Genomic DNA, 230,686 nt, shown 5'->3' with positions numbered 1-230,686 from the left:
TATCCTATATCTATATCAAATGGATCCATTAATATACGTTTTCCAAGATTAGTTTTTATTAAAAAACAAGAATGACCTAACCAATAAATATTCATTAAAAATCCTCCTATAAAAATTATTTATATTATTGACACATATAATATAAATAAACATAAAATATAAGAATAATTTATTTGAATTGAATTTATTTAAGGAGATTTAAATAAAAATAATAGATGAATAAGTGTATTACATTGATTAAGTATGTCAAATGTATTAATATATATTGTGTATTAAGGTCAGTAAAGGTCAAATTTTGAGGAGTGATATATATGGCTAAATTGTCAGATTCAATAGAATATTTTCTAAAGGATTTATTAGACCAAACAGAAGATAACAATTTAATAATAAGAAGAAATGAGTTAGCTGATAAGTTTAAGTGTGCACCATCACAGATAAATTATGTTTTAACAACTAGATTTACCTATGAAAAAGGATATTTAATTGAAAGTAGAAGAGGTGGTGGTGGATACATTGTAATAAAAAAAGTAATTCATGAAGTTCATGCTGATAGAAGAGATTTAATTTATGATGAGATAGGTACAGGGATTACATACCATAATGCAGCTGCCATTGTAGATAATTTACTTGAACATAATATCATAGATGAGAAAGCAGCAAATCTTACTAAGGTTGCAATAAATGATAGAACCCTTCAGAGTTCTAAGAATATAAATGAAACAAGGGCAGATATTTTTAAGGCTTTGCTTATGGTATTGCTTAAGTAATTTATGGGAGTTGAAAATTTTGCTTTGTGAGAGTTGTAATAAAAATAATGCAACAATACAATTATTAAAAAGTACTAAGGGGAAAAAAGAAAGCTTAATGCTTTGTGATAAATGTGCAATTGAAATAATGAGCCTTGCACTAGAAGATGAGGAGATAAATTTAGAAGATTTTTTATTAGATTTAAATACTTATATAGAGTGCATTGAAGAGAGGGTTAAGGATAAAGCTTTAGTATGTAAAAATTGTGGAACAAGATTTTCTGATTTTGAAGAGGATAATTTCCTAGGGTGTGAAAAATGCTATGAAGTATTTAAAAATAGAATAATATTTTTATTAAATTTAGAAGAAGCAGAGATAAATCATAGAGGGAAACAACCTAAAACAATAAAAAAGGACTTAAAGAAATTAGAAATCTTAAATTTACAAGAAAAATTAAAAATTAATATACTAAAAGAGGAATATGAAGAAGCTATTATTACTAAGAAAAAAATACATGATTTAAAAGAGAGTATAAGGGAGGATAGTAATAGTGGTTCAATGGATTAGCCCCTTAGATAATAGCATAGTAATTGCATCAAAAGTTAAAATCTTAAGAAACATAAAAGGAATTAAATTCACTAAGCTATTAAATGAAGAGGAATTTAATGATCTTTTAAGTATGGTTTTAGGACGCTTGAAAGAGATTGATATTTTGGATAAATGTTATGTAGTTAAATTAAAAGACGGTGAAGAAAAAATAATAGATTACTACAAAGAAAATTTTGGTTTAATAAAATACTTTGAAAATAAGGATAATCTTATTTTTATAATGAATAAAAATGGAGAATTTAATATATTACTGAATGAAGAAGAGCATATTGGGATAGAATGTACAAATAGTGGATTAAGTTTAAGAGAAGTGTATTCTAAGGTAGATAATTTAGATGACTTAATTGAAGAAAAAATACACTATTCCTTTGATTCTGAATTAGGATACTTAACATCAAATATAAAAAATTTAGGAACAGCTTTAAGAGCAAAGGTATTTATACACTTACCTCTTTTAAGTTCAAATAATTTAATAAGAATAATAAAAAATGCTCTAAAGGAAGAAGGAATTACTCTAAAGAGTATATATAATTCAGGAAATAAAGATGTTGGCAATATTTATGAAGTATCTAATATTAAGACTTTAGGAATGTCAGAAAAAGATATTTTAGATTCTCTTATATCTATTACTAATAAATTAATTTTAAGAGAGAAAAACCAAAGAGATAATCTTTCAAAGGATGAGTATATTGAATTAAAAGATGATATTTTAAGATCTTTAGGAGTTTTGAGAAATACCTATTCAATAGATAGGGATGAAGCTTTAAAATATTTATCTTATGTAAGGTTAGGAGTTGAGCTAGGCATTATAGAAGATCTTAGTTTAAAATCAGTAAATTCTGCTATGATTGAAATTCAACCTGATATGATAAATAACTCATCAATTAAAAAGAGAGATATACAAAGTTTAAAAATAGAAAGAGCCAAAATTATTAGAAATGCTTTAAACACATAATTATAGGGTATTGGGAGGTAAAAGATGCGTCTTGATAATTTTAATGAAAATTCCAAAATAGTAATCAATAAGGGAAAAGAAAGTTCTTTAATGCTAAAACACGGCTACATGGGAACAGAGCATTTATTAATAGGATTAATTAATGAAAATGGACAATGTTCTAAAATTTTGGAAGAAAGCAATGTAACTGAAGAAAAGGTACTTAGTTTTATTAAGCTATATGTTGGAATTGGAGAGGTAAATTATAGTTTGGATGAGGTGCCTTTTACACCTAGATGCAAAAAGATTTTAGATAGAAGTGTTGAAATTGCTAAGGAATATGGTCATAGCATTTCAAGACCAGAGCACATATTATTAGCCTTAATAAAAGAAAGAGAAGGTGTAGCTAATTTAATTCTAACTAAAATAGTAAAAAATGATATAAAAAATATAAGCGATAAGTTAAATAACATACTAGGTAGAATTCCAAGTAAGGAAAGTAAAAGCCTTAAAGAAAAGGAAAAACCAAAAAGAAAAGATACTCCTACATTAAATCTTTATGGTATAAATTTAATAGAAAAGGCAGATAAAAATAAACTTGATCCTGTAATAGGGAGAAAGGATGAAACTCAAAGACTTTTAGAAATACTTTGTAGAAGAATGAAAAACAATCCTTGTTTAATAGGAGAACCTGGAGTAGGAAAAACTGCCGTTGTAGAAGGATTAGCTCAAAGAATTCTATTAGGTGAAGTACCAGATATTATTAAGGATAAAAGAATATTTACCTTAGATGTGACTTCTATGTTAGCTGGGGCAAAATATAGAGGAGAATTTGAGGAAAGACTTAAAAAGGTTTTAAACGAAGTAAAAGATTCAGATGATATAATACTCTTTATAGATGAAATGCATAATATTGTTGGGGCTGGGGGAGCAGAAGGTGCTATAGATGCATCAAATATATTAAAACCAGCTTTAGCAAGAGGTGAAATACAATGTATAGGTGCAACAACAACTGATGAATATAGAAAAAATATAGAAAAGGATTCTGCTTTGGAGAGAAGATTTCAACCAGTAGTTGTAAAAGAGCCTAGTAAAGAAGATTCCGTATTAATATTAAAGGGATTAAGAGAAAAGTATGAAGTACATCACAATGTAAAATTAACAGATGAAGCCATAGAGGCAGCTGTTAATTTATCAAGTAGATATATAACCGATAGATTTCTACCAGATAAGGCCATAGATCTAATAGATGAGGCTGCGGCTAAGGTAAGAATAGAAAGTATGATTGTTCCTCCTAGACTTTTTAAGCAGGAAGAATTAATAGCTAACTTAAAAATTGAAAAAGAAGAAGCTATAAAATTACAGGACTTTGAATTAGCTGCAAAGTTAAGAGATGAAGAATCAATGTTACAGGAAGAACTAGAGCGAGATAAAGAACTTTGGAGAGAAGAAAATTACAATAAAATCTACGAAGTTAATAAAGAACATATTGCAAAGGTTGTTTCAAAGTGGACTCAGATACCAGTAGAAAGGCTTACAGAGAAAGAATCAAGTAAACTTCTTAAGCTGGAAGAAAAGCTTAGTAAAAGAGTTATAGGACAATTAGAAGCAATAAGAACCATATCTAAAGCTGTAAGAAGATCAAGGGTAGGTCTTAAAGATCCTAAGAGACCTATTGGATCCTTTGCCTTTTTAGGACCTACTGGAGTAGGAAAAACAGAGCTTTGTAAGGCTTTAGCAGAGGCTATGTTTGGTGATGAGAATAAATTTATTAGGCTTGATATGTCTGAATACATGGAAAAGCATGGTGTATCTAGACTTATTGGAGCTCCCCCAGGATATGTAGGATATGAAGAGGGAGGACAACTTACAGAAAAGGTAAGAAGAAATCCTTACTCAGTAATACTTTTTGATGAAATAGAAAAAGCACATCCAGATATATTTAATGTTCTTCTTCAAATATTAGAAGATGGTGTTCTTACAGATGGAAAAGGTAAAACAGTAGATTTTAAGAATACAATAATCATAATGACTTCAAATATTGGAGCAGATAAATTAGATAAGAAAAATGCAGTTGGATTTAGTGCTAAAGAGGATAAGGAACGAGATTATGATAAGATGAAAGGAATTATGTTAGAAGAGCTAAAACAAAATTTCAAACCTGAATTTGTAAATAGATTAGATGACATAGTTGTATTCCATAGTCTAGAAAAGGATCATCTTTTAAAAATTGTTGATCTTATGATATGTTCTCTAAAAGAGAGGTTAAATGATTTACAACTTTCTTTGAATTTTTCTCAAGAGTGTAAAGAATTTTTAGTTAAAAAGGGCACTGAATTAAAATATGGAGCACGTCCATTAAGAAGAGTTATAACTAAATATATTGAAGATAGATTAAGTGAAGAACTTTTAAGTGGAAATATATTAAGAGGATCTAAGGTAGATGTTTTCTTAGAAGACGACGTTGTAAAATTTAAAAAAACTGTTTGATTTTAAGAATAAATAAGGTTATATATGATAAAACATATATGACCTTATTTTTTTATTATTTATCTATATATTGTATTTTAAATTTCGGAATATAATAGAGTTTTTTTGTTAGAATAAAAAATAAAACAAAGAAAAAATATAATTAATAATAATTATTATTGAAAAATTGTTTAACAAGGAGTATAATTAATAAAAAATAGGTACCCTAAGGGGGTACATCGAATAATATATCATATAATACAAATAATAAATTTAACCTCAGTAAGGAGTGTTAGTATGGATAAAGAAATAAAAGAATTAGATTTAATAATAATTGGAGCAGGTCCAGCAGGATTAACATCTGCAATATATGCTTCAAGAGCAAAATTAAGTACTTTAGTTTTAGAAGATAATTTAGTTGGAGGTCAAGTAAGATCAACTTATACAGTTGAAAACTATCCTGGATTTACAGAAATAACAGGAAATGATCTTGCTGATAGAATCCAAGCGCAAGCAGAGGCTTGTGGAGCTATAATAGATGAATTTGATTTTATAGAAAATGTCTCATTAAAAGATGATGAAAAAATCATAGAGACTGGAGATTATATATATAAGCCAAAGGCTGTAATAATAGCTACAGGAGCTACACCTAAGAAATTACCAATTCCAAGTGAAAGTAAATATCTAGGTAAGGGTGTGCATTACTGTGCAGTATGTGATGGAGCAGTTTACCAAGATGAGGTTGTTGCCGTTGTAGGTGGCGGAAATGCTGCTTTAGAAGAAGCTTTATATCTATCTAATATAGTTAAGAAAGTAATTGTTATAAGAAGATATGATTATTTCCGTGCAGAAGCTAAGACATTAGAGGCTGCAAGTAATAAGGAAAATATTGAAATAATGTATAACTGGGATTTAGTTGATGTTCTAGGTGGAGAGTTTGTTGAAGCTGCAAGAATAAAAAATACTAAAACTGGAGAAGAAAAAGAAATTGCTATAAATGGAGTCTTTGGATATATAGGAACAGAACCTAAGACATCTATGTTTAGAGAATATATAAATGTTAAAGAAAATGGTTATATTGAAGGCGATGAAAACATGAGAACTAATGTTAAGGGTGTTTATGTAGCAGGAGATGTTAGAGAAAAGATGTTTAGACAAATAACTACTGCCGTTTCAGATGGAACTATAGCAGCCTTACATGCAGAAAAATATATTTCAGAAATAAAGGAGAGATAAGTATGGTAAAAGTATATTCAGTTGAATGGTGTGGACCATGTAATAAATTAAAAAAATATTTAGAAAAATTAGGCGTTCAATACGAAACAATCACAGTTGCAGATGGTAAGGAAGATAGAAATGAAGTTTTAGAAGTTTCAGGACAAAGATCAGTGCCAGTAGCTGTTATAGGAGAAGAAGTTATAGTTGGTTTTGATAAGCAGAAAATTGATGCTGCAATAGAAAAAATAAGATAGTAGAAGGTGATTCTTAATGAATACTAAAGAAAATATTTTTTATAACTTTATGGGTGGTAATTTCTATGAAAACAAATCAGATAAATTAATAGATATAAAATCACCTTTAGATGGTAGTTTAGTTGGAAGGATACAAAGTCTTTCTAAAGAAGATGTGGATAAAATTATTGATAATGCAGAAAAAGCACAAAAATCATGGAATGAAGTTCCTTTAAATGAAAGAGCACATGTGCTTTATAAAACTGCAGATTTATTAGAAGAGCATAAGGAGGAATTAGCAAATATAATGATAAGAGAAGTTGCTAAGGACAAAAAGAGTGCTTTATCAGAAGTTAGCAGAACAGCTGACTATATAAGATTTACAGCTGATGCTGCAAAGAGTATGGATGGAGAAAGTATACCATCAGATAACTTCCCAGGATTTAATAGAAGTAAAATATCTGTGGTAACAAGAGAACCTTTAGGGGTTGTATTAGCAATATCACCTTTTAACTATCCAGTAAATTTATCAGCATCAAAAATAGCACCTGCTATAGTAGCTGGAAACAGTGTTGTGCTTAAACCTGCTACTCAAGGAAGTTTATCAGCTTTATTCTTAGCTAAAATGTTCCATGATGCAGGTCTTCCAGGAGGAGTTTTAAATACTATTACTGGAAGAGGAAGTGAAATAGGAGACTATTGTGTAACTCATGATAAAATAGACTTCATAAACTTCACTGGAAGTACAGAGGTAGGAAGAAGAATTTCAGAAATAACAGTTATGAAGCCTCTTCTTATGGAACTAGGTGGTAAGGATGCTGCTATAGTTTTAGAGGATGCAGATTTAGATTTAACTGTTAATAATATAATTGCTGGTGGATATTCTTACTCAGGACAAAGATGTACTGCAGTAAAGAGAATATTAGTAATGAATTCAGTTGCAGATAAATTAGTAGAGAAATTAAAAGAAAAAATAAGCAAATTAAAAATGGGAAATCCATTAGAAGTAGAAGATGTAACAATAGTTCCGCTTATAGATAATAAAGCAGCTGACTTTGTTATGGAACTTATTGATGATGCAAAAGAAAAAGGTGCTACTTTAGTTTGTGGAGGACATAGAGAAGGTAACTTAATAGAAGCTACTTTATTTGATAATGTTACTACAGACATGAGATTAGCATGGGAAGAGCCTTTTGGCCCAGTTTTACCTATCATAAGAATAAATGATAAGGATGAAGCTATAAAAATAGCTAATGCATCTAAATATGGATTACAATCATCAGTATTTACTAGAGATATAAATGAAGCATTTTATATTGCTAATAAATTAGAAGTTGGTACTGTTCATGTTAACAATAAGACTGAAAGAGGACCAGACCACTTCCCATTCCTAGGAGTAAAATCTTCTGGTATGGGAACTCAAGGTATAAGATATTCAATAGAAGCAATGTCTAGACCTAAGGCAACAGTAATTACAATAAGATAATAGTTTTATAATTATTATTTATTTCAACCTATACCTAAAGAGCTACAAGTAAATTTCTACTTGTAGCTTTTTTATTGCAAAAAAATAAAGAGATGTAAAAACATCTCTCTATTTTATGTTCCTATTCGTTTAAAGCTTTATCTATAGCATTTTTATCGAAACCAACTATAATAGTTCCATTTATATCTAAAACAGGAACACCCATTTGTTTACTCTTTTTAAGCATATCTTCTCTAGCAACCATATCTGTTTGTACGTTTAAATCTTCAAATTCAACATTTTTTGATTTAAGATATTGTTTTGCTTTAACGCACCATGGACAAGAGTTTGTTGAATAAACCTTTACCATATTATCATCTCCTATGCGAATTAATTTTTAATATATCTTTATTTTAAGTATTAAAAGTGTATAAAATATGTGATTTAAATCAATAAAAAATAATTATTTAATTTGATCATCATTTAAATGGTCATTAAATATTAAATTATGCATTGTATCTTCATTGTTGTTAATAAAAGAAGATAAACTAGTTAGGGCAGTATTAGAAGAATGCAATGGATTTTCATAAACAGTAGAGTTATTACTAAATTTATCATTTAAGTTCAATGGAATCCCTCCTAATTTTTATTTATAGTATTTGATAAAATTTCAATAGATATTCATTAGTATTGATAAAAGTGGAAAATATTTAATGATAAATGATAAAATATAACATAGACTAAATATGAAATTATTACAAAAAGAATGTATAGTGGTCTAGACAAGTTAGAACCAGTTGAGTATAATTTAATTAGGAGGAGAAATCATGATAGATAAAAATAGTCCTATACCTGTGTATTACCAATTAAAAGAGATGATAAAAGAAAAGATAGCAGATGGCACTTGGCAAGTAGGACAGTGTATAGCAAGCGAAAGAGAGTTGACAGAGGCTTATGGAGTAAGTCGAATGACTGTCAGACAGGCTTTAGGAGAACTAGTACAAGAAGGTCTTCTTGTTAGAGAAAAAGGAAAAGGAACCTTCGTATGTGAACCTAAAGTAAAGCAAGAAGATATGATGAGTTTCTCAGAAATTATTAAAAAAGCAGGAAGAAGTTTAATAACTAAAGTTATAGATTTTGAAGTTATTAATACCCCTGAAGAATTAGCAGATACTTTTGATTTAGAAAAAATATATAAAATAAATAGATTAAGATTAGTTGATGGAGAAGCTGTTGCTAATGAGGTTGTTTATATTCCTTGTGAATATTGTGGCTTTGTAACTAGAGATGATTTAGAGGGGTCCTTATTTAAGTTATTAGAAGAAAAGGGACATATTATAGAAAGTACAGAATCATCTTTAGCAGCTGTAATAATGGATGATGAGCTAAAAGCTTTATTTAATGTGAATAAACAAGTACCTCTTTTAAAAAGTCATAACACAGCTTTAAATTCAGAAGGCGAAATAATTTACGTTGAAGATGCAATTTATAGGTCAGACAAATATATATTAGAAATTAATATTTCTAAAAGAGAGGGGAAATTGAAATGAGATTAATCGTTACTAAGAATTATGAGGAAATGAGTAAAGTTGCAGCTAAAGAAATGGCTGAAGATATAAAAAGAAATCCTGAAATTGTTTTAGGATTAGCTACTGGTGGAACTCCAGTTGGAATGTATAAAGAGCTTATTAGAATGTACAATGAAGGAGAATTAGATTTCTCAAAAGTTACAAGTATAAATTTAGATGAATATGTTGGGTTATCAGGGGATCATGATCAAAGTTATAGATACTTTATGAATACAAACTTATTTAACCACATAAACATAGATAAAAATAATACATTCGTACCTAATGGATTAGCAGAAAATGTTGAAGAAGAGTGCATGGCATATGATGCTAGAATTCAAGACATGGGAGGAATTGACCTTCAGTTACTAGGATTAGGTGCAAATGGACATATAGGATTTAATGAGCCAGGAGAAGCTTTAAGTGTAGGAACTCACTTAACTGATCTTAAAGAATCAACTATAGAAGCAAATGCAAGATTCTTTGATTCAATTGATGATGTACCAAGAAAAGCTATAACTATGGGACTTGGTGGAATAATGAAGGCTAAAAAAATAATGGTTATAGCAAGTGGAGAAGGAAAGGCTGAAGTTGTTAAGGCAATGATGAGTGGAAAAATAACAACTGAAATTCCAGCTACCATGTTACAAATGCATAGAGATGTCATATTAATAGTTGATGAAGATGCAGCTAAATTATTAAAATAGTTATTACTATCTTAGATTAATATATAAGAAGACTGTTTGTAGATAAAAGCATTATTTAAATGCTTAAATTTACAAACAGTTTTTTATTTTTATTCTAATAATTATTATTAAATCTTTTACATGAATCTTTTTAAGAAAATAGTAATAAATAAGTATGTGATTAGTTATAATGATATGATATGATTATTTAAGGATATATTAGGAAATAATTAGATTTGTACGTAAAATGAAGAAATATGGAGTTGGTAAAGTGGCAAAGGTTAGAAGCATATATGTATGTCAAAATTGTGGATATGAAACACCTAAATGGATGGGAAAATGTCCAGAATGTAATAATTGGAATACTTTAGTTGAAGAGATTAGAGATACTAAGAGTAATCAATCTTCTCCTAAGGTTGAAAGACAAATTGGTGAGCTTAAAAAGATAAAAGAAATTAAATCAGGTGAAAAGGAAAGATATGATACTGGAATTGGTGAATTAAATAGAGTATTAGGTGGAGGACTTGTTAAGGGGTCGCTTACACTTATATCTGGTGATCCTGGAATAGGTAAATCTACACTTCTTTTACAGACAGCCAATAATATTTCAAAAAAATATGGGAAAGTTTTATATGTTTCTGGGGAAGAATCAGAAGAACAAATAAAAATAAGAGGAGACAGGTTAAAAGTTGATGCAGAAGAACTTTATATAGTTTCCGAAACTAATCTTGATGTAATAGAAGCATATATAGATAAACTTGAACCAGCTTTCATAATAATAGATTCAATACAAACAATTTATAGAGAAACAGTTTCTTCAGCACCAGGAAGTGTTTCACAGGTTAAGGAATGCTCAAATGCTGTAATGAGAATTGCTAAAGGAAAAAATATTCCTTTATTTATAGTTGCTCACGTTACTAAGCAAGGGGATTTAGCAGGACCAAGAGTATTAGAACACATGGTGGATACCGTATTATCCTTTGAAGGGGAAAGAACTGAAGAATTTAGAATATTAAGAACCATGAAAAATAGATTTGGTACTACGGCTGAAATAGGTGTTTTTGAAATGCGTGGAGAGGGATTAATGCAGGTTTATGATCCATCTAGCATGTTCTTAGAGGACACTAGTTTTAATCAAGAAGGGTCAGTTGTAATTGGAGTCATGGAAGGAACTAGACCTATTCTTGTGGAAATACAATCATTAGCATCTGAAACAAAAGCAGTTATGCCTAGAAGAACCTCTGTAGGAGTAGAAAATTCAAGGTTAAGTTTAATATTAGCTGTATTAGAAAAAAAATTAAGAGTTCCTTTTTATAATACTGATGTTTATGTAAATGTAGTAGGAGGACTTGAAATAGAAGGTACTACAGCAGACTTAGGAATTGCTATTTCACTTGTATCCTCTGTTAAAGGTAAGGCAGCTAGCTTAGAAAAATTAGTTGTTGTAGGCGAGGTTGGGTTAACAGGTGAAATAAGACCAATATCAAATTGTGACAGAATATTAAATGAAGCAGAAAAAATGGGATTTTTAAATGCAGTTGTTCCTTATAGAAGTTTAGAAAAATTAAAGGGAAGTAAATTAAACCTTATAGGAGTAAAAACTGTAAGGGAAGCAATAGGAAAGATATTTTAAGATGGATAGGTGTGAGTAAATGAGAACTGTACATGATGATGAGTTAAAAAAAATATTAAAAATAATGAGTCCAGGTACTTCTTTAAGGGAAGGATTAGATAATATACTTAGAGCCAAAACAGGAGGACTTATAGTATTAGGGGATAATGAAGAAATATTAGATTTAGTAGATGGTGGATTTAATATAAATTCTGAATATAGTCCAGCATATATATGAGCTTGCTAAGATGGATGGAGCATTAGTACTTACTTCAGATAGAAAAAGAATACTCTACGCAAATGCTCAGCTTATGCCAAATCAATCTATAAGTACTTTTGAAACAGGAACAAGACATAGAACTGCTCAAAGGGTTGCAAAGCAAACAAATAAAATAGCAATAGCTATATCACAAAGAAGAAATATAATTACTGTTTATAAAGGTGACATAAAATATGTTTTAAGGGATAGTGCAGTTATATTAAGTAAAGCAAATCAGGCTATACAAACATTAGAGAAGTATGTAGCTGTACTTGAAAGAGTAACAAATAATCTTAACATACTTGAGTTTCAAGACCTAGCAACTCTTTTTGATGTAACTACAGCTATACAGAGAACTGAAATGGTAATGAGGATAGTTGAAGAGATAGAGGGTTACATTATTGAGCTAGGAAATGAGGGAAGACTTATTTCTATGCAATTAAATGAATTAGTAAGAAGTATAGAACAAGATGGAGTCCTTTTAATAAGAGATTATTGCTATGACAAGATGGAATATAATGATGTCTACAAAGAAATTCAAGAGTTATCGGCTGAAGATTTATTAGATTTAGATATAATAGCAAAAGAATTAGGATATGTAGGAAAATCTTTAATTGACACATTAGTGTCACCAAGAGGGTATAGAATATCAAATAAGGTACCAAGAATACCTTCAAATGTAATAGAAAACTTAGTAGGACATTTTGGAAAGCTTAAATATATTCTTGAAGCTGGTAATGAAGAATTAGATCAAGTAGAAGGAATTGGAGAAGCTAGAGCTAGAGCAATAAAAAATGGATTAAGAAGAATAAGAGAACAAGTTGCTTTAAATAAAAATTTATAAAAAGAAGTGCCATATAAATATGGCACTTAATATTTATCTAAAAGTAAATTTACCTAAAGTATCCATTTTGTTATATTCTTTTAATAAGATATCAAATAGGTTTAGATCCAGTGCATTGCATAGTGAAGTTAAATAGAAGAGATTATTTCCAAGTTCACGTTCTATAACTTCTCTGCAATTTTCGCATAAGTCACCTTTTATATGAGAACTTAAGCGTGGATTAAGTTCTTCTAAGGATAGGTCAGTATCCTCTAGCATATTCTGTTTTTTAGCACAAATCTCTATGCAACCGCAATTTGTAACGGCTTTGCATATAGCTCTGCTAGCTCTTGCTTGAGATTCTTGATATTTACTCAATATATCTAATATGCTTTTGTGTCTAAGTAAAGAATTATTAACGCTATTTTGAAAATCGTCAAAAATTACGTCCTTCATAGTGTTTCACTCCTTATATACTAATCTTTGACCCTATAGTAATTATAGAATTTTTTGGTTATATTTGTCAAATGATTTAGGTTGCAAAACTAAATATATGTTAAAAACTAATTAGCTTGTTAACTTGACTTTAATATAAATCAAATTTAAAAAGATTTATAGGGGGTAATTTATTAATTATAATAATTAAACAATATTTGTAAGTATTAAAGTGCTTCAATATGGTATAATTAAGAAAATATATTATAAATATTTTACAACTATGAATGATAAAAACTAAACATGTCAATAATTATATAGGAGGTGAGTTTGTGATAAAGAAAATTTTCAGAGTAATTTTCACTATTTTAGGGTTGTTGATTGGATTTGTTTTAGCAGACGGAATAAGAAAAAGTGCTATAGGCAATGAATATTTAACAAACATTTTTTTTAAGGTATCATTTTATGTAATTTTAATTGCTGTTTTTGGAATCATTTTATTTATTCTTTCTCCTTTTATTTATAAATCTATAAGAAAACTTATAACATTTATAGAAAAAGGGATATCTAAATTATCTCCAAGTGAAATAATATTTGGAGCGGGGGGAGCTATAGTAGCTCTAGTATTAGCTTTAGTAATAACGTTGCCATTAAGTAGCTTTTTAAGTGGCTTAAATGAAATGTTAGGACCTATTGTGTCAGTTATCATAAACATAATAGCTATGATTATAGGAGCTGATATAGCTGTTAAGAAAAGAGAAGATATTACAGGATACTTTGAGAATTTTAGAAAAAATCAATCTAAAGAAAAGAAAACAAAGAATTCTTCTAATAAGAAGAATGAGGCTACTCCAAAGGTTTTAGATACATCTGTAATAATTGATGGTAGAATCTTTGATTTATGCCAAACTGGTTTTATAGAGGGAGCTTTAGTAATTCCAACTTTTGTTCTTGATGAATTAAGACACATCTCAGATTGTTCAGATTCTTTAAAAAGAACAAGAGGAAGAAGAGGATTAGATATATTAAATAAAATCCAAAAAGAGCTTCCGATAGAAGTAATCATGTGGGAAGGTGATTTCCCAGAAATAGCAGAGGTTGATATTAAACTTCTAAAATTAGCACAAAAATTAAATGGTAAGGTTGTAACAAATGATTATAACTTAAATAAAGTAGCTGAATTTCAGGGTGTTCCAGTATTAAATATAAATGAATTAGCAAATGCAATTAAGCCAGTAGTATTACCAGGAGAAGAGATGACTCTTACTGTTGTAAAGGATGGAAAAGAATCTGGACAAGGGGTTGCTTATCTTGATGATGGTACTATGATTGTTGTAGAAGGTGGTAGAAAGTACATGGGAAAAGAAATAACAGTAGTTGTAACTTCAGTACTTCAAACTGCAGCAGGAAGAATGATATTTGCTAAATATAAATCTTAAGAGGAATTTAATTATGGGAAAAGTAGTTAGCGTAATATTAGCAGGTGGAAAAGGAAAAAGAATGGGTGCTGAAGTTAGTAAGCAATTCATTGAAATAAATGGTAAGCCTATAATATATTATACTTTAAAAGCTTTTGAGGAGTGTAAAGGTATTGATGAAATAATTCTTGTTCTACCTAAGGATGAAATAGATTATTTTAAAAGAGAAATAGAACCTAGATTTGATTTTAAAATATCTAAAATTATTGAAGGTGGAAAGGAAAGACAGGATTCAGTTTACAATGCATTAAATTCCATAGGAGATTGTGATATTGTTTTAATACATGATGGAGCAAGAGCTTTTGTAAGCAATAAAATAATAGAAGACGGAATAAAGTATTCTAGAGAGTTTGGAGCAGCAGCTCCAGGTGTTATGCCAAAGGACACTATAAAAGTTAAAAATTTAGAAGGATTCTCTGTGGATACACCAAATAGAGCATCTTTAGTAGCTGTTCAAACTCCACAATGCTTTAAATATAATTTAATAAAAAAAGGTCATAACAAAGTTAAAAATGAAAAGATTCAAGTTACGGATGATACTATGATAGTAGAACTTTTAGGAGAAAAAGTTTATCTTTTTGAAGGTGACTATAAAAACATAAAGGTTACAACACCAGAAGACTTAATATTAGCAGAACATTTTGTTAAGTAAGGATCACAAGATAGAGACAGTATATTGACATGTTATTTTTATAAGGATATAATTTTATAAGATTTAAGAAAATTTAATAGTTGTAAAGACTGTGAAAAAGATTAGTAGAAACGCTTATACAGAGAGAAAATACTAGGCTGAGAGATTTTCAACATGTTTTGAACCTACTTTGGAGTCGTAGCAAAAAACTAACCGGGTTTAATACCGTTAACAATGAATAGAGTACAAATTTAGGTGGTACCGCGAAATACAAGCTCGCCCTAAAGTTTTTTAGGGTAGAGCTTTTTTTTATTTTTTAAATGAAATTAATTAAAATATTAAGATTATAAATAGCTTATGAGGAGGTAGTATATTATGAAAATGTCAAATATGTTAGTAGGAACTTTAAGAGAAGTTCCAGCTGAAGCAGAAATAGAAAGTCACAAGCTTATGCTTAGAGCAGGTCTTATGAGAAAGATGGCTGCAGGGATTTATAACTATATGCCTTTAGGATTAAAGGTTATAGAAAATGTTAAAAATATAGTAAGAGAAGAAATGAATAATGCAGGTGCTCAAGAATTCTTAGCATCAGCTTTAATACCAGCTGAGTTATGGCAAGAATCAGGAAGATGGGATGCTTATGGAGCAGAAATGTTTAGATTAAAAGATAGACATAACAGAGATTTTTGCTTAGGACCAACTCACGAAGAGGTATTTACTGATATAGTTAGAAATGAAATAAAGTCATATAAGCAATTACCATTAAATCTTTATCAAATACAAACTAAGTATAGAGATGAAAGAAGACCAAGATTTGGAGTTATGAGATCAAGAGAATTCATAATGAAAGATGGATATAGCTTTGACAAAGATCAAGAAGGATTAGATTTAGCATATGAAAAAATGAGAAAAGCATATGTTAATATATTCAATAGATGTGGATTAGATGCTAAGGCAGTTGCAGCTGATTCAGGAGCTATAGGTGGATCAGGTTCAGCTGAGTTTATGGTTAAATCAGAAGTTGGAGAAGATGATGTAGTATTCTGTACAGCTTGTGATTATGCAGCTAACATAGAAAAAGCTCCATCAACACCAGAACATGCAGAAAAAGAAGAATTAATGGAAGTAGAAAAAGTTGAAACTCCAGCTGTTAAATCAATTGAAGATTTAGCAAAATTCTTTGAATGCTCACCAAAGAAAATAGCAAAAACTTTAATATTCCAAGCTGATGATAAAGTGGTTGCTGTTGTATTAAGAGGAGATAGAGAAGCTAACGAAGTTAAGATAGCTAATGCTATTGGAGAAGTTATAGAATTAGAAATGGCAAGTGAAGAGGCTGTTAAAGAAGCTACTGGCGCAGCTGTTGGATTTGCAGGTCCTATGGGAATAAAAGTAGATATGTTATTAGTTGACCAAGAAGTAGCTAATATGTATAACTTCATAATTGGTGCTAATGAAACTGATATGCACTTAAAAAATGTAAACTATGGAAGAGACTTTGAAGGAATAGTTGGTGACTTTAGAAATGTTACTATAGGAGAAAAATGTCCTGAGTGTGGAAAAGAAATAACTATTTCAAGAGGTACTGAGGTTGGACATATATTCAAACTTGGAACTAAGTATTCAGAGTCTATGGGTGCAACATTTATTGATGAAGATGGAAAAGCTAAACCATTTATAATGGGATGCTATGGAATAGGGGTTACAAGAACTGTAGCTTCAATAATAGAGCAACACAATGACGAAAACGGAATAATATGGCCATTAGAAGTAGCTCCATACCATGTATCAGTTATACCAGCTAATGTTAAAAATGAAGAACAAGCAACTAAAGCTGAAGAAATATACAATGAATTAAGAAAAATGGGAGTTGAAGCTCTACTTGATGATAGAAAAGAAAGAGCAGGAGTTAAATTCAAAGATTCTGAATTAATGGGAATTCCAATGAGAATAACTGTTGGAAAGATGATTGGTGAAGGTCAAGTTGAATTTAAACTTAGAAACGGTGGAGAAGTTGAGACTTTATCTATAGAAGAAGTTTATAATAGAGTAAGAGAAGAATTTGAAAGAGCAAATTTATCTTTATAATTTATAAGATTAACGGAATTGTATATAATTAGAATATAATAATAGAGCTCACCTTATTTAATATAGGGTGAGTTACTAATAATATAAGGTAGGAGGGTCAAGTAGTGATTAAGGTTTATAATACTTTAAACAAGAAAAAAGAAGAATTCATTCCTTTAACTCCAGGAGAAGTTAAAATGTATGTTTGTGGTCCTACTGTGTACAACTTTTTTCACATAGGAAATGGTAGAACATTTATAGTTTTTGATACTATAAGAAGATATTTTGAATACAGAGGATTCAAAGTTGATTTTGTTCAAAACTTTACAGATATAGATGACAAGATGATAAAAAAGGCTAATGAAGAAGGCACTACTGTAAAGAAGATTGGAGATACTTATATAAAAGAGTATTACCAAGATGCAGATGCATTAAATATAGAAAGAGCTACAGTTAATCCAAGAGCTACAGAATTTATTGGAGAGATAATAAAATTTGTTAAGGGATTAGTTGATAAAGGATATGCTTATGAAGTTGATGGAGATGTTTATTTCTCAACTAAGAAGTTTGAGGGATATGGAAAGTTATCAGGACAGAACATAGAAGATCTTCAATCAGGTGCTAGAATAAGTGTTGATGAAAGAAAAAAAGATCCAATGGACTTTGCTATATGGAAAGCTCAAAAACCAGGTGAACCAGCTTGGAATAGTCCTTGGGGAATGGGAAGACCAGGATGGCATATAGAATGCTCATGCATGGCTAAAAAATTATTAGGTGAAACTATAGATATTCATGCTGGTGGATCAGACTTAAAATTCCCTCACCATGAAAATGAAATAGCACAAAGTGAAGCTTTAACAGGTGAACCTTTTGCAAGATATTGGTTACATTCAGCCTTTGTTAATGTAAACAATGAAAAAATGTCAAAATCATTAAATAATTTCTTTACAGCAAGAGAAATATTAGAAAGATATGATGCTGATGTTATAAGATTTTTAATGTTATCAGCTCATTATAGACAACAACTTAACTTTAGTGAAGACTTATTAGAGTCAGCTAAAGCTTCAGTTGAAAGAATATACAATGCTATAGGAAACTTAGAAAACTTAATAGATGAAGTTTCTAGAGAAGAAATGAATGAGGAAGAAAAAGCTTACTTAGAGTCATTAAACAAATATAAAGAAAAATATATTGAAAAAATGGATGACGATTTTAATACAGCAGATGCTATAACGGCTATATTTGATTTAATAAAAGATACTAATACAAATATAACAATTGACTCATCAAAGGAATTAGCTCAAAAAGCTTTAGAGTTAATAAGAGAATTAGGAGCTCCATTAGGAATGTTCCAAAAATCAACTAAAGGAAATCTAGAAGAAGAGATTGAAGCTTTAATAGCTAAGAGACAACAAGCTAGAAAAGATAGAGATTTTACTTTAGCTGATAAAATAAGAGATGAATTAAAAGATAGAGGAATTGTCTTAGAAGATACACCTCAAGGTGTTAGATGGAAGATGATATAATTTAGATAATAAACTTGCAAAGGAACTTTCTTTTGCAAGTTATTATTTTAAAGAATTTTATTTGATAACTATTAAAATAAAAGTAAATTCAATAATTTAAAAAAATCTAAATTTAATCATATTAAAATCTTTGATTGAATTAGATTTGAATTTGTAGTTTAATAGTTTTAAATAAATAAATTCTATATAATTTTTAAATTAAGCTCAAACAAAAGGAGATAAGATATTGAAGAATTTATTATACAGAGAGTTTTCAGAAAGTGAAGCTAGAATGTTAAACCCACTTCAATTAGCTTTAATAGGAGATGGAGTTTACGAAGTTTTTATAAGAAACTATATATTAAGTGAAAATGCAGGTTTATCAGCTCACAAAATACATGTTAAAGCAATACAATATGTAAAAGCTAAGGCACAAAGTGACATAATAAATGCTTTAGAAGATGAGCTAAGGGAAGATGAACTTTATATTTATAAAAGAGGTAGAAATGCTAAGTCAGCAACAGTACCTAAGAATGCAAATGTTAGAGATTATAGAAATGCAACAGGATTTGAGGCTTTAGTAGGTTATTTATATCTTACTGGAAAAGAAGAAAGATTAAATGAGTTCTTATTGAAATGTATAGAAGTTCACGTTTAGGAAGGAGAAATATTAATGTTAAAAGTTAAATTATTACAATATACACCAGAACCAGAAAAGACCATAGCAGCAGCGGCTAAATTATGCTATAGTCCTGTAGGTGTTGATGATATATTAGAAAATTTAACTGATGAAGGCGCGGAAAAGTTTTTAAATATGCTTATGTCATATGGTCATATGTCACCAATAGAGCATGTTTCATTTACTTTTGCAGTAGAAGGAGTTTCAAGAAGCTTAACTCATCAGTTAGTTAGACATAGAATAGCATCTTACTCACAGCAATCTCAAAGATATGTTAAGTTAGATCAATTTGAATACATAGTACCACCAGCTATAGAAAATGATGAAGTTGCTAAAAAGCTATTTATTGACCAAATGCAAGGTGCACAAAAAGCATATGATGAAATAGTTGAAAGATTAAAAGATAAATATATTAGTGAAGGAATTGGTGAAAAACCAGCTGAGAAAAAAGCTATAGAGGATGCAAGATATGTTTTCCCTAATGCTTGTGAAACAAAAATTGTATTTACTATGAATGCTAGAAGTTTAATGAACTTCTTCCATCATAGATGTTGTGATAGAGCTCAATGGGAAATAAGAACTATGGCAGAAAAAATGGTTAATGAAGTTAAAAAGGTTGCCCCAATATTATTTAAGAATGCAGGTCCAAGTTGTGTAGCAGGTCCATGTCCTGAAGGAAAAATGTGTTGTGGAAAGCTTAAAGAGATGAGAACATTATATCTTGGAAAATAGGAATTTTTAAGGAGAGAACAAAATGACAAAGTCAGAAAATAAATATAAACAATTAACTCGTAAGCAAAAGTATGCTTTAGAAAGAGAACAAAGAGCAAGAGAAGAAAAATATGCTAGAAATACTAGAACTTTTGCTGAGGAAGAAGTTAAAGTAAGAGAAGATTTAGTAGAAGGAAGAAACGCTGTTATAGAATTATTAAAGTCAGATAAGACTATAGAGCAAATATTTATAGCTAATGGAAAAATGGAAGGTTCAATAAACAAAATTTTAGGATTAGCTAAAGAAAAGAAAATAGTTGTAAAAGAAGTTGATAGAAAGAAACTTGACTTAATGAGCGAAACTAAAGCTCACCAAGGAGTAATAGCACAAATAACTCCTTTTAAATATAGTACTGTTGAAGATATATTAGATTTAGCTAAAAGTAAAAATGAAGATCCATTCATAGTTATTTTAGATGAATTAGAGGATCCTCATAACTTAGGATCAATAGTAAGAACAGCAGAATTATGTGGTGCACATGGTATCATAATTCCAAAGAGAAGAAATGTTGGAGTAACTGGAACTGTTTATAAAGCTTCTGTAGGAGCTATTGAACATATGAAAATTGCAAAAGTTACTAATATAAATAATGCTATTGAAGAATTAAAGGCTAACAATTTATGGATATATGGAGCTGATATAGCTGGAGAAGAATATAGTTATGAAACAAACTTCAAAGGTGCTTGTGGAATAATAATCGGTAGTGAAGGTAGAGGAATGTCAAACTTAACTAAGAAGAAGTGTGACAAGTTAGTTAAAATTCCAATGGTTGGAAAAATAAATTCTTTAAATGCCTCAGTTGCAGGTGGTATAATGATGTATGAGGTATTAAAATCAAGAATAATAAAGTAGAAAAAGAGTGATGAGATGAGAGTTATATTTATAGATGGTTATAATGTTATAAATAGTTGGCCTAATCTAAAAAAGTCAAAAAATTATAGCTATGATATAGCAAGAACAGAGCTTACAGAAATGCTTGAAAATTATGCTGCTTTTAACTCTTGTAAAATTTATTTAGTTTTTGATGCTCATAAGGTTGCTGGAAATATTGAAAGCAAAGAGTTATCTGGAAATATAATTACTGTCTTTACAAAAGAAGGCGAAATTGCTGATGCATATATTGAGAGAATGGTAGATGAACTAGGAAGAAAAGTAGAAATTGTTGTTGTAACCTCGGATAGGTTAGAACAACAAACTATTTTCCAAAGAGGGGCCGTGAGAATGTCATCTATTGAATTCTACAATGAAGTGTTAAAAGTTCAGGATAACATTAGAAAAAAGGCAGAAAAAAATAAATTAGAATTAGGTAAAAATTTTTTAGGCGATACTTTAGAAGAAAGTGTATTAGAAAAATTAGAAAAAATGAGAAGAGGGTAATATTGACGAAGTCATATATAAACCTTATAATTTATTTGTAATTTATTGGATATTAGATTTTTATCTGGGGTGTAGAGAATATGGGGATTACTTATGATTTGGCTAAAATCAATAATTATGAAGAATTTAAAGATTTAACAGATAAAGAAGTAGTTATGCTAGCTAAAAATGGTGATAATATGGCTCAAGAATATGTAATAAGTAAGTATGAGCAGTTTGTAAAAGCTAAATCTAAATCATATTTTCTTATAGGAGCAGATAAAGAAGATATATATCAAGAGGGAATGATTGGATTATATAAAGCAATAAGAGATTTTAATCCAGATAAGTTTGCATCATTTAAAAGTTTTGCAGAACTTTGTGTTACAAGGCAGATAATAACTGCTATAAAAACTGCAACAAGGCAAAAACATATCCCATTAAACACTTATATTTCTTTAAGCAAACCTATTTACGAGGAAGAATCTGATAGAACGCTTTTAGATACTGTAGTAGGAATAACAATTACAGATCCTGAATCATTGGTCATAGGTAAAGAAGAGGTTGAAAAAATAGAAAGTGCAATTAATAGTGTGCTTTCTGAACTAGAATTAGAGGTATTAAATTCTTATTTAGATGGTAAATCATATCAAGAAATTGCCTGTGATTTAGATAGAGAAGCTAAATCTATAGATAATGCATTACAACGTGTAAAAAGAAAGCTTGAAAAATGTTTAAACATTAAATAATGCAATTTTTTAAAAGTATTGACAAAGAATTTTATTAGTAGTAAAATTTTTATGGCATAGGTAAATTAAATGAATGTAAGGTGCTCACGTAGCTCAGTCGGCAGAGCGTCGCCTTGGTAAGGCGGAGGTCGTCGGTTCAATCCCGATCGTGAGCTCCAATCCAAAATAAGGAAAATACAACACGCTAGGTAGAGTTTATTTGAATTTTAAAGGAGGAATTTGCAATGTCAAAAGCAAAATTTGAAAGAAGCAAACCACACGTTAACATTGGAACAATCGGTCACGTAGACCACGGTAAAACAACTTTAACAGCAGCTATAACAACAGTTTTAGCACAAGCTGGTGGAGCAGAAGCATTCAAATATGATGAAATAGATAAAGCTCCAGAAGAAAAAGAAAGAGGAATCACAATCAACACAGCACACGTTGAGTACGAAACAGCTAACAGACACTACGCTCACGTTGACTGTCCAGGACATGCTGACTACGTTAAAAACATGATCACTGGAGCAGCTCAAATGGATGGAGCTATATTAGTTTGTTCAGCAGCTGATGGTCCAATGCCTCAAACAAGAGAGCACATCTTATTATCATCAAGAGTTGGAGTTGACCACATCGTAGTATTCTTAAACAAAGCAGATATGGTTGACGACGAAGAATTATTAGAATTAGTTGAAATGGAAGTTAGAGAGTTATTAAGCGAGTACAACTTCCCAGGAGACGATATTCCAGTAATCAAGGGATCAGCTTTAGTAGCATTAGAAAACCCAACTGACGAAGCTGCAACAGCTTGTATCAGAGAGTTAATGGATGCTGTAGATAGCTACATCCCAACACCAGAAAGAGCAACAGATAAGCCATTCTTAATGCCAGTAGAGGACGTATTCACAATCACTGGTAGAGGAACAGTTGCAACAGGAAGAGTTGAAAGAGGAGTTCTACATGTAGGAGACGAAGTAGAAGTAATCGGATTAACTGAAGAAAGAAGAAAAACTGTTGTAACAGGAATCGAAATGTTCAGAAAGTTATTAGATGAAGCACAAGCTGGAGATAACATCGGAGCATTATTAAGAGGTATCCAAAGAACTGATATCGAAAGAGGTCAAGTTTTAGCTCAAGTTGGAACAATCAACCCACACAAAAAATTCGTAGGTCAAGTATACGTACTTAAAAAAGAAGAAGGTGGAAGACATACTCCATTCTTCGATGGATACAGACCACAATTCTACTTCAGAACAACAGACGTTACAGGATCAATCAAATTACCAGAAGGAATGGAAATGGTTATGCCTGGAGACCACATCGACATGGAAGTTGAATTAATCACAGAAATCGCTATGGACGAAGGATTAAGATTCGCTATCAGAGAAGGTGGAAGAACTGTAGGTTCAGGAGTTGTTACTTCAATAATCGAGTAGTTTTAAGCAAAATAACATATAGTTTATCATAATAAGGACTGGGTTAAATAACCTAGTCCTTTACATAGCCAACGTTTGTTGACACTTGTGTATATTTATGATAATGTATTTTAGTAATTAACTAGCAGTGTATTGGTAGATAGAACTACTTTTAATATACAACAAAACTGGAGGTGCTGAACGTGAGAGTAAAAGTAACTTTAGCATGTACTGAGTGCAAGCAAAGAAACTACAACACTATGAAAAATAAGAAAAACGATCCTAATAGAATAGAGATGAAAAAATACTGCAAATTCTGTAAGACTCATACTCTTCACAGAGAAACTAAGTAGTGTTTTGGATAGAAAATTCTAATGCATTATTATGGTGTTAAGGATGTGAATTTATGGCTGCAAAGCAAAATGTAAATGAAAAAAGCAGAGGCTTTGGTATAACAAAGTTCTTTAGAGGGGTTAAGGCTGAAATCAAAAGAATAACTTGGCCACCAAAAGAAGAAGCTAAAAAGGCCATTATTGCAGTAATTGTATTTACTGTAATATCTATTGCTTTAATAGGAGTAATGGATTTTGTATTTAAGAACCTCTTTGAGTTAGTGTTTGGACTTAAATAATATAAGGGAGGTTTGGTGATTTATTCACCGGTATGATATGAGTGATAGAGCTAGATGGTACGTAGTACACACATATTCAGGATACGAAAATAAAGTTAAAGCAAATCTTGAGAAGACTATAGAGAACAGAAACTTAGAATCTTTAATCTTAGACATTCAAGTTCCTATGGAAGAGAGTGCAGAAGAAAAAGATGGTAAGATAAAAGTTACTTTAAAGAAAAAATTCCCAGGATATGTTATAGTAAACATGGTTATGACAGATGAATCTTGGTATGTCGTAAGAAATACAAGAGGAGTAACTGGATTTGTAGGTCCAGGGTCAAAACCTGTACCACTTACCGATGAAGAGGTAGAATCTATGGGAGTAATGAAAACTGCTATGGATATCGACTTGGAGGTAGGAGAAACTATAAACATTATTTCAGGAGCTTTAAGTGGTTTTGCTGCTATAATCCAAGAAATAAATGTTGAAAAAGGCAAAATAAAAGCCTTAGTAGATATGTTCGGTAGAGAAACTCTAGCTGAACTAGATTTTAATCAAGTAGAAAAATTAGATTAAAAATCAGACTAACGTCTCGATCAAGTGGGAGGGCGGAAGTCCGATAATTACCACAGTATAGGAGGAATAAACTCATGGCTAAGAAAGTAACAGGAATGATAAAACTTCAACTTCCTGCAGGAAAAGCAACACCAGCACCACCAGTAGGACCAGCTTTAGGTCAACACGGTGTAAACATAATGGGATTCTGTAAAGAATTCAACGCAAAGACTGCTGATAAAGCTGGCTTAATAATACCAGTTGTAATAACTGTATATCAAGACAGATCATTCAGCTTCATATTAAAAACTCCACCAGCTGCAGTTCTTATAAAGAAAGAATTAGGCTTAGAAAGTGGATCAGGTGTTCCAAACAGAACTAAAGTTGGAAACATCACTAAAGAGCAAATAAGAAAAATTGCTGAATTAAAAATGCCAGACTTAAATGCTGCAACAATCGAAACTGCAATGAGCATGATCGAAGGTACTGCTAGAAGTATGGGTGTAGTAGTAGTAGAATAATTTATTCAAATCGGTGGGAGGTAAAAACCGCTAATACCACAAAGGAGGATTATATTAATGGGAAAGAAATATATTGAAAGTTCAAAATTAATAGATAAAAATGCATTATATACTCCAGCAGAAGCTTTAGAGCTTGCTGTTAAAACTGCAAAAGCTAAATTCGATGAAACTATCGAATTACACGTAAGATTAGGTGTAGACCCAAGACATGCTGACCAACAAGTTAGAGGAGCTGTTGTTCTTCCACACGGAACTGGTAAAGATGTTAAAGTTTTAGTTTTCGCTAAAGGTGAGAAAGCTAAAGAAGCTGAAGCTGCAGGAGCAGATTTCGTTGGAGCTGACGAATTAGTACAAAAAATTCAAGGTGAAAACTGGTTTGATTATGATGTAGTTGTTGCTACTCCAGATATGATGGGTGTAGTTGGTAGATTAGGTAGAGTATTAGGACCAAAAGGTTTAATGCCAAACCCAAAATCAGGAACAGTTACATTTGACGTAGCTAACGCTATAAAAGAAATCAAAGCAGGTAAAGTTGAATATAGAGTAGATAAGACTGCTATAGTTCACTGCCCAATAGGAAAGAAATCTTTCGGAACTGAGAAATTAGTTGAAAACTTCAAAGCTTTAATGGATGCTTTAGTAAAAGCTAAACCAGCTGCTGCTAAAGGACAATACTTAAAATCAGTTTCAGTTTCAGCTACTATGGGACCTGGAGCTAAAGTTAACCCAGCTAAAGTTTTAGATTAATTTTAATAAAGTGCTTGACATAAGTTTAAGTGCATGTTAAAATAATTTTTGTTGAAAAAGTGAATGAAAGTTTCCGTAGACAGTAGGTGCTGAAAGGCATAACGTAGAACAACCTACCGAGGGCAATTATAGTGTATATAATAGTCTTCCTATGTCTACGGGAAGACTTTTCTTATTATATAAAGCAGTTAACTAAACTGTGAGGAGGTGGACACAGTGAACAAAAACAGACAATTAAAAGAAGCTAAAGTTGCAGAGATAAAAGAGAAATTAGAAAAAGCTCAATCAGTTGTACTTGCTAGCTACCAAGGTTTAACAGTAGAACAAGATACAAACTTAAGAAAGAGCTTAAGAGAAGCAGGTGTTGAGTACAAAGTTTACAAAAACACACTAGTTACTCTAGCTGCAAAAGAATTAGGTTTTGATGGAATAGTTGAATACTTAGAAGGTCCAGTTTCAATAGCTTTCGGTTACGAAGATGCTACTGCTCCAGCTAGAATCCTTAACGATTTCGCTAAGGAAAACAAAAAGCTTGAGTTAAAAGCTGCTATAGTAGAAGGAACAGTTTACAACAAAGAGCAAACTGAGCAACTTGCTGCTATACCTTCAAGAGAAGTGTTACTTGCAAAACTTCTTGGAAGTATCAAGTCACCACTATCAAACTTTGCATACTTATTAAGTGCAATAGCAGACAAAAAAGAAGAATCTGCTGAATAATTAATAAAAATAAAAATTTAAAAAACAGGAAAGAAAATTTCGGAGGTGCGAATCATGACAAAAGAGCAAATCATAGAAGCTATAAAAGAAATGAGTGTTTTAGAATTAAACGAGTTAGTTAAAGCTTGTGAAGAAGAATTCGGAGTAAGCGCTGCTGCTCCAGTTGCTGTTGTAGGCGGAGCTGCTGCAGGTGCTGCTGCAGAAGAAAAATCAGAGTTTGACGTAGTATTAACTAATGCTGGTGCAAACAAAATAAAAGTAATCAAAGCAGTTAGAGAATTAACTGGTTTAGGATTAAAAGAAGCTAAAGAAATAGTTGATGGAGCTCCTAAAACATTAAAAGAAGCTGTAGCTAAAGAAGAAGCTGAAGACATGAAAGCTAAATTAGCTGAAGTTGGAGCTGAAGTAGAGCTTAAGTAATTAAAGCTTAATTTTAAAATATTAAAAGAGGTACTTAGTAGTGCCTCTTTTTTTTAACTCAAGAGATTGGGCGTAAAAAATAATTTAAAGTAAATTTTTTTAGAATATTGACAACGGGTATTGCCTATGATACCATAAGTAAATGTACTATTGTGTAATAGTATAAAGTTGAATATGAATTTTATGTATACTACATTAAAAAATGGGTATACTAAAAAGATGATATTGTATGTAATCCGAAAGCATAGGTCCTTAGGGAAAGTATGCTTTTGGCTATTTTAGTTTATACAAGGGGTGAAAGTTGATGGTACATCCTGTCCAAGTTGGAAAAAGAACGAGAATGAGCTTTGCAAAAGTCAAAGACGTGGCTGAAATGCCAAACCTAATTGAAATTCAATTAGATTCTTACAAATGGTTTTTAGATGCAGGACTTTATGAAGTTTTTGATGATATTAATCCTATCTCAAACTTTACTGGAAATCTTGTACTTGAGTTTGTAGGGTACACTCTAGATATGGATAACATAAAATATTCAGTTGAAGAGTGTAAAGAAAGAGACACTACTTATGCTGCACCGCTAAAAGTAGCTGTAAGACTTCAAAACAAAGAAACTGGAGAAATAAAAGAACAAGAGGTATTTATGGGAGATTTCCCATTAATGACAGAGCAAGGAACTTTTATAATCAATGGTGCCGAAAGAGTTATTGTTTCTCAGTTAGTAAGATCACCAGGTGTTTACTACAATTATAATGTAGATAAAACTGGTAAAAAACTGTTCTCTGCAACAGTAATACCTAACAGAGGTGCATGGTTAGAGTATGAAACAGATTCAAATGATGTTATCTATGTAAGAATAGATAAAACAAGAAAACTTCCTATAAGTATACTAGGAAGAGCTATGGGTTTTGGAAGCGATCAAGAACTTCTTGAGTATTTTGGTGAAGAAGAAAGATTCAAAGCTACAATAGAAAAAGATAATACTAAGACTAAAGAAGAAGCATTATTAGAAATCTATAAGAGATTAAGACCAGGTGAACCACCTACAGTTGATAGTGCAATTAGTTTAATAGATTCTTTATTCTTCGATGCTAAGAGATACGACTTATCAAGAGTTGGTAGATACAAGTTTAACAAAAAACTTGCAATTGGTTTAAGAATAGCTAACCAAATAGCAGCAGAAGATATAGTAGATAAATTAACTGGTGAAGTTTTAGTTGCAAAAGGTGAAAAAATATCAAGAGCTAATGCTGAAGAAATCCAAAATAGAGGAATAAATTCAGTTGATGTTTTAGTTGAAGACAGAGTAATTAGAATTATTGGTAACCACTTTGTAGATATACATAAGTGTGTGGACTTCGATATATCAGATTTAAATATCAGAGAATTAGTTCACTACCCAACATTAAGAGAGATCTTAGATAACTATTCTGATGAAGAAACTATAAAAGAAGAAATCAAAAAGAATATGACAAGACTTATTCCTAAGCACATCATCAAAGATGATATATTCGCTACAATAAGTTACCAAATTGGCTTAGCTTATAATATTGGATATGTTGATGATATAGACCACTTAGGAAACAGAAGATTAAGAAGTGTTGGTGAGCTTTTACAAAATCAATTTAGAATTGGTTTATCAAGAATGGAAAGAGTAGTTAAAGAGAGAATGACTATTCAAGACCAAGAAGCTATAACACCACAACAATTAATCAATATAAGACCAGTAGCAGCAGCTATAAAAGAGTTCTTTGGAAGCTCACAGTTATCACAGTTCATGGATCAAACAAACCCATTATCTGAGTTAACTCATAAGAGAAGATTATCAGCTCTTGGACCAGGAGGTCTTTCAAGAGAAAGAGCTGGTTTCGAAGTTAGAGACGTTCACCACTCTCATTATGGTAGAATGTGTCCTATCGAGACTCCAGAGGGACCAAACATAGGTCTTATAAACTCATTAGCTACATATGCTAAAGTTAATGAGTATGGCTTTATTGAAACTCCTTATAGAGTTGTAGATAAAGCAGAAGGTAGAGTAACTGGTGAAATAAGATACTTTACTGCAGATGAGGAAGACCAATACCTAGTAGCTCAGGCTAATGAACCATTAGACGAAAATGGATGCTTTATTGATAAGAAAGTAACTGTTAGAGATAAAGGTGAGGTATTAGTAGTTCCAAGTAAGGATGTTGACTTAATGGACGTTTCTCCAAGACAGCTAGTATCTGTTGCAACAGCAATGATACCTTTCTTAGAGAACGACGACGCATCAAGAGCCCTAATGGGATCAAACATGCAACGTCAAGCAGTTCCTTTATTAAAACCATATGCTCCAATAGTTGGTACTGGAATAGAATACAAAGCAGCTGTAGATTCAGGGGTTCTTCCTAAAGCTAAAAATGCTGGTGAAGTAGTTTATGTAAGTGCTAACGAAGTAAGAGTTAAGAGAGAATTAGATGGTGGTGTTGATACTTATAGACTTCTTAAATTCAAGAGAAGTAACCAAGGTACTTGTATAAACCAAAGACCAATAGTGGCTAAAGGTGACTGGGTACTTAAAGGTGAAGTATTAGCAGATGGACCTTCAACTGATTTAGGAGAAATAGCTTTAGGTAAAAACATAAGAATGGGATTCATTACTTGGGAAGGATATAACTACGAGGATGCTATGCTTATCTCAGAAGAGTTAGTTAGAGAAGACGTATTTACATCAATCCATATAGAAGAATATGAATGCGAAGCTAGAGATACTAAATTAGGACCAGAAGAAATAACTAGAGATATTCCAAACGTAAGTGAGGATGCTTTAAAAGATATAGATGAAAGAGGTATAATCAGAATCGGTGCTGAGGTAAGATCAGGAGATATTCTTGTTGGTAAAGTAACACCAAAAGGAGAAACTGAACTTACTGCTGAGGAAAGATTATTAAGAGCTATCTTTGGTGAAAAAGCTAGAGAAGTTAGAGATACTTCTTTAAGAGTTCCACACGGGGAAGCTGGTATAATAGTAGATGTAAAAGTATTTACAAGAGAAAATGGTGATGATTTATCACCAGGAGTTAATGAACTTGTAAGATGTTACATTGCTCAAAAGAGAAAAATATCTGTTGGAGATAAGATGGCTGGTCGTCACGGTAACAAAGGGGTTATCTCAAGAGTATTACCAGAAGAAGATATGCCATTCTTACCAGATGGTAGACCACTTCAAATATGTTTAAACCCACTAGGGGTTCCATCTCGTATGAACATCGGTCAGGTATTAGAGGTTCACTTAGGATGGGCTGCAAGTGCATTAGGATGGCACATTGCTACACCAGTATTTGATGGTGCTACAGAAACTGATATAGAAGATTGCTTAGAAAAAGCAGGATACAATAGAAACGGAAAAACAGTTTTAAGAGATGGTAGAACTGGTGAAGAGTTTGATAACGAAGTAACAGTTGGTATAATGTACATCTTAAAACTTGCTCACTTAGTTGATGATAAGATCCATGCTAGATCAACAGGACCTTACTCATTAGTAACTCAACAGCCACTTGGTGGTAAGGCACAATTCGGAGGACAAAGATTCGGAGAGATGGAGGTTTGGGCATTAGAAGCATACGGTGCTGCTCATACTCTTCAAGAAATACTTACTGTTAAGTCAGATGATGTTGTAGGTAGAGTTAAAACTTACGAAGCTATTGTTAAAGGTGAAAACATTCCTGAACCAGGAGTGCCAGAATCATTTAAGGTTCTTATTAAAGAACTTCAAGCTTTATGCTTAGACGTTAAAGTTTTAAATGATAATAACCAAGAAGTTAAATTCAAAGAATTAGCTGAAGATGATGATGAAATCGAAGTATTAGAAGTTAACATGGAAGGTACTGAAGATTCAACAACAGAAGAAGCTAAAGAGGAAAAAGGGGAAGCATACATCCCAGCAGAAGAAATTGATGAAGAAATAGACTATGAAAACATAGACTTATTAGACTTCACAAGTGATTTAGACATAGAAGATGATTTTAACTAGGATATAAAGTGTTCCCTTGCTCATGAGAGTAAGGGGATACTTAAAAATTCACATTAAACTATGAAGGGAGGACACACCCTTGTTCGAATTAAATAATTTTGATGCTTTACAAATCGGGTTAGCATCTCCAGAACAAATTAGAGAGTGGTCTAGAGGAGAAGTAAAGAAACCTGAAACTATTAACTATAGAACGTTAAAACCTGAGAGAGACGGATTATTCTGTGAAAGAATATTCGGACCTATAAAAGACTGGGAATGTCACTGTGGAAAATACAAAAGAGTTAGATATAAAGGTATTGTATGTGACAGATGTGGTGTTGAAGTAACTAAATCTAAAGTTAGAAGAGAGAGAATGGCTCACATTGAATTAGCTGCGCCAGTATCTCATATATGGTATTTCAAAGGAATACCTTCAAGAATGGGATTAATCCTTGATATGTCACCAAGAGCTTTAGAAAAAGTTCTATATTTTGCATCATATATAGTTATAGATCCAAAAGAAACTTCATTATTAAAGAAACAACTTCTTAATGAGAAAGAATATAGAGAAGCGTGTGACAAATATGGTGAAGAGAGCTTTGTAGCTGGAATGGGTGCAGAAGCTATAAAAACTTTATTATCAGAAATAGACTTAGAAAGAACTGCTGCTGAACTTAAAGAAGAATTAAAGCAAAGCACAGGTCAAAAGAAAGTTAGAATAATAAGAAGATTAGAAGTTGTAGAATCATTCAAATCATCAGGAAATAAACCTGAATGGATGGTAGTAGATGTAATACCAGTTATACCACCTGATTTAAGACCTATGGTTCAATTAGATGGAGGTAGATTTGCTACTTCAGATTTAAATGATTTATACAGAAGAGTTATAAATAGAAATAACAGACTTAAGAAGTTATTAGACCTTGGCGCTCCTGACATAATAGTTAGAAACGAAAAGAGAATGCTTCAAGAGGCTGTAGATGCTTTAATAGATAACGGTAGAAGAGGAAGACCTGTAACTGGTCCTGGAAACAGACCTCTTAAATCATTATCAGATATGCTTAAAGGTAAGCAAGGAAGATTCAGACAAAACCTTCTTGGTAAGAGGGTTGACTATTCAGGAAGATCAGTTATCGTTGTTGGTCCTGAATTAAAAATGTATCAATGTGGTCTTCCAAAAGAAATGGCTTTAGAATTATTCAAGCCTTTCGTTATGAAGAAATTAGTTGAAGACGGAGTTGCTCATAACATAAAGAGTGCTAAGAGAATGGTTGAAAGAGTAATGCCACAAGTATGGGATGTACTTGAAGAAGTTATAGCAGACCATCCAGTATTACTAAACAGAGCACCTACTCTACATAGACTAGGTATTCAAGCATTCCAACCAGTATTAGTTGAAGGTAGAGCTATAAAACTTCATCCACTTGTATGTACAGCATACAACGCTGACTTCGATGGAGACCAAATGGCTGTTCACGTACCTTTATCAGTTGAAGCTCAAGCAGAAGCTAGATTCTTAATGCTTGCAGCAGGTAATATAATGAAACCTTCTGATGGTAGACCAGTTTGTGTACCTACTCAGGATATGGTTCTTGGTTCATATTACTTAACAATGGATAAAGACGGAGCTAAAGGTGAAGGAAAATACTTCGCATCATTTGATGAAGTAATAATGGCTTACCAATTAAAAGAAGTTGATATTCATGCTAAGATTAACGTTAAAGTTACTAAAGAAATAGACGGAGAGCTTAAGTCAGGAATAATCAAAACAACTCCAGGATTTATAATATTCAATGAATGTATACCTCAAGACTTAGGTTTTGTAAATAGAGAAAATCCTGAAGAAATGTTCAATTTAGAAATAGATTTCTTAATAACTAAAAAGTCATTAGGAAAAATAATAGATAAATGTTACTTAAAGCATGGTCCAACTAAGACTTCAATAATGCTTGATAACATAAAAGCAACAGGATATCATTATTCATCAATTGGAGCTGTTACAGTTGCTGCTTCAGATATGATAGTTCCTCAAAAGAAATATGAACTATTAAAAGAAGCTGATGAAACTGTAGATAAGATCGAAAAAATGTATAGAAGAGGTCTTATATCTGAAGATGAAAGATATGAAAGAGTTATAGAAAAATGGACTGAGACTACTGAGGAAGTTGCGGATACATTAATGAATAGTTTGGATAAATTTAACCCAATATTCATGATGGCAGACTCAGGAGCCAGAGGATCTAAGTCACAGATCAAACAGTTAGCTGGTATGAGAGGACTTATGGCGAGTCCATCAGGTAAAATCATCGAGTTACCAATCAGAGCATCATTTAGAGAAGGTCTTGACGTATTAGAGTACTTCATATCTACTCACGGAGCTAGAAAAGGTAACGCCGATACAGCACTTAAGACTGCTGACTCAGGTTACTTAACAAGAAGACTTGTTGACGTAAGCCAAGATGTTATAGTAAGAGAACACGACTGTGGAACTCAAAATGGTATTTACGTTGAAGAAATAAAAGAAGGTTCAGAAGTAGTTGAACAATTAGCTGAAAGATTAACAGGAAGATATACTGCAGAAGATGTTTTCCATCCAGAAACTGGAGAGCTTTTAGCTGCAAAAGATACTTACATGGATCCAATTTTAGCTGAAAAAATAGCTGACACTGGAATTCAAAAAGTAAAAATAAGATCAGTATTTACATGTGATTCTAAGGTTGGAGTATGTACTAAGTGTTATGGTATGAACATGGCAACATCATATAAAATTAATATTGGTGAAGCTGTTGGTATCGTAGCTGCTCAGTCAATCGGAGAACCAGGAACACAGCTTACAATGAGAACATTCCATACAGGTGGAGTTGCTGGAGCAGATATAACTCAAGGTCTTCCAAGGGTTGAAGAGTTATTCGAAGCAAGAAAACCAAAAGGATTAGCAATTGTAAGTGAAGTTGCAGGTACTGTAAGAATAGAAGAAACTAAGAAGAAGAGAACTGTTTATGTTGTTACTGATTCAGGAGAAGAATATAGCTATGACATACCATTTGGATCAAGATTAAAAGTTAAAGATGGTATAGCTATTGGAGCTGGAGATGAAATAACAGAAGGTTCAGTTAACCCACATGATATCATGAGCATTAAGGGTGTTGATGGTGCAAGAGAATACTTACTTTCAGAAGTTCAAAAAGTTTACAGACTTCAAGGGGTTGATATCAACGATAAGCACTTAGAAGTTGTAGTTAGACAAATGACTAGAAAGATAAAAGTAACAGAGCAAGGTGATACTAATTTATTACCAGGTGTAATGATTGATATGTTCGATTTCAGAGCTGAAAATGAAAGAGTTGAAAGCTTTGGAGGAGAAAAAGCTCAAGGAGATATAGTTCTTCTTGGTATTACTAAAGCAGCTCTTGCTACAGATAGTTTCTTATCAGCAGCATCATTCCAAGAAACAACAAGAGTTCTTACTGATGCAGCAATCAAAGGAAAAATTGATCCTCTTGTTGGATTAAAAGAAAATGTTATAATTGGTAAGTTAATTCCAGCAGGTACAGGTATGATGAAGTATAGATCATTAAAATTAAATACTGAAAACAGTAATCAAGAGACTGAAACAATAATTGAGATTGAAGAATAAGATTAATTTTGTTGACAGTAGTATTCTTAGATGATAAAATACAGTTTGTGTGATTAGCAAAGTACTAAGGGATTAACTTGTCTACATGATTATTTACAATGGAGGTAATCTTATGGTAGACAGACTTTTAGGAAAAAAAGTTATTGGCATAAAACAGTCCACAAAAGCTATGAAAAACGGTGAAGGAAAAATTTTGTATGTTGCAAAAAATGCTAACGATAAAATGGTCACTCCATTGGTAGAATTAGCGGAAAAATGTGGAATTGAAATAAAACATGTTAAAAACATGAAAATTCTAGGGGAAATGTGTGGCATAGATGTAAAATCAGCTGTAGCATTAATCTTAGATTAGAGTGTTAACATCTAAAATTTATATAGATAGTTAAATAATTTATCAGGAGGTGAAAGTATGCCAACTATAAGCCAATTAGTAAGAAAAGGCAGAAAAACAGTAGCATCAAAATCAACTGCACCAGCTCTTAAAGAGTGTCCACAAAAAAGAGGAGTTTGTACTGTAGTTAAAACAACTACTCCTAAGAAACCTAACTCAGCGTTAAGAAAAATCGCCAGAGTAAGATTAACTAATGGATACGAAGTAACAGCTTACATTCCTGGTGTAGGCCACAACTTACAAGAGCATAGTGTTGTTCTTATAAGAGGTGGAAGAGTTAAAGACCTTCCTGGTGTTAGATACCACATAGTAAGAGGAGCTTTAGACTCAGCTGGAGTAGCTAACAGAATGCAAGGAAGATCAAAGTACGGTGCTAAGAAACCAAAGCAAAAGAAATAATTGTTGCTTAAACTTAGTTTAAGTGCTATGTCTTCAAGTTTAGATAAATAACTGTTCGAAGTTTAAATATAGATTATGAAGCAAGCACTTTACGACAATCGATTAAGTTGTGTCGAGTACCGATGAACTTAAACAAAAATTGTTAAGGAGGGAAGAAAAGTGCCAAGAAAAGGACATATTGCAAAAAGAGATGTATTACCAGATCCAGTGTACAATTCAAAAGTTGTTACTAAGTTAATAAATAACGTAATGGAAGATGGTAAAAAAGGAGTAGCACAAAAAATATGCTACGATGCTTTCCAAATAATCAATGAGAAAACTGGCAGAGATGCTATGGAAGTTTTTGAGGAAGCAATGAACAACATAATGCCTTTATTAGAGGTTAAAGCTAGAAGAATAGGTGGTGCTAACTACCAAGTTCCAATAGAAGTAAGACCTGAAAGAAGACAGACTTTAGGATTAAGATGGCTTCTTGCAGCTTCAAGAAAAAGAGGCGAGAAGTACATGAGAGAAAGATTAGCTGGAGAATTAATGGATGCAGCTAACAATACTGGAGCAGCTGTTAAGAAGAGAGAAGATACTCACAAAATGGCTGAAGCTAATAAAGCATTTGCTCATTACAGATATTAATAAAATGAAACTGTTTTGGCTAAAAGCCAAAACAGTTTTGTTGAATTTAAAAACACTATACGTTGAGAGGAGGAGTCACAATGGCTAGACAATATCCGTTAGAAAAATTCCGTAACTTCGGAATAATGGCACATATAGATGCTGGTAAAACAACTACTACTGAGCGTATTCTTTTCTATACAGGAAGAAACCACAAAATAGGGGAAACTCATGATGGAGCTTCAACTATGGACTGGATGGCTCAAGAGCAAGAAAGAGGTATAACAATAACTTCTGCTGCTACAACTTGTTTCTGGAAAGGTTATGAATTAAACATAATCGATACTCCAGGACACGTAGACTTCACAGTTGAGGTTGAAAGATCATTAAGAGTTCTTGATGGAGCTGTTACTGTTCTTGATGCTAAGAGTGGAGTTGAACCACAAACTGAAACTGTTTGGAGACAGGCAGACAAGTACGGCGTTCCAAGAATGATATACGTAAACAAAATGGATGCTACAGGAGCAGACTACTACAACTGTATAAACACAGTTAGAGAAAGATTACAAGCTAATGCTGTTGCAATTCAAATTCCAATAGGTCAAGAAGATCAATTCCAAGGAATGGTTGATTTATTAACTAACCAAGCAATAATCTTCAAAGATGACTTAGGAAAAGATATAGAAGTAAGTGATGTTCCAGCTGATTTAGCTGATAAAGCAGAAGAGTACAGAGCTGCTATGATTGAAGCTATAGCTGAAACTGATGAAGAGTTAATGATGAAATACTTAGAAGGTGAAGAATTAACTCTTGAAGAATTAAAAGTTGCTTTAAGAAAAGCTACTATCAACAATGAAATAATCCCAGTTATCTGTGGATCATCATACAAAAACAAAGGTGTTCAACAAATGATCGATGGTGTTGTTGATTACTTACCATCACCATTAGACATACCTGCTGTTAAAGGTACTAACTTAGACGGTGAAGAAGAAGTTAGAGAAGCTTCAGATGACGCTCCAATGTCAGCTTTAGCATTCAAAATAGCTACTGACCCATTCGTTGGAAGATTAGCATTCACAAGAGTTTACTCAGGAGTTTTAGAGAGCGGTTCATACGTATTAAACTCAACTAAGGGTAAAAAAGAAAGAATAGGAAGACTTGTTAAGATGCACGCTAACTCAAGAGAGGAAGTTGAATCATTAGAAGCAGCTGAATTAGGAGCTGTAATAGGTCTTAAGAATACAACTACTGGAGATACTTTATGTACGGAAGCAGCTCCAATAATACTTGAAAAGATGGAATTCCCAGAGCCAGTTATATCTATAGCTATCGAGCCAAAGACAAAAGCTGGTCAAGAAAAAATGGGTATAGCTTTATCAAAGCTTGCTGAAGAGGATCCAACTTTCAAAACTTGGACTGATCAAGAAACAGGTCAAACTATCATAGCTGGTATGGGTGAGCTTCACTTAGATATCATCGTTGATAGATTACAAAGAGAATTCAAAGTTGAGTGTAACGTAGGTGCTCCTCAAGTTGCTTACAAAGAAACTATCAAAAAGGCTGTTGAAGCAGAAGCTAAATTTGCTAGACAATCTGGTGGTAGAGGACAATACGGTCACTGTAAGATAGAAATGATACCAACTGAAGGCGAATATGAATTCGAAAATGCTATCGTTGGAGGAGCTATTCCAAGAGAATACATTCCAGCAGTAGATAACGGAATCAGAGAAGCTGCAGAAAGTGGTATAATAGCTGGATACCCAGTTATAAACTTCAAAATAAGATTATTCGACGGATCATACCATGATGTCGATTCATCTGAAATGGCATTCAAAATAGCTGGATCTATGGCATTCAAAAACGCTATGGCTAAAGCTGATGCTGTATTACTTGAGCCTATAATGAAAGTTGAAATCACTGTACCAGAAGAGTACATGGGAGACGTTATAGGAGATGTTAACTCAAGAAGAGGTAGAATGGAAGGAATGGACTCAAGAAATGGTGCACAAATCATAAGAGCATTCATCCCACTATCAGAAATGTTTGGATACGCAACTGCATTAAGATCAAGAACTCAAGGTAGAGGAACTTATGCAATGGAATTCGATCACTATGATGACGTTCCTAAGAGCATCCAAGAAGAAGTTGCAGGTAAAAAAAATAAATAATTAAAGAAGCTTTTAAAGCTTCTTTAATATATAAATGTATATAATATTTTTAAATTAAAGGAGGAATTTGCAATGTCAAAAGCAAAATTTGAAAGAAGCAAACCACACGTTAACATTGGAACAATCGGTCACGTAGACCACGGTAAAACAACTTTAACAGCAGCTATAACAACAGTTTTAGCACAAGCTGGTGGGGCAGAAGCATTCAAATATGATGAAATAGATAAAGCTCCAGAAGAAAAAGAAAGAGGAATCACAATCAACACAGCACACGTTGAGTACGAAACAGCTAACAGACACTACGCTCACGTTGACTGTCCAGGACATGCTGACTACGTTAAAAACATGATCACTGGAGCAGCTCAAATGGACGGAGCTATATTAGTTTGTTCAGCAGCTGATGGTCCAATGCCTCAAACAAGAGAGCACATCTTATTATCATCAAGAGTTGGAGTTGACCACATCGTAGTATTCTTAAACAAAGCAGATATGGTTGACGACGAAGAATTATTAGAATTAGTTGAAATGGAAGTTAGAGAGTTATTAAGCGAGTACAACTTCCCAGGAGACGACATTCCAGTAATCAAAGGATCAGCTTTAGTAGCATTAGAAAACCCAACTGACGAAGCTGCAACAGCTTGTATCAGAGAGTTAATGGATGCTGTAGATAGCTACATCCCAACACCAGAAAGAGCAACAGATAAGCCATTCTTAATGCCAGTAGAGGACGTATTCACAATCACTGGTAGAGGAACAGTTGCAACAGGAAGAGTTGAAAGAGGAGTTCTACATGTAGGAGACGAAGTAGAAGTAATCGGATTAACTGAAGAAAGAAGAAAAACTGTTGTAACAGGAATCGAAATGTTCAGAAAGTTATTAGATGAAGCACAAGCTGGAGATAACATCGGAGCATTATTAAGAGGTATCCAAAGAACTGACATCGAAAGAGGTCAAGTTTTAGCACAAGTTGGAACAATCAACCCACACAAAAAATTCGTAGGTCAAGTATACGTACTTAAAAAAGAAGAAGGTGGAAGACATACTCCATTCTTCGATGGATACAGACCACAATTCTACTTCAGAACAACAGACGTTACAGGATCAATCAAATTACCAGAAGGAATGGAAATGGTTATGCCTGGAGACCACATCGACATGGAAGTTGAATTAATCACAGAAATCGCTATGGATGAAGGATTAAGATTCGCTATCAGAGAAGGTGGAAGAACTGTAGGTTCAGGAGTTGTTACTTCAATAATCGAGTAATTTTAACTTTTTAAATAAATTTTTTATTAGTACCGATGAACAACGGGAATTTATGCTTAGTTAAAACTCACTTATATACTTAGCGCAAAAGTTTATAAGCTGAGAGTTAACTAAGAAAAGTTTCTAATATATAGACGTATATATTAGAAGACTCTTTAAAATCTAAAATTAACGCGCAATAGTTTTTAATTTAAAAGAGTGTTCATTAAATAGGCCTTTAATATAAAAGAGTGGATATATTATCCTCTCTTTTATTTTTTTGTTGATTTTATAGAAAAAATAAATATAATATAATTTAGGAAAAATATTTTTGGTAAGAATAATAATATAAAATTTTTTTAGGAATAAAATTCTTGTTGAAAAATTAAAAAAATAGTATATTATTAATATTAGTGCTTTATTTTTTTGAACGGTTTTGGGGTAAAGATAGTACATAAATGTATATGTTAAAACTTCTAAAAAAATACTTGAAAAAACATAATATACATAGTATAATGAAGAAGTTGTAAAGCGAACAGCGATGAATCAAGAGGTTGCCGGACTTCCGGGTAATTCTTGATGAGCATGTTAGGATCTAGAATCCGACGACAGGGGTTACGTGTGCATGTCTAAAGTGTGAAACACCAGGGACAGTTTACACAATGCTTACTGTTGTGCGTTAGAAGTAAAGCGTACATGAAAAGGAGGGAAACCAAATGTCAAAACAAAAAATAAGAATAAGATTAAAAGCATTTGATCATACAATATTAGATCAATCAGCTGAGAAAATTGTTGAAACTGCTAAGTCTACAGGAGCAAAGGTTGTTGGACCAGTTCCACTACCAACTGAAAAAGACGTTATAACAATCTTAAGAGCTGTACATAAGTACAAAGACTCAAGAGAGCAGTTCGAAGTAAGAACTCATAAGAGATTAATAGACATCGTTAATCCATCACCAAAAACTGTTGATGCATTAATGAGATTAAACTTACCAGCAGGTGTTGATATCGAAATAAAACTTTAATAGTTTATTTAGATTGAATTAAGAGATTGAACTGTTATGATTGCAGAGGCAATCCGCTAATATGTTTAGGAGGTGTAACCACATGAAAAAAGCTATAATAGGTAAAAAAGTTGGAATGACTCAAATATTCGATGAGAATGGTAGAGTAATCCCTGTAACTGTAGTTGAAGCTGGTCCATGTGTTGTAGTTCAAAAGAAAACAGTTGAAACTGATGGATATGACGCAATACAAGTTGGATTCGGTGAATTAAGAGAAAAATTAGTTAACAAACCAAGAAAAGGACATTTCGCTAAAGCAGGTGTTTCTTTAAGAAGAACTTTAAAAGAGTTCAGAATGGAAGATGTTGCTAATTACAATGTTGGAGACGAAATAAAGGTTGACACATTTGAAATTGGAGACAAAGTAGACGTATCAGGAGTTTCTAAAGGTAAGGGATTCCAAGGTACAATCAAAAGATGGAATGCTAGTAGAGGACCAATGTCTCACGGTTCTAAATTCCACAGAGCACCAGGTTCAATGGGAGCTGCTTCAGACCCATCAAGAACTTTCAAGAACAAAAGAATGCCTGGACATATGGGAGCTAAGAACACAACTGTTCTTAACTTAGAAGTTGTTAAGATAATGCCTGAAAAGAACATCATCTTAATCAAGGGTGGAATCCCAGGTCCAAATAAAGGCACAGTAGTTATAAGAAACAGCGTTAAGGCTTAATTTCTGTAGAAAGGAGGAAGCGTAATGCCTAAAGTAGGTTTATTTAATAAAGAAGGACAACAAGTTGGAGATATCCAATTAAATGAGCAAGTATTCGGAGTAGAAGTAAACAAATATGCTTTACACCAAGTAGTAGTAGCTCAATTAGCTAACAAGAGACAAGGTACTCAATCAGCTAAAACAAGATCTGAGGTAAGAGGAGGCGGAATCAAGCCTTGGAGACAAAAAGGAACAGGTAGAGCAAGACAAGGTTCTATCAGAGCGCCTCAATGGATCAAAGGTGGAGTTGTATTTGCACCAAAACCAAGAGATTACAGAATGTCAATACCAAAGAGCATGAGAAAAGTAGCTATGACTTCTGCTTTAACTAGCAAAGTTGCAGATATGGTTGTTTTAGAAGACTTAACTTTCGAAGCTCCAAAAACTAAGGAAGCAGTTAAAATGTTAAATGCTTTCGAAGCTAAGAAGACATTAATAATAACAGCTGAAGTTAATGAAAATGTATATAAATCAGCAAGAAACATAGAAGGTGTAACAGTTATGCCTGTTAACAACATCAATGTTTATGATTTATTAAACTGCAAAACATTAATGATAACTAAAGAAGCTGTAAACAAAATTGAGGAGGTGTACGCATAATGAAGTTAACAAGCCATGATATAATCAGAAAACCAGTTATAACTGAAAAGAGTATGGCAGCTATGGCTGAAAATAAATACACCTTCATAGTTCATATGGCAGCTAACAAAGTACAAATAAAGAGAGCTGTAGAAGAAGTTTTCAACGTAAAAGTTGCTGACGTTAAGACTATGAGATTCGAAGGAAAAACTAAGAGAGTTGGAGTTCACATCGGAAAAAGAGCTGACTTCAAAAAAGCTGTTATAACTTTAGCAGAAGGTAGCAGCATCGAATTCTTCGAAGGAATGCAATAATAAAAAGCAGGTATTGGTTGAAGGCCAGATAAGCTATAAGAAGGAGGGACAATAATGGCACTTAAAAAGTTTAACCCAACTACACCATCAAGAAGACAAATGACTATGCCAACATTTGAAGAAGTTACTACAAATGCACCAGAGAAGTCACTTCTTGTTTCTTTAAAGAAAACTGGTGGTAGAAACGCACAAGGTAAAATAACTGTTAGACACCATGGTGGTGGAGCTAAGAGAAAATATAGAATAATAGATTTCAAAAGAAATAAGGATGGAATCCCAGCAAAAGTTGCTACAGTAGAGTACGATCCAAACAGATCAGCTTACATAGCACTTGTTGTTTATGCTGATGGAGAGAAGAGATACATACTTGCTCCTGTAGGTTTAAAAGTAGGAGATACAGTAGTATCAGGACCAGAGGCTGATATCAAGCCAGGTAACGCTCTTCAATTAAAACACATGCCAGTAGGTACTTTTGTTCATAACATAGAGTTACAAGCTGGAAAAGGTGGCCAAATGGTAAGATCAGCAGGTACTTCAGCTCAGTTAATGGCTAAAGAAGGAAACTATGCTACATTAAGATTACCATCAGGTGAAATGAGATACGTAAGAATCGAATGTAAAGCTACTGTTGGAACAGTATCAAACACAACTCATGAGATCGTAAATATCGGTAAAGCTGGTAGAAAGAGACACATGGGATGGAGACCAACAGTTAGAGGTTCTGTAATGAACCCTTGCGATCACCCTCACGGTGGTGGAGAAGGTAGATCTCCTATCGGTAGACCAAGTCCAGTTACTCCATGGGGTAAACCAGCACTTGGATACAAAACTAGAAAGAACAAAAAATACTCAGATAGATTCATCATTAAGAGAAGAAACGCTAAATAGTTTGGAGAGAATTAAATATTCTCTTCACAGTTTGGCGGCATAATTAAGTTTATGAAGGGAGGAAATTCTAGTGAGTAGATCAATTAAGAAAGGACCTTTCGTGCATGCAGGTCTTTTAAAGAAAATAGAAGAAATGAACCAAAATGGAGATAAGAAAGTTATCAAAACTTGGTCAAGAAGCTCAACTATATTCCCACAAATGATAGGCCATACAATAGCTGTTCATGATGGAAGAAAACATATCCCAGTTTATGTTACAGAAGATATGGTTGGACATAAATTAGGAGAATTCGTTTTAACAAGAACTTTCAAAGGTCATATTAAAAACGAAAAAACATCAAAGAGAAAATAATAGTATCCGGGAAAGGAGGATCTTTAGATGGAAGCTAAAGCTATAGCTAAATATGTAAGAATGTCTCCAACTAAAGTAGGAGTTGTTCTTGATTTAATAAGAGGAAAGAACGTAAACGAAGCTTTCGCAATTTTAAAATATACTCCAAGAGATGCTGCTGAGGTTATAAGCAAAGTTTTAAAATCAGCGGTAGCTAATGCGGAGAACAATCACGAATTAGATGCTAACAGATTATTCGTTGCAGAAGCACATGTAGGTCACGGACCAACATTAAAAAGATTCAGACCAATGGATCATGGTAAAGCATTCAGAATAAACAAGAGAACAAGTAACATAACACTTGTTGTTAAAGAAAGAGCTTAATAAGGTAAGGAGGGAAAAGCATGGGACAAAAAGTACATCCTCACGGACTAAGAGTTGGTGTAATTAAAGATTGGGATGCAAAATGGTATGCTGATAAGAAAAATTTTGCTGATAACTTAATCGAAGACCAACAAATAAGAAAATTCATAAAGAAAGAACTTTTCTCAGCTGGAATCGCTAAGATTGAAATCGAAAGATCAGCTAAAAGAGTTAAGTTAAACATACACACAGCTAAGCCAGGTGTAATCATCGGAAAAGGTGGTTCAGGAATCGAAAGATTAAAAGCTAGCTTAAAAAATATAATAGCTGAGAAAAATGTTTTAATAAACATTGTTGAGGTTAAGAACGCTGAAACTAACGCTCAATTAATGGCTGAAAACATTGCTGCTCAATTAGAAAAGAGAATATCATTCAGAAGAGCTATGAAGCAAACTATCCAAAGAGCAATGAAAGCTGGCACATTAGGTGTTAAAACTGCTTGTTCAGGAAGATTAGGTGGAGCTGAAATAGCAAGAACTGAGCAATACAATGAAGGAACAATCCCACTACAAACAATAAGAGCTGACATCGACTATGGATTTGCTGAAGCTGATACAACTTACGGTAAAATCGGTGTTAAAGTGTGGGTTTACAATGGAGAAGTTCTTCCAACTAAAAAAGTTGAAAAAAAGGAAGAAGCTAACGCATAATAGGATGCACTAAGAAAGGAGGAATATAACATGTTAATGCCTAAAAGAGTTAAACATCGTAAGGTACAACGTGGTAGAATGAAAGGTAAGGCAACTAGAGGAAACTTTCTAGCTTACGGAGATTTCGGAATCCAAGCTACAACTTGTGGATGGATCACTAGTAACCAAATAGAAGCTGCGAGAATAGCTATCAATAGATATATAAGAAGAGGCGGAAAGCTTTGGATAAAAATATTCCCAGACAAACCTGTAACTGAGAAACCAGCTGAAACAAGAATGGGTTCAGGTAAAGGTTCAGTTGAATACTGGGTAGCAGTAGTTAAACCAGGTAGAGTTTTATTCGAGTTATCTGGAGTTGATGAAGAGAAAGCAAGAGAAGCTATGAGACTTGCTTCACACAAACTTCCTGTAAAGACTAAGTTCGTTACAAGAAGAGATTTTGAGGAAATGGGTGGTGAAGAATAATGAAAGCTAGAGAGTTAAAAGAACTAAGAACAAGCAATCCTCAAGATTTAATAAAGAAATTAGGAGACCTTAAAGCTGAGTTATTCAATTTAAGATTCCAATTAGCTACAGGTCAATTAGAAAACCCAATGAGAATCAGAGAAGTAAAAAAATCAATAGCTCAAATCAAAACAATCATAAGAGAAGAAGAGTTAAAGATTGAGCAGTAATCCTGAAAGGAGGTAACCGCTGTGGAAAGAAATTTAAGAAAAAAGAGATTAGGTAGAGTTGTTTCTGATAAAATGGATAAGACTATCGTTGTTGCGGTTGAAACAAAGGTTAGACATCCACTATACGGAAAAACTGTTAACAGAACAACTAAGTTCAAAGCTCATGATGAAAATAATGAGGCTAGATTCGGAGATAGAGTTCTTATAATGGAAACTAGACCATTATCAAAAGATAAGAGATGGAGACTTGTTGAGATAGTAGAGAAAGCAAAATAGTTTTCTAAAGTCTGAAAGGAGGTTAATTTCATGATACAACAACAAACCTTACTAAAGGTTGCTGACAACTCAGGTGCAAAAGAAATAATGTGCATAAGAGTTTTAGGCGGATCTAAAAGAAAATTCGGAAATATCGGAGATGTAATAGTTGCTAGCGTTAAAAGTGCAACACCAGGCGGAGTTGTTAAAAAAGGCGAAGTAGTTAAAGCAGTTATTGTAAGATCAGTAAGAGGACTAAGAAGAGCTGACGGTTCATACATCAAATTTGATGAAAATGCAGCTGTAATAATAAAAGATGATAAGCAACCAAGAGGAACTCGTATCTTTGGACCAGTTGCAAGAGAGCTAAGAGATAATGAGTTCAATAAAATCTTATCATTAGCACCAGAAGTTCTATAATAAACGATTAGGAGGTGGCTAAGATGAAGGTACATGTTAGAAAGAACGACACAGTAGTAGTTATATCAGGTAAAGATAAAGGAAAAACTGGTGAAGTTTTAAGAGTAATTCCTAAGACTGGTAAAGTAGTAGTTAAAGGAGTTAACTTAGTTAAAAAGCATCAAAAACCTAATAGACAAAACATGCAAGGTGGAATAATAGAAATGGAAGCTGCAATAAACAGCTCAAAAGTTATGTTATTCTGTGAAAAATGCAAAAAGGCTACAAGAATAAGCCATAAGTTATTAGAAGACGGTGCAAAAGTAAGAGTATGTAAGAAGTGTGGAGAAACATTCTAAAATTTGAAAGGAGGTACTTTACGTGAATAGACTTCAAGAAAGATATGAAAAAGAAGTAGTTCCAGCTATGATGGAAAAGTTCGGATACAAAAACATAATGCAAGTTCCTAAAATAGAAAAAGTTGTTATAAACATGGGAGTAGGAGAAGCTAAAGATAATCCTAAGGTTCTAGAATCAGCTGTTAGTGATTTACAAATAATCGCTGGACAAAAGCCTGTATTAACAAGAGCTAAAAAGTCAGTTGCTAACTTTAAAATAAGAGAGAACATGGCTTTAGGATGTAAAGTTACTTTAAGAAAGACTAATATGTACGAATTCGTAGATAAATTAGTTTCAATAGCTTTACCAAGAGTAAGAGACTTCAGAGGAGTTTCAGCTAAAGCATTTGATGGAAGAGGAAACTACTCATTAGGAATTAAGGAACAATTAATATTCCCAGAAATCGAGTATGATAAAGTAGATAAAGTAAGAGGAATGGATATAATCTTCGTTACTAGTGCTAACACAGACGAAGAAGCAAGAGAATTATTAAGATTCCTTGGAATGCCATTCGCTCAATAATAAGGAGGGGATACGCATGGCTCGTAAGGCAATGATCGAAAAATGGAAAAAAGAACCTAAATACAAAACTAGAGCGTATACTAGATGTAGATTATGTGGAAGACCACATTCTGTATTAAAGAAATTCGGAATTTGCCGTATCTGCTTCAGAGAATTAGCTTACAAAGGTGAAATTCCTGGATGTAGAAAGGCAAGCTGGTAATATAACTAGTAGAATGAAAGGAGGCACAATATAATGGTTATGACAGATCCTATCGCAGACTTACTAACTCGTGTGAGAAACGCGAACTCAGTAAGACACGAAGTTGTTGAAGTACCTTCTTCAAGTGTTAAGAAGGCTATCGTAAATATATTATTACAAGAAGGTTATCTTAAAGGAGTAGAGGAGTACAACGATGGTGTAGTTCCTATGATGAGATTAACTTTAAAGTACGGAGCAAACAATGAAAGAGTTATAACTGGTTTAAAGAGAATATCAAAACCAGGTTTAAGAGTTTACTGCAAGAAAGATGAAGTTCCTAGAGTATTAAACGGATTAGGTATCGCTTTAATATCAACTTCAAAAGGATTAGTAGTTGACAGAGAAGCTAGAAAATTAGGATTAGGCGGAGAAGTTATCTGCTACGTTTGGTAATTTTTTAGAGTGAGAAAATAACATAGATTTAAATAGATTGAAGCAAAGAGATGATTTAAAAAAATATAAGGACCAAATTCACAGGAGGTGCGCATTATGTCAAGAGTAGGTAAAATGCCTATAGCTATCCCTGCTGGAGTAACTGTTACTGTAACACCAGAGAACGTTGTTACAGTAAAAGGCCCTAAGGGTGAGTTAGTTAAAGCTATGCACAAAGACATTAATATAGCTGTAGAAGATGCTCAAGTAGTTGTTACTAGACCAAGTGACGTTAAAGAACACAGAGCACTTCACGGATTAACTAGAGCTTTACTTAACAACATGGTTGTTGGAGTAAGCCAAGGTTTTTCAAAAACTTTAGAGTTAAACGGAGTTGGATACAGAGCTCAATTACAAGGAAAGAAACTTGTTATGAACTTAGGATATTCACATCCAGTAGAAGTTGAAGCAGTTGATGGAGTAGACTTCAAATTAGACGGAACAACTAAAGTTATCGTTGAAGGTATCGATAAAGAAAAAGTTGGAGCAGTTGCTGCTAACATCAGATCATGGAGAAAACCTGAACCATACAAAGGTAAAGGAATCAAGTACTCTGATGAAGTTATAAGAAGAAAAGAAGGTAAAACTGGTAAATAATAAATACTAATATAGAAAGGAGTGAACCTTATGTTCAAAAAGGCAGACAGAAAAGAAGCAAGAGAAAGACGTCACCTAAGAGTTCGTAAGAAGGTATTCGGAACTCCAGAAAGACCAAGATTATCTGTATATAGAAGTGAAAAGAACATATATGCTCAAATAATAGACGACGTTAATGCTGTTACTTTAGTAGCTGCTTCAAGCTTAGATAAAGCTATCGAAGTTAAAGGAAGCAACAAAGAAGCTGCTAAATTAGTTGGAGAATTAGTTGCTAAAAGAGCTATAGAAAAAGGAATAAATGATGTAGTATTCGACAGAGGTGGATACGTATATCACGGAAGAGTTGAGGCTTTAGCTAGCGGAGCAAGAGAAGCCGGATTAAAATTCTAATCTACAAGGAGGGGAAATACATGAGAATCGATCCTAGCACACTAGACCTTAAAGAAAAGGTTGTTAGTATAAGCAGAGTTACTAAGGTTGTTAAGGGTGGTAGAAACTTCAGATTCAGTGCGTTAGTTGTTGTTGGAGACGAGAACGGACACGTTGGTGTTGGAACTGGTAAATCTATCGAAATCCCTGAAGCAATAAGAAAAGGAATAGAAGATGCTAAGAAAAACTTAGTAGAAGTTTCAATCGTTGGAACTACTGTTCCTCATGAAATACACGGAAAATTCGGTACAGGAGATGTACTTATAATGCCAGCTACTGAAGGTACAGGAGTTATAGCTGGAGGTCCTGCAAGATCAGTTCTTGAATTAGCAGGATTAAAGGATGTTAGAGCTAAATCATTAGGTTCAAACAACCCAAGAAACATGGTAAAAGCAACTATCAACGGATTAGCTAACTTAAGAACAGCTGAAGATATAGCTAAATTAAGAGGAAAATCTGTTGAAGAGATAATAGGTTAGGAGGGATAGCGATGCTAAAGGTAACATTAGTTAAAAGCTTAATTGGTAGAAAGAAAGACCATATCGCTACTGCACATGCCCTTGGACTTAGAAAAATAGGTAAAACAGTAGAGCATGAGGGAACTCCTCAAATAAAAGGTATGATAAACAAAATAAGTTATCTACTAAAAGTTGAAGAAGCATAATTAAATAGAGCGTTAGAGGAGGTGTAATAACATATGAAACTTCATGAATTAAGACCAGCAGCTGGTAGTAAATCAGCTCCAAAAAGAGTTGGTAGAGGTACTGGTTCAGGCTTAGGAAGAAATGCCGGAAAAGGTGAAAAAGGTCAAAATGCTAGATCAGGTGGTGGAGTTAGACCTGGATTCGAAGGTGGTCAAATGCCATTATACAGAAGACTTCCTAAAAGAGGATTCACTAACCCATTTACAAAACATTTTGTAACAATCAATGTTGATAGATTAAACATATTCGATAATGGAACAGAAGTTACTCCAGAATTACTATTAGAAAGAAGAGTAGTAAGTAAACTAATGGACGGAGTTAAGATCTTAGGAAATGGAAACATAGAAAAGAGCTTAACTATCGCAGGTTGCAAGTTATCAAAGCAAGCAGCTGAAAAAATAGTTGCAGCTGGAGGAAAAGTTGAGGTGAAATAATCGTGCTATCAACCCTACGTAATGCCTGGAAGGTTCAAGATTTAAGAAAAAAAATAATTTGGACTGTATTCTTAATAGCAATTTTCAGGATGGGAAGTTATATTCCTGTTCCTGGAATTGATACAGATAGTCTAAAAGCTTTAACACAATCAGGAAGCTTAGTAAGCTTCTATGATTTAATTTCTGGTGGTTCTTTTAGTAGATTTAGTATATTCGCTTTAGGTGTTGTACCATACATCAATGCTTCAATCATTATGCAACTTTTAACAGTTGCAATTCCTAAATTAGAACAATTATCTAAAGAGGGAGATGATGGAAGAAAGAAAATCCAAAAGATAACTAGATATGCTTCAATTGTTATTGGAGCAATCACTGCTTATGGAAGTTATGTGATAATTAACAATGTTGGCGCACTTAAGAGCAATTCTCCAGTTAGTATGTTTTTAATATTACTAACACTAGTAGTTGGATCAACTTTCTTAATGTGGTTAGGAGATCAAATTACAGTTAAAGGAGTAGGAAATGGTACTTCTTTGATAATATTTGCAAATATATTATCAAGCTTACCAATGACTGGTTATCAAATATATAACTTAAGTAAGATAGGTAAAATAAATGTTGTTGAAGTAGCATTATTTATTTTCTTTACATTAGCTTTATTAGCAGGTGTAATTTACTTATCATTAGCTGAAAGAAGAATTACTGTACAATATGCAGGTAAAGCCGTAGGTAATAAAATGATGAAGGGACAATCAACTCATATTCCATTAAGTATTATTGGAACAACTGTTATAGCAATAATCTTTGCTATGTCTGTTATGAGTTTCCCAACAACTATAGCTCAATTCTTCCCAGAAGCTGGATGGTCACAATGGATTACAGGATCTTCTTACAGTCCTTTCAATGCAAAGACTTGGATGTATCCAGTATTATATGCATTACTGACTATATTCTTTACTTGGTTCTATACTCAAATAACATTTAAGCCAGATGAAATGGCTGAGAATATGCATAAATCATCAGGTTTCATTCCTGGAATAAGACCTGGAAAACCAACAGAGATTTATTTAGAGAAAGTATTAAATAGAATTTCAATGTTTGGTGGATGTTTTGCTGCTATTATAGCAGTAGTTCCTATTTTAGTTGCAAACTATACTCCTTTCCAAGGAATACAGTTTGGAGGAACATCACTGTTAATTCTAGTTTCTGTTTCATTAGAGATAATGAGACAATTAGAATCTCAATTAACAATGAGACATTACCAAGGATTCTTAAAATAGAAATACAAGTTATGGAGATGATGCCCGTGAAGATAGTTTTATTAGGTCCTCCTGGAGCAGGAAAAGGAACACAGGCAAAATCAATTAGTAATAGATATTCAATTCCTCATATATCTACAGGAGATATCTTTAGAAAAAATATTTCAGAGAACACTCCTTTAGGTATTGAGGCTAAATCATACATGGATAATGGACAGTTAGTTCCAGATGAAGTAACTATCAACATGGTAAAAGATAGACTTCAACAAGATGATTGTAAGAATGGATATTTATTAGATGGTTTCCCAAGAACAGTTCATCAAGCAGAAGCTTTAGATAACTTTTTAACTGAAAGAGAAGAGTCAATAGACACAGCTCTTTTAATAGAAGTACCTAAAGAATTCATACTTGAAAGAATGACAGGAAGAAGAGTTTGTCCTTCATGTGGAGCAAGTTATCACATAAAGTTTAATCCACCAACTAATGATGGAAAATGTGATCTTTGCGGATCAGATGTTATTCAAAGAAAAGATGACACTGAAGAAACAGTTAAGGAAAGACTTGATGTGTATGAAAATCAAACACAACCATTAATTGATTTTTATAAAAACAAAAAGCAACTTTCAGTAGTAGATGGAACACAAGCAATAAACGAGGTCTTTGAGAGTATCTGTAAAATATTAGGGAGCGACAAGTAATGATAATTCTTAAGAATGAGAATGAAATCGACCTAATGAGGAAAGCAGGAAAGATTCTTGGAGAGACACTTAACCTGCTTAAGGAGAAAGTAAGACCTGGTATTACTACTACGGAATTAGATAGAATAGCTGAAGAGTTTATAACTAAGCATGGAGCTACACCATCCTTCAAAGGATTGTATGGTTTCCCAGCTTCATTATGTATATCTGTTAATAATCAAGTAATTCATGGTTTCCCAGGAAGTTATGAATTAAAGGATGGAGACATTGTTTCTATTGATTGTGGAGTTTGTCTAAATGGATTTCACAGTGATGCTGCTAGAACTTTTGGTGTAGGTAATATATCAGAAGAGGCAGAAAAGCTTATTAGAATTACTGAAGAATCCTTTTTTAAAGGTATAGAAAAGGCATATGTAGACAATAGATTAACGGATATTTCTAATGAAATACAGCAATATGTTGAAGCCAATGGATTTTCTGTTGTTAGAGACTTTGTAGGACATGGAATTGGCCGAAAAGTCCATGAAGATCCTGAAGTTCCTAATTTCGGTAGACCAGGCAGAGGTCCAAAGTTAATGGCAGGAATGGTATTAGCTATTGAACCGATGGTAAACATGGGATCATATAGAGTCAAGACTTTAGATGATGGCTGGACAGTAGTAACAGCAGATGGGAAACTTTCTGCACACTATGAAAACACAGTTGCAATTTTACCTAATGGTCCTGAAATATTAACACTTATAAAATAGTTTTAATATATATTGCTTAGTTATAAATTAACATTTGCCTATAAGGAATTTGTAGTTTATGACTAAGGTAATCTTTGAGGTGGATAAGTTGCAAGAAACTGATTTAATCGGTAGATTAGTTACTTCAAATGCTGGAAGAGATACAGGAAAATCATATATTGTGATTGGATTGGTAGATGATGATCTACTAGTGGCAAATGGAGCAACTAAGACTATTGAAATGCCAAAAAAGAAAAAAATAAAACATGTAGTGCTTACTGAGATATTGGATGATGAGTTAAAATCATGTATAATATCAAAGGATAAGAATGCAAATCTTAAAATAAAAAGATTTTTAAAGCTTAGTAGCACTAACAAGGAGGTTTGATTACCTTATGTCAAAAAGTGATATAATTGAAATGCAAGGTACAGTTTTAGAAGCTTTACCAAATGCAATGTTTGAAGTTGAATTAGAGAGTGGGCATAAAATATTAGCACATATCTCAGGAAAGTTAAGAATGAACTTCATAAGAATTTTACCAGGAGATAAGGTTACTGTGGAACTTTCACCATATGATCTTACAAGAGGTAGAATTACATGGAGAGCAAAATAAGGAGGGTTAGCGATGAAAGTAAGACCATCAGTTAAGCCTATTTGCGAAAAGTGCAAAGTTATAAAAAGAAAAGGAAGAGTAATGGTAATCTGTGAAAATCCTAAGCACAAACAAAAACAAGGCTAATAGGTAAATAAAACATAATAAAAAGGTCAATTGGGAGCGAATTCTTATTGACTTTTATTTAAAAGTAAAATATGATTATATAGGCATTTAAATAATAGCAAATAAATTTTAGGTGCGGCTGTGATGGATAAAACCATCAACCTAAAATTTTAAATATAAATAAACAATAGAGCAATTGAGTTACTTATTTAATGTAAATCAATTTCGTATTTTAATTACCAGGAGGTGTAACATTAATGGCAAGAATAGCAGGTATCGACCTACCAAGAGAAAAAAGAGTTGAAATAGGTCTAACTTATATATATGGTATAGGATTACCTACATCACAAAAAATTCTTGAAGTAACTGGAGTTAATCCTGATACAAGAGTTAAGGATCTTACTGAGGAAGAAGTAAACTCAATAAGAAACTACATTAAAGATTTAACAGTTGAAGGTGACTTAAGAAGAGAAGTTGCTTTAAACATAAAGAGATTAGTTGAGATTGGTTCATATAGAGGAATCAGACATAGAAAAGGTCTTCCACTTAGAGGACAAAAAACTAAGACTAATGCTAGAACTAGAAAAGGTCCTAAGAAGACAATAGCTAATAAGAAGAAATAGTTAAGGAGGGAAGACAATGGCAGCTCAAAAAGTTAAAAAAACTAGAAGAAGAAAAGAAAGAAAAAATGTTGAGCATGGTGCAGCACACATCCAATCAACATTCAATAACTCAATAGTTACTTTAACTGATGCAAAAGGAAATGCATTAGCATGGGCAAGTGCTGGTGGCCTTGGATTCAAAGGTTCAAGAAAGAGCACACCATTTGCAGCTCAAATGGCAGCTGAAACAGCAGCTAAAGCAGCTATGGAACACGGATTAAAAAGCGTTGAGGTTTACGTAAAAGGACCAGGTGCTGGAAGAGAAGCAGCTATAAGAAGCTTACAAGCAGCTGGATTAGAAGTTACTTTAATAAAAGATGTAACTCCAATCCCACACAATGGATGTAGACCACCAAAAAGAAGAAGAGTTTAGTAACGTCACGGGAGGTGTAATGAATGGCAAGATATACTGGAGCTACATGTAAGTTATGTAGAAGAGAAGGTATGAAATTATTCCTAAAAGGGGATAGATGTTATACAGATAAATGTGCTTTCGTTAGAAGAAGTTATGCACCAGGACAACACGGAGCAAGCAGAAAGAAATTATCTAACTACGGAACACAATTAAGAGAGAAGCAAAAAGCTAAGAGAATATACGGAGTTCTTGAAGGTCAGTTCAGAAACACATATGAAAGAGCTGAAAAAATGAGAGGAATCGCCGGTGAAAACTTACTTAAATTATTAGAAATGAGATTAGATAACGTTGTTTACAGATTAGGATATGGTGCTTCAAGAACAGAAGCTAGACAATTAGTAAACCACGGTCATTTCTTAGTAAATGGTAAAAAAGTTGATATAGCATCATTCAAAGTATCAGTTAACGATGTTATAACAGTTTGTGAAAAGAGCAGAGGATCAGAAAGATTCAAAATGTTTGCTGAAAATCCAAAAGCTTTACCAAAATGGTTAGAAGCTAACGTTGAAAATTTCGAAGGTAAAGTTGTTGCTGAGCCTGCAAGAGAAGATATCGACGTACCAGTTAACGAGACTCTAATCGTCGAGTTATACAGCAAATAATAATTATTGATCTTAAGAGTACTTTTACAATTGGATCAGTTGCCCTCATAAGGTTGCCATTTTAATATTAAGGAGGGTTTTTAAATGTTAGAAATAGAAAAGCCAGTAATTCAATGTGTTGAATCAAACGATAACGGAACATATGGTAAGTTTGAGATAGAACCATTAGAAAGAGGTTATGGAATAACTCTTGGTAATGCATTAAGAAGAATATTACTTTCTTCTTTACCTGGAGTGGCTCCAACTTCAGTTAAAATAGATTCAGTTCTTCATGAGTTTTCAACAATAACAGGTGTTAAAGAAGATGTTACAGAGATAATCTTAAATCTTAAAATGTTAGCACTTACTATGGAAGGTGAAGGACCAAAAACTATTTATATTGATGCTCAAGGACCAGGTGTTGTTACTGGAGCAGATATAAAAACAGATGGTGATGTAGAAGTTGTAAACAAAGATCTACATATCGCTACATTAGACAACGATGGTAAGTTATATATGGAAATCGTAGTTAATAGAGGAAGAGGATATGTTACTCAAAACAAAAATAAAACAGAAGATCTTCCATTATCAGCTATTGCTATAGATTCTATATACACTCCTGTAAAGAGAGTTAATTTCTCTGTTCAAAATACAAGAGTTGGTCAAATTACTGACTATGATAAACTTACATTAGAAATTTGGACTAATGGAACTATAAGAATAGAAGAAGCGATTTCATTATCAGCTAAAATTCTTATAGAGCACTTCAAATTATTCATGACTTTAACTGACAACGCTAATGATGTTGAGATAATGATTGAAAAAGAAGAAGATAAAAAAGAAAAAGCTTTAGAGATGACTATAGAAGAGCTTGACTTATCAGTAAGATCATACAATTGCTTAAAGAGAGCAGGTATAAACACTGTTCAAGAGCTTGCGGGCAAGAGCATGGATGATATGATGAAAGTTAGAAACTTAGGTAAGAAATCTCTAGAAGAAGTAGAAAGAAAGTTAAACGAGTTAGGCTTAAATTTAAGACTAAATGACGAGTAGGTGAGGAGGTAAAGCCATGGCAGGATATCGTAAGTTAGGTCGTCCTACTGATCAAAGAAAAGCTATGCTTAGAAATCTTGTTACAAGCTTCTTAAAGCATGGTAAAATAGAAACTACTGAAACAAGAGCTAAGGAAACTAGAAGCCTTGCAGAAAAAATGATCACTCTTGCAAAAAGAGGAGATTTACACGCAAGAAGACAAGTGTTAGCATTTGTTACAGAAGAAGAAGTTGTTAAAAACTTATTTGACAACATAGCTCCAAAGTACGCTGAAAGAAACGGTGGATACACTAGAATGTACAAAGTTGGTCCTAGAAGAGGAGACGGAGCTGAAGTTGTTATACTTGAATTAGTATAATATATTTCTTTAGAGAGGATTAAGTTTTTACTTAATCCTCTTTTGTCATATAAAATATTTTATATTATTTTTTATCATGAGTATTTTAAATATATATAACAAAGTAATATATAATAAAACAGAATATATTATTTTTACTACTAGTATAAAATTTTAGATTTAACCTATAATAGTTTTGAATTTAAAGGTATATTATGTGTTTAAAGAAATTTTTTAATAAACATATTTTAAGGAAGATAATTTTATATAAAAGGTTAAAATAAGGAAATATCTATTTACAAAATAAAATTATTAATAGTATTATTTTATAAGTAGGTATTTTTTTTATACATAAAAAAATTATTAAACTCAATACATATTGAGAAAAAGAGTTATGTATTTTAACTCTAAAGTAGTTAAAGGTAGCTTTACAGGAGGCTAGTATGGGAGAAAATATGATTAAAAGTGAAGACTTAGTTTTTAAATATGTCAATGCTGAAGAACAAACTGAAAAGGTTGCAATAAATCACGTTTCTATGGAAGTTAAAAAGGGAGAATTTTTAGTTATATTAGGTCATAACGGTTCAGGAAAATCAACTATGGCAAAGCATATGAATGCTTTATTACTTCCTAGTGGTGGAAAGATGTATGTAGATGGATTAGATACTTCTGATATAGAAAATCTTTGGGAAGTTAGAAGAAGAGCTGGAATGGTTTTTCAAAATCCAGATAATCAATTAGTAGCAACAATAGTTGAAGAAGATGTGGCTTTTGGACCAGAGAATTTAGGTGTTGATCCGAAGGAGATAAGAGAAAGAGTAGATGATTCATTAAAAGCAGTAGGTATGTATGAGTATAGAAAACATGCACCACATTTATTATCAGGAGGGCAAAAGCAGAGAATTGCTATTGCGGGTATATTAGCAATGAGACCTAAATGCATAGTATTAGATGAACCTACAGCAATGCTAGATCCTTCAGGTAGAAATGAAGTAATGAAAACTATAAAGGAAGTAAATAAAAAGTTTGGAATTACTATAATACTTATAACTCACTATATGGATGAAGCTGCACAAGCTGATAGAATAATAGTTATGGATAAAGGTGAAAAGGTAATGGAAGGGGTTCCTAGGGAAATTTTTTCTCAAGTAGAAAAAATAAAGTCAATTGGGTTAGATGTTCCTCAAGTTACTGAATTAGCTTATGAGCTTCAAAAAGAGGGAGTAGATATATCAACAGAAATATTAAATATAGATGAGATGGTGAATGCTTTATGTCAATTAAAATAGAAAATTTAAATCACATATATATGCCTAAAACACCTTTTGAAAAAATAGCATTAAATAATATAAACTGTGAAATAGAAGATGGAGAGTTTGTAGCATTAATTGGGCATACTGGCTCAGGAAAATCAACATTTATACAGCATTTAAATGGATTATTAAGTCCTACTAGTGGGAATATAATAGTTGATGGTGTTAATATAGCAGATAAAAAAGTTAAATTAAGCGATATTAGAAAAAAGGTAGGATTAGTATTTCAATATCCAGAGTATCAATTATTTGAAGAGACTATTGAAAAAGATATTGAGTATGGTCCAAGAAACTTAGGAATCAGTGAAGAAGAAATAAGTAAAAGAGTTAAAAAGTCCATGGAGATGGTTGGGCTTGACTATGAAACATATAAAGACAAATCTCCTTTTGATCTAAGTGGAGGTCAAAAGAGAAGAGTTGCCATAGCTGGGGTTATAGCTATGGAGCCTAAGGTTCTTATATTAGATGAACCAACAGCTGGGTTAGACCCAAAGGGAAGAGAAGACATACTTGCTCAAATAAGACTTCTTCATAAAGAGTATGGAATGACTATAATAATGGTTAGTCACAGCATGGAAGATGTAGCTAAGATTGCTGATAGAGTAATTGTTATGAATAGTGGAGAAATAGTTTTAGATGGAAAGATTGCAGAGGTATTTAAAGAGGTTGAAACTTTAGAAAAAATAGGATTGGCCGTTCCTCAAGTAACTTATCTAATAAGAGAGTTAAGAAACAAGGGCTTTAATATATCAGAAGAGATATTTACAATTTCTCAAGCTAAGGAAGCTCTTTTAGAAATAATAAGGAATAATAATTAGGAAGGATAAGAAATTATGTTAAAGGACATTACTATAGGTCAATATATTCCTGGGGATTCTTTTGTACATAAATTAGATCCAAGGACTAAGATATTAATATCATTTATTTTTATTGCTTCATTATTTATAGTAGATAAGTTTTGGGGATATATATTCATAATTGCCTTTTTAGGTGCAACAGTATTAATATCTAAATTACAATTTAAATATTTATATAAAGGACTTAAACCTGTATTTTTATTAATAGCTATAACAGCAGCACTTAATATTTTTATGATAAAAGGTACAGAAGATACCCTTATATGGCATTGGAAGTTTTTATATATTTATAAGGAAGGAATAAGAACAGCTATATTTATGGCATTAAGACTTATCTTGCTTATAATGGGAACTTCAGTATTAACACTTACAACATCACCAATAGAATTAACTGATGGTATTGAAAGTTTATTAAAACCATTTAAAAAGATAGGGGTTCCAGCTCATGAATTAGCAATGATGATGACAATTGCTTTAAGATTTATACCAACTTTAATTGATGAAACTGATAAAATAATGAAAGCACAAAAAGCTAGAGGTGCAGATTTTGAATCAGGAAACATAATACAAAAAGCTAAGAGTTTAATACCACTATTAATTCCTTTATTTATTAGTTCTTTTAGAAGAGCTGATGAGTTAGCTATGGCTATGGAAGCAAGATGCTATAGAGGTGGCGATGGAAGAACTAGAATGAAGATATTAAAGTATTCTAAAAATGATTTTATTTCTTTTGGAATGGCTGGAGTACTTTTAGTTTTATCAATAGTAGTAAGAGTTTTCTAGTATAAATTAAATTTTGTTTTTACATTTAGACTTTTAATATAAAATAAATATTGATAATATAAAAGAAAGACTGCAAATTTGTAGTCTTTCTTTGTTTGAAGAATTAATTATTTATGATTTAAAATATTGTTTTATAAAAAAATAAAGGAATGATTATATGAGGAATATAAAATTAACTATAGAATATGATGGAACATCTTATTTTGGGTGGCAAAAACAGCCTATAGGAAATACTATTCAGCAGAAGGTAGAAGAGGCTATAAAGAAGGTTACTAAAGAAGAGGTAGAAATATTAGGAAGTAGTAGAACAGATTCAGGAGTCCATGCTAAGGCCTATGTGGCTAATTTTAAAACTAATTCTAATATACCAGGAAAAAATTTTAAGGCTGCATTAAATTCAAAATTACCAAAGGATATAGTAATAATGAATTCAGAAGAGGTAGCTGAGGATTTTCATGCTAGGTATATGACTACAGGTAAAACTTATTGTTACACAATACTAAATAGAGAAGAGCCACCAGCCTTAGAAAGAAATTATGTATATCATGTTAAAAAGCAATTAGATGTTGAATCTATGAAAGAAGCATGTAAATACTTTTTAGGAAAACATGACTTTAAGGCCTTTCAAAGACCAGGTGGGACAGTTAAGACCTCTGTAAGAACAATAACCGATATTCATATTGAAACAGAAGGAAATAAAATTAAAATATATGTGTCAGCAGATGGTTTTTTATATAATATGGTAAGATTAATTGTAGGAACATTACTTAAAGTGGGAAGAGGAAAAGAGAAGCCAGAATATATAAAGGAAGTCATAGATTCTGGTGATAGAAAAAAAGCTGGAATTTGTGTTCCTCCAACAGGATTATGCTTAGAAAAAGTTTTTTACTAAAAGTAGATGAAATGTATTGACACGCCCGTAAGCGTGTATTATAATTGTATTTGTTTGTAAGAGAGATGTACGGGATTCAATATGAATCTTAACATAAAGTACGAGGACATATAAAACCTATTTTAAAATTCTAGGGAGGGAAAACGATGAAATCATACATTGCAAAAGCACAAGAAGTTGAAAGAAAATGGTATGTTGTTGACGCTGCTGGAAAGCCACTAGGAAGAGTTGCTAGCCAAGTTGCTTCAATATTAAGAGGAAAGAACAAGCCAACATTTACACCAAATGTTGACTGTGGAGATTTCGTTATCGTTATAAACGCTGAGAAAGTTGTTTTAACTGGTAAGAAATTAGACCAAAAAATGTTAAGAAAACACAGCTTATACGCTGGTGGATTAAAAGAAACTCCATACAGAGAAGTTTTAGAAAAGAAACCTGAATTTGCTTTCGAAGAAGCAGTTAGAAGAATGCTTCCAACAGGCGTTTTAGGAAGAAAAATGTTAAAGAAATTAAACGTGTACAGAGGAGCTGAGCACGATCACGCTGCTCAAAAACCAGAAGTACTTGAGTTAAGATACTAATTATAAGCTCGGGAGGAGGAGTTCAAATGGCAAAAGTTCAATACATGGGAACTGGAAGAAGAAAGAAATCAGTTGCAAGAGTAAGACTTGTACCAGGTGAAGGTAGAGTTATAGTAAATAATAGAGAAATCGAAACATATTTCGGATTAGAAACTTTAAGAGTTGTAGTTAACCAACCATTAGTTTTAACTGAAACTAAAGACAAATATGACGTTTTAGTTAACGTTCATGGTGGTGGATTATCAGGTCAAGCAGGAGCTATAAGACATGGTATATCAAGAGCTTTATTAAAAGCTGACGAAAACTTAAGACCAGAATTAAAGAAAGCTGGATTCTTAACTAGAGACCCAAGAATGGTTGAAAGAAAGAAATGCGGTTTAAAGAAAGCAAGAAGATCTCCACAATTCTCAAAGAGATAATATATTGCTTTTATGGAAAGAAGGAGGAATACCTCCTTCTTTTTTTATACATTTATATATTTTAAAGAAGTTATTTTTAGTTTCAGTTATTAACAAATTAGAAACAAATATGAGAAAATATATGCTTTGACAATAAATATTAAAAAGTTTTACAAATGGCTATATAACTAAGTATTAGAGGAGTATTATTTTAGTTTGTTTTAATAATTTGGATATTATTTGTAGAAAATTTCAATTAATTGGATACTGTATTAAGTTTAGGTTAAAAAGAAGCTTTAAAACTTAACAAAGCAGATATTATATTGTAAAATGTTATAGGATTGATATTTTAAAATTAAAAATAAAATAAGTTTGTATTTTACAAATTAAGCAAAGTGGAGGAGAAGTATCTTGAAAGATGCAATTTTTACCTTAATTCAAGTTGCCGGTGGATTAGGTCTATTCCTTTTTGGAATGAAGTTAATGGGAGAAGGATTAGAAAATGCCGCAGGTGATAAATTAAAAAGTATATTAGAGAAAGTTACTAAAAATCCTATATCAGCAGTTTTAGTTGGTGCCTTTGTTACAATGGTAATACAAAGTTCAAGTGCCACTACGGTAATGGTAGTTGGATTTGTTAATGCTGGACTTATGAATATAGCACAAGCTGCTGGGGTAATCATGGGAGCAAATGTAGGTACTACCATTACTGCACAACTTGTTGCTTTTAAGTTAGATGAAATAGCGCCATTGTTTGTTATAATAGGTGTTGTTTTATTAATGTCAGCAAAACAAAAGAAAAGAAAAGATATTGCTGATATAATATTAGGTTTTGGTATTTTATTTATGGGAATGGGAATAATGAGTTCAGCTTTAAAACCATTAGCTGATTCACCAATGTTCTCAGAACTTATAATGGCTATAGGTGAAAACTGGGTATTAGGAATATTTACAGGTTTAGCACTTACAGCTATATTACAAAGTTCATCAGCTACTACAGGTATATTAATTGCCTTAGCATCAACTGGTTCTATAAATATAAATATAGTTCTGCCAATATTATTTGGATGTAATATAGGTACATGTGTAACTGCGTTGATAGCAAGTATTGGGGCAAATAAAACAGCACATAAGGCTGCTGCCATACATTTAATGTTTAATATACTAGGTACACTTATATTTATACCATTTTTAAAACCTTTAGCATATATTGTTCAAGAGATTAGCCCTGGAGATGTTCAAAGACAAATAGCTAATGCTCATACAATATTCAATATAACTGCTACTATAATACTTGTACCATTAAGTAAGTACATGATTATGATAGTTAACAAATTAATAAAAGGTGAAGATGAAATTGAACTTTGTGGACCTAAGTATCTTGATGAAAGATTATTAGAAACACCAGTAATAGCTGCAGGTCAAGTTCAAAAGGAAACTTTAAGAATGGCTAATAAAGCTAAAGAAAACTTAGAATTAAGTATGAAGGCTTTTAGAGAAAATAATGAAAGCTTAGTTAAAAAAGTATATGATAATGAAAAACTTATAAATATATTAGAAGAAGAAATAACTGCTTACCTAGTTAAATTATCTAAATGTGATTTATCTGCTAAAGAAAGTAATTTAGTAGCATCAACTTTCCATATTGTAACTGATATTGAGAGAATAGGTGATCATGTTGAAAATATAGCCGATTTAACTTTAGAAAAGGTAGGAAGAAAATTAAAATATAGTGAAGATGCTTTAAAGGAAATAGATTATATATATGATCAAACAATTAGAGCTCTAGACATAACAATTGATGCTTATGCAAATGAAAATGTAGAGGAAGCTGGAACTATCTATGAAATAGAAAGAAAGATAGATGCTTCTCAAAAAGAATTTAGAGAAAATCATATTAAGAGATTAAGCCAAGGTTCTTGCAATGCTTATGATGGTGCAATATTTATGGACTTATTAAGCAACTTTGAAAGAATTGGTGATCATTCTACTAACATAGCTGAAAGTGTTATGGAAGTGCATTAAAGATATTAAAGAATACCTAACATTAGGTATTCTTTTTTCTTTTACTTAGAATATTTCTTTATATATAGGAAAAAATAAATTGAGTTTCATAATTCTAAAAGAGATAATATTTTGAAGTATTTACTAGTAAATATATTCTTTTTAGGATTTAGGATTATAATAATTTAGATTTAAATAGGAGGTATTCTTAATGAAGAAAATAATGAAAATAGTGTCAATTATGATGATATCTTTTTTAGTATTAAATATTAGCTTATTAAAGGTTAATGCAGAAGAAAATAATAAGGTAATAGTTATTGACCCAGGTCATGGAGGCATAGATGGTGGCGCAAAGAGTGAAAATGGAGTAATTGAGAAGGACATTAATTTATCAATATCACTTAAAACAAAAGCTGCCTTAGAGAGTAAGGGATATAAAGTCATAATGACTAGAAGTGAGGATGTAGGACTATATACTGAGGGCAAAAAGGTTAGAGAAAAGAAAATAGAAGACTTAGGAAATAGAGTTAAGATTAAAAAAGAAAATAAGTGTGATGCTTTTATAAGCATACATCAAAATATGTTTCCTCAAAAGAATTGTAAAGGGGCACAAGTATGGAGTGCCAACAATGAACCAAGTCAAAAGCTAGGCAAAATAATACAACAAAAATTTAAGGAAGAAGTTGACCAAAATAATAAGAGGGAAGCAAAAGTTGCAAAAAAAGAATATAAGATTTTAAATGATGGATATGAAGGAGCTTCTGTAATAGTTGAATGTGGTTTCTTATCTAATCCAGAAGAATGCGAACTATTAGGTAAAGAAGATTATCAAAATAAAATTGCAAATACCTTAGCAAATGCTATAGATGAATATTTTAAATAATATAATTTAAAGAAAATTTAGTAATGGCAAACTAACTTCCATATCATTTGGGGTAATTGAGTAAAATTTATAAGATGAAAATATAAGGTTTATAATTAAGAAAAATAATATAATAAATAAAAAACATATTAAGAAATTCACTAACTTAAACTTATTCATAAAAGCTCCTAAAAATCATTCCACTATTATATATATTTTAGTAGATTAAGTTATTATGACATTAAAAAAGCTATGCCCTATGAGCATAGCTTTATTTGCTTTTATATATTTTTAAAGCCTTTTCCTTTAACTTCTGAAACGTCCATTATAGTTATAAAGGCATTTGGATCTATATAATGTATTGTATTTTTTAATTCAATCATTTGTCTTGTAGTAACTAGACAGTAAAGCATTTTCTTTCTGTCATGAGTATATTCTCCTTCAGCTAAAAGAGAAGTTACTCCTCTATGAAGATCTTCTATTATATAATTTATAACTTGTTGTTCCTTATCTGTTATTATAAGCAATAATTGTTTTGAATGTATTCCTTTAATAACTTTATCAACTAAAACTGTTTGTACAAATATAGATATAAGAGTATAAAGCGCTGTTTCTAGTCCAAAGAAAATTGCTCCTACAGCAACGATACACATATTTAATACGAAGCTTAATGAACCTATATTAAAATTTGAATATTTTTTACGTATAATCATGGTAACTATATCTGTTCCACCAGTTGATCCACCTTTAGAAAATACTAAACCATAACCAAATCCACAGATAGCACCACCAAAAACACAGTATAGTAATTTATCATCTAAGGTAATAAGATGTGATACTGGTGCTGTTATCATTAATGAAAGTGATAAAGCTAGCATTCCTATAGCTGAGTTAAATGTAAACTTCTTTGATAGTTTAAAATAACTAAGTATAAATAATGGAATGTTTATAAGTAAAACAACAATACCTGAGTTAACTCCCATTAAGTATTGAAAGATAAGTGCAATACCTGTTGCTCCACCACTAAGAAGTTTTGCATTTGATAAAAATAGGTTTACTCCTAAAGATGCAATAAAGCAACCTATGAGAATAAATGCATTATCAATTAGTAATTCTTTTTTCTCTTTGATGTAATTCATTGGGATTCTCCTAAATTTACAATAAATAATTTCATAGGTAATTATAATGCTTTTTTTGGTAAAGTAAAGCCAATAAATACATTGAAAAAGCAACTAATGTGTTTTTATGGTAAAATACATTGTATATACTAAGAATTTCATTAAATTAATAGTAGAAGGTATATCTTAAGAAAATCGTAATAAATAAATAGGTTAATTTTAATTTTCCTCCTTTACTATTTAGAGGAGGCATAAGTTTAAGGAGTGCTTTATTATGGAAAAAGAAAAGTTTAATGTTTTAGTTGTAGATGATGAAAAAGAAATAAGAGATGCAATAGATATATATTTAAGAGGAGAAGGAATAAATGTAATAAAGGCTGGAGATGGATTTGAGGCCTTAGAGATTTTAGATAAGGAAGACATACATCTAGTGGTTTTAGATATAATGATGCCTAAGTTAGATGGAATGAGAACTTGTTTAAAAATAAGAGAAAGTAGAAATATACCAATAATATTACTATCAGCAAAATCAGAAGATAGTGATAAGATATTAGGTTTAAACATAGGGGCAGATGATTACGTTACAAAACCTTTTAATCACTTAGAACTTGTTGCAAGAGTAAAATCTCAATTAAGAAGGTATGATTATCCTTTAAATAGGGAAAATACTCAAGATTTAATAGTAATAAAAGATTTAACTATAGATACTGTAAATAAGCAGGTTTCTTTAAGAGGAGAAAATATAAAATTAACTGCAACAGAGTATAAGATATTAACACTTTTAGCATCACATCCAGGAAGAATATTTTCAATTAAGGAAATTTATGAAAGAGTTTGGGAAGAACCTTTTTATAAAAGTGAAAATACAGTAACAGTTCATATAAGAAGAATGAGAGAAAAAATAGAAATAAATTCGAAAGAACCTGAGTATATAAAGGTGGTGTGGGGACTTGGGTATAAAATTGACAAATAGTTTTTCAAGATGGTGGAAAAACTATAGCCTTTCAGTAAGAAGCATAGAAAATATGTTTATAGTAATATTTGCTGTGTTTATACCTGTTTTATATATTATCTTATTTGGAGGATACTCCTTTGATAATATAGCAAAATTAAATTCTAAGGCAAATCCTGATATATGTAATAGAGTTATTTATAGGGATGCATTAATAAATCCACATAAGTATAAAGAGTGTAGGTTATTAGCTCAATCTGTAGATATATCAGATTTTCTTTATAATGAGACTAACTATTTAAGCAAATTAGATAGCTTAGAGACAAAAGAACAAAAACAAGCATTTATTGCAAAGCTTCAAGAAAGGGCTACTAGTTATTCTGGTGTAGTTCTTATAAATAAGAAAACAGGAGAATATTACTCTAATAGAGTATGGTTTTATGAAAAACCTTATAATCTTTCAACGCCAAAAGAAGTTTTAGAAAGTTTATCTAAAAATGATAATGTAGTCTTTAAAGAAATAAATTCTTCAGATAATTATGAAGAAATATATTTCTCAAGAGGAGAACTTTATGATTCTGAAATAAATTCAATTAGAATTGCTTTTATAGCAACTATGACTACAACTCTTTTAATGTTACTTTTAATCATAAAAAAATTAGTTATGATTAAAAATATGGGAATAAGAGCATATAAAGACAGCTGGAAAAATGGATATTTCTTTAGATTTTTAGATAGTTTAAATGTTTTAATAACAAAGAAGATGTTTATAGAAGAATTTTTAAAAGATAAGGTTGTTATGTTTGTTATTTCATTTACTATAATATATATTCTTATAAATGGATTTATGAGAAATATAGAATTTGTATGGAAGCAATATCACTATGTTTTAACAGACAATAGATACCTATGGATAATTCCAATTGTTTTAGTTATTCATTTTATAGTAAAGTTTATAAGAAAATATGATGGATTAGATACTGTAATAAAAGGAATAGAAAAAGTTAAAAAAGGTGATACGGATATAGAGATAAAAGATAATGACGATAGACAAATAAGGGAATTAGCAGATGATGTTAATGATTTAAGATTAGGCTATAAGGAACTTGTTGAAGAAGGTATAAAGAATGAAAAGTTAAAAACTGAGCTTATATCAAATGTTTCACATGATTTAAAAACTCCATTAACATCCATAATAAATTATGTAAATATACTTCAGTTAAATAATATAAAGGAAGAGGAAAGAAAAGAATATATAGAAATACTAGATAAAAAATCTCAAACTTTAAAGAAACTTATAGATGATTTGTTTGAGGTTTCTAAGATGTCTTCAGGAAAGGTAGAATTATTTAAATACAATATAGATATAATTCAACTTGTATATCAATGTATAGCTGAAGTAGAAGATGTATATTCAGAAAAGGAAATTGAATTTAAAATAAATGGGCCAGAGGAATGCATGGTTAAAATAGATCCTCAAAGAATGTCTAGGGTATTCCAAAACCTAACTACTAATGCTTTAAAATATAGTTTAGAAAAAACTAGGGTCTATGTGGAAATAAAAGATTTAGAAAATTACGTGGAAATATCATTTAAAAATATTTCTTCCTATGCTTTAGATTTTGATGAGAAGGATATTTTAGAAAGATTTGCAAGAGGAGATGAATCAAGAAATTCAACCATAGAAGGATCTGGATTAGGATTAGCAATCGCTAAAACTATTGTAGAACTTCACAACGGAAAGTTTAGGGTTGAATGTGAAGGTGACTTATTTAAAGCCTTTGTAATAATTCCTAAAAATAAAGATGATAATAATGAAGAATAATAACATAGAGGTTGTTTAACTTAATTTCAATAAATTTTAAAAAATCTATAGCTGTAAAAATTTATGAAGGTTTTTAATTAACATATTTAAAAATAAAGTTATAAGGAGTATAATTACTATATAATAATTTTTATTGTATAAATATTATGATTTTAAAGAAGGTGTAAGAAAATGAGTTGTTTATTTTTAGAATATCCTAAATGTAGTACTTGTAGAAAAGCTAAGAAATGGTTAGAAGAAAACAATATAGATTTTACAGATAGAATGATTGTGGAAGAAAATCCTACTAAAGAAGAATTAAAGGCTTGGTACGATAAGAGCGGAGTTAAATTAAATAAGTTCTTTAACACTTCAGGCAAGCTTTATAGAGAGATGAATCTTAAGGATAAAGTAAAAACAGCTAGTGAAGATGAACTTTTAGACATCTTATCAAGCAATGGTATGTTAGTAAAAAGACCTTTACTTATAAAAGAGGATTTAGTTCTTATAGGATTTAAGGAAGAAGAATGGGCTGAAAATTTAAAATAATAAAAAGACTACAGAGTAAATATCTGTAGTCTTTTTATTTATGCCTACTTAAAAGCTCTAGTACTCTTATTGCAGAAGTAACTTTAAAATGTCAATAATCATTATTAGTCGAATAAAACTAAAAAAAGAAAATATGACTTATATAATAAGAGTTATTCATAGAATAAGCTAACTTTTTCAAGAAATCTGAGTTTTACAAAACAACTTTAAATTATTATAATAAATTGTCAAGATATTGTGCGAAATTTAAAAATAATTACTATATATTGTGGAGGGCTAGTTGATGACACTATTAGAGAGATATTGTGCATGGTCTATAGAAGAACTGAATGATGAAACAGGATTATATACTGAAGAAAAGTTAATGGTTGCTTTAGATAATATAGTTACATCAAAAATGGGAGAAAAAGAGATAATAAAATCTTTCATACAAGTTTCGTTAGAGTTAACTTCTCAAGTAGAACCAAGATGGCAGGAAATTGCGGCGAAGTTATATGTTAAAAATTTATATGAAGAAGTAAGAGTAAATAGAGGACTAGAAGAAGGGGCAAATCCATATGATAATTTCTATGGTTTTATAAAGGAACTTACTGATAAAGGATTATACGGAAAATATATTTTAGATAATTACTCTAAGGAAGATATAGAAGAATTAGAAAAAGAAATAAAAAGAGAGAGAGACTTTTTATTTACATACAGTGGAATAAATTTATTAGCAAAAAGATATTTAGTTCAAGATTTTAATAGATTACCATTAGAACTTCCTCAACAAATGTTTATGGGAATTGCTATGCACCTTGCTATCCCTGAGAAGAAGGAAAAAAGACTTTATTGGGCAAAAAGATTTTATGATGTTTTAAGTTCTATAAAGGCTACAATGGCTACTCCAACTATGTCTAATGCTAGAAAGCCATTCTACCAATTAAGTTCATGTTTTATAGATACTGTAGATGATAGCTTAGCTGGTATATATAAATCATTAGATAATTTCTCAAAGGTTTCTAAGTTTGGTGGCGGAATGGGAATTTATATGGGTAAGGTAAGAGCCTTAGGCTCAGCCATAAGAGGTTTTAAAGGTGCATCAGGTGGAATTATACCTTGGATAAAATTATTCAATGATACAGCCATAGCTGTTGACCAATTAGGAGTTAGAAACGGATCAGTTGCTATTTGGTTAGATGCATGGCATAAAGATTTACCAGAGTTTCTTCAAATAAGAACAAACAACGGAGATGATAGAAAGAAAGCTCATGATATATTCCCAGGACTTTGTTATCCAGATTTATTCTGGAAGTTAGCAGAAAATGATATAGATGCTAACTGGTATATGATGTGTCCTCATGAAATAAAAACTGTTAAAGGATATTCTTTAGAAGATTTCTATGGGGAAGAATGGGAAAAGAAATATTATGAGTGTGTAGAAGATGATAGAATAGAAAAGAGAGTTATGAGTGTTAAGGATATTGTAAGACTTATCATAAAAAGTGCTGCAGAAACAGGAACACCATTTGCTTTCTATAGAGATACAGTAAATAAATTTAATCCTAATAAACACAAAGGAATGATATATTCATCAAATCTTTGTACTGAAATAATGCAAAACATGAGTGCTATGGAGATAGAACAAACAGAAATTAAGGACGAAAATGGTGATGTAGTAGTTATTGAAAAAACTAAGCCAGGAGACTTTGTTGTTTGTAACCTTTCTTCAGTGGTATTAGGAAATGTTGATGTTACATCAGATGAAGAAGTGGAATACGTTGTTGAAACTCAAATAAGAGCAATGGATAACGTAATAGACTTAAATTATTATTCAGTTCCATTTGCTGAAATAACAAACAAGAAATATAGAGCTGTTGGATTAGGAACATCAGGATACCATCATATGCTTGTAAATAATAAGATTGTATGGGATTCAGAGGAACACTTAAACTTTGTAGATAAAGTTTATGAGAGAATAAACTTCTATGCTATAAAAGCTAGTTTAAACATAGCAAAGGAAAAGGGAAGCTATCCATTATTTGAAGGATCCGACTGGAGTAATGGTGATTATTTTGAACTAAGAGAATATAATTCACCACAGTGGAAAGAACTAAAAGAAGAGATTGCTAAATATGGTATGAGAAATGGATACCTATTTGCGGTAGCTCCAAATGGTTCAACTGCCACTTTAGCTGGAACTTCAGAGGGGGTAGATCCTGTTATGAATAGATTCTGGTTAGAAGAGAAAAAAGGAAGCATAACTCCAAAGGTAGCACCTGGATTATGTCAAGAAAATTTCTGGTACTATGTTTCAGCTTACAATGTAAATCAAGAATTTACAGTTAGAGCAAACGGAGTAAGACAAAGACATATAGACCAAGGACAATCATTTAACCTTTATATAACTACAGATTATACTATGAGACAAATAATGAATCTTTATATTTCAGCTTGTAAAAATGGAGTTAAAAGTATTTATTATGTAAGAAGTAAATCTCTAAGTGTTGACGAATGTGAGAGTTGTTCAGCTTAGAATATAAATTAAGAATTTTAAAGATACTCATCTAGGCTTAGGTGAGTATCTATTAATTATAGATAGAGAAATAAAGAGATGAAAGGTGACGTAAAATGGAAATAAATAAAAGACCGCTTTTTAATGAGTTTGGAGATATTGAAACTAATAAAAAGAAAATGATAAACGGTAATACAACTAATTTAAATGACTTTAATAATATGAAATATACTTGGGTTTCAGAATGGTACAGACAAGCAATGAATAATTTCTGGATACCAGAGGAAATAAACTTAGCTCAAGACTTAAAAGATTATAAAAAGTTGACTAAGGAAGAAAAAACAGCATATGATAAAATCTTATCTTTCTTAATATTTTTAGATTCAATACAAACAGCTAACCTAGGAAATATAAATAGTTATATTACTGCTTCAGAAGTTAACTTATGTTTAACTATACAAGCTTTCCAAGAAGCGGTTCACTCACAAAGCTATAGTTATATGCTAGATAGTATTTGTTCACCAGAGGAGAGAAACGAAATATTATTCCAATGGAAGGATGATGCTATATTACTTCAAAGAAATAAATTTATAGGAGACTTATATAATAATTTCTTAGAAGATTCAAGTATGGAAAACTTTATAAAATCAGTAATGGCTAACTATATTTTAGAGGGTGTTTATTTCTATTCAGGATTTATGTTTTTCTATAATTTAGAGAGAAATGGAAAAATGCCTGGTTCAGCTCAAGAGATTAGATATATAAACAGAGATGAAAATACTCATTTATGGTTATTTAGAAGTATAATAAAAGAATTAAAAGAAGAAATACCAGAAGTATTCACTAAAGAGTTAAAAGAAGAATTAAGAGAAATGGTGAGAACTGGTGTTGAACATGAAATCGCATGGGGTCACTATGTTATAGGTGATAATGTTACTGGAATAAATAAAAATCTTATAGAAAGATATATAAAATATATAGGAAACTTAAGAGTTAAAGCTATAGGTTTAGAGCCTTTATTTGAAGGATATAATGAGAATCCAGCACCATGGGTAGATTATTATGCTGATGCAAACCAAGTAAAAACAGACTTCTTTGAGGCAAAATCAACAGCATATGCTAAAGCAGGAGCTTTAATAGACGATCTATAAAAATAGAATTTAATATTTAATTGCATGAATTATAAAGAGAGCTATATCAATACTATTTATGAGAGAATTTATAAATATAAAATTTATGAATTCTTCTAAGTTAAGGTTTGATATAGCTTTTTTTATGCCTATACTAAAATTCATATATAAATAAGAATGATTTAAGTGGTAATAGATTAAGAGTTAATGGAAGATAATTACTAAAATTAGAGTTTATTATAAATGAATTTATTTTATAGAATAAATAAGTTTAAATTTATAAGCATAAGTTAGTATTTTAAAGATTTAATAAGATAATTTTAATTAAATGAGTTATACAATAATGATAATCATTTTCAATAAGTAAGGTTTTATGTTAATATAGCATCATAGAAAACAAAAAAACATTTGGAGGTTAAGTATGGCTAAGATGATGGGACCTCGTTTCAAAATGTGCAGAAGACTTGGATTAAATGTAGTTGGACATCCAAAAGCAATGAAACGAGCTGATAGAGGAACAAGCAGAGCAGATAAGAAATTATCTGATTACGGTATTCAATTATTAGAAAAGCAAAGATTAAGAGCTTACTACGGTGTTATGGAAAGACAATTTACTAGATACGTAGATCAAGCTTTCAATAGTAAAGAACAACCTGGTGAGGCTTTACTTATGATTTTAGAATCAAGACTTGATAATATGGTATATAGAATGGGTTTTGCTAGCTCAATAAGACAAGCAAGACAAATGGTTAACCATGGACATTTCTTAGTAAATGGAAAGAAAGTTAATATACCATCTTTCAGATTAAATATAGGTGATGAAGTTGTTTTAAGAGAAAAATCAAGAAAAACAGAAATGTTTGTAAACAACTTTAAAGATAGCATAGGAAGTGAAGTTCCTTACGTAAGTAAAGAAGAAGATAACTTTAAAGGAATTTTCACTAGAAAGCCTAAGAGAGAAGAAATTCCAATAACAATACAAGAGCAATTAATAGTTGAATTCTATTCTAAATAATAGAAATACTGTATAACTTGTTTAATATTAAATTTAGTTTTAATTATTAGCTGTTCCCGTAGTTAAAACTAAAAAAGTCTTGTCATAATTATACTTCAGAATGTTACTAAACTCTTACTAATAAAAAAACACTTGGAGATGTGCTGGTCTCCAAGTGCTTTTTTCTTTTATTATTTTTTTACATCTATATTATACTTTTTACATTTCAAAGAAACTGTTCTATGAGTTAATCCTAAAGCTTTTCCTGCCTTATTAAAGGATTTGTACTTCTTCATAGCTGCTTCTATTATTTGTTTTTCATATTCTTCAAAGGGAAGTATATGATCAATATCAATATTTAAATTAAAAGACTTTGATTCAACTGGCTTTAAATATGAAGGCAGATAAGAACTATCTATATAATCTCCATCACAAAGATTTATGGCCCTTTCCATTATATTTTCAAGCTCACGTATATTTCCAGGCCAAGAATACTCAATTAGTAGATTAAGGGCATCTTGTTTTATTCCTAATATAGTTTTATGTAACTTTTTATTTAGCTTAGTTATAAAATGTTCGGCTAGTTCAGGAATATCTTCTTTACGTTCTCTAAGTGGAGGAAGATTAATACCTAAGACATTAAGTCTGTAATAAAGATCCTCTCTAAAGGAACCCTCTTCAATCATTTCTTCTAAATTTCTATTAGTTGCAGCAATAACCCTCACATCAATATTTCTAGGAGTTATTCCTCCAACACTTTCAATCTCTCTTTCTTGTAAAACTCTAAGGAGTTTAACTTGCATTGATAAGGGCATATCACCTATTTCATCTAAGAATATAGTACCTGTATCAGCAATAGCAAATTTACCAGGTTTGCTTTGAACTGCCCCAGTAAAAGCTCCCTTTTCATATCCGAACAATTCACTTTCTAAGAGATTTTCAGGAATTGAAGCACAGTTAACCCTTACGAAAGGCTTATTTTTTCTATTACTATTATTGTGTATAGCCTTTGCAATAAGTTCCTTACCTGTACCACTTTCACCACGAATAAGAACAGTTGATGTGGTTTCTGAAGCCTTTTGACACATGTACATTATATCCTTTAGAGTTCTAGTTGAACCTATAATATTATTAAAAGAAGAATTTTTAGATAACTGTCTTAAAAACTCATTTTTATAATAATCTAATTCCTGTTCAGATTTATTTAGTTTTGACATAAGTTCTTTAATTAAACTAACTGGTCTAGAAGTAGAAATAACTCCTTTAAACTGTCCATCAATAAATAAAGGATCAATAGTACTTATAACATTTATACCGTTTTTCTTATGAATTACATCTTTTAATAAAGTTTTTTCTTTAAATACTTTAGCTCTAAGTCCATTAGGAGCAATATCAAAAATACTTTTTCCTATAACATCAGAACTAACTTTAGAAAAGTTTTTAATATATGCAGGATTTAAATAATTTATTATACCATTTTCATCTACAAAGCAAATCATATCCTGTGAATTTTCAAGTATCTTAGTAAATTTCTCATTTATTTCTTTCATACCTATAATATCAGATACATCTTGAATAACACTTACAGCCCCTATAATCTTATCGTTTATGAAAAGAGGAGAGCTATTTACTAAGCCAACTCTGTTATTTATATGAAGAGTTGAGCCATACTTTTTTAAATTACTAAGCATAACATGAGGAAGCTGAGATGATGGAATAACTTCATTAATCTTTTTTCCTTTAACATCTTTTTTATTGCATCCAATAAATCTTAAAGCATATTGATTAATTGTTATTATATTTTGATCTATATCTATAACAACAATACCTATTGGCAAACTTTCAAGAACCTGTTCATTAGCTACTATGCTAGCATCTATTATTTCATCTATTTCACTATCCTCAGATTCAATGGGATTATTTATGTTTTTATCAATAAACTCAAGAAGAGATTGAACAGCTAACTTTTCAATCATTCCTTCATTTTTAGATCCAATTAATATACTTTCATTAGGCAACACCTTAAGAGAAAGTATTGCAAGCATACTTATTCCAAGCCAATCTGTATAGGATTCTTTTTTTATATAGAGTTTAACTTTATACTTAGACTCTATTTCAGAAGCCTTATTAACAATCATAGCAGAGTATCTAGTGTGTAATCCTAAGGGCGTCTTTATAATCAATTCTCTTGAATACATGGAGTAAATCACCGTCCAAAGTTTTATTTTTTTATGAATTTATATAAAAAGTGAATAAGGTTGATATTTTTTATCAAGTATTAATAATATATTATCAGAAAAAAGTACTATTTTAAAGGCTTTATGTATATATATCTTAATAAAAAGATTATTTCAAAAAGAAAATTTGATAAAAAATATCAATGGTAAAATTAGTTTGATATTTTTTATCACATTTAGTATAATAAAAACAACTAATATGACTGAGTATTTTAACGTAAGTTTTTAATAAATAAAATATTTTTATAAGATTTATAGGCATTTTTACTAGGGTTTATGAGTATAATATATTTTGAAAAATATTAATAATTAAAAACTTGGCACGCAAATTGCTGTTATATATAAGCAGTGAATTTGAAAAGTGAATTTAGTTGAATTGTGATTGATATTTAATGTTGTATTTAGTTGAGTACGAACTTAAAGGAGGACTACATAATGAAAAAAGGTATTGCTGCTTCAAAAGGATATGCAATAGGAACTGTATTTATACAAGAACATGAGGAAATAATAATATCTGATGCGAAGGTTTCAGATATAGCAGCTGAAAAAGAAAAATTATCTAAAGCTTTAGCTCAATCAAAAGAGCAATTAGAAGCAATAAAAGAAAAAACAGCTAATGAAATTGGAGAACATGAAGCTCAAGTTTTTGAAGCTCATTTAATGTTATTAGATGATGTAGAGTTTACTGGTCAAATGGAAATGACTATAGAAAATGACCAATTAAACGCTATGAAAGCTGTTCAAAATGTTACAGATACTTTCGTTATGATATTTGATTCTATGGATGACCCTTACATGAGAGAAAGGGCAGCAGATATAAAAGACGTTTCTAAGAGAATAATAGCTAACCTAGCTGGCAAGGGTGGAAACGGAATGGAAAATGTAGGAGCTAACACTGTTGTTGTAGCTCATGACTTAACACCTTCAGATACTGCTCAATTAGATAGAAGTAAAGTTATTGGTTTCTTAACTAATATCGGGGGAAGAACTTCTCACTCAGCTATAATGGCTAGAACTTTAGAAATACCAGCTGTTGTTGGATTAGGTAATATAACAACTTCAGTTAAAAATGGGGACACTGTAATAGTTGATGGTATTGAGGGTGTAGCTATAATCAACCCAGATGAAGCTACTATAAACGAATATAAAGCTAGATTAGAAAAATTTAAAGCAGAACAAGAAGAATTAAAGAAGTTAATAGATGTTAAAACAACTACTAAATCAGGTAGAAGAATAGAGGTTTGCGGAAACATAGGTAAACCAGAAGATATAGATCAAGTTTTAGCAAATGGTGGAGACGGAGTTGGACTATTTAGAACTGAGTTCTTATACATGGACAGAGATGAAGCTCCAACTGAAGATGAACAATTTGAAGCATACAAATATGTTTTAGAAAAAGCAGATGGTAAGCAAGTTGTTATCAGAACATTAGATATCGGTGGAGATAAAACTCTTCCATACTTACCATTACCAGAAGAGATGAATCCATTCTTAGGATACAGAGCTATAAGATTATGCTTAGACAGAAAAGATATCTTTAGAGTTCAAATAAGAGCTTTATTAAGAGCTTCTGTTTATGGAAATCTTGCAGTAATGTTCCCAATGATTTCAGGATTAGAAGAATTCCAACAAGCTAAAGCATTTGTTGAAGAATGCAAAGCTGAGTTAAAAGCAGAAGGTATAGCATACTCAGATTCAATTCAATGGGGTATCATGGTTGAAATCCCAGCTGCAGCAGTTTATGCTGATGAATTAGCTAAGCATGTTGATTTCTTCTCAATAGGAACTAACGATTTAATACAATATACATTAGCTGCTGACAGAATGAGTGAAAAGGTATCATACCTTTACAATCCAATGCATCCAGCTGTATTAAGATTAATCAAAATGACAATAGATGGAGCTCACAAACATGGTAAGTGGGTAGGAATGTGTGGAGAGATGGCAGGAGATGAAAGAGCTATACCAACATTAGTTGAATATGGTTTAGATGAATTCTCAATGAGTGCTACATCAATCCTAACTGCTAAGAAAATAATAATGGAACAAGAATAGTCAATAATATTAAAAATTAATATAGAACACTCAAAACCCTAAGTTTTGGCACGAATTAATTCGTGCCTTTTTTTTATAAAAAAATAAGTTTTTATAAAATTAAATTATTTATTATTGAGTTTTAGGTAAAAATAATAATAATTTAAATAAAGGAGGTGTATTTTTTGTTAAAAGTAATAAAAAATATTGAGGTTTATGACCCAGAGTATTTAGGGAAAAAGGATATTGTTATATTAAGTGATAAGATTGAAGGATTATATGATTCTGTGAATATTCCTAAAGATTTTATAAACATACAAGTAATTGATGGAGAAGGGATGATAGCTGTACCAGGCTTTATAGATTGTCATGTCCATATAATTGGTGGCGGTGGTGAAGGTGGTTTTAGAACCAGAACTCCAGAATTACAATTAAGTAGTATAGTAAAAGGTGGAATAACTACCCTAGTAGGGTGTATAGGAACTGATGGTGTTTGTAGAGATATGAAAGGATTAGTGGCAAAAGCTCATGCTCTTTGTGAAGAGGGAGTAACTTGTTACTGTTATACTGGGTCTTATGATGTACCTGTAAATACCATAACTAAAACTATAAAAAGTGACTTATTATTAATAGATAAAGTTATAGGTGTAGGGGAAATAGCATTATCAGACCATAGAAGTTCTCAACCAACATACGAGCAATTCGTCAATATAGTAGCTCAAGCAAGAGTTGGAGGACTTTTATCAGGAAAGGCTGGAATAGTAAATGTTCATTTAGGTAATGGGAAAAGAATGATTGAATATATAACTAGACTTATAAATGAAACAGAGATTCCAGCAAATCAAATAATTCCTACTCATATGGGAAGAAGTAGAGAGCTTTTTGAAGCAGGAATAAATCATGCTAAGGCTGGAGGCCAAATTGATTTAACCACATCTTCAGATCCTCAACATTTAGAAGAAGGAGAAGTAAGAGCAGGTGAAGGGCTTAAAAAGCTTTTAGATGCTGGAGTAGATATAGAAAAAATAACTTTTTCTTCAGATGGTAATGGAAGTATGCCATTATTTGATGAAAATGGAGAGCTTAAAGGTTTAGGAATCTGTTCTGTTGAAAGTCTTTTTAATGAAGTAAAGGAAGCTATAAAGCTTGGAGTACCTTTAGAGAAAGCAATAAGAGTTATAACTAGTAATGTTGCCAATGTTTTAAAACTATCTCATAAAGGATTTATATCAACAGGAAAAGATGCAGATATAATTTTATTAGATAAGAAAAATTTAGACATAAATTCTGTTATATCTAGAGGTAATATTTTAATGGATAATAAAAAATTATTAGTAAAAGGCACCTTTGAATAACAAAATTATAAAAATTAGATAATAATTATTATTTGTAACATTGACTTAATTTTTTAAATATAATATAATTGTAAATAATAAAGTACCCCTTAGGGGTATATCGGGAGGCGTATATAATGGTAAAACATATAAATGATCAAGATTTTAATACAGAAGTAATAGAAGCAAGTGAAGTAGTAGTTGTTGATTTCTGGGCAACTTGGTGTGGACCTTGTAAAATGATAGCACCAGTTATAGAAGAATTAGCAAATGAAATGGAAAATGTTAAATTTGTAAAGGTTGATGTTGATAAAAACCCAGGTTCAGCTGGAAAATATCAAATTCAAAGCATACCAACTTTATTAATATTTAAAGATGGAAAAGTTGTTGATACTTTAGTTGGCTTTAGACCAAAGGCTGCATTAGTTGAAGCCATCAAAAAATACGTTTAATAAGCTTCTTAAGGAGATGAATAATTTTGAGCGAAAGATATGATATAGCTATAATAGGAAGCGGACCAGCTGGCCTTTCAGCTGCATTAAATGCGAAAATTAGAAATAAAAAGTTTATTCTTTTTGGTAATAATGATTTAAGTACAAAGCTTGTTAAAGCTCCAAAGGTAAATAACTATCTTGGATTCGTTGGAAAAGATGGTATGGATCTTAAGAATCAATTTATGGGTCATCTAAAAGAGATGGATATAGAAATAACAGAGGAAAGAATAAATAGTATTTATGCTATGGGAGAATATTTCGCTCTTATGGTAAATGAAAAGATGTATGAAGCCACTTCAATAATCATAGCAACAGGTATTGAGTACACAAAACCTATGAAGGGTGAAGAAGAATTCTTAGGTAAAGGTGTAGGATACTGTGCCACTTGTGATGCCCCTTTATATAAAGAAAAAACTGTAACTATAATTGGCTATAATAAAGAAGCTGAAGAGGAAGCTAATTTTGTAAGTGAATTAGCAGCTAAGGTTTACTATATTCCTAGATATAAGGGAGAATTTGATTTAAATTCAGAAATTGAAGTTATTAATGATATTCCTGTAGAAATACAAGGGGATAGTAAGGTTACTAAATTAGTAACTAAAAATGGTGAAATAGAGACTGATGGTATATTTGTATTAAGAGATAGCATATCACCAGGACAATTAGTGCCAGGATTAAAAATAACTGATGATCACATAGAAGTTGATAGATTAATGAAGACTAATATAGAAGGCTGTTTTGCTGCGGGAGATTGTACTGGTAGACCATACCAATATATGAAGGCTGCAGGTGAAGGAAATGTGGCTGCTTTAAGTGCAGTAGCATACTTAGACAGTAAGAAATAAAAAAAGCTAACACATTGTGTTAGCTTTTTCTTTAGGTAACATTAAAAAATACATGTTGACCTATACTTTTTTCTCCTGTCTTTTCGACGCCTTTCATCCACGAGCATGTAGCGATTTTAGGGTTATAAAAATATAATGCCTCATTTGTTGGGTCATATCCTTCTATGGCTTTTAGAACGGCATTATAGCTATCACCATCAGGTACTACGTCAATTTTGCCATTTCTAACACAAGAAAAGGCATTTTTCTGTGTTATTACTCCATGAATTGTATCTGGAAATTGAGAATCCGTTGTTCTATTAAGTATTACTGATGCAACGGCTATTTTTCCATCAAAAGGTTCACCTTTACTTTCAGCATAAACTACTTGAGACATTAAATATATGTCATCTTTAGTAAGTGAAATTGTAGAGTTTGAACTTTGGAATACAGCAACAACTTCATTATTTGAATTACTACTTTGTTCTGCTTCAGGATTTGGCGAATTAGAAGCCATTTCTGTTAATTCTATATAATTATTTTTGGTTACATGCTCATTTGATAGAGAAAGCCCTAAAACTTCTTTCTCATTAAGTGTAGTGATAATTAATAAGGCGAAGGTGAAGATAAAGTAATTATAAATACTTTTTTTCATAAGAACCTCCTTTTAGGTAATTATTTTACTTTGTATATTGTAACCAAAAAAATAGAATTAATACTCCTATTTAATTTTTATTATAGTTATCTAAAGACTTTTCAGCGGCTTCTAAGGAATAGATAAACTCATCAAATAAAGTCGAAGATTTATCATAATAATCTTCTGGTGTCTTTTTATTTTCAATTTCATCTAAAAGGCCTTTATAGAAATAGTTAATATACTTATCATAGGATTTTAATGCATTTTCAAGAGCTAAGAAAGAATCATTAGCTTGTTCGGGAATAGGTAAGGAATATAAATTATTTTTTAACTCTTGAATAGAAGAAAGTTTATTTTCTATATCTGTAACTAAAACCTTTAAATCTCTATTTGATTCTTTTATTAGGTTAGCTGTTTCAAAAAGTTTTTCATCCATTGAAGAAAGTTTAAGAAGTAATGATTTCATAGAAACAACAAAATCATTCTTTTGGCTTTGGACAAATCCTTTATCTCTATTAGTTTTTATTAGCTCATTTATATAATAAAAAATATCCTGTAGATAATTATTTCCTTCTTTATATAGATATACAGGTATTAAGTTAGACCTACATATAGAATAATAATTTTCACATTCTTTCTTTAGCTTTGAAGCAATAGCGTATTCATCAGATATATTTAAAGCATCTGGAGTTTTCAATATAGAAAGTAATTTATTAAACAATTCTATATTTTTATCTAATCCATCCTTAAGTGGAGAGGATAAATTTTGATGCTTTTGAGAAACTTTTAAAGATTTTAAAGCCGAATTTGTTTCTTGAAGTTTCTCTAATTTATTTTCTATAGAACTAACATAATCTTCAGATGTTATACTATCTTCAGAAAAATCATAAGTAAGATTAATTTCAGAAATAGTTCTTCCTAGGTCTTCAAGTTTAGATTTTTCATTATGTGATCTGAAAAATAAAAAACCTATTATAAATATTAATATAAGAACTGCAAATATTATATATATTAAGGAATTATCAATATATTTTTTATATTTAAAGTCCATAGCAAGTACCCCCTTATATAATTTTCTATTAAAATATATGAGAGAATGTATAATAACATTACCTAGAATATGTAAAACTGAAAAGAAATCATTTAAAATGTATCTTATAATTAGATTTTTATTGTATAATTTAATTGTTACGGTAATGGAGGTGAAATTTGTGCAAGAATTAATAATGATATTTACAAATAGTTTAAAGGATATATCTATTTGGTCCATCATAGATATATTAATTGTAGCTTTTATATTTTATAGGGGATATATATTAATAAAAGAAACAAGGGCAGAGCAATTATTAAAGGGAGTAATATTATTATTGATTTTAATTCCTATAAGCTATGTTTTAAGACTTCAAATGTTGAATTTTATATTAACTAAAACATTAACCATAGGTGTTTTATCAATAATTATTATTTTCCAACCAGAAATAAGAAGAGCACTAGAACATATAGGAAGTACTGCCTTTGATGATTTTCATGTTATTCAGGATGATCAAAAGCTAGAAGAAGTTATTGATCAACTTATAGTAGCAGTAGAGGATATGGCTGAAACTAAAACTGGTGCCTTAATAGCTATAGAGCAAGGAACAGGATTAGCAGAAATAATTTCTACGGGAACCCAGTTAGATGCAGTAATAACTTCTGCATTAATAGAGAATATATTCTTTAAGAACACTCCATTACATGATGGAGCAACTATAATTAGAAATGATAGAATCGTTTCAGCAGGTTGTGTCTTACCATTAACAAATAATAATACTATAAATAAAAAACTTGGTACTAGACATAGAGCTGCTATAGGGTTATCTGAAATATCAGATGCTTTAGTTATTGTTGTTTCAGAAGAAACAGGAGCTATATCTTTAGCTGTAAAAGGTAGATTAACAAGAAATTATGATGGTAAAAAATTAAAAAATATATTATTAAAAGTTATGAGAAATAGACGTGATAAGAGAGGGAAAACTTATGGAGAGAAGGTGAAAATATGCTTAAAAAAATTGAAGGAAAGAATTTCTTAGTAAAATTTATATGCTTATTATTATCCTTTTCTCTTTGGCTATATATAATAAATGTAGAAAATCCAGTGAGAGAACTTAAATTAAACAACGTGCCAGTTCAGGTTGTTAATAGTGAAGTACTTAAGGATTATGATTTAGTAATAGTTCCTAATCAAAATCTGACTGTAGATTTAGATTTAGAAGGACCATCTACTGAAATATATAAGGTCAAAAAAGAACAATTTAAGGTGGTTGTTAATTTAAGTGAGTATGTTTTAAAAGAGGGAGACAATAATATACCAGTACAAATAGAAAGTTATCCTAATAATATAAACATAAAAAACAATGGATTTCTAAGGGTAAATGTTATTCTTGATAAATACCAAGAAAAGAGTTTGCCTATTGTTAGCAAAATAAAGGTAAATACAGAGCATGGTACTTATGCAGATAAAATAAATATAAGCCCACAAAATGCCACTGTATCTGGAGCTCAATCCTTAGTAAGTAAAGTTAAGACTTTAGAAGTAAAAGGTGAGATAAACGATGTTAGCAAGGCTGTTAATATGAATTTACCTGTTGTGGCAGTAGATGGAGAGGGAAACGAAATTAAGGATGTTAATATAAGTCCTAATAAAGTAGATGTATCCTTTGGAGTTAAGAAATCTAAGGAAGTACCAGTTAGTGTAATTACAACTGGCACTCCTAAGGAAGGGCTAGCACTAAAATCAATAACACCAAGTATTGCAAAGGTGACTTTACTTGGATCAGAGGATGCTTTAAGTAAGATTAGCTCTATTGAGACATCACCAATAGATGTTTCACAGTATGGAGATGATTCAGAGGTATCAACAGTACTAAAAATTCCAGATGGAGTAAGTTTAGCCTCTAATGATCAAGCTCAAATTAAAGTTAAATTAGATTTTAGTAAAGATGCTCAAAAGGAAATAGAAGTACCAGTAACTACAGAGGGTACTTTAGATGGATATACTCCAGAATTAGATACTAAAACTATAAAAGTAACAATTAATGGTCCTGAAGATTCAGTAAATAGTATTGATTTAAGTAAATTTAAATGTACTATAGATATATCAAAGCTTACAGCTGATGGAGGAAGTGTAAAGCCTAATATATCAAACTCTTACGATAATATAAAGGTTGTTAGTATAAATCCTACAGAGGTTAAGGTAACCTTTAAAAAGAATACTGATTCAACAGAAAGTACAGAGAATAATTCTACAAAACCAAGTGATAATTCAAATAATAATAATACTTCAAACGGAAGTAATAATGAAAACTCAAATAATAAACAATAAATATTTACCACAGATTACTTTAAGCGTATTCTGTGGTAAAATAATTTACTAAAGAAATAAAATGGAGGAAGTTTTATGACTATTAGAATAAATAATATTAGTTTAGATATAAATGAAGACTTAAGTCTTTTAAAAAATAAAGTAGCTAAAAAACTAAGGATGTCTAAGGATGAAATTGGAGATATAAAAATAATAAAAGAATCTTTAGATGCAAGAAAAAAGAATCTTATAAAGTTTAATTACTGTATAAACATAGAACATGAAGATGAAGAAAAAATAGTAGCTAGACTTAATGATAAGGATGTAAAGATAGATAAGGTAAATTATGATTTTGATTTTAACTTTGGGGAGAAAAAACTTCAGCATAGACCAGTAGTTGTAGGATTAGGGCCAGCAGGACTTTTTGCAGCTCTTTTATTAGCTAAGAAGGGATTTAATCCAATTGTCTTTGAAAGAGGAGAAGATGTAGATTCTAGAACTAAAACTGTAGAGGAATTTTGGAGAACTGGAGAATTAAATCCAGAGTCAAATGTACAGTTTGGTGAAGGTGGAGCAGGAGCCTTTTCAGATGGAAAACTTACAACTAGAATAAAAGATACAAGATGCGATTATGTTCTTGATGCTCTTGTGAGAAATGGAGCACCAGAGGAAATAATATATAAAGGGAAACCCCATGTAGGAACTGATATATTAAAAAATGTAGTTAAGAATATCAGAGAAGAAATAAAAAGAAATGGTGGAGAAGTTCATTTCAATTCAAGGTTTGAAGGAATAATAAAAAAAGATAACAAATTAAAAGGGATAAAAGTAAATGGAGAAGAAGTACCTTGTGAAGTAGCAATTTTAGCTTTAGGACATAGTTCTAGGGATACATATGAAATGTTATTTAATGAAGGTGTATTTATGAAACAAAAACCCTTTGCTATTGGAGTTAGAATAGAGCATCCACAAGAAATTATAAATTTAAGTCAGTATGGAGAAAAATATGCTAACCATCCAAGATTAAAGGCTGCCGAATACAGATTAGCATATCAAAGTAAAACTTTAGATAGAGCAGTTTATTCATTCTGTATGTGTCCAGGAGGCGTAGTTGTAAATGCTTCTTCGGAGGAAAAAAGATTATGCGTAAATGGAATGAGTTATCATGCTAGAGATAAAGAAAACGCTAACTCTGCTTTAGTTGTAACTGTAGGGCCCAATGATTTTGGAGGAGATCATCCTTTAGAAGGAATGAAGTTCCAAAGACACTATGAAGAACTTGCCTTTAAACTAGGTGGAGGAAATTATAATACTCCAGTTCAATTAGTTGGAGATTTTATGAAGGATAGAGTTACAACTAAGTTAGGAAAGGTTAATCCAAGTGTATTAAGCAATGGATATAGATTTGAAGATTTAAGAAAGTGTTTACCTTCTTATGTAATAGATGGATTAAAAGAGGGAATAACTGATTTTGATAGAAAGATAAAGGGATTTGGACATAGTGATAGTGTATTAACTGGTATAGAAACAAGAACATCAGCTCCAGTTAGAATTGAAAGAAATGAAAAGTTACAAAGTATATCTTTAGAGGGTTTATATCCAGCAGGAGAGGGTGCTGGCTTTGCAGGAGGTATTGTTTCAGCCGCTGTAGATGGGTTAAAAGTAGCTGAAAATATAATGAAAGAATATCGTGTTTAAAATTTAACAATTTAATAAAAAATAATAAATTGAATATTCTGAAAACTAATGTTTTCAGAATATTTTTTGGTAGAATATAGTTATGGAGAATTAATTTTGAATTGATAAATTTATATAGTCAGTTTTTTTTTGTTTGCAATTGTTATAAATTTAACAAAATTCAAGGAAGAGGGTTGAGTATTATGGCTAAAAATTTTAATGAATTGTTTTCAAAACTAAGAGAGAATGGTATGAAGAAAGTTTCTGTTGCAGTTGCTCAAGATGAACCAGTTTTAGAGGCTGTAAGAGAAGCAAAAGAATTAGGAATAGCTGAGGCTGTTTTAGTTGGTAATGAAGAAAAAATAAAAGAAATAGCTAAGAAAATAGGTATGAATTTAGCTGACTTTGAAATTATAAATGAACCTAACGATAAAAAAGCAGCATTATTAGCAGTAGAACTAGCATCAACAGGAAAAACTGATATGGTAATGAAAGGTCTAGTTGATACTGCTACTTTTTTAAGAAGTGTATTAAATAAAGAAGTTGGTTTAAGAACAGGTCAATTAATGTCACATGTATCTGTATTTGAAATACCAGGAATGGATAGATTACTTTTCTTAACAGATGCAGCTTTTAATACTTATCCAGAGTTAAAAGATAAGGCATCAATGATAAATAACTCAGTTAAGGTTGCACATGCTTGTGGAGTTCAAGTTCCTAAGGTAGCTGTTATAGGGGCAGTAGAGGTTGTAAATCCTAATATGCCAGCAACAATAGATGCAGCATTATTAGCTAAGATGAATGATAGAGGACAAATAAAGGGTTGTATAGTTGACGGACCATTTGCCTTAGATAATGCTATATCAGAAGAAGCTGCAGAGCATAAAGGGGTAAAAGGAGAAGTTGCAGGAAAAGCAGATATATTATTATTACCAAATATAGATGTTGCAAATGTAATGTACAAGACTTTAACTTACATGTCAGAGTGTAAGAATGGTGGGTTATTAGTTGGTACATCAGCTCCAGTTATATTAACTTCTAGAGCAGATAGTTTTGAAACAAAAGTTAAATCAATAGCTATAGCAGCAGTAGTTGCTCATGATTTAAAGTAGAGAATTTGGGGGAGGAAAGTTATATGGCATATAAATTATTAATAATAAATCCAGGGTCTACATCAACTAAAATTGGTGTTTATGAAGGTGAAAAAGAAATCTTAGAAGAAACTTTAAGACATTCAGCAGAAGAAATACTAAAATATGATACAATATTTGATCAACTTGATTTTAGAAAAGAAGTTATTTTAAAGGTATTAAAAGAAAAAGGCATTGACATAAATGAGTTAGATGCTGTTGTTGGAAGAGGTGGAATGCTTAAGCCAATAGAAGGTGGAACTTATGAAGTCAATGAAGCTATGGTTGAGGACTTAAAAATTGGGGTTCAAGGACCACATGCTTCAAATTTAGGTGGAATATTATCTAATGAAATAGCAAAAGAAATTGGTAAGAGAGCATTTATAGTAGATCCAGTTGTTGTTGATGAAATGGAAGATGTAGCAAGATTATCAGGAGTTCCAGAATTACCAAGAAAAAGTAAATTCCATGCATTAAATCAAAAGGCTGTTGCTAAGAGATATGCAAAAGAACATAATACTTCATATGAAGATGTTAATTTAATAGTCGTTCATATGGGGGGCGGAGTTTCAGTAGGAGCACATAGAAAAGGTAGAGTTATAGATGTAAATAATGCATTAGATGGTGATGGACCATTTTCACCAGAAAGAGCAGGTGGAGTTCCTTCAGGTGAATTATTAGAAATGTGTTTCTCAGGAAAGTATAGCAAAGAAGAAGTTTATAAAAAGTTAGTTGGAAAAGGCGGATTTGTTGCGTATGCTAACACAAATGATGCGAGAGATTTAATAAAGCTATCACAAGAAGGTGATGAAAAAGGCTCATTAATATTTAATGCTTTCATATATCAAATAGCAAAAGAAATAGGATCAATGGCTGTAGTTTTAGATGGAGAAGTTGATGCTATAGTATTAACTGGTGGAATTGCATATAGTGATTATGTAACTAATGCTATAAATAAAAAAGTAAAATGGATTGCACCTATGGTTGTATACGGTGGAGAAGATGAACTTTTAGCTTTAGCACAAGGAGCTATAAGAGTTTTAGATGGCGTTGAAGAAGCAAAGATATATAAATAGATTAATTAATATATATAAATTTGAATAGTTTAGATTGTTTAAGGGAAGAATTTTGTAATTCTCCCTTAAATTTTGTTTTAAAAAAGTGTTCATAAAAGTCTGAAATATTTATATTTCACAAATATTATGTTAGAATAATAACGACGATTTTTAAATTAACTGATTTTTACAATGTATGAGTTGAGGTTTAGTATTAATTAAAAAACCAAAAATTGGAGGAACAGCATGAATAAAATAATAATCAATGATAAGACTATCGAATTTGATGGTGATAAGACGATACTTGACTTAGCAAGAGAGAATGGATTTGACATTCCAGTGCTTTGTGAGTTAAAAAATTGCGGAAACAAAGGACAATGTGGAGTTTGTCTTGTTGAGCAAGAAGGAAATGATAGACTATTAAGATCTTGTGCAATAAAAGCTAAAGATGGAATGGTTATTAAAACTGATAGTGAAAAAGTACTAGAAGCTAGAAAAGAAAGAGTTGCAGAACTTTTAGATGAGCATGAGTTCAAATGTGGACCATGTAAAAGAAGAGAGAATTGTGAATTCTTAAAACTTGTAATTAAAACAAAGGCAAGAGCTCACAAACCATTTGTAGTTGCAGATAAATCAGAATATGTAGATGACAGAAGTAAATCAATAGTTTTAGATAGAAGTAAATGTGTTAAATGTGGTAGATGTGTTGCGGCATGCAGAACAAGAACTGCTACTAACTCAATAAAATTCCACAGAATTGATGGAGTAAGATTAGTAGGACCAGAAGAATTAAAATGTTTCGACGATACAAATTGTTTATTATGTGGACAATGTATAGCTGCTTGCCCAGTTGATGCATTATCAGAAAAATCACATATTGAAAGAGTTCAAGAGGCATTAAATGATCCAGAAAAGCATGTAATAGTTGCTATGGCACCAGCTGTAAGAACATCAATGGGTGAATTATTCAAGATGGGTTATGGACAAGATGTTACTGGAAAATTATATACTGCTTTAAGAGAATTAGGTTTTGATAAAGTATTTGATATAAACTTCGGTGCTGATATGACAATAATGGAAGAAGCTACTGAGCTTATAGAAAGAATAAAAAATAACGGACCTTTCCCAATGTTAACTTCATGTTGTCCATCATGGGTTAGAGAAGTTGAAAACTACTTCCCAGAATTAGTAGAAAATCTTTCATCAGCTAAATCACCACAACAAATATTTGGTGCAGCATCAAAAACTTATTATCCACAAGTTGCTGATATAGATCCTAAAAAAGTATTTACAGTAACTGTAATGCCTTGTACTTCTAAAAAATTCGAGGCTGATAGACCTGAAATGGAAAACGAAGGAATAAGAAATATAGATGCAGTTATAACAACTAGAGAGTTAGCTAGAATGATAAAAGCTGCTAAAATAGATTTTGCTAAATTAGAAGATGGTGAAGTGGATCCAGCTATGGGTGAGTACACTGGAGCAGGTGTTATATTTGGAGCTACTGGTGGAGTTATGGAAGCTGCTTTAAGAACAGCTAAAGATTTCATGGAAAATGACAACTTAGATAATGTAGATTACGAAGCTGTTAGAGGATTAGCTGGAATAAAAGAAGCTGAAGTAGAAATAGCAGGAAATGAATATAAATTAGCTGTTGTAAGTGGAGCTGCTAATGTATTTGAACTAGTTAAGTCTGGTAAAATAAATGACTACCACTTCATCGAAGTAATGGCATGTCCTGGTGGATGTGTTAATGGTGGAGGACAACCACACATCTCAGCTGAAGATAGTGATAAAATGGATATTAGAGAAGTAAGAGCTTCTGTTCTTTACAATCAAGATAAGAATTTAGAGAAGAGAAAATCACATCAAAACTCAGCTTTATTAAAAATGTATGAAAGCTACATGGGTAAACCAGGTCATGGAAGAGCTCATGAGTTATTACACATGAAATATAAAAAATAATAATTAAAATATAGACAGGATGTTTAATACATCCTGTTTTTTTATATTTAAAAATATCACAATAAAAATAAAATTTATACACTCTATTTAGATTATCATACAAAAAATAAGGAATTCTTTTGTAAATAATGCTCATGGATGAAAACGGTTAATTGGTATAAAATAAAATCATAAAAGAAATTCGAGAAAATAATTGAAATTTATGGGGGATTATTAATATGGCAAATTTATCACTTAAACATATTTATAAAGTTTATCCAGGAGATGTTACAGCAGTTAAAGACTTTAACTTAGAAATAGCTGACAAAGAGTTTATAGTATTCGTTGGACCATCAGGTTGTGGTAAGTCTACTACTTTAAGAATGATTGCTGGATTAGAAGAAATATCAAAAGGTGAATTATACATTGGAGATAGATTAGTTAACGAAGTTGAACCAAAGGAAAGAGATATAGCGATGGTTTTCCAAAGTTACGCACTATATCCACATATGACTGTATATGATAACATGGCATTTGGACTTAAGTTAAGAAAAGTTCCAAAGGATGAAATAGATAAAAAGGTTAAAGATGCTGCTAAAATACTTGATATAGAGCATTTATTAGATAGAAAACCAAAGGCTTTATCAGGAGGTCAAAGACAAAGGGTTGCCTTAGGAAGAGCTATAGTAAGAGAACCTAAAGTATTCTTAATGGACGAGCCTTTATCAAACTTAGATGCTAAATTAAGAGTTCAAATGAGAACTGAGATCTCTAAATTACATCAAAGATTACAAACAACATTCATATATGTTACACATGACCAAGTTGAAGCTATGACAATGGGTACAAGAATAGTTGTTATGAAAGATGGTATAGTTCAACAAGTTGACTCACCACAAGAAATATACAATAATCCAGCTAATATATTCGTTGCAGGATTCATAGGAAGTCCACAAATGAACTTTATAGATGGTACTATAAAAGAAGAAGGCGGAAAATATTTTGCTTGCTTCCAAAGCGAAAAAATTGAAATGCCAATGGATAAAGCTAGATTATTAAAAGAAAAAGGATATATAGGAAAAAATGTTATAATAGGTGTAAGACCTGAACATTTAGATGATGACCAAGAATTAGGAGAAGGAAAGTCAACAACAGTAATAAAATCAAAAGTTGAAGTTACAGAGTTAATGGGAGCAGAAAGTTATATTTATACTAAACTTGGAGATCAAAACATAACAGTTAGAGTAAATGGAAGCACTAAGTTACAAAATGGTCAAGAAGCTAAGTTCTACGTTGATGCTAATAAGATTCATATATTTGATAAAGAAACTGAATTAAAATTAGTTTAATCAGCAATAGCTTTAATATAGAGGGGTAATTAATATGTACAGTTTTCATAAGTTCTTAGAAGAGTTATATTTAAATACTAAAATACCTTTTATAGTTGTTTTGGATGACAAGAAATTTGTACTATCAGATTTTGATAATTGTGATAAGGTTTCTTTAGAATTCGAGGTTAATGGTAAAAAGGGAAAAATAATAACTCAAAAGGAATATGAAAGCTGTACTTCTTTATTAAGATATTTAATTGAAAATAAGATTAAAGAAGTTTCAAATAACAAGGAAAAACTTATTAGGAAGGCCTTAAATGGAGTTACTATAGACAAAAATATTATTCATAAGGAATTGGAATTTTTAAAAGGTGATTTCTACATAATTAATGTTTATTTAGCTTCAAACCTTCAAGAAGGTTTAGAACTTGTTAATGAATGCTATGGTAATAAAAATATAGTTAGCATTTTAAAAGAGGATAACATAGTAATTATTGGTGCTTTAGAAGATGTTGATGATCATGTTAATAGTATAAGAGATTCTATTGATTCAAACCTTTATGTAAAATGTTATATAAGCTATATGAAATTAAATAATATAAATGAAATAAAAGAGGCTTATGAGATAAATATGTCTAAGATAAATCTAGCAATAAAATATGATTTGGATGAAGTCATTTATGGAGAAAGAGATTTACTTTTTGAAACTTTAGTTGATTCCATAGATGAGGACTTAAAGATGAAGATGTATGAAGATTTTGGGTTAGGATTTTCTAAGTTAGATAGAGAGATGATAAAGACTATAGAAACATTTTTTAAGTGTGGACTTAATATAAGTGATGCATCTAAGGAATTATATGTACATAGAAATACTCTCATCTACAGATTAGATAAAATTCAGAAGTGTACATCTTATGATATAAGGAATTTTAATGAAGCTGTAATCTTTAAAATAGCTTTTTTAATATGGCGTGGCAAAGAAATAAGTAAGTAATATAATTAAAAGTATATTTATGATAGTAGGAAACCATATCAAAGGAAATGATTAAATTAACTTTGATATGGTTTTTTATTTTATAGTTAAATTCTATTATATATAAAGTTTTAAATGAAAATTAAATTGTTTAATTAGGTATTTTAATATATTAAGTAGAATTTTTACTAAAATATATTTTTATTTAAGATTGTTTGTAAATTATATAGCAAAAATGGTAAAAAAATTAATGGATAAATTTTATACAAAATAATAATAAATTACAAAAAAACTATTGAAAATGTTTTCTTGTTATTATATAATAAGGTTGGAAACGATACCGAAATGCTTTTAAAAAGATTTTAAATAATTAGTTATTATGAGATATTTTTTTAGAATGTTTTGGTATCGTTTCCGAAAATGAGAATGTAAATTTATAGCTTTTTAGCTAATTAAAAGTTATGAGGGGGATTTTATAATGGGAAAACGTACAAAAATTCTAGCGACTGTAATGGCTGCAACAATGTTATTTGCAGGATCATTAGTAGGATGTGGAGGAAAATCTGATTCAGGTAGTGCTGATGGTTCAGGAAAAGAACTTACAGTATGGTCACATTTAACAACTCCAGAAGTAGAAGAATTAAATAAAATGGCTTCAAAATGGGGAGAAGAAAATGGAGTTAAAGTTAAGGTTGTAGAAGACAAATCAGAAATGCAAGCTTACATACAAGCTGCAAATAGTTCAAAGGGACCAGATATAATGTTTGGACTAGCTCATGATAACTTAGGAACATTCCAAAAGGCTGGACTTTTAGCAGAAGTTCCAGAAGGAATTATAAATGATTCTGATTATGCATCACATCAAGTTTTAGATGCTGTAACAATAGACGGGAAAAGATATGCAGTTCCAATAGCACAAGAAACATCAGCTCTTTTCTACAATAAGGATAAAGTTAAAGAAGTTCCAAAAACTATGGAAGATTTAGTTAAGGTTGCAGAAGAAGGAGCAGGATTCAAATACGATATTAATAACTTCTATGCTACTTATGGATTTATAGCAGCAGATGGAGGATATGTTTATAAAGATAATAATGGAACACTTGATCCAACTGATATCGGATTAGGAACACCAGGAGCTATAAAAGGATATCAATTCGTTCAAGACTTAGTTCAAAAAGATAAATTAATGCCAGCTGATATAACTGGAGATATAGCAAAAGGAGATTTCTTATCTAAGAACACTGGATTCTATATCTCAGGACCTTGGGATGTATCAGCATTTAAAGATGGAGGAGTAAACTTTGGAGTAGCTCCAATGCCAACATTATTTGGAAAACAAGTACCAACTTTCTTAGGTGTTCAAACTGCTTTCGTAAGTGAAAAATCTCAAAATAAAGATTTAGCATGGAAATTAGTTAAATACTTATCAGAAAATTCAGGTGATGTATTATTAAATAAAGGTAACAGAATTCCAGTATTAAATAAATACTTAGATAGTGCAGATTTCAAAAATAATGAGTATATGAGTGCTTTCGCAGAACAAGCTAAATTCGCTACACCAATGCCTAACATACCAGAAATTCAAGCTATGTGGGGACCTGCTGGAGCTAACTTACAATTATTAACTTCAGGACAAGTTACACCAGAAAAATGTGCTGAAATGACAGTAGAACAAATTAAACAAGGTATAGCTCAACAAAAATAATTAAGAAGTTTTAATAGGGGGATGTAAATTCCCCCTTATTTATAGAAGTTTATATTAAAAAGAGGTATTTGAGGAGGCGAGACATAATGCAAGTTGCGAGTGATAGAAGGGCAGATAAAAAGCATAAAAGATTAAAAGATACAATAAAAGCAATGCCATATTTGTTACCAGCAGTAATATCAATAATTATATTTACTATTATTCCTATAGTTTACACTATAGTAATAGCATTTACTGATTACACAATGTATTCACAAGGAAATATTAAGTTTGTAGGGTTTGCAAATTTTATAGAAGTTTTAACAGGTCCATTTAAAGAAGTATTCTTACCTGTTTTTGGATGGAATATAATCTTTGCAGTAGTATCTACAGCAGGTACATTTTTCTTAGGATTAATAGTTGCCATGGCAGTAAATAACCCTAATATAAAAGAAAAATCAGTTTATAGAGCAATACTTATAATTCCATGGGCTTTACCAGCTACAGTAGCAATACTTTCATGGCAAGGTCTTTTAAACGGAAGTTATGGAGCGATAAATAATTTATTATTAAATTTACATTTAATATCAAACCCAATTCCATGGTTAACAGATCCAACATGGGCAAGGGTAGCACTTATAATAGTTAATATATGGTTAGGATTCCCTTATATGATGAATGTTTGTTTAGGAGCTTTAGGAGCAATTCCTGATAGTTATTATGAAGCGGCAGATGTTGATGGTGCTAGTAAATGGCTTCAATTTAGAAAAATAACATTACCATCATTAGCTCAAATATCTTATCCACTATTAATTTCATCATTTGCATTTAACTTTAATAACTTTGGATCAGCATTCTTAATCACTAAGGGTGGTCCACCAAGAATGGCTACTCAATTTGCTGGTTATACAGATATTCTTGCATCTGTAAACTATAAATTATCAACACAGTTTGGTAGATTTGAAATAGCATCTGCAATTAGTATAATAATATTCTTAATTTTAGGAACTATATCATACTATCAAATGAAATTAAGTGGACAATTCGAGGAGGTAGAATAGAATGCAAAGTAAAGTACAAAAAAAGAGCGGAATAGTAACTACCTCAGAACTTAAATATGAAAGAAAACTAAGACCTGCTGAAAGAAGAATGGCATGGATATCAAGAATATTTATATGGTTCATGTTACTTGTAGTATTATTCCCTGTATTTGCAGTAGTTTCTGCATCTATGGCTAAAGGAGAAGTTTTTACTCAAACAACTTTAATTCCATCAGCATGGACATTAGAAAATTATGCAAAAGTTTTAACAGAAACAAATTTCTTAATATGGGTTAAAAACTCATTAATAATATGTGTAGTTGTATCAGTAATACAACTTTTATTAACAGTACCTATGGCTTTTGCTTTCTCAAGATTAAAATTCTGGGGAAGAAAGAATGGATTAATGATGTTATTATTACTTCAAATGTTCCCAGCAGCTATGTCATTACCAGCAATATTAGCACTTGCTTATAGACTAGATGGTATGGATCATATAATTACATTGATAATAATACAAGCTGGTGCTGGTGCATTTAATGTTTGGTTACTTAAAGGAGCTATAGATGGTATTCCAAAAGAGCTTACAGAAGCAGCTTATGTTGATGGAGCATCAACTTTCCAAACTTTCACAATGATAATACTACCTTTATTAAGAAATATGCTTTTAGTAATATTCTTATTTACATTCATAGGGGCATATAGTGAATTTATTTTTGCATCTGCCTTATTAAAGAGCCCAGAAAGTTTAACACTTGCTGTAGGTATGCAACAATTTATTACAAATAACTTCTCAGCTAACTGGACTCAATATTCAGCAGCTGCAATAATGGCTTCAATTCCAATAGTTGCATTTGCTACTATTGCACAAAAATATATGGCTAAAGGATTAACTGCTGGATCAGTTAAAGGCTAAGATAATAGAAATTTTATGTGGAATAAATCTTAAATACCTTAAATTTAATAAATACTTCTTATAAGATAAAATATATTGATGGATTTTGTGGAAGAAAAAGTGCCTTCCACAATCCATCAAAATATAAAGGTATCTAAGATTATTAAATTAAAAATATAAAAAATTAGTATATTTATCTAAACTCTTGTAAGTATTATTGCTAATGTTTTCAAAGCGGTTTATAATTAAACTGGTATCGTTACCGAAACAATTTCCAAGTTTTTAAAAATTATAGGGGAAATCAGGAGGAGTTATATGAATATAAGAGACATAGCAAGACTTGCTGGCGTTGGTGTTAGTACAGTATCAAGAGTTATAAATGATCATCCAGATGTAAAGGATGAAACGAGAGAAAAAATCTTAAAGATAATAAAAGAAAGTAATTACATACCTAATAATAGTGCTAGGATTCTTAAGAAAAATAATACAAATAACATAGGAGTTTTAGTAAAGGGGGTATTTAACCCATTCTTTGCTGAGATGATAAACATTATAGGTAATAGAATAAATGAAGCTGGCTACACAATGATATTACAGCAAAATGACTATGCCACAGAGGATGATGTGGATAATTTAATAGCTTTTGTTAAAGAGAAAAGACTTCAAGGTATTATCTGCTTAGGAGGAAACTTTTTAAATATAAATGATGAAAGTTTTCAATTCTTAGATATTCCAGTAGTTTTAACCTCTGTTAATACACTTTCTAAAGAAAGTAAAAGTAAGTTTTCATCAATAGGAATAGATAACGTATTAGCAGCTAAGGCCTCAATTCAATATCTTATAGATAAAGGTCATAGAAACATAGGAATTTTATTAGGAGAAAAAAATGACGTTGGAATAAGTGGATTAAGACTTGAAGGCTATAAAAAAGCTTTAGAGGAAAATAATATACCTTATTCAGAAGAAAATGTATTTATAGGTGATTATGATTATAGTGGAGCTTATAGAGTTACAAAGGAAATTATTAATAATAGAAAAGATATAACAGCTATATTTTCAATATCAGATATTATGGCTGTAGGGGCAGCAAAATCAGTTATAGATCAAGGATTGCAGGTAGGAGAAGATATTTCTATTATGGGATTTGATGGAATGGATATAAGTAAATATTATAATCCAGGAATTACAACTGTAAAGCAGCCTAAGAAAAATATGGCTAATAATAGCATAGATTTACTATTAGCTCTTTTAGCTAAAAAAGAAGATCATAAGCATATAATTTTTGAAACAAAGATAATAGAAAGAGAGTCATGTAAGGAAGTAGTATAGTAATTATAATTGGGGGAGATATTATGAGAATTAATTGTATTAATAATCACATAACTAAATATACTTTTGGAACTCCTTTTAATACTGAGTCAGTTGTTTTAAAAGAAGGTTCAGAAATAGAGAACCAAGGATTAAAGTATTTAAATTTTGAGAATAACACTTTTACATTAAAACTTAAAGAGGAAGATATAGTTTATGGACTAGGTGAAAATGTAAGAGGATTAAATAAAAGAGGATGGAGATATGAAAGTTTTTGTACAGATGATTTTTCACATACTCCAGAGAAAAAAAGCCTTTATGGAGCTCATAACTTCTTAATGATATATGGAGAAAAAACTTTTGGGATATTTATAGATTATCCTGGAAGAGTAAAGTTTGATGTTGGATACACAAGAAGAGATGAATTAAAGATAGAAATTGATGATGAAAATTTTGCTTTATATATTATTGAAGGAGATACTTTAAAGGAAATAGCAAAAAGCTTTAGAGAGCTTATAGGTGAAAGTTACATAGCTCCTAAATGGGCCTTTGGTGCTCAACAAAGTAGATGGAGTTATAAGGATAGTAAAGAGGTTCTTGAAGTCCTAGATAATTTTAATGAATCAGAACTTCCTCTTGATTGTATATATCTTGATATAGATTATATGGAGGATTTCAAGAACTTTACCATAAATAAAGAAGCCTTCCCTGATTTTGAAAACTTTGTGAAGGAAGTTAAAGAAAAAGGAGTCAGACTTATTCCAATAATCGATGCTGGATGCAAAATTGAAGAGGGATATGATGTTTATGAGGAAGGTGTTAAAAATGGTTATTACTGTTTAGATGAGGAAGGAAAACCTTTTGTAGCAGCAGTTTGGCCAGGGAGAGTTCATTTCCCAGACTTCTTAAATAAGGATGCAAGATTATGGTTTGGAAACAAATATAAAGTGCTTACTGATAAAGGAATAGAAGGTTTTTGGAATGATATGAATGAGCCTGCAATATTCTATTCTGAAAAAAGATTAAATGAAGCTTTTGAAAAAATATCAGAGGCTAAAGGAAAGAATTTAGGTATATATGATTATTTTGATGTTAAGGATACATTCCCAAGACTTCAAAATAGTATGGAGGACTATCAAAGTTTCTATCATAGAGTAGGAAATGAAAAAATAAGACATGACAAGGTTCATAATCTTTTTGGATTTAATATGACAAGAGCAGCAGCTGAAGGCCTTGAAAATATAGATGAAAATAAGAGATTTTTACTATTTTCTAGAGCATCAACAGTTGGGATGCATAGATATGGAGGTATATGGACTGGAGACAACATGTCTTGGTGGGAACACATTAAGTTAAACCTTCAAATGATGCCAAATATTAATATGTGTGGATTTATCTATACAGGAGCTGATACTGGCGGATTTGGAGGAGATGCAACAGAAGATTTAGTTATAAGATGGTCACAATTTAGTATGTTTACACCTTTATTCAGAAATCACTCAGCTTTAGGTACAAGACATCAAGAACCATATTCATTTAGAGGTGAAATTGTCAAAGTATTAAAAAATATATTGGAGTTAAGATATGTTATGGTTCCATATCTTTATAGTGAGTATATGAAAGCTGTTTTAAATAATGAAATGTATTTTAAACCATTAACATTTGAATATAGTGATAACTTTGTAAAAAGAGTAGAAGATCAAATGCTTCTAGGTGATAGTTTAATGGTAGCACCTATATATGAGCAAAATGCTTTAGGAAGATATGTATATCTTCCAGAGGAAATGCTTTTATGGAGAGCTAGAAAATATGATGATGGAGATTATGAAGTTTTAGAAAAAGGACATCATTATGTTGAAGCTAAGTTAAATGAAATTCCTATATTTATAAGAAAAAATAAAATAGTAACAATGGCAAGTAAGCCAAGAAAAAGGGTAGAAGAAATAGATACTAGTGAATTAAATCTAATTGCTTTTGTTTGTGATGAGGCTGAGTACATTTATTACAATGATGATGGTATCACTAAAAATTATAAGAATGGTGAGTATGAAGAGCTAAAAGTTAAGATTACAAAAGCACAATCAGATTATGATGTATTAGTAGAAAATAAAAATTCAAGGGTTAAAAAGTTAAATATAAAAATATTTGATTTAAATAAAAATATGATTGAAAAAGAGATATTAATTCAATAATAGTAACTAGGGGGAAGTAATATGAGAAGAGCAAGTGGAATAATAATGCATATTGCTTCCTTACCTGGAAAGTATGGAATAGGTACTTTTGGTAAGGAAGCATTTGAGTTTGTAGATTTTTTAAAGAAAGCTGGACAAGGATGTTGGCAAATATTGCCCTTAGGTCCTACAAGTTATGGTGATTCACCATATCAATCATTTTCAGCCTTTGCAGGAAATCCATATTTTATAGATTTTGATATTTTAAATAAAGAAGGATTACTTGATAAAAAAGATTACCAAGGAATTAATTTTGGAAATGACCCAGAAAAAATAGATTATGCTTTATTATTTGACAAGAAGATGAGAGTGTTAAGAGTAGCATATGAAAAATCTTTAGATGAGAATAAAGAAGAAATTGAAAAGTTTAGAGAAGAAAATAAACTTTGGCTTGAAGATTATGCTTTATATATGGCAATCAAAAATGAAAACGAATTAGTAAGTTGGCAAGAATGGGATGAAAAATTAAGATTAAGAGATAAAAAGACCTTAGAAGAATATAAAGTTAAATTAGAAAAAGAAATAAACTACTGGGTATTCTTACAATATCATTTCTTTAAGCAATGGAATAAATTAAAAGAGTATGCAAATAGTTTTGGAATTAAGATAATTGGAGATATGCCTATATATGTTGCAGAGGATAGTGCAGATGTTTGGGCAAATCCAAAAGCATTTTTATTAGATGAAAATAATATTCCTAAAAAGGTTGCTGGATGTCCACCAGATGCTTTTTCAGAAACAGGTCAATTATGGGGAAATCCTATATATGATTGGAGCTACATGGATGACACAGGATATTCTTGGTGGATTGATAGAGTAAGAGAAAGCTTTAAGCTTTATGACATATTAAGAATAGATCACTTTAGAGGGTTTGAAGCTTACTGGCAAATACCATATGGAGATGAAACTGCTGTAAATGGTGAGTGGGTTAAAGGCCCTGGAATAAAATTATTTAATGCAATTAAAGAAGAGTTAGGTGAGGTTAATGTAATAGCAGAAGACCTTGGTTATTTAACTCAAGAGGTTATAGATTTTAGAAATGAAACTGGATTCCCAGGAATGAAGGTTTTACAATTTGCCTTTGATTCTAGAGAAGAAAGTGATTATCTTCCACATAATTATCCAGTTAACTCAATAGCTTATACAGGTACTCATGATAATGATACATTTAGAGGTTGGTTTGAAGTTACAGGAAATAGAGAAGATGTGGAATATTCTAAAAAATATTTAAAACTTACTGAAGAGGAAGGGTATAACTGGGGGTTTATCAGAGGAGTTTGGAGCAGTGTATCACATACAGCTATAGCTCTAATGCAAGATTTCTTAAACTTAGGAAATGAGGCAAGAATAAACTATCCATCTACTCTTGGTGGCAATTGGCAATGGAGAGTTAAATATGATGCTCTAACTGATGAATTAGCAGAGAAAATATATGATATAACAAAATTATATGGAAGGGTGAATATTAATGAATAAAGAACAAATAAAGAGAGGAATCGAGAGATATCTAAAAGTAAAGTATGGTAAAAGTTCAATTAAAGATGCTAAGGATTTTGAAATTTTCAATGCATTATCACTAACTCTTTTAGAGGGAATTGTTGATGACTGGAATCATACAGAAGAACTTTATGAGAAAGAAAAGAATGCATATTATTTTTCAGCTGAATATTTAATGGGTAGAGCTTTAGGAAATAACTTAATAAGTTTAGGACTTTATAATGAAGTAAAAGAAGTTTTAGATGAACTTGGCTTTGATTTAAATAGAATTGAGGAAATAGAAGAGGATGCTGGTTTAGGAAATGGTGGATTAGGTAGATTAGCAGCTTGTTTTATGGATTCAGGAGCTTCATTAGAAGTACCTTTAAAAGGTTATGGAATTAGATATAATAATGGTTTATTCTCTCAATATTTTGAGGATGGATTCCAAAAAGAAGATGTGGATAGCTGGCTAAAATATGGAGAACCTTGGAGCATAAGAAAAGATGATGTATTTGTAACTGTTGATTTTGAAGATATGACAGTTAAAGCAATTCCATATGATACCCCAATTATAGGATACGCTAGTAAAAATATAAATACTTTAAGACTATGGAAGTGTGAGCCTGTAAAAGAATTTGATTTTAAATTATTCAATGAACAAAAATATGATGAGGCATTAGAACTTAAAAATAGAGCAGAAGACATATCAAGAGTTTTATATCCAAATGACTCAAATAGAGAAGGTAAATTATTAAGATTAAGACAACAATATTTCTTAGTAAGTGCTTCACTAAAAGATATAATAAGAAAGCATAAAGAGGTTTTTGGAAACGTTACTGAAGATTTTGCAAAGATGCATGCTGTTCAATTAAATGATACTCATCCAGTTTTAGCAATTCCAGAGCTTATAAGACTTCTTGTAGATGAAGAAGGATTTACTTTTGAAGAAGCTTACAATGTAGCTTCAAAAACTTTTGCTTATACAAACCATACTATATTAGCAGAAGCTTTAGAAAAATGGGATGTTGACTTAATAGAGGAATTATTCCCAAGAATATTAGAAATAATTGAAAAGATAGATGCAGAGTTCATAGTTAGCCTTGAAGAAAAAGGATACTCAGAGGAAGAGATAGAAGAGTTTAGAATAGTTAATGATGGAAAAGTTAGAATGGCTAACTTAGCAATACATGTAGGGTTTGCTGTTAATGGTGTTGCTAAATTACACACAGATATATTAAAAAATATTGAGCTTAAAAACTGGTATGAATTATATCCAGAGAAGTTCCAAAACAAAACAAATGGAATAACTCCAAGAAGATGGTTAAGACTATGTAACCAAGAGTTATCAGCTTTAATTACTGAACTTTTAGGAAACGAAGATTGGGTTAAAAATCTAGACTTATTAAAAGGATTAGAAAAATATAAAGATGATGAAGAAGTTTTAAAAAGATTCATGGATATTAAGCACACTAAGAAAGAACAATTAGCTGCTTATATTAAAGAACATGAAGGCGTTCAGTTAGATCCAGATTCAATATTTGATATACAAATTAAGAGATTACATGAGTATAAGAGACAATTATTAAATACTCTATATATCTTAGATTTATATTATAGATTAAAAGAAAATCCAGATATGGATATACCAAAGGTAACATTTATATATGGAGCAAAGGCTTTCCCAGGATATAAGAGAGCTAAATCAATAGTTAAGTTGACAAATGAAGTTGCTAAACTTATAAATAATGATGAATCTATAAAAGGAAAAATAAAGGTTGTATTTGTAGAAAACTACAGAGTTTCTTATGCAGAAAAATTATTCCCAGCAGCAGATGTATCAAAACAAATATCAACAGCTGGTAAAGAGGCATCAGGAACAGGAAACATGAAATTCATGTTAAATGGTGCACCAACTTTCGGAACTAATGATGGAGCTAATGTAGAAATTGTTAGAGAAAGTGGAGTAGATAATAACTTTATCTTTGGATTAGAAGTAGAAGAGATAGAAGAACTAAAAGGAAAATATGATCCAGTTGCTTACTATGAAGCAGATGCAGATTTAAAGAGAGTTTTAGATTCATTAGTAGATGGTACTTTTGATGATGGTGGTACTGGTGACTTTGAAGATCTTTATAATTCATTATTAGAAGAAGGAGATCAATACTTCTTATTAGCAGACTTCAAAGCATTTAAAGATACTGAAGATAAGGTCTTTGAAGCTTATAAAGATAAATTAGGATGGGCTAAAAAAGCCTTTGAAAATACTTGTAATGCAGGTATGTTCTCAAGTGACAGAACAATACAAGAATATTGTGATGACATCTGGGGAATTAAAAAATGTACTAATAAATAATAGGGAAAATAACTTTATAAAAACATAATAAAACTTACAAACATATTGAGAAAATTGCTAGATATTTTCTTTATATTCTTTGTAAGTTTTATGAAAAGTTGTTTTTATATATAACTAGGAAATATAAGTAATCAGAGGAATGGTTTTGCTAAAACTTGAAAACTTAGTATAAATCCAAATTATATTTGGATGTTAGGAATTTATGTTTTTATTAAAGTGTAAATTTAAAGTTTGTTTTTGAGTTTTGTGCAAGGCCTTTTCTAAATTTATATAAAGAATTAAAATTTGTGAAATTTATAGTTAAATAGTTAAATAGTTAAAAGGGTACTTTAGATATTGAATTAAGAGGTGTCAATTTATGAAGTTTGGAAAAAAAGATTGGATTAGTTATGACAGAGGGATAGAAAAAGAGTGGATGCTTACTAATGGCATAAGTGGATTTTGTGGAGGAACTGCTATAGGAGCAAACTGCAGAAAATATCAGGGGTTATTATTAGCATGTACTAATTCTCCAGAAGAGAGATACATGATTCTTTCAAATTTAAATGAGGAAATAAATATTAATGGAAAGCTTCACCAGTTGAGTTCTTGTAAATATACAGATAAAATAGTGGATGGCTTTAAAAATCTTCAAGGATTTTATTATGATGGACTACCTTATTTTAGATTTTTTGTAGATGGAGTAGTTATAAATAAAAAGATTGCTATGGAATATGGAAAGAATACTGTAGTAATAGAATATGACATATTAAACGGAAGTAAAGAATCAAAAATAAATATTGAACCATTATTTACTTTTAGAAATCCAGGAGTATGTAGTGGAGAAGAAAATTTAAAGTTTTCAAAATCTGTGGATAAAAATAAAATTCAACTTACTCCACAGCTAAATGAGGACATAAATATAAGATTTTTTACTTATGGTGGAAAAATAGTAGATAAAACTGATAAAATTGTGGATAAAATTTATTATGATGTGGATAAAAGTACAGGTGATAAGTTTGTGGATAAATGTTACATTCCAGGAACTGTTGAAATAAATTTAAATCCTAAGGAAAGAAAAAAGATTTATTTACTTTGTACTATAGAAAATGAAGAGAATTTTGACTGTGAAAAAATAATAGAAAATGAAGAGAAAAGAATAAATAATCTTAAAAATACCTTTAATGATTCAAGAATTTTAGCTAAATATCTTCCTATTGCAGGGGATCAATTTATAGTAAATAGAGAATCTATAAAGGGAAAAACAATTTTAGCTGGCTACCCTTGGTTTTTAGATTGGGGAAGAGATGCTATGATTGCTATTAATGGATTAACTTTGTCAACTGGAAGATTAGAAGATGCTAAAGATATTATAAGAAGTTTTAGCCTTTATGAGAAAGATGGATTAATCCCAAATATGTTCCCAGGAAAAGGACAAGAGCCACTTTATAATACAGTAGATGCTTCCTTATGGTTTATAAATGCAGTTTATAATTATTTGCTTTATGCTAATAGTTACGAAGCTTTAGAGTTTGTTGAGAAAGAAGTTTATAAAACTATAAAAAATATAATAAAGGCTTATAAAGAAGGTACTAAGTTCTCAATAAAAATGGATGAAGAGGATTCTTTAATAAATGCTGGATCAGGATTAGATCAGGTAACTTGGATGGATGTTAGAGTAAATGGTATAGTGGTTACTCCTAGACATGGTAAACCAGTTGAAATAAATGCTTTATGGTATAATGCCTTAAAAATAGCAGGCTTATTAAAAGATAAGTTTGAAAAAGATGAAAAGAATGAGTACGAAGAGCTAGCGCAAAAGGTTAAAGATTCATTTAATAAGGCTTTTTGGAATGAGGATGGAAAGTATCTTTACGATGTTGTAAATCATAATGAGAAGGATCATAGCTTAAGACCTAATCAGATTTGGGCAGTATCATTACCTTTTACAATGTTAGATAGAGAAAAAGAAAAGTATATTGTTCAAAAGGTTTTTGAAGAATTATATACTCCCTATGGATTAAGAAGTCTAAGTAGAGACCATAAGGATTATCATGGAATTTATATAGGAAAGCTTTTTGATAGAGATATGGCCTATCATCAAGGAACAACATGGGCATTTCCTCTTGGAGGATTTTTCACAGCTTATTGTAAGGTAAATGATTATTCTAAAGAAGCTGTAGAGTTAGTTGATTCTTTAATGAGAGATATGGAAGATCATATTAAAGATCAATGCTTAGGAAGTATTGCTGAAATTTTTGATGGTGATAATCCTTATAAAGCTAGGGGATGCTATGCTCAAGCTTGGAGTGTTGGAGAAATGCTTAGAGTTTATTATGAGGATATTCTAGGAAACCATAAAAAATTAAAAAAAGTCCACAAAGATATATTTATATAAATGTTTTGCTAGAGATTAATTTAATGATCTCTAGCTTTTTTTAATTTTTGTAATTATTAAGTTTGTAATTTTAGGATATAATTAAAGGAAGAACTTAGCGTAAAGGGGCGATTTACATGAGAACATCATTGAATATAGAAAATAAAATTAATATGATAACTGAAATGAGAGGAGATTCTGTATTTCAGGTTTTAGAGTATGATAGTTTAAAGGGAGGAAATTCCTTAGAGCTTGCAGTTAAACTAAATCAAATGAAGGAAGCTAATATAAAGCTTAGACAGGTAAGAATTATTTTAGAAGATAGCTCTGTAAATATAGAAAAGGGAGCCTTAAGCTATATGAGAGGTCCAATATCTATGAAAAATAAGATTGGTGGGCCAATAGGATTAGGTAAAAAACTTTTTTCTAGTAAAGTTACAGGAGAGAGTACATTTAAACCTAAATATGAAGGAACAGGGGATATATTTTTAGAACCTTCCTTTGGTCATTATGCCTTAATTGAATTAGAAGATGATGAAATAATAGTTGATGATGGATTATTTTACGCTTGTGAAAGTAGTGTAGAAATAACTGCCCACATGAATAAATCTTTATCCTCTATGGTTTTAGGAAATGAGGGAGTATTTCAAACTAAGCTTTCAGGAAATGGAATAGTGGTTTTAGAAATACCAGTACCTGAGGAAGAGGTATTTAAATGTAAAATAAATAATGATGTGTTAAAGGTTGATGGAAATTTTGCCATATTGAGAACTGGAGATATTGAGTTTACAGTTGAAAAGTCATCAAAATCACTAGTATCTACAGCTACTGGAGGAGAAGGGCTTTTAAATGTATTTAGGGGGACTGGAGAAGTATGGCTAATACCAACTAAATCTGTTTATGAAAAGCTTGAGAAGGGATGGAATTCCTTAAGACCATTAACAGATCCAAAGGGTAGCTCTAATACTAAGGTATAATTTATCAAGATTAAATTAGTTCTAATACAAGTATTATTTTATTTATTATGATAAAGAGATATAATTAACTTAATAAAGAAAAAATATTTAACTATTATAGAGTTATATTAATATACCAGTAGTTGAAGGAGAAGATTATATGAATGGAGTACAATCTAAACTAAAAGGTAAGGATTTAGATTTTTTATTTGAGGCTATATTAAAGTTAGAAGATATAAATGAATGTTATAATTTTTTTGAAGATATATGCACTATTTCAGAGCTAAAAGCATTAGCGCAAAGATTACATGTTGCAAAAATGCTTAGGGAGAAAAAAACATATACTGAAATTGCAGAAGAGACTAAGGCTTCAACAGCTACTATAAGTAGAGTAAATAGATGTTTAAACTATGGAGCAGATGGTTACAATAATATCTTAAATAGATTAGATGAGAAATAATTAGAAGAATAATTATTTTAAAAAGAGGCATACTACTATCATTAATACTTAAGGAGGGATATAGTATGCCAAATTTAAGCTGTGGTGTAGATAACTGTGCATATAATCAAAATGATATGTGTTCATTAAATTCAATAAAAGTAAATGGTTCATTTGCTAATCATTCAGAAGCTACTTGTTGTGGAAGCTTTGTTGAGAAAGGTGGATTTACTAACGCTGCTGTTGATATGGGCCCTGCAGAGCCAGCAACTAGCGTTGCATGTGAAGCTGAGAAATGCTGCTACAATAAAAACTGTAAATGTCATGCTGAAAGCATAGATATTTCAGGTGATTATGCACAACACCAAGACAATACAGAATGTTCAACTTTTAGACAAGAATAATAAAATATTGATTTTACTAATTTAGAAGGAAGACTATATGATTTAGTCTTCTTTTTAAATAAATTTATTTATTTTATTGGACAAGCTTATAATTCTACATATTATTTATATAGTTTTTAGTTTAAATATAACTAATGAAAATTCTAATTATTTATAAGAGGTGGAAAGTTTGAATATATTATTAGTTGATGATGAAGAAAAAATCATTGAGGTATTAGAAGCTTATTTGAAAAAAGAAGGTTTCAGTGTTTTTTCTTGTAGTAATGGAGAAGAGGCTTTAAAAATATTTGATAACAATAAAATAGATTTGATTCTTTTAGATCTTATGCTTCCAGATTTAAGTGGAGAAGAGGTTTGTAAGGTTATTAGAGCAAAGAGTTGTGTTCCAATAATAATGATAACAGCTAAGACTGAGGAAGAGGATTTATTAGAAGGCTTTGACATTGGAGCCGATGATTATGTTACAAAACCTTTTAGTGTGAAACAACTGATTGCTAGAATAAAAGCTATTATTAGAAGAAGCACACCATGTCCTAATGAGGGAAGTGATATTTTAGTATTTAATAATGGAGAGTTAAAAATTAATGTAGATACAAGAGAAGTGTGGGTTAGAGATGAATTAATCACTCTAACATCAACAGAGTTTAATATACTTCTTTGCTTAAGTAGCTATCCAAAGAAAATATTTACTAGAGACGAAATAATAGAGTTAGTATTAGGGGATAAAAGTGATAGCTTTGTATAGGGTTATAGATTCTCACATAAAAAATTTAAGAGGTAAAATAGAAGAAAATACTAGGAAACCTAAGTTCATAGTAACTGTATATGGGGTGGGATATAAATTTGAAGGTAAGAAAATATAAAAGTTTAAATTTTAAGGTTATAGTTCCATCTATAGTTATCATAATAATTGTAACTTTACTTACTGTGGTCATATCTAAATTTTATTTTGATAAAAAATTTGGTGACTATATTATGATTAAAAATCAGAATACAGTACAAAACATTTTGATGGAGCTAAGTGAACAATATTCCGATAATGAGTGGAATTATAAGAATATAGAGAAGATAACTTATAATTCCTTAGATAAAGGGATTATAGTTGCTTTATATGATAAAGAAGATAAGGAAATAATGAACATAGAAAAAAACTCTAAGGATAAATGCAATAAATTATGAATTTTATAAAAAGTTCTATGGAAGGGAAATATGGCTCTACAACAAGTCAATTTGAACCTGTGTATTATCCTTTAATAAAGAGTGGAGAAAAAATTGGAGAGGTTAGGGTAAAATTTTATGGTCCTATATTTTATATGCAGAATGAATTAGTTTTTCTGGATATAGTAAATAAGATAATATTAGGTATTGGAGTTTTACTTATTTTAGCATCTACAATAATGGGATTTATAATTTCAAGATCCATAACAAGACCAATAAATAAGCTCATGACAAAGGCGAAGTATATCTCTAAAGGAGAGTATGACAAGAAAATTGAGATAAATACAGATATTTTAGAGATAAATGATTTGATAAATTCCATAAATAATCTTTCACAGAGTATAAAAGAGCAAGAGAATATAAGAAAAAGACTTACTGGGGATATTTCTCATGAGTTAAAAACTCCTTTAACAAATATACAGTCTCACTTAGAGGCAATGATAGATGGCATATGGGAACCTACAGAGGAAAGGTTACTAAGTGTTAAGGAAGAGGCAGAAAGATTATCGTCCTTAGTAAGTGATATGCAAAAGTTAAATAAGTATGATGAGTCTTCTATTAAGCTTAAAAAGGATAATGTGAATATAAGTGATATAATTTGCTTTGTAATATTTCAATTTTCTAATTTAGCAAAAAGCAAAAATATAAAGATAGAATATGAAAAAAAGAATATTAATTTATATTGTGATAAGGATAAAATAACACAGGCTTTAGTAAATATTCTTTCAAATGCTATTAGGTATTCAAATGAGGGAAGTACTATTTTTATAGAAGAAAAATTAAAAGATAATAAGGTTATAATATCAATAGAAGATCAAGGTATAGGTATTTCAGAAGAGGATTTAAAATATGTCTTTGAAAGATTCTATAGGGCAGATAAATCTAGAACTAGAGCTACTGGAGGAACAGGAATAGGACTAACCATAGTTAAATCCATAGTATCTTCTCATGGAGGAGAAGTTAAGTTAGAGAGTAAACTAGGTGAAGGAAGTAAGTTTACTATAATATTACCTAAAGAAGATATATGATTATTTTATGGAAAAGTAATTTTATTTATAATGCTATATAAATAAGTAAGATACTTAGAAACTATATAATTTAATACGAAAGTTTGAATTATATGATTATAAAAGTTTAAATTATATAGTTTAGTAAAAAATATACCCCTTAAGTAGATTTTAAAAGGTGGTTTTCTTAAATCTACTTAAGGGGTATTTTAAATATTTATAAGTTAATAAAATATAGAATAATATAAAAAATATATTTTTCTATATAATAACCTATATTTTTATTTTAAATTGTTTAGTTCATTTCTTATTTCATGCATTTCATTTTGAACTTCTTTAACTTTAGCTTTATTGCTTTCAATTCTACCTTTGATATCTTCAACTATTTCTTGGTATTTTTCAATAGTTTCTAAAGAATTGTTTCCAGGTCTAACATTAAATAATCTGTTAGTAAAGTCAGAAAGTCTTTCTTCATCTTGGCTAATATATTTTTTTAGCTTTTTAACAAACTCATCTTTATTTTTAAGTAAAGAGTTTAAGAAATCTTTTTGTTTATTAGCTCTAGCAGCATTTATCTTATCAAAATATTCTTGTCTAGCAGCGTAGAAACCATCTCTTATTTCTTTAAACTCGTTTATAAGTTTTTCATTTTCTTCTTTTCCGCAGAATCCTATTTTAAAGAATTCATCACTTATTTCTTTAACCTTAGCAGAAGCTTCTTTCCAACTATCATTTTCATATAGTTTCTTTAATTCTTCTATAAGAGCTTTTCTTTTTTCTATATTAACTTTGTTCTCAGCTTTTAGGGCATCAAAAAATTCTTGTCTCTTAGCAAAGAAAGCATCCTTAGCTTCTTTATATCCTAGAGAAATTTCTTCATTTCCTTCTTTTCCAGAGAAACCTATACCTTTGAATTCATCGCAAAGAGCATTGAACTTTTCAGTAGCTTCTTTCCAGTTTTCATTATTAACTAAAGCTTTAAGTTCTGAGATAATTTCTCTTTTTCTATCAGCTTTATTTCCGAATTCTTCTCTTAAGCCTTCCATAGCAGCTTTTCTAGTTTCTTGAGCTGCATTTCTAGCCTTTTTAAATCTATCATATAATTCAGTGTTTAATTCTTTACCTGCAAAGCCTATAGCATAGAATTCTTCAGATAAAGATTTAGCTAACATATCGCAAGCTTTTATATCACTTGTATATACTAAAGCTTCAAGTCTTTTTATAACATCTTCTTTCTTTTCAGCATTTTCTTTGAAACCTTCATTTGCTTTTTCAAAGAATTCTTTTCTAGCAGTATAGAATTCATTTTTAGCTTCTCTTAATTCACTTTTTAGGGTATTCTCAGTTTCTTGGTCATAGTAATAAATATTGTTAAACTCTTCAAGAAGAGCGTTGAATTCTTTATTAGCTTCTTTCCAATTTTGAGCACTTTTTGCTAAGCTTCTTATTTTCTCAATTACTTCTTTTTTTCTCTTACAAGAATTTTCTTCTTCAGCAGCTAAAGCTTTAGCAAAATCTTCAGTTTCTATAGGATTTTTATTTTCATCTATGTAATTAGATTCATTAGTTGTCATGTAAATTATCCCCTTTCTTTTATATCACTCAATTAATATTTTAAGGCGTAATGAGACTTATGTCCATAATTAAAATGTTTTCACCAATATTTATGTAGGATATATAGAAATATAAAATTTATAGCTCTTTAAATAGACATAAATTTATTACCTTTATAGTTTCAAGTATATGCTAATATTGATGATATATTATATTAATATAAATAAATCTATGTAATAATTAGTGAAAATAATGTTAACTAAAACAAGCTAAAAATAATATTTTAGTAATAAATATATTTTATTCATGTGGTAACATAAAAAATGACTATAAAATATAAAGAAAATTTAAATTTTTAATAACTAATATTTGACAAATAGCATTACATACAGTATTCTTTGAAAGTGTAAAAAGTATTAATTAAGTAGCAAAATTATAGGTATTTTAATTAAATATAAGTATAATATAAATTTATTAGAGGGGTGACATAAATTGTCAAGATTATTTGGAACAGATGGAGTTAGAGGAATAGCAAATACTGAATTAACAGCAGAATTAGCATATAACTTAGGTAGAGCTGGAGCTTATGTTTTAACAGAGGGAACTCATAAACCTAAGATATTAGTAGCAAAAGATACTAGAATATCAGGAGATATGCTAGAGGCTGCTTTAGTTGCAGGTATATTATCAGTTGGAGCAGAGGCAGTATGCTTAGGAGTAGTTCCAACACCAGCGGTAGCTCACTTAACAAGAGTATATGGAGCAGATGCTGGAGTTATGATATCAGCTTCACACAATCCAGTTGAATATAATGGAATAAAATTCTTTGATGATAAGGGATATAAATTATCAGATGATTTAGAAGATGAAATACAAAGAGTTATAGAAAGTGGTTTTGAAAATGTACCTTCACCAACAGGAGCTAATTTAGGAAGAGAAATAATAGAAAAAGCTGCTTTAGAAGATTATATAAGCTTTGCTAAAGATACAATAGGAATATCTTTAGAAGGATTAAGAGTAGCTTTAGATTGTGCAAATGGTGCATCTCACGAAGCTGCTGTTAGAGCTTTCAGAGAATTAGGAGCAGAAATATTTGTAATAAATGATAATCCAGATGGAACTAATATAAATGAAAATTGTGGATCAACTCATCCAGAAGAATTAATGGAATATGTTGTTAAGAAAAAATGTCATATGGGATTTGCTTTTGATGGAGATGCAGATAGATGCTTAGCTGTTGATGAGCAAGGAAACTTAGTTGATGGAGATTTCATCTTAACAATATGTGCTAAATACTTAAAAGAATTAGGTAGATTAAAAGATGATACTCTAGTTGTAACTGTAATGAGTAACTTAGGACTAATGATAGCTTGTAAGAATGAAAAAATAAATACTGCAGTTACAAAAGTTGGGGATAGATATGTATTAGAAGAAATGTTAGCTAAAGGATATTCTTTAGGTGGAGAACAATCCGGTCATATCATATTCTTAGATCATAACTCAACTGGAGATGGACTTGTTACTGCACTTCAAGTAGCTAGCATAGTTAAGAGAACTGGAAAATCTTTATTTGAATTAAAAAATGTAATGAAGGTATTACCACAAGTTTTAGTTAACGCAAAAGTACCTAATAACATGAAAAATATTCATGAAGAAGATGAAGAAATAATAGCTGAAATTAAGAAAATGGAAGCTGCTTTAGATGGTTGCGGAAGAGTATTAATAAGACCATCAGGTACAGAACCATTAGTAAGAGTTATGCTTGAAGGTGAAAATCAAGCTGAAATAGATGAAATGGCTCATAACTTAGCAAAAATGATAGAAGCAAAATGTAATTAATATATTATATTAAACTATAAAAGTCTTATATAAAACCATAGAATTATAAAAGCTATAAATACATGATAATTTTATTTAAAACTATTCATGTTATTTATAGCTTTTTATGATTTAAAATATTTTTATTTATTTGATTATTAAAAGTTATATTAATTATCTTCAATTGGTCCATACTTATCTGAATCAAGTCTCATTAAAGCAAGGGTAAGTTCCTCCACATGCTCTTTTTCCTCCTTAGTTATATCTCTTATCATTTTAACAAGGCATTTATCTTCTATTTTATTTATTAAATCATCATAGAGTAATATGGCCTCGTATTCTCCTTTAATATCATCTCGAATTTTATTTAAAATACTATAAGCAGTTAATTTTTTATTTTCGTGATATGTTTTCTTTAAAGGTTTGTCTTTTATTTCTACATGATCAACTGATTCTACATAGACTTCAAATTCCTCTTTATCATATCTTCTGAGAGCTTCTAAAAATTGACCATAGTGTCTTTTTTCATCTTCCATTATGTGATGTAATAATTCTTTTATATCCACTAAAGCAATTTCATCTATATGTTTACTATAACCATTGATGGCAACTATTTCTGAGATTAAAGCTTCCCTTAAAAATCCTTTTATATCCAAGGCTTTTCCTTGAGGTTGCTTTTCTGTAGTATAGCTCATAAAAAATCTCCTAAATTATTTTTATAGTATTTATAATATGATTTTTCCTAGGAAAAGGAACAGTTAAAGATAGATATTTACTTATTCCAAGATTTTTTTATAAGAAATTAAAGTATAAAAATTAATTACTATAAATAAGTTAGCTTTTTTACTGAGAAATTTTAAACAATGGAAAGCGTCTATACACTAATTATACTTTGAAGTTAAAAATGAAAGAAATAAATATAAAAATTTCTTTTATAATATGGAATTTAAAAAGTTAATTTTAAAATCAAATACTATAGATGTCTATACAACTATACATTAATATATTAAACAAAAGAAATATAGAGGTATAGACAGATAATTAAAAATATTTCTTAAAAATAAATGAAAATAACTAAAAATGAACTGAAATAAGCTTTAAAAGCTTGAATTTTTTTAAAAAAGTGTTAGAATAAGTTTGTGGCTTTTTAGAAAGATGATGCATAGAATATATTAACTTTCAAAATAATAGATTAAAGCGCCAGAACTTAAAGTTTTATTGATAGACTAATAAGTAATTTAACTTTAGTAGATTAAAATGCTTATTAAGATTCTTAATAAATTTAAGTTGACGAGGTTGGGGAGTATCGAATTTTCGGCGGATGCCCCACGGTAAAGCACTACCGTAAAAGATTGGTTAAAGCTTAAAAGTGATTTTAAGGACAAAGCCAATTGGGTGTTTCAAACCTTCTATGCAGTAAGAAGTTATATAAAGCTTATTTTGAAAGTTAGAATATAATTTTACAAAAGGGAAGGAAGAAAATAATATGTGCGGAATAGTTGGATACGTAGGACAGAAAAAGGCAACAGATATATTAGTTGAAGGATTATCAAAATTAGAGTATAGAGGATATGATTCAGCAGGAGTTGCAGTTTTAGAAGATAATAAGATAAAGGCTGAAAAGCATAAAGGAAGATTAGCAAACCTAGAAGGAATGTTAAATGAAAATCCAATAGAGGGTGGAATCGGAATAGGACATACTAGATGGGCTACACATGGAGAACCATCAGATGTTAACTCACATCCTCATTTAAATAATAAAGAAACAATAGCTGTAGTTCACAATGGAATCATTGAAAACTACAATGAATTAAGAAACTGGTTAATGGAAAAAGGATATGAATTCAAATCAGAAACTGATACAGAAGTTATTCCAAACTTAGTAGATTTCTACTATAAAGGTGATTTATTAGATGCAGTTATGGAAGCTACTAAACACATGGAAGGTTCATATGCTATTGGAGTTATATGTAATGATGAGCCAGAAAAATTAGTAGCTGTAAGAAAAGATAGTCCATTAATAGTTGGATTAGGAGAAAAAGAATATTTCATAGCTTCTGATATCCCAGCAGTTTTAAATCATACAAGAGAAGTTTATCTTTTAGAAGATAAAGAGTTTGTAGTATTAACAAATGATGGAGTTACTCTTTTTGATGAAGAAAAAAATCCAGTGGAAAAAGAAGTTTATCATATAACATGGAATGTTGATGCTGCTGAAAAAGGTGGATATGAAGATTTCATGTTAAAAGAAATTAACGAGCAACCAAAAGCTATAAAAGATACAATGACTTCAAGAATAATGGAAGGAAAAGAAGTAACTTTAGATGATATATCAATAACTAAAGAATATTTAGATAATGTTGATAGAGTATATATAGTTGCTTGTGGAACAGCTTACCATGCTGGAGTTATTGGAAAATACGCTATAGAAAAATTAGTTAGAATACCAGTAGAAGTGGATATAGCTTCAGAATTTAGATATAGAGATGCTGTTATTACAGATAAAACTTTAATAATAGTATTAAGCCAATCAGGAGAAACTGCAGATACTTTAGCAGTTTTAAGAGATGGACAAGCAAAAGGTGCAAGAGTGTTAGCTGTAACTAACGTAGTAGGAAGCTCAGTTTCAAGAGAAGCTAACGATGTATTATATACATGGGCTGGTCCAGAGATAGCTGTTGCATCAACAAAAGCATATGTAACTCAATTAATTGCTATGTACACATTAGCATTACACTTTGCTGAATTAAAAGGAAGCAAATCAGTAGAAGAAATTGAGGAAATCAAAAAAGCAATGCTTGAATTACCAGAAAAAGTTGAAGAAATCCTTAAAAATACAGATTTAATAAAAGAGTTTGCAGTTAAAGCATCTACAGAAAAAGATTTATACTTCTTAGGAAGAGGTATGGATTATGGAGTTGCAATGGAAGGATCATTAAAACTTAAAGAGATCTCTTACATTCACTCAGAGGCTTATGCAGGTGGAGAACTTAAACATGGACCAATAGCTCTTATAGAAAAAGATATTCCAGTAGTATCATTATTAACTCAAAGAGAGCTTATGGATAAAATGATAAGTAATGTTCAAGAAGTTGTTACAAGAGGAGCTAACGTTTTAGGTGTTTGCTTTAAAGGTGACATGGAAGAAAGTAAGAGAAAAATGTTTGAAGGATTAATAGAAATACCAGAAACATTAAGCTTATTATCACCAGTTTTAAGTGTTGTACCATTACAATTATTCTCATACTATGTAGCTAAAGCTAAAGGATTTGATGTTGATAAACCACGTAACTTAGCTAAATCAGTAACTGTTGAATAAAAAAAGGGGGATTTTGAATATGAATAATGAGAGTTTATTAAAATTATTAGCAGAGTATAAGGAAACTAAAAAGTGCCTTGAAACAGGGTTAAACTGGTTAGAAGAGAAAGACTATGCTAAGGGTAAGTTAGATATAGTAAATGTAATAATAAGAGATTTAGAAGCAGCAATTGGTGCTGAAAGAATTTAATATAAAATTAGCTTAAAATTTTAACCTTATTTATATGTGTTAGGGGTGTTTAAATCATTAAAATAGTATTTAAAATGCTATAAAGTGATTTTAAACACTCCTTATTTTTAGTGAAAAATATATTGAAAAATGATTTTTATTGAAGTATAATACTTTCGCTAAAACCTCATAATTCTGAGGAATAAGCTAATATTAATTAATGAGGTATTTACAGTGGAAAAATTTCAAGAAAATAATATTTTAGAAGATAAAAAAGTATGTATAAATGAAAATGAAGAGGCTTGGAATAAAGAGACATACAATGCTTGGGTAAAGAGATTTGGAACTGCTAAGGAAGCAGCAGAGAAAATTAAATCTATGCCTGAGAAAAAATTAAATGTTTTGTTAGATAAATTTGGAGATGTTAAAGGAAAGAAGATATTTAATCTTATGGGCTCTAATGGAAATAAGGCTGTTGCATTAGCTTTATTAGGGGCAGATGTTACTGTAGTGGATTTCTCAGAAGGAAATAGAAGATATGCTTTAGATTTAGCTGAGGCTTGCGGAGTAAAGATTAACTTCATTCTAAGTGATGTTTTAAAAATGCCTAAAGAAGTTATGAGTGGAGATTATGATATAGTATTTGCAGAGATGGGAATACTTCATTATTTCTCAGATTTATCTCCTTTTATGAATGTTATACATAGTTTATTAAAGGATGGAGGGAAAGCTGTATTAAGAGATTTTCATCCAGTATCAACTAAACTAATAACTTCAAGGGGTTCTACAGCAAAGGTAAGAAAACATAAGGTTACAGGAGATTACTTTGATACTTCATTAGAGGAAAAAGAAGTTGCTTACTCAAAATACTTAGAAGAAGGAGAAGTAGAAAAAGTATTTTTACGTAAGTGGAATTTAGGAGAAATAGTAACTGCCGTTGCTAATACTGGACTTAAGATAGAAAGTTTAACAGAGGAGCCTAATTTATCAAGTGATGTTTTTGATAAAGGGATTCCAAAGACTTTTACAATAGTAGCTAGAAAATAATTTAATAGACTTGGTCGTGTATCAAAATAGATTTTTATAAAACTTACAAACAGTATGAAGAAGTAATTCTCGGAATATGTTTGTAAGTTTTATTATTATATTTTGATACAGCACATTATTTTTTATTATGATGCATTTATACGAAAAGAATATTAAGTGTATTTATATAGTATTGCAATACAGAATATGGTAAAATTATTAAAAGTCTATGAGGAGGAATTTCATATGGATAAGGGAGAGTTAAGAAAAGAAATTAAGCTAAAAAGAGAAAATATAGATAGAGATACTAAGTTAAGGGCTGATGAAAAAATAAGAAAAACTCTTTTGGAAAGTGATATATATAAGAATAGTAAGGTTGTATTTATATATGTAAATATGGACTCTGAAGTAAATACAGTTGAGATAATAAAAGAATTATTAGTTTCAGATAAAAAAGTTGCAGTTCCTAAAGTTATTCCTGTTAGTTTAAAAGAAAGACAAATGAAGGCTTTGAAAATAGAATCTTTACTTCAATTAAATGAAAGTGGTGCCTTTGGAATATTAGAACCAAGCATTGAATGTGAAGATATAAGTGAGGAAGTTGATTTAATTATAATACCTGGTTTAGCCTTTGATTTAAAGGGAAATAGATTAGGATATGGGGGAGGATTTTACGATAGATTTTTAAGTAAATACCCTAATAGTAAGAGAGTTGCTTTATGTTATGATTTTCAAGTTTTTGATGAAATTCCACATGAATTCTTTGATGAGAAGGTTGATTTAATAATAAGTGAAGAGAAAATTATTAGTTTAAAAAAATCATAATAGTAAAATAATATTTTTGATAATTTTACTTTATTGATAATAAATTTTACTTATGTCAGAATTATATAAAATATAATTGTGAGGTGGGGTAAACAATGAAATTTGAAGATTTTAAATATGAAAGACCTAATATAGAAAAAGATAGAGAAGATATTAGATCTTTTATAAAAGAGTTAGAAGAAGCAAAGGACTTTAATGGGGCTAAAGAAGTAATAGGAAAAATAAATAAGATAAGAAATAATACATCAACTATGATGGCCTTATCAGAAGTTAGACACACAATAAATACTGAGGATGAATTCTATAATGAAGAAAGTGATTTCTGGGATGAAAATTCTCCTCTTATTGAAGAAGTTAATAATGAATTCTATAAAGCATTATTAAGTTCACCATTTAAGGATCAAATAGGTGATTATTATGGTGAAACTATAATAAAAGAGGCAGAGTATTCTCAAAAGAGTTTTTCAAAAGAAGTAATAGAGGATATGCAACTTGAAAATAAATTAGGTAGTCAATATCAAAAACTTATTGCTTCAGCTAAAATTGAATTTGATGGAGAGGAAAGAACCTTAGCACAATTAGTTCCTTTTGTAACATCAGAGGATAGAGAAGTTAGAAAAAGAGCATCAGAAGCTAAATATAACTTCTTTGTGAAGCATGAAGATGAAATAGATGATATCTTTGATAAACTTGTAAAGGTAAGAACAAAAATAGCTAAAAAGCTTGGTTTTAATAACTTTGTGGAATTAGGCTATGTAAGAATGAGAAGATATGACTATAATAAGGAAATGGTTGAAAACTTCAGAAAACAAGTTGAAGAGTTTATAGTTCCTATAGATAGTAAATTATATGAAAGACAAGCTAAGAGATTAGGACTTGAAACTTTAAAATATTATGATGAAAAATTTGAATTCTTAAGTGGGAATCCAACTCCAAAGGGAGATTCAAAGTGGATAGTTGAAAATGCAAAGGTAATGTATTCAGAGCTTTCAAAGGAAACCAAAGAATTCTTTGACTTTATGGTTGAGAATGATTTAATGGACTTAGTTGCTAAGAAAGGAAAGGCAGCTGGAGGATATTGTACTAATTTCCCTAACTATAAAGCTCCATTTATATTCTCAAACTTTAATGGAACAGCTGGGGATGTAGATGTATTAACTCACGAGGCTGGCCATGCATTCCAAAACTTTAGAAGTTCTTGGATAGAAATGCAAGAGTGTCAATGGCCAACTATGGAAAGTTGTGAAATACACTCAATGAGTATGGAATTCTTTACTTGGCCTTGGATGTATTTATTCTTTAAAGAAGATACAGATAAATATAAATTCTATCACTTAGGAGATGCCATTAAATTTATTCCTTATGGAGTAACAGTTGATGAATTCCAACACTTTGTATATGAAAATCCAGAATGTACACCAAAGGAAAGAAAAGATGCATGGAGAAGAATAGAGAAAAAATATCTTCCACATAAAAACTACGATGAATGTGATTTCCTAGAAAGAGGTGGTTGGTGGTTCCAACAAAACCATATATTCTTATCACCATTCTATTACATTGATTATACTTTAGCTCAAATATGTGCACTTCAATTCTGGAAAAAAGATAGAGAAAATCATGAAAAAGCATGGGAAGATTATTTAAATCTATGTAACATAGGTGGAACTAAGACATTCTTAGGCTTATTAAAATATGCTAACTTAAAATCACCATTTGAAAATGGATGTGTTGAAAGTGTAGTAGGAGTAGTGGATGAATACTTAGAAAGCATAGACGACAGCAAATTTTAGTTTTTAAAACAAAATTTATGATTTATTTAGAGTATGATTAAGTAAGTTTATTATGAATATAGATTAAATTTATCAAAATTAATAATAACTATAAAATATTATTAATCTTATTTAGTATAGATTTGTTTGCTTAATATTTTAAATTAATATTTCTTTTAAAATAAAAAAACTTGGAGTATTCCTTATGGATTTCATAGGAATACTTCCAAGTTCTTTTTTGATTATAAATTAAAATGTTATTAATATAAGCTTATTAAAAATATAAATAGTATGAAGAGGATATATGTATGAACTTTAGAATTTAAGTAATCATGGAAAGAAATTTGCGTTAAGAAGATTGAATGTTCGACGCGAAGCTAGTTTTCAATCTTTAGTAAATTTCTTGGAATGATTACTATAAATTCTTAGTGAAATACATTAATCCTCAGAATATATTTATATTTTTAGTTAATTAGACTTTGTATTTTCTTAGTTTTCTCTGTTAGCTATTTCAAGAACTATTCTGTTTACGAAGTCAGCTAAAGGCATAGCACCTTCTTCACCGTTCTTTCTGCTTCTTACAGAAACTTCTTTGTTTTCAGCTTCTTTTTCTCCAACAACTAAGATGTAAGGAGTTCTTTCTAATCTAGCTTCTCTTATTTTATAACCGATTTTTTCAGCTCTGTGGTCAGCTTCAACTCTAACTCCTCTTCTTCTTAATTCTTCAACAACTTCATTTGCATAATCAGCATATTTATCTGATAAAGGAAGAACTTTAGCTTGAACTGGAGCTATCCAAGTTGGAAGAGCACCTGCATATTTTTCTATAAGCATTGCTAGTGTTCTTTCATAACATCCAATTGAGCTTCTGTGAATGATGTAAGGACGTTTCTTTTCTCCATCTTTATCGATGTAGTACATTCCAAATCTTTCAGCTAAAGCGAAGTCTATTTGGATAGTGATGATTGTATCTTCTTTTCCATGAACATTCTTGAATTGGATATCAAGTTTTGGACCATAGAAAGCAGCTTCATCATCAGCTTCAGTAAAGTCTATATTTAAGTGGTTTAATATTTCTCTCATTATATTTTGAGTATTTTCCCAAGCTTCAGGATCATTGATGTATTTCTCAGTATTGTTTGGATCCCATTTTGAGAATCTGTAAGTAATATCATCAGCTATTCCTAAAGTTTCCATAACGTATTTAACTAAGTCAACAGTATTTTTGAATTCATCTTCTAATTGCTCTGGAGTACATACTATGTGTCCATCAGCAAGAGTGAATTGTCTTACTCTTATAAGACCGTGCATTTCTCCTGAAGATTCATTTCTAAATAGAGTAGAAGTTTCAGCAAATCTTACTGGTAAGTCTCTATAACTGTGTTGAGTTGAGTTATATATTGCGTATTGGAATGGGCAAGTCATTGGTCTTAAAGCAAATACTTCACTATCTTTTTCCTCATCACCTAAAACGAACATACCATCTTTATAGTGATCCCAGTGTCCTGAAATTTTGTAAAGGTCGCTTTTAGCCATTAAAGGAGTTTTAGTTAAAACATATCCTCTTCTTTGCTCTTCATCTTCTATCCATCTTTGAAGAGTTTGGATTATTCTAGCTCCCTTTGGCATTAATAATGGAAGACCTTGACCTACATTTTCATCAGTAGTAAAGATTCCAAGCTCTCTACCTAATTTATTATGGTCTCTTTTCTTAGCTTCTTCTAAAGCTTCTAAATAAGCATCTAATTCTGATTTCTTAGGGAAAGCAGTTCCATATACTCTTGAAAGCATTTTGTTCTTTTCGTCACCTTTCCAGTAAGCACCAGTAGATCTTAATAATTTAACTGCTTTTATTGGTTTAACAGCCATTAAGTGAGGTCCTGCACAAAGGTCAACAAAATCACCTATTTGGTAGAATGAAATTACTTCACCTTCTGGAAGATCATTTATAAGTTCAACTTTGTAAGGTTCATCCTTCATAAGTTCTAAAGCTTCGTTTCTAGGAAGTTCAAATCTTTTTATTTCAGGATTTTCTTTTATTATTTTTTTCATCTCTTCTTCTAATTTGTTTAATTGGTCAGCAGAGAATGGTTTTTCAGTATCAAAATCATAATAGAAACCATTATCTATTGATGGTCCTATAGCTAATTTATCTTGAGGGAATAATCTTTTAACTGCAGCTGCTAATACATGAGAAGCAGTGTGGTTAAAAGCATGTTGACCTTCTTTAGAATCAAAAGTACAGATTTCTAATGAAGAATCTTCATTAACTATAAATCTTAAGTCCTCAACTTTTCCGTTTAATATACCACAACAAGCATTTCTAGCTAGTCCTTGGCTTATGCTTTGAGCTATTTCAAAAATTGATAGTCCAGCTTCAACTTCTTTTATTGAACCATCTTTAAGTGTAATTTTTATCATATTAATTTCTCCTTTCAAAATAAATTTCTTTTAATTTTCATTCATATAAAATAAAAACTCTCATCCCTCTTCTAAATATAGAAAAGGGACGAGAGTGTATATTCCCGTGGTTCCACCCAATTTGTACTTTAATAATTAAAAATAAAGTACCACTTAAAATTAATCGTAACGTGATTATGACGGACTGGATTAGAGTCACTCAGAGGTAGTCTTCAACTAATTCCATTTAAAAGTACTTACAGCTACTGTACCTTCTCTCTGAAAATGTACCAAAGTTTACTCGTCTCTTCATTGTGTTAATAAATTTATAATATTTACTTTAGATTATAAGTTTATTATTTTTGTATGTCAATGGATAAAATAAAAATAAATTCTAATTGGAATATAAGATATTATAAGGGTTTAGGTGGAAATAAGTTCTCAATATTATAAATTTTAATTCAAAAAAGTTATTAAGTTAATTAAAGTTTTTAGAAAATAATTTGCAAAAAAATCTTGAAATAGAATTTGAAAAATATTATAATAAAAACATAGTTTTGCAGGTGTGGCGGAATTGGCAGACGCACTAGACTTAGGATCTAGCGCCTACGGCGTGGGGGTTCGACTCCCTTCACCTGCACCACTTATGCGGGTGTAGTTCAATGGTAGAACACCAGCCTTCCAAGCTGGATACCCGGGTTCGATTCCCGGTACCCGCTCCAAATTAATATAAAAATATGCGGGAGTGACTCAATGGTAGAGTGTCACCTTGCCAAGGTGAAAGTTGCGGGTTCGAGTCCCGTCTTCCGCTCCATTTATGCGGGTGTAGTTCAATGGTAGAACACCAGCCTTCCAAGCTGGATACCCGGGTTCGATTCCCGGTACCCGCTCCATTTTAAAAAATATAATATGCACCATTAGCTCAGTTGGTAGAGCACCTGACTCTTAATCAGGGAGTCCAGGGTTCGAATCCCTGATGGTGCACCAAGCATCGATTTATAATCGATGCTTTTTTGTTTTTAGAGATTTTTTTGGAAGACTTCATAATTTTATTGAAGTCTTTTTTTTATTAAAATTAAATAAAGAAGTATTTCTTTTATAACTCTTAAATTCTAAACATATTAATATTCTTTAATTAATAAACATATAGGGGGATATTATTAATTAAATAGTAACCTACAAAAGATTTAAGTATTTTATAAAAATTTAGTTTTTAATAAATATTAATTTTTTAGGTAAAAAGGTATATAAACTAAAGTTAGAAGGAAATAAGAAAGAGGGGATTATAATGATTGAAGGAGATAAGGGGCTAAATATTGTTTTTACTGGAGATAGCATAACTCATGGGCCACTTCATACTAAAGGATATAGAAGTTATACAGAACACTTTAGAGAAAGATTAAAAGAAAAGTTTAAAAACAATATTGTTAAAGAGAATATTATAATTTTTAATACAGGTGTTTCAGGAGCTACAACTAGAGATATAATAAGAGATTTTAATATCTGTGTAGATATATGTGACCCTGATATTGTTTTTATAATGCTTGGAATGAATGATTCATCAAATGAAATTGTTCCTTTAGAAGAATATAGAAAAAATATATTAGAACTTATTAATAAAGTTAGAGGAATTGGAGCAATACCAATCCTTCAAACAAGTAACATAATAAAAATGGATTTAAGTAGGAAAAGTCTTAAATTTTATATGGATATTCTTAGAGAGGTTGCTAGAGGAAATGATGTAATGTTAATAGATCATTATAGTCATTGGGAGGACTTAGAAAAAGAAAATTCTAATATTAAAAATGAGCTTCTTAGTGATTTGATACATCCTAATGAAAAGGGGCATTTAGAAATAGTTAAATTTATTTTTAAGGAGTTAGATATTTTTGAAGAAGAAAGTTATACCTGTAATTTAAGTTATCCAATAAAAGCAGAAAATTATCTTCAAAGAAAAGTTGATAATAAGTGTAACAAAGAAATTCTTAATACCATAAGTAATAAAAATCCTTCACAAGAAGAATTAATTAAATATACTAAAGAAAATTTAAATGATAATTTAGAAGCTATAACAAATTTAATAAATGAAGATGAAAAGGGTATATGGGTGTTTTTAGGGGATGGATATACAAATGGTACAGGAGATACCTTTGGTTATAAAAATTATGTTGAATATGTGGAAGAGAGAATTAGATGGGAATTAAATGATGGAAGCATAAATAAAAGGGAAAAATTTATGATTAATTTTGGTACAGAAAAAGTTAATTCAGAATATTTAATGAATAACTTCGAAGATTTAGTATCAAAATATAATCCTAAAGCTGTTTTTATTATGATTGGAGGAAATGAAAAAATTAATCCAGAGGAATTTAAACATAATTTAGTTAATATAGTAAGCAAGGTTAAAAATATAAACTCAATACCTATATTACAAAGTCCAATAAAAAATGGAAGAGATATAGAAGGGTATGTAAAAGTTATAAGAGAGGTTTCTAAGGAAGAGGAAATATTCTTAATAGATAATTATGAGTATTGGGATAGGTTAAGCAAAGTTCAAAAAGAGCTTATAGAATCATGGTTAGTAGAAGGAAGAGCAAATCATAGGGGACATTTAGAAATAGCTAAGAAAATTTTTAAGGATTTAAGAATATATGATCATAATAGTTTAATATGTGGTTTTACCATAGAAAAATTTTAGTATATTAATTAATAAAAATAAAGCTGCATCAAAATTGAAGTAGCTTTGATACAGCTTTCTATATACAACTTATTGCTTTTTGCAATATGAAATCTTCTATATATTCTTCTGAATAAACTTTTCTTCCCATGAGATTAAATATTAAATCATCACTAGAGTATCCTTCTTTATAAAGTTTTAGGTTCTTAGTTAATTTTTTTAAAGAACCAGGGGTAAGACCTAACATAATTTTTATGTCATTACCAGTGTAAAAACTTTTTATAAAGAGTTCTCTTAGGTTGTTTTGCATTTCAAGTTTATAATTTAAATCTATAACTTTGTCTCTATGGGGGCCTATTTTAGACCTGTGATGTTTTTTACACAAATACTTGTAATTAAGTTTAAAATCTAAACCGCCTTCTGACCTATGAACTATGTGATGAACATCTGCATAATCACCACAAATTTCACAATAATAAGACATATAATCCTCCTTAACATTTTAATACCCATTTATAGTAATAAAATAGCATAAAAAAACAGTTTAATCAATATAACGGAGCTTTTCAGATAAAGATTAAGGTATACAAAGGAATTTAGTATTTTTTACACTTTGCTGTTAAAAAAAGTTAGCAATATAATTAAAATATAAAGGATATGAGGGGGTTTTGAGATGCATAACTTATTTCATAGAAGATCAAAGATAGAAGAAAATCCCGAGAAATTTTGGAGGGAATTAATAACAAAAAATGAAACCCTAAAAGGAAGAATGTTTAAGGATGAACCTATAACTGAAGATACGAAATACCTACATTATGTAATATTCAATAGAAAAGTTGGATTTCAAAATGTTTGGGTTATGGTACCTAACTTTAACAGATTAATAGAATTTATAGAGTATGTATTTATGCCAGAAGCATACTATAAGTGGGTTGAAGGGAAAAAGAAATTAATAACTCATATACCTTCAATTGATGTAGAAAAAATAATTTCTATGATAAATAGAAAATCAACAGAAGAAGAAAAAGAAAAAATGAAAAATGACATTGTAGCATTAAGAAAATTAAAAGGGTTAAGTGCTGATAATGGAATGAGGAAAATAAAAATATTCTGTAGTAGATTTAATAATAACTGGCTTGGAAATGATGATGAGTTTTTATACTTAAAAGCTTTTGGCAGTGCTGAAGAGCTAGGAAAGTTTGTAGTAGAAACTAATCTTCAAACAGATAGTGAGGATTCATATGAAAAAACTATAGGAATGACTACAGAAGAATGGTTTAAAGTTTGTGAAAATGCTCATAAGAATAAAGAAGATGAGGAAAAATTTAAAAAAGTTTTATTTAAACACTTAGAAGATATTGTATAAAATTAAATTTTCTTGATATTTTAAAATTGAAATCGCTTAGTATTAATAAAAATATAAAATAAATTGAAAAAAATGTTGACATTTTTTAAATAACTATGTATAATAATTTTTGTTGATTCAAGTTTGTATCTTTAGCTCAGCTGGATAGAGCAACGGCCTTCTAAGCCGTGGGTCAGGGGTTCGAATCCCTTAAGGTACACCATACTGGGATATCGCCAAGCGGTAAGGCAACGGACTTTGACTCCGTCATTCGCAGGTTCGAATCCTGCTATCCCAGCCAGTTTTTTAACTTGGTTTAAAAACTTGACAGCATATTAACAGTATGTTAATATATAAACATACTAAGCGGGTGTAGTTCAATGGTAGAACACCAGCCTTCCAAGCTGGATACCCGGGTTCGATTCCCGGTACCCGCTCCATTTTTTAAAGTTTTACTGTAAAATTATTTTAAAAAATACAATATGCACCATTAGCTCAGTTGGTAGAGCACCTGACTCTTAATCAGGGAGTCCAGGGTTCGAATCCCTGATGGTGCACCAAGCATCGTTTTATAAGCGATGCTTTTTTTATTTTACATAAAAGTATGGGTACATTTGATATAAAAAAATTAAATTAATATAATACTAGTTAATAAGAATTTTATTTAAAAGCAGATTTTTAAGGGGAGATAGAAATGAAACCTATGAATAAGATTGCTGCTATTCATGATATTTCATGCTATGGGAGGGCAGCATTAGCAACAATAATACCTATATTATCTTCAATGGGAAATCAAGTATGTCCACTTCCAACAGCAGTATTGTCAACACATACAGATGGATTTGGAAAACCAGCAATTAGAGATTTAAGTGATTTTATATATGAAACCAAAGATCATTGGAAAAGACTTAACTTAAATTTTCAATGCATATATAGTGGATATTTAGCTGATCCTAATCAAGTTAAATTTGTTGAAAGATTTATAGAAGATTTTAAGGAAGAGAATACTTTAGTAGTTATAGATCCTGTTATGGCTGATAATGGTAAGCTTTATGATGGTATGAGTGAAAAAATGATTGAAGAAATGAGAACTTTAATAAAAAGTGCAGATATAATCACTCCAAATATTACAGAAGCTTCTTTTCTTTTAGGAAAAGAATATAAAGAATCTCTAAATGAAGATGAGATAAAAGAATATTTAGTAGGTCTAGGGAATTTAGGACCTAAAATAAGTATAATAACAAGTGTAACAAGTTCAAGAGGAAATGAATATATTGATACTGTACTCTATGATAGAGAAGAAAAAATGTTTTACACCTATTCTCATAAAAGAATAAATGCTTTTTATTGTGGAACAGGTGATGCTTTTGCCTCATTGCTAATAGGATGGATATTAAGAGGGGAAAGTATTGAAAAAGCATTGGAGAAGTCATGTAATTTTATTGCAGAAGCTATAGAATATAGCGAAAAGTTTGATTATCCTCCAAATGAAGGAATATTACTTGAAAGTTTGTTATATAAATTAATAAGTAAATAAATTATTAAAGTCAAAAAAATAAATTGACAAAGTAATTTTAGAATGATACTATTAAAAAAACAAAATTTAATAAATCTTATCAAGAGAGGTGGAGGGACTGGCCCTGTGAAACCCAGCAACCGGTAATTCTTTGCGGTTAAAACAATGCTAATTTTAAAATGAGAAAAATCAGTAGTAATTTCCCATGCAAAGATTTATAGCGGTGCTAAATCCTGCGGTAGAAACTGAGAGATAAGAAAGAGAGTCTGTAAGAATAATAACTTCTATCCTAGGATAGGAGTTTTTTTATTTTGTAGGATAAAGGATAGATTTATTAAATAGATTAGGAGGAGAGAAAATGAAAAAAGGAAAGTTTTCAGCATTATTACCATTAATAATTTTTGTATCGATTTATTTGGGAACTTCATTAGTAATGAAAGATTTCTACTCTGTATCTGTTTTAGTTCCAGGAATAATTGCAGTTTTATTTGGAATATTTACAAATAGAAAAAGAGGACTTGAAAAGAACATAGAGATATTTTGTAAGGGGGCTGGTAATAGCAATATAATTTTAATGTGCTTAATCTTTATATTAGCTGGTGCCTTTGCAGAGGTTGCTAAAAATATGGGGGCTGTAGAATCTACAGTAAATTTAGGGCTAACAATATTACCTAAAAATATATTAGTAGCAGGAATATTTATAATATCATCATTTATAGCTATATCTTTAGGAACGTCAATGGGAACAATAGCTGCTATAGTTCCAATAGCAATGGGAATTTCAGATAAGACTAATATCGCATTACCACTTATAGTTGGGGCAGTAGTAGGTGGAGCTATGTTTGGGGACAATCTATCAATGATTTCTGATACAACAATAGCAGCAACAAAAACTCAAGGATGTGAAATGAAGGATAAGTTTAAAATAAACTTTAAGGTTATATTACCAGCTGCTATCTTAGTAATTGTAATATATACATTCTTAGGAAGTGGGGCTAATACATCAGTAGGCCAATACGATTATAATTTTATTAAGATTATTCCTTACTTAGGTATTTTAATAGCTGCATTAATGGGGGCTAATGTAATTGCTATATTATCAGGTGGGATAGTATTAGCTGGAGCAATTGGATTCTTTACAGGATCTTTAGATTTAAAGACTTTCTTTACTTCAATATCAACTGGTATAGGGGGAATGAGTGAACTTATATTAATTTCAATAATAATTGGGGGAATTGTTGAAATAATAAAAGAAAATGGTGGTATAGACTATGTATTAAACTTAGTTACTAAGAGAATCAATGGCAAAAAAGGGGCTGAATTTGGTATTGGATTATTAGTAAGCTTAGTTGATGCATGTACTGCAAATAATACTATTGCTATAGTTACAGTTGGACCTTTAGCAAAGGATATTTCAGATGAATATAACTTAGATTCAAAAAGAATTGCAGGAATATTAGATATGTTCTCTTGTGCAGTTCAGGGAATAATTCCATATGGAGCACAATTAATGTCAGCGGCGGCTTTAACTGGATTAAGTTCATTTGAAATAATGAAATTTTTATTCTATCCATATTTAATGGGTATAAGTGCAATAGCATTCATAGCATTTTTCCAAAAGAAAGAAAGTGCTGAAAAAAGTGGGGAGTTAAATGCTATAGCAGTTGAATAAAATATTAAAAAGCAATAAGCGTTAAAAAGGGGATTTATATAAAAGGGGTTTAATAAATTTTAGTATAAAGTAAAAAAAGATAGGCTATAGAAAATAAAACTTACAAACAATATGAAGAGGATATTTAATAATTCTCAAGATATGTTTGTAAGTTTTATTAATTGGGCCTATTTTTTTATTTTACTAAAAGACAAATACTTTGAGATGAGATTCCTTCTCCAGAACCAGTAAAACCAAGTCCTTCCTCAGTAGTTGCTTTAACATTTATTTGATCTAAGTCTATATTTAATGCTTTAGCTATATTTTCTCTCATAGTAGGTATATGAGGAGCCATTTTTGGTCTTTGAGCTATTATAGTTGCATCTATATTTGATATTTTATAGTTATTTTTATTTAAAAGTTCACCTACAAATTCTAGAAGTTTTATGCTATCAGCACCTTTGTATTTAGGGTCTGTATCTGGAAAATGCTTTCCTATATCTCCTAAAGCCGCTGCTCCTAATAGTGAATCCATTATTGCGTGTAATAATACATCAGCATCTGAATGGCCTAAAAGTCCTTTTTCATAAGGAATTTTTACTCCACCTAATATTAAATCTCTATTTTCAACTAATTTATGAACATCATATCCCATTCCTATTCTCATTTTTATCACCTCTTAGATTTATTTTTTCAATGAAAATTTATTTTTATGGTTTAATTATATATAATTCTGTTATGTTATCAAAGCATCAATAGCTATTAAAGAAAATTAAACTTAATTGTAACAAAAATATAGCTTTATAAGATTAAAATCTTTATATGTTTTAATTATGTAAAAGATGTATTTATAATATAAAATTTTATATAGATATCATGGGGGCTATGGTATAATAAATTGAGATTTAATTAAAGAGAATAGCTTATAATAATTGATTAGAAATAATTTTAGTCTGTAGTAATATTATTAGAAGCTTTATGTAAAAGGGATTTAAATAGAAAGGGTGAATTGAGAAGTGTGGGGAAAAATTAGAAATGTATTAGGTATTCTTTTAATAGTGGCAGGAGTATCACTTATTGGAGTAACTATTTGGATGAAATATGATACTTATAGACAGCAGCAAGCTGTTTTAGATAGTTTTAGAAATTTACAGTTTGATGTTCCAGAGGGTGAAAAGAAAGATGCTGATGTGTTAGAAGAAGAAAATACTAAGGAAAATACTAAAGAAAATAGCGATGAAAAGAATAAAGCTGATAAGGTTGAAGTTGAAAAAGACAAAAAGCCAGAAAAAGCACAACTTGAAGAGGGAAAAGGAATAGGTATTTTAAATATTCCAAAGATAAACTTAGAAATAGGTATAATAGAAGGCGTTAGCTATGAAGATATAAAGTATGTAGTAGGTCATTTTCCTGGGTCACCAATGCCAGGGGAAAAAGGTAATTTCTCCATAGCAGGACATAGAATATCATATTTTGGACAAGCTTTTAAGGATATTGATAAGCTTGAAAAAGGGGATAAAGTCAAAGTTACTTACAATGGAAAAGAATATACTTATGAAATAACTGATATGTATGAGGTTACTCCAAATGAAACTGAGGCTTTAAATCCAACAAAAGATGCTACTATAACTATAGTTACATGTACAACTGACGCTAAAAATAGGGTTATAGTAAAAGGAAAGTTAGTGGAATAAGACTGGGTTTTTGCCTTAGTCTTATTTTTTATAAAATATACATAAAGGAGTGTCGCTTGAGTGAGTGAAGTAACTTTTAGAAAAGATAAATATATGTTTTCTACTAGAAATATAAAGAAAAATCTAGATAAAAACATATTGAAAAAAGAAATAAGTACTTTCATAAAAGAGCTTAGAAAATTTAAAGTTGATTTAAAAAGTCTTTCAAGTGAAGAATTTAATCTTGAGGAAAGAAATTTAATTCTTAATATAGCCTATTTTCTAGTAGATGAAGAAGTGTTATTAAGAAAGATAATAAATAGAAGAGAGTTAAAAACAAAGGTCATAGCTAAAAAAACAGGATTTAGTAATGAAAAGATTATAAGTTGGTCAAATTATTTAATAGCGTATTTAATTTTATTATATAATGCAGATTATACAAATTTAGCTATGTATTTAAATATAAATTTTAAGGACTTAGAAAACTTAGCTGTTATAAAGGGTACAAAAGGGGAAGAGGTTGTTCATAAAGGATTAGTTATGTTAGAAGGTAAAAAGAGTACCATAATATTAACTAAAGAAGGACAATTTATAAGAATAAAAACAAGATGTGAAAATAAAGTTGGAGAAGAATTATCAGGAAAAGAGAAGAAAACTTTAAGACATTACAAGACCTTAATAGTTAGCGTGGCTTTAATTGCATTTGTCCTTATAGGAAGTGTTACTTTTCTTTATAAACAACAGGAAACTACCATATTAATTCAAGGAACATCAAAGGTTAAAATTGGATTGAATAGGTTTGATAGAATAGTTTATAGTTATTCTCCAACAGAAAAGGGAACTATATTAATAACAGAACTAAAATTAGAAAACAAGAAATTTGAAGATGGTATGATCTCAATTTTAAAAGGTTTTGAAGAAGAGGATATGCTTCCTCCTAATAGAATTGTGGATGTTTATATAACTGGAAAAATGGTAGACACTGTAGATTTAAATAAGGTTACAGAATATGTTGAGAGTGTAAATAAGGATGATAATGCAAAGAATAATTTTAGAATAAAAATAAATAATTCAGGATATGAGAAGAAAAATTAATTAAGGAAAGGATTATTTATAGTGAGAAAAGCATCAAAAAATAACAATAGAAGAGATAAGAGTTTATCTAATAAAAAGTTTAAGAGTGAAGATAAAAATTTAAATAAAACTAATAAAAATAATAAACAAAAAGTAGCTAAAAAGGCTTCAGTAAAAAATACTATTATAGTATCAAATAAAAATGAAATAAGAGATAAAGTTAGATTAAATAAATATATAAGTGAAACAGGATTTTGCTCAAGGAGAGAGGCTGATAAGCTTATAGAACAAGGAAGAGTTAAGATAGATGGGCTAAAGGCTACAACTGGTATGAAGGTTTCTAAGGGGCAAAGTGTATCTATTGATGGAAAACCTCTAAAGGTTGAAAATGAACTAGTTTATATAGCTTTAAATAAGCCTGTTGGAATAACTTGTACTACTGAGAGCAAGATAAAAGGTAATATAGTTGACTTTATAAATCATGAAAAAAGAATTTTCCCAATAGGAAGACTAGATAAGGATTCTCAAGGATTAATATTTATGACTAATGATGGTGATATAGTTAATAAGATATTAAGAGCTGGGAATAATCATGAAAAAGAATATATTGTCACTGTAAATAAGTCTATAACTGATGAGTTTATAAAAGGAATGAGCAATGGAGTGCCTATACTAGGAACAGTTACTAAGAAATGCTTAGTTAAGAAAGAAAGCAAAAACTCATTTAGAATAATACTAACTCAAGGGTTAAATAGACAGATAAGAAGAATGTGTGAGTATTTTGGATATGAGGTCAAAAAATTAGAGAGAATAAGAATAATGAATGTTAGCCTAGGAAACCTAAAGATAGGATCTTGGAGATACTTAACTAAGAAAGAATTAGCTGAAATAAACAGGTTAACAGAAAACTCTTCAAAGACTGAAGAGGCTTCAATTTAATAATTAAGTGATATATATCAAAAGTTAATAATAAAACTTACAAACATATTCCGAGAATTACTAGATTTCGCTAAGAATTTATAATCATTACTCCAAAGATATTACTAAAGCTTCGAACAGTCTCAGCTTTTTAACGTAATATCTTCTCCGTAATGATTTAAATTCTAAAGCTCATCTAGATATTCTCTTCATACTGTTTGTAAGTTTTATTAAAACATGTCTTGATATAGAATTTAAACTTTTACTTTACTTATACAAAGATAATGCTTTTTCGATAAAGGTCATTATCTTTTTTTCGTATAGAATTTTATTAACTTCTAAGGCTTCAGCATGTTTGGCACCTTCAACTAAGTAGAGTTCTTTATAGCCTTTAGTTTTAGCTTTGTATAAATCTACTGCCATATACCATGGTACAAAATAATCTTCTTTTCCATGTATAAACATCATTGGTAGTGATGTTGAAGATACTATATCTATAGGTACTATTTTTTTCATAGAAAATTTAGCTTTAGTTTTCATAAAGAAGTTTGCAAATATAAGGCTTGGACGAAGAATTTTTCTAACAAGTCTATTTTTATATGCATGTGTTATTTGAAATCCTATAAGTTCGTGAAAGTTAGAGTAACCACAATCTTCAATTACAAATTTTATGGAATCATTTAGAGGAATAGTCTCCATAACTGTTCCTGCCCCCATTGATTCACCATGAAGACCTAGAATTATATCATTGCCAAATCTAGATTTTAAATATTCTATCCACATGTTTACATCATATTTTTCGTAAAAACCATATGTGGAATATTTTCCTTCGCTTTTTCCATGTCTTCTTTGATTTACTATAAGAACATTAAATCCATTTTTATAGAATATATCAAAATATTTTAAAGAACCAACATAACAAATAGAAACCCCATGGACTAATACTATAAATTTATTTGTAGGATTTTCATTCATTATAAGTGTTGAGGTTAGATTAAGACCATCAAAGGATTTTAAAGTAATATCTTCCTTAGAAGCAGAATTATATAAGGCTTCGTCAAAAAGATTATTTTCTACATATCTAGTATAACTTTTCTCTATATCGTGAAGTTCTCTAGTTACAGTAGATTTAAATATATATAGACCTGTTGCTAAAAAAAAGACAATAACTATAATAGCAATAATTATCAATATAATAAGATAGGTCACTTATATCACTCCAATCAGCTTTTAATAGATTTTATTTATACATTATACATAATTATAACACTTAAGAGAAAAATAAAATTAGCCAAATATAAAGTGGAGGTTTATTTTATGAAATTTAAAAAAATTTTTTTATGCCTTATGTCATTACTTCTTATTTTTTCTACTGTAGTTTTAGGAGAAGAAATAAATAAAATAGAAGTTATAGAAAAATCTATAGAAGAAAATACTGACAAGTATGAAATTAAAGTTAAATATCCATCAATTCAAGGTGGAGAAAAAGAGGTTACAGATAAAATAAATAAAACTATAGAGGATTATACTTTAAATTGGATAAATGACATTAAGTTATTAGGAGAAGAGTACAGCAAAGAATATGAGAAGGCAGGAAAAGAAATGCCTAAAATGGAGGCATATAGTCTTTTTGAAGCATTTAATACAGATGAAGTAATTAGTTTACCTGTTTCATATTATCAATATACTGGTGGAGCTCATGGATTAACGACTAAAGTAAGTTATAATTATAATCTTAAAACAGGAAAAGAGCTTAGACTAAAAGATTTATTTAAAGAAGGATTTGACTATAAAAGTATAATTGATAAAAAGGTAAGAGAGGATATTGAAAAAGAGAAGGAGCTTTATTTTGATAATGGAGCTTTGTTTAAGGGAGTTAATGAAAATCAAGCCTATTATTTAAATAGAGATGGAATTATAGTGTATTTTCAGCAGTATGAAATAGCTCCATACTCTTCAGGTATTAGAGAATTTAAAATTCCTTATGGAGAATTAAAGGAAGGATTAATTTATAAATTAGGAAATTAATATTAAGAGCGTGTATCAAAGTATATTTATTATTAAATTTTTATACACGCTTTTTGTGATTAAATTTAAAAGGATATATTTTATTATTAAATAAAATAGAGATATAATAAATTAAAAAAGGAATTGGAATAATGAGGGAGGGGAAATTCTATGGAAACCTTAAGAGAAAAAATAAATAAACAGAGAGAATATTTTAGTACAGGTGAAACTAAGGATATAAATTTTAGAATAGAGAAACTAAAGAAGTTAAGAGATGTTTTAAAAAGTGAGGAAGAGAAAGTCTTTGAAGCCTTAAAAAAAGACTTAATGAAATCTAGCTTTGAATCCTATGTTACAGAAGTGGCAATGGTATATGATGAAATAAATATGCACATTAAAAATATAAAAAAATGGAGCAAAAAAAGAAGAGTAAAAACTCCATTAGTACAATTCCCAGCAAAAAGTTTTATACAGTTAGAACCTTATGGAGTTGTTTTAATAATAGGTCCTTTTAATTATCCTTTTATGCTTACAATGGATCCTTTAATTGGAGCAATAGCAGCTGGGAACACAGCAGTTATAAAGCCATCTGAATCAGCACCAGAGACATCTAAAATTCTTAAAGAAATATTAGAAAAAGTATTTGATGAAAAGTATGTTCTTCATGTTAATCCAGAAAGGGGAAAAGAAGTTGTAGAAGAACTTTTAAAAGAAAAATTTGATTATATTTTCTTTACTGGAAGTGCTACTGTAGGAAAAATAGTAATGAAGGCAGCTTCTCAATATTTAACCCCTGTAACTTTAGAACTTGGAGGAAAAAGTCCTTGTATTATTGATAAGGATTGTAAGTTAGAATTAGCAGCAAGAAGAATAGTTTGGGGAAAATTATTGAGTTCAGGACAAACCTGTGTTGCACCAGATTATTTATATGTTCATAAGGATATTGAAGAAGAATTTATAAAAAAATTAGAGGAAGAAATAAAAAATCAATTTGGAGATAATCCTTTAGAATCTGAAGATTATTCTAAAATGGTAAATGAAAGAGAATTTAATAGAGTACTTTCATATATAGATAAAGAAAAATTAGTTTTTGGAGGAAATTATAATAGAAAAACTTTTCAAATAGAACCAACCATATTAAAAAATGTAACTTGGAATGATCCTGTTATGGAAAGAGAAATTTTTGGGCCTATATTCCCAATTTTACCTTTTGAAGATTTAGATGAAGTAATAAGATTAGTAAATAGTAAGGATAAGCCTTTAGCCATATATTATTTTTCAGAGGATAAAAATAAAATTGAAAAAGTTCTTAATAGTACATCATCAGGAGGAGTAACAATAAATGATACCTTAGTTCACGTATCATCCTCATATTTACCTTTTGGTGGAGTTGGAAATAGTGGTATGGGAGAATATCATGGCAAGTATAGTTTTGACTTATTTTCCAATAAAAAGGGCGTTATGAATAGAAAAACATTCTTAGACTTAAAAATTAGGTATGCTCCTTTCCAAAATAAGTTAACAATTGTTAAAAAAATCATGAAATAAATAAAAAATGAATGAATATGAGTGGATTTGTATGGAAATGATTAAAAAAGTTATGTATAATATACTTAAAGATTGTATATGTTTTCAATGAGCGGATAAAAAGTATTTAAAATAAAGTGTTCAATTTATACTAAAAACATATAACTAAATTAGGAATACAATCTTTGAAAGTTACGTCTATGTACTAATGCCTGTTATTTATAGATGAACTTCTGACAAGCCAATAATGGTATGATAAGCATATTTAAGATTAAGTTTTTAAGCTTTAAGGTTTGGGGGAGCCTTCTAGTACAATTACTATTGAAAATATGAGTAAATTTTATTTTAAACTTAAGAATAAGAAATTGTTCTTACATGAATTTTATAAGCTTCGACGGGGAAGAAGCTAGAATATCTTTCGACTTATGAATAGATATTAGGGTATTTATATTGAGAAATTATTTTTATTATTGAATTTTGAGAGAATTTATTAAGTATGGTCATTTAAAGGGGACGTTATGAGTTTAAATTAAAATTTATACAGTTATATTTATAATATTGGTTTGCGAAAAAAGGTCTAAGTTATACTTAGATCTTTTTTTCTTGAAATTAACCACTTTTTTTGGAATTAAGCCACATAAGAACCCTAGAAAAAAGTTTTTTTAAAATATACAATTAAGTAGAGAAAAAGTTTACAAAGGTATAGGGGGTTTTCACATGAAATATACTTTCCCAGAAAACTTTTGGTGGGGAGCTGCAACTTCAGGACCTCAGTCAGAAGGTAGGTTTAATAAAAAACATGATAATGTATTTGATCACTGGTTCGATATAAATCCAGAGTTATTTCACAATGGTATAGGACCAAATATAGCATCAAATTTTTATAATAGTTACAAAGAAGATTTAGCAATGCTAAAAGAAATTGGGTTAAATTCATTTAGAACTTCAATTCAATGGACAAGGTTAATTAAAGATTTTGAAACTGGTGAACCAGATGAAGATGGAGTGAGATTTTATAATGGTGTAATAGATGAATGTTTAGCAAATGGAATAGATATAATCATGAATTTACATCACTTTGATCTTCCTGTTGAATTATATGATAAATATGGTGGATGGGAATCAAAGCATGTTGTAGAATTATTTTCGAAATTTGCTAAGACTGCCTTTAGTTTATTTGGTGATAGGGTTAAGAAGTGGGCTACGTTTAATGAACCTATAGTTATTATTGAAGGACAGTTTTTATATAAATGGCATTATCCTTGTATAGTTGATGGAAAAAGAGGGCTTCAAGCTGCCTATAATATAGCATTAGCTTCTGCTAGAGCCATAGAAGAGTATAGAAAATTAGGACAAGATGGAGAAATAGGAATAATAGTTAACTTAACGCCAGCATATCCAAGAAGTGAGTCAAAAGAAGATTTAAGAGCTGCTGAAATTGCCAATGCTTTCTTCAATGAGTTATTCTTAGATCCAGCAACTAAAGGAGAATTTCCTAAGAACTTAGTTGAGGTTTTAGAAAAAGATGGAGTAATGTGGAATTCTACTAAGGAAGAATTACAGGTTATAAAAAATAATACTGTGGATTTCTTAGGGGTAAACTACTATCAACCAAGAAGAGTTAAAGCTAGAGAAGAGGAATATGGTGGAGAAACATGGGCTCCAGAAAAATATTTTGATAATTATGATATGCCAGGAAAGAGAATGAATCCTCATAGAGGATGGGAAATATATCCTAAGGCAATTTATGATATAGCTAAAAATGTGCAAGATAACTATGGCAACATAAAATGGTTCATTTCAGAGAATGGAATGGGTGTTGAAGGCGAAGAAAAATTCAAAAATGCTGAAGGTATAATTGAAGATGATTATAGAATTGAATTCATAATAGAGCATTTAGAATGGCTTCATAAGGCTATTGAAGAGGGTTCAAATTGTGTGGGATATCATTTATGGACTCCAATAGATTGTTGGTCATGGTTAAATTCATATAAAAATAGATATGGATTTATATCATTAGATTTAGAAACTCAAAAGAAAACTATTAAAAAATCAGGAAGATGGATAAAAGAAGTTTCTAAGAATAATGGTTTTTAAAACTTTGAATTTACTTAGCTTAGATGAGTTCTAAAATAAATTTTCTAAGTTAATATGACTACGCAAAAAGTTTTTTATTATAAAATTATAAATAAAATAAATTAATATGAATAAATGAGGAAAGGCTTTAGTTATGGTATTTTTACTTAAACTAAAGCCTTAAATTTTTTAATACTCACATAATGGAATATTTTCACATAAAATACACTATAACAATTAACGGAGTTGAAGGCAACATGCTTTACTCATTAATTTTAGCAGGAGGAAAGGGTACTAGACTTTATCCACTTTCAAGAAGTTCAAACCCTAAACAATTTCTTAGCATACACAATAATGGGAAGAGTTTTTTAAGTAATACTGTGGATAGAATTAGACCTATAATCCATAAAGATAATATTTATGTAGTGACAAACCAGGAGTATGAAGACAAAATAAGAGATGAACTTAAAGACATAAGAGAGGAAAATATCTTTACTGAACCTGCTAATAAAGAAACTGCAACCTGTATAGGTCTTTCAGCAGCTAAGCTTTTAAAGAAAGATAAGGATGCAGTTATGATTGTATTGCCTTCAGACCATTATATAGAAGGAGATAAAAGTTATCTTCAAACTCTGGAACAAGCCGTAGAGATTGCGGATAAGAAGAGAGCTATTGTTACCATAGGAATAGAGCCAACTAGACCAGAGACAGGTTATGGCTATATAGAAATGGGCGATAGAGTCAATGGACACATTCCTACCTTCAAGATAGCAAGGTTTACAGAGAAACCTAATTTAGAAGTAGCAAAGGACTTCTTATTAAAGGGGACTTATTTATGGAATAGTGGAATGTTCATATTTAGAGCTGATGCTCTCATCACAAAAATGCGATGCAGAAGTAAGTTTTTTAGAATCGTTTGTATTCATGTTTATCCTCCTCGGTTAAATAAGCTTGTAGTATTAGCTACAAGCTATTTTTTTATTATGTTTTTATATATATTAGTTTCTGTAATTACTTTAAATAACAAAGAAATCAGTATTACTATTACTGAAAATAAGAATATTTGAATTGGATGAAAATATCTTAAAAATTCATTTATTAATAAAGGTGACAATAATAAAATATAGCAAATTAAGTAAATAATATTAGAGATTTTTTTAGTAACATTCTTTCGGTGAAGAGATTTATTTCCCCAGCGTCTAATTATACTCATTATTAATTGCCCACCATCAAGAATAGGTAATGGTAAAATGTTTAAAGCAAATAAAAATAAATTTAATGAAGCAAATACTAATAAGAACATATTTGAATTAGAGTTGTTTAATATTTCAGGAAGTGTAGAGCTTAAAGCCAATTCTGAACCCAAAATATTAGATAAATTCATTAATTTAAGTAAAAATTGTGGTAAGATATTTGTAAATATAGAACTTACTATAAAAATTAAAGACTTATCTAATAAAAGTGAGAATGATATAATAGCAGCTATTATATTTATAAAAACTCCTGAAAGAATAATAATATATTCTTTGATTATATTTATTTTATTTAAATCATTATCATCATTATAGACATAACCACCCATAGGAATAAGCTTAAAAGTAAAGTCTGTATTAAATTTTTTGAACCTAAAGAGTTTAGGACCAAAGCCTATAGAGAAGGTTTTTACAGGAATTTTAAAGGCTTTACAAGACAAATAATGACCAAGCTCATGGATAAATATTGATAAATACATAGCAATAGTAAAATTAATAATATTCATAGTTATACTCCTTAATTAAATGATTTAAATTTTATTTTCACCGCTCCAGTATCACCATTAACAAAAACTTTATCAATTACCGATGATAGTAAGGTTCTCTTTTGTGGAACGTCTAAATCATCAATTAGAGCTGATAAGTTTTTTAATTTTTGTATGATATTATCACAGTTATTTATCAAAATATCTTGTTTAGCTAATTCATCATTTAATTTATTTAATGAATTTGTTAGCTCTACACTTTTACTTTTTAATTTTGTTAATTTATCAAGTAATATTTGAACAAGTTGAGGGTCTTCTGTAAGAGTAATATTATTTACTAAGTTATCTATTTGCTCTTTATTTTTAGATATTTCATTTTGAATATTTTTAGATAAAATATTTTCTGATGAAGTAGCAAAAGACTCTTTATAATCTTTCAATCTTTGAACTAGATAGCTTTTATCTAAAGATAGTTCTTTTAACTTATTAATTACTAATTTATCAACTTCTGGACCGTCAACATTTTTACTTGCACACCTTACTTTTCCTGAATTGTGTTTTAAAGTACACATATAGTAATGCTTTCTTTTTTTAGTTAGTTTATTTGGAACCCCATATGATACTCTCATAGAGCTTCCACATTGTGCACAGCGAATTATTCCACTTAGTAAAGCTTTATGACTACTACCTAAAGCAGGAGCTTTATATTTATTAATCTCAGCTATTTTTTGTACTTCTAACCAAGAATCTGAATCAATAATTCCTTCATGAGTAGATACGGCATAAATCCATTCATCTGGATTACGTATTTTTCCACTTTTACCTTTTCGTTTTTTATAAATTAATATGCCATGTATGTCATCAGGTTCACCATATGTTTTTATTCCTTGGGACTTAAAATACTCTATTGTTTTATCATTTGCCTTAACATATACAGGATTAGAAATAATATTTTTTATGCTTGCCTTACTCCAATCTTTTCCTCGGCGAGTTTTAATGTTATTTTGAAGTAGATATTTTTCAACTTGAGAAAGGCTACCTAATTCAATATATTTATTAAATATTAATTTAACTAAATTTATTTCTTTTTCAATTGGTATTAACTCAGAGTAACTTCTATTCTTACCAGAAGAATCAGTAAAATTTTTTCTAGAGCTACTGAAACCAAATGGAAATTCACCACCTAGCCAATATCCATTTGTAGCAAGAGAGTACATGTTATCACAAACCCTTTGAGATATAGTTTCTCTTTCAAGTTGACTAAATACGGAGCAAATATACATCATGGCTTTGCCCATTGCAGCTCTAGTATCAAATTGTTCTATTACTGATATAAATGAAATTTCATTTTTTTCAAGTTCATTTATTAGATTTGAGAAATCACCAATATTACGACTAAGTCTATCAACTTTATAACATACAAGAGTATCAAATTTCTTTTGCTTGGCATCGTTCATTAATCTAACAAATCCAGGTCTTTCTGTGTTTTTACCAGAAAAGCCTTCATCTGAATAGATAAGAGTATTATTTATACCTATATTTTTAAGGTAATTAGTGCAAAGTTGAATTTGATTTTCTATAGAATCACCAGTTTCAACAACTTTTGAACGACGAGCATAAATTGCAGCAGTTTTCAACTAAATACCTCCTCATATATCAGATTTTACTTTATTAATTAAACAGTTCATTGTTTCAATATCTTTAGGAAGAATATCTTTAATTGAATCAATGGTTGCAATACTAAGCTTTTTTATAAGTAAAGATTCATCTTCAATGGAATCTTCGGCTATAAACAATTGTACTTTATCATGTTGATTAGCCATTTTTCCCCCAAAATATAGTAATATACTTTTAATATATATTCATTTAATTTGGGAAAAATAATAGTAACTATTTAAATATTATTTCTATTTCAAATGTTTCAGAAATTATTATTTTATCAATAATTTCATGTAGCAATAGCCTTAAACATCTGTTTTTAATCTTTGAATTTTCTTGGCTAAGTATATCTTCAATAGGATTTAAAGTATTTACTACATAGTCTTTAAAACAAGCTTTACTAGGTATAGATTTTGAAAGCTTTCTATTTATTTTATTTAAATCATCGTTTAATTGAGATTTAGATAAAATAAGGCTAGTTTTAAATTCTTTAATTGAATCAAGTAACAATAAATTTTTTTCATGATAGTCAATATCAGCAATATCTTTACTCATAACATTAGTTAGTTCTAGCAATCTTGAAATTTCAGATGAGCATTTCATTAATATATCATCACAATGGTTTATATTACTTTCAATTTCATCTTTCTGAACTAATAGGTTGTTATTTTTTTCTTTTAATTTATTTAAATAGTTAGAATAAAACTCATCAAAAAATGCAGGAATACTTAATATTGATTTATAAAGATTTAGTAGTTCTTTAAAAACAATATTGTGAATTAGTGATGCTTTCATTGTAATTGTTGGAGCATTTATTTTTTTAGAAAATTTATCTTTATTATTATGAGAGCAAAAGTAGACTCTACCAGATGAATTTCCATGATTTTTACTAGTTAAATAATTTCCACAGCTTTTACACACAAGCATTCCTTGAAGTAAAAAGGCTGTTGATAAAAATTTAGGGTTCTCATCTTGAAGCTTTCGTATGTTTAAAGATTTTTTCCACAACTTTTCATCTATTATTCTTATGTTTTCATCAAACTTAGAATAAACATATTCATCAATTGGATGTTTTCTTGGATTTCTTTTACCACCTTTTTTATTCCAAACCATAGTTCCTGTATATACTGGATTATTTAATATACTTTTAATACTATTTATTGTCCAAAGTCTATCTTTATTGTAGCTATATTCTGATTTAATAAATTGAACTATATCTTTAGGGGTGTACCCTGTTGTATATAATTCAAAAATTTTCTTAACGACTCTAGCTTCGGGAGCATATATTGAAAGCTTACTTTTTTTACGGTTAGATGGCAGAGCAATTAATTTATAACCATAGGGAGCTGGACCTCCAGCCCATATGTTATTTAATATATTATGTCTATTTCCAATAAGGACCCTTCCACCAATAATACTAGATTCAAGAGCTGCTATATTACTTAGCATATTTTCAAAAAAGTTATTAATAGATTGGTTTTCAGAATTTATCTGTTCACCAGCTTTAGAATATAATATATCGATGTTTAGTTTCTTTAAAGTATGTTTAATTAATAAGCCCTCATATATATCACGAGATAACCTATCATGAGAATAAACTATTAATTTATCAAATTTTTTATAGTTAGCATCATAAATTAATCGTCTTAATCCATCTCTTAAAAATATGCTAGGATTCATTGTATCTGAATCATTATACATATTAAGAGAATTAGATGTTATTGAAGCAGATTGAGTATCAGAATATATTTCATAGGGAACATCACTCCATCCTTGATTGTTTATATACTGTTTTATACTTTCAAGTTGATTAGCTTTAGAGTTATTGCTATCTTGCTTTTCAGTAGATACTCTAGTATATATAGCTATATTTTTAGGGAGTGAATTCATATCTGATATTGAGCTTTCCTTCAATTGGAGATTGTTCATAGTTAATATCCACCTTTATTTCTTTAATAATTTCACTAAATATAGGAACAAAAAATTCTTCATTATTCATAATATGATTAACTATCTTTTCTTTTACTTGTTTTAATAGAACACTATTATTTTCTAATTGAGGTTTAGAACTATACTTTTTATTTATTTTGTTAACTTCATCAAATAATTGATTTAAATAAGAAAGCTTAGTTCTATATTTATTACATGAACTAACATAGGATTTTATTGCAATATCCTTTTGATGTATCTTATCAACATAAGATGAATCATTTGAAGATAGATAGTTATAAATAGCTTCATATTTATTTAAAGTTTGATATTTAATATTTTGATTTTTAATTTCAATCTTCCTAGAGAGTTTATTAATAAATTGTTCTAGTGGTGTTTGACTTATAGATAAACAATTATCTATAATTTTATCAATAATAAATTTTAATAAGTCATATTTTAGGAATGGATGACATCTAGTTCCTTTACATGATAGATAGTTATCATCAATTAATTTTAGCTTTTTATTACATTTAGAACATATTAGGCTTCCTTTAAGCAAAAAGTTAGGAGTTCTATCAATTTTAATTAAACTTTTATAAGTTAAATAAGAATATACTGTTTTAAAAATAGATGAAGGAATTATGCCTACTAAATTGTTTGTATTAACAAAGGCTTCAGAATCCAAACGCTCTTTAAAACTAGTAATACCAGTCTTTTCATCAGTTGAGAATGACAAACCTTTGAATGGATGATTAGAGTCTAGTAAAATACAACCTGCATATACAGGGTTTCTTAAACAGGCACTTAAATAAGCAGAATTTTTTTTAGTAGTATTTCCTTTAGAAAATAAATAATAAAATTTAACTTCACTTATTTCTTTTTTGACAGATTTTAAATCAGTGTTTTCAATATATTTATTAATTACACCAAAAAGTTCGGCTTCTAAAGATGCATATTTAGTATTGTTTCTAAGAGGAATATCTCTTAAATCAATATTTGCCTCTATATGCTCCAATGTATTTTGTAGTGAATTATAGAGTGTATTAATAGAAGCTTGGGGGTTAGAACTATCACTTCTTTTTTCTTCAATAATTAAACGGTGAAAAACAAAAAATATATATTTAATAAATGCTAATTTTATAGGCTCTTGAATAAATATAGATTTTGATTTTCTTCTGTCATTAGATTCTTGTTTTATATATCCAAATGGAGCTTTAGGAGAAGTATATGCACCGCTCTTTCTTCTAAATATTCTACCTTGACTTGCGCGTAAGCTTATTGTATCTGGCTCCATTTCTGCTATCATTACAGAAAAGTTTTGAAAGAATTCAGATTGTGGAGAATTCTCTAATAATGCTTGGTTTGTATCAGAAAACAATATTTTAATGCCTAGTTTATTAAGGATTTTTTTTGTTTCAATCCAATCATCATATCTTCTAACTAATCTATCTAGTCTGTATATAACTATTGTCTTAAATAAACCTGCTTTAGCATCTTCTAAAAGTCTAGAAAAGCCTTTTCTTTCTTTAGGAGATGTGGTTTTTCCAGATATTTTATCTATATAAGTGTCATGAAGTAGTAGGTTGTTTTTATTTATAACATCTTCTCCAAGTTTAATTTGTGCATTTATAGAGTTGTTTTCATTTTTAGAAGATATTCTTGCATATATAACAGCATAGTTTTGTGAATCATTTATAACTTTATTTAACATCTTTAGATTCTCCATTCTTTAAATCCTCCATAATATCATAATTCTCTATAATATATGATATTAGAAAATTATTTAACTTATTCCAGGTTGACGATTTGTCTATATATGATATTTTCACTTTAAATTTATCATTTTTTTGGATAGTCAATTTATATCACCTCTTTTTTTAAAAGTATATTTGATTTTTTGTAATGGGGATTAGGTTAATAATAAGTAAAAATTTCACTGTATTTGTCATCTCAAATAGAATTCTTGACAAATTTACCTAAAGTATTCAATAAATTATATAAAAAATTCAATATTTTATATAAATTTCTTAAAATAAAAAAAGTAAGTAATTTTATATATAATTACTTACTTAATTTGAAAGTATTTTGTTGTAAAAATTTATATCATCAAGAAGCTTGTCTAGTAATAATTGAATTTTTTTAGAATCCCAATTAGGATTATTGGATATTAAATTTAATGATTTTAGTAAAGGTATAAAAGATAGAGATATATTTATGTTTTCTAAAGTTATATCTTTAATATTATCAGAAATTATATGAGAAGATGATATGTTTAAAATATCGCTGATTTTATGAAGTAATTCTAAGTTAAAGGTATCTGTCTTACCATTTTCTATGTTATTTATTAAACCTGGCGATACATTTAAGAGTTTGGCTAATTCTTGAGTAGAATAGCCTTTTTCTTTACGTTTTGACCTTATTAAATTCCCAGCATTATTTATTAATTTACTCATTAAATACACTCCCAACAACAAATATACATTTACATTATGGACAAGTATTATGAATTGTATAACTTAAAAAAGTAAATTTTCATGCATAAAAGATAATAAGCATATTTGGACCATTTCTGAGTATAAATCACGATTTTGTGATATTAGATTTTCAGTCTTAATTAGATTATGTTTATCAATAAACTTAGATATGTTAACTAGAATAAAATCCTTTATAGTTATTTGTCTTTCAGGAGAATTGTTATTTAATAAAGAATTAAAAGTGTTTAATTTCATTGAAATTAAGTTTTCAACTTTTTGATTTTCTGCCTTGTTTTTATATTTATCTATATCCTTATTAAGACGGTCTATTTCAGCAAGTAAAGATTCTTTTTCATTAAGTAGGTTTTGATTTTCTAAGGAGACTTGATTAAAGTTTTCTTGAAGAACAGCTAATTGGTCTGTAAGCTCTTTGTTGATTAAATTAACTTTCTCAATATTGATAGTTTCATCAATTTCTATAGATTCAGAAGAGTTTTTAATATCAATATATTCATCGATTAATTCATCAGAAATTTCATAGGTTTCATTGAAATTTTCTTTTATTAAAGAGTAAATTTCTTTGTCAGTACAATTATTTAATTTTTTATTTAGAGAGTTATCATTTTTTATTAAAGTGATGAGTGAATCTATATTAAGCTTTTTCTTTTCTTTAAAAGTTTCAAGAGTAGTTTGTTCAAGTTTTACTTCTTCTAAGTTTTCTTTGTTGTAAATGTTTAGTGTTTTCGATTCTTTTATTGAATTAATTTCCTTTCTAATTTGCACAGAAATATTATCAGAAAGATAGAAAGGAAGTTTTTCTTTGTCTCTTAATAAATAGGTTACTTCTTTAGTGGTTTTACATTGTAACAATTTATTATATATATTAACTTCCTCATTTGAAAGAAAATTTATAATTATTATGGCTTTTAAGCAAATAGATATATAGCTTCTACAAGAATTAAAGTTATCTTCAGATAAATTTAAAGATGAAATAATATCAGATTTATTTTCTCTAATAAATTTGTTTATTTCATTTGGTTTTAAATTAATAATTTCTGAAAACTTTTTGTCTTTTAAATATTTTATTACTGAATCAAGATATGGATTTTTACTCATTAAACTTTCCTTTATAATAGTAATATCTATAATATATATGTTTAGTGTTTAATAAATAGTATATAAAAACATAAATGTTTAAATTTGTTATGTCTATTAAAACAATATTTAATATTATTATGATAAAATTAATATAAGATTAAAAATAAAGGAGATTAATTTATGGCAAAGCTTACACTACAAGAATTAGAATCAACACTTTGGCAATGTGCTGATATTCTTAGAGGAGAATTATCAGCTGCTGAGTACAAAGATTATATATTTGGAATGTTATTTTTAAAAAGATTAAATGATGAGTTTGATGAGGAAAGAGAAGAGAGAAGAAAAGAGTTTTTAGAAGATGGATTAGATAAAGAGGAGGTAATAGAACTTTTAGAAGACCCTAGTATTTATGAGACTTTCTTTGTTCCAGAGCAAGCAAGATGGGAGAAACTTAGAAATTTAACTTTAAATATAGGACCAGAATTAGATAAAGCATTTAAAGCTTTAGAAGACGAACCTAAAAACTCAGAATTAGTAGGAGTTTTAAGCACAACTAACTACAACGATAAAGAAAAAGTACCAGATAAAAAATTAGCACAACTTTTAGTTTTATTTAGTACAGTAAACTTAGCAAACTCAAACTTGGCATCAGAAGATATGCTAGGGGATGCTTATCAGTATTTAATAAAACAATTTGCCGACCAAGGTGGTAAGAAAGGGGGAGAATTCTATACTCCTACTGAAGTTGTTAAGGTTATTACAAATATTTTAAAACCACAAGAAGGGGATAGAATATATGACCCAACTTGTGGTTCAGGTGGTATGCTTATTCAAAGTATAGAGTATGTTAAAAAGCATGGTGGAAATCCTAAGAATTTAAGTTTATTTGGTCAAGAAATAAACCTTTCAACTTGGGCAATTTGTAAAATGAATATGCTATTTCATGGGGCAAAGGGAGCAGATATTCAAAAAGGTGATACTATAAGAGAACCAAAACATACAGAAGGTGGAGCATTAAAGGTATTTGATAAGGTATTAGCAAACCCACCATTCTCACTTAAAAACTGGGGAGCAGAAGAAGCTTCATATGATGCTTTTCATAGATTTACTTATGGAATTCCACCAAAGTCATATGGAGATTTAGCTTTTGTTGAACACATGTTAGGAAGTTTAAATATGAAAGGTAAAATGGCATCAGTAGTTCCTCATGGAGTTTTATTTAGAGGGTCAGCTGAAGGAAAGATAAGAAAAGGATTCATAGAAGATGACTTAATAGAGGCGGTAATAGGACTTCCACAGAACTTATTCTATGGAACTGGAATACCAGCAGCTATATTAGTACTTAATAAGGCGAAATCAGAAGAAAGAAAAAATAAAATATTATTTATAGACGGAAGTAATGATTTTGTAAAACAAGGAAACAAAAATAAATTAAGAGAGGAAGATATAGAAAAAATAATAACTGCATTTGATAAGTTTGAAGATGTAGAAAAATATGCAAATGTAATAGATTTAGAAACAATAAAAGAAAATGACTATAACTTAAATATAAGTAGATATGTAGATACAACTGAAGAAGAAGAACCAGTAGATATACAAAAAGTTATAGATGAAATAAAAGAATTAGAAAAAGAAGAAGAGAAAACAAAAGAGAAACTTAATGGATACCTAAAAGAATTAGGATTTGATGTTCTGTAAGGTGGTGAGTTGAGAAGTGAAAAAAGAAGTAAGAGAAGGATATAAGATGACTGAATTAGGTGAGATACCCAATGAATGGGAGGTTTGTCGCATAGATGACTTATGCAAAGTGAATTCTAAATCATTAAATTCTAAGACAGAACCAAATCTAGTTGTTAATTATATAGATATAGAAAGTGTATCAACTGGTAAAATAAATAATATTAAACAAATGATATTTAGTCAAGCACCTAGTAGAGCGAGAAGAGTTGTGAAGAAAAATGATGTTATAATGTCAACAGTAAGACCATATTTAAAAGCTTTTGTAAAGGTTAAGAGTAGTTTGAATAATTTAGTGTGTTCAACTGGATTTGCTGTGTTAGAAGTGAATGAAGGCGTTAATTCGGAATTTGTATATCAATCAATATTAAGTAATTATTTCATAGAACAAATAAAAAATAAAATGGTAGGTTCAAATTATCCAGCGGTAAATTCAGATGATGTTAAAGAAAGTAAGTTGATATTACCAAGTATACAAGAGCAAGAAAAAATTGCTGAAATACTTTCAACTGTAGATGAACAAATAGAAAATACAGAAAAATTAATACAAAAAAATCAAGAACTTAAAAAAGGATTAATGCAACAATTATTGACAAAAGGAATAGGACATACAGAATTTAAGAAAACAGAATTAGGTTATATACCAAAGGAATGGAAAATCATGAAGTTAGGAGAAGTATGTGATTTTAAACAAGGATTCCAAATTCCAAGAAGTGAGCAAATTAATGAAGAAAAAGATGGATATATAAGGTATCTTTATATAACTGATTTCTTTTCAAATAATAACAAGTTATTTATAAAAGGTTCTGATAAATATTATTATATAAAATCAGATGATATTACAATAGCTAACACAGGAAATACTTGTGGTAAAGCATTTAAAGGAGCTGAAGGGATTTTAAGTAATAATATGTTTAAGATATTTAATAATAAAGAAGTTTTGTTGAATGATTTTCTATGGCAATATTTAAATAGTAATTACTATTGGAAAGAGCTTAATAAATATTTTAATACTGCTGGTCAACCACATGTAGGGCATAAAAATATGGCAAATTTAATGATTGCTATTCCTGAATCGTTAAATGAACAAAGTGAAATAGCTTTAATATTATCATCAATAGATAAAAGAATAGAAAAATATGAAAACAAAAAAGAAAAATTAAAAGAATTAAAAAAAGGATTAATGCAGCAATTATTAACAGGATATATAAGGCTTATTTGGAATGATTAATATTTATATGAGAAGTTTTAGAGAAAAGTTTAAGGGAGAACAATAGATGGGATATTATATATTTTTTGATGAATCTGGCAAAATTGATAGGCAAAGAAATAAATATTCATATTATGGAGCACTTGGTATTAAAAAAAGTGAACATAAATTTATGAATGAAACTTTTTTGAAAGAAGAGATAGGTAGAGAATTACATTTTCGAAAGTTTAGTTTACATAATTTAGACAGCTACCTTAATGTTATGAATAAATTGTTAGAAATATCAGTATTTAATATATATTTAGTAAATAATGAAAAAGCACTATGTGTAGCAGATAAATTGAGTATAGATAAATCTAAGTTAAGGGAGTTATTATATATAAAAATTCCTGAAAGACTTATGTATGGAATTTTGAGGCATTTTGATGATTTTTATAATACAAAAATTATTATTGATAAGTGTGATGAATATGATAAGTATAATATAGAATCTAAATTAGAGTATCAATTAAATGCACAGTCTGTATATAGAGATAAAAAATATATAATTAATGAAGTTAAGCAAATGGATTCAAAAGATGATATATGTTTACAAGGTATAGATATTTTAATTGGAATAATATCATTTATAATTGATAAGAAATACTGTTCTTATAGAGAAGACTTAAATGAAAAAGATTTTAATTATATAATGAATATAGCAAATGATGATGAAAAAAAGATAATAGGACAGAGTTATAAAAATAAAAATAAAAATAATGAATATAAATTAAGCATACGTGGAGATGGAGAAAAACTAAAAATATTAAGAGATATATATGATAAATATAAATTTTATACTCAATTATCGATACAGAAATCGGAGTTTATATATAGATTATTAAATAGTGAAAAAAAGCTAAATAGCATATCTAAGATAGGTATATTTATGTGGAATCAAGAAGAAGAGATTTTTATACAAAATATAAATGATTATATTAGTAAATTTATATTGTTTAAATCTCAATTTGATGATTATAATAAGATGAAAATTGTAAAAAAATATAAAGAATCTGAATTAAAAAATAATGAAGAATATGAAGAGCTATTAGGATTTGGAAGAAATTCAAGTATAATAGTACAGAGATATTTAGAAGAATTAGATGTTAATTTTTAATAAAAAATATTGAAAATAGAGTGTCAATGCTGTATAATTGTAAAGACAATAGTAAGTATTAAATATAAATAGCAAAAATAGTTTAATTAGCATATACAATACTATGTTATATTCTCGGGAATTCTCGACTGTATAATTGGATTTAATGCTGAAGTCTCAGGTATTTACTTGACAGATAGGCATTTTTTATAACTAATGTTACCCTGGATTGTTATATTCAGCATAGCATTAGTTTTCTTTATATAAAAATATAATTTATTAATAAGTTTAAAAGTCATAGATTTTTCTATGGCTTTTTGTTATGCAAAGAATTTATTAAATGTAAAATAGTGTATAATAAAGTTGTTATTAATACTAAAGGGGGATGAAGATGTCATACTTAGGTAATGAAGAGACTTTGGTTGAATTACCAGCTGTTGATTATTTAGAGAAAAATTTAGGCTATTCTTTTATTCATGGTAAGGATTTAACTCCTGAAAGTGGGGAAAGAGATTCTTTATCTGATGTTGTTTTGATTAATAGATTAAGGGATGCTTTAAAAAGATTAAATCCATGGATGAATGAAGAAAATTTAGATAGAGCAATTAGATATATTTCTAGAGCAGATAATCTAGGAAGTGGTTTATTAGAGATAAATGAAAAGATATATGATGCATTAGTAGATTTAACTTTTACTGTTGAACAGGATTTATTTGGGAATGGTCAGAAAAAACCACAGACAGTTCATTTTATAGATTGGAATGATGTTGATAATAATGATTTTCTTGTCGTTAGACAGTTTGAAGTTCAAACTCTTTCAGGAAAGTCTATATTTCCTGACATAGTTATTTTTATTAATGGTATTCCAGTAGTTGTTTTAGAAGCTAAATCACCTTTTTTAGAAAAAGGAAACAATGAATGTATTGGAAAAAAACAAGCTTATGAACAGTTAAGAAGATATATGAATGCTAGAGATGAGTCTTTAGGAGAAGGAGCTCCAAAGCTATTCTATACTAACTTTTTTACTGGAATTTTAAATAGATATAATGCTTATGTTGGCACTATAAGTTCAAGTTATAATTACTATTTAGAATGGAAAGACCCATATCCATTTAAGCTTGAAGAAGTTGAAGATTATAAAAATTGTGGACAAAATATACTCTTACAAGGATTTTTAGAAAAGAAAAATCTTTTAGATTTAATGAGAAATTTTATAGTTTTTGAGGCAGAAGATGGAGTTGTAATTAAAAAGGTTTGTAGATATCAACAATTTAGAGCTGTGAACAAAGCTCTTAATAAAATTAAAAATGGAAAAGATAAGATTTCAAGAGGTGGAGTTGTTTGGCATACTCAGGGGTCAGGTAAATCTTTAACTATGGTTTTCTTAGCTAGAAAGATTAAAAGAACACAAGGATTAACAGATTCTACAATAGTTATAGTAACAGATAGAATTGACCTTGATAAGCAAATAGCAGGAACTTTTGAAAGAACTTTAGGTAAAATAACTACTCCTGTTAGAGCTGATACTATTGATAAAATGAAAAAATTATTATCAAATCCTCAACCACAAATTATAATGACTACTATTCAGAAATTTCAAAGTGAAACTGAAGAAAAGGAAGTTATGCTTGATGGAGAAAATTTAACTCAAAAATATGCTGTTGAGTACCCTGTTTTAAGCACAAAACAAAATATTATTGTATTGGCTGATGAGGCTCATAGAAGTCAATATAAGGACACCGCAGCTAATATGAGAAAGGCATTGCCTAATGCTGTTTTTATCGGATTTACAGGTACCCCAATAGATAAAGAGGATAAATCAACACCAAGAACTTTTGGAGGATATATAGATAAATATTCTATTAAACAAGCAGTAGATGATGGTGCTACTGTTAAGATTGTTTATGAAGGTAGAAGACCAGACTTACAAGTAATAGGAGAATCTTTAGAAGAATTATTTGATGAAGCTTTTTCAGATAGAACTGATGAAGAAAAAGAAGCTATTAAACAAAAATATGCCAATAAAAAAACTGTTGTTGAATCAGAAGATAGGATTGATGAAATTGCTAAAGATTTATTAAAACACTATAAAGAACAAATACTTCCTAATGGATTTAAAGCACAGATTGTATGTGTATCAAGAGAAGCTTGTGTAAAATATTATGATGCTTTAAATAGACATATGAAAGAAATATTAGGTGAAGGATTTGAAGCTCAAGTGATATTCTCAGGAGATAATAATGATAAACCTCACTTAAAAAAGCATTTTACTACAAAATCAGAGCAAGAAAAGTTAATAAAAAGATTTAAGAAACCTATAAATAAGGACAAGTTAACATTTTTAATAGTCAAAGATATGTTGTTAACAGGATTTGACGCACCTATTGAACAAGTTATGTATCTTGATAGACCACTAAAAGAACATACTTTACTTCAAGCTATTGCAAGGGTTAATAGAACATCAACAAGAGAAGTTGAGAGACAACTTGAAAATGGAGAAATAGTAAAAGAAAATATTACAAAGCAATGTGGATACATAGTAGATTATTATGGTATTTCAAATTACTTAGAAGATGCTTTAGCTATATTTGATAAAGAAGAGCTGGGTAAACCTATGGAATCTTTAGATGATTTATATAATGAAATGTTATCTTATAGAGAATCTATAATGTCTATGTTTAGAGGTGTGGATAAAAATAATTTAGATGCTCTTGTGAATAAAATTGAGCCAGAAGATAAAAGAGCTGAATTTGAATTAATGTATAGAAAATTCTCAGGGGCAGTTGAAAGTCTTTTACCATCACATGTTGATACAGAAATATTAAATGATTTGAAATGGCTATCATATATTAGAGCAGCTGCTAAAGCTAAGTTTAGTCCAAGTGAATCAATAGATATAGCTGATTGTGGAGAAAAAGTTAGAGAAATAATAGAAACTCATTTAAAATCACTAGGAGTTAGAAGTTGGATTGAACCAATAACATTATTTGAAAAAGATTTTAAAGATAAGATAAACACTCTAAAATCAGATGAAGCTCAAGCATCTGCTATGGAACATGCAATTAAGCATACAATTAATATTAGAAGAAAAGAAAATCCAGTTTATTATGCTTCTCTATTGGAAAGACTTCAAAAGATATTAGATGAAACAAAAAATGATTGGATTGAAAGAAAAATAAGATTAAATAAGTTTATTAAGAATCATGTTGAAGATGGAGCTGCTAATGAGGCTAGTGATTTAGGACTAGATGAGAAAGAGTTTGCGTTCTTTAAAGTAGTAAAAAAATACTTAGAAGATGGTGGAGAAGAATTCATAGCTAAGGAAGAAAAAGCATGTTATATATCAGATGAAACAGTAGAACTTTCAAAGCAAATTGCTAAAGAAGTTAAAGAAATTGCTGAAAATGCAGGAATCGATTGGGTTACAACTCCGTATAAAACTAATAATGTTGAAAGAGAAATAAAGTTAATGCTAATTAGAAAATATGCTAAGAAAATTCCTAGAAATATTAGAGAAAAATTAATGGAACCACTTCTAAATTTAGCCAAGATACATTTTGATATAGTTTAATTATTATATAATTCTAAGCAGAATAATTAAAATCTGAGGTAGAATATGAAAAGTAAAATACAATTTGGAACAAAAGAAATAGAATTCAGAATTGAATTTAGAAATAGAAGAACTATAAGTGTTTCAGTGGAGCCACCTAAAAATATTTTAGTAGTTGCTCCTATGAATACTTCTGAAGATGAAATTAAGGAGATAGTTAAGTCAAAAGGAGCTTGGATAGTACAAAAGCTTTTTGAATTTAGACATATAGAAGAGAAGAAAGTTAAAAGAGAATTCGTTAATGGCGAATCATTCATGTACCTAGGAAGAAACTATTCATTACAAATTCATATAGATAAAACTTTACAGAATAATTCATTTGTAAAATTATTTAGGGGAAAGTTTCATGTTTACGTAAAGGAAAAAAATGATGAAATAATAAAAAAGGCTATGGAAGAATGGTACAGAGAAAAGACTGAGGAACAAGTTGCCAAAAGAATAAAATACTATCAAAAATTTTTTAATAAGAAACCAACAGATATAAAAGTTAAAGAACAAAAGAAAAGATGGGCTAGTTGTACAAGTAAAGACGAATTACTATTTAATTGGAGATGTGTAATGGCTAAATCAACAGCTCTAGACTATATAATTGTCCATGAAATGTGCCATATGTATCATATGAACCATTCTCATGAATTTTGGCAATTATTATCTTCAGTAATGAGTGATTATGAAATTAGAAAAGATTGGCTTAGAGATTATGGAATAAGAATGGATTTATAATAAAATTATAAAATTAATATGAGGTGGTTTGTATGGAGTTAAGTGAAGAGTCAGGAGAAAAATATAAAAAGGTAAATTTGATTTTAGAAGATGATTGCACGATAGAAGTAGAGATAGATAAAAGTATAGCTGAAGAAATAAGAAAGAATAATAAAATTAATAGCGAAAATATTGATTTGAAACTTTCAAAAGTTGAAGATGTATATAGATATTTAATTTATTATAAAAAAAATAAATTATTAAAAAAGGCTTTAAAAAAAGATGGCACTAAATTTAGTGAATCTAAGTATGGAGATAGAAGTACTGGTAGAGATAAAAATAAATATAAATCAATAGTTTTATTGCTTGAGTCTCCTCATTGTGATGAATTTGATTCAAATAACAATCCTATAGCACCTGCTCAAGGTGAAACAGGTAAGCTTATAGATGAAAAAATTTTGAGTGTATTAGATGAGATTTTACGGTTGGATAAAAATACGATTTTGGCTGAAGATGAAAAGCTAAGAGTTATAATAGCTAATCCTATACAGTATCAAACATCATTATACATGTATCATAATAAAAAATTAGAAGATGAGTATCAAACATTAAGAAATAGATGTTGGAGAAAAATTTGGGATGAAAAGAAAATAAAAGATGATTTTGAGAAACGAATTAAACAATATAATCCTGTACTAATAATAAATGCATGTACATACAGCTTGAAAGATAAAGTTACGAAATTTTTAAAAGATAATAAATTTGAAAATGTATATACTTCATATCATCCAAGTTATTGGAAGGGGTTTAATATAAAAAAAGAAGATTGGTTTTAGATAAAGTTTATTATTTTTATAGGTGATTTAGAAAACTTATTAGGTAATTAGATGGTTGTAGTATACAACATCCATTTAATTACCTAAATTTAAAATAAAAATATTATCTATTAAATTTAGAGCTTATTGATTATAAGAATTATAAAAGCTAGTGGCAAATGCCACTAGCTTTCTACATTATTTCGCTTATTTTTCTATATTGTAATCTTGTGGGGTATTTTAAGTAAGATTCAAACTTATAAATATCAACAGGACTAATATTAAGTTCTTTTGATAAATCTTTTTGAGTGTATTTGAAAGCTTTTCGTATGTTTAAAATATCATTTGCATAGTCACCTAAAACAAATAAATAATATTCATCTGCTATTAGTGTGTAAGGAATCATAAATAGCCCACAAAAGGTTTTAAAATGTTTAGGAGAAAGATATCCCTCATCTAGAGTAAATGGATAATGAACATATATAAATATATCTATATTTTCCATATATTCTTCTTCGCTAATATTATAATCAGTTACAAGTTTATAATATTTTTCTTTCATTGATTGCTTTAATTTCTCTTGATATAAGTTAAATTCTATATTCCCAATTACTGGCTGTTGCATTGCACTTTTATTAAGAGTACTGATGTTATATTGAGAGAAATTGAAAAATATATTCCTAAGATGTATAAATGTTTAATGGAGATATATCAACACATTGGAGAAGATGATGAGGAAGAAATAATAAAAGAGCAGTATTCTTTAATTGATGGAATATCTATAGATTTTGGAGTAATGCAAAAAACAAGAAGATCCTTTGTTATAAAATGTGATTTTTCTTGGGATGATATAGGTACTTTCTCAGCTCTAAGTAGATTTTTAGGACCTAATGGAAATAATAGAACTTCAGATAATGTTTTTTTAGAGGAATGTGAGAATTGTTCCGTTTTTGGAAAGGAAAAATTAATAATAGGATTTGGAATAAAAGATCTAGTATTAGTTGATGCAGGAGATGTTATTTTGGTCATGGACAAAGGTAGGGACCAAGAGATTAAGCATCTATTAAATTCTATTAGTGGTAAGAAGGAATTTAAAGAATATCTATAAGTTTATAAACTTATGTAAAAAAAGTCCTATATCATATACTTTAGGTGTATGATATAGGACTTTTTAGTTACTTTTAATATCTATAATTTAGTTAAAAAGACATAAAATTATTTAAAATTTAAATTTAATTAAAATATAACTAATTTTAATCCTTAAAATATGTTATAAAGATATTTTTATGTTATTATAGTAATAATATAAGTTTGAACTTTACGGAGGTATTGTTTTATGAGTGATAGAATTGTAGATTTTAATGAGTTAAAAAATAAGGCAAGAGATAAAGATATAGATAAATTTGAGTCATATATTTATGATTTATATTATTCAGTAGCTCAAGGAAAAATGAGTATGATGGAGCTTTCTAGAGAGATAACTAAATATATGAATGAAAATAATATTTCTCAAGAAAAGTTTTTAAATATTCAAACAGAAATGCTTAAGAGATATGGCTTTGATATGGGTGATATTGAAGGGCAAATGAAAAACTTAGGTATAGATATGAGTAACTTAGGAATTCAAGGTGGAGATTATGAGAATTTAAGAAAAACTTTGAGTTTTCAAGAGAAGTATAAGGGAAAAGTAAAAACATCTACTGTTACTACATATTTTATTAAAAACGAAAAAAATGATATTGAGTTAATTTTAGAAAATAATAAAGTTCTTATAACTAGTCCTAAAAATATAGATCTTCAGGATAGTGAATTAAATGAGTTCTTATGTTCATACAAAAAAACTCTTTCAGATGATCTTTTAGATATAAGAATTTGTGAAAATGTAGGACAATATAATTATTAATTTGTATTTTATAAGCTAGGAATTGAAGTTTTTCATTCCTAGCTTTTTAATTTTAGGAACTTTTATATAAATCTATAATGTTTTATTAAAATTAAAATTTATTTTAAATAGAGTAAATATTAAAAGAAATCTTCTCTTAAGCATTACGATATAAAAAAGCAAAATTGGAATATAAATAATAATTATCTTTAAAATGTAATAATTTTAAGAATTAAATAGGTAAATTGGGTTAAAACTGTAGAGGAGGAAGCATTTCATACAATAAATAAACCGTTTATTAATAATTAATTAATAAATTTAAGTTGTTTTTGTAATATACTTTTAATTGATATGAAATATCATATTAATAAGAAACTTTTTTAAAGAGATTAGAGGTAATAAATTATGTTAATGAACACTCATATTCTTATTGCACAAAATATATTGAGAGATGTTGACGTAGATTTTAAAATAAGTGATAAAAACTTTATATATGGAAATGTAAAACCTGATATGGTTTCAAAATATAAATTAAAGAAGCATTATTTAGATGAATCTTTTGATATGATAGTTAATAAGATAAAAAAATTAGCATCACTTAGTATGTATGATTTTAAAAAGAAATTTTCAGTTAGTAGATTTAGTCAGGAGTTAGGAGTTATATGTCACTTTATATGTGATTTTTTCTGTATTCCTCATAGTGAAAGATGGGAATTTAAGCATAGTATGAATAAACATGTTAAATACGAAAAAGAGTTAGCTAGTTTTGCTAAAACATATACTCCATCACAGGATGATTTTAAAATATGGGGTAATATGTCTGTGAAGTTTTTCTTAGAAGAAGCTCATAAGCTATATAGAAAAAGAGAAAGTTATGAGAATGATATGCAATATGCATACTTTGCATGTAGAAGTATAGTTAAATATATAAGTGATTGCATAGCTAGAAATACAAAGGCAGTCTATTCTGAAGCTATAGCTTAATACAAATATTTCCTTTAGATGATAAAATATGTTAAAATCAATTATATATATATTGATTAAAGTAATTTTTATAATAGAAAGGAAATGAGATGGAGAGTAAGGTAAATGAACCTATATATAAGCAAATTGCTTTAGATATTGCAGGTAGAATATATAATAATGACATAAAGGTAGGACAAAAGATACATGGTAGATCAACTTTAGCAAGTAGTTACAATGTATCACCAGAAACAGTTAGAAAAGCTGTTAAATTATTAGAAGACATGAAAGTAGTATCATCAAGCAAGGGTAGCGGAGTAACAATTATTTCAAAAGATAATGCTTATAATTTCATAAATAGGTTTCATTCAATTGAAAGTGTAACATCTTTAAAACATGATATAGAATCCTTAATGGAAGAAAAAAAGGCTATAGAAAAAAATATAGGTGAAATGATAGATAAAATAGTGGATTACTCTAACAGACTTAGATATACAAATCCTTTAACACCTATAGAAATAGAATTACCAAAGGATTGTACTCTTATAGGTAAGAGTGTTTCAGAGTCTAAGTTTTGGCAAAATACACAAGCTACTATTGTTGCCATAAGAAGAAAAGGAGAGCTTATAATATCTCCAGGACCATATTTAAAGTTTGAAAAAGATGATAATCTCCTTGTAGTTGGAGAAGAAGACATATTAAAAAAGATAGAAATGTTTTTAAATAAATAATGAAAAAAGGCTGTATCAATAAAATTTTTGGTGCGGTCTTTTTTTAGTTGCATTTTTTGTAAAAGAGACATATAATAAAAGTGAACATATGAACAGATGCTCATATGTAAAAATGAATAATAGGAGTTAAGAATATGGATAATAATAAAATAGAAAGTTGTAACTGTTCTTATATCCATGAAGATATATTAAGTAGGGTAAAAGAACATTTGCCAAAGGAAGAAGTACTTTATGAATTAGCAGAAATATTTAAAGTTTTTGGAGATTCAACAAGAATAAAAATTTTATGTGCCCTTTTTGAAGGAGAAATGTGTGTATGTGATATGGCTGAACTATTAGGTGTAAGTCAATCAGCAGTGTCTCATCAATTGAGAGTTTTAAAACAAGCTAGGCTAGTTAAGTTTAGAAGAGAAGGTAAGATAGTTTATTACTCTTTAGATGATGATCATGTTAAACACATATTCAATGAAGGTTTAAATCACGTTTTAGAGTAAAGGAGGTATTTAGACATGAAAGATATAAAGCTTTATTTAGACGGCTTAAACTGTGCAAACTGTGCTGGGAAAATTGAAGATAAAGTTAATAAACTTACTGATGTTGATGAAGCTGTCCTTAATTTTTCAACAAAACTTTTACTTATAACTCCTAAAGAAGGGATTTCAGAAGAAGAATTAGAAGAGAAAGTTGAAAAAATAGTTTTAGATTTAGAGCCAGATGTGAAAGTTTTAAAGGATAAAAATAAAATAAAATCTTCAGTTAATACATGTAATGATGGATGCTGTGGAGAAGGAGAATCTCATAAACACAATAATGTAGAGAGTCACTCACATTCTCATGAACATGGACATTCACATAGTCATGGAGGAAATTCAGGTATAGAAAAGAAGGAACTTTTTAGACTAGGAATAGCTTTAGCCTTATTTATAATAGGAATGATAGTTAATTTAGATAAAATGTATGAATTTATTATATTTGGTGTAGCTTATATTATAGCAGGTGGAAAAGTTCTTTTAAGGGCATTTAAGAATATTTTAAGAGGACAAGTATTTGATGAAAACTTCTTGATGGCTATAGCCACAATTGGAGCTTTTGCTATAGGAGAATTCCCAGAAGGGGTAGCAGTAATGCTTTTCTATGAAGTAGGAGAAATGTTCCAAGACTATGCTGTAAATAAATCAAGAAAATCAATATCTGATTTAATGAATATAAGACCAGACTTTGCAAATTTAATTGATCTTAATGGAGAGGAAAAAAGAGTATCTCCAGAAAGCGTTAATGTTGGATCAATCATAGTGGTAAGAGCAGGAGAAAAAGTTCCTCTAGATGGAGTAGTTTTATCAGGAGAGGCAACTCTTGATGTATCTGCATTAACAGGAGAATCTTTACCAAAAGAAGTTGAGGCAAAAGATGATGTATTAGCAGGATCAATAAACAAAAGTGGATTATTAAAAATAAAAGTAACAAAAAGTTTTGGAGAATCTACAGTTTCTAAAATATTAGATTTAGTTGAGAATGCAGGAAATAAAAAATCACCAACAGAGAAATTTATAACTAAGTTTGCAAGATATTATACACCAGTAGTTGTATTCTCTGCCTTAGCCCTTGCAATTATTCCACCTTTAGTAATAAGTGGAGAAAGTTTTTCCCCATGGATTTCAAGAGCTTTAATATTCTTAGTTGTTTCATGTCCTTGTGCTTTAGTAGTATCAATACCACTTGGATATTTTGCTGGAATTGGTTTAGCTTCTAAAAATGGTATTTTAATAAAAGGAAGCAACTATTTAGAGGCACTAAATAATGTAGAGAGTATAGTTTTTGATAAAACGGGAACACTAACAAAAGGTACATTTAAAGTTAGAAAATCAGAGAGCACAAGCAAGTTAACTAATGAAGAATTATTAAAATTAGGAGCTTATGCAGAATATTACTCAAATCATCCAATTGCTAAATCTATAGTAAGTGAGTTTAATGAGGAAATCAACAAAGGCTTAATTTCAAATTATGAAGAAATTTCAGGAAAAGGAATAAAAGTAGACATTGATGGAGAAACATTCTTAGCAGGTAATTCAAAATTAATGGATATGTTTAATATAAAAATTACTCCAATTCATGAAATAGGTACTGTTGTTTATTTAGCAAATGAAAAGAGTGAGCTAGGATATATAGTTATTTCAGATGAAATAAAAGAGGACTCTAAAGAAGCCATAAGTGGATTAAAAGAAATAGGAGTTAAGCAAACAATTATGCTAACTGGAGATAATGAGAAGGTTGGAGATAGTGTTGCCAAAGAATTAGGCTTAGACAAAGCATATTGTAGTTTATTACCACAAAATAAAGTTGAAAAATTAGAGCAAATTTTTGAAGATAAGAGTAAAGGTAAAAAAGTTGCTTTTGTTGGAGATGGAATTAACGATGCACCTGTACTAGCTAGGGCAGACATAGGAATAGCTATGGGTGGAGTTGGATCAGATGCAGCCATAGAAGCTGCAGATGTGGTAATAATGGATGATAAGCCAAGTAAGATAATAAAAGCAATAAAAATAGCTAAGAAAACAAATAAAATTGTATGGCAAAATATAATCTTTGCTTTAGGTGTTAAAATTATAATATTAATATTTGGTGCTTTAGGAATGGCTAATATGTGGGAAGCTGTATTTGGAGATGTAGGTGTAACATTAATAGCAGTAATAAATTCAAGTAGGATATTAAAAAATAAAAATTTATAGGCGTGAAATTTGTCTAATGTTGTTGACAAGAGCTAGTTTTTTTGCTATCTTAATATGGTAAGAATACTTTCAGGCATAGGGTATAGATTGTAAATAATTCCCTTAAACTTTTATATTAAACATTATGAAATGTTTAAATAGGCTTGTGTGCACGTAGGGTTTTAGCCACGCAAGCCTTATTTTTTTTGTAGAAATTTATTAGAAAGATAGTTTATAATAGAATCACATAAATTTAATAATATTAATTAATGATATAAAAAATGCAATTAAATGTAAAAAATACACTTTAATACATATATTTTTGATAGTGAAACCAAAAGAATGTTAAAATATAGACAAACTTTTTAGGGTATGGTAATATTTTAGAAGGTTAAATTTGTAATTTTATCATTTGATTTTAGAATACAGTCTAAAAAGTAATTGCTTTTTAAAAAAAGAACAATTTTAGAAAGAGGTGCTATTAAAATGGAAAAGAAAAAAGGCATATCTATGGCTGTTATAAAAAGATTGCCTAAATACCATAGATATTTACAAGAATTAATGGAAAATGATGTTGATAGAATATCTTCAAAAGAGTTAAGTGAAAAAATAGGCTTCACTGCTTCTCAAATAAGACAGGATCTTAATTGTTTTGGAGATTTTGGGCAACAGGGATATGGATATAATGTAAAAGAGTTATACAATAACATAGGGAGTATATTAGGACTTACAAGAGACTATAACACAGTTATAATCGGAGCTGGTAACATAGGGCAGGCTATTGCAAACTACAATAGTTTCAATAGATTAGGCTTTAAATTAAAAGGTATTTTTGATGCTAATCCAAGAATGTTTGGAATAAAAATAAGAGATGTTGAGATACAAGATGTTGAAAAATTAAAAGATTTCGTAAAAGAAAATGATATTGAAATAGGTATAATCTGTGTTCCAAGAACAAATGCTCAAAAGGTATGTAATGACCTTGTTGAAGGTGGAATCAAAGGTATATGGAACTTTGCGCCTATAGATCTTGAGGTGCCAAAAGATATAAGAGTAGAGAATGTACATTTAAGTGAAAGTATGATGACTTTAGTATATCTTTTAAATCACAATGATGTAAAATAAATTGGATTTATTTTATAAAAATTTGTTTAATATGGAAAAATAGTATTAGATTTTCAAAAAAATATATTGAAAAATTTACTTTTAAGTTTTATAATTTAATTGAAGTACCGAGTACTTCAATTATTTTTTTGTCTTTGCTTGTTACAAAATTAACAATAAATTCTGGAAAAAGCATAGGATAAAAAATATTAAGTTGTTAGTTATTAGTTGTTAAGTTATTTAAAACCATATATTCGCTATGGTATATGAGGGAGGAAATACAATGGAATTAAATAATGTAATCTTTGAAAAAGAGGGAAACATTGGGGTTTTAACAATTAACAGACCTAAGGCATTAAATGCACTAAACTCAGAAACTTTAAAAGACTTAGATACTGCTATAGATCATATAGAAAAACAAGATGATATATATGTTGTTATTTTAACAGGTGCTGGAGATAAAGCATTTGTTGCAGGCGCTGATATAGCAGAAATGAAAGATCTAAATGAAGAAGAGGGTAAAGAATTTGGACTTTTAGGTAATAAAGTGTTTAGAAGATTAGAAAATTTAGACAAGCCTGTAATCGCTGCTATAAACGGTTTCGCTTTAGGTGGTGGATGTGAAATTTCTATGGCTTGTGATATAAGAATAGCAACTACAAAGGCTAAGTTTGCTCAACCTGAGGTTGGATTAGGAATAACTCCAGGATTTGGTGGAACTCAAAGATTACCAAGAATAGTTGGACCTGGTAAGGCTAAAGAACTTATTTACACAGGAGACATGATAAAAGCTGATGAAGCTTTAAGAATTGGTTTAGTAAATAAGGTTGTTGAACCAGAGAATTTAATGGAAGAAGCAATGTCATTAGCTAAGAAGATATCTAATAATGCACCAATAGCTGTTAAGTTATGTAAAGATGCAATCAATAGAGGAATTCAAGTTGATATAGATTCAGCAGTAGTTATAGAAGCTGAAGATTTTGGAAAATGTTTTGCTACAGAAGATCAAACAGAAGGTATGAGTGCTTTTGTAGAAAGAAGAGAAAAGAACTTTAAAAACAAGTAATGTTTTAAACAAAATGGTTGTGTGGATTTAAGGAGGGTAATTAAAAATGAACTTTCAATTAACAAGAGAACAAGAATTAGTTAAGCAAATGGTTAGAGAATTTGCTCAAAATGAAGTTAAGCCTATAGCTGCAGAAATAGATGTAACAGAAAGATTCCCTATGGAAAATGTTAAGAAAATGGCTAAACTAGGAATGATGGGAATTCCTTTTAGCAAAGAATATGGCGGAGCTGGTGGAGATACTTTATCTTACATCTTAACTGTTGAAGAATTATCAAAAGTTTGTGCTACTACAGGAGTTATAGTTTCAGCTCATACTTCATTATGTGCTTCATTAATAGATCAATTTGGTACTCCAGCTCAAAAAGAAAAATATTTAACTCCACTTGCAAAAGGTGAAAAATTAGGTGCTTTTGGATTAACTGAACCAGGAGCAGGTACAGATGCTGCAGGACAACAAACTACAGCTGTATTAGAAGGAGATAATTATATCTTAAACGGAAGTAAAATCTTCATAACTAATGGTGGAGTTGCAGATACTTTCATAATCTTTGCTATGACTGATAAGAGTCAAGGTACAAGAGGAATTTCAGCTTTCATAGTTGAAAAGAATTTCCCAGGATTCTCAATTGGCAAGTTAGAAGAAAAAATGGGTATAAGAGCTTCTTCAACAACTGAGTTAATCATGGAAAACTGTGTTGTTCCAAAAGAAAACTTAATCGGAAGAGAAGGAAAAGGATTTGGAATAGCAATGAAAACTTTAGACGGTGGTAGAATAGGTATCGCTGCTCAAGCATTAGGTATAGCAGAAGGAGCTTTAGAAGAAGCTGTTGCTTACATGAAAGAAAGAAAACAATTTGGTAGATCATTATCTGCATTCCAAGGATTACAATGGATGGTAGCAGAAATGGATACTAAAATAGAAGCTGCAAGATTTTTAGTATATAAAGCAGCTTGTTTAAAAGAAGAGGGTAAACCATATTCTATAGATGCTGCAAGAGCTAAATTATTCGCTGCAGATGTAGCTATGGAAGTTACAACTAAGGCAGTTCAATTATTCGGTGGATATGGATATACTAAGGAATACCCAGTAGAAAGAATGATGAGAGATGCTAAGATAACTGAGATTTACGAAGGAACTTCAGAAGTTCAAAAAATGGTTATCGCAGGAAGCATATTAAGATAATTTTAGGAGGGCTTTGAGATGAAAATAGTAGTTTGCTTAAAACAAGTGCCAGATACAACAGCTGTTAAAATAGATCCAAAAACAGGAACTCTTATAAGAGATGGAGTTCCATCAATAATAAACCCAGAGGATAAACATGCTTTAGAAGCTGCATTACAATTAAAAGATAATAATGGAGCAGAAGTAACTGTATTAAGTATGGGACCACCTCAAGCTAAATCAGCTTTAAGAGAAGCTTTATGCATGGGAGCTGATAAAGCAATTCTTATAACTGATAGAGCATTTGCAGGTGCAGATACATTAGCTACTTCAAAGGCTTTAGCTGGAGCATTAAAGAAATTAGAATATGACATAATATTCGCAGGAAGACAAGCTATCGATGGAGATACTGCACAGGTTGGTCCAGAAATAGCTGAACATTTAAATATTCCTCAAGTAACTTATGTTCAAGGCGTTAAAGTTGAAGAAGATGGATTATTAGTAAATAGAGCTTTAGAAGATGGATATGAATTAATAAAAGTTGAGGCTCCAGTACTTTTAACTGCTATAAAAGAGTTAAATGAGCCAAGATACATGAATGTTAAAAATATATTTGAAACATCTGATGATGAAATCTTAGTATGGTCAGCTGATGACATAGATGTAGATAAAGCTGAATTAGGGTTAAAAGGATCTCCAACAAAAGTTAAGAGATCAATGACTAAAGAAGCTAAAGGTGCAGGAGAAATAGTTAAAGAATCACCTAAAGATTCAGTTACTTATGTACTAGGCAAATTAAAAGAAAAACACTACATCTAAGGATTATGGGAGGTATTTAAGATGAATAAAGCAGATTTCAATGGCGTTTGGGTTTTTGCAGAGCAAAGAGAAGGTCAATTACAAAAAGTTTCATTAGAATTATTAGGTGAAGGTAGAAAAATCGCTGATAAATTAGGATCAAAATTAACAGCGTTATTAATAGGAAATAAAGTTCAAAATTTAGTTGAAGATTTATCAAGACATGGTGCTGATGAAGTACTAGTTGTTGATGCTCCAGAATTAGAACATTACACAACTGATGGATATACAAAAGCTATATGTGAATTAGCTAATGCTAAAAAACCAAATATAATTTTCATAGGAGCAACATTCATAGGAAGAGACTTAGGTCCAAGAGTTGCTGCAAGATTAGAAACTGGTTTAACTGCTGACTGTACATCTTTAGATGTTGATGTTGAAAGTGGGGATTTATTAGCAACAAGACCAGCATTTGGTGGTAACTTAATGGCTACAATAGTATGTCCAGATCATAGACCACAAATGGCTACAGTAAGACCTGGAGTTTTTGAAAAACTTCCACTAGGAGAAAATGATGCAACTGTAGAAAATGTTGAAATAAAATTCAACTCTAATGATATAAGAACAAAAATTGTTGAAATAATTAAAGAACATAAAGATATTGTTGATATATCAGAAGCTAACGTATTAGTTGCAGGTGGTAGAGGTATTGGTTCAGAAGAAAACTTCAAAATGCTTAAGGAATTAGCAGAAGTTATGAATGGATCAATAGCAGCTTCAAGAGCAGCAGTAGAAAAAGGATGGGTAGATAAAGATTACCAAGTTGGACAAACAGGAAAAACTGTTAGACCAAATATATATGTAGCTTGTGGTATATCAGGAGCTATTCAACATGCCGCTGGTATGCAAGATTCAGATATGATAATAGCTATAAATAAAGATGCTAATGCTCCAATAATGAAGATTGCTGATTATGCAATAGTTGGGGATGTAAATAAAGTTGTTCCAGAATTCATAGCTCAATTAAAAGCTATGAAGGAAGAAGCTTAATTAATAAATAATATAACAAGGGTAAACTTATAAAATTTTTCAATTAATGGTGTAGGACTTTTCTGTTAAGTCAGAAAAGTCCAATTAAAGAGAGTATTTAGGAGGAACTTAATATGGAAAAGATTTTTGTAATTGGTGCAGGTACAATGGGTGCTGGAATAGTTCAAGCATTTGCACAAAAAGGATATGAAGTTATCGTTAGAGATATCAAAGACGAGTTTGTTGATAGAGGAATAGCTGGAATCAACAAAGGTCTTACTAAATTAGTTTCTAAAGGAAAAATAACTGAAGAAGATAAAGAAGCAGTATTATCAAAAATCACTGGAACTACTGATTTAGGATTAGCTGCTGACTGTGATTTAGTTATAGAAGCTGCAGTTGAAAATATGGAAATCAAAAAACAAATTTTCGCTGAATTAGATAAAATCTGTAAAGAAGAAACTATATTAGCTTCAAATACATCTTCATTATCAATAACAGAAGTAGCATCAGCTACAAACAGACCTGATAGAGTTATAGGAATGCATTTCTTTAACCCTGCAACAATAATGAAACTTGTTGAAGTAATAAGAGGTATGGCTACTTCACAAGAAACTTTTGACAAAGTAAAAGCTATGTCAGAAGCTATAGGAAAGACTCCAGTAGAAGTTGCTGAAGCACCAGGATTTGTAGTTAATAGAATACTTATCCCTATGATAAACGAAGCTATTGGAATATATGCAGAAGGAATAGCTTCCGTTGAAGATATAGATACTTCAATGAAATTAGGAGCTAATCATCCAATGGGACCTTTAGCTTTAGGAGATTTAATAGGATTAGATGTTTGCTTAGCTATAATGGACGTATTATTTAAAGAAACTGGAGACAGTAAATACAGAGCTCACAGTCTTTTAAGAAAATATGTTAGAGCAGGATGGTTAGGTAGAAAAACTGGTAGAGGATTCTACAACTACAACGCATAATATTGAAAGTTTAAAAAGTTTATAAGGTATAAATTTTCTATAGTATAAATCTGATATTATTAAATATTTTAAAGTATATATTATAGGAAGAGATTGAAGTAAAGTAAGAGATTGATATTTTATCAATCTCTTTTTTCTTTTATAAAAAGCTTTTTATTTAAATAATTTTATCAGGTTGATTTAATTTAGAAAGTTCATTATAATTAAAAGAATGAAAATTGGTGTTAATTAATAATTTTTATCATTAAAAGGAGGTAGTATGTTAAAAAGATTTATACGTTATTATAAACCATATAAAAAATTATTTATTTTAGATTTATTAGCGGCATTTTTAGTTTCAGCTTGTGACTTATTTTATCCTATGATTACAAGAAATATAATTAATGATGTTATTCCAAATAAACAGATAAAATTATTGTTTGTTTTCGCAATTGTACTTACTCTAATATTCTTAATTAAGGCAGGATTGAACTATTTTATGCAATATTGGGGACATGTAGTTGGAGTTAGAATGCAAGCTGATATGAGAAGAGACTTATTTGATAAACTACAGGATATGCCTAATAAGTATTTTGACAATAATAAAACTGGAGTTATTATGTCTAGAATTATAAATGACCTTCTAGATATATCAGAATTAGCTCACCATGGTCCAGAGGATTTATTTATATCATTAGTTATGTTAGTAGGATCCTTTATAATTTTATGTACAATAAATGTACCTTTAACAATTATTACTTTTGCTATAATACCTTTTTTACTTTTTTATACTATTCATAAGAGAAATAAAATGAAAAAAGCATTTAAAGAGACAAGAGTTAAAACTGGTGAAGTAAATGCTACTATAGAAAATAGTATTTCAGGAGTTAGAGTAACTAAATCTTTCGGTAATAAGGCTTATGAAATGGAAAAGTTTGATAAGAGTAATGGTATATTTAAGAAAGCTAGAGAACATGCTTATAAGGCAATGGCTGAATATTTTTCAGGGATGTTTTTCCTTGTAGATATGCTTGAACTTATAGTTTTAATAGCAGCTGGATATTTTACTTACTTAGGAAAAATAAATGTAGGGGATTTTGCAGCATACTTACTATATATAAAGATGTTCTTACAGCCTATTAGAAAACTTATAAATTTCAATGAAATGTTCCAAAATGGAATGTCTGGTTTTGAAAGATATGAAGAGATAATGAATGAGGAAAATGAAAAAGAAATTCCTAATGCAAAGGATCTTAAGGATGTAAAAGGAAAGATTACAATAAAAGATGTTACTTTTAGATATGATAATAAAGAGAGTATTTTAGAAAATTTCAATTTAGATATTGAAGCAGGCAAAATGGTTGCTTTAGTTGGTCCATCAGGTGGAGGAAAGACAACAATATGTAATCTTATACCTAGATTCTATGACTATGAAAGTGGTCAAATCTTTATTGATGATGTGGATATAAGTACTGTTACTTTAAAATCTTTAAGAGAAAATATTGGTATAGTTCAACAAGATGTATTTTTATTTACAGGAACTATAAAAGAAAATATAATGTATGGAAATCCTAATGCTACAGATGAGGAAGTTATAGAGGCAGCTAAGAATGCATGTCTACATGATTTTATTATGGGCTTAGAAGATGGATATGATACATTTATAGGTGAAAGAGGGGTTAAGCTTTCTGGAGGACAAAAGCAAAGAATTTCAATAGCTAGAGTATTCTTAAAGAACCCAGCAATATTAATATTAGATGAAGCTACATCAGCCTTAGATAATGTTACAGAATATGAAATACAAAAAGCTTTAGAAGAATTAAGTAAAGATAGAACAACCCTTGTAGTTGCTCATAGACTTTCAACTGTTAAAAATTCTGATGAGATAGTTGTATTAACGGATAAAGGCATAGAAGAGAGGGGAACACATGAAGAGCTTATTAAGCTTGGTGGTGTTTATAGTAATCTTCATAATTTATAATTTAGTTTAATTAAAACTGTATTAAGAGTAATTTTATTTGCTTTTAGTACAGTTTTTATTTTTATATAGGAATACTTTACATAATCTTTGAATATACATATAATAGGAGAATTATATTTTATATTTAGCAAGGGTGAATTTATGAATAGTAAAAAGATTGTTAATACTATATATTACATAGTTATTTCTATGTTAGTTATAATATTAGTAAATAATTTTATGAGTAAGTCAGATTCAATATTTAAAGCTGTTGGATTTAGAACATATTCAATATTAAGTGGAAGTATGGAACCAGAGATTAATACTGGAGATTTAGCTATTGTTAAGAGTATTGATGCTGATGATGTTAAAGTTGGAGATATAATAACATTTAAATATGAGGGGAAAGTAGTTACCCATAGAGTTGTTGAAAAAAATGAAGAGGGATTTATAACAAAGGGTGATAATAATAATGCTAATGATACTGAAATAGTTAGAGGAGAAGACTTAATAGGAAAAGTTTTATTTCATATGCCTTTCTTAGGATATGTTACAGTATTTTTATCAAAGCCAATAGTAATATCAGGACTTATGGTCCTAATTGCAATAAGCATACTTTGGGATACTTTTAAAGTTGATAAGAAAAAAACAATAAAGGCTTAGCTTAATAACATGGAGGGTGATTCGAAAGAACACCTATCCATGTTTTTCTTTTTATATTATATGAAAAGACTATTTATTAATAACTTTTATTAGTATAATATTATTAGTATAAGGTTATTATTTAAAATATTAATGTTTTAAGTTTAATCTTATTTATATGTATTTTTAAAAATAAAGTTTTTATTTATAATAGCTAAAAGATAGAAGTTTATAGTAATAAAACTTTATTTAGGAGGATAATATGTTAGTTGAAAAAGCAAGAGAAAAGTGGGATAAGAAACATGATTTAAATTGTGCAGAGTGCATAATGTACGCTGCAAATGAAGAATATAATTTAAATTTATCAAAGGAAACTTTAAAAGTAATGTCTTCTTTTGGTGGAGGATTAGCAATAGGAAATGTATGTGGAGCAGCAACTGGGGCAGCAGGTGTTTTAGGCCTTATGTTTACAGAGGATAGAGGTCATCAGAGTCCACAAACTAGAGCATTAACACAGGAATTTATGGAAAAGTTTTATGATAAATTGGGATACTATAATTGTACTGACTTAAAAGCTAAGTACAAAAAAGATGATGACAGAAGATGCATAGTTATGATAGAGACTGCAGCTGAGGTTTTAGATGAAATCGTAAGAAGAGAAAGATAGGTGAAAAGAATGGATTTTAAAAGTGTAGAATATGGAGAGAACAAAGTAATATTAAAAGATGCAAAAAATTTTAATATAAAACAAGTTTTTGAATGTGGTCAATGTTTTAGATGGGAAAGAACAGAAAGTGGTTCATACATAGGAGTTGCCTTTGGAAAGGTTATAGAGTTAGCTCAAGAAGGCCATGATGTAATAATATACAATACTAACAAAGAGGATTTTGAAAATATTTGGGTTGATTATTTCGATTTAGAAAGAGATTATTCAAAAGTAAAAGAAGCTTTATCTTGGGATGAAACATTAAAGAGTGCTGTTGAATTTGGATATGGAATAAGAATATTAAATCAAGATCCCTTTGAACTTGTTATTTCATTTATAATATCAGCAAGAAATAGTATTCCTGTAATTTCAAAGACAATAAAGAAAATCAGTGAAAGATGGGGAGAACCAATAGAGTATAAGGGAAATACTTATTATTCATTCCCAACTCCAGAAAGTCTATCTAAGGCTTCAATAGATGATATAAGAGAGACAGGAGCTTCATTTAGAAGTAAGTATATATGGGATACAACTAAAAATATATATAACTGTGAGTTAGCTAAAAAGGGAATACTAGATGCACCAGAAGAAGATATAGTTGAAATATTAGAAAAATATGATTTAGAAAAGATAACTAATATGGATGCTGATGGATGTCATAAAGGACTTCAAGAATTTATGGGAGTAGGAGCAAAGGTAGCAGACTGTATAATGCTATTTTCTATGAAAAAAAGTTCTGCATTCCCAGTAGATGTTTGGGTTAAGAGAGCAATGATGCATTTTTATGGAGCTGATGATGCTTCATTAAATAAAATAAGAATTTTTGCAAGAGAGAGATTTGGAGAGTATTCTGGATTTGCTCAACAATATCTATTCTATTATGCTAGAGAAAATGGAATAAAGATCTAATAAAAAAACTTACAAACATATTTAGAGGATTACTAGATTAAGCTAAGGATTAAAGTTCTAAAGCTTATTTAGATATTCTCTTTATATTGTTTGTAAGTTTTATTTTGATATAGTACATTTTGTTAATAACGGCCTTTTTTACGAATAGCTTTTGATTTTTTTATAGTAACATTAGCATCACCAGGTTGCTTTTTTATGAATTTTAAGTAACGCTTAATTTTTTCATCATCTTTAAGTCTTGGAAGAGAATTAAGCCTAACAGCCAATTCATAGTTACTATATAAAGCATGTACTTGTTTATGACAAGGAACACAAAGCCAGGTTGTTTCATCAAATCTTCCACCTTTTTCACGAGGAATGAGATGATGTTCTGTGATTTTAGGAACTTTTCTTTCACAAAGAGCACATATATGAGTTTCTTTATTCATATTCATCACACCTTAAATAATTAAAATACTTATAAATATTATAATATATGTATTTAAAATTAAAAAAGCCGTTACTTTAATAGTTTGAAAATTTAAGAAGATTTATGCTAAATTTTTAAATTAATCTATTTTATTTTAAATATTATTTTTATTTTAAATGTTTATGTTTTTTTAGAGTATAAAATATTTTAGATATTATTGAAAGTATCATTACTAGAGATAAAATGAAAATTGCTAAAAATAAAAAATAAGATTCAGGCAAAACATTTATTATTGGATCTTTTTTAGGATCAAATATCCAGTAATCATTATTGAAAAATATTTTATGGAATAGGGTAAAGACTTTTGAAAAGTTTAAGTAAAAACTTAAGATTAAACTAAGAAACATAAATAAAACTTCATAGAAGAAAATATTAAAAGCTTTAAATGATATTTTTAGTTTGAATTTTTTTGATATTATAAATAAAATTATTCCTAAAATTAAGCAAGCTAATCCTATTAAATATATTGAAGAAAAAATTTCTTTAACTTCTAGAAAGTGAAATTCTCCTATAGCACTTATTTTAAAGTTTTTAAATTTAAGAACTTCTTCTTGGGGAGAATTTAAATAATGAATTATATTATTATAGTCATTTAAAATTTCTTCACTGATAAGGTTGTTATACTTAGGGATTATATTAAGTTTAATAAATAGGGAATAGAGCACAGGAGAAATATTTAATGTTAAAATAACAGAAAATACTACTGAACTTATTAGAAGGTAAAATGAAAATAATATATCTTTTAAAATCTTAATCATTATGTCTCCTTAAAATAATTATTTTTATTTATTCTAGACTTTTTTATTAAATATTAAACAAAAATACATATTTTAAGAAAAATTTTAGTATTAATTTATAGTATGTAATGTATTAAGAGATAATAATATGGAAATAAGTAATAAATAGATGTATATATATGAAAAAAGTAAATTGAAGAAATTTCAAAAGAATAGCAGAAAACTTAAGATAAATTACCTTAAACATGGAAAATAATAATAATATATTCTAAATAAATAAATTTAGTTATTGAATTTACAACTGGTAAATTATATGATAATAGTAAGAATTAGCACTCTATATTAATGAGTGCTAAACAAAAATTAATTAGCATTTTTAAGGAGGGTTTTTTAATGAGTATTAAACCACTTGGAGACAGGGTTGTTATTAAAAGATTAGAAGCAGAAGAAACTACTAAAAGCGGTATAATAGTTACTGGAACTGCTAAGGAAAGACCACAAGAAGCAGAGGTTGTTGCAGTTGGACCAGGAGCGATAGTTGATGGAAAAAGAACAGAGATGGAAGTTAAAATAGGAGATAAAGTATTATATTCTAAATATGCAGGAACAGAAGTTAAGTTCGAGGGGGAAGAATATACTATTTTAAGACAAGACGATATACTAGCAATAGTTGAATAGTTTTAAAATATAAGTGATTTAGATATTCATAATATATTTGGGAGGTAAATTAATATGGCTAAAACATTATTATTCGGTGAAGAAGCAAGAAGATCTATGCAAGCGGGTGTAGATAAATTAGCTAACACTGTTAAGGTTACATTAGGACCAAAAGGAAGAAATGTTATTTTAGATAAAAAATTTGGATCACCATTAATAACAAATGATGGGGTTACAATAGCAAGAGAAATTGAACTTGAAGATGCTTATGAAAATATGGGAGCTCAACTTGTAAAAGAAGTAGCTACAAAGACTAATGATGTGGCAGGAGATGGAACTACTACAGCTACCTTATTAGCTCAAGCAATTATAAGAGAAGGATTAAAAAATGTAACAGCAGGGGCAAATCCTATATTAATAAGAAATGGAATTAAAACTGCAGTTGAAAAAGCTGTAGAGGAAATACAAAAAATTTCTAAGCCTGTAAATGGAAAAGAAGACATAGCTAGAGTTGCTGCAATTTCAGCAGCTGATGAAAAAATTGGTAAGTTAATTGCAGATGCTATGGAAAAGGTAGGAAATGAAGGAGTTATAACTGTAGAAGAATCTAAATCAATGGGAACTGAGTTAGATGTTGTTGAAGGTATGCAATTTGATAGGGGATATGTATCAGCTTATATGGTTACTGATACTGAAAAAATGGAAGCTGTTTTAGATAATCCATTAGTATTAATAACAGATAAGAAAATAAGCAATATACAAGATTTATTACCATTACTTGAGCAAATAGTTCAAGCAGGTAAAAAACTTTTAATAATAGCTGATGATATAGAAGGCGAAGCTATGACAACATTAGTTGTTAATAAATTAAGAGGAACATTTACTTGTGTTGGAGTTAAAGCACCTGGATTTGGTGATAGAAGAAAAGAAATGTTACAAGATATAGCTACTTTAACAGGAGGCGTTGTTATATCTGATGAAGTAGGCGGAGACTTAAAAGAAGCTACATTAGATATGCTTGGAGAAGCTGAAAGTGTTAAGGTAACTAAAGAAAGTACTACAATAGTTAATGGAAGAGGAAACTCAGAAGAGATTAAAAATAGAATTAACCAAATAAAATTACAATTAGAAGCTACTACTTCTGAATTTGACAAAGAAAAATTACAAGAAAGATTAGCTAAATTAGCAGGTGGGGTTGCAGTGGTTAAGGTTGGAGCTGCCACTGAAACAGAGCTTAAGGAAAGTAAGTTAAGAATAGAGGATGCTTTAGCAGCTACAAAGGCAGCTGTTGAAGAAGGAATAGTTCCAGGTGGTGGAACAGCTTACGTAAATGTAATAAATGAAGTGGCAAAATTAACTTCTGATATTCAAGATGAACAAGTTGGTATAAATATAATTGTAAGATCTTTAGAAGAACCTATGAGACAAATAGCTCATAACGCAGGATTAGAAGGTTCAGTTATAATAGAAAAAGTTAAAAATAGTGATGCAGGTGTAGGATTTGATGCTTTAAGAGGAGAATATAAAGATATGATTAAAGCAGGAATAGTTGATCCAACTAAGGTTACAAGATCAGCTCTTCAAAATGCAGCATCAGTAGCATCAACATTCTTAACAACAGAGGCTGCTGTAGCAGATATTCCAGAAAAAGAAATGCCTCAAGGTGCAGGTATGGGAATGGACGGAATGTATTAATAAAAGAATAAAAAGGATGACTTAACTGTCATCCTTTTTTTATTTAATTCTTATTGAAAATAATTACATAATATGATTAAAATGGTTTAAATGTCGAAAAAGTGATTGAAAAATTTATGAAAACAGGTTATTTAGAAATTAATTGTAATTAAAAGTATTAATTTTAAGTTTTTAATTGGTATAAAAAATATATATTAAAAAAAATAAGAAATATTGTATTATTTTGTAGACAACTGGGAAAAATTGTGTTATTATAAATACATAAGTTACAAATGATTTTTGAAAAACAAAAGAATTATAAATACTAAAGATAAAATAATGACTAACAAATGAATTCATAGAACGAAAGATATTAAAGTTACATATGAGTTAAGTTTAAAAATAGTTTTTGCTATTAAAACAAAAGACATTAGAGAGATACGAAAGAATTTATAGAGTACTTAAATAAGTTAGAATAAACAAAAGATTTAAAAAAACTAAAGATTTAAAATAACTTAAGACTTGAAATAACATAAGAGATTAAATATACAAATGATATATTAAAAGAGATTCTTTAAAAGAATCTCTTTTTTTGTGCATATAAATGGTAAAAATGTCCATAATCCTAATATAAATCTAAAGTTAAATATTTTTTAACTTTAAAAAATATAAAAGGAGGACCATAAATGTTATTACTGAAAGCAAGTGCAATATGTGGAAAAGGAAATGAAGGGAAAAGAAATAAGAAAGGGGGATTCACATTAATAGAATTAACTGTTGTTTTAGCTATTATGGCTATAATTTTAATGGTTATAGCTCCAAATTTTTCATCTGTTAAGGATAGCGCTAAGGCAAAAGTAGATAAGCAAAATTGTGCTGCTATTGAAAGATCTGTGGAAATGTTATTGGCAGAAGATGCTATTTCAAGTAGTATTACAAATATAAAAATAACTTCAAGTAATGGAAATGTACAAATTTCAGGAATAAGTGATGATACGGGTAAAAGTAAGTTACAAGATTTACTTGAAGATTTAGATAAGCCTCAAAGTGGAGAATCTTATAATGTAGATATAGAAAATGGAAGAAAGGTTACGGTGTCTATAGTATAAATATATTTTAATTAAAGTAATTTCATAGGGGCTGTATAAAATATAATAATAAAACTTATTTTACTACATGCCCTTATTTTTTAGGATTTAAAAAGATGATATTTAATTATTTATTAAATAATATTTAACAAAACATTAAATAAATGAAAAAATTAAATTATTCGTATAATGAGTAAAAAAAGCTTAATCAAAAATGTTTACAAAAAATTTCAAGATGTTTATAATAATTATGAAATATTAATAAATAATTCATTTTTGAATGATTTTGGAGGAAATGTGTCTATAATATTTTTTTTATTTGGATTAATAATTGGAAGTTTTTTAAATGTGTGTATTTTTAGAATTCCTGCAGGGGAATCTATAGCATTTCCGCCTTCACATTGTGGTACATGCAAAAAACAATTAAAGCCTATAGATTTAGTACCTGTTTTTAGTTATTTGTTTTTAGGTGGAAAGTGTAGATATTGTAAGAGTAAAATATCTATAAGATATCCACTAATAGAATTGCTTACAGGTTTTTTATATTTTTGTGTATATAAATATTATGGTATATCTTTTTTGACAGTTAAGTACATAGTCTTAATTACATTTCTCATAGTAATTTCATTTATAGATTACGATACCCAAGATGTTTATGCGGTTACTACTTACCCAGCTGTAATACTTGGGATTATTTTTGCCCTAATAGAAAAGTTTTATTTTGGAGAAAACTTATTAAATTATTTTATGGGATTAGTAATATCAGCTTTAGTAATATTTTTAATTAGTAAATTAACTGGAGCTATGGGGAGTGGAGATATAGAGATACATGCCATAGCAGGAATTTTTTTAGGGTGGAAATTAGCAATAATAAATATATTTTTATCATTTATTATTGGGGGAATAATAGCAGTATTAGCTATTTTGTTTAAACAAAAGAAAAAAGGTGATTATATAGCCTTTGGACCAGCTATAGGAATATCTACTATTATTTTAATATTTTTTGGAAACATAATAATACCAATATATTTTGGGGTGTAAAAAATTTAATATACTAGTTTAGATTAAGTTTTATAGTTAAATTTTTAACTTGAAAAGGAGGCATTTTCTTTGATTAGTTATCAGAAAAAGCGTTTAGGAGATATACTAATTGAATCAGGAAAGCTTACAGAGGATAAGCTTAAAGAAGCATTGATTATTCAGAAGCAGGTTGGAAAGAGGCTTGGAGAAATTTTAGTTGAACAAAACTTTGTTACTGAAGAGGATATAATAGAAGTTTTAGAAAAACAATTAAATATTGAAAGAGTAAATCTTGAAATTATAAGAATAGATAGAAGAGCTATAAAGATGATTTCAGAAAATGTTTGTAGAAAGCATTTAATAGTTCCATATGAAATAGATGATAATACCATAAAAGTTGCAATGGCAGATCCCTTAGATATAGTTGCAATAGATGATGTTGAGATTTCTACAGGTTTAAATGTGCGTCCTTATATAGCAGTAAAACAATCTATTCAAAGAGCTATAGATATATATTATTCAAACCAAAAGGTTTTATCAGCAGCGGAAGAATTAACTAAGGAAGTTGATGAAGGAAATAATCTTATTTTAGATAATATTGAAGAAGTTGATAACTTAGATAATGCTCCAATTATAAAAATGATTGAATATGTAATGAAAAATGCAGTAGAGGAAAGAGCTAGTGATATACATATTGAAAGCTATGAAAATATATTAAGAATTAGATATAGAATAGATGGTAAATTACATACAATATCTACTTTGCCAGTAGATACCCTAGCTCCCTTAGTTACTCGTATTAAAATTTTAGCAAACTTAGACATATCAGAGAAAAGACTTCCTCAAGATGGAAGAATTCTTACTAGATTTGGAGATAAACAAATTGATTTAAGAGTATCTATTCTTCCAATGATAACAGGAGAAAAGATAGTTATAAGAATAATAAATAAAGAAAATTTCATAATTTCTAAGGAAGGGCTTGGAATAAAGGACTATGAACTTAATTTATTAGAAAAAATAACAAAGCATTCTAATGGAATAATTCTTGTTACAGGTCCTACAGGAAGTGGTAAAACAACAACGCTCTATACTATTTTAAATGAGCTAAATACAGATAGTAAAAATATTATTACTATAGAAGATCCTGTTGAAGTATCAATTGAAGGAATTAACCAAGTTAATGTTAATAATAAAGTGGGGTTAACTTTTGCAACGGGATTAAGATCTATATTAAGACAGGATCCAGATATAATAATGATTGGAGAAATAAGAGATTCTGAAACGGCTCAAATAGCAATAAGATCAGCTATTACAGGTCATTTAGTTTTATCAACTTTACATACTAATAATGCTCCATCTAGTATTTTAAGACTTGAGGATATGGGGGTTCAAAGATATTTAATTGCCAATGCTATTAAAGGAGTTATAGCTCAAAGACTTGTTAGAAAAATTTGTCCAAAGTGTAAATTACAATATGATGCTACACCATATGAAAAAGAAATATTAAATATAGATAAAAATGAAGAACTTATACTTCATAAAGGTAAAGGTTGTGCTTATTGTAATAATACTGGTTATGTAGGTAGAATGGGTATTTATGAAATTATGGAAGTGACTAAAGAACATAGAGAGGCTATTTTAGAAAATAAAAGTGCGGATATTCTTAAGGAGATTTCAATTAAAAATGGCATGAGAACTCTTGGACAAGCATGTAGAAGTTTAGTCTTAGAGGGAAATACCACAGTTGAAGAAATGTTAAATATAACTTATGATATGTAATTTGCTAAAAGAAAAGGAGATGAATTATGGCAATTTTTAAATATAAAGCTATTAATTCAGAAGGACAAAGAATAGAAGGTTCTCAAAGTGCTGATTCTGAAAGTCAAATCAGGGAAATGCTTTTATCAAATCAATATTATCCTCTAAGTATAGAAAAGGAAAATAGTAAAAGTAAAAAGAGTTTTTCTTTTAATAGTAAAGTGAAGCTTAAGGATATAGCAGTATTTTGTAGACAGTTTTATGTTATGTTAGATTCTGGATTGTCTATTGGTAAGGCTTTAAATATATTAATAGAACAATGTGAGAAACCAAAGCTTAGGGAAGCCTTAATTGGAGTAAACGGAGAGTTGAAAAGAGGAGAAACCCTAGCAAGTTCCATGAGAAAAAGAAAAGATGTTTTTCCTAACTTACTTACTAGTATGATTGATGCTGGAGAGAGAAGTGGTAACTTAGATATAATCTTAAAAAGAATGGCTGAGTACTACGAAAAAGAGACAAAGATTAGAGGAAAGATTAAAAGTGCTATGATTTATCCTATAGTTCTTGGAGTGGTAGCTATTATTGCTATTACTTTTATTCTTACCTTTGTAATGCCAACATTTGTGCAGATGTTTGAAGAAAACAATGTAGACCTTCCAATGGCGACTAAGATGGTTCTTGGGACAAGCAAAATGTTAGGTAAGTATGGAATTATAATTTTTTTAATTTTAGTAACAGCAATTATATTACTTGTCAAATATTTAAAGAGTGAAGAGGGTCAATATAAATTAAGTTCAATAAACTTAAAAATTCCAGTAATAAAGAAATTAACTCAAAAAATAATAGTTTCTAGATTTACAAGAACTATGGGAATAGTATCATCAAGTGGAATGTCTTTAGTAACCTCTATAGAAATAGTTGCCTCTGTAGTTGGAAATAAAATTGCAGAAAAGGAATTATTAAAAGTAAAAGAAAAGGTCTTAAAAGGGGAAGGGTTAGGAGATTCAATAATGAATATAAAAATCTTCCCGCCAATGCTTGCTTCCATGGTTAAGATTGGAGAGGAAGCTGGTTCATTAGATAGCATATTAGATAAAACAGCAGACTTTTATGATGATGAACTAGAAAGAGAAATAAAAACAGCAACAGCCTTAATAGAGCCATCAATGATAGTTCTTATGGGAATAATTATAGGATTTCTACTAATTTCAATATTAACACCTATGTTTAAAATGTATAACAGTATAAGTTAGCTTAAATTTTAGGAGATGAAAAAAGTGAGTATTAGAAGTAAGAGAAGGAAAAAAGGCTTTACTTTAATAGAACTTATTATAGTTGTAGCAATTATAGGAATATTAGCAGCCATAGCTATACCAAACTTTTTAGCTATTCAAAGAAAAGCTAGAATTCAAGCTGATATTGCAACAGGAAAAACAATATATGATGCTACTATAGCGTTGATTGCTGAAGGAAAAGAAGGGTTTAATATGCCTGAGAAAACAACTATAAAAGATAAGGATGGAAAGTTGATTACTTATTATGGATATGGTATTGACTTATCTAGTTCGAGTGATGAAAGAGCAAAAGAATTAAGAAAGTATATATTAAATAGCACTAATTTAAAACCTAAGGCATTTAAAGGTTGTCATTTTTATGTAAGTGTTACATTTGATTTTTCAGATAATAATTCAAATAATGGCTACGATTTAACCAAGCCAATAGTTAAAGTAGATATTGTAAATTCGGATAATAAATCTAAGGGAGAGGCTTATCCAAATAATGAGCTTTTGAAGTGAATTAAAAGTTAGTAGACTTTTAATATAGATTACATATCATTTTAAGGAGGAAAACCAATGAATACAAAAAAACAAACTAAAAAGAAAAAAGGTTTTACGCTAATAGAGCTTATTATAGTAATAGCAATCATAGCAATATTAGCAGCAATAGCAATACCAAATTTCTTATCAATACAAAGAAAAGCAAGAGTTAAGGCTGATATAGCAAGTGCAAAAACAATATATGATGCAACATCAGCTTTAATTGCAGAAGGGAAGATAGTACCAGGATCAACTGATTTTGGAGATCTAAATAATGTTACTTCAATAACTGAGACAGGCAATAAAGATATTGTGGATTTACAAGGATATTTACAAACAATACCTACTCCTAAGTCAGTAGATAACTCAACATTTGCAATTTCAATAACTAATACGGAAGCTAAACCTGAAATTGAAGTTTATATAAAACCAACAACAGGAAGCGAAATTAAAGTTTATCCTGAAACTGGTAAAGATAGTGAATATGATTTGAATAAGTAAGGAGTATAGGAAATGAAGTCAAAAAAACAAACTAAAAAGAAAAAAGGCTTTACTTTGATAGAATTAATTATAGTAATAGCGATAATAGCAATATTAGCAGCAATAGCAATACCAAACTTCTTATCAATACAAAGAAAAGCAAAAGTTAAGGCAGATATAGCAAGTGCTAAAACAATATATGATGCAGCATCAGCTTTAGTTGCAGAAGGAAAAATAACATCAAATACATCATATATAATAGATAGTGAAGCTGATAATGACGTAGAAAAATATTTACAAACAGTTCCAGTTCCGCAGTCAAAAAATAATGATGTTTTTGCAATTGTAGTAGATCCAAATGGTAAGGATGCGGTTATAGGTGAGAAAGGTAAAGTAGAGCAGCCATCTCAACCAGCTAAAATAGAAGTATATTTAGTACCTAAGGGAACAACAAAGGAAAATATAAATTCAGAAAGTAATAAAATTTTGGTTTATCCAGCTACTAGTGCAGATTCGGCTTATAAATTAAATTAACTATATAATTATTAAAAGTGTAAGGAAATAGTTCCTTACACTTTTCAACTATAAAGGTAAAGGAGGGAAAGTTTTGGCAATAGAAAATAAAGAGAAGAAGAGTATATTGCATATGGATGTTTCTGATATACTTAAGTCTCTTAAGAAGAAAAATTCTGAGAAAAAGAATGATAAAAAAGGTAGTAAGAAAAAAGCTAAGGCTGTTATATGTAAAAAAGCTATTTCTATTGATGTTGGAAGTGAGAATACCAAGGTTGTTGTTGGGAGATATCATAAAAATAAGGTTAGTATAGACAAGGCTTTTTCTTTTAAGACTCCGAAAGGCAGTATAGATGATGGTCATATTAATGATATAGATAATTTAGCTATGGCTATTAATGACGCTTTGGATTCTAATAATGTTAAGAATGATAATGTAATTTTCACTACAAACAGCACTTCTATTATAAATAGAACAATTATTATTCCAAAGGTTAATGAGGATGAAATAGAATCAGTTATTAAGTACGAAGTTCAGCAATATCTTCCTATAAACTTAGAGGATCATATGATTCAATATAATGTTTTAGGAGAAAAGGTTATTGAGGGAAATGAAAAGCTAGAGGTTTTAATTGTTGTTTATCCAAATAAGATGGTTTATTCCTATGCAGAGCTTGTTAATAAAATGGGTGGAAAACCCTATGCTTTAGATTTAAATTATAATTCTAAAAGAAAAGCTTATTGCGTAATGAATCCTGAAATAAAGGAGTCTATTTTAAGTATTGATATGGGAGCAGAAAATATAGCATTAACAATAATGAAAGACAATGAGTTAATACTTATAAAAACTACAAAATCTTGTGGGAATTATTTAAATAGCAAAATATCAAAGGTCTTAGAAATTTCATTAGAAAATGCAGAAATGCAAAAGAGAGAAAATTGTAATTTGATGAATAGAGAAGAAGGGCCTTTAGAGCATGTTGTTAGAGAGGTTGTAGATTCTTGGTTTGATGAAGCTAGTAGAATAATTAAATATTATAAAAGTAAAAATACTCAAAATAATATAGACAAGATATATATTTGTGGAGGAAGTTCAAACATAAAGGGACTAGAAAGATATGTATCTACTAAACTAAACATGAAAGTAAAGATAGTTCAGGGAAATAGTAATATAGAATTTAAAAAAGGCGTTGAAGAAGTGAATATTTCAGAATACATAAACGCTATTGGAGCCTTAATAAGACTTTAGGTTGGTGATAAATAATGAGAGATTTTAACTTTTTCTCCCATATAACTGAGGAAAGAAAAAGTGATTCAAAAAGAAAATACATAGGATTTGGATTAATTGGAGCTTTAGTCTTTATATTTGTAGTTAATTTTTCCATAAATATTATACACGGGCATGTTTTAGATAAAAACATAAGTTATTATGAAGGGGAAATAGATAACCCAGATATGAAAGAAAAGTTAGGTGTAGCAACGAAGGTTGAAAAGGAGCATGATGCTTTAGAAAAGTATTACAATGATGTGAAGGTGGCTACAGAACAAGTTTATGATAATAATTATGTAACTACTCAAAGAATTAAGATAATAAATAGTACTGTTCCTAAGGATTTAGTATTTACTCAAATAAGTATAGATAATAAAACTTTAACAATACAAGCATTATCAAAAACAAGAAGTGCTATAAGTGATCTTCAATATAACTTAAATAATTTAGGTTTTATAGAAAATACATATATAAGTGGAATTGGAGAAAGAAATGCACAGGGAGACTATTCGTTCTCCATAAGTTGTACTTTAAAGGAGGTAGGAAATAATGAAAATTAATAAAAGAGAAAAAACTTTATTATTTGTCCTAGCTCTAGGGGTTGTTGGTTTTGGATATTATAAAGTTGTTTGGGATTATCAATATAATAAATTGAAAGATTTAAAATCAAAGGAACTAAAAGTAAAAGAAGAATATAATCATGATGTAAAAATGGTTAATTCTACAGAACCTAATAAAGAAGAAATAAATATTTTTAACTCAGAAATTCAAAACTTAACATCAGGATTTTATTCAAACATATCACAGCCCAATATAATATTAGAATTAAATAATCTTATGAATGATGCAAATGTTAAAGGAACTATGAGTTTTTCTGAAATAAAAACTATGCCAGTTATGGACAAGCAAGATGGAGATTCCTCTAGTAAAAGTGAGGATGATGAAAATCCAAATCAAATACAGGGAATAGTTAATGATTATAATAATATAACTGATAAGAAGAAAAATGAAGGTGGCAAGGATAAAAAGTCAGAAGAAATATATAACTTAAGCCAAATGACAGTTTCATTAAGTGTAAATGGTACTTATGATAATGTTATGAAATTTATGAAGTCTATTGAAGAGAATCCAAAGCACATAAATATACTTAATTTTAATTTAAGTGCACAAACTGATGGAAATGTATCAGCAAATATGAATATACAACTTGTTGCAATTCCAAAGATAGATGCTTCAAAAGAAGAGTTTATAACAGCTGATGAGAAGTATGGTAAGGAAAATCCATTTTCAGGAGCAAGTGCAGTTGGAACAGGAACAATAGAAAATGAATTAGAAAATTCAAAGGTTAAGAATGATTTCTTAATGACTGTTAGACCTATAAATTCAGATTTACCAACAATAGTTTTAGGTAAATCAGATGATAAGGATAAAAAAACATATTTAAATAATGATGAAAACTCAGTAAGTAATATTGAGATGTACATTTCAGGTGACAATGGAAAGTACTATTACAAATACAAGGTTGAAGGAAAAAGTTACCCAACAAAATTTGAGGGTAATGGAGAAGAATTTAAACCAAATGGAAATGATATAAACTTTGAAATATTCTCAGAGAAAAGAGTAAACAAAGATGATAAATCTGGAGCTAACATAAAAATTGTAAATAGTTCAGATAAAGAAGTTACTTTGATAATAAATAAGGATGACGAAAAAAGTCCAAGAATTAATGTAACTACAGATGGTAAGGTTAAAATCATTAAAAACTAATAGAAAAGGTGTGTGAAGCTATGGGGATCAAAAAAAGAAAAAGTAAAAAAGGGTTTACAGTAATAGAAGCTATAATTAGTTTGGTTTTGTTTACTTTAATAATGATACCCCTAGGTAGCTTTACTTTAACTGCAGTTAAAACATCAGTAAAAAGTGGTGAAAAGCAGCAAGCTATAGATATTGCTCAAAGTACCATAGAACAAATAAAAGCATTAAAAATTGATAAATTATATAATTTATCCACATATCCCGATAAAAATAAAATAGTATTGAATAATGGAATGATTATAACTTTAAATAAAGAAAATAATAGTCAAGACAACTTTGATTCTTATAAAGTTAGTGGTATTTTTAAACCTAATAATACAAATAAGAGTTTTGAGATTGAGGGTACTATAACTCCAAATTTAAATGATTATAATCATAATAAAAGCGAAGAAAATAAAGAGAGTGAAAAATTAGACTTTAATTATTGTGTTTATATTGGGAATACTAGTATAAATGTTTATAAAATAGTAAATAGGGTATGGTACAGATTAAAATATAAAAGAATTGACAATGAAAATAATGATTTACTTGAATTGAGTATAGATAAGAATATTGAAGGTGAAGTCGATATTAGATTAACACATGAAACTGATATAGATGTATCACCAAATACTGATAATGTAAAAACTAAAAAGGATTTGAATGAATCAGATCTATTAGATAAAGATAAAGAGTCTAAAGTTAAAGTTCTTTTTTATGAAGATGAAAAAAATAAAGCTATAAAGTTGAAAGCTTGTAATAGTGATATAAATGGTGATTTAAGTGTATATGCTTATAAATACAAGGGGAGTGGTGTAAGGTATTATGATAATATTAAAAATACTAATCCTCAAGGAATAGTTAAAATTTATAAAAACTATGTTGAGAAATCACCTTATGACAATAAAGTTGGTTTATATGATATAGATTTAAATGTTAATTATGGAAATCAAGAGATATATAGTATAAAGGCTACAGAATTTATAGGAGAGTGATAATATGTTATACATGAAGAAGAAAAAAGGAGCTTCTCTTGCATATGTAATAGTAGTCTTGGCAATAATTGCAACAATAGGTACAGCTATAGTTTCACTTTCTTTAGCAAATTATAAAGCTATAATAGTTGATTCTAAAAAAACTCAAAATTTATATATGTCAGAATCAGGGTTAGATGAGGCTAAAGTCAAAATTAATAATTTGACTTCAAAGGCTGTAGAAGCGGGAAATGATGCTGTAACTAAAAGTAGTATTGAAAATTTAACTTCTGAAAATATAGAGAGTACTCAAAATGAGATTTTTAAAAAAGAATATAAAAAATACATACATAATAATTTAAAAAGTTTATTTAAAATTAAAGAAGGACATGTCTTGTTTAATACAAAAGGATTTAAATATGAAAAAGAAGATAATTATTATGATATAGAGTTAGTTTTTATAAATAATAATAAATTAGATTTAGATAATGGAATAAACCAGTTAAGTGATTTAGATAAGAATTTTATTTTTGTACTACCGAAAAATAAAAAAAGTGATAAGGAGATTCTAAGCCTAAGATTAAATTCAAAATTTAATGTTAAAGATGGAAATGAAATTAAAAACTATAAGGATGTATCATTAACTTTTGAGATAGAAGTGCCAGATTATAATGGAGCATATTATACAGAAAAGATACCAGTATATAATATATGGCAACAAGGTTTAGTGGTAGGTGAAAATCTTAATATTAATCAAAATAGCAATTTAAATATAAATGGAAGTGTTTATGTTTCAGCAAATTATAATTTTGAAGATAATAAGTCATATAAAAATGAAAGTCAAAACAAAAATGCAAGTGGAATAATTATTTCTGGTGGTGATTTAAGTATAGATAATGGAACTTTAGTTAGTAAGCAAGACATAATTCTTAATGGAGAGAATGGAGAACTTAAAGTTTTATCTTCATTAGGTGGAAATAATGGGGGAGTGTATACACATAATCTTGGTATATATTCTTTTGAAAATCTCAATTCTAATAAAGTTTTTGGTAATAGTAAAAATTTAAAGGGAAATAAAATTGAAACTAAAGTTCCAGTTTATACTATGAATGATTTAATAATGAATGGATTAAACTCAACAATAAAACTTCAAGATGGTTTTTATGGAATAAACAGTAACTCTGGTGATAAAACTTTAACCGGAGAAAAACAAAATTCAAGTGCTATAATAATAAATTCAAAAGATTTAGGCAATGGATCAAGTTTAGATATTAAGAATAAATCTGTAATAATGGGAAGTGCATATATAAATACTTTAGGTGAAAGTTACCAAACAGGGGAGTCTTTAGCTGTAAAAGGAAATTACATAGCTTATACATATGCGGTTAAAGATAAAAATGTTGAGTTTAAATATTATAATCCGCTACAGTTAGTTGAGAGTATAAATGGAGATAGCAGTTTAGACGCTAAAGCTAGATACTTTAAGGAAGCTAGTAAGAGTTTTAATATAAAAAGTAGTGGAATAAAATTACCTAATGCTGATAATGTAATAAGTGTTGGGGTAACTGTAGATGGTAATAATGATATAAAAGGAAACAACTTGGTTTTAGATGATATTAAAAAAATAAGAGAAAAATATGTAGATAATTATTTTAAAAAAGTAAATTCCATAAATACAGAAACAACAATTTCTAGAGAAAAGAAATATACAAATAAAATTACAAAGGATAATGATTTAATATATATTGATATAAATAATGGAGCTAATGTTCTAAAAAATATAGAGAATAGTCCATTGAAAATAAAAGATAAATTAATAACAATAAATAAAAGTTGTAATGGAATTATTATAACAGATAAAGATATAAAAATAGATAGTAGTATAGATTTTAAGGGAACTATAATAACTACTGGGAATTTAGATGTTTTAAATAAGGATACGGCTAAAAAACAAAATATAAGTATAACTTATGATGAAGAATATTTAAAACAATTAATAGGAAGTAATTATGAATATTTTAAAGGCATATTTACTGGAAATCCAGATTCTACATATTTATTAGTAAAATCAGAAAAAGATATAAATGATATAACTTTAGATTTAGTTAAAACAAGTAATTGGGAAGTAAACTAACTATTAAGAGAAAGATGGTGATTAAATGAAAAATTTAAAATTAAGAAAAAGAGGTCTTTCTCTTATAGAATTAGTTGTAGCACTATCATTAATAGCAATCATATTAATGATAGTCAGCCCATTCTTTATTTCAAATTATGTAACTTTAGATAAGACAAGCAATCAAATAGATTTTCAAAGGGAAGCAAAGTCTATAATGAATTATTTTACTGAATCATCTATGGAAGCTTCAAAAATTTCAAGTATTAAAATTGATAATAGTAAAGATAGTATTGATCTAACTAGAAATAGTACAACCGTTGGTCTAGGAAAAGGAGATAATATATCAATAACATTTGATAATGATGAATTAGATAATAATATAAAAACTACTTTTAGGTTAGAAAATGAAGTTTTATATTATAAAAAAGATAATAAAGAAGAGTTTCAGATAGGACAATTTGTAAAAGATATAGAATTTAATGCCTTACCTAGTGGAAAAAATTTCAATACAGCTAACTCAATAGAGGTAAAAATAGAATTTGATACTAAGAATGCTACTCCATATGAGGTTAGTAATATATTAACTTTTAGAAATAAAAAATAAAAGATGGGTTGGAGGTGAAATAGTTGATTAAGTTAGTTGATAATAGAAGAAATATTTTTGTTTTTATATTAATAATAGGGATAATAAGTTTAGTAAGCTTAAAGGTTTTAGCATATGAAATACCATACATGTCAATAAACACTGATACTACAAATTATATGATTAATAATGGAGAAGAGGTTAGTGTAACTTATGTAGTTCAGCCACAAGATTTAGATCCTAGTTATTTTGGATATAGTAATAGAAAACAACCTAATAGTAGAGAAGAACTCAATTATGCAACATTAGACTTAAATATTCCAGATGGAATACAGGTAAAAGATATAAAATTTAATCAAAATGGAATAATTCAAAATATTGATTTAAATTCAATGAATCTGCCTAGTATTCAGTATCAATCTGTAGGAAGTTGGAAGTGGAGTTGGGGTTGGTATTGGAGTGGGTATTTTAAAGCTAATTCATTTGAGATAACTATAAAATACGTTGGTAATAATTTAAGTAATAAGGCTGTTAAGGAGTACGTAATAGGGGGGAATATAAAAGTAGGTTGGGAAAGTGTTGGAGATTTACCCAATGTAAGATTAAGTGTTAATAAAAAGTTAAGTGTTAATATATCTGTAAGTGATTCAAGAGGAAACTTAGGGAAGCCATATAATACATTAGATGATGAAAAAAATGGACTTAATTATGAAGATTTAACTCAAGATAATACCTTAATAGGAAGAGGTTTAGTTAATTTTAAAGTTTTAGGAATAGCAAAGAATAAAAATAGTGATTATTATTTAAAATACAGATTTATAAAAAAAGGACAAGATGACAATACTAAATGGAAAAGTATACTATTAACTACAAATAGTATAAATGCAGATATAGATTATGATAATCCTAATAATTTAACATTTAGATCTTACGATGTTAACCATTTGCCTACATTAAGTGGTAATAGCCAATGGTCTGACCCTAATTTAGTATTTAAAAATCCATCAAGTAATATAAAATATTTACCTACAACTGTTGCTAGTAGTAAAAGTCAATATGGACATTTAACTAGTTATATTGATAGTGATGGGATAACACAATACAAATGGGTACCTAATATGACTTTTTATAATAATATGTATATTGGTGGAGAGTATAAAGAGGCAGCCAAATATTGGGGATACATAAAACCTAAAAAAACTGGGTGGTATATATTGGGTATACTATCTGATGATGGTGCTAAGGGAACTATTACATCCGATGGAAAAGCATATGAATTTTCAAAGAATGGATTTTATCCTCATGGGGTACAGTATTTTTCAAATCGTGATGCAAATCCAATATATTTAAGTGAAGATGAATATTATCCTATATCATTAGAATATTTTAACTGGGGAGGGGGAGGTGCCTTCAAAGTAGGGTATAAATATAGTGAATATAGAGATTATGGATATAAATATGGAGAACCTGATTATATGGGGGAGGATGGATCTGCATTTACTTTCTATCCTTCAAAAAGTAAAGAACCAGGTGAAAATGCCGATGGAATATTTACTGGTGGAAAGGATGGAATACCATTTCCATCAGAAGAAGGTAGTTACTACATCGATTATAGAATAGTATCTATAGATAAGAATAATGATTCAAATCAAGAGGTGTTAAAGGAAGGTAAATATGGTTATTTTAATGTAGAGAATAGATTTATTACTAATATAAGTATAGAAAATGGAGAAAAATTAATCCAAGGGAAAAAATATGATTTAAAATATACATTAAAACCTAAGTCTATTGCGACTAAAGATATAAGTAATATTTCTAGTGACAAGTTACCAGATACTATAAGACTAACTGATATAAAAATAAATGGAATGTTACCTCCAGGAATTAAGTTCGTTTCAAAAAGCAATAGTAATTTAAATGAGAATTCAAATAGCTATTATATCATAGAAAAGTCTGGTGATGAGACACCAAATGGTACTAATTTTACAATTAAATTTAGTAATGATTTGGTTTATACTTTAGATAAAAGTGATATGATGTATAAAGCTGAAATTATAGAAATTCCAGTTAAAATACAAATTGGTAGAATTGGAGAATTTATCTTTAATGGAAGTGATAATAGAATTACCTATAAGTATTCGGGAAAGGATATGGCAACTATAACTCAATATTTTCCTACAATAAATATAAATGCTATAAGTAGTTCTAAAATAATTAAGATGGGAATTTTAGATTCAGCAGTTAAACCTAGTAATATTGGAAATGTTAATAGTATAAGTAATGTAGTAAATGGAATTCCAAGTAAAGTTGCATTAAGTGTAAAAATAAATTCATTAGGAACTATTATTAATGTTTCTTTAAATTCAAATTACTTAAGAACAGGAAATAGAGATATAACTGTAAGTAAATATAAGATAATAAATGGAAATGTTGACTTTGGAAAATCTGAAACTGCAGAATTTAGTTTAAACAATAATAATATATCCATAAAAGATAAAGATAAATTTAAATTAGAAGAAGGTACTGATTATTTAATTGTTATAAATATTACACCAGACATACCAAATGTGGAGCAATTAAAAGTAGTGGGTTCTATTGAAGGTGCAAGTGATATGGATAAGCATTATGCAATTCTTCAGCCAACAGAAATGCCAGATGTATTTTAATCTAAAAGAAAAATAAGACCACATGAATTAATTTGTGGTCTTATTTTTGTATTTATTAATAAATTTTAGAGCATAATATATTTAATTAAGACTTAAAAATAAGATTAATATAGAAATGCTTTAGTATTATTTAATAAAAAGTGAATATTTATTTATAATTAGGAAAATAAAGGGAATATTTTATTGAAAAGCTTTATTATTACAAATAATATGTAAGATATATATAATAAAATAAAAAATGTATGTATTAATATTAAAAGTACCACTAATAAGTATATACTATATTACATGAAAATAAATGAATTGTTTCTTGCAAATAATATATAATATGATGTTAAAAAATCAGTTATGAACTTTTGGAATTTATTTTATGCATTTTGTTGACAAGCTTTCTTTCATAGATTATAATAAATAAAAATTAAACAAAACGGAATATAAACAAACTCGTATAAGCTTTGAATAAGGCAAGGCGTTTCTACCGGAAACCTTAAATTTCCGTCTATGAGTGAATTTGATATACTATAGGTGTACTATAAGCATATTAACTTCACTTAGGAGTTATTATGCTTTTTTTGAAAATAAAATTTCATCTTTTGTGTATATTTGCAAGTTTGCTTTCAAAAAATAAGTAGAAGTTTAAAAGGTAGAAATACGGAAAAACATTTAATTGTACGTAAATAACTTAAAGATAGTGTGTGGAGGCGATAGTATGGCAAGAATATTAAAAACAGCATATACATTTGATGATGTATTACTAGTACCAAACAAATCAGAGGTCCTACCTAATGAGGTTTCTTTAAAAACTCAATTAACTAAAAAAATTCAATTAAACATTCCATTAATGAGTGCAAGTATGGATACAGTTACTGAATCTAAAATGGCAATAGCTATGGCTAGAGAAGGTGGAATAGGAATAATCCATAAAAATATGACAATAGAAGATCAAGCAAGAGAAGTTGATAGAGTAAAAAGACAAGAAAATGGAGTAATAACAGATCCAATATTCTTATCAGAAGATCACACAGTAAGAGAAGCTTTAGATCTAATGGCTCAATACAGAATTTCAGGAGTTCCTGTAACAAGAGAAGGAAAACTAGTTGGAATCATAACAAACAGAGACATAGTATTTGAAACAAACTACGATAAAAAAGTTTCAGAAGTTATGACAAAAAGTCCATTAGTTACTGCGAAGGAAGGAACTACATTAACTGAAGCATTAGAAATATTAAAGCAACATAAAATAGAAAAACTTCCTTTAGTTGATGATGAAAATAATCTAAAGGGACTTATAACTATAAAAGATATAGAAAAAGCTAAAGCTTTCCCAAATGCAGCTAAAGATGAAAAAGGAAGACTTTTATGTGGAGCTTCAATCGGTGTAACTAATGACATGATGGAAAGAGTAGATGCAGTAGTTAAAGCAAAGGTTGACGTTATTGTTTTAGATACAGCTCATGGTCATTCAAAAGGAGTTATTGAAGGAGTTAAGAGAATAAAAGCTAAATATCCTGAACTTCAAGTAATAGCTGGTAACATAGCTACACCAGAGGCTGTAAGAGATTTAGCAGAAGCAGGTGCAGATTGTGTTAAGGTAGGTATAGGACCTGGATCAATATGTACTACAAGAATAGTTGCAGGTGTTGGGGTTCCTCAATTAACAGCAGTTATGGATTGTGCTGAAGAAGGTAAAAAATTAGGAATACCAGTAATAGCTGACGGTGGATTAAAATATTCAGGAGATATAGTTAAGGCTTTAGCAGCTGGAGCTTGTGCAGCTATGATGGGATCAATCTTTGCAGGATGTGAAGAAGCACCAGGAGCTATAGAAATATATCAAGGTAGAAGCTATAAAGTTTACAGAGGAATGGGTTCACTTGGAGCTATGGCTAAAGGATCAAGTGATAGATATTTCCAAAATGGTACTAAGAAATTCGTTCCAGAAGGTGTAGAAGGAAGAATTGCTTACAAAGGACATTTAGCAGATACTATCTACCAATTAATAGGTGGAATAAAATCAGGAATGGGTTACTTAGGAGCACCAACTTTAGAAAATTTATATGAAAATGCTAATTTTGTTGTTCAAACTTCAGCAGGATTTAGAGAAAGTCATCCTCATGATATAAACATAACTAAGGAAGCACCAAACTACAGTGTTAACCAATAATTAGATTAAAGACTTCAGCAAAATGTTAAAATATATATTAAGTTTTAACATTTTGTTGAATATATTTTTATACATAAACGGAAAATGAAATTGTGGAGGAAAGCAAATGAGAGATTTAGTTTTAGTTGTCGACTTTGGTGGGCAATATAATCAATTAATAGCTAGAAGAGTTAGAGAATGTGGAGTTTATTGTGAAATAATACCTTACACATACAGCATAGAAAAAATAAAAGAAAAGAATCCAAAGGGAATAATATTCACTGGTGGACCAAACTCAGTTTATGGAGAAAACACTCCTACATTAGATAAAGAAATATTTAACTTAAACGTTCCTGTATTAGGAATATGCTATGGAGATCAATTAATGGCACATCTTTTAGGTGGAAAAGTTGATACTGCTCCTGTAAGAGAATATGGAAAAACTAATGTAACTTTAGATAATTCATCAAAATTATTTGCTGGAATAGAAGCAGATGAAACTTGTTGGATGAGTCACACTGATTACATAGCAGAAGCACCAGAAGGATTCAAAATAATAGCTCATACAGATGTTTGTCCAGTAGCGGCTATGGAAAACGAAGAAAGAAGACTTTATGGAGTTCAATTCCATCCAGAAGTTGAGCACACTCCATTTGGTCAAAACATGATGAGAAATTTCCTTTACAATATATGTGGATTAGAAAATTCTTGGTCAATGGCTTCTTTCGCAGAAGAAAAAATAGCTGAAATCAAGAAAATAGTTGGAGATAAAAAATTAATATGTGCATTATCAGGTGGAGTTGATTCATCAGTTGCAGCTGTTATGGTTCATAAGGCTGTAGGTAAGCAATTAACTTGTATCTTTGTTGACCACGGTCTATTAAGAAAAGATGAGGGAGATCAAGTAGAAAAAATCTTTAAAGAAGGTTTTGATATGAACCTTATCAGAGTTAACGCTCAAGATAGATTCTTAGGTAAATTAAAAGGAGTTTCAGATCCAGAAACTAAGAGAAAGATAATCGGAGAAGAATTCATAAGAGTATTTGAAGAAGAAGCTGGAAAATTAGGAGATATTAAATTCTTAGTTCAAGGAACAATTTATCCAGACGTTGTTGAAAGTGGAACAGATACTTCAGCAGTAATTAAGAGTCACCATAACGTTGGAGGACTTCCAGAAGATATGGAATTCTCATTAATAGAGCCATTAAGAGAATTATTCAAAGATGAAGTAAGAGCTGTAGGAGAAGAATTAGGAATTCCTCACCACTTAGTATGGAGACAGCCATTCCCAGGACCAGGATTAGCTATAAGAGTTCTAGGAGAAGTAACTGAAGATAAATTAGAAGTTGTTAGAGAAGCTGATGCTATATTTAGAGAAGAAATAGCTTTAGCAGGTCTTGAAAGTGAAATATGGCAATACTTCGCAGTATTACCTAACATTCAATCAGTTGGCGTTATGGGAGACGAAAGAACTTATTGCCACACTGTAGGATTAAGAGCAGTTACATCATCAGACGGAATGACTTCAAACTGGGCTCATATACCATATGAAGTTATAGATAAAGTATCAAGAAGAATTGTAAATGAAGTTAAGGGAGTTAACAGAATTGTTTACGATGTAACTTCAAAACCACCAGCAACTATCGAGTGGGAATAATATAAATAATTGATTCAGATAGGTATTAATCCTATCTGAATTTTAATATAATTTATCTGGTTAAAAATTCTTAATAGGTCTAAATCAGATAAAATTTAAGTATCCAAACTAATCAAAAGATATATAAATTTTTATTACGGATAAATAGGCAGTCATTTTAATATGATTGTCTATTTATCTTGTTATAATCAATAAAAACATATGCCTTTTATAAAGGGGCTTTAATAATATTTTGTGGATAATTTATAGTTTTAATTTTAGTGGATAATTTTATATTTATAAATTACTTATAATTTAAAATAAAAAAAGTAGCTATGAAATTCATAGCTACTTTTTCTTTTATATAAATGTTTTATTTTGCTGATTTCTTTTGTAAAGCTTGGAATAAAGCTATTACTCCAATTGCTACAATTATTAAAACTATAAATACTGAAAATCCTTGTGAATATCCAGCAAATCCTGATCTGTTTAGGAATGATGCCATTACAGGAGGTATTAAGAATCCACCTAAAGCACCTAATCCACCAATCCATCCTGAAGCTCCACCCATTGCCTCTGGAACTGCGTTAGGAACTATTTTAAATACTGCTGCGTTTGCAACTCCCATACCAATAGCAAGTAAGATTATACCTATTATTGCTAAAGTCATAGTTGAAGCAAAAGTCATACAAATTGCACCTATAAGTGCTATTCCTAGAGAAACTATAGTAGTTATTTCTCCACCATTTTTATCAGCAACTTTTCCACCATATATTCTAGTTAATGAAGTTAATATAGAATATAAAGCTGTTAAAAGACCTGCAACTTTCATATTTAATCCGAAATAAGTCATCCAGTAGTTAGGAAACCAACCTGTTAATGCTAAGAATCCACCGAAAGTTGTGAAATAGATAAATACTAAAGCCCAAGTTTTCCATGACTTAGCTGATATTAAAAGTGTTTCACTTGCTTTTCCCTTAGGGAATAATTCTTGACCATACTCTTTTGATGCTATTTCCTTAGCTTCATCTTTATTTATTCCTTTGTCAACAAGTTGGAAGTACCAAGCGTTTTGACCTATTTTTATGTAAATTACAGTACCAACTATTAAGAATATTAACCAAGCTAAGTAAGAACCAGGTAATCCTAATAGAGGAAGTGCTAAGTTTGGAATTAATAATGCAAATATTCCAGGTGCTAAGTTACCAACACCACCATATATTCCTAAAGCTACACCTTGTTTGCTTTTTGGGAACCAATATGATGCTTGGCTGACACCAACAGAGAATGTTGCTATACCACATCCAGATAATAGTCCAAGTGCAAATAATAAATAATAATATTGATTTAAGTTATCGCTAAAGAAAGCTAATACTACGTATAAACCACCCATACCTATTATTGATAAAAGTAGTAAAACTATAAGTGGCTTTCTCCCACCAGTTGTGTCAACCCATGCTGAAAAAGGTATTCTAAGTAAAGAACCTGATAAGTTAGGGGCTGCAATAAGTAATGCTAATAACACTGGATTAAGGTTTACGAAAGCTTCTTTAAATACTGCAGAAGTTGGTCCATAAAGAGAAACTGCTGCAAAACCTATGAAGAAACCTAATGTAGCTCCTATTAATCCACGATTTGGATTACCTTTAAGATTTAAGTTTTTCATCTCATTCACTCCGTTTTTTTCTTTGATTGTTAATTTTTTAACTCTGAAATTTATAATTATCTAATAAATACTTTGAAAGTATATCATCAAATAAAAGAATAAACTGTAACTTTTATCACGAAAATAAAAATAATTTTATAGTAACAAATTACTAGAATTTCATATTATATATATTATTATCTTTAAAATTAATAATTTAATACATATTAGGCATATATTTAAAATAACTTATTATTTAGACCTAAGATTCATTAATTGTAATTAATAATCTTTTTGAGAAAATATTTATAATGAAAAAAATAATTTTACAATATTGCAAAAATATTGGAAATAATTTAAAATACAAATAATATAATTTTAAAAGACGTGTGTTTTTCTATGATATACACTTAGATTTTTAATAAAGTAATTATATATTAAGGTTTATTTTAATAATTTATTAATTTAAGTATGTGCTTAAAAATAAATTATAAACTATATAAGTGTTCATATGAAAATGAAGAAAAATACCTAATAAAATTTTATTTTAAAAATCACATTAAATGTATGTTATTGTAACAATATTTTTTATATGGGGCATTTAAATTTTGTTACATAACAGCAATAAATATATTAAAAGGGGGCAGATTAAATGAAAAAAAGAAAATTAGTTGCATTATTAACGGCGGGGTTAGCAGCTTCAATGTTATTTGTAGCATGTGGAGGAGGAGCTAACAATACAGCTCAAGGAAATGGTAATGGTTCAGAATCAGGAGGAACTACTAAGGATTTATCAAAGCCAGAGAGAATAGAGGCATCAAATCCTAGTGCACTTCCAGATGCTGCAAAAAATAGAACTGATACTTTAATAGTAGGAACTACAGATCCAAAGGGTGAATTTGTTCCAATATATTCTTCTACTCTTTATGATTCATGGGTTAACAAGTTAGTATTTGATGGATTGATTACTAATAATGAAAAGGGAGAACCAATTCCAAATGTAGCAGAAAGTTATGAAGTTTCTGAAGATGGAAAAACTTATACATTTAAATTAAATAAGGGTATTAAATTTACTAATGGTCAAGAATTAACAGCAAAGGATGTAGCATTTACATTTACTTCTATTTGTGATCCAGGATATGATGGACCAAGAATGGATGCTGTAAATAATTTAGTTGGATATGAAGAGTACAATAAGGGTGATGCTAGTAGTGTTGAAGGTATAAAGGTTATTGATGATTATACAATATCATTCACTAACAAGAATACTGATGCAGCTGGTATATGGAATTTTGAATATGGAATTATGCCTGAAAGTGTTTATAAATTTGAAAAAGGAAACTTCCAAGCTGTTAAGGATAAATTATTAGAGCCAGTAGGTTCAGGTGCTTATAAATTTGTTCACTTTAAACCAGGACAAGAAGTTAAGTTTGAAAAAAATGCTGATTACTGGAAAGGGGAGCCGAAGATTCCTTATATAGTAATGAAAGTTACAAATGCACAAACATTATTACAAGAATTAATGGCTGGAACAGTTGATATAGATAGAGTTGGTGCTAAACCAGAAAATATAGATCCATTAAAACAAGCTGGATTCTTAAACTTAGATCTTTATATGCAAAATGGTTATGGATACATGGGACTTAACTATGGAAGTGATAAGGTTAAAGACCCTAAAGTAAGACAAGCGTTACTTTATGGATTAAATAGAGAAGGATTCATGCAATCTTATTATCAAGGATACGGTCAAGTTTACAACTCACACATTCTTCCTACTTCATGGGCATATAACCCAGATGTTCCTAAGTATGAATACAATCCAGAAAAAGCTAAAGAATTACTTGATGAAGCTGGTTGGAAAGATACAAATGGAAATGGAGTTAGAGATAAGGATGGAGTTGAATTAGAACTTCAATGGTTAACTTATACTGGTTCTAAATATGTTGATGCTTTAATCCCAATAGTTCAACAATCTTGGGAACAAATAGGTGTTAAAGTTACTCCAGAACTTATGGAATTTGGAACAATGATGGATAAAGTTAATAACAGAGAATATGATATATTCAATGGTGCTTGGAACCTTTCAATAGATCCAGATCCATCAGGAATATTTGCAATTTCTCAAGATGTACCAGGCGGATTTAATAATATTGGATGGAGAAATGAAGAAGCAGATAAGTTATTAAAAGAAGGTAAAGGAACAACAAATCAAGAGGAAAGAAAGAAAGCTTATGCTGAATGGCAATTAAAATTCTCTGAAGATGTACCTTATATTCTTCTTGGAAATGCACAAGAAATGTTTGCATCAAATTCAAGAGTTAAAGGATATAACCCATCAACTTATATAGATTGGACTCACGACATTTACAAACTTGAATTAGATAACAATAAATAAAATTTAAAATAAATTAAGAAATTAGCCTGGACAAAAAATCCAGGCTAATTTTGAAAAATGGGGGGAACAGCAATATGCTACAGTATATCACTAGAAGAATACTATTAATAATACCGACTATTGTTGGCGTATCATTAGTACTTTTCTTCATATTTGCTATGGCTCCAGGAGATGCTATTACAGCAAATATGGATCCAAATATGAGTGTAGAAACAAAACAAGCAATAAGAGAAAAATATCATTTAGATGAGCCAAAAACAACACAGTACATGTATTGGTTAAAAGGCGTTGTAACAGAAGGGTCTTTAGGAGAATCTTTTTACTATAAAAGACCAGTTTCAGAAGTAATGAAAGATTTTATACCAAATTCCTTTATTTTAGGAGCGGCATCACTAATTTTGGGGCTTATAATTGCGGTGCCAATAGGTATAGTTTCAGCAACAAAGCAATATTCATTTTTTGATAAATTTTTTACGGTATTTGCCCTTATGGGAATATCAATGCCATCATTTTTCTTTGGACTTATATTAATTAAATATTTAGGAGTTCAACTTAATTTATTTCCAATATCGGGTATGACTACTCCAGGAAGTGCATATACAGGAATGCAATATGTTCTAGATGTATTAAAACATATGATTTTACCACTTATAGTTTTAACTCTTGGAAGTGTAGGTGGATGGATGAGATACACAAGATCAAGTATGCTTGAGGTAGTTAGACAAGATTATATAAGAACTGCTAGAGCAAAAGGATTAAAAGAGAAGGTAGTTATATATAAACATGCTTTAAGAAATGCACTTATACCAGTTGTAACACTATTAGGAATGTCAATTCCAGGATTATTCTCAGGTGCTACATTAACAGAAAAAATATTTAACTGGCCAGGAATAGGTCCAGTACAGTTAAGTGCAGTTAATAACAGAGATTATTATCTACTTATGGGTATAAACCTTACTTTGGCTATATTAGTTTTAATAGGAAACTTACTTGCTGATATTATATATGCATTAGTAGATCCAAGAATAAGGCTTAAGTAGGAGGTGCTTTTTATATGCAAACAGAATTAAATAAAGAAGTTAAAGTTAAAAAAGAGAAAATAGAAAGCCCTTGGACTGTAGCTTTTAAAAGATTGAAAAAAAATAAGCTAGCTTTAGGTGGCTTATTTATATTGTTGGTCTTAGTTTTAATTTCAATATTAGGACCAATGTTATATCCACATGATCATTTAACAATAGATTTAGTAAGAACTAATCAACCACCATCAGCGCAGCATTGGCTAGGAACTGATGAATCTGGAAGAGATGTTTTAGCTAGACTTATGTACGGGGGAAGATATTCACTTTCAATAGGTATAGTTGCGGTAGGAATTTCTATAATTATAGGAACAACTTTGGGGATATTAGCAGGATATTATGGAGGATTTATAGATAGTTTAATTATGAGAATTGTTGACGTATTTATGTGTTTCCCATTCTTATCATTATTAATAATGGTATCTGCTATAATGTCAGATTTAAAAATACCACCAGAGTATAGAATTTTTGTAGTTATGTTTATTATAGGGGCACTGAGTTGGACTGGTACTTGTCGTATGGTTAGAGGTATGGTCTTATCTTTAAGAGAACAAGAATTTATGCAAGCGGCAGAAGCTTTAGGTCTATCAGATGCTAGAAAAATGTTTTTACACTTATTACCTAATACATTAGCAGTTATTATAGTTTCAGCTACATTAGGAATTGGTGGAGCTATATTAACTGAATCATCTTTAAGTTTCTTAGGTCTTGGAGTTACACCTCCTACACCAACTTGGGGTAATATGATACAAACAGCTCAAGATTACTATACATTAACAAATAGATGGTGGTTATGGATACCTCCAGGAGTATGTATATTCTTAACTGTTATATCTATAAATATTTTTGGAGATGGATTAAGAGATGCTCTAGATCCTAAGCTAAAGGTCTAAGGGGGCGAGTGTAATGGGAAAAACATTAGTAGAATTTAAAAATCTTGAAACTCACTTTCATACAGGTGAGGGAATTGTTAAAGCAGTAAATAACGTTAGTTTTAAAATAAAAGAAGGGGAGACAGTTTGTGTAGTTGGAGAATCTGGATGCGGAAAATCTGTTACTGCCATGTCTCTTATGAGATTAATACCAAGTCCTCCTGGAAAAATAGTTGGAGGAGAAATTCTTTTTGAGGGAAAAGATGTTTTAAAGTTCACAGAGCAAGAACTTATGGATATGAGAGGAAATGATATATCAGTTATTTTCCAAGAACCTATGACATCATTAAACCCAGTATTTAAAATAGGAGATCAAATTTGTGAAGCAATAATTCTTCATCAGCATTTATCAAAAGAAGAAGCTGAAAAGAAAGCTATAGAAGTTTTAAAAATAATTGGTATAGCTAGAGCAGAAGAAATAATGAAATCTTATCCTCACGAATTATCAGGAGGAATGAGACAAAGAATTATGATTGCTATGGCAGTTTGTTGTAATCCTAAGCTTTTAATAGCTGACGAGCCTACAACTGCCCTTGATGTTACAATTCAAGCACAAATTCTAGATCTTATGAGAGATATTAAAGAGAAATTAAATACATCAATATTATTAATAACACATGACTTAGGAGTAGTTGCTGAAATGGCTGACTATGTTGTTGTAATGTATGCTGGTAAGGTTATTGAGGAAGCTCCAGTTTTAGAGCTTTTTAAAAATCCTCTTCATCCATATACACAAGGTTTACTTAAATCTAAGCCATCAGTTAATGGAAATGAAACTAGACTTTATTCAATACCAGGACAAGTTCCTAATCCGGTAGGTATGCCAGATAATTGCTACTTCAATGAGAGATGTGATAGATGTATGGAAAAATGTAAGGATGTTCAACCTACTCTTGTTGATGTAGGAAATAGACATAAAGTTTCATGCTGGTTATATAAGGAGGGAAAGTAGATGGCAGATAATACAGTTTTAAAAGTTGAAAATTTGAAAAAATACTTTCCGATTAAAGCAGGAGTTTTTTCTAAGACAGTTGGAAATGTAAAAGCTGTTGATGGAGTAAGTTTTACTATAGATAAGGGTGAAACTTTAGGATTAGTTGGAGAATCAGGTTGTGGAAAATCAACAACAGGAAGAGCAATTTTAAGATTATTTGAAAAAACAGATGGAAATGTATATTTTGAAGGAAAAGATATTTTTGCTCTTAAAAAGAAAGAACTTAGAGATTTAAGACCAAAAATGCAAATGATATTCCAAGATCCATATTCATCATTAAATCCTAGATTATCAGTAGATTCTTTAGTAGGAGAGGCTCTTTTAAGTCATAAGTTATGTAGCAAAGATGAATTGCCTGAAAGAGTAGCTAAAACTATAGAAAGATGTGGACTTGCTAGATATCATATGAAAAGATATCCACATGAATTCTCAGGTGGACAAAGACAAAGAATAGGTATAGCAAGAGCCTTAATTTTAAATCCAAGTTTTATAGTTGCAGATGAACCTGTTTCAGCACTAGATGTTTCTATACAATCACAGATTGTAAACTTAATGATGGACTTACAAGAAGAAATGGGATTCTCATATCTTTTCATATCTCATGATTTAAGTATAGTAAAGCATATTTGTCATAAAATAGGTGTAATGTACTTAGGTAGCTTAGTTGAATTAGCTCCTAAAAATGAACTTTATGATAATCCATTGCATCCATATACAAAGGCATTATTATCAGCAGTTCCAATACCAGACCCTACAATTAAGAGGGAGAGAATAATATTAAAGGGTGATATTCCTTCACCAGCTAATCCACCAAGTGGATGTAAGTTCCATACTAGATGTCCATATGCTATGGATAAATGTAAGAAGGAAGCGCCAGAATATAAGTGTGTTGGAAAAGATCACTTTGTTGCATGTCACTTAGTTTAATCTAAAATTAGGTTTATTTATTAAAATGTAAAAATTGAATTAAAAAATTAAATTTTATGTAGTGTAGGGGATTAAATTCTCCTACACTATAACTATATATAATAAAATTTCATTAAATATATAAAAAGTTCTATATTGTATTGTAATCCATAAATAATAAATGATAAAATATTAACGTGTGGTAAACAGGGGGAATTAAGTTTGTTTTGGTTTAAAGATGAAATAACTAGAAGAAAAGAAAAAGAAGAATATGAGAAATTAATGGAAGAAGTTAAAAATAAAGAAAAGCCAACTTTTAAGGATTTGGTTGCTATAATGTTAGCGCAATACGCAATAATACTTCCAATGGTTTTTGGAGGCTTAATTATTTTTGCGATTATATTATATATATTAATGGCGTGGTTAAAATAAATTTATAAACGCTAATGGAGGTAGTAATAATGAAAAAAGGATTAGTTGTTGATTTATCAAAAGCAGCTCCATATTTAAAATCTCACGAAGTTGCTTACATGCAAGAAACTATAAACCAAGCACACAATAAGTTACATAATGGAACAGGTGCAGGAAATGACTTCTTAGGATGGGTTGACCTACCAGTTAATTATGATAAAGATGAGTTTGCTAGAATAAAAGAAGCTGCTAAAAAAATACAAAGTGATTCAGATGTATTAGTTGTTATAGGAATAGGTGGTTCTTACTTAGGAGCAAGAGCTGCTATAGAAATGTTAACTAACAACTTCTATAACTCTATGTCTAAAGATAAGAGAAAAACTCCAGCTATATTCTACGCAGGAAATAACATAAGCTCAAGCTACATGGCTGATTTATTAAAAGCTATTGATGGATTAGATGTAAGCTTAAATGTTATATCAAAATCAGGTACTACTACAGAACCTGCTATAGCTTTCAGAATCTTAAAAGATTACATGGAAAAGAAATACGGAAAAGAAGAAGCTAAGAAGAGAATATATGCTACAACAGACGCTAAGAAAGGTGCTTTAAAAACTTTAGCTGATGCTGAAGGATATGAAACTTTCGTAATTCCAGATGATGTTGGAGGAAGATTCTCAGTATTAACAGCAGTTGGATTATTACCAATAGCTGCAGCTGGAATAAACATAGATGAAATGATGGAAGGAGCTGCTGATGCTAGAGAAGAATATGCTAATCCTTCATTAGCTGATAACGAATGTTACAAATATGCAGCTGCTAGAAATGCTTTATACAATAAAGGTAAAGCTATAGAAATATTAGTTAACTATGAGCCATCAGTTCATTACTTCAATGAATGGTGGAAACAATTATATGGAGAATCAGAAGGAAAAGACAACAAAGGATTATTCCCAGCTGCTGTTGATTTCTCAACTGATTTACACTCAATGGGACAATACATCCAAGAAGGTAGAAGAGATATCTTCGAAACAGTTATTAATGTAGGATCTCCAAGAGAAGAAATAGTAATCGAAGCTAACGATGAAAACATAGATGGATTAAACTTCTTAGCTGGAAAAACTATGGACTATGTTAACAAACAAGCATTCAGAGGAACTTTACTTGCTCACAATGATGGAGAAGTTCCAAACGTAGTTGTTAATGTTCCAGAATTAACTCCATACTACTTCGGAAGATTAGTTTACTTCTTCGAAAAAGCTTGTGGAATCAGTGGATATGTTTTAGGAATAAATCCATTTGACCAACCAGGTGTTGAAGCTTACAAGAAAAACATGTTTGCTTTACTTGGAAAACCAGGTTTTGAAGATTTAAAAGCTGAGTTAGAAGAAAGATTAAAATAATATAAATTTAATTATAAAAAGGAGCTCTTTTTAGAGCTTCTTTTTTGTTTTAAGAGTATAATTTTATTAATATATAAATTATTTATTATTTTAAGAGTATTAGTAAATTAATAAGAATGTGTATAATTTTATTAATGGATAATTATTTAATATTCAAAAAAAGATAATAGAGAATATATTATGGGAGGATTATAAAGGTGAAAATAATTATTGATGGTGATGGATGTGCAGGAAGAGATATAATTGAAGAGGTTGGTAAAAAGCATTCAGTTAAAATATTAATTTATTGCACAATAAATCATATGATAAATTCAGATTACTCTGAGGTGAGAATGGTTGATGGTGGATTTCAAAGCGTAGATATGTATGTGGCTAATAATACTGAGGAAAATGATATTGTAATAACTCAAGATTATGGAGTTGCAGCTATGGCTTTAGGAAAAGGAGCTTTAGCCATTAGCCCTAGAGGATATATTTATGACAATGATAATATTGATAGATTACTTTTTGAAAGACATTTAAGTCAAAAAAATAGAAGAGCTGGTGGGAAATCAAAAGGAAATCATAAAAGAAATAAAGAAGATGATGATAGACTTTATTATAATTTAGAAGTTTTGATAGAAAAGGTAAAGGCTATTTTAAATTAGATATAATAAAATAAGGTTTGAAAAATTAAAAAATAAGTTTGGAAAATTAAAAAATAAACTTTGTAGAATTAGAAGATAAACTTAATAAATAATGTAGATAATATTTAAATGACATTAAAAAGAAATCTCAGAGTGGCTGAGATTTCTTTAATGGTTTGATTATATGGATATAATAAAATTAGGAGATTTACAGTGTTAAGTAACACTACCTATATTATAGACAGTTTTAAACTTTTTATACATTTTATAAAAGTAGAAAAAATGTAGAAATAGAGTGTTTTATGGTAAGAAAAATAGAAAATATTTACATAAAAACAGAAGTATAATATAATTTATTTATCTATAATGTTTCGGGTTTTAGGGGGAGTGATTATGGGAGAATTACTTTTAGAGTTAGATACGAGAGATATAATAGAACATAATAGTCCGGTTAACATAAAAATAATAAATAACACTAATGACAATTTAAGATATAAAATCTTAATAGGAAAGGATGGAATTTGGGAAACTTTAAGGGAATTTGAAAAAGGAAATGAATTTATCTGGAATCCTAAAGAAGATGGAGAGTATATGATTATGGTTCAAGGAAGAAAAGAGGATTCAAATAAGCCTTTTGATTACAAAGTTACTGAGGGAGTTAATGTGAAAAGAACAGTTCATGGCCTTCAAGATGAAATGAATAAAGATGAAATAAATAAAGATGAAATTAAAGAAGAAAAATTAATAAAAGGAATCTATCTAAATAAAGATGTATTTAATGTTGGAGAGAAGGCAGAGTTAAAGGTTGATAGTAACAATGAAAATATTATGTATAGATATTTTATAAGTGGAAAGAACGGATGGCAACTTATAAAGGATTATACATTAGAAAATAAATTAAATTATACTATTAATGAAAGTGGTCAATTCGAGTTTTTAATTGAATGTAAAAAAACAAGTTCAACTAATACAACAGATGATTATGCCACAGTTATATTTACATCAAAAGAATTTGTAAAGCCTGAAATAATTAATTTTATTAATTTAAGTGAAAAATTAATAGTAAATTCAGAGCTTACCTTTGAAGTGGAAGCAAATTTTGAAGATGAAAGAACAGCACTATATAAGTTTGTAAAAATTTCACCTGATGGAAGTAGAACTTGCATTCAAGATTTTTCATCAAGCCGTATAGTAACTTTTAAAGAATTTAAAGAGGGAAGATATAAGCTTTTATGTTTAATAAGAGATATGTATTCTAATAAGGAATTTGATGATAGAGCCGTTATGGTATATGATATAAAACCATATGAACCATTACAATTAAGAAGTTTTACTACAGATTTAAGCTCACCTCAAGAAAAAGGAGAGGTAATAGAGATAAAAGCTGTTATTGATGGAGGAAGTGATATCCTCTATAGATTTAAAATAGATGGAGAAATATCTGAGGATACGGGTTATACAAGAAATAGTACTTTAAAATGGAATGCTAAAAAAGAAGGAAATTATAGAATAACTCTTTGGGCTAAGGATGAATCCTTTATTGGAGATTATGAAATAGAATCTAAATTAGATTATAAAATAGAAAAAAAGGTGAAAAAGCCAATAAAAATAACAGAATTAATATTTGATAGAGATAAGACCCCTTTAATAAATGAAGTAATAAAACTTAGGGTTAGTGCAGAGGGTGGTACTGACTTAAAATATTCCTTCTTAATAATTAAGGATGGTAAAACCATAGAAAGTATTGATTTTGGAAGTAATAATTGGGTAGAATTTATTCCAAATGAAAAAGGAAATTATCAGCTTGATGTAAGAGTAAAAGATAAGTATTCAACAAAGGAATATGATGTGCATACTGTTTTAAATTTTAAAGTTAGGGAGTATGCAGAAGGGAAGATTGATCATATATTAGTTCCAGCAAAGGAATATTTTTTAGTTGGAGATGATATTGATATTGAAGTAATAGTTCAAAATACTAGACAAGTAAAGGTTAAGTATGTTACTAAGGTAAATGGACAAGTAGTAGAGGAAACTGATTATGTAAAAAATAAGAGGTTTAAAGTTACTCCAAAATGTCCAGGAAAATACACAATTGATATATTTGCTAGAAATATTAAATGTAAAGAGGGATTTGATTCAAGAAGAGAAGTAAGATTTTATGTTAGTGAAGCCTTACCTATTACAGGCACTAAAATAAGTACTTCTGATAAAGTCTTTAAAATTAATGAAGAGATAAACTTTTCTACAAAATGTGAAGGTGGAAGTAGAGTTTGCTATGAATATTATATAATGGTTAACGGAAATTGGTCTTTAGTTCAAAAATATAGTAGAAAGAGTTATTATTCTTTTAGACCATATGTACCAGGAAAGTATAAAGTTTTAGTATTAACTAAAAGTTATTATAAAAAATGTGCTTATGAGGACTATGATACTTTTGAATTTAAGGTAGAATAAAATATTAAAGTTTAATATATATTTAGGACTTTGTTTTACATAATATTAATTTTAAGATAAGCTTTTAAGACTAATATTAGTTTTAAATTATTTGAATTTAATATTTATTTAAAATAGAGTCCTATTTATTTTTATAGTTTTAATAAAACTTTTAAAAGGAAAAAAGAGAAAATTTAAAAAAAGAAATTGGAATAGATTTTTTAAATATTTAATTGTTTTAATAAATTTGATAGGATTTTATGATTAATAATGTGATTTTCTAGTTTTTAAAGATTTAATTATTTAAGAAAGATAATAAGTTGTAATTAGTTAAACTTTGCTTTATACTAACCACAGATATAAATGTGATTTTTTACGAAGGAGTGACTATTTAGTGGAAAGATTGGATAAGGTTTTATCAAACTTAGGATACGGAACGAGAAAAGAAATAAAGCAAGTTGTTAAAAAAGGATTTGTAACAGTTAATGATGAGAAGGTTAAAGATAGTGGACTTCAAATAGATCCTGAGAAAGATACAATAGTTATAAATGGGGAAAAAGTAGAGTATAAAAAGTACATATATTTAATGATGAATAAGCCAGCTGGAGTAATTTCAGCAACTTATGATAAGAGAGATGAAACTGTTATCGACTTATTATATATGGAAGATCAAGTTTTTGAACCATTTCCAGTAGGAAGACTTGATAAAGATACAGTGGGATTATTATTATTAACTAATGATGGGGATTTAAATCATAAATTAATTTCACCTAAATACCATGTTGATAAGGTTTATTATGCAGAAATAAATGCTCCTATAACAGAAAAAGATATTAAAGCTTTCGAAAATGGTGTAACTTTAGATGATGGATATAAATGTATGAGTGCAAAGCTTAAGGTTATAGAAAATTTAGAGGATTCATCTAGAGTAGAAGTTACAGTTCAAGAGGGGAAATATCATCAAGTAAAAAGAATGTTTGAAGCTAGAGGGAAAAAGGTTGTTTATTTAAAAAGAACTTCTTTTGGAAATCTTCCACTTGATGAAAGTTTAGAAGAAGGCGAATATAAAGAGCTTTCAGAAAGTGAATTAGCGGTACTTTACAAAAATTTTTAAAAATTTAAATAGTAATGATTGTAAAGGGAAAATTCATGTAGGAAAACTTGCAAAAAAAATATTAGATTACTTGCAATTTAAGTAAACATCTAATATAATAGTTGTGCGAGGATAAATAAAAGGAATAAATAGCCCCCTTTTTATTTATTGCTTATTGCTGAGACGCAACCTAGCCCCAAGGGTTGCGTTTTTTATTTGCAAAATAATGCAAGAAAAAATGCGTTTAAAATTAGTTGTTGAAATAATATATTCAGTTTATATGAAGAGTTGATACTTTAAAGTATCAATTCTTTTTTTATACTATGATTTAAATAAATATTGTTATATTGATATATCATATATAAACATTTATTTAAAAGGCTTGCTCTAAAAACTGTTCCCTCAAGAATTAAAAATATACTTTCAATAAGTAAATTAAGTTTATTCTTAATATTATGTAATATTTTTCTAAAATAAATATGAACTGAGTTATTTTTTTTATAGTTGATGAATATACATATAAAGTTAAATTATATTTATTATGTTAATACTAGTAAGAGGGGGGGAAACAGTATGAGGAGAACTAAAAGCGTATTTTTATGTACACTTTTAGCAACATTAGCTTTTATGCCAGTTAAAGATAATATTATATTTGCTAAAGAAAAAGCTGGCGTTACTATTGATGTAGTGGAAGAAAAGAATAATTTGTTTAATGAAGAAATTATTTGGGAACCAGGAAATTTAGAAGAAAGCTCAATAAAAATATCTAATAATTTAAGTGAAGATATAGTTATAAAAACTCTAAATTTTCATGATGAAAAACTCTTAGACTATGTAAATTCTTCATATATTGATGAGGGGGATGAAAGGTATAAATATTTTTTGGAAAATGCATTTATTACTGTAAAAGACAGTAGTGATCTGATTTTTCAAGGAACTCTTGAAGAGGTTTTTTCAGAAGGAAATATTAAATTAAAAGATGGAATAAATGTAGAGTCTAATAATAGTAAACTTCTAGATTTAGAAGTAAAGATTTCTAATGACTTAGATAATAGAGGACAAGGCATACAAAATGCATTTAGTCTAAGTATTCAATATGAATATGAGGATGAAATAAATAATGGAAGTGGAAACTTACCAAATACAGGGGGCTTTAGCAATAACAATTTTATGGTTTTTGGAGTTCTAGCTTTAGGTATAGGAGCATCAATATTAAAGTTACCTCAAAAAAAGGAGGAGATTTAATATGAAAACTCTTAAGATGAGAAGAATAATTTCATTGGTATTAGCTATAGGAATAATAGGAGGTTTAGGAAGTGTAGCCTATTTTTCAGATAAAGAAAACGTAAACGGTGATTTAAAGTTAACTTTAGGAACATTAAGTTCTGAGGCTACAAAAACAGTTAAAATAGAGAAAATGGACATAGAAGTTCCTGTTAGTGATACTTTTATAATAACTAATAATGGAACTTTAGATCAAAGGATGACATTAAATTTTAAAAATTCATCAATAGGAAATGATGGACTAGAGAAAATAAAGTATTCCTTAAGTTTTGAAAGTAGTGAAAATAGAAATATACAAGGGTATGGAAATGGAGAAGAGACATTACTTTCACTATTTAATAAAAATATTCAATTATTAGATACAGAAGGTAATGAAGTAGTTTTAAATGATGGTGAAGTTTTAACTGCTACATTAACATTAAATATGCAAAGAGATATGCCAGAGAATTATTCTAATGCAGAATTTAAATTTGATTTAAATATAGGGTATGCTCAGGAAAATAGTAAGTAGTAGAGGAGGAGTTTAAGTGATTAGTAAGAATAAAATTATAGCATTAATTTTAGGAGTTTCACTTGCTTCAAGTGCTACTTATGGAAGTTATGCTTATTTTAGTGGAGAGTATTCAGTAAAAAATACGGTTAAAATAGTTGAGTTAGATCCTAAGGAAAGTCCTTTTGAAATTTCAAAGATAAGTACTAGAGAAAACTCTCTTGTATTAGAGTTTTCTAAAAAAGTCTTCTACAGTGGAGAGAATATAAATAGTGATATTGTTGGAAGTGAAACTTTTTTAGATAATGCTGAAATTTCAATAGAGGGAAAGGAAATTATAATAAGTAAAAAGGATGGAGAATTTTTAATTCCTGTTGGAATAGAAAATAATTTGCCAAGTATAAAATTAAATAGTAATTTTGAAGATAGATTTGGTAAGGATTTAGAAGAAATAACTTTATACTTATATGAAGATTCTAATGGAAACATCACATGGAGTTTAACTAATGATCAAAATGGTAATAAAGAAAGTCAATCTAATAATGAGATTAAGGGAGATGAAGAGGTTAAACCTAATAGTGAGATTAAAGAGGAGGTTATAGATCAACCTAATAATGAAGTTAAAGAAGAATCTTCAATAGAAAATTCTAATAATGAAGGTGAAAATATTGAGACGCCAAAAAGTGGAGATGAAAATACTACACCTGTAGAAGGAGAGAATTTACCTAAGGAAGAAAATTTAGAGCAAGAAAATATTAATGAAAATGAGCTAAATAAATCCTTAGGAGAGGGAGAAATTTCAAATAATCTTACTAATATTAATTAAGAAAAAATATATGAAATAAATTAAAGAGGTAAATTTAAAAGATTATATTTAAAGTAAGAGTATTATATTTGAAATAAATGGTCACATTTTATAATGTGGCCATTTATTTTTTATTAATCATGTAAAAGAATAATATGTTTGATAGAATATAATATATAGATTTATATGGTATAATAAAGTTTAGTTTTATTGTAGGAAGAGGAGTGATCTAATGGATTTAAAAAGCTTGCTTAATAAAGAACAATATGAAGCAGCAACCACAATTGATGGTCAAGTACTTATATTAGCAGGAGCAGGTTCTGGTAAAACTAGAGTACTTACACACAGAATAGCATACATGATAGAAAATGATATAAAACCTTATAATATATTAGCAATAACATTTACAAATAAAGCAGCAGGGGAAATGAGAGAGAGAGTAAAATCTCTAGTTGGTGAAGTAGCAAACAACATGTGGATATCAACATTTCATTCATCTTGCGTGAGAATTTTAAGAAGAGAAATAGATAAATTAGGGTATAGTAAAGACTTTACAATATATGATTCATCAGATCAGAAAACATTAATAAAACTTGTAATGAAAGAGCTTAATATTAATGAAAAAGAGATAACTGATTTAGAGATTTTAGGTACTATAGGAAAAGCAAAGGATAATATCCAAAGTGCACAAAGTTTTAAGAAAGAAAATGAAGATAACTTTAGAAAAAATAAAATAGCAGATGCATATCTTTTATACCAAAAGAAATTAAAAGAAAATAATGCCCTAGATTTTGATGATTTAATAGTAAAAACTGTTGAGTTATTTAGAAAGCATAATGATGTATTAGAGTTTTATCAAAATAAGTTTAAATACATAATGATAGATGAATATCAAGATACAAATAAAGCTCAATATGAATTTGCTAAGCTTTTAGCTGCAAAACACAAAAATATATGCGTAGTTGGTGATGATGACCAATGTATTTATGCTTGGAGAGGGGCAGATATAAGAAATATATTAGATTTTGAAAAGGATTATCCAGAGGCTAAAGTTGTTAAACTTGAGCAAAACTATAGATCAAAAGGAAATATTTTAGAAGCAGCTAATAAAGTTATAAAAAATAATGCAGAGAGAAAATTTAAGATTTTAAGAACTGAGCAAGTAGAGGGAGAAAAAATAAGTATTCATAGAGCTTACTCAGATAAAATGGAGGCAGCTTTTGTTGTTTCAGAGATAGAAAAATTAAAAAATGATAATGGATATAAGTATAAGGACTTTGCTGTTCTTTACAGAACAAATGCACAGTCTCGTAATTTTGAGGAAGCTTTAAGAAGAGCAGGAATTCCATATAGAATTTTTGGAGGACTAAAATTCTATGATAGAAAAGAGATAAAAGATATTCTTGCATACTTAAAAATAATAGTAAATCCTAAAGATTCTATAAGTTTAAGAAGAATAATAAATGTTCCTAAAAGAAGCATTGGAGATACTACTGTAGAAAAACTTCAAAATCATGCAACTGAAATAGATGATACATTATACAATGTTTTATTAGATGTAGACTATGTGCCAGGATTAACAGCTAGAAGCATAAATCCTATTAAGAAGTTTACTGATATGATGGAAGAAATAATGGTTATGTCAGAGCAATTAAGTGTATCTCAATTAATTGAATATGTTTTGGAAAAAACAGGTTATTTAAAATCACTTAAAGATTCAAAGCTTATAGAGGATCAAAGTAGAATAGAAAACTTAGAGGAATTAGTTTCTGATGCTGTTGAATTTGAAAAGAGTAATGAAGAAGATAAATCCTTATCAGCTTACTTAGAGAAGGTTGCTCTTGTTCAAGATATGGATGATTTAGAAGCAGAAGATAATTATGTAATGCTAATGACAGTTCACAGCTCAAAGGGACTAGAATTCCCAACAGTTTTCTTAGTTGGTATGGAAAATGGAATATTCCCAAATGCAGCTTGCTTTGAACATGATAATCAAATGGAAGAGGCTAGAAGACTTTGCTATGTTGGAATAACTAGAGCTGAGGAAAAATTATATATGACATCAGCTGAAACAAGAATGATATTTGGTAAAACAGTAGCTTATGGACAATCAGATTTTATATCAGAAATTCCAGCTAACATAAAAGACTATGTAAATATCAATGGGAAAAGTTCAAGTAACTCTTTCAAAAATAGTTCACAAACTTATGGAGAGACTAGAAAAACTTATAATCCTCATAGCATTAGAGGAGGAATGAGTGCTTCTAAAGCAAATGAATCCCTAAATAAGACTTTATCAGGAAAATCTTCAGGTAATGCAGGAATAGATGAACTAACTATGGGAAGAAAAGTTAAACATCCTAAGTTTGGTGTAGGAACGTTAATAACAAAGAGTAAAGTTGGAGATGACTATAAGCTTACAATTGCCTTTGATAGTCAAGGAGTTAAACATTTAATGTTTAGCTTTGCACCACTAGAGCTTCTTTAATATAGAAATTTACTTTAATAAGGAGTAGATGAGTAAGATGGATAAGAAAAAATTAATAGAAGAGTTAGTTGAAGAGTTAAATAAATATGCTTATGAATATTATGTTTTAGGAAATTCTTCAGTAACAGATAAAGATTATGATAAAAAATACTATGAATTAGTAGATTTAGAAAAGGAAACAGGATATAAATTACCCTATTCACCTACTCAAAGAGTTGGTGATGTAATTCTTCCTGAGTTTAAAAAATACACTCATAAAGCTAGACTTTGGAGTTTAGACAAAGCTCAAACTTTAGAGGAAATTAGAGAGTGGCACAATAGAAATGTTAAATTCCTTGAAGAATATAATAGAACTTCAGATGAAGAATTACCACCATTAAAATATATTTTAACTAAAAAGTTTGATGGATTAACAATTAATCTTTCCTATGATGAAAATGGAGTATTAGTTACTGGAGCAACTAGAGGAACTGGGGCTATTGGTGAAGATGTCACAGCTCAGGTGAAAACTATAAAATCAATTCCATTAAAAATTGATTGTCATGATTTTCTAGAAATTCATGGAGAGGCTATTATGACTACAGAAGCCTTTGAAAAATACAATAGTGAAGCAGACACTCCTCTTAAGAATTTAAGAAATGGAGCAGCGGGAGCTTTAAGAAATTTAAATGTAGCAGAGACAGCTAAAAGAAATTTATCAGCTTTCTTCTATGATGTTGGATATAAGGAAGGAGCTCCTTTTAAAACTTATATGGAAATGTTAAATTTCATAAAAACTAAGGGATTTCCAATGGATGATTATATTAGGGAATGCACAACTTTAGATGAAATTCAAAAAGAAATTGATTATATAAGAGATATAAGATTTGATTTAAATTATGATATAGATGGATTAGTTATAGCTATAGATGATATAAGAACTAGAGAACTTTTAGGATACACAGTTAAATTTCCTAAGTGGGCTATTGCATATAAATTTGAAGCACAGGAGGCTACAACTAAGCTTTTAGATGTTGAATGGAATGTAGGTAGAAGCGGAAGAGTATCTCCCACAGCTATCTTAGAGCCAGTAGAGTTAGCTGGAGTTACTGTTAAGAGGGCTACATTAAATAATATGGATGATATAGCTAGAAAAGGAGTAAGATTAGGGGCTGAAGTATTTGTAAGAAGAAGCAATGATGTTATTCCAGAAATAATGGGAGTAGTTCCTGAAAGCTTAGAAGGTACAAAGGAAATTGAAGAGCCAAAGGTATGTCCAGCTTGTGGAGCACATTTAGTTCATGAAGGAGTTCATATCTATTGTGAAAATACTCTAGGATGTAAGCCTCAAATGGTTAAAACTATAGTTCACTTTGCTGGAAGAGAAGCTATGAATATAGCTGGTTTTTCAGAAAAAACAGCAGAGCAATTATTTGAAAAGCTTGATATAAGAGATATATCAGATCTTTATAAACTAGAATATGAAAAATTATTAGATTTAGATAAGTTTGGACCAAAGAAAGCACAAAATCTTTTAGATGCCATAGAAAAAAGTAAAGATTGTACTCTAGAAGCATTTCTATATTCCTTAGGAATTCCTAACGTAGGAGTTAAAACTGCTAAGGATTTAGTAAAGAGATTTGAGTCTTTAGAAAACCTAGAGAAGGCTACTTTTGAAGAATTAGTATCTGTCCAAGATGTTGGAGATATAGTTGCTAGAAGTATAATAGAATTCTTTAAAGAGGAAAGAACTTTAAAAGTAATAAATGAATTATTATCCCTTGGAGTAAATCCTCATTACGAGAAAAAAGAAGTTTTAGAAAGTCCATTTATGGGAAAAACAGTAGTAGTAACTGGTACTTTAGAAAACTATTCTAGAACATCAATAAAAGAAAAATTAGAATCTTTAGGAGCAAAGGTTTCAGGAAGTGTAAGTAAAAAGACTGATTTTGTAATAGCAGGAGAAGCAGCTGGTTCAAAATATGATAAAGCTAAATCTTTAGGTGTTACTATATTAAGTGAAGAAGAATTTGAAAATATGATATAAAAAAATAAAAGCTATGTGAGTAATTTCACATGGCTTTTATTTTTCCTCTATATTTGAGTTTTCTTTTATTTCCTCTGATATATTTGTATCCTCTTCTGATTCTGTATCAGTTTTAATATCTTTATCTAAAAGGTTTTCTTTTATTTCAGAATATGAAACTGAATCATCCATAGCATTTAAGTTATCAAATATTTTTTCCTTATTTCTTATTAGAGATATATTGTGTGCTATTTTTTCAAGTAAATAATTCTTATACTTTATTTGTCTGTAAGCTTTATTTGCAATTACAAAACTCCAGATTCCTAAAAATATCATTATTAACATGAAAAGTATAGCAACAACTTGAACTGCTAAGGTCATTTAATTTTACCTCCATATAAAATAATAAATAAATTATACCATAAGAATAGTTATAAATAGTATTAAATAATTATTACATTAAAACATATAATTTTAGTAAGTGATAAATAAGGAGATAAGTATATGCTGAAATCTTTTTATGTTCTTATGAATTCAAAGAATATAGAAAAGTCATTAATGAAATTTAGGAAGATATCAATAAAAAAAGTAAGCCAAATAATAATTAAAGAGTGTATTAAAGAAAAATTAAATTATGAAATCATAGAAAAGAATAATAATGAATTTATAGTAGAAATAAGTTCTAGTAGAAAAAAGACTTTAATAGTATTTCATAAAGCGTTAGCTGTAACAATTTATGATTACTATAAGTTTATACGTTTAATACAAGATAGAGAGATAGATAAGGGCGTATATATTACCACAGGAGTTTTTCAACAAGATGTTTATAACATGGCAGAAACAGATAGATTTATAAATAGAATAAAACTTCTAAATGGAAAAGACTTTGTTGTTAAGCAAAGGTGGATAAAGAGAAAGAAACATCATCATATTTCATACGACAAATTAAGTTTTAAATCTTTATTTTGAGGGTAAAGATTTGTTTTATATAAAATTTAATGAGCTTAAATTACTTTCTTATGTTTTATAAGTATAAACATTCCTTTTACCATGTTATTTAGATAGTTTTTATAACTATATTTAGAAATAAATTAAATAATTAAGTGATATAGTTATTAATAATTTGAAGAGAAAAGATTATTGAAGAAGATAATTACATGTTTCATATGAAAAGTTAAGTTTTAAATGCTTATTTTGAGGGTAAAATAAGCATTTTTATATAAATTTTAATGAGTTTAAATTACTTTCTTATGTTTAATAAGTATAGAAATTCCTCTTACCATGTTATTTACATAGCTTTTATAACTATATTTAGAAATAAATTAAATAATTAAGTGATATAGTTATTAATAATTTGAAGAGAAAAGATTATTGAAGAAGATAATTATATGTTTCATATGAAAAGTTAAGTTTTAAATGCTTATTTTAAGGGTGAAATAAGCATTTTTATATAAATTTAAATAAGTTTAAATTACTTTCTTATGTTTAATAAGTATAGAAATTCCTCTTACCATGTTATTTAGATAGTTTTTATAACTATATTTAGAAATAAATTAAATAATTAAGTGATATAGTTATTAATAATTTGAAGAGAAAATATTATTGAAGGAGATAATTATATGTTTCATATGGCAAGTTAAGTTTTAAATGCTTATTTTGAGGGTGAAATAAGCATTTTTATATAAATTTTAATGAGTTTAAATTACTTTCTTATGATTGATGAGTATAGACATTCCTTTTACCATGTTATTAATAGTTTTTATAACTATATTTAGAAATAAATTAAAGAAATAATATCATTTATTTGATTTATTTCAACTTATATTTGTCAATAATTTAAAAGGAAAAGATTATGAAGGAGATAATTACATGTTTCATATAACAAGTTAAATTTTAAATCCTTATTTTGAGGGTAAAGATTTGTTTTATATAAAATTTAATGAGCTTAAATTACTTTCTTATGTTTTATAAGTATAGACATTCTTTTTACTATGTTATTAATAGTTTTTATAACTATAAGTTGAAATAAATTAAAGGAATAAATCAAGGAAATAAATCAAAGAAAGTATATTTAGAAATAAATTAAATAATTAAGTGATATAGTTATTAATGAAGGAGATATTTACATGAAGAAAGTAATTTTATTTATATGTTTAATAATTTTATTAGTAGTTGGAGTAGGAAGGAGTTATGTGGACGTAACCCCTGTTTCTAATATGAACTTTGAATATAATGAAGGGCTTATATATTCTCTTGAAAGTTTACCAGATACCATAAGGCCTAGTGAATCCTTAAATAAAGGAGAAGAGGATTTAGTAAGCAATATATTTTCAGGACTAGTTGAGGTAAATGAAAAAGGAGAACCAATTCCAGACCTTGCTATGGGATGGAAGATTAGTGATGATGGCTTAGAATATACATTTAAAATTAATGAAAAAAATAAGTGGAGTAATGGCACAGAAGTGACAGCAAAGGATTTTCAAATATTTTTTAGGGATTTATTAAGTCCAGATAATGAAGATTATACAAGTAATGAGTTATATAGTATTTACGGAGTTAAGGATTATAGAGAAGGGAAAATTGATTTTAGTGAAGTAGCAATAAGTAGTCCTGATGATTATACATTGGTTTTAAGAATGAACAATAGGGATGATAATTTACTTAAAAATTTAGCTAAACCTATATATAGACTAAGAGATTTAAATGAACCATTAGATAATTATAAGAAAGATTTTAATGAAATATCATATACGGGGCCATATGTTATATATGATGTAACTAAGGATGGATTTATAAGATTAAAAGATAATCCTTATAATAGTAGCGAATTAGAAATAAAAGATATAGCTTTTAAGGAGAAAGACTCTGATGAAATTGAGTTAGCAGCTTTTAATCTAGAAAAAGTAGATATTTTAAAGAATCCTCCTATAATATATTCAGAAGATATAGGATTATATAAAGATTTAAGTAAATATAATAGTGATATTTTAAAGTTAATGATTGTAAATAGTGATAAAGCTGAAATGGCTCAGGGAATATCTAATATTATGCAAGTTTTAATTAGTGATAGTAATATATTAAAAAATAATTTAGGAAAACCATATATAAAAGTAATAAATAACAAAGAAGAAATTCACTCAATTAAAAAGGATGGAGATAAAGGAGATTATAAGATTAATGAATCAGAAAAAAATAATCTTAAAGAATCAGGTAAAAATACTTTGAAAAAGGTTCTTAATAATAATGAGGTAGTAAAAATAGTTGTAGGAAATAATGAAGAGGATAAAGCTTTAGCAAATGAACTGAAAAAATTTTTAGACAAGGAGCTAGCCATAAAGAGTATAGTAAAAATTCATGATGAGGGTATAGAGGAAGTAATAAAAAGTGGAGAGTTTAATATAGCTTTTAGTGAATTTAACTTAAATGAAAAAAACTCAGAAAGCTTAAAAAAGGAAGATATAAATAAAGAAGAGGGAGAAGTAGAGGATAAGAGTGAAGAAGAGGAAAAAGAAACTGCTACTTCAGAAAAGCCTAATTTAAGTTTAGTTAGTTTATATTTTAAAAATGATGTTTGGTGTAAGTCACCAAAGGTTAATTATTTATTTATTGATTCAAATGGAAATTTAATATTAAAATATAGCAGTTAAAATACTTATAATTTTATATGAAAGTAAATTTGCACTCTAAGTATTAAAAAAACTTTAGGGAAATTTATTTTACATAAGTAACCCTAAATTACAAATTGTATTTAATAATAAAATCTAAGCTAATAAAATATATTTTCTGTCATATAGATCTAAATCATAAACCATATTTAATAAAAAACTTATAAATAGCACATTAGGAAAAGAAAGATTATAGAAGTTCCTAGAAAGCTATTTATAAGTTTTTAATTGTTTTATGAAGCATAAATTATTATAAATCAGTAGAATCAAGAATATTTTTCATTTTATCATCTAAATCCTCTTTTTTATCTATTGAAGAATCACTATATTCAGATATTTCTCTAGTTAAGTTTGGGTTTGTTAGTGGTGGAGAAATTTCATCAATTTGATTTTCATTAGTTATAGAATTATAGTCTGATTCTCCAGCATCAGGTGGAACTATAGGAGTCTTAGAGTTAAAATTATTTAATTTAGGAAGTTTATTTGTTTTTTGTACATTCTTTAAAGAGTCTATTTCTTCTACTAACATAGCATTTTTTTTCTCTTTAGGAGTATCAGTAATAAAATCTATATATTTATCAATAAAACTATTTATAAATACAAAGAATATAAACATATTTTTTGTACTATCAAAAGTAGTTTTATCTGAAGTGAAAATTGATTTTTTTGTAGAGTACTTTAGATTTTTTGTAAATATAGGTGCTAATCCTGTAAGTTCAGGGCTATTAGCATTAGTCATTCTAAACATTGATTCATCAATTAAATCATCAGGCTTTAAAGAGAACTTTTTATATCTTTCATGAGAATCTAAATTTGGAGCATCAGGGAAACTAGTTACTATTCCTGAGTTAACTATATAATTTTTATAGACCTTAGATATTATATTTTCTCTTTTATCTGATGAATCTTCATCTAAATCAAAGGACATTAAAAGGTTAGTTAAATATAAGCATATTTCCATGTTAGAATATTTATACTCTTTTTTATCTGTTCCTTTTAGGATTATTCCCTTTTCATCATTAAACATATTGCAGAAAAGCTCAATTAAGTCTAAGTAAGCATCTTTAAATATAAGTATGTTTGTATTCTTATAGCTTAAATACATATTTAAGGCTAGTAGAGAAGTTGTTTCAAGATTAGAAAATGTGCTATTTGATTCATAATATTTGTTTAATATGAAATCAGATAAATCTAAAACTAGTAATTTACAATTTTCATTATTTGAATATAGAAGCATGTTATTTAAGCAATAGTCTATTTTGCAACATTCATCTAAGGAAAGTGAGTATAATTCTTCTTTAAAATTAACAAACATGTTTAATATTTGAAGTGCAAAATCTTCATAGGTTTTGCTATCAGAATCCTCAGGGGCTACTTTACTATACATATAGTAAGCTAACATCATTAATGCTTGATCTGAGTAAGACATTTCATCTTCTTTTTCACTTATATTTAAGCCAGACTTAGAAGAAGACTCATCATTTTTCTTATTTACAAAAAAACCTTCTGGATTTCTTAAATAGGTATAATAAAATTCCAGTTGAAGCTTACTTAAATTTTTATAAAAGGCAGCTCTTTTATAAAGTGCACTATTAATATTTTTAAATTTTTCATAGTAAGAACAAAGTCTTAAAAGAGAAAGGGTCATTAATGCATTAGATGAAACTGGAATATCTTTTTTAAAGGTGGTATCATCCCAAGTTTTTGAATACTTAGAAGAATAAATATTAGGCTTTGCTTTTTTATATATACAAATTAATGGAGTATTATTTTTAAAGAATGATATCTCATCTTTTTTGAAATTTTCTTTAAGATTTTTGTAATTTGTAGATATTCCACACCTAGATTCAAGTACTATATGATTTACTGATTCTTTTGAAAGAAAAAGTAATTGTGATGCTATCTCTTCTTTAGAAAGAGAATTAGCTTTGAAGAATGAACCTATATACTTCAAATAATTCACCTCATGATATTATTTCTTATATATATTAATATGAATTTTTATTATAAATATTACCTAGTGAGTACATAATACTTTTAGGTGAAATAAAGGTTTAGAGGGCTTTTTATAGGCATAATTTTTATATATAATCCATGTTGATAAAGGATAAAATAACCAATATACTATTCTTATAATTAGTGTTTTGAAAATAAATTAAGGTAAGGAGATATTGAATGAGAAGTAGTGGAAGAAAAAAAGAACAGATAAGACCAGTTAAAATAACAAGAAACTTTACTAAATATGCAGAAGGCTCTGTATTAATAGAAGTTGGGGATACTAAAGTATTATGTACTGCTTCAATAGAAGAGAAAGTTCCACCTTTTTTAAAGGGTTCTGGAGAAGGATGGATAACTGCTGAATATAACATGCTTCCAAGAAGTACTCAAAGTAGAAAACAAAGAGAGATAAATAAACTTAAAATAGATGGAAGAACAATGGAAATACAAAGACTTATAGGAAGAGCTCTTAGATCAGCTGTAGATATGAAAGCTTTAGGAGAAAAAACTATTTGGATAGACTGTGATGTTCTTCAAGCTGATGGAGGAACTAGAACGACTTCTATTACAGGTTCATTTGTGGCATTGGTTGATGCTGTAAATAAACTTCATCAAAAGAAACCTTTCAATGTTTATCCTATAAGACATTTTGTCAGCGCAGTAAGTGTTGGAATAGTAGGGGAAGAGAAAGTATTAGACTTATGCTATGAAGAAGACCATGTAGCTAAAGTAGATATGAATGTTGTAATGACAGAAGAGGGAGAATTTATAGAAATTCAAGGAACTGGAGAGGCTGGACCTTTTTCAAGAAAAGAATTAGATGAATTATTAAATCTTGCTGAAAAGGGAGCAAAACAAATGATACAAGCACAAAAAGATGCTTTAAAGACAGATTCTTTATGGATCGGAACAGGGAGAGAGTAAAATGAAAAAATTTATACTAGCAAGTAATAATGCACATAAGGTAAAAGAAATAAAAGAAATATTAAAAGATTTTAATTTAAACATATTATCTTTAAATGAAGCAGGAATAGACATAGATGTTGAAGAGGACGGAAAAACATTTGAAGAAAATTCTTTTAAGAAAGCTAATGAAATAAGAAAGTATTTACTTAGTAAGGGTGAAAGTGATTTTATTGTAATGGCTGATGATTCAGGACTAGAAGTAGATTATTTAAATGGAGCGCCAGGTATATATTCTGCCAGATATGCAGGGGAACATGGAAATGATTCTAAAAATAATGAAAAGTTATTAGAGGAATTAAAAAATGTTAAAGAAGATGAAAGAAAAGCTAATTTTATATGTGTAATAGTTGCAGTTACAGATAAAGGAGAAAAAATAGTAGCAGAGGGAAAAAGTTATGGAGTAATTTTAGAAGCTTTAAGTGGAAATGAAGGTTTTGGATATGATCCTTTATTTTTCGTACCAGAATACAAAAAAACTTTCGCAGAAATGACTTCAGATGAAAAGAATGCTATTAGCCATAGGGGAAGAGCTTTAGAAAAACTAAAGGATAATTTAAAAGGGATACTTAAATAGGAGGAGAAGAAATGAAAGTAGCTATAGTCAGTGATACACATGGAGTTACTCATGTTATTGAATATATAAAAACTTTACTAAATGATTCATATGTTCTTATACATTTAGGAGATAATATAAATGATGTTAAGTTATTAAGTGAAGGTTTTAAGGGAAAGGTATATTCTGTTGTAGGAAACTGTGACTATGAAAGAAATGGGCAAGTTGAGCAAGTTATTGAAATTGAAGGCAAAAAATTTCTAATAACTCATGGACATAAATATACAGTTAAATATGGATTGGATAAAATTTACTATAGAGGACTTGAATTAGGAGTAGATGGAGTGATTTTTGGTCATACTCATAGAAAAGTAGCCTTAAAAGAGGGAAATATGTGGATAATAAATCCTGGTAGTCCATCAATACCTAAAGATGGAGAAGCAAGTATAGCTTTTATGAATGTAGATTCTGAAAATGTAGAAGTAAGCTTTTTTTCTATTTAATTAGAATTAAATTAAAAAATAAGTGCTAATACATAAAAAAAGCCTATGTATTAGCACTTTTTTTAAAAAGAAAACATAGATTTTATCAGGGTTTCAGAGGGTTCGATAAATTTTTCTAAAAAAACTTTAAAAAAAGTGTTGACATAATAATAACTATACTGTAGAATAACTATTGTCGTCGCGAGAGAGCGGCGGTGAAACAAAGCCTTCGGGGTGTGGCGCAGATGGGAGCGCGCGTGGTTTGGGACCATGAGGTCGCAGGTTCGATCCCTGTCACCCCGACCATTATGCGGGTGTAGTTCAATGGTAGAACACCAGCCTTCCAAGCTGGATACCCGGGTTCGATTCCCGGTACCCGCTCCACAAAATGTTTCAAAAGTTAAGCAAAAAAGTGCTTGACAAAACATTTAAAACTAATTAAAATAAATTTTGTTTTCAATGTGTATCTTTAGCTCAGCTGGATAGAGCAACGGCCTTCTAAGCCGTGGGTCAGGGGTTCGAATCCCTTAAGGTACACCATATGGTGGGCGTAGTTCAGTTGGTAGAGCACCAGATTGTGGCTCTGGGTGTCGCGAGTTCGAGTCTCGTCGCTCACCCCATATTGGGATATCGCCAAGCGGTAAGGCAACGGACTTTGACTCCGTCATTCGCAGGTTCGAATCCTGCTATCCCAGCCAAAATGTGATTTGCTAGCTCAGTCGGTAGAGCACGTGACTTTTAATCACGGTGTCCAGGGTTCGATTCCCTGGCAGATCACCAAAACAAAATTTATTATCATGATTTGCTAGCTCAGTCGGTAGAGCACGTGACTTTTAATCACGGTGTCCAGGGTTCGATTCCCTGGCAGATCACCAAATTTAATTTGCAGATGTGGCGGAATTGGCAGACGCACTAGACTTAGGATCTAGCGCCTACGGCGTGGGGGTTCGACTCCCTTCATCTGCACCAATTAAATTTAATTTTAAGCATTCAATGCGGGAGTGACTCAATGGTAGAGTGTCACCTTGCCAAGGTGAAAGTTGCGGGTTCGAGTCCCGTCTTCCGCTCCAATATGCGGGTGTAGTTCAATGGTAGAACACCAGCCTTCCAAGCTGGATACCCGGGTTCGATTCCCGGTACCCGCTCCACAAAATGTTTAAAATGTTAAGTAAAAACACTTGACAAAACATTAAAAAACATTTAAAATAATAATTGTTTGATGTGTATCTTTAGCTCAGCTGGATAGAGCAACGGCCTTCTAAGCCGTGGGTCAGGGGTTCGAATCCCTTAAGGTACACCACACTTCGGGGTGTGGCGCAGATGGGAGCGCGCGTGGTTTGGGACCATGAGGTCGCAGGTTCGATCCCTGTCACCCCGACCATTGTGCGGGTGTAGTTCAATGGTAGAACACCAGCCTTCCAAGCTGGATACCCGGGTTCGATTCCCGGTACCCGCTCCATAAATGTTTAAAATCATTTCAAAATTTATTAATGTGTATCTTTAGCTCAGCTGGATAGAGCAACGGCCTTCTAAGCCGTGGGTCAGGGGTTCGAATCCCTTAAGGTACACCATATGGTGGGCGTAGTTCAGTTGGTAGAGCACCAGATTGTGGCTCTGGGTGTCGCGAGTTCGAGTCTCGTCGCTCACCCCATATTTTGGGATATCGCCAAGCGGTAAGGCAACGGACTTTGACTCCGTCATTCGCAGGTTCGAATCCTGCTATCCCAGCCAAAAACTTGATTTGCTAGCTCAGTCGGTAGAGCACGTGACTTTTAATCACGGTGTCCAGGGTTCGATTCCCTGGCAGATCACCAAATTTAATTTGCAGATGTGGCGGAATTGGCAGACGCACTAGACTTAGGATCTAGCGCCTACGGCGTGGGGGTTCGACTCCCTTCATCTGCACCATTAAATTTAAACAAGCATTCAATGCGGGAGTGACTCAATGGTAGAGTGTCACCTTGCCAAGGTGAAAGTTGCGGGTTCGAGTCCCGTCTTCCGCTCCATATGCGGGTGTAGTTCAATGGTAGAACACCAGCCTTCCAAGCTGGATACCCGGGTTCGATTCCCGGTACCCGCTCCATTCAAAAGATAACCGAATCGGTTATCTTTTTTTTATTTTTAAAAATATAAGCATCTATAGCTCAGCTGGATAGAGCGTTGGACTTCGAATCCACAGGTCGCGAGTTCGAATCTTGCTAGGTGCACCAATTTTAAGGGTTACAATGATTTTGTAACCCTTATTTTTTTAGGTTAATTTTTGAAAATAATTAATTAAATGATATTATAAAATTATAGGTAATATATAAGATTTACAATATAGATAAAAGTAAATTAGTAATTATAAAGTTTAAAGTGATTATTAAGTGTTTAGCTAGAGGAGGAAGTAAAATGAGAGTATTAGAAAACCTAGAGCCTAAAAGTGTATTTAGATTTTTTGAAGATTTAACAAGAATACCACATGATTCTGGAAATGAAAAAGAACTTAGTGATTATCTTGTTAAGTTTGCAAAGGAGAGAAATCTTGAAGTTATTCAGGATGAGGCACTAAATGTAATAATTAAAAAGCCTGCTACTAAGGGGTATGAAACTGTACCAGGAGTTATAATTCAAGGGCATATGGATATGGTATGTGAAAAATTAAAGAGTAGTAATCACGATTTTAAAAAAGATCCTTTAAAATTAAGAATTATTGATGATAAATTTGTTTATGCTACAGATACTACTTTAGGAGCAGATGATGGTATTTCCTTAGCCTATGGATTAGCTATCTTAGATTCTAATAATATAGAGCATCCAGCAATAGAGTTTGTAGCAACTACAGAGGAAGAAACAGTTATGGGGGGAGCTACTGCTTTAGATACTTCACTTTTAAAAGGAAAGGTTTTATTAAATATAGATGCTGAAGAAGAAGGAGTATTTATTGCAGGCTGTGCTGGAGGAATAATGGTTTATCCAGAAATAAATGCTGAATTTGAAGAGTTTAATGGAGAAGCTTTAAAATTAGAGATTTCAGGTTTTAAGGGTGGACACTCAGGAATGGAAATCCATAAACAAAGAGGAAATGCTAATAAGTTAATGGGAAGAATCTTATATGCTTTAAGCAAAGAAGTTGACTTTAACATTGCATCAATTAAGGGTGGATCAAAACATAATGCAATACCACAATATTGTCAAAGCATAATTGCAGTTAAGAAAGAACAGGTAGAAAAGGTTAAAGAAATTTGTACTGCCTTAGAAAAAGATTTAAAGGCAGAATACAGAATTGGAGAGCCAGATGTTAATCTTTCTGTTAAAAGTATTGAAGGAGTGGAAAAACAATTAACTAAAAAGGTTACAGAGGATGTAACTAGATTTTTAGTTTTAGTTCCAGATGGATTACAATCTATGAGTCAAGAGATAAATGGATTAGTTGAAAGCAGTTTAAATCTTGGAATAGTAGAAATGGTAGAGGATAAAATTAAATTTATTATTGATATAAGAAGTGCAGTTAAGAGTAAAAAGATAGAAATTACAAATAGAGTAGAGGCTCTTTGTAAAGTTATAGGAGCTAATATGACTAAAGATGGAGATTATCCAGAGTGGGAATATGAAGCAGAATCAAAAATAAAAGATTTAAGCATTAAAACTTACAGTGATTTATTTGGAAGTGAGCCTCAAATAACAGCTTTACATGCAGGTCTTGAGTGTGGAATCTTTAAAGAAAAGATGGGACAAGAGGTAGAAATGATAAGTTTTGGTCCAGATATATTTGATGTGCATACAGCAAATGAGCATTTTAAAATAGAATCTGTTGGAAGATGCTATAGATTCTTAACTGAATTATTAAAGAACATGAAATAATGATTAAAAACTTTATAATAAATTCTATAGTTTAAAGATATTAGTTAAATAAGAATTTAAATTTATGAAAGGTGCATAGGTTAGAATTTATATATAGAAAGAAAACCAGTTTAATATTTTCCTATAAAAAGTACCATAGATCAGAATTAATAATAAGAGTGTGTAGTAATTAAGATTATAAAAATATTATAGTAATAAAGTAGCAAGAAAAAATAAAAGAGGATGCATACAATAATTTTTAATAAAACTTATAGAAAGTAAGTATGAAAATATGTTTTTAAGTTTTATTATTAGATTGTATGTAACCTCTTTTTCTTTAAGGGTAATTATCTTACCACTCTCTGCCATTGTCTCCTGCCATAGAATTATGAGTTATACTTGGATATAGAACAGAATAATGGTCTAATTTATATGTACTAGTATTGAATACAAATAGTATTTTAAAATCTTTTGTTATTTTATATCCAATAATTTTTTCTTTTGATTTAGTTGTAACAGTATAATCAGGCTTCCCAAAAAAGTTTTCTACATTATTTAAATCTAAGCTTTTTAAATCCTTATTTAAAGATCTAATTTCAAAGATTTGATCACCCTTATTACATCCAAATGATAAATTATAGGAATCAAAATTAAAGTAATTTCCTTTAGCTTCAGCAACATAATTTTCACTAGAAGGTTTTCCTAATTTGTCAATTACATCATATATTGAATCACCTAGTTTAAAATCATAGTCAATAATTTCACCTTTTACAGCCTTTTCTTTAATATCTTTTAATAATTTTTCGGCTTTATTATCTAATTTTTTATTAGTATTTTTATTATTGGAAACATTGTTATCTTTGTTATCTTTATGTGAAGCATTGTTAGAGTCAGATTTTTTAGTGTCATTATTAGAACTGTTATTATTATTGGAATTAGAATTTTGCTGATTACTATTTATTATTTCTACAGAAGAATCACTTGATGAATTAGAAGAATTTGTACATCCTACAAATAGCAATGCAAAAATTATAATAACTAAAACTGGTACAAGTAACTTTTTCACTTTAATCACTCCTATTATATTTTTAAAATTAATTAAATTATATATTTTTTGTTTACAAAAAAGTTAACAAATTTATTAATTAATAAAATTTAAGCCTTTTGTTAAAATAAGATAATTCTAATTTTTAAAATAGATTATTAATAATAGTGGAAATAATATAATTTATAGTGTGATAAATGAGATGATAATTTATATAATTACAAATATATTTTCAAATGTTTTTTTAGGTGGATGGAGTGTTATATTATATAAGTAAGCCATTTTAATAAACATTATTAATATTTGGAGTTTATTTTATAAGAATCTCTGAAGTTTTTGTTTTTTTATATATTACACAAAGCCTTATACATATTAATTAATTATA

At 29.5% G+C, this 230,686-nt stretch carries 208 protein-coding genes, 31 tRNA genes, 5 pseudogenes, 2 riboswitches and 2 other annotated features (1 of these 248 only partly in view); of the genes and pseudogenes, 216 read left to right on the top strand and 28 right to left on the bottom strand.

What is annotated here, in order from left to right; translation table 11 throughout:
* A protein-coding gene (locus tag CPF_RS13450; protein ID WP_003479254.1) for an MBL fold metallo-hydrolase crosses the window boundary here: on the bottom strand, positions 1-95 show its start. Its footprint begins 559 nt before the window's first position; 95 of the gene's 654 nt are visible here — the first part of the coding sequence; its start codon is at positions 93-95; its stop codon lies beyond the left edge, outside the window.
* A gap of 216 nt (positions 96-311) precedes the next feature.
* Between CPF_RS13450 and CPF_RS13445 the strand changes: the two genes are divergently transcribed.
* The 7 genes from CPF_RS13445 (at position 312) to CPF_RS13415 (ending at position 7,696) form a co-directional block, all read left to right on the top strand.
* Entirely contained in the window at positions 312-767 is a 456-nt protein-coding gene (locus CPF_RS13445) for a CtsR family transcriptional regulator (RefSeq protein WP_003452250.1), read from the top strand.
* 19 nt (positions 768-786) lie between these two features.
* Positions 787-1,314 (top strand): hypothetical protein, encoded by a 528-nt coding sequence (locus CPF_RS13440; protein ID WP_003459366.1) that lies wholly within the window; start codon positions 787-789, stop codon positions 1,312-1,314.
* Positions 1,298-2,311 carry a protein arginine kinase gene (locus CPF_RS13435; protein ID WP_003459295.1) on the top strand — a complete coding sequence of 338 codons (1,014 nt, stop codon included), beginning with the start codon at positions 1,298-1,300 and terminating at the stop codon, positions 2,309-2,311. The genes CPF_RS13440 and CPF_RS13435 overlap by 17 nt, the downstream gene beginning before the upstream one ends.
* A 24-nt stretch (positions 2,312-2,335) precedes the next feature.
* On the top strand, positions 2,336-4,780 hold the full coding sequence (locus CPF_RS13430; RefSeq protein WP_003459331.1) for an ATP-dependent Clp protease ATP-binding subunit: 2,445 nt from the start codon (positions 2,336-2,338) through the stop codon (positions 4,778-4,780).
* A gap of 276 nt (positions 4,781-5,056) precedes the next feature.
* Positions 5,057-5,995, top strand: a complete 939-nt coding sequence (trxB, locus tag CPF_RS13425) for a thioredoxin-disulfide reductase (RefSeq protein ID WP_003452248.1) — start codon at positions 5,057-5,059, stop codon at positions 5,993-5,995.
* A gap of 2 nt (positions 5,996-5,997) precedes the next feature.
* Positions 5,998-6,231, top strand: a complete 234-nt coding sequence (locus CPF_RS13420; protein ID WP_003452243.1) for a glutaredoxin family protein — start codon at positions 5,998-6,000, stop codon at positions 6,229-6,231.
* 16 nt (positions 6,232-6,247) lie between these two features.
* Positions 6,248-7,696 carry an NADP-dependent glyceraldehyde-3-phosphate dehydrogenase gene (locus CPF_RS13415; RefSeq protein WP_003459369.1) on the top strand — a complete coding sequence of 483 codons (1,449 nt, stop codon included), beginning with the start codon at positions 6,248-6,250 and terminating at the stop codon, positions 7,694-7,696.
* A 121-nt stretch (positions 7,697-7,817) separates the two neighbouring features.
* Here the strand turns inward: CPF_RS13415 and CPF_RS13410 are convergent, their stop codons facing one another.
* Positions 7,818-8,045 carry a glutaredoxin family protein gene (locus CPF_RS13410; RefSeq protein WP_003452255.1) on the bottom strand — a complete coding sequence of 76 codons (228 nt, stop codon included), beginning with the start codon at positions 8,043-8,045 and terminating at the stop codon, positions 7,818-7,820.
* A 93-nt stretch (positions 8,046-8,138) separates the two neighbouring features.
* Positions 8,139-8,303 carry a hypothetical protein gene (locus CPF_RS15040; protein WP_003459343.1) on the bottom strand — a complete coding sequence of 55 codons (165 nt, stop codon included), beginning with the start codon at positions 8,301-8,303 and terminating at the stop codon, positions 8,139-8,141.
* Between the two features lie 199 nt (positions 8,304-8,502).
* Between CPF_RS15040 and CPF_RS13405 the strand changes: the two genes are divergently transcribed.
* From CPF_RS13405 to disA, 4 genes and pseudogenes are all read left to right on the top strand, one after another.
* Positions 8,503-9,225, top strand: a complete 723-nt coding sequence (locus CPF_RS13405; RefSeq protein WP_003469605.1) for a GntR family transcriptional regulator — start codon at positions 8,503-8,505, stop codon at positions 9,223-9,225.
* A complete protein-coding gene (nagB, locus tag CPF_RS13400; RefSeq protein ID WP_011591132.1) occupies positions 9,222-9,950 on the top strand; it encodes a glucosamine-6-phosphate deaminase in 729 nt (242 codons plus the stop codon). Before CPF_RS13405 ends, nagB begins: the two co-directional genes overlap by 4 nt.
* 250 nt (positions 9,951-10,200) lie before the next feature.
* On the top strand, positions 10,201-11,562 hold the full coding sequence (gene radA, locus CPF_RS13395) for a DNA repair protein RadA (protein WP_003479244.1): 1,362 nt from the start codon (positions 10,201-10,203) through the stop codon (positions 11,560-11,562).
* Positions 11,563-11,581: 19 nt separating this feature from the next.
* A pseudogene (gene disA, locus CPF_RS13390) lies at positions 11,582-12,644 on the top strand (DNA integrity scanning diadenylate cyclase DisA).
* Positions 12,645-12,677: 33 nt separating this feature from the next.
* Here disA and CPF_RS13385 read toward each other — a convergent pair.
* Entirely contained in the window at positions 12,678-13,079 is a 402-nt protein-coding gene (locus tag CPF_RS13385; protein ID WP_003459340.1) for a hypothetical protein, read from the bottom strand.
* 311 nt (positions 13,080-13,390) lie between these two features.
* Between CPF_RS13385 and CPF_RS13380 the strand changes: the two genes are divergently transcribed.
* From CPF_RS13380 to cwlD, 65 genes are all read left to right on the top strand, one after another.
* Positions 13,391-14,497: a PIN/TRAM domain-containing protein gene (locus CPF_RS13380; protein WP_003459365.1), complete on the top strand. Its 1,107-nt coding sequence runs from the start codon at positions 13,391-13,393 to the stop codon at positions 14,495-14,497.
* Between the two features lie 13 nt (positions 14,498-14,510).
* A complete protein-coding gene (gene ispD / locus CPF_RS13375) occupies positions 14,511-15,188 on the top strand; it encodes a 2-C-methyl-D-erythritol 4-phosphate cytidylyltransferase (RefSeq protein ID WP_003459324.1) in 678 nt (225 codons plus the stop codon).
* Positions 15,189-15,542: 354 nt separating this feature from the next.
* Positions 15,543-17,255: a proline--tRNA ligase gene (locus CPF_RS13370; protein ID WP_003459370.1), complete on the top strand. Its 1,713-nt coding sequence runs from the start codon at positions 15,543-15,545 to the stop codon at positions 17,253-17,255.
* A gap of 107 nt (positions 17,256-17,362) precedes the next feature.
* Positions 17,363-18,760 carry a cysteine--tRNA ligase gene (cysS, locus tag CPF_RS13365; protein WP_025648643.1) on the top strand — a complete coding sequence of 466 codons (1,398 nt, stop codon included), beginning with the start codon at positions 17,363-17,365 and terminating at the stop codon, positions 18,758-18,760.
* 226 nt (positions 18,761-18,986) lie between these two features.
* Positions 18,987-19,397: a Mini-ribonuclease 3 gene (locus CPF_RS13360; RefSeq protein ID WP_003459297.1), complete on the top strand. Its 411-nt coding sequence runs from the start codon at positions 18,987-18,989 to the stop codon at positions 19,395-19,397.
* Between the two features lie 15 nt (positions 19,398-19,412).
* The gene (thyX, locus tag CPF_RS13355) at positions 19,413-20,150 is read left to right on the top strand and encodes an FAD-dependent thymidylate synthase (RefSeq protein WP_003452247.1); all 738 of its coding nucleotides are present in this window, start codon (positions 19,413-19,415) and stop codon (positions 20,148-20,150) included.
* A gap of 22 nt (positions 20,151-20,172) precedes the next feature.
* Positions 20,173-21,042 (top strand): 23S rRNA (guanosine(2251)-2'-O)-methyltransferase RlmB, encoded by an 870-nt coding sequence (gene rlmB / locus CPF_RS13350; protein WP_003459298.1) that lies wholly within the window; start codon positions 20,173-20,175, stop codon positions 21,040-21,042.
* 15 nt (positions 21,043-21,057) lie between these two features.
* The gene (locus tag CPF_RS13345; RefSeq protein WP_003459316.1) at positions 21,058-21,567 is read left to right on the top strand and encodes an NYN domain-containing protein; all 510 of its coding nucleotides are present in this window, start codon (positions 21,058-21,060) and stop codon (positions 21,565-21,567) included.
* A gap of 80 nt (positions 21,568-21,647) precedes the next feature.
* Entirely contained in the window at positions 21,648-22,295 is a 648-nt protein-coding gene (gene sigH / locus CPF_RS13340; RefSeq protein WP_003459372.1) for an RNA polymerase sporulation sigma factor SigH, read from the top strand.
* Between the two features lie 82 nt (positions 22,296-22,377).
* Positions 22,378-22,453 (top strand) — tRNA-Thr (locus CPF_RS13335).
* Between the two features lie 66 nt (positions 22,454-22,519).
* Positions 22,520-23,713, top strand: coding sequence for an elongation factor Tu (gene tuf, locus CPF_RS13330; RefSeq protein WP_003452162.1), 1,194 nt, complete (start codon positions 22,520-22,522; stop codon positions 23,711-23,713).
* 182 nt (positions 23,714-23,895) lie between these two features.
* A complete protein-coding gene (rpmG, locus tag CPF_RS13325; RefSeq protein WP_003482374.1) occupies positions 23,896-24,045 on the top strand; it encodes a 50S ribosomal protein L33 in 150 nt (49 codons plus the stop codon).
* Positions 24,046-24,098: 53 nt separating this feature from the next.
* Positions 24,099-24,323 (top strand): preprotein translocase subunit SecE, encoded by a 225-nt coding sequence (secE, locus tag CPF_RS13320; RefSeq protein WP_003479237.1) that lies wholly within the window; start codon positions 24,099-24,101, stop codon positions 24,321-24,323.
* Between the two features lie 37 nt (positions 24,324-24,360).
* Entirely contained in the window at positions 24,361-24,882 is a 522-nt protein-coding gene (nusG, locus tag CPF_RS13315) for a transcription termination/antitermination protein NusG (protein ID WP_003452167.1), read from the top strand.
* 74 nt (positions 24,883-24,956) lie between these two features.
* Positions 24,957-25,382 (top strand): 50S ribosomal protein L11, encoded by a 426-nt coding sequence (rplK, locus tag CPF_RS13310; protein WP_003452181.1) that lies wholly within the window; start codon positions 24,957-24,959, stop codon positions 25,380-25,382.
* Between the two features lie 57 nt (positions 25,383-25,439).
* Positions 25,440-26,129, top strand: coding sequence for a 50S ribosomal protein L1 (rplA, locus tag CPF_RS13305; RefSeq protein WP_003452172.1), 690 nt, complete (start codon positions 25,440-25,442; stop codon positions 26,127-26,129).
* A gap of 55 nt (positions 26,130-26,184) precedes the next feature.
* Positions 26,185-26,311 (top strand) — a sequence feature (ribosomal protein L10 leader region).
* 34 nt (positions 26,312-26,345) lie between these two features.
* On the top strand, positions 26,346-26,846 hold the full coding sequence (rplJ, locus tag CPF_RS13300) for a 50S ribosomal protein L10 (protein ID WP_003452177.1): 501 nt from the start codon (positions 26,346-26,348) through the stop codon (positions 26,844-26,846).
* Positions 26,847-26,900: 54 nt separating this feature from the next.
* On the top strand, positions 26,901-27,266 hold the full coding sequence (gene rplL, locus CPF_RS13295) for a 50S ribosomal protein L7/L12 (protein ID WP_003452170.1): 366 nt from the start codon (positions 26,901-26,903) through the stop codon (positions 27,264-27,266).
* A 304-nt stretch (positions 27,267-27,570) separates the two neighbouring features.
* A complete protein-coding gene (gene rpoB / locus CPF_RS13290; RefSeq protein WP_003460611.1) occupies positions 27,571-31,275 on the top strand; it encodes a DNA-directed RNA polymerase subunit beta in 3,705 nt (1,234 codons plus the stop codon).
* 79 nt (positions 31,276-31,354) lie between these two features.
* Positions 31,355-34,891 (top strand): DNA-directed RNA polymerase subunit beta', encoded by a 3,537-nt coding sequence (gene rpoC, locus CPF_RS13285; RefSeq protein ID WP_003460614.1) that lies wholly within the window; start codon positions 31,355-31,357, stop codon positions 34,889-34,891.
* A gap of 112 nt (positions 34,892-35,003) precedes the next feature.
* Positions 35,004-35,243 carry a ribosomal L7Ae/L30e/S12e/Gadd45 family protein gene (locus CPF_RS13280; protein WP_003452175.1) on the top strand — a complete coding sequence of 80 codons (240 nt, stop codon included), beginning with the start codon at positions 35,004-35,006 and terminating at the stop codon, positions 35,241-35,243.
* A gap of 57 nt (positions 35,244-35,300) precedes the next feature.
* Positions 35,301-35,681, top strand: a complete 381-nt coding sequence (gene rpsL, locus CPF_RS13275) for a 30S ribosomal protein S12 (RefSeq protein WP_003452165.1) — start codon at positions 35,301-35,303, stop codon at positions 35,679-35,681.
* A 159-nt stretch (positions 35,682-35,840) separates the two neighbouring features.
* The gene (gene rpsG, locus CPF_RS13270) at positions 35,841-36,311 is read left to right on the top strand and encodes a 30S ribosomal protein S7 (protein ID WP_003452182.1); all 471 of its coding nucleotides are present in this window, start codon (positions 35,841-35,843) and stop codon (positions 36,309-36,311) included.
* Positions 36,312-36,391: 80 nt separating this feature from the next.
* Positions 36,392-38,458 carry an elongation factor G gene (gene fusA / locus CPF_RS13265; protein WP_003460612.1) on the top strand — a complete coding sequence of 689 codons (2,067 nt, stop codon included), beginning with the start codon at positions 36,392-36,394 and terminating at the stop codon, positions 38,456-38,458.
* 72 nt (positions 38,459-38,530) lie between these two features.
* Complete coding sequence (gene tuf, locus CPF_RS13260) at positions 38,531-39,724, top strand: elongation factor Tu (RefSeq protein ID WP_003452162.1); 1,194 nt, start codon at positions 38,531-38,533, stop codon at positions 39,722-39,724.
* 695 nt (positions 39,725-40,419) lie between these two features.
* The gene (gene rpsJ, locus CPF_RS13255; RefSeq protein ID WP_003479233.1) at positions 40,420-40,728 is read left to right on the top strand and encodes a 30S ribosomal protein S10; all 309 of its coding nucleotides are present in this window, start codon (positions 40,420-40,422) and stop codon (positions 40,726-40,728) included.
* Between the two features lie 82 nt (positions 40,729-40,810).
* Positions 40,811-41,440, top strand: a complete 630-nt coding sequence (gene rplC / locus CPF_RS13250; protein WP_003476250.1) for a 50S ribosomal protein L3 — start codon at positions 40,811-40,813, stop codon at positions 41,438-41,440.
* A gap of 24 nt (positions 41,441-41,464) precedes the next feature.
* Entirely contained in the window at positions 41,465-42,079 is a 615-nt protein-coding gene (gene rplD, locus CPF_RS13245; RefSeq protein WP_003454270.1) for a 50S ribosomal protein L4, read from the top strand.
* Positions 42,079-42,372, top strand: coding sequence for a 50S ribosomal protein L23 (gene rplW, locus CPF_RS13240; RefSeq protein ID WP_003454311.1), 294 nt, complete (start codon positions 42,079-42,081; stop codon positions 42,370-42,372). The genes rplD and rplW overlap by 1 nt, the downstream gene beginning before the upstream one ends.
* A 54-nt stretch (positions 42,373-42,426) precedes the next feature.
* The gene (gene rplB, locus CPF_RS13235) at positions 42,427-43,260 is read left to right on the top strand and encodes a 50S ribosomal protein L2 (RefSeq protein ID WP_003460473.1); all 834 of its coding nucleotides are present in this window, start codon (positions 42,427-42,429) and stop codon (positions 43,258-43,260) included.
* 70 nt (positions 43,261-43,330) lie between these two features.
* Entirely contained in the window at positions 43,331-43,612 is a 282-nt protein-coding gene (rpsS, locus tag CPF_RS13230) for a 30S ribosomal protein S19 (protein WP_003454422.1), read from the top strand.
* Positions 43,613-43,639: 27 nt separating this feature from the next.
* Positions 43,640-43,975, top strand: a complete 336-nt coding sequence (gene rplV, locus CPF_RS13225) for a 50S ribosomal protein L22 (protein ID WP_003454177.1) — start codon at positions 43,640-43,642, stop codon at positions 43,973-43,975.
* Between the two features lie 20 nt (positions 43,976-43,995).
* Complete coding sequence (rpsC, locus tag CPF_RS13220; RefSeq protein WP_003454406.1) at positions 43,996-44,664, top strand: 30S ribosomal protein S3; 669 nt, start codon at positions 43,996-43,998, stop codon at positions 44,662-44,664.
* A 30-nt stretch (positions 44,665-44,694) separates the two neighbouring features.
* Positions 44,695-45,129, top strand: a complete 435-nt coding sequence (gene rplP / locus CPF_RS13215) for a 50S ribosomal protein L16 (protein ID WP_003454381.1) — start codon at positions 44,695-44,697, stop codon at positions 45,127-45,129.
* Positions 45,129-45,338, top strand: a complete 210-nt coding sequence (rpmC, locus tag CPF_RS13210; protein ID WP_003454396.1) for a 50S ribosomal protein L29 — start codon at positions 45,129-45,131, stop codon at positions 45,336-45,338. Before rplP ends, rpmC begins: the two co-directional genes overlap by 1 nt.
* A 21-nt stretch (positions 45,339-45,359) precedes the next feature.
* Positions 45,360-45,614 (top strand): 30S ribosomal protein S17, encoded by a 255-nt coding sequence (gene rpsQ, locus CPF_RS13205; protein WP_003454312.1) that lies wholly within the window; start codon positions 45,360-45,362, stop codon positions 45,612-45,614.
* A gap of 30 nt (positions 45,615-45,644) precedes the next feature.
* The gene (gene rplN, locus CPF_RS13200; RefSeq protein WP_003454425.1) at positions 45,645-46,013 is read left to right on the top strand and encodes a 50S ribosomal protein L14; all 369 of its coding nucleotides are present in this window, start codon (positions 45,645-45,647) and stop codon (positions 46,011-46,013) included.
* A gap of 23 nt (positions 46,014-46,036) precedes the next feature.
* Complete coding sequence (rplX, locus tag CPF_RS13195) at positions 46,037-46,351, top strand: 50S ribosomal protein L24 (RefSeq protein WP_003454257.1); 315 nt, start codon at positions 46,037-46,039, stop codon at positions 46,349-46,351.
* Between the two features lie 22 nt (positions 46,352-46,373).
* A complete protein-coding gene (rplE, locus tag CPF_RS13190) occupies positions 46,374-46,913 on the top strand; it encodes a 50S ribosomal protein L5 (protein ID WP_003454431.1) in 540 nt (179 codons plus the stop codon).
* Positions 46,914-46,929: 16 nt separating this feature from the next.
* On the top strand, positions 46,930-47,115 hold the full coding sequence (locus tag CPF_RS13185; protein ID WP_003470274.1) for a type Z 30S ribosomal protein S14: 186 nt from the start codon (positions 46,930-46,932) through the stop codon (positions 47,113-47,115).
* Between the two features lie 33 nt (positions 47,116-47,148).
* Positions 47,149-47,547: a 30S ribosomal protein S8 gene (rpsH, locus tag CPF_RS13180; protein ID WP_003454446.1), complete on the top strand. Its 399-nt coding sequence runs from the start codon at positions 47,149-47,151 to the stop codon at positions 47,545-47,547.
* A gap of 96 nt (positions 47,548-47,643) precedes the next feature.
* Positions 47,644-48,183, top strand: coding sequence for a 50S ribosomal protein L6 (gene rplF / locus CPF_RS13175; RefSeq protein WP_003454268.1), 540 nt, complete (start codon positions 47,644-47,646; stop codon positions 48,181-48,183).
* 30 nt (positions 48,184-48,213) lie between these two features.
* Positions 48,214-48,573 (top strand): 50S ribosomal protein L18, encoded by a 360-nt coding sequence (rplR, locus tag CPF_RS13170; RefSeq protein ID WP_003454424.1) that lies wholly within the window; start codon positions 48,214-48,216, stop codon positions 48,571-48,573.
* A gap of 20 nt (positions 48,574-48,593) precedes the next feature.
* Positions 48,594-49,091, top strand: a complete 498-nt coding sequence (gene rpsE, locus CPF_RS13165; RefSeq protein WP_003454272.1) for a 30S ribosomal protein S5 — start codon at positions 48,594-48,596, stop codon at positions 49,089-49,091.
* A gap of 5 nt (positions 49,092-49,096) precedes the next feature.
* Complete coding sequence (gene rpmD, locus CPF_RS13160) at positions 49,097-49,276, top strand: 50S ribosomal protein L30 (RefSeq protein ID WP_034824315.1); 180 nt, start codon at positions 49,097-49,099, stop codon at positions 49,274-49,276.
* Between the two features lie 33 nt (positions 49,277-49,309).
* Positions 49,310-49,750, top strand: coding sequence for a 50S ribosomal protein L15 (gene rplO / locus CPF_RS13155; protein ID WP_003454379.1), 441 nt, complete (start codon positions 49,310-49,312; stop codon positions 49,748-49,750).
* Between the two features lie 2 nt (positions 49,751-49,752).
* A complete protein-coding gene (gene secY, locus CPF_RS13150; protein WP_003460476.1) occupies positions 49,753-51,030 on the top strand; it encodes a preprotein translocase subunit SecY in 1,278 nt (425 codons plus the stop codon).
* 26 nt (positions 51,031-51,056) lie between these two features.
* Entirely contained in the window at positions 51,057-51,707 is a 651-nt protein-coding gene (locus CPF_RS13145) for an adenylate kinase (protein ID WP_003454337.1), read from the top strand.
* Positions 51,707-52,456, top strand: a complete 750-nt coding sequence (map, locus tag CPF_RS13140) for a type I methionyl aminopeptidase (protein WP_003454388.1) — start codon at positions 51,707-51,709, stop codon at positions 52,454-52,456. The genes CPF_RS13145 and map overlap by 1 nt, the downstream gene beginning before the upstream one ends.
* An 88-nt stretch (positions 52,457-52,544) precedes the next feature.
* Positions 52,545-52,823 (top strand): KOW domain-containing RNA-binding protein, encoded by a 279-nt coding sequence (locus CPF_RS13135; protein ID WP_003460478.1) that lies wholly within the window; start codon positions 52,545-52,547, stop codon positions 52,821-52,823.
* 7 nt (positions 52,824-52,830) lie between these two features.
* A complete protein-coding gene (infA, locus tag CPF_RS13130) occupies positions 52,831-53,049 on the top strand; it encodes a translation initiation factor IF-1 (RefSeq protein WP_003454491.1) in 219 nt (72 codons plus the stop codon).
* A 12-nt stretch (positions 53,050-53,061) separates the two neighbouring features.
* Positions 53,062-53,175 carry a 50S ribosomal protein L36 gene (rpmJ, locus tag CPF_RS13125; RefSeq protein WP_003373491.1) on the top strand — a complete coding sequence of 38 codons (114 nt, stop codon included), beginning with the start codon at positions 53,062-53,064 and terminating at the stop codon, positions 53,173-53,175.
* Between the two features lie 236 nt (positions 53,176-53,411).
* A complete protein-coding gene (rpsM, locus tag CPF_RS13120; protein ID WP_003454489.1) occupies positions 53,412-53,777 on the top strand; it encodes a 30S ribosomal protein S13 in 366 nt (121 codons plus the stop codon).
* A gap of 16 nt (positions 53,778-53,793) precedes the next feature.
* Positions 53,794-54,189, top strand: coding sequence for a 30S ribosomal protein S11 (gene rpsK, locus CPF_RS13115; protein WP_003454436.1), 396 nt, complete (start codon positions 53,794-53,796; stop codon positions 54,187-54,189).
* Between the two features lie 23 nt (positions 54,190-54,212).
* Positions 54,213-54,833: a 30S ribosomal protein S4 gene (gene rpsD, locus CPF_RS13110; RefSeq protein ID WP_003470276.1), complete on the top strand. Its 621-nt coding sequence runs from the start codon at positions 54,213-54,215 to the stop codon at positions 54,831-54,833.
* Positions 54,834-54,917: 84 nt separating this feature from the next.
* The gene (locus CPF_RS13105; protein ID WP_003454404.1) at positions 54,918-55,865 is read left to right on the top strand and encodes a DNA-directed RNA polymerase subunit alpha; all 948 of its coding nucleotides are present in this window, start codon (positions 54,918-54,920) and stop codon (positions 55,863-55,865) included.
* Positions 55,866-55,881: 16 nt separating this feature from the next.
* Complete coding sequence (gene rplQ, locus CPF_RS13100; protein ID WP_003454231.1) at positions 55,882-56,223, top strand: 50S ribosomal protein L17; 342 nt, start codon at positions 55,882-55,884, stop codon at positions 56,221-56,223.
* A 422-nt stretch (positions 56,224-56,645) separates the two neighbouring features.
* Positions 56,646-57,491: an energy-coupling factor transporter ATPase gene (locus CPF_RS13095; RefSeq protein ID WP_003454376.1), complete on the top strand. Its 846-nt coding sequence runs from the start codon at positions 56,646-56,648 to the stop codon at positions 57,489-57,491.
* Positions 57,476-58,333, top strand: a complete 858-nt coding sequence (locus CPF_RS13090) for an energy-coupling factor transporter ATPase (RefSeq protein WP_003454522.1) — start codon at positions 57,476-57,478, stop codon at positions 58,331-58,333. The genes CPF_RS13095 and CPF_RS13090 overlap by 16 nt, the downstream gene beginning before the upstream one ends.
* Before the next feature lie 15 nt (positions 58,334-58,348).
* Complete coding sequence (locus CPF_RS13085; protein WP_003454368.1) at positions 58,349-59,155, top strand: energy-coupling factor transporter transmembrane component T family protein; 807 nt, start codon at positions 58,349-58,351, stop codon at positions 59,153-59,155.
* Between the two features lie 157 nt (positions 59,156-59,312).
* A complete protein-coding gene (gene truA / locus CPF_RS13080; RefSeq protein ID WP_003460461.1) occupies positions 59,313-60,047 on the top strand; it encodes a tRNA pseudouridine(38-40) synthase TruA in 735 nt (244 codons plus the stop codon).
* 146 nt (positions 60,048-60,193) lie between these two features.
* On the top strand, positions 60,194-60,628 hold the full coding sequence (gene rplM, locus CPF_RS13075) for a 50S ribosomal protein L13 (protein WP_003454462.1): 435 nt from the start codon (positions 60,194-60,196) through the stop codon (positions 60,626-60,628).
* A gap of 26 nt (positions 60,629-60,654) precedes the next feature.
* Positions 60,655-61,047, top strand: a complete 393-nt coding sequence (rpsI, locus tag CPF_RS13070; protein WP_003454434.1) for a 30S ribosomal protein S9 — start codon at positions 60,655-60,657, stop codon at positions 61,045-61,047.
* Positions 61,048-61,437: 390 nt separating this feature from the next.
* Positions 61,438-63,051 (top strand): Na/Pi cotransporter family protein, encoded by a 1,614-nt coding sequence (locus CPF_RS13065; RefSeq protein ID WP_003454505.1) that lies wholly within the window; start codon positions 61,438-61,440, stop codon positions 63,049-63,051.
* A gap of 190 nt (positions 63,052-63,241) precedes the next feature.
* Entirely contained in the window at positions 63,242-63,913 is a 672-nt protein-coding gene (gene cwlD, locus CPF_RS13060; protein WP_011591131.1) for an N-acetylmuramoyl-L-alanine amidase CwlD, read from the top strand.
* 260 nt (positions 63,914-64,173) lie between these two features.
* On the opposite strand, the gene CPF_RS13055 is transcribed toward cwlD, so the two are convergent.
* Positions 64,174-65,031 (bottom strand): YitT family protein, encoded by an 858-nt coding sequence (locus tag CPF_RS13055; protein WP_003454377.1) that lies wholly within the window; start codon positions 65,029-65,031, stop codon positions 64,174-64,176.
* Positions 65,032-65,284: 253 nt separating this feature from the next.
* On the opposite strand from CPF_RS13055, the gene CPF_RS13050 reads away from it, so the two are divergent.
* From CPF_RS13050 to rpsD (CPF_RS13025), 6 genes are all read left to right on the top strand, one after another.
* Positions 65,285-65,983, top strand: coding sequence for a response regulator transcription factor (locus tag CPF_RS13050; protein WP_003454428.1), 699 nt, complete (start codon positions 65,285-65,287; stop codon positions 65,981-65,983).
* Positions 65,961-67,787, top strand: coding sequence for a sensor histidine kinase (locus CPF_RS13045; protein WP_003457943.1), 1,827 nt, complete (start codon positions 65,961-65,963; stop codon positions 67,785-67,787). Before CPF_RS13050 ends, CPF_RS13045 begins: the two co-directional genes overlap by 23 nt.
* A gap of 171 nt (positions 67,788-67,958) precedes the next feature.
* Positions 67,959-68,315, top strand: coding sequence for an arsenate reductase family protein (locus CPF_RS13040; protein ID WP_004460474.1), 357 nt, complete (start codon positions 67,959-67,961; stop codon positions 68,313-68,315).
* Between the two features lie 283 nt (positions 68,316-68,598).
* Positions 68,599-70,830 (top strand): ribonucleoside-diphosphate reductase subunit alpha, encoded by a 2,232-nt coding sequence (locus tag CPF_RS13035; protein WP_003482361.1) that lies wholly within the window; start codon positions 68,599-68,601, stop codon positions 70,828-70,830.
* Positions 70,831-70,925: 95 nt separating this feature from the next.
* The gene (locus CPF_RS13030; RefSeq protein WP_003454288.1) at positions 70,926-71,960 is read left to right on the top strand and encodes a ribonucleotide-diphosphate reductase subunit beta; all 1,035 of its coding nucleotides are present in this window, start codon (positions 70,926-70,928) and stop codon (positions 71,958-71,960) included.
* A 400-nt stretch (positions 71,961-72,360) separates the two neighbouring features.
* On the top strand, positions 72,361-72,954 hold the full coding sequence (gene rpsD, locus CPF_RS13025; RefSeq protein WP_003457936.1) for a 30S ribosomal protein S4: 594 nt from the start codon (positions 72,361-72,363) through the stop codon (positions 72,952-72,954).
* A gap of 170 nt (positions 72,955-73,124) precedes the next feature.
* Here rpsD (CPF_RS13025) and CPF_RS13020 read toward each other — a convergent pair whose 3' ends face one another.
* A complete protein-coding gene (locus CPF_RS13020; RefSeq protein WP_003457867.1) occupies positions 73,125-75,131 on the bottom strand; it encodes a sigma 54-interacting transcriptional regulator in 2,007 nt (668 codons plus the stop codon).
* Between the two features lie 474 nt (positions 75,132-75,605).
* On the opposite strand from CPF_RS13020, the gene ptsP reads away from it, so the two are divergent.
* The 4 genes from ptsP to CPF_RS13000 all read left to right on the top strand — a co-directional run bounded on the left by ptsP (position 75,606) and on the right by CPF_RS13000 (position 79,877).
* Positions 75,606-77,225, top strand: a complete 1,620-nt coding sequence (ptsP, locus tag CPF_RS13015) for a phosphoenolpyruvate--protein phosphotransferase (RefSeq protein WP_003457916.1) — start codon at positions 75,606-75,608, stop codon at positions 77,223-77,225.
* A 164-nt stretch (positions 77,226-77,389) separates the two neighbouring features.
* Positions 77,390-78,559: a beta-aspartyl-peptidase gene (gene iadA, locus CPF_RS13010; protein ID WP_003457933.1), complete on the top strand. Its 1,170-nt coding sequence runs from the start codon at positions 77,390-77,392 to the stop codon at positions 78,557-78,559.
* A gap of 116 nt (positions 78,560-78,675) precedes the next feature.
* A complete protein-coding gene (trxA, locus tag CPF_RS13005; RefSeq protein ID WP_003457895.1) occupies positions 78,676-78,990 on the top strand; it encodes a thioredoxin in 315 nt (104 codons plus the stop codon).
* A gap of 26 nt (positions 78,991-79,016) precedes the next feature.
* On the top strand, positions 79,017-79,877 hold the full coding sequence (locus CPF_RS13000) for an NAD(P)/FAD-dependent oxidoreductase (RefSeq protein ID WP_003457940.1): 861 nt from the start codon (positions 79,017-79,019) through the stop codon (positions 79,875-79,877).
* 31 nt (positions 79,878-79,908) lie between these two features.
* Here the strand turns inward: CPF_RS13000 and CPF_RS12995 are convergent, their stop codons facing one another.
* Together CPF_RS12995 and CPF_RS12990 are read right to left on the bottom strand one after the other, a co-directional pair.
* Positions 79,909-80,511, bottom strand: coding sequence for a cell wall hydrolase (locus CPF_RS12995; RefSeq protein WP_003457891.1), 603 nt, complete (start codon positions 80,509-80,511; stop codon positions 79,909-79,911).
* A 70-nt stretch (positions 80,512-80,581) separates the two neighbouring features.
* Positions 80,582-81,544, bottom strand: a complete 963-nt coding sequence (locus CPF_RS12990; protein ID WP_003457918.1) for a hypothetical protein — start codon at positions 81,542-81,544, stop codon at positions 80,582-80,584.
* 160 nt (positions 81,545-81,704) lie between these two features.
* Here CPF_RS12990 and cdaA point away from each other — a divergent pair, with 160 nt between their 5' ends.
* From cdaA to CPF_RS12885, 22 genes and pseudogenes are all read left to right on the top strand, one after another.
* Entirely contained in the window at positions 81,705-82,562 is an 858-nt protein-coding gene (gene cdaA, locus CPF_RS12985; RefSeq protein WP_003454389.1) for a diadenylate cyclase CdaA, read from the top strand.
* Complete coding sequence (locus tag CPF_RS12980; RefSeq protein WP_003467458.1) at positions 82,529-83,854, top strand: CdaR family protein; 1,326 nt, start codon at positions 82,529-82,531, stop codon at positions 83,852-83,854. Before cdaA ends, CPF_RS12980 begins: the two co-directional genes overlap by 34 nt.
* A gap of 75 nt (positions 83,855-83,929) precedes the next feature.
* Positions 83,930-85,531: an NAD(P)/FAD-dependent oxidoreductase gene (locus CPF_RS12975; RefSeq protein ID WP_003457870.1), complete on the top strand. Its 1,602-nt coding sequence runs from the start codon at positions 83,930-83,932 to the stop codon at positions 85,529-85,531.
* A 182-nt stretch (positions 85,532-85,713) separates the two neighbouring features.
* The gene (gene ptb / locus CPF_RS12970; RefSeq protein WP_003454254.1) at positions 85,714-86,622 is read left to right on the top strand and encodes a phosphate butyryltransferase; all 909 of its coding nucleotides are present in this window, start codon (positions 85,714-85,716) and stop codon (positions 86,620-86,622) included.
* A gap of 23 nt (positions 86,623-86,645) precedes the next feature.
* Positions 86,646-87,716: a butyrate kinase gene (gene buk / locus CPF_RS12965; protein WP_003454444.1), complete on the top strand. Its 1,071-nt coding sequence runs from the start codon at positions 86,646-86,648 to the stop codon at positions 87,714-87,716.
* A gap of 225 nt (positions 87,717-87,941) precedes the next feature.
* Positions 87,942-89,660 (top strand): ferredoxin hydrogenase, encoded by a 1,719-nt coding sequence (locus CPF_RS12960; protein ID WP_011591128.1) that lies wholly within the window; start codon positions 87,942-87,944, stop codon positions 89,658-89,660.
* Between the two features lie 218 nt (positions 89,661-89,878).
* The gene (locus tag CPF_RS12955) at positions 89,879-90,988 is read left to right on the top strand and encodes an ABC transporter ATP-binding protein (protein ID WP_011591127.1); all 1,110 of its coding nucleotides are present in this window, start codon (positions 89,879-89,881) and stop codon (positions 90,986-90,988) included.
* A 34-nt stretch (positions 90,989-91,022) separates the two neighbouring features.
* On the top strand, positions 91,023-91,964 hold the full coding sequence (locus CPF_RS12950) for a PucR family transcriptional regulator (protein ID WP_003467462.1): 942 nt from the start codon (positions 91,023-91,025) through the stop codon (positions 91,962-91,964).
* 457 nt (positions 91,965-92,421) lie between these two features.
* On the top strand, positions 92,422-93,648 hold the full coding sequence (locus CPF_RS12945) for a maltose ABC transporter substrate-binding protein (protein WP_003457886.1): 1,227 nt from the start codon (positions 92,422-92,424) through the stop codon (positions 93,646-93,648).
* 86 nt (positions 93,649-93,734) lie between these two features.
* Positions 93,735-94,688, top strand: a complete 954-nt coding sequence (locus CPF_RS12940) for an ABC transporter permease subunit (RefSeq protein ID WP_003457841.1) — start codon at positions 93,735-93,737, stop codon at positions 94,686-94,688.
* Between the two features lies 1 nt (position 94,689).
* Positions 94,690-95,583, top strand: a complete 894-nt coding sequence (locus CPF_RS12935; protein WP_003454394.1) for a sugar ABC transporter permease — start codon at positions 94,690-94,692, stop codon at positions 95,581-95,583.
* A gap of 294 nt (positions 95,584-95,877) precedes the next feature.
* A complete protein-coding gene (locus tag CPF_RS12930) occupies positions 95,878-96,891 on the top strand; it encodes a LacI family DNA-binding transcriptional regulator (protein WP_003457851.1) in 1,014 nt (337 codons plus the stop codon).
* Between the two features lie 23 nt (positions 96,892-96,914).
* The gene (locus CPF_RS12925; protein ID WP_003457922.1) at positions 96,915-99,062 is read left to right on the top strand and encodes a TIM-barrel domain-containing protein; all 2,148 of its coding nucleotides are present in this window, start codon (positions 96,915-96,917) and stop codon (positions 99,060-99,062) included.
* Between the two features lie 21 nt (positions 99,063-99,083).
* Positions 99,084-100,577: a 4-alpha-glucanotransferase gene (gene malQ / locus CPF_RS12920; protein ID WP_011591126.1), complete on the top strand. Its 1,494-nt coding sequence runs from the start codon at positions 99,084-99,086 to the stop codon at positions 100,575-100,577.
* Positions 100,570-102,933, top strand: a complete 2,364-nt coding sequence (locus CPF_RS12915) for a glycogen/starch/alpha-glucan phosphorylase (protein WP_011591125.1) — start codon at positions 100,570-100,572, stop codon at positions 102,931-102,933. The genes malQ and CPF_RS12915 overlap by 8 nt, the downstream gene beginning before the upstream one ends.
* Before the next feature lie 358 nt (positions 102,934-103,291).
* Positions 103,292-105,310, top strand: a complete 2,019-nt coding sequence (locus tag CPF_RS12910; protein ID WP_003467507.1) for an amylo-alpha-1,6-glucosidase — start codon at positions 103,292-103,294, stop codon at positions 105,308-105,310.
* A 116-nt stretch (positions 105,311-105,426) separates the two neighbouring features.
* Positions 105,427-106,266: an AIM24 family protein gene (locus CPF_RS12905; RefSeq protein WP_003454256.1), complete on the top strand. Its 840-nt coding sequence runs from the start codon at positions 105,427-105,429 to the stop codon at positions 106,264-106,266.
* Between the two features lie 139 nt (positions 106,267-106,405).
* Positions 106,406-106,705: a YerC/YecD family TrpR-related protein gene (locus tag CPF_RS12900; RefSeq protein ID WP_003454163.1), complete on the top strand. Its 300-nt coding sequence runs from the start codon at positions 106,406-106,408 to the stop codon at positions 106,703-106,705.
* A gap of 65 nt (positions 106,706-106,770) precedes the next feature.
* On the top strand, positions 106,771-107,088 hold the full coding sequence (locus CPF_RS12895; RefSeq protein ID WP_003454391.1) for a DUF1540 domain-containing protein: 318 nt from the start codon (positions 106,771-106,773) through the stop codon (positions 107,086-107,088).
* Positions 107,089-107,257: 169 nt separating this feature from the next.
* Positions 107,258-107,951, top strand: a pseudogene (locus CPF_RS12890) (response regulator).
* On the top strand, positions 107,932-108,267 hold the full coding sequence (locus CPF_RS15170) for a hypothetical protein (RefSeq protein ID WP_233419457.1): 336 nt from the start codon (positions 107,932-107,934) through the stop codon (positions 108,265-108,267). Before CPF_RS12890 ends, CPF_RS15170 begins: the two are co-directional and overlap by 20 nt.
* Entirely contained in the window at positions 108,264-109,334 is a 1,071-nt protein-coding gene (locus CPF_RS12885) for a sensor histidine kinase (protein ID WP_233419456.1), read from the top strand. The genes CPF_RS15170 and CPF_RS12885 overlap by 4 nt, the downstream gene beginning before the upstream one ends.
* A gap of 260 nt (positions 109,335-109,594) precedes the next feature.
* Here CPF_RS12885 and CPF_RS12880 read toward each other — a convergent pair whose 3' ends face one another.
* A complete protein-coding gene (locus CPF_RS12880; RefSeq protein WP_003457833.1) occupies positions 109,595-110,887 on the bottom strand; it encodes a DUF349 domain-containing protein in 1,293 nt (430 codons plus the stop codon).
* Positions 110,888-111,359: 472 nt separating this feature from the next.
* On the opposite strand from CPF_RS12880, the gene glmM reads away from it, so the two are divergent.
* Positions 111,360-112,706: a phosphoglucosamine mutase gene (gene glmM, locus CPF_RS12875; protein WP_003457908.1), complete on the top strand. Its 1,347-nt coding sequence runs from the start codon at positions 111,360-111,362 to the stop codon at positions 112,704-112,706.
* 149 nt (positions 112,707-112,855) lie between these two features.
* Here the strand turns inward: glmM and CPF_RS12870 are convergent, their stop codons facing one another.
* On the bottom strand, positions 112,856-113,380 hold the full coding sequence (locus CPF_RS12870; protein ID WP_003457864.1) for a ferritin family protein: 525 nt from the start codon (positions 113,378-113,380) through the stop codon (positions 112,856-112,858).
* 791 nt (positions 113,381-114,171) lie between these two features.
* Between CPF_RS12870 and glmS the strand changes: the two genes are divergently transcribed.
* The 5 genes from glmS (at position 114,172) to CPF_RS12850 (ending at position 119,814) form a co-directional block, all read left to right on the top strand.
* Positions 114,172-116,004: a glutamine--fructose-6-phosphate transaminase (isomerizing) gene (glmS, locus tag CPF_RS12865; protein WP_003457837.1), complete on the top strand. Its 1,833-nt coding sequence runs from the start codon at positions 114,172-114,174 to the stop codon at positions 116,002-116,004.
* Between the two features lie 19 nt (positions 116,005-116,023).
* A complete protein-coding gene (locus CPF_RS15035; protein WP_003454473.1) occupies positions 116,024-116,194 on the top strand; it encodes a hypothetical protein in 171 nt (56 codons plus the stop codon).
* 213 nt (positions 116,195-116,407) lie between these two features.
* Positions 116,408-117,220 (top strand): class I SAM-dependent methyltransferase, encoded by an 813-nt coding sequence (locus CPF_RS12860; protein WP_003462312.1) that lies wholly within the window; start codon positions 116,408-116,410, stop codon positions 117,218-117,220.
* Between the two features lie 225 nt (positions 117,221-117,445).
* Complete coding sequence (locus CPF_RS12855; RefSeq protein ID WP_004459316.1) at positions 117,446-118,024, top strand: 5-formyltetrahydrofolate cyclo-ligase; 579 nt, start codon at positions 117,446-117,448, stop codon at positions 118,022-118,024.
* A gap of 95 nt (positions 118,025-118,119) precedes the next feature.
* Positions 118,120-119,814, top strand: coding sequence for a M3 family oligoendopeptidase (locus tag CPF_RS12850; protein WP_003457828.1), 1,695 nt, complete (start codon positions 118,120-118,122; stop codon positions 119,812-119,814).
* Between the two features lie 468 nt (positions 119,815-120,282).
* Here CPF_RS12850 and thrS read toward each other — a convergent pair whose 3' ends face one another.
* Complete coding sequence (gene thrS / locus CPF_RS12845; RefSeq protein WP_003457830.1) at positions 120,283-122,214, bottom strand: threonine--tRNA ligase; 1,932 nt, start codon at positions 122,212-122,214, stop codon at positions 120,283-120,285.
* Positions 122,215-122,295: 81 nt separating this feature from the next.
* Positions 122,296-122,515 (bottom strand) — a binding site (T-box leader).
* A gap of 237 nt (positions 122,516-122,752) precedes the next feature.
* On the opposite strand from thrS, the gene CPF_RS12840 reads away from it, so the two are divergent.
* The 6 genes from CPF_RS12840 (at position 122,753) to CPF_RS12815 (ending at position 124,891) form a co-directional block, all read left to right on the top strand.
* Positions 122,753-122,836 (top strand) — tRNA-Leu (locus tag CPF_RS12840).
* A 5-nt stretch (positions 122,837-122,841) separates the two neighbouring features.
* Positions 122,842-122,915 (top strand) — tRNA-Gly (locus CPF_RS12835).
* Positions 122,916-122,932: 17 nt separating this feature from the next.
* Positions 122,933-123,007: transfer RNA gene (locus CPF_RS12830), tRNA-Gly, on the top strand.
* Between the two features lie 5 nt (positions 123,008-123,012).
* Positions 123,013-123,086 (top strand) — tRNA-Gly (locus CPF_RS12825).
* A gap of 18 nt (positions 123,087-123,104) precedes the next feature.
* A tRNA-Lys gene (locus CPF_RS12820) sits at positions 123,105-123,180 on the top strand.
* 301 nt (positions 123,181-123,481) lie between these two features.
* Positions 123,482-124,891: an SGNH/GDSL hydrolase family protein gene (locus CPF_RS12815; protein WP_003467540.1), complete on the top strand. Its 1,410-nt coding sequence runs from the start codon at positions 123,482-123,484 to the stop codon at positions 124,889-124,891.
* A gap of 58 nt (positions 124,892-124,949) precedes the next feature.
* Here CPF_RS12815 and CPF_RS12810 read toward each other — a convergent pair whose 3' ends face one another.
* Positions 124,950-125,354 carry an HNH endonuclease signature motif containing protein gene (locus CPF_RS12810; protein ID WP_003454383.1) on the bottom strand — a complete coding sequence of 135 codons (405 nt, stop codon included), beginning with the start codon at positions 125,352-125,354 and terminating at the stop codon, positions 124,950-124,952.
* 189 nt (positions 125,355-125,543) lie between these two features.
* Here CPF_RS12810 and CPF_RS12805 point away from each other — a divergent pair, with 189 nt between their 5' ends.
* From CPF_RS12805 to CPF_RS12775, 7 genes are all read left to right on the top strand, one after another.
* A complete protein-coding gene (locus CPF_RS12805; RefSeq protein WP_003454455.1) occupies positions 125,544-126,236 on the top strand; it encodes a hypothetical protein in 693 nt (230 codons plus the stop codon).
* Between the two features lie 125 nt (positions 126,237-126,361).
* Positions 126,362-126,438, top strand: a tRNA-Arg gene (locus CPF_RS12800).
* Between the two features lie 3 nt (positions 126,439-126,441).
* Positions 126,442-126,516: transfer RNA gene (locus CPF_RS12795), tRNA-Gln, on the top strand.
* A gap of 65 nt (positions 126,517-126,581) precedes the next feature.
* A tRNA-Gly gene (locus CPF_RS12790) sits at positions 126,582-126,655 on the top strand.
* Positions 126,656-126,699: 44 nt separating this feature from the next.
* Positions 126,700-126,775, top strand: a tRNA-Lys gene (locus tag CPF_RS12785).
* 134 nt (positions 126,776-126,909) lie between these two features.
* On the top strand, positions 126,910-127,752 hold the full coding sequence (locus tag CPF_RS12780) for a pyridoxamine kinase (protein WP_003457860.1): 843 nt from the start codon (positions 126,910-126,912) through the stop codon (positions 127,750-127,752).
* A gap of 73 nt (positions 127,753-127,825) precedes the next feature.
* Positions 127,826-127,990: riboswitch (SAM riboswitch) on the top strand.
* Positions 127,991-128,089: 99 nt separating this feature from the next.
* Positions 128,090-129,403: a Na+/H+ antiporter NhaC family protein gene (locus tag CPF_RS12775; protein ID WP_003457854.1), complete on the top strand. Its 1,314-nt coding sequence runs from the start codon at positions 128,090-128,092 to the stop codon at positions 129,401-129,403.
* A 175-nt stretch (positions 129,404-129,578) separates the two neighbouring features.
* Here the strand turns inward: CPF_RS12775 and ispF are convergent, their stop codons facing one another.
* Positions 129,579-130,049 carry a 2-C-methyl-D-erythritol 2,4-cyclodiphosphate synthase gene (gene ispF / locus CPF_RS12770; RefSeq protein ID WP_003457926.1) on the bottom strand — a complete coding sequence of 157 codons (471 nt, stop codon included), beginning with the start codon at positions 130,047-130,049 and terminating at the stop codon, positions 129,579-129,581.
* 349 nt (positions 130,050-130,398) lie between these two features.
* Between ispF and CPF_RS12765 the strand changes: the two genes are divergently transcribed.
* The 3 genes from CPF_RS12765 to rluF are packed head-to-tail and all read left to right on the top strand — an operon-like array spanning position 130,399 to position 133,068.
* Positions 130,399-131,076 (top strand): class D sortase, encoded by a 678-nt coding sequence (locus CPF_RS12765; RefSeq protein WP_003467492.1) that lies wholly within the window; start codon positions 130,399-130,401, stop codon positions 131,074-131,076.
* Between the two features lie 60 nt (positions 131,077-131,136).
* Entirely contained in the window at positions 131,137-132,150 is a 1,014-nt protein-coding gene (locus tag CPF_RS12760; protein ID WP_003467523.1) for an anti-sigma factor domain-containing protein, read from the top strand.
* 21 nt (positions 132,151-132,171) lie between these two features.
* Positions 132,172-133,068: a 23S rRNA pseudouridine(2604) synthase RluF gene (gene rluF / locus CPF_RS12755; RefSeq protein ID WP_003467491.1), complete on the top strand. Its 897-nt coding sequence runs from the start codon at positions 132,172-132,174 to the stop codon at positions 133,066-133,068.
* A gap of 246 nt (positions 133,069-133,314) precedes the next feature.
* On the opposite strand, the gene CPF_RS12750 is transcribed toward rluF, so the two are convergent.
* Positions 133,315-134,256 (bottom strand): alpha/beta hydrolase, encoded by a 942-nt coding sequence (locus CPF_RS12750; protein ID WP_003462281.1) that lies wholly within the window; start codon positions 134,254-134,256, stop codon positions 133,315-133,317.
* Positions 134,257-134,364: 108 nt separating this feature from the next.
* Between CPF_RS12750 and CPF_RS12745 the strand changes: the two genes are divergently transcribed.
* From CPF_RS12745 to CPF_RS12730, 4 genes and pseudogenes are all read left to right on the top strand, one after another.
* A complete protein-coding gene (locus tag CPF_RS12745; protein WP_011591123.1) occupies positions 134,365-135,075 on the top strand; it encodes a DUF3298 and DUF4163 domain-containing protein in 711 nt (236 codons plus the stop codon).
* Positions 135,076-135,225: 150 nt separating this feature from the next.
* Positions 135,226-136,602, top strand: coding sequence for an aldehyde dehydrogenase (locus CPF_RS12740; RefSeq protein ID WP_011591122.1), 1,377 nt, complete (start codon positions 135,226-135,228; stop codon positions 136,600-136,602).
* A 696-nt stretch (positions 136,603-137,298) separates the two neighbouring features.
* Positions 137,299-138,678: a glycoside hydrolase family 1 protein gene (locus CPF_RS12735; RefSeq protein ID WP_003467493.1), complete on the top strand. Its 1,380-nt coding sequence runs from the start codon at positions 137,299-137,301 to the stop codon at positions 138,676-138,678.
* 236 nt (positions 138,679-138,914) lie between these two features.
* Positions 138,915-139,544: pseudogene (locus tag CPF_RS12730) on the top strand (mannose-1-phosphate guanylyltransferase); the annotation flags it as partial.
* 83 nt (positions 139,545-139,627) lie between these two features.
* On the opposite strand, the gene CPF_RS15270 reads toward CPF_RS12730, so the two are convergent.
* The 7 genes from CPF_RS15270 to CPF_RS12700 all read right to left on the bottom strand — a co-directional run bounded on the left by CPF_RS15270 (position 139,628) and on the right by CPF_RS12700 (position 147,576).
* Positions 139,628-140,389, bottom strand: a complete 762-nt coding sequence (locus tag CPF_RS15270) for a site-2 protease family protein (RefSeq protein WP_392387276.1) — start codon at positions 140,387-140,389, stop codon at positions 139,628-139,630.
* 38 nt (positions 140,390-140,427) lie between these two features.
* Positions 140,428-142,032 (bottom strand): recombinase family protein, encoded by a 1,605-nt coding sequence (locus CPF_RS12720; RefSeq protein ID WP_011591119.1) that lies wholly within the window; start codon positions 142,030-142,032, stop codon positions 140,428-140,430.
* 12 nt (positions 142,033-142,044) lie between these two features.
* Complete coding sequence (locus CPF_RS14905) at positions 142,045-142,218, bottom strand: hypothetical protein (protein WP_011591118.1); 174 nt, start codon at positions 142,216-142,218, stop codon at positions 142,045-142,047.
* Between the two features lie 67 nt (positions 142,219-142,285).
* Entirely contained in the window at positions 142,286-143,983 is a 1,698-nt protein-coding gene (locus CPF_RS12715; RefSeq protein WP_041702729.1) for a recombinase family protein, read from the bottom strand.
* Complete coding sequence (locus CPF_RS12710) at positions 143,928-145,712, bottom strand: recombinase family protein (RefSeq protein WP_080503690.1); 1,785 nt, start codon at positions 145,710-145,712, stop codon at positions 143,928-143,930. The genes CPF_RS12715 and CPF_RS12710 overlap by 56 nt, the downstream gene beginning before the upstream one ends.
* A 343-nt stretch (positions 145,713-146,055) precedes the next feature.
* Positions 146,056-146,439 (bottom strand): helix-turn-helix domain-containing protein, encoded by a 384-nt coding sequence (locus CPF_RS12705; protein ID WP_011591114.1) that lies wholly within the window; start codon positions 146,437-146,439, stop codon positions 146,056-146,058.
* Between the two features lie 63 nt (positions 146,440-146,502).
* Positions 146,503-147,576 (bottom strand): coiled-coil domain-containing protein, encoded by a 1,074-nt coding sequence (locus tag CPF_RS12700; protein WP_011591113.1) that lies wholly within the window; start codon positions 147,574-147,576, stop codon positions 146,503-146,505.
* Between the two features lie 162 nt (positions 147,577-147,738).
* On the opposite strand from CPF_RS12700, the gene CPF_RS12695 reads away from it, so the two are divergent.
* The 6 genes from CPF_RS12695 to CPF_RS12670 all read left to right on the top strand — a co-directional run bounded on the left by CPF_RS12695 (position 147,739) and on the right by CPF_RS12670 (position 156,788).
* Positions 147,739-149,256 carry a type I restriction-modification system subunit M gene (locus CPF_RS12695; protein WP_011591112.1) on the top strand — a complete coding sequence of 506 codons (1,518 nt, stop codon included), beginning with the start codon at positions 147,739-147,741 and terminating at the stop codon, positions 149,254-149,256.
* Positions 149,257-149,272: 16 nt separating this feature from the next.
* Positions 149,273-150,526, top strand: a complete 1,254-nt coding sequence (locus CPF_RS14690; protein WP_011591111.1) for a restriction endonuclease subunit S — start codon at positions 149,273-149,275, stop codon at positions 150,524-150,526.
* A gap of 46 nt (positions 150,527-150,572) precedes the next feature.
* Positions 150,573-151,661, top strand: a complete 1,089-nt coding sequence (locus tag CPF_RS12685) for a DUF3800 domain-containing protein (RefSeq protein WP_011591110.1) — start codon at positions 150,573-150,575, stop codon at positions 151,659-151,661.
* Between the two features lie 370 nt (positions 151,662-152,031).
* Positions 152,032-155,211, top strand: a complete 3,180-nt coding sequence (locus CPF_RS12680) for a type I restriction endonuclease subunit R (RefSeq protein ID WP_011591109.1) — start codon at positions 152,032-152,034, stop codon at positions 155,209-155,211.
* A 45-nt stretch (positions 155,212-155,256) separates the two neighbouring features.
* Complete coding sequence (locus CPF_RS12675) at positions 155,257-155,973, top strand: M48 family metallopeptidase (protein WP_011591108.1); 717 nt, start codon at positions 155,257-155,259, stop codon at positions 155,971-155,973.
* A gap of 32 nt (positions 155,974-156,005) precedes the next feature.
* Entirely contained in the window at positions 156,006-156,788 is a 783-nt protein-coding gene (locus tag CPF_RS12670; protein ID WP_011591107.1) for a hypothetical protein, read from the top strand.
* Between the two features lie 172 nt (positions 156,789-156,960).
* Here CPF_RS12670 and CPF_RS12665 read toward each other — a convergent pair whose 3' ends face one another.
* A complete protein-coding gene (locus tag CPF_RS12665; RefSeq protein ID WP_011591106.1) occupies positions 156,961-157,392 on the bottom strand; it encodes a helix-turn-helix domain-containing protein in 432 nt (143 codons plus the stop codon).
* A 6-nt stretch (positions 157,393-157,398) separates the two neighbouring features.
* Between CPF_RS12665 and CPF_RS12660 the strand changes: the two are divergent.
* The 16 genes and pseudogenes from CPF_RS12660 to CPF_RS12585 all read left to right on the top strand — a co-directional run.
* Positions 157,399-157,875: pseudogene (locus CPF_RS12660) on the top strand (mannose-1-phosphate guanylyltransferase); the annotation flags it as partial.
* Positions 157,876-158,103: 228 nt separating this feature from the next.
* Positions 158,104-158,670: a DUF3867 domain-containing protein gene (locus CPF_RS12655; RefSeq protein WP_003454445.1), complete on the top strand. Its 567-nt coding sequence runs from the start codon at positions 158,104-158,106 to the stop codon at positions 158,668-158,670.
* Positions 158,671-159,054: 384 nt separating this feature from the next.
* Entirely contained in the window at positions 159,055-159,633 is a 579-nt protein-coding gene (locus CPF_RS12650; RefSeq protein ID WP_003457835.1) for a zinc dependent phospholipase C family protein, read from the top strand.
* Between the two features lie 89 nt (positions 159,634-159,722).
* Entirely contained in the window at positions 159,723-160,343 is a 621-nt protein-coding gene (locus CPF_RS12645) for a TrkA C-terminal domain-containing protein (protein ID WP_003454289.1), read from the top strand.
* 134 nt (positions 160,344-160,477) lie between these two features.
* Complete coding sequence (locus tag CPF_RS12640) at positions 160,478-160,837, top strand: ArsR/SmtB family transcription factor (protein WP_003454170.1); 360 nt, start codon at positions 160,478-160,480, stop codon at positions 160,835-160,837.
* Positions 160,838-160,852: 15 nt separating this feature from the next.
* Positions 160,853-163,069: a heavy metal translocating P-type ATPase gene (locus tag CPF_RS12635; protein ID WP_011591103.1), complete on the top strand. Its 2,217-nt coding sequence runs from the start codon at positions 160,853-160,855 to the stop codon at positions 163,067-163,069.
* Positions 163,070-163,534: 465 nt separating this feature from the next.
* Entirely contained in the window at positions 163,535-164,173 is a 639-nt protein-coding gene (locus CPF_RS12630) for a redox-sensing transcriptional repressor Rex (protein WP_003454253.1), read from the top strand.
* A 262-nt stretch (positions 164,174-164,435) separates the two neighbouring features.
* Positions 164,436-165,218, top strand: coding sequence for a short-chain-enoyl-CoA hydratase (locus tag CPF_RS12625; protein ID WP_003467423.1), 783 nt, complete (start codon positions 164,436-164,438; stop codon positions 165,216-165,218).
* A 46-nt stretch (positions 165,219-165,264) separates the two neighbouring features.
* Positions 165,265-166,404, top strand: a complete 1,140-nt coding sequence (locus CPF_RS12620; protein WP_003454427.1) for an acyl-CoA dehydrogenase — start codon at positions 165,265-165,267, stop codon at positions 166,402-166,404.
* Between the two features lie 18 nt (positions 166,405-166,422).
* Entirely contained in the window at positions 166,423-167,202 is a 780-nt protein-coding gene (locus tag CPF_RS12615) for an electron transfer flavoprotein subunit beta/FixA family protein (protein ID WP_003460115.1), read from the top strand.
* Positions 167,203-167,223: 21 nt separating this feature from the next.
* Positions 167,224-168,231 carry an electron transfer flavoprotein subunit alpha/FixB family protein gene (locus CPF_RS12610; protein ID WP_003454260.1) on the top strand — a complete coding sequence of 336 codons (1,008 nt, stop codon included), beginning with the start codon at positions 167,224-167,226 and terminating at the stop codon, positions 168,229-168,231.
* Positions 168,232-168,344: 113 nt separating this feature from the next.
* Complete coding sequence (locus CPF_RS12605; protein ID WP_003454476.1) at positions 168,345-169,193, top strand: 3-hydroxybutyryl-CoA dehydrogenase; 849 nt, start codon at positions 168,345-168,347, stop codon at positions 169,191-169,193.
* A 259-nt stretch (positions 169,194-169,452) separates the two neighbouring features.
* A complete protein-coding gene (locus CPF_RS12600) occupies positions 169,453-171,153 on the top strand; it encodes an ABC transporter ATP-binding protein (RefSeq protein ID WP_003460100.1) in 1,701 nt (566 codons plus the stop codon).
* Positions 171,154-171,294: 141 nt separating this feature from the next.
* The gene (locus CPF_RS12595) at positions 171,295-171,795 is read left to right on the top strand and encodes a signal peptidase I (protein ID WP_003460107.1); all 501 of its coding nucleotides are present in this window, start codon (positions 171,295-171,297) and stop codon (positions 171,793-171,795) included.
* 241 nt (positions 171,796-172,036) lie between these two features.
* The gene (locus CPF_RS12590; RefSeq protein ID WP_003460091.1) at positions 172,037-172,441 is read left to right on the top strand and encodes a C-GCAxxG-C-C family protein; all 405 of its coding nucleotides are present in this window, start codon (positions 172,037-172,039) and stop codon (positions 172,439-172,441) included.
* 9 nt (positions 172,442-172,450) lie between these two features.
* The gene (locus CPF_RS12585) at positions 172,451-173,389 is read left to right on the top strand and encodes a DNA-3-methyladenine glycosylase family protein (protein ID WP_003454265.1); all 939 of its coding nucleotides are present in this window, start codon (positions 172,451-172,453) and stop codon (positions 173,387-173,389) included.
* Between the two features lie 122 nt (positions 173,390-173,511).
* Here the strand turns inward: CPF_RS12585 and CPF_RS12580 are convergent, their stop codons facing one another.
* Both CPF_RS12580 and CPF_RS12575 read right to left on the bottom strand, forming a co-directional pair.
* Positions 173,512-173,817, bottom strand: coding sequence for an HNH endonuclease (locus tag CPF_RS12580; protein WP_003454503.1), 306 nt, complete (start codon positions 173,815-173,817; stop codon positions 173,512-173,514).
* 148 nt (positions 173,818-173,965) lie between these two features.
* On the bottom strand, positions 173,966-174,616 hold the full coding sequence (locus CPF_RS12575; RefSeq protein WP_011591102.1) for a TIGR01906 family membrane protein: 651 nt from the start codon (positions 174,614-174,616) through the stop codon (positions 173,966-173,968).
* A 372-nt stretch (positions 174,617-174,988) separates the two neighbouring features.
* On the opposite strand from CPF_RS12575, the gene groES reads away from it, so the two are divergent.
* From groES to guaA, 18 genes and pseudogenes are all read left to right on the top strand, one after another.
* Positions 174,989-175,273, top strand: coding sequence for a co-chaperone GroES (gene groES / locus CPF_RS12570; protein WP_003454296.1), 285 nt, complete (start codon positions 174,989-174,991; stop codon positions 175,271-175,273).
* 54 nt (positions 175,274-175,327) lie between these two features.
* Positions 175,328-176,947 (top strand): chaperonin GroEL, encoded by a 1,620-nt coding sequence (gene groL, locus CPF_RS12565; RefSeq protein ID WP_003454479.1) that lies wholly within the window; start codon positions 175,328-175,330, stop codon positions 176,945-176,947.
* A 665-nt stretch (positions 176,948-177,612) separates the two neighbouring features.
* Positions 177,613-178,035, top strand: coding sequence for a type II secretion system protein (locus CPF_RS12560; RefSeq protein ID WP_003460119.1), 423 nt, complete (start codon positions 177,613-177,615; stop codon positions 178,033-178,035).
* Between the two features lie 276 nt (positions 178,036-178,311).
* The gene (locus tag CPF_RS12555) at positions 178,312-179,055 is read left to right on the top strand and encodes a prepilin peptidase (protein WP_003454467.1); all 744 of its coding nucleotides are present in this window, start codon (positions 178,312-178,314) and stop codon (positions 179,053-179,055) included.
* 69 nt (positions 179,056-179,124) lie between these two features.
* Entirely contained in the window at positions 179,125-180,813 is a 1,689-nt protein-coding gene (locus tag CPF_RS12550) for a GspE/PulE family protein (RefSeq protein ID WP_003462253.1), read from the top strand.
* A gap of 26 nt (positions 180,814-180,839) precedes the next feature.
* Positions 180,840-182,045 carry a type II secretion system F family protein gene (locus CPF_RS12545; protein ID WP_003460117.1) on the top strand — a complete coding sequence of 402 codons (1,206 nt, stop codon included), beginning with the start codon at positions 180,840-180,842 and terminating at the stop codon, positions 182,043-182,045.
* A gap of 15 nt (positions 182,046-182,060) precedes the next feature.
* Positions 182,061-182,168, top strand: a pseudogene (locus CPF_RS15265) (prepilin-type N-terminal cleavage/methylation domain-containing protein); the annotation flags it as partial.
* Between the two features lie 477 nt (positions 182,169-182,645).
* Positions 182,646-183,110, top strand: a complete 465-nt coding sequence (locus tag CPF_RS12535) for a prepilin-type N-terminal cleavage/methylation domain-containing protein (protein ID WP_003460106.1) — start codon at positions 182,646-182,648, stop codon at positions 183,108-183,110.
* A 12-nt stretch (positions 183,111-183,122) separates the two neighbouring features.
* Entirely contained in the window at positions 183,123-183,623 is a 501-nt protein-coding gene (locus CPF_RS12530) for a prepilin-type N-terminal cleavage/methylation domain-containing protein (protein WP_003460093.1), read from the top strand.
* 73 nt (positions 183,624-183,696) lie between these two features.
* On the top strand, positions 183,697-184,851 hold the full coding sequence (gene pilM / locus CPF_RS12525) for a pilus assembly protein PilM (RefSeq protein ID WP_041702727.1): 1,155 nt from the start codon (positions 183,697-183,699) through the stop codon (positions 184,849-184,851).
* 14 nt (positions 184,852-184,865) lie between these two features.
* Positions 184,866-185,432: a PilN domain-containing protein gene (locus tag CPF_RS12520; RefSeq protein ID WP_003460111.1), complete on the top strand. Its 567-nt coding sequence runs from the start codon at positions 184,866-184,868 to the stop codon at positions 185,430-185,432.
* On the top strand, positions 185,422-186,639 hold the full coding sequence (locus CPF_RS12515) for a hypothetical protein (RefSeq protein ID WP_011591099.1): 1,218 nt from the start codon (positions 185,422-185,424) through the stop codon (positions 186,637-186,639). Before CPF_RS12520 ends, CPF_RS12515 begins: the two co-directional genes overlap by 11 nt.
* A gap of 20 nt (positions 186,640-186,659) precedes the next feature.
* Positions 186,660-187,661: a type IV pilus modification PilV family protein gene (locus CPF_RS12510; RefSeq protein WP_011591098.1), complete on the top strand. Its 1,002-nt coding sequence runs from the start codon at positions 186,660-186,662 to the stop codon at positions 187,659-187,661.
* A 4-nt stretch (positions 187,662-187,665) separates the two neighbouring features.
* Positions 187,666-189,774 (top strand): type II secretion system protein, encoded by a 2,109-nt coding sequence (locus CPF_RS12505; RefSeq protein WP_011591097.1) that lies wholly within the window; start codon positions 187,666-187,668, stop codon positions 189,772-189,774.
* Between the two features lie 25 nt (positions 189,775-189,799).
* Positions 189,800-190,360, top strand: coding sequence for a PilW family protein (locus CPF_RS12500; RefSeq protein WP_011591096.1), 561 nt, complete (start codon positions 189,800-189,802; stop codon positions 190,358-190,360).
* A gap of 23 nt (positions 190,361-190,383) precedes the next feature.
* Complete coding sequence (locus tag CPF_RS12495; protein WP_011591095.1) at positions 190,384-193,005, top strand: hypothetical protein; 2,622 nt, start codon at positions 190,384-190,386, stop codon at positions 193,003-193,005.
* Positions 193,006-193,429: 424 nt separating this feature from the next.
* A riboswitch (purine riboswitch) is annotated at positions 193,430-193,527 on the top strand.
* Between the two features lie 187 nt (positions 193,528-193,714).
* The gene (gene guaB / locus CPF_RS12490) at positions 193,715-195,169 is read left to right on the top strand and encodes an IMP dehydrogenase (RefSeq protein ID WP_003454518.1); all 1,455 of its coding nucleotides are present in this window, start codon (positions 193,715-193,717) and stop codon (positions 195,167-195,169) included.
* A gap of 106 nt (positions 195,170-195,275) precedes the next feature.
* On the top strand, positions 195,276-196,805 hold the full coding sequence (guaA, locus tag CPF_RS12485; RefSeq protein ID WP_003460104.1) for a glutamine-hydrolyzing GMP synthase: 1,530 nt from the start codon (positions 195,276-195,278) through the stop codon (positions 196,803-196,805).
* A 352-nt stretch (positions 196,806-197,157) separates the two neighbouring features.
* On the opposite strand, the gene CPF_RS12480 is transcribed toward guaA, so the two are convergent.
* Positions 197,158-198,450 (bottom strand): MFS transporter, encoded by a 1,293-nt coding sequence (locus CPF_RS12480; RefSeq protein WP_003479149.1) that lies wholly within the window; start codon positions 198,448-198,450, stop codon positions 197,158-197,160.
* A gap of 631 nt (positions 198,451-199,081) precedes the next feature.
* On the opposite strand from CPF_RS12480, the gene CPF_RS12475 reads away from it, so the two are divergent.
* The 15 genes from CPF_RS12475 to ligA all read left to right on the top strand — a co-directional run bounded on the left by CPF_RS12475 (position 199,082) and on the right by ligA (position 217,791).
* On the top strand, positions 199,082-200,824 hold the full coding sequence (locus CPF_RS12475) for an ABC transporter substrate-binding protein (RefSeq protein ID WP_003459416.1): 1,743 nt from the start codon (positions 199,082-199,084) through the stop codon (positions 200,822-200,824).
* A 74-nt stretch (positions 200,825-200,898) separates the two neighbouring features.
* On the top strand, positions 200,899-201,864 hold the full coding sequence (locus CPF_RS12470) for an ABC transporter permease (protein WP_003454494.1): 966 nt from the start codon (positions 200,899-200,901) through the stop codon (positions 201,862-201,864).
* A 14-nt stretch (positions 201,865-201,878) separates the two neighbouring features.
* A complete protein-coding gene (opp4C, locus tag CPF_RS12465) occupies positions 201,879-202,793 on the top strand; it encodes an oligopeptide ABC transporter permease (protein ID WP_003454342.1) in 915 nt (304 codons plus the stop codon).
* 13 nt (positions 202,794-202,806) lie between these two features.
* Complete coding sequence (locus CPF_RS12460; RefSeq protein WP_003454477.1) at positions 202,807-203,784, top strand: ABC transporter ATP-binding protein; 978 nt, start codon at positions 202,807-202,809, stop codon at positions 203,782-203,784.
* A complete protein-coding gene (locus CPF_RS12455) occupies positions 203,785-204,753 on the top strand; it encodes an ABC transporter ATP-binding protein (protein WP_003454313.1) in 969 nt (322 codons plus the stop codon).
* A 201-nt stretch (positions 204,754-204,954) separates the two neighbouring features.
* Complete coding sequence (locus CPF_RS12450) at positions 204,955-205,164, top strand: hypothetical protein (protein WP_003454512.1); 210 nt, start codon at positions 204,955-204,957, stop codon at positions 205,162-205,164.
* Between the two features lie 29 nt (positions 205,165-205,193).
* Positions 205,194-206,546: a glucose-6-phosphate isomerase gene (locus CPF_RS12445; protein WP_003462349.1), complete on the top strand. Its 1,353-nt coding sequence runs from the start codon at positions 205,194-205,196 to the stop codon at positions 206,544-206,546.
* A 197-nt stretch (positions 206,547-206,743) separates the two neighbouring features.
* Positions 206,744-207,193: a YaiI/YqxD family protein gene (locus tag CPF_RS12440; protein WP_003454468.1), complete on the top strand. Its 450-nt coding sequence runs from the start codon at positions 206,744-206,746 to the stop codon at positions 207,191-207,193.
* A 372-nt stretch (positions 207,194-207,565) separates the two neighbouring features.
* Entirely contained in the window at positions 207,566-209,626 is a 2,061-nt protein-coding gene (locus tag CPF_RS12435) for a triple tyrosine motif-containing protein (protein ID WP_011010854.1), read from the top strand.
* A gap of 373 nt (positions 209,627-209,999) precedes the next feature.
* Positions 210,000-210,719, top strand: a complete 720-nt coding sequence (locus CPF_RS12430) for a pseudouridine synthase (protein ID WP_003462288.1) — start codon at positions 210,000-210,002, stop codon at positions 210,717-210,719.
* A 552-nt stretch (positions 210,720-211,271) separates the two neighbouring features.
* The gene (locus tag CPF_RS12425; RefSeq protein WP_011591094.1) at positions 211,272-211,943 is read left to right on the top strand and encodes an LPXTG cell wall anchor domain-containing protein; all 672 of its coding nucleotides are present in this window, start codon (positions 211,272-211,274) and stop codon (positions 211,941-211,943) included.
* Between the two features lies 1 nt (position 211,944).
* On the top strand, positions 211,945-212,493 hold the full coding sequence (locus tag CPF_RS12420; protein WP_011591093.1) for a TasA family protein: 549 nt from the start codon (positions 211,945-211,947) through the stop codon (positions 212,491-212,493).
* A 16-nt stretch (positions 212,494-212,509) separates the two neighbouring features.
* Entirely contained in the window at positions 212,510-213,298 is a 789-nt protein-coding gene (locus tag CPF_RS12415) for a hypothetical protein (protein ID WP_011591092.1), read from the top strand.
* A 211-nt stretch (positions 213,299-213,509) separates the two neighbouring features.
* On the top strand, positions 213,510-215,765 hold the full coding sequence (gene pcrA / locus CPF_RS12410; protein ID WP_011591091.1) for a DNA helicase PcrA: 2,256 nt from the start codon (positions 213,510-213,512) through the stop codon (positions 215,763-215,765).
* 37 nt (positions 215,766-215,802) lie between these two features.
* Positions 215,803-217,791 (top strand): NAD-dependent DNA ligase LigA, encoded by a 1,989-nt coding sequence (gene ligA, locus CPF_RS12405; protein ID WP_011591090.1) that lies wholly within the window; start codon positions 215,803-215,805, stop codon positions 217,789-217,791.
* Positions 217,792-217,827: 36 nt separating this feature from the next.
* Here the strand turns inward: ligA and CPF_RS12400 are convergent, their stop codons facing one another.
* Positions 217,828-218,151, bottom strand: coding sequence for a hypothetical protein (locus CPF_RS12400; protein WP_003459451.1), 324 nt, complete (start codon positions 218,149-218,151; stop codon positions 217,828-217,830).
* A gap of 123 nt (positions 218,152-218,274) precedes the next feature.
* Between CPF_RS12400 and CPF_RS12395 the strand changes: the two genes are divergently transcribed.
* Together CPF_RS12395 and CPF_RS12390 are read left to right on the top strand one after the other, a co-directional pair.
* Entirely contained in the window at positions 218,275-218,739 is a 465-nt protein-coding gene (locus CPF_RS12395; protein ID WP_003454358.1) for a restriction endonuclease, read from the top strand.
* Positions 218,740-219,896: 1,157 nt separating this feature from the next.
* Positions 219,897-221,417 (top strand): ABC transporter substrate-binding protein, encoded by a 1,521-nt coding sequence (locus tag CPF_RS12390; protein ID WP_011591089.1) that lies wholly within the window; start codon positions 219,897-219,899, stop codon positions 221,415-221,417.
* A 268-nt stretch (positions 221,418-221,685) separates the two neighbouring features.
* Here CPF_RS12390 and CPF_RS12385 read toward each other — a convergent pair whose 3' ends face one another.
* On the bottom strand, positions 221,686-223,389 hold the full coding sequence (locus CPF_RS12385; RefSeq protein ID WP_041702726.1) for a hypothetical protein: 1,704 nt from the start codon (positions 223,387-223,389) through the stop codon (positions 221,686-221,688).
* 221 nt (positions 223,390-223,610) lie between these two features.
* Between CPF_RS12385 and rph the strand changes: the two genes are divergently transcribed.
* From rph to CPF_RS12260, 25 genes are all read left to right on the top strand, one after another.
* Positions 223,611-224,357, top strand: coding sequence for a ribonuclease PH (gene rph / locus CPF_RS12380; RefSeq protein ID WP_011591087.1), 747 nt, complete (start codon positions 223,611-223,613; stop codon positions 224,355-224,357).
* A gap of 1 nt (position 224,358) precedes the next feature.
* A complete protein-coding gene (locus tag CPF_RS12375) occupies positions 224,359-224,973 on the top strand; it encodes an XTP/dITP diphosphatase (protein ID WP_003482252.1) in 615 nt (204 codons plus the stop codon).
* An 11-nt stretch (positions 224,974-224,984) separates the two neighbouring features.
* A complete protein-coding gene (locus CPF_RS12370; RefSeq protein ID WP_011591086.1) occupies positions 224,985-225,455 on the top strand; it encodes a metallophosphoesterase in 471 nt (156 codons plus the stop codon).
* Positions 225,456-225,664: 209 nt separating this feature from the next.
* Positions 225,665-225,740: transfer RNA gene (locus tag CPF_RS12365), tRNA-Pro, on the top strand.
* Positions 225,741-225,744: 4 nt separating this feature from the next.
* Positions 225,745-225,818 (top strand) — tRNA-Gly (locus CPF_RS12360).
* 79 nt (positions 225,819-225,897) lie between these two features.
* Positions 225,898-225,974: transfer RNA gene (locus CPF_RS12355), tRNA-Arg, on the top strand.
* 4 nt (positions 225,975-225,978) lie between these two features.
* Positions 225,979-226,054, top strand: a tRNA-His gene (locus CPF_RS12350).
* 3 nt (positions 226,055-226,057) lie between these two features.
* Positions 226,058-226,132: transfer RNA gene (locus CPF_RS12345), tRNA-Gln, on the top strand.
* A 6-nt stretch (positions 226,133-226,138) separates the two neighbouring features.
* Positions 226,139-226,214 (top strand) — tRNA-Lys (locus CPF_RS12340).
* A 19-nt stretch (positions 226,215-226,233) separates the two neighbouring features.
* Positions 226,234-226,309, top strand: a tRNA-Lys gene (locus tag CPF_RS12335).
* A gap of 10 nt (positions 226,310-226,319) precedes the next feature.
* Positions 226,320-226,403: transfer RNA gene (locus CPF_RS12330), tRNA-Leu, on the top strand.
* Between the two features lie 26 nt (positions 226,404-226,429).
* Positions 226,430-226,504: transfer RNA gene (locus CPF_RS12325), tRNA-Gly, on the top strand.
* Positions 226,505-226,508: 4 nt separating this feature from the next.
* Positions 226,509-226,582: transfer RNA gene (locus CPF_RS12320), tRNA-Gly, on the top strand.
* 75 nt (positions 226,583-226,657) lie between these two features.
* A tRNA-Arg gene (locus CPF_RS12315) sits at positions 226,658-226,734 on the top strand.
* A 5-nt stretch (positions 226,735-226,739) separates the two neighbouring features.
* A tRNA-Pro gene (locus CPF_RS12310) sits at positions 226,740-226,815 on the top strand.
* Positions 226,816-226,819: 4 nt separating this feature from the next.
* Positions 226,820-226,893 (top strand) — tRNA-Gly (locus CPF_RS12305).
* A 35-nt stretch (positions 226,894-226,928) separates the two neighbouring features.
* Positions 226,929-227,005 (top strand) — tRNA-Arg (locus CPF_RS12300).
* Positions 227,006-227,009: 4 nt separating this feature from the next.
* A tRNA-His gene (locus CPF_RS12295) sits at positions 227,010-227,085 on the top strand.
* 5 nt (positions 227,086-227,090) lie between these two features.
* A tRNA-Gln gene (locus tag CPF_RS12290) sits at positions 227,091-227,165 on the top strand.
* Positions 227,166-227,172: 7 nt separating this feature from the next.
* Positions 227,173-227,248 (top strand) — tRNA-Lys (locus tag CPF_RS12285).
* A 10-nt stretch (positions 227,249-227,258) separates the two neighbouring features.
* Positions 227,259-227,342: transfer RNA gene (locus tag CPF_RS12280), tRNA-Leu, on the top strand.
* Positions 227,343-227,365: 23 nt separating this feature from the next.
* Positions 227,366-227,440, top strand: a tRNA-Gly gene (locus tag CPF_RS12275).
* A gap of 3 nt (positions 227,441-227,443) precedes the next feature.
* Positions 227,444-227,517: transfer RNA gene (locus CPF_RS12270), tRNA-Gly, on the top strand.
* Between the two features lie 50 nt (positions 227,518-227,567).
* Positions 227,568-227,644 (top strand) — tRNA-Arg (locus tag CPF_RS12265).
* A 181-nt stretch (positions 227,645-227,825) separates the two neighbouring features.
* Positions 227,826-229,277: an aminoacyl-histidine dipeptidase gene (locus tag CPF_RS12260; RefSeq protein WP_011591085.1), complete on the top strand. Its 1,452-nt coding sequence runs from the start codon at positions 227,826-227,828 to the stop codon at positions 229,275-229,277.
* A 331-nt stretch (positions 229,278-229,608) separates the two neighbouring features.
* Here the strand turns inward: CPF_RS12260 and CPF_RS12255 are convergent, their stop codons facing one another.
* The gene (locus CPF_RS12255; RefSeq protein WP_011591084.1) at positions 229,609-230,322 is read right to left on the bottom strand and encodes a YjgB family protein; all 714 of its coding nucleotides are present in this window, start codon (positions 230,320-230,322) and stop codon (positions 229,609-229,611) included.
* Positions 230,323-230,686 lie beyond the last annotated feature (364 nt).

Source organism: Clostridium perfringens ATCC 13124 (assembly GCF_000013285.1).
Taxonomy (GTDB): domain Bacteria; phylum Bacillota; class Clostridia; order Clostridiales; family Clostridiaceae; genus Sarcina; species Sarcina perfringens.
This window is presented reverse-complemented; position numbering and strand designations above follow the sequence as displayed.

Bases quoted from the DNA above. Each gene is read 5' to 3' on its own strand.
- opp4C (WP_003454342.1), top strand. From the start codon at position 201,879: ATGCAAACAGAATTAAATAAAGAAGTTAAAGTTAAAAAAGAGAAAATA.
- rplP (WP_003454381.1), top strand. From the start codon at position 44,695: ATGTTAATGCCTAAAAGAGTTAAACATCGTAAGGTACAACGTGGTAGA.
- CPF_RS12610 (WP_003454260.1), top strand. From the start codon at position 167,224: ATGAATAAAGCAGATTTCAATGGCGTTTGGGTTTTTGCAGAGCAAAGA.
- sigH (WP_003459372.1), top strand. From the start codon at position 21,648: ATGGGGATTACTTATGATTTGGCTAAAATCAATAATTATGAAGAATTT.
- CPF_RS12900 (WP_003454163.1), top strand. From the start codon at position 106,406: ATGAATGGAGTACAATCTAAACTAAAAGGTAAGGATTTAGATTTTTTA.
- CPF_RS12585 (WP_003454265.1), top strand. From the start codon at position 172,451: ATGGATTTTAAAAGTGTAGAATATGGAGAGAACAAAGTAATATTAAAA.
- CPF_RS12680 (WP_011591109.1), top strand. From the start codon at position 152,032: ATGTCATACTTAGGTAATGAAGAGACTTTGGTTGAATTACCAGCTGTT.
- rplX (WP_003454257.1), top strand. From the start codon at position 46,037: ATGAAGGTACATGTTAGAAAGAACGACACAGTAGTAGTTATATCAGGT.
- CPF_RS12855 (WP_004459316.1), top strand. From the start codon at position 117,446: ATGGATAAGGGAGAGTTAAGAAAAGAAATTAAGCTAAAAAGAGAAAAT.
- CPF_RS12925 (WP_003457922.1), top strand. From the start codon at position 96,915: ATGAGAATTAATTGTATTAATAATCACATAACTAAATATACTTTTGGA.
- thyX (WP_003452247.1), top strand. From the start codon at position 19,413: ATGTTAAAAGTTAAATTATTACAATATACACCAGAACCAGAAAAGACC.
- CPF_RS12975 (WP_003457870.1), top strand. From the start codon at position 83,930: ATGACTATTAGAATAAATAATATTAGTTTAGATATAAATGAAGACTTA.
- CPF_RS13280 (WP_003452175.1), top strand. From the start codon at position 35,004: ATGGTAGACAGACTTTTAGGAAAAAAAGTTATTGGCATAAAACAGTCC.
- CPF_RS13035 (WP_003482361.1), top strand. From the start codon at position 68,599: ATGACACTATTAGAGAGATATTGTGCATGGTCTATAGAAGAACTGAAT.
- rplW (WP_003454311.1), top strand. From the start codon at position 42,079: ATGAAGTTAACAAGCCATGATATAATCAGAAAACCAGTTATAACTGAA.
- tuf (WP_003452162.1), top strand. From the start codon at position 22,520: ATGTCAAAAGCAAAATTTGAAAGAAGCAAACCACACGTTAACATTGGA.
- cwlD (WP_011591131.1), top strand. From the start codon at position 63,242: ATGAAGAAAATAATGAAAATAGTGTCAATTATGATGATATCTTTTTTA.
- rpoB (WP_003460611.1), top strand. From the start codon at position 27,571: ATGGTACATCCTGTCCAAGTTGGAAAAAGAACGAGAATGAGCTTTGCA.
- glmS (WP_003457837.1), top strand. From the start codon at position 114,172: ATGTGCGGAATAGTTGGATACGTAGGACAGAAAAAGGCAACAGATATA.
- CPF_RS12670 (WP_011591107.1), top strand. From the start codon at position 156,006: ATGGAGTTAAGTGAAGAGTCAGGAGAAAAATATAAAAAGGTAAATTTG.
- rpmJ (WP_003373491.1), top strand. From the start codon at position 53,062: ATGAAAGTAAGACCATCAGTTAAGCCTATTTGCGAAAAGTGCAAAGTT.
- CPF_RS12980 (WP_003467458.1), top strand. From the start codon at position 82,529: ATGCTTAAAAAAATTGAAGGAAAGAATTTCTTAGTAAAATTTATATGC.
- CPF_RS13040 (WP_004460474.1), top strand. From the start codon at position 67,959: ATGAGTTGTTTATTTTTAGAATATCCTAAATGTAGTACTTGTAGAAAA.
- ispD (WP_003459324.1), top strand. From the start codon at position 14,511: ATGGGAAAAGTAGTTAGCGTAATATTAGCAGGTGGAAAAGGAAAAAGA.
- CPF_RS12930 (WP_003457851.1), top strand. From the start codon at position 95,878: ATGAATATAAGAGACATAGCAAGACTTGCTGGCGTTGGTGTTAGTACA.
- rplO (WP_003454379.1), top strand. From the start codon at position 49,310: ATGAAACTTCATGAATTAAGACCAGCAGCTGGTAGTAAATCAGCTCCA.
- CPF_RS12620 (WP_003454427.1), top strand. From the start codon at position 165,265: ATGAACTTTCAATTAACAAGAGAACAAGAATTAGTTAAGCAAATGGTT.
- CPF_RS12655 (WP_003454445.1), top strand. From the start codon at position 158,104: ATGAGTGATAGAATTGTAGATTTTAATGAGTTAAAAAATAAGGCAAGA.
- CPF_RS12590 (WP_003460091.1), top strand. From the start codon at position 172,037: ATGTTAGTTGAAAAAGCAAGAGAAAAGTGGGATAAGAAACATGATTTA.
- CPF_RS13030 (WP_003454288.1), top strand. From the start codon at position 70,926: ATGGAAATAAATAAAAGACCGCTTTTTAATGAGTTTGGAGATATTGAA.
- rplQ (WP_003454231.1), top strand. From the start codon at position 55,882: ATGGCAGGATATCGTAAGTTAGGTCGTCCTACTGATCAAAGAAAAGCT.
- CPF_RS12715 (WP_041702729.1), bottom strand. From the start codon at position 143,983: ATGAACAATCTCCAATTGAAGGAAAGCTCAATATCAGATATGAATTCA.
- CPF_RS12695 (WP_011591112.1), top strand. From the start codon at position 147,739: ATGGCAAAGCTTACACTACAAGAATTAGAATCAACACTTTGGCAATGT.
- CPF_RS12955 (WP_011591127.1), top strand. From the start codon at position 89,879: ATGGCAAATTTATCACTTAAACATATTTATAAAGTTTATCCAGGAGAT.
- ligA (WP_011591090.1), top strand. From the start codon at position 215,803: ATGGATAAGAAAAAATTAATAGAAGAGTTAGTTGAAGAGTTAAATAAA.
- CPF_RS12445 (WP_003462349.1), top strand. From the start codon at position 205,194: ATGAAAAAAGGATTAGTTGTTGATTTATCAAAAGCAGCTCCATATTTA.
- CPF_RS12815 (WP_003467540.1), top strand. From the start codon at position 123,482: ATGATTGAAGGAGATAAGGGGCTAAATATTGTTTTTACTGGAGATAGC.
- CPF_RS12515 (WP_011591099.1), top strand. From the start codon at position 185,422: ATGAAAATTAATAAAAGAGAAAAAACTTTATTATTTGTCCTAGCTCTA.
- CPF_RS12895 (WP_003454391.1), top strand. From the start codon at position 106,771: ATGCCAAATTTAAGCTGTGGTGTAGATAACTGTGCATATAATCAAAAT.
- CPF_RS12625 (WP_003467423.1), top strand. From the start codon at position 164,436: ATGGAATTAAATAATGTAATCTTTGAAAAAGAGGGAAACATTGGGGTT.
- CPF_RS12615 (WP_003460115.1), top strand. From the start codon at position 166,423: ATGAAAATAGTAGTTTGCTTAAAACAAGTGCCAGATACAACAGCTGTT.
- CPF_RS12870 (WP_003457864.1), bottom strand. From the start codon at position 113,380: ATGAGCTATACTACAGAAAAGCAACCTCAAGGAAAAGCCTTGGATATA.
- CPF_RS12810 (WP_003454383.1), bottom strand. From the start codon at position 125,354: ATGTCTTATTATTGTGAAATTTGTGGTGATTATGCAGATGTTCATCAC.
- CPF_RS13055 (WP_003454377.1), bottom strand. From the start codon at position 65,031: ATGAATTACATCAAAGAGAAAAAAGAATTACTAATTGATAATGCATTT.
- ptsP (WP_003457916.1), top strand. From the start codon at position 75,606: ATGAAAAAAGGTATTGCTGCTTCAAAAGGATATGCAATAGGAACTGTA.
- CPF_RS12665 (WP_011591106.1), bottom strand. From the start codon at position 157,392: ATGCAACAGCCAGTAATTGGGAATATAGAATTTAACTTATATCAAGAG.
- CPF_RS12650 (WP_003457835.1), top strand. From the start codon at position 159,055: ATGTTAATGAACACTCATATTCTTATTGCACAAAATATATTGAGAGAT.
- CPF_RS12500 (WP_011591096.1), top strand. From the start codon at position 189,800: ATGAAAAATTTAAAATTAAGAAAAAGAGGTCTTTCTCTTATAGAATTA.
- rplM (WP_003454462.1), top strand. From the start codon at position 60,194: ATGAAATCATACATTGCAAAAGCACAAGAAGTTGAAAGAAAATGGTAT.
- CPF_RS12460 (WP_003454477.1), top strand. From the start codon at position 202,807: ATGGGAAAAACATTAGTAGAATTTAAAAATCTTGAAACTCACTTTCAT.
- CPF_RS12580 (WP_003454503.1), bottom strand. From the start codon at position 173,817: ATGAATAAAGAAACTCATATATGTGCTCTTTGTGAAAGAAAAGTTCCT.
- CPF_RS13095 (WP_003454376.1), top strand. From the start codon at position 56,646: ATGGGAGAAAATATGATTAAAAGTGAAGACTTAGTTTTTAAATATGTC.
- rplN (WP_003454425.1), top strand. From the start codon at position 45,645: ATGATACAACAACAAACCTTACTAAAGGTTGCTGACAACTCAGGTGCA.
- CPF_RS12530 (WP_003460093.1), top strand. From the start codon at position 183,123: ATGAAGTCAAAAAAACAAACTAAAAAGAAAAAAGGCTTTACTTTGATA.
- CPF_RS12420 (WP_011591093.1), top strand. From the start codon at position 211,945: ATGAAAACTCTTAAGATGAGAAGAATAATTTCATTGGTATTAGCTATA.
- rplK (WP_003452181.1), top strand. From the start codon at position 24,957: ATGGCTAAGAAAGTAACAGGAATGATAAAACTTCAACTTCCTGCAGGA.
- CPF_RS12645 (WP_003454289.1), top strand. From the start codon at position 159,723: ATGGAGAGTAAGGTAAATGAACCTATATATAAGCAAATTGCTTTAGAT.
- CPF_RS13185 (WP_003470274.1), top strand. From the start codon at position 46,930: ATGGCTCGTAAGGCAATGATCGAAAAATGGAAAAAAGAACCTAAATAC.
- rpsK (WP_003454436.1), top strand. From the start codon at position 53,794: ATGGCAGCTCAAAAAGTTAAAAAAACTAGAAGAAGAAAAGAAAGAAAA.
- CPF_RS12600 (WP_003460100.1), top strand. From the start codon at position 169,453: ATGTTAAAAAGATTTATACGTTATTATAAACCATATAAAAAATTATTT.
- guaA (WP_003460104.1), top strand. From the start codon at position 195,276: ATGAGAGATTTAGTTTTAGTTGTCGACTTTGGTGGGCAATATAATCAA.
- CPF_RS12940 (WP_003457841.1), top strand. From the start codon at position 93,735: ATGCAAGTTGCGAGTGATAGAAGGGCAGATAAAAAGCATAAAAGATTA.
- CPF_RS12635 (WP_011591103.1), top strand. From the start codon at position 160,853: ATGAAAGATATAAAGCTTTATTTAGACGGCTTAAACTGTGCAAACTGT.
- malQ (WP_011591126.1), top strand. From the start codon at position 99,084: ATGAGAAGAGCAAGTGGAATAATAATGCATATTGCTTCCTTACCTGGA.
- CPF_RS12535 (WP_003460106.1), top strand. From the start codon at position 182,646: ATGAATACAAAAAAACAAACTAAAAAGAAAAAAGGTTTTACGCTAATA.
- CPF_RS13415 (WP_003459369.1), top strand. From the start codon at position 6,248: ATGAATACTAAAGAAAATATTTTTTATAACTTTATGGGTGGTAATTTC.
- rplF (WP_003454268.1), top strand. From the start codon at position 47,644: ATGTCAAGAGTAGGTAAAATGCCTATAGCTATCCCTGCTGGAGTAACT.
- CPF_RS12630 (WP_003454253.1), top strand. From the start codon at position 163,535: ATGGAAAAGAAAAAAGGCATATCTATGGCTGTTATAAAAAGATTGCCT.
- infA (WP_003454491.1), top strand. From the start codon at position 52,831: ATGTCAAAAAGTGATATAATTGAAATGCAAGGTACAGTTTTAGAAGCT.
- CPF_RS12560 (WP_003460119.1), top strand. From the start codon at position 177,613: ATGTTATTACTGAAAGCAAGTGCAATATGTGGAAAAGGAAATGAAGGG.
- CPF_RS12545 (WP_003460117.1), top strand. From the start codon at position 180,840: ATGGCAATTTTTAAATATAAAGCTATTAATTCAGAAGGACAAAGAATA.
- CPF_RS12425 (WP_011591094.1), top strand. From the start codon at position 211,272: ATGAGGAGAACTAAAAGCGTATTTTTATGTACACTTTTAGCAACATTA.
- rplA (WP_003452172.1), top strand. From the start codon at position 25,440: ATGGGAAAGAAATATATTGAAAGTTCAAAATTAATAGATAAAAATGCA.
- CPF_RS12455 (WP_003454313.1), top strand. From the start codon at position 203,785: ATGGCAGATAATACAGTTTTAAAAGTTGAAAATTTGAAAAAATACTTT.
- CPF_RS13085 (WP_003454368.1), top strand. From the start codon at position 58,349: ATGTTAAAGGACATTACTATAGGTCAATATATTCCTGGGGATTCTTTT.
- rph (WP_011591087.1), top strand. From the start codon at position 223,611: ATGAGAAGTAGTGGAAGAAAAAAAGAACAGATAAGACCAGTTAAAATA.
- CPF_RS13090 (WP_003454522.1), top strand. From the start codon at position 57,476: ATGTCAATTAAAATAGAAAATTTAAATCACATATATATGCCTAAAACA.
- rpsE (WP_003454272.1), top strand. From the start codon at position 48,594: ATGAGAATCGATCCTAGCACACTAGACCTTAAAGAAAAGGTTGTTAGT.
- nusG (WP_003452167.1), top strand. From the start codon at position 24,361: ATGAGTGATAGAGCTAGATGGTACGTAGTACACACATATTCAGGATAC.
- ptb (WP_003454254.1), top strand. From the start codon at position 85,714: ATGGCTAAAAATTTTAATGAATTGTTTTCAAAACTAAGAGAGAATGGT.
- CPF_RS12935 (WP_003454394.1), top strand. From the start codon at position 94,690: ATGCAAAGTAAAGTACAAAAAAAGAGCGGAATAGTAACTACCTCAGAA.
- rplV (WP_003454177.1), top strand. From the start codon at position 43,640: ATGGAAGCTAAAGCTATAGCTAAATATGTAAGAATGTCTCCAACTAAA.
- CPF_RS12880 (WP_003457833.1), bottom strand. From the start codon at position 110,887: ATGACAACTAATGAATCTAATTACATAGATGAAAATAAAAATCCTATA.
- CPF_RS12390 (WP_011591089.1), top strand. From the start codon at position 219,897: ATGAAGAAAGTAATTTTATTTATATGTTTAATAATTTTATTAGTAGTT.
- rpsC (WP_003454406.1), top strand. From the start codon at position 43,996: ATGGGACAAAAAGTACATCCTCACGGACTAAGAGTTGGTGTAATTAAA.
- thrS (WP_003457830.1), bottom strand. From the start codon at position 122,214: ATGATAAAAATTACACTTAAAGATGGTTCAATAAAAGAAGTTGAAGCT.
- CPF_RS13405 (WP_003469605.1), top strand. From the start codon at position 8,503: ATGATAGATAAAAATAGTCCTATACCTGTGTATTACCAATTAAAAGAG.
- CPF_RS13385 (WP_003459340.1), bottom strand. From the start codon at position 13,079: ATGAAGGACGTAATTTTTGACGATTTTCAAAATAGCGTTAATAATTCT.
- CPF_RS12470 (WP_003454494.1), top strand. From the start codon at position 200,899: ATGCTACAGTATATCACTAGAAGAATACTATTAATAATACCGACTATT.
- CPF_RS12960 (WP_011591128.1), top strand. From the start codon at position 87,942: ATGAATAAAATAATAATCAATGATAAGACTATCGAATTTGATGGTGAT.
- CPF_RS12640 (WP_003454170.1), top strand. From the start codon at position 160,478: ATGGATAATAATAAAATAGAAAGTTGTAACTGTTCTTATATCCATGAA.
- CPF_RS14905 (WP_011591118.1), bottom strand. From the start codon at position 142,218: ATGGCTAATCAACATGATAAAGTACAATTGTTTATAGCCGAAGATTCC.
- CPF_RS12915 (WP_011591125.1), top strand. From the start codon at position 100,570: ATGAATAAAGAACAAATAAAGAGAGGAATCGAGAGATATCTAAAAGTA.
- rplB (WP_003460473.1), top strand. From the start codon at position 42,427: ATGGCACTTAAAAAGTTTAACCCAACTACACCATCAAGAAGACAAATG.
- CPF_RS13345 (WP_003459316.1), top strand. From the start codon at position 21,058: ATGAGAGTTATATTTATAGATGGTTATAATGTTATAAATAGTTGGCCT.
- CPF_RS12805 (WP_003454455.1), top strand. From the start codon at position 125,544: ATGCATAACTTATTTCATAGAAGATCAAAGATAGAAGAAAATCCCGAG.
- truA (WP_003460461.1), top strand. From the start codon at position 59,313: ATGAGGAATATAAAATTAACTATAGAATATGATGGAACATCTTATTTT.
- CPF_RS12475 (WP_003459416.1), top strand. From the start codon at position 199,082: ATGAAAAAAAGAAAATTAGTTGCATTATTAACGGCGGGGTTAGCAGCT.
- groL (WP_003454479.1), top strand. From the start codon at position 175,328: ATGGCTAAAACATTATTATTCGGTGAAGAAGCAAGAAGATCTATGCAA.
- CPF_RS13445 (WP_003452250.1), top strand. From the start codon at position 312: ATGGCTAAATTGTCAGATTCAATAGAATATTTTCTAAAGGATTTATTA.
- CPF_RS12375 (WP_003482252.1), top strand. From the start codon at position 224,359: ATGAAAAAATTTATACTAGCAAGTAATAATGCACATAAGGTAAAAGAA.
- trxA (WP_003457895.1), top strand. From the start codon at position 78,676: ATGGTAAAACATATAAATGATCAAGATTTTAATACAGAAGTAATAGAA.
- rpsL (WP_003452165.1), top strand. From the start codon at position 35,301: ATGCCAACTATAAGCCAATTAGTAAGAAAAGGCAGAAAAACAGTAGCA.
- CPF_RS15035 (WP_003454473.1), top strand. From the start codon at position 116,024: ATGAATAATGAGAGTTTATTAAAATTATTAGCAGAGTATAAGGAAACT.
- map (WP_003454388.1), top strand. From the start codon at position 51,707: ATGATAATTCTTAAGAATGAGAATGAAATCGACCTAATGAGGAAAGCA.
- CPF_RS13105 (WP_003454404.1), top strand. From the start codon at position 54,918: ATGTTAGAAATAGAAAAGCCAGTAATTCAATGTGTTGAATCAAACGAT.
- rpsH (WP_003454446.1), top strand. From the start codon at position 47,149: ATGGTTATGACAGATCCTATCGCAGACTTACTAACTCGTGTGAGAAAC.
- CPF_RS12705 (WP_011591114.1), bottom strand. From the start codon at position 146,439: ATGAGTAAATTAATAAATAATGCTGGGAATTTAATAAGGTCAAAACGT.
- CPF_RS12260 (WP_011591085.1), top strand. From the start codon at position 227,826: ATGAGAGTATTAGAAAACCTAGAGCCTAAAAGTGTATTTAGATTTTTT.
- rlmB (WP_003459298.1), top strand. From the start codon at position 20,173: ATGACAAAGTCAGAAAATAAATATAAACAATTAACTCGTAAGCAAAAG.
- rpsD (WP_003470276.1), top strand. From the start codon at position 54,213: ATGGCAAGATATACTGGAGCTACATGTAAGTTATGTAGAAGAGAAGGT.
- CPF_RS12370 (WP_011591086.1), top strand. From the start codon at position 224,985: ATGAAAGTAGCTATAGTCAGTGATACACATGGAGTTACTCATGTTATT.
- CPF_RS12745 (WP_011591123.1), top strand. From the start codon at position 134,365: ATGAAATTTAAAAAAATTTTTTTATGCCTTATGTCATTACTTCTTATT.
- CPF_RS12780 (WP_003457860.1), top strand. From the start codon at position 126,910: ATGAAACCTATGAATAAGATTGCTGCTATTCATGATATTTCATGCTAT.
- CPF_RS12505 (WP_011591097.1), top strand. From the start codon at position 187,666: ATGTTATACATGAAGAAGAAAAAAGGAGCTTCTCTTGCATATGTAATA.
- rplD (WP_003454270.1), top strand. From the start codon at position 41,465: ATGCCTAAAGTAGGTTTATTTAATAAAGAAGGACAACAAGTTGGAGAT.
- CPF_RS12435 (WP_011010854.1), top strand. From the start codon at position 207,566: ATGGGAGAATTACTTTTAGAGTTAGATACGAGAGATATAATAGAACAT.
- fusA (WP_003460612.1), top strand. From the start codon at position 36,392: ATGGCTAGACAATATCCGTTAGAAAAATTCCGTAACTTCGGAATAATG.
- CPF_RS13020 (WP_003457867.1), bottom strand. From the start codon at position 75,131: ATGTATTCAAGAGAATTGATTATAAAGACGCCCTTAGGATTACACACT.
- CPF_RS12945 (WP_003457886.1), top strand. From the start codon at position 92,422: ATGGGAAAACGTACAAAAATTCTAGCGACTGTAATGGCTGCAACAATG.
- tuf (WP_003452162.1), top strand. From the start codon at position 38,531: ATGTCAAAAGCAAAATTTGAAAGAAGCAAACCACACGTTAACATTGGA.
- CPF_RS12775 (WP_003457854.1), top strand. From the start codon at position 128,090: ATGAAAAAAGGAAAGTTTTCAGCATTATTACCATTAATAATTTTTGTA.
- pcrA (WP_011591091.1), top strand. From the start codon at position 213,510: ATGGATTTAAAAAGCTTGCTTAATAAAGAACAATATGAAGCAGCAACC.
- ispF (WP_003457926.1), bottom strand. From the start codon at position 130,049: ATGAGAATAGGAATGGGATATGATGTTCATAAATTAGTTGAAAATAGA.
- CPF_RS12675 (WP_011591108.1), top strand. From the start codon at position 155,257: ATGAAAAGTAAAATACAATTTGGAACAAAAGAAATAGAATTCAGAATT.
- secE (WP_003479237.1), top strand. From the start codon at position 24,099: ATGGCTGCAAAGCAAAATGTAAATGAAAAAAGCAGAGGCTTTGGTATA.
- rplR (WP_003454424.1), top strand. From the start codon at position 48,214: ATGTTCAAAAAGGCAGACAGAAAAGAAGCAAGAGAAAGACGTCACCTA.
- CPF_RS13370 (WP_003459370.1), top strand. From the start codon at position 15,543: ATGAAAATGTCAAATATGTTAGTAGGAACTTTAAGAGAAGTTCCAGCT.
- rpmC (WP_003454396.1), top strand. From the start codon at position 45,129: ATGAAAGCTAGAGAGTTAAAAGAACTAAGAACAAGCAATCCTCAAGAT.
- CPF_RS12685 (WP_011591110.1), top strand. From the start codon at position 150,573: ATGGGATATTATATATTTTTTGATGAATCTGGCAAAATTGATAGGCAA.
- guaB (WP_003454518.1), top strand. From the start codon at position 193,715: ATGGCAAGAATATTAAAAACAGCATATACATTTGATGATGTATTACTA.
- CPF_RS12480 (WP_003479149.1), bottom strand. From the start codon at position 198,450: ATGAAAAACTTAAATCTTAAAGGTAATCCAAATCGTGGATTAATAGGA.
- CPF_RS12950 (WP_003467462.1), top strand. From the start codon at position 91,023: ATGTACAGTTTTCATAAGTTCTTAGAAGAGTTATATTTAAATACTAAA.
- CPF_RS13420 (WP_003452243.1), top strand. From the start codon at position 5,998: ATGGTAAAAGTATATTCAGTTGAATGGTGTGGACCATGTAATAAATTA.
- CPF_RS12710 (WP_080503690.1), bottom strand. From the start codon at position 145,712: ATGGAGAATCTAAAGATGTTAAATAAAGTTATAAATGATTCACAAAAC.
- CPF_RS15270 (WP_392387276.1), bottom strand. From the start codon at position 140,389: ATGTATTTATCAATATTTATCCATGAGCTTGGTCATTATTTGTCTTGT.
- CPF_RS12595 (WP_003460107.1), top strand. From the start codon at position 171,295: ATGAATAGTAAAAAGATTGTTAATACTATATATTACATAGTTATTTCT.
- CPF_RS12850 (WP_003457828.1), top strand. From the start codon at position 118,120: ATGAAATTTGAAGATTTTAAATATGAAAGACCTAATATAGAAAAAGAT.
- CPF_RS12520 (WP_003460111.1), top strand. From the start codon at position 184,866: ATGAGAGATTTTAACTTTTTCTCCCATATAACTGAGGAAAGAAAAAGT.
- trxB (WP_003452248.1), top strand. From the start codon at position 5,057: ATGGATAAAGAAATAAAAGAATTAGATTTAATAATAATTGGAGCAGGT.
- rplC (WP_003476250.1), top strand. From the start codon at position 40,811: ATGAAAAAAGCTATAATAGGTAAAAAAGTTGGAATGACTCAAATATTC.
- CPF_RS13050 (WP_003454428.1), top strand. From the start codon at position 65,285: ATGGAAAAAGAAAAGTTTAATGTTTTAGTTGTAGATGATGAAAAAGAA.
- rplL (WP_003452170.1), top strand. From the start codon at position 26,901: ATGACAAAAGAGCAAATCATAGAAGCTATAAAAGAAATGAGTGTTTTA.
- groES (WP_003454296.1), top strand. From the start codon at position 174,989: ATGAGTATTAAACCACTTGGAGACAGGGTTGTTATTAAAAGATTAGAA.
- CPF_RS12990 (WP_003457918.1), bottom strand. From the start codon at position 81,544: ATGGACTTTAAATATAAAAAATATATTGATAATTCCTTAATATATATA.
- rpsD (WP_003457936.1), top strand. From the start codon at position 72,361: ATGGCTAAGATGATGGGACCTCGTTTCAAAATGTGCAGAAGACTTGGA.
- CPF_RS12395 (WP_003454358.1), top strand. From the start codon at position 218,275: ATGCTGAAATCTTTTTATGTTCTTATGAATTCAAAGAATATAGAAAAG.
- CPF_RS12605 (WP_003454476.1), top strand. From the start codon at position 168,345: ATGGAAAAGATTTTTGTAATTGGTGCAGGTACAATGGGTGCTGGAATA.
- buk (WP_003454444.1), top strand. From the start codon at position 86,646: ATGGCATATAAATTATTAATAATAAATCCAGGGTCTACATCAACTAAA.
- CPF_RS12700 (WP_011591113.1), bottom strand. From the start codon at position 147,576: ATGAGTAAAAATCCATATCTTGATTCAGTAATAAAATATTTAAAAGAC.
- rpsM (WP_003454489.1), top strand. From the start codon at position 53,412: ATGGCAAGAATAGCAGGTATCGACCTACCAAGAGAAAAAAGAGTTGAA.
- nagB (WP_011591132.1), top strand. From the start codon at position 9,222: ATGAGATTAATCGTTACTAAGAATTATGAGGAAATGAGTAAAGTTGCA.
- CPF_RS12995 (WP_003457891.1), bottom strand. From the start codon at position 80,511: ATGAAAAAAAGTATTTATAATTACTTTATCTTCACCTTCGCCTTATTA.
- CPF_RS12735 (WP_003467493.1), top strand. From the start codon at position 137,299: ATGAAATATACTTTCCCAGAAAACTTTTGGTGGGGAGCTGCAACTTCA.
- rpsJ (WP_003479233.1), top strand. From the start codon at position 40,420: ATGTCAAAACAAAAAATAAGAATAAGATTAAAAGCATTTGATCATACA.
- rpsI (WP_003454434.1), top strand. From the start codon at position 60,655: ATGGCAAAAGTTCAATACATGGGAACTGGAAGAAGAAAGAAATCAGTT.
- CPF_RS12575 (WP_011591102.1), bottom strand. From the start codon at position 174,616: ATGATTAAGATTTTAAAAGATATATTATTTTCATTTTACCTTCTAATA.
- CPF_RS12400 (WP_003459451.1), bottom strand. From the start codon at position 218,151: ATGACCTTAGCAGTTCAAGTTGTTGCTATACTTTTCATGTTAATAATG.
- CPF_RS12510 (WP_011591098.1), top strand. From the start codon at position 186,660: ATGGGGATCAAAAAAAGAAAAAGTAAAAAAGGGTTTACAGTAATAGAA.
- CPF_RS12905 (WP_003454256.1), top strand. From the start codon at position 105,427: ATGAGAACATCATTGAATATAGAAAATAAAATTAATATGATAACTGAA.
- CPF_RS12740 (WP_011591122.1), top strand. From the start codon at position 135,226: ATGGAAACCTTAAGAGAAAAAATAAATAAACAGAGAGAATATTTTAGT.
- CPF_RS12885 (WP_233419456.1), top strand. From the start codon at position 108,264: ATGAATTTTATAAAAAGTTCTATGGAAGGGAAATATGGCTCTACAACA.
- CPF_RS13430 (WP_003459331.1), top strand. From the start codon at position 2,336: ATGCGTCTTGATAATTTTAATGAAAATTCCAAAATAGTAATCAATAAG.
- CPF_RS12910 (WP_003467507.1), top strand. From the start codon at position 103,292: ATGAAGTTTGGAAAAAAAGATTGGATTAGTTATGACAGAGGGATAGAA.
- CPF_RS13410 (WP_003452255.1), bottom strand. From the start codon at position 8,045: ATGGTAAAGGTTTATTCAACAAACTCTTGTCCATGGTGCGTTAAAGCA.